Here is a 167,013-nt window from a genome sequence, read left to right on the forward strand (position 1 = left end):
AGCAGCGCATTCATGGGCACGACCAGGAAGCCGCCCAGGCCGCCCAGCAGGATCAGGAAGGGAATGGCCACCCACACGCTCTTGATGAAGATCATGGCGATCACCAGCAGGCCCATGGTGATGCCCAGCGGAATCACGCGCGTGGCGTTGTCCAGCCGCATGCGCATGGACGCGAGGATGGCGCCTGCGGCCGTGCCGATGGCCACCACGCCCACCAGGGCCGATGCCTGGGAGGTGCCGTAGCCCAGGGCCGCCGCGCCCCAGGCCAGCACGATGTAGCGCAGGTTGCCCGACACGCCCCAGAACAGCGTGGTCGTGGACAGCGAGATCTGGCCCAGCTTGTCCCCCCACAGCCGCTGGCTGCAGGTCCAGAAGTCGGGCAGCAGGGCCAGGGTATTGGCCAGCAAGCTCTTGCTGGGGTCCTGGCGCAGCGGGCGCAGGATGGTGTCGGTCAGCGGAATGCGCAGGTTGAACCAGGCGGCCAGCGCATAGACGCCGACCAGCACGGCAATCGCCGCTTCGGCGGCCGTGTCCACGCCGGTATCTATCCAGGGCAGGTCGAAGTCCAGCAGATGGGCCGAGATGCCCGGGCTCAGCAACTGCCCGCCCACGAGCACGCCCAGGATGATGGAGGTGATGGTCAGCCCCTCGATCCAGCCATTGGCCTTGACCAGCTGGGAGGCGGGCAGCAACTCGGTGAGGATGCCGTACTTGGCCGGCGAGTAGGCCGCTGCGCCCAGGCCCACCACGGCGTAGGCCAGCAGCGGGTGGTTGCCGAACAGCATCATCAGGCAGCCCACGATCTTGATCGCATTGCTGATGAACATCACCCGTCCCTTGGGCAGGGCGTCGGCAAAGGCGCCGACGAAGGGGGCCAGGATCACGTAGAACAGCGCGAACATGGGCACCAGGGCGGCGCGCTGCCACTCGGGGGCGCCATTGGTGCGCAGCAGTTCCACGGCGGTCACGAACAGGGCGTTGTCTGCCAGCGAGCTGAAGAACTGCGCTGACATGATGGTGTAGAAACCGCGCTTCATGGATAGGCAGATGGGGTCAGCTGCAGGGCTGCTGACCGGTTAAATAAGGACCCCGTGGCAAGTGACTGGCGGTTATATCACGCGGCCTTTGGCTGGCAGTGCCAGAATCCCAAGCTTCTGACTGAGTGAAAACCATGCCGCGTCCCATTCTTGCCACCATCCATTCCGCCGCGCTTCGCCACAACCTGGAGCGGGTGCGGCAGGCGGTCCCCGATGCCAAATTGTGGGCCGTGGTCAAAGCCAACGCCTATGGCCACGGTATCGAGAACGTGTTCGAGGCCCTGCGCGGCGCCGACGGCTTCGCCATGCTGGACCTGGCCGAGGCCGAACGCGTGCGCCAGCTGGGCTGGCGCGGCCCCATCCTGCTGCTGGAAGGGGTCTTCGAGCCGCGCGACCTGGAGCTGTGCTCGCGCCTGTCCATCTGGCATGCCGTGCACTGCGATGTCCAGATCGACTGGCTGGCCGCGCACAAGACGCAGAACGGCCACCGCGTCTTCCTCAAGATGAACTCCGGCATGAACCGCCTGGGCTTCACGCCCGAGCGATACCGCGCGGCCTGGGCCCGGCTGAACGCCTTGCCCCAGGTGGAGGAAATCTCGTTCATGACCCATTTCAGCGATGCCGACGCAGGGGCCGGACAGCCCGGAATCTCGGCACAGCTGCAGCGCTTTCATGACGCCACGCGCGACCTGCCCGGCGAGCGCAGCGTGGGCAACAGCGCAGCCACGCTGCGCCAGGGCGACGACGCGCTGGTGCGCTGCGACTGGGTGCGGCCGGGCATCGTGCTCTACGGCAGCGCCCCCGACTATCCGCAGCACACGGCGGCCCACTGGGGCCTGCAGCCCACGCAGACGCTGAGCTCGCGCATCATCGGCGTGCAGCAACTGACCGAGGGGCAGAGCGTGGGCTATGGATCGCGCTTCACGGCCGACGGCCCCCTGCGCCTGGGCACCGTGGCCTGCGGCTATGCCGACGGCTATCCACGCCACTGCGGCACGGGCACGCCCGTGCTGGTGAACGGCGTGCGCACCCGCACCCTGGGCCGCGTGAGCATGGACATGCTGGCCGTGGACCTGACGCCCGTGCCCGATGCCGGCATGGGCAGCGAGGTCACGCTGTGGGGCCGCGCCAGCAACGGCGCCGTGCTGCCCATCGACGAGGTGGCCGAGGCCGCAGGCACGCTGGGCTATGAACTCATGTGCGCCGTCGCGCCGCGCGTGAACAAGACCGTCGATTGATCAGGGCGCGGCTTCCACGCTGTCCCTGGCCCGCTCCAGCAGCGCCATCAACTGCTGTTGCGCGGCGGGCTCCCAATCCTTGAGCAGCCGGGCCGCCAGCGCCTGGCGCGACTGGCGCAGCCGGTCGAACAGGGCCTGCCCCTGGGGGCTGAGGCTCAGGCAGCGCACGCGGCGGTCGCGGGCGTCCGGTTCGCGGTCCAGCCATCCCTGCTCCTGCAGCTGCGCCAGCATGCGCGCAAGCTGGGCCTTGTCCATGTGGCTGTGGTCGACCAGATCCCTTTGCGTGCGGCCCGGGTGCCGGCCCACGTACATCAGCACGCGCACCTCGTTGGGCGTCAGCCCGGGCTCCATGGACTCCATGTCCTCGCGCATGCGCGAGCGGAACAGGTGCAGCAGCTCGTGCATGGCCTCGAAGATATCGGCGGGCAGGGAGGCATTCATGGCAGGGTCTTGTGGAAATACGTTGACAAAGTCAACGGATGACAGAGAATTGGTGGACTAAATCAACATTCTAGGCCGTCGCAGGCCGTTTCGCCAATGAACTTGCCCAATCCAGCCACCTCTGCCGTGACACCGGCCCCCGTCGTCCAGCGTGTCCGCCATTCCTTCCGCGCCCGCCATGTGCAATTGCTCTCGCGCGAGCAGCCCAGCCCCGGCTTTGTCCGCCTGACCCTGGGCGGCCCCGATCTGGAGGACTTCGTGAGCGCCGGTTTTGACGACCACGTCAAGCTCATCCTGCCGCAGGCCGGGCGCGAACTGCCCGCGCTTCCCGTGCTGCTCGATGGCCGCCCGACCTTCGTGGAGGACGAGCGCCCCACCTTGCGCGACTACACGCCGCTGCGCTACGACGCCGCGCGCCAGAACCTCATCATGGATTTCGCGCTGCACGATGCCGGCCCCGCCACCGAATGGGCGCTGACCGCACCGCTGGGCCAGTGGGTGGGCCTGGCCGGGCCGCGCGGCAGCCTGGTGATCTCGGCCAACCTGCCATGGCATTGGCTGTTCGGCGACGAGACCGCCATGCCCGCCATCGAGCGGCGCCTGGCCGAGCTGCCCGCCGGCAGCCGCGCCGTGGTGCGCGTGCAGCTGCGCAACCCGGCCGACCGCCGCCAGTGGAGCAGCACGGCCCGGCTGGACTGCGACTGGGTCGAATCGCTGGCCGATGCCGTGCACGCGCTGGAGCTGCCCCAGGACGACGGCTATATCTGGGCGGCGGGCGAGCACAGTGCCATGGCCGAGCTGCGTCGCCTGCTGCTGGCCAAGGGCGCATCGCCCAAGCGCATGCGCGTGGCCTCTTACTGGAAGCAGGGCACGGCCGACCACCATGAAGACCTGAACGATCCCAGCTGACCTTCCTGGAGAAAAGGACGGAAGTACAGACGAAAAAAAGCCCACCGAAGTGGGCTTTTTTTCGTGGTGGTTGCGCGAGAAGGATTTGAACCTCCGACCTTTGGGTTATGAGCCCAACGAGCTACCAGACTGCTCCATCGCGCGGTAATCCGCAGTAATTTCGTTTTCACTGCATTTTCTGCAGCGAAGAAGTGAACTATAACCGATATCTTTCCGTCACGCAACTGCGATAGGCGCGAAACATGCGTGCCAGGGCGGCAGCCACCGCTCGGTATAGTGCTCACCCCATGGCCAAAGACAAAACCACGTTCATCTGCAACGCCTGCGGAGGCACCAGCCCGCGCTGGCTGGGCAAATGCCCGGCCTGCGGGGCCTGGAACTCTCTGATCGAGGCCGTTGCCGAGCCTGCGAGCGCGGGCAAGAACCGGCTCAGCCAGCCCCAGGGCTATGCGGGCCTGGCCAATGTCCAGGCCGTGATGCCGCTGTCGGCCATCGAGGCCCAGGACGTGGCGCGCACGCCCAGCGGCATCGAGGAGCTGGACCGCGTGCTGGGCGGCGGCATTGTCGAAGGCGGCGTGGTGCTGATTGGTGGCGATCCCGGCATCGGCAAGTCCACCCTGCTGCTGCAGGCCATGGACGCGCTGCACCGCGTCGGCCTGCCCACGCTGTATGTCACGGGCGAGGAAAGCGGTGCCCAGGTCGCGCTGCGCTCGCGCCGCCTGGGGCTGGAGGCCAGCCAGGTCAACGTGCTGGCCGAGATCCAGCTGGAGAAGATCCTCGCCACCATGGAGGCCACCCAGCCGGCCGTGGTCGTCATCGACTCCATACAGACCGTGTACTCGGACCAGCTGTCCTCGGCGCCGGGCTCGGTGGCCCAGGTGCGCGAATGCGCGGCCCACCTCACGCGCGCGGCCAAGACCACGGGCATCACTGTGATCCTGGTCGGCCACGTGACCAAGGAAGGCGCACTGGCCGGCCCGCGCGTGCTGGAGCACATGGTGGACACGGTGCTCTACTTCGAGGGTGACACGCACAGCAATTTCCGCCTGGTGCGCGCCATCAAGAACCGCTTTGGTGCCGTCAACGAGATCGGCGTCTTCGCCATGACGGAGAAGGGCCTCAAGGGCGTGACCAACCCGAGCGCCATCTTCCTGTCCCAGCACAGCGAGCCGGTGCCCGGTTCCTGCGTGCTGGTCACGCTGGAGGGCACGCGCCCCATGCTGGTGGAGATACAGGCCCTGGTCGATCAGGGCGGCCCCGCGCCCCGGCGCCTGTCCGTGGGCCTGGACCGCGACCGGCTGGCCATGCTGCTGGCCGTGCTCAGCCGCCACGCGGGTGTGGCCTGCGCGGACCAGGATGTGTTCGTCAACGCCGTGGGTGGCGTGCGCATCAGCGAGCCTGCGGCCGACCTGGCCGTCATGCTGTCCATCACCTCCAGCCTGCGTGGCCGCGCCCTGCCCAAGGGATTCCTCGCCTTTGGCGAAGTGGGCCTGGCCGGCGAGGTGCGCCCCGCGCCGCGCGGCCAGGAGCGCCTGAAGGAAGCGGCCAAGCTGGGCTTCACCATGGCCGTGGTACCCAAGGCCAATGCGCCCAAGAAGGCTATTGCCGGTCTGACCGTGCATGCCGTCGAACGCGTGGACGAGGCCATGAATATCGTCCGAGGGATGGGCTGACGCGCATGCCGAGCGCATTGCGGGGGCATACGCACTGTCCGCAGCGGCCCTGCGGCGCCTCCATAAGACAATCGGCGCCATGAATTTGCGCAATATCCTGATTCCCCTGGGTCTGCTCGTACTGCTGGTGGCTGCGCACCAGTCCTATGGCTGGATGGGTGTGGTCGCCGTGGGCGGCGGCATCATGATGTGGCTGTTGCTGCATTTCACGCGGCTGATGTCCATCATGAGGAAGGCCTCGGACCGGCCCATGGGCTATGTGGGCAGCGCCGTCATGCTCAACGTCAAGCTCAAGCCCAAGGTCTCGCTGATGCACGTGGTGGCCATGACGCGCTCCCTGGGCGAGCGCCTGTCCGAGGAGGGCCAGCAGCCCGAGATCTACCGCTGGACCGACGGCACGCAGTCGTATGTGACCTGCGAGTTCAAGAGTGGCCGTCTCATGAAATGGACCCTGGTACGCCCCACGCCCGAGCCCGAGCAAGAGGCACCTGCGGCCCCCGAGGCAGCCCCTGCGCCCTAAAATACCGGGTTGGTGTTCTGTTCAATACCCCCAAGGATGTTCCTATGAGCCCCGTTGTTCCCTCGATGGCCGACCGTGACGGCAAGATCTGGATGGATGGCCAGCTGGTGGACTGGCGCGATGCCAAGATCCATGTGCTGACCCACACGCTGCACTACGGCTGCGGCGCATTCGAGGGCGTGCGGGCCTACAAGTCCGAGCAGGGCACGGCCATCTTCCGCCTGGAAGACCACACCAAGCGCCTGTTCAACAGCGCCAAGATCCTGCGCATGCAGATCCCGTTCACCCAGGAAGCGGTGAACCAGGCCCAGGTCGAGGTCGTGCGCGCCAACCAGCTGGAATCGTGCTACCTGCGCCCGCTGACCTGGATCGGCGACCGCAAGCTGGGCGTCTCCCCCAAGGGCAACACCATCCACCTGATGGTTGCGGCCTGGGCCTGGGGCGCCTACCTGGGCGAAGAAGGCATGCAGCGCGGCATCCGCGTGAAGATCTCCAGCTTCACGCGCCACCATGTGAACATCACCATGAGCCAGGCCAAGGCGGTGAGCAACTACACCAACTCCATCCTGGCCAACACCGAGGCGCTGGACGACGGCTATGACGAGGCCATCCTGCTGGACGCCTCGGGCTTCGTCTCCGAAGGCTCGGGCGAGAACATCTTCGTCATCAAGGATGGCGTGGTCTACACGCCCGACCTGTCGGCCGGCGCGCTCAACGGCATCACGCGCAATACCGTGATGCACATCTGCAAGGACCTGGGCCTGGAAGTGGTGCAAAAGCGCATCACGCGCGACGAGCTGTACATCGCCGATGAAGTCTTCTTCACCGGCACGGCCGCCGAAGTCACGCCCATCCGCGAGGTGGACCGCATCGAGATCGGCGCGGGCAGCCGCGGCCCTCTCACCGAAAAGATCCAGCAGGCCTTCTTTGACATCGTCAACGGCCGCAACCCCAAGTACGCCCATTGGCTGACTCGGGTCTGAACATCCCTAGAGACCCACGAAAGAGATAAGCAAGCATGACAACGAATGCCACCGTCGAACTGGCGACCAAGGACCTCAACGCCCAGGGCGGCGTGTTCTGCCCCAGCCCCAAGGCCGACATGAAGCTGTGGAACAGCCATCCCAAGGTCTACCTGGACGTGGCCCACACCGGCGAAGCCAAGTGCCCCTACTGCGGCACGCTGTACCGCCTGAAAGCCGGCGAAGTCTTCGCAGGCGGGCATTGAACAAAGCGGGCCTCGGCCCGCTTTGTGTGTCTCAGCGCGCCGACAGCGCGCGGCTCCAGATGCTGCCGGGCGCAGCACCTCCGTGCAAAGCCAGCATGTCCGTGAAATGGCGCCGCTCCCCGCCGCGCAGCTTGACGATGGGCGCCGCCACCTGCGGCGCCTTCGCCAGGCACAGCTGGGGGTAGAGCAGGTACCACTTCCAGCGCAGGGCAGAGTGATAGAAGAAGGCCGTGTCCTCGGCCTTGAACAGCGTGAGCCGGGCATCGGGCAGGCGCCGCATCACCTGCTGGGCCGTCACATGGATCAGAAGGTAATTTGGATCGGGAATGCCCTGCAGCACCTCGGCGGCGTCGGGCCGCGACTGCAGGCGCTGCAGATAGGCCTCGGGGCCGTCCACGATCAGCGCCTGGTGAAACTCCTTTTGCCATTCCGATACAAAGCGCGAGCCGGCCGGAGCGCAGAATGACCAGCTTTCGATCACGGGGTAGCGCCTGTCCCTGGTGAAGCCCTCAAGGTAGAAGCCTGCCAGCTCGGCAGCGCCTGCGCCGGGGGAGGCGCTCATCCAGTCCAGCGGCGCGGTCAGCAGCGTGGTGGCGTCGAACCAGTAGCCGCCGTGGCATGCCACCAGGTACAGGCGAAGCCAGTCCGATTGCTTGGTGGGATGGAGTTCGGCAAACGCCGCAGGAAGGTCGCCGCAGGCGACGTACTGGCCCAGGTTCTCTGGCGTCACGACGATGACCTGGTGATCCGGGCACTGCCGCCGCCAGCTGTCCACGCACTGCTGGACGAAGGGATCCAGGCCGGACTGGTTCCAGTATGTCCAGATCGTTTTCGGGATTTCCGCTGCAAGACCATCGGCTGCCGGGGGCGATGGGGGCAGCTGCAAGGGCGCAGGCATGGTGTAATCTGCGCCGATTTTGGAAGGCGCCGCCCAGCGATGGAGCAGCCTGAATAAGACCGCAGGAATTTTTTTCATGAGCGGATGGAAAGCGGAATGCCCGCATTTTGGGGCAGAAAGTTGCGGTCTTGATGAGATTTGACAAGTCGAAGCTGCCAGGGCTCCTCACGACCCTGGCCGCTATTTTGGTGCCCGGGCTGGCCTTGTGGCTGCGCTCGGGCTATTCCTATGGCGCCGGCCTCATGGTCCTGGGCGCCCTGTGTTTTCTGCCTCGCTGGGTCAGATACCGGCAGTCCAACGGCACCTGGCTGCTGGTCGCGCTGTTCATGGGCATGGCGGTGATGTGGTACTTCCTGTCCGTGCTGGACGGGGGCACCGGGCAGTTCGACCGGCCCGTGAAATTCATCCTGGGCGCGGTCAGCCTGCTGTTCGCCATGTGCTATCCGCCCACGGCGCGGATCTTCCTGTGGGGCATTCCGCTGGGCAGCGCAGGCGCGGGCTTCATGGCCCTGTGGCAGGTCTGCGTGCTGGGCATGGAACGGGCCACGGGTTACACCAATGCCATCCAGTGGGGCAACATGGCCTTGCTGCTGGGCTGCTTCTCCTGCATCTATGCCGTGTCCTTCTGGCACCAGCGCTCCCTGCTTTGGCGCCTGCTGGTGCTGGCGGCCGCCGCGCTGGGGGCGCTGGCTTCGCTGCTGTCGGGCTCGCGCGGCGGGTGGCTGGCGCTGTTGCCCATGTTCTTCATGCTGATGGTCCTGGTGCGCATGTACCGTCCGCAGTACTTCGGGCGCCTGTTGCTGGGCTGCGCTGCAATTGTGGTGGCGCTGGCCACCGTGATGGCCTTCATCCCGCGCGTCAGCGAGCGCGTGGATGAGGTCTACCTGGATGTGAGCACCTACCTTCATGCCGGCAACTCCAACACCTCGCTGGGCACCCGGCTGGAGCAGTACCGGCTGGCCGTGCAGATGATCGGCGAGAAGCCGCTGCTGGGCTGGGGCATGCAGGGCTATGTGGACGAGATGCACCGGCGCGTGGACGCCGGCAGCTATGGCCAGTCCATCCGCGAATACAACTTCATCCACAACGACTTCCTGGACATCTGGGTCAAGCTCGGCGTGCCGGGCGTGCTGCTGCAGGCGGCGCTGTTCATCTCGCTGCTGTGGCTGTTCTGGCCCTCGCGGCGGCGCATGGCGCTGTGGCCTGCGGACAGCACCCCCTGGCGCGAGGCCCTGCTGCTGCGTATCCTGGGCAGCCTGATGCCAGCCATGTACCTGGCGTTCGGCATGTCACAGCAATTTTTCGTGCACAACAGCGGCATCGTCTTCTTCGTCTTCCTCGTGGTGGCCCTGTGGTCATCGCTGCATGGCCTGGAAAGGGCCAGCGGAGCCGTGCGGTGACGGAGCGCGCCACCACGGCCCGGCCCCGGGTGCTGCACTTCGTGACGGGCGGCTTCTCGGGTGCCACCCAGGTGGCGGTGGATCTGGTGTCGGCGCACCGCGCGTCGGGCCGCTTCGACGCCAGGCTGGTGCTTCGGCGCAAGCGCAATACCTCCGATGAACGCGTGCAGAAGCTGCGCGACGGCGGCATCGATGTCGACGTGGTCGCCGGCTGGTCCCATGCCGCCACCGTCTGGCAGCTGCGCCGCATCTGCCTGGACTTTCAGCCGGACATCGTCGTGGCCCATGGGTTCAGCGACCACCTCTGGGGCCGCTTTGCCGCGCTGTGGGCCGGCGTGCCCTGCCTGGTGCATGTGGAACACAACTCGCGCGAGCGCTACACGCGCTGGCGGCTGGCGCAGGCCCTGTGGCTGACCGAGCGCACGGCCGCCATCGTCGGGTGCTCCGAAGGCGTGCGCCAGAGCCTGCAGGACCGCGGCTTTCCTGCAGCCAAGCTGATGGCCATCAGCAACGGCATCCGGCCCGAGCCCTATCTGCAGGAGCCGCCCCCCTTGCTGCAGCGCCGGCCGGACATCGTCATGGCCGCGCGCTTTGCGCGGCAAAAGGACCATGCCACCTTGCTGCGCGCGCTGGTGGTGCTGCGACAGCGCGGCCTCAAGCCCACGCTGACCCTGGCCGGCGGCGGCAAGGCGCGTGCCCAGCAGGCGGCGCAGCGGCTCAGCGCCGAACTGGGCCTGCAGGACCAGGTGCAATTCATCGGCATGTGCAACGACGTGCCCGGCCTGCTGCGTGCGCACCGCGTCTGCGTGCTGTCCACGCACTACGAGGGCATGCCCCTGTCCCTGCTGGAAGGCATGGCAGCGGGCTGCGTGGTGGTGGGCAGCCGCGTGGTGGGCGTGCAGGAAGTGGTGCGGCCCGGCGACAACGGCCTGCTGGCCGCGCACGCCGACCCCGAATCGCTGGCCGACGCCCTGCAGCAGGCGCTGCAGGATGACGAGGCCGCCGTGCGCATGGCCGCCACCGCGCGGCAGGAAGCCCTGTCGCACTACAGCCTGCAGCGCATGACCGGCCAGTACGAAGACCTGTTCGCCCGCCTGCTGCAGGGGGAGCGTCCGTGACCTGGCTCAGCATCCTGGTGCCCGTCTACAACGTGCTGCCCTACCTGGAGGAATGCCTGCAGTCCGTCATGGACCAGGCCGATGCCGGCGTGCAGGTGCTGGTGCTGGACGACTGCTCCACCGATGGCTCCTGGGCCCTGATGCAGCAGCTGGACCAGCGCTGGCCCGGCCGCCTGCAACTCATGCAGCACGAGCGCAACGCCGGCCTGAGTGCGGCGCGCAACACCATGATCGATGCGGCCACGGGCGACTACCTGTGGTTCTTGGACTCCGACGACAAGCTGCTGCCAGGCGCGATTGCCGGGCTGTCGGCCATCGTGAAACAACATGCGCCCGATGCCGTGCTCTGCGACTTCTCCGTCTGGCGCGAGGCCCCGCGCCTCAAGCACCGCCTGCGCGGCGAGGCGCACCGGCACAGCTTTCAGGGCCCCACGCTGCAGCGCTCGCAGGACCGTGGCGCCCTGCTGGCCGGCCTGCTGCGCACGGGCCAACTGCATGCCTGGTCCAAGATCTCGCGCCGCAGCCTGTGGGATGCCGGCCTGCGCTTTCCTGCAGGCCGCTACTTCGAAGACATGATGACCATGCCGCAGATGGCGCTGCGCTGCAGCAGCTTCTACTACTGCCCCCAGCCCTGGGTGGCCTACCGGCAGCGTGCCAACTCCATCCTCGCGTCCATGACGCCTGCCAAGGCGGCAGACCAGTCCGCCGCCCTGTGGCCCCTGGCGCAAGCCGTGCAAGCCCTGCAGGATGATGCGCTGCGCAACGACGGGCGCCTGCACTTCGCCTGGGCGCACCAGGCCGCGCGCAACCTCATCGGCGCCCTGCGCTTTCTCGACCGGCAGCGGGACATGCCGCCCGCGCAGCGGCAGGCGCTGGCGCAGCAGTTCCTGGCGGACTTCGGCCGCATCTCCCCGCTGTCCCTGCCGGCCCTGCGCCAGGCCTATCTGCGGCGCGGCTGGTGGCTGCGCGCATGGAAGCTGCGCAGCTGGGAGCGCCGCGCGCAGCAGCTGGGAACACCGGGAGCCCCAGCATGAGCGGCCTGAAACTGAAAACCCGGGGCGAGCTGTGGCTGGCGGCCGGCATGCGCCGCTTCTACGCCACCTTCCCACGCCGCCTGGAGCAGGGCCCCGCGCCCGACTTCCGCAGCCATGACATCGGGCCTGCGGCGCCCGTGCCGGTCTCCACGCCCATTCCCCGCATCATCTGGGCCTACTGGAACGGCGACTCGGTGCCGCTGCTCATACAGCGCTGCTTTGACAATTGGGCCCGCCTGAACCCCGGCTACAGCCTGCGCATCCTCAACGACGCGCAACTGCCGCAATACGTGCCGCAGCTGCCCGGCAACCTGCAGCAGCTGCCCGTGGCCAAGCGCTCGGACTGGCTGCGGCTGGAATTGCTGCACCGCCATGGCGGCATCTGGCTGGACGCCAGCACCATCCTCACCGAGCCGCTGGACTGGCTGCTGGAGCAGCAGCAGCGCAGCGGCGCCGACCTCGTCGCCTATTACCTGGAGCGCTACACCCGCGACCCGCAGGTACCCGTGGTCGAGAACTGGCTCATGGCCGCGCCCCCGGGCAGCGCCTTCATCGCCGCACTGCACAAGGAATACGTGGAGCAGGTCCTGCCGCAGACGGGCGAGGCCTATATCTCCCAGCTCCAGCAGGCCGGCGAATACGAGCAACTGCGCCAGGGCATCGACATGCCCGCCTACCTGAGCATGCACCTGGCCATGCAGCGCGTGCTGCGCGCCGGCGGCAGCTACCGCCTGCGGCTGGCCAAGGCCGAGGACGGCCCCTTCTTCCTGCACGTGCAGGGTAACTGGGGCCGCACCCCGCTCAAGATCCGCCTGATGTTCTCCCGCACCGAACAGGCGCCCGTGCCGCTCATCAAGCTGCGCGCGCCCGACCGCAAGAAGCTGGACCTGTACCTGGAGCGCGGCCTCTACGTGCCCGACAGCATCGCCGACCGCTATCTGCGGGGCTGAGCGGCGAGCGCGGACTGGGCCATCAGCCCAGGGCCGTCTCATGCAGGTAATCCCACAGCACCCCTTGGCCCGCACGTTTGAGGATCACGACTGAGCGGCGCGAGGTCTCCACGCCGTCCAGGCGATGGGTTTCCAAGTAGCGCATGGCCAGGCCGGCCGCGTCCCGCCATACGGGCTGCATGTCGGAGACGGATATCTCCAGCCCTGGCCGCTGGCCGGCCGCGCGCCGAAACATCTGTTCCACATCGTCCAGGCCGACAAGCCTGCCCGTGGTGGTCACCATGCTGAACTCCGGGCTGAACTGCGGCATCAGCGCCTGCAGCGCAGCCTGTGCGCCCGCTGGTTGGGTGAAGACGGTGTGGATCAGCTCGTGCACCCGGTGGATGCTGCGTTCGGCGATGCCGATGTCAATGTCACGGTCGATGGGCTTGTTGTCTTGCATGGTGGTCCTTGGGAGTGTGCAGCGATCGCAGTTGCAGCAGGGGCACAAGCCCTGCCAGCGATGCGATCAGAAACGTCATGTGATAGGCCCGGCCTGCGTCCAGGCGGGTGGCGAGCGTGTTGAAAACCATCAGGAAAAACGCAGCGCCCACGCTGAAGGCCATCTGCCGGTTGAGGTTCCAGATCACGCTGGCCTGCTGCGTCTGCCGGCCATCGAAGTCCAGCAGCGCCGTCGTCTGCGCGGTATTGGCCCCCAGGCCGCCGCCCAGGCCCATCAGCCCGTAGGCGGCCGCCAGCAGCCAGGGGTCGGCAGGGGCTGCCACGGCGGCCAGCGCCGCAATGCCCAGGCTGTGCAGCACCATGCTGGCGATGAACAGGGGCCGTGCGCCCGCGCGGTTGTACAGCCGGCCGCCCACCAGCATGGACACCAGTGCGCCGCCGGCGTAGACCATCATGAATCGGCCTGTGGCCTGCGCGCTCAGGTGCAGCATGTCCTGCAGGTAGAAGATGTTGAGCAGGTTCACGCCCGTGAACACGCCGGGAATGGCGTGGTAGACGGCCACCGACATGCGCAGGCGCGGGCTTTTGAGCAGTTGCAGTTCCACAATGGGGTGGGCCGTCTTGCGGGCATGGATGGCATACAGCACCGTGAAGGCCAGGCCCGCCGCCATGCCCAGCCAGGCCAGCGCCAGGCCCTGGCCCGAGCCTTGGCCTGCGCCATAGAGCGACATGCCCAGCAGCCAGGCGGCCAGCGCGGCGCTGACCAGCACCAGGCCCCTGAGGTCCGGCCGCTGCCGGGCCGTGGCCGGTGCATCGCGCACCCACAGCCAGGCCAGGCCTGCGGCGGCCAGGGCCAGCGCAATATTGGAATGGAACACCCAGCGCCAGGAGCCGTGGTCCACGATCAGCCCGCCCAGCCAGGGCGAGAGGGCCGGTGCAATCAGCGCCACGGCCATGACCAGCGTGGAGACACGCGCGCGCTCCGGTCCCTGGAACCGATTGAAGGCCAGGGCCTGGCCCACGGGAATCACCAGGCCGCCCGCCATGCCCTGGATGAAGCGCCAGCCCACCAGCTGGCCGAAGCTGCCCGCCTCGCCGCAGGCCCAGGCGGCCAGGGCGAATGCCAGCATGGAGCCCGCCATCAGCCCGCGCGCGCCCCAGCGGTCGGCCAGCCAGGGGGCGAGGGGAATGGCCAGCGTCAATCCCAGCATGTAGGCATTGGCCACCCAGGCCCCGGCCGAGATGCCCACATGGAACTCGGCCGCAATCGTGGGCAGCGCGACGGCGGGCATGAAGATGTTGATGCAGTCGACGAAAAAACCCATCAGGAAAACGGTGGCCAGGCGGTATCGGTATGTCATCTTGCGCTTTCAGGAGGGGCAAGACTAAAGAGCTCGGGCGGCCACGTCGATGGGGCTATGCTGGACTCTTTGTTTGACTGGATTGAACAATGACCCCCGCAAGCCCGGCCATGCACACACTGCTCCACCGCGCGCAGACCTTTCTGGCCGTGGTGGATTTCGGCTCGTACACCAGGGCGGCGGACTTTCTGGGCATCAGCAAGGCCATGGCCAGCCTGCATGTCAAGGCGCTGGAAGAGGCGCTGTCGGTGGCCCTGCTGGTGCGCAACACCCGCAGCATCGCCCTGACGGAAACCGGGCGGGAGTTCTACGACGAGTTCAAGGGCATCGTCCGCGACGTGGGCAGCGCCTTCGACAACGCCATGCACAGCGGCAACCGCATCGCGGGCCGGCTGCGCATCAGCACCACCAGCGAATACGGGGAGAAGTACATTCTTCCGCTGATCCCGGCCTTCCTGGAGCGCTACCCGGGCATCTCGGTGGCCTATGACGTCAACTCTTCACTGAGCGACCTGGTGGCCGAAAAGCTGGACCTGGTCGTGCGCCTGGGCCATCTGGCGGACTCCAGCTTCAAAAGCCGCAGGCTGGCCGGCTACGACATCGTGCTGGTGGCCTCGGCCGCCTTCCTGCGCAGCCATCCCGTGCGCCAGCCCGAAGACCTGGCAGACCTGCCCTGGATTGCCAACAGCAACCTCGCCCATCCCACGGCCTGGACGCTGCGCACTGCCGGTGGCCAGGGCGTGGACGTGGTGGGCCGGGCGGCCCACCAATCCAACTCCTCCACCGCCATCCGTGCCCTGGCCCGGTCCTCGCTGGGCGTGGCGGTGCTGCCTGCGTGGTTTGTGGAGGACGACCTGGCCGGCGGCGTGCTGCAGCGCGTGCTGCCCGACCACGCCCTGCCGCCCCAGCCCATCAGCGTGGTCTTTCCCGACAGCAGCCACCTGCCGCGCAAGACCCGCGTGTTCATCGACTTCCTGTGCGAGCACCTGGGCCGGGATTGAGGGTGCGGCTGGCCGGCCCGCCCTGGCCCCGTTAAACTGGCCGCAAGCCGAAAGGCCCGGTGCGTAGAAACACCTTTGAACCAGCGTGCAGCCCCCACCGTAAAGCGGGGCTTTGTCATACCCAATTTCAGGATGTGCGCTTGCGCACGTCCGCAAGTTATGGGGTGTGGTGGGGGCTACCCGTAAGGATGTCCGCATGGCTGGTTCCATGTTTCTAACCGCCACACTCCACCCGTTGTGCGTAGAAACGCAGCGCGTGGTTCTTCAGTCTCAACCAGGAGCTGCAGCCATGAACGTATTCACCTTGTCCGGCCTTTTCCGACAGGAGGGCTGACCCCATGACATCCCGCAAAAACACTGCCGACGCGGCAGTGCAGGCGCAGCCGTTGCCCAAGCGGCCGCAAGCCGCAAGGCCTTCCGACTGGCCCAGCGCCTGGCAGGCCATGCATGTCTGTCTGGTCGTCATCGAGGGGAGGCTGGTCACCCTGGCCGAGGTCTGTGGCAAAAAGCCCGACCGCAAGGCCCGCCAGTTCGACGTGGAATGCGCGGTGGAGCTGGCGCTGGCGCACATACGCCGCATGCGCGCCGACCCGCCGGACAGCCACCAGGCGTTCGAGCAGCAGTGGCACCTGGCGGCCTGCGCCATCGAACTGGCCGATGGCGCCTACCGCTTCCCCCGCTCGCGCTACGGCCGCCTGCTCAAGCGCACCCGCTGGCATTTCGACCTGCTCAGGGACCTGGTGGAACGTGTGGAGTGGCAGCACCGGCGCGGCTGAGCCGCAGGCGGCAGCTCAGGCCAGCGGCAGCCGCAGCACGAAGCAGGCGCCCGGCTGGCCGTCGGCGCGGCCTTCGCAGTGCACGCTGCCGCCGTGGCGCTGGGCGATGGAGCGCACCAGGGCCAGGCCCAGGCCCACGCCGCCCGAGCGCTCGCTGGCGCCGGGCAGGCGGAAGAACTTCTCGAAGATGCGCTCGCGGTGGGCCGGCGCCACGCCGGGGCCATGGTCGCAGATGCGGATCTCGGCCATGGCGTCCTGGCGCGCCAGCTCCAGCGTGATGGCGCCCTGGCTGTAGCGGCGCGCGTTCTCCAGCAGGTTGCGCACGGCGCGGCGCAGCAGCTTGGAGATGCCGGGCACTTCCAGCGCGTCGGTGGACTGCAGGTCCAGATCGGCATCCACGCGCGCGCATTCCTCGGCGGCCAGGCCGATCAGGTCCACGGGCTCGATCGTGCCCACGTCGCCTTCATAGGTCTCCAGCCGGCTGGCCAGCAGGATCTCGTCCACCAGCTGGTCCAGCTCGCTGATGTTGCGCTGGATCTCGGCGCGCGCGCGGGCGCTGGCCGGGTCGTCGCCCATGAATTCCAGGCCCATGCGGATGCGCGTCAGCGGCGAGCGCAGTTCGTGCGAGGCATTGGCCAGCAGCGATTTGTGCGAGGTCACCAGGGTCTCTATGCGCGCGGCGGCGGCGTTGAACTGGTGGGCCAGGTCGGCCACCTCGTCGCTGCCGTGCTCGGGCACGCGCACCGACAGGTCGCCCTCGCCAAAGCGCTTGACGCCGCGCTGCAGGTTCTCCAGCCGCTTGAGCAGGCGGCGGATGATGGGGAACACGCCCACGGCCACGGCCACGCCCACCAGTCCCAGCAGCCAAAGGAAGCCGAAGGGCGGGCGCAGCCAGAAGGCGGCGGCGCCGTCGTGCGGCGGGCGGTCGCCGCGCGGCGGGCGCGGCGCCATGTGCAGCATGTAGGTCTGGCCGTCCGTGCCTTCGATCTCGAAGCGCAGCCCCTCCTCGGGCGGGCCGGGCAGGCGCCGGGCGCGGCCCTGGGCGATGACCTTGCCGTCCGCATCGCGCATGGCCACGTCGCGCGAGGGCGGCGAGCTGGCGCTTTGCACGTTCTGCGCGTTCTGCTCGGCCGCGATCTGCCAGGCCCAGGCCACCGTCAGCGTGAGCACGGCCACGCCGCCGACCACGGCCAGCCAGATGCGCAGGTACAGGCGCTGGGAGAAGAGGGACAGCAGCTTCATTCGCTTGGCTAGTCTTGTTGTTTGGCGAAGACGTAGCCCACGCCGCGCACCGTCAGGATGCGCTTGGGCGCCTTGGGGTCGGCCTCGATGGCGGCGCGGATGCGGCCCATGTGCACGTCGATGGAGCGGTCGAAGGCCTCCAGCTCGCGGCCGCGCACGGCCTCCATGATCTGGTCGCGCGTGAGCACGCGGCCCGCGCGCTCGGCCAGCGTGACCAGCAGGTCGAACTGGTAGGAGGTCAGCTCGCAGGGCTGGCCCGCCACGGTGACGCTGCGCGCGTCGCGGTCGATCTCCAGGCTGCCGAAGCGCAGTGCCGTGGTCGGCTGGCCTGCGGCCGAGCCCTCGCCGCCGCCGCGCCGGCGCAGGATGGCGCGGATGCGCGCCAGCAGCTCGCGCGGCTCGAAGGGTTTGGGCAGGTAGTCGTCGGCGCCGATCTCCAGGCCGATGATGCGGTCCATGGGGTCGCCCTTGGCCGTGAGCATCAGCACCGGCACCTGGGCTGCGGGGCCGGGCAGGGCGCGGATGCGCCGGCAGACCTCCAGGCCGTCCATGTCGGGCAGCATGAGGTCGAGGATGACGAGGTCGGGCAGGTCGGCGCCCGGCACGCCGTCGGCGGGCTGCAGCTGCTCCAGGCCGCTGCGGGCGTCGCCCATGTGCGTGACCTGCAGGCCGTTGTTGCCCAGGTAGTCACCCACCATCTGCGCGAGGCGGGTGTCGTCTTCGATCATCAGAAGATGGTGCGTACTCATGGAGGGCAGTGTATTCATGCTGGGGCCTGGCGTCGTATTGCGACGATGCTCGCAGCGCCCCGTCAGCCGTGCTTGTCGCTTGCGTAAAGTTCGGTAAAACAGCGCAGCCTGCGGACAGCCGCTCAGCTGCCCCGTTGCGCGGGCCGCACCGCATGCACGCGCGAGGCCAGCGCGATCAGCACCAGCACGGGCAGGCCCAGCAGGGCCGTGGCCTGGAAGAAGCTCACGTAGCCGTGCGCATCGACAAAGGCGCCCGAGAAGCCGGCCAGCCACTTGGGCGCCAGCAGCATCATGGAGCTGAACAGCGCGTACTGCGTGGCCGAGTACTGCACATTGGTCAGCCCCGACAGGTAGGCGATGAAGGCCGCTGACGCGATGCCGCCGGCCAGGTTGTCCGCGCTCACCACCCAGACCAGCGCATTCACGTCATGGCCGCGCGTGGCCAGCCAGGCGAACAGCAGGTTGGTGGCGGCCGACAGCGCGGCGCCCAGCATCAGCACGCGCATCACGCCCCAGCGCATGGCCAGCGCCCCGCCCAGGAAGGCGCCCGCCAGCGTCATGATCACGCCGTAGACCTTGGTCACGGCGGCCACTTCGTCCTTGGTGAAGCCCATGTCCACGTAGAAGGGGTTGGCCATGATGCCCATGACCACGTCGCTGATGCGGTAGATGGCGATCAGGCCCAGCACCAGCAGCGCCTGCCAGCGGTAGCGGCCCAGGAAGTCGGCGAAGGGCTCGACCAGCGCGCTGTGCAGCCACTCGGCCGCGTTGCGGGCAGGCGCCAGCGGGCGTGGCACCGGTTCCGGCGAGAGCAGCACGGTCAGCATCCCCACGGCCATGGAGGCGGCCATGGCCAGGTAGGCCACCTGCCAGGCGCCGCTCTGGTAGCCCGCCGTGCCCGCCACCTCGGCGCGGGCGGCCAGCCACAGCACGCCGGCGCCGGCCCAGATCATGGCCAGCCGGTAGCCGGTCTGGTAGGTGGCGGCCAGCGCGGCCTGGCGCTCGGTGTCGGCCGATTCGATGCGGTAGGCGTCCAGCGCAATGTCCTGCGTGGCCGAGCCGAAGGCCACGGCCAGCGCGCACCACACCAGCGGCGTGAGCGAGACGCGCGGATCGTTGAACGCCATGCCGCACAGCCCGGCGACGATGAGCATCTGCGCGAACAGCAGCCAGCCGCGCCGCCGCCCCAGCCAGCGCGTGAGCAGCGGCAGCGGCATGCGGTCCACCAGCGGCGACCAGACCCACTTGAAGGCATAGGCCAGGCCCACCCAGCTCAGGTAGCCGATGGTGGTGCGGTCCACGCCGGCCTCGCGCAGCCAGAACGACAGCGTGCCCAGCACCAGCAGCAGCGGCAGGCCTGCCGAAAAACCCAGGGCCAGCATGCGCAGGCTGGCCGGCTCGGCATAGACGCGCAGGGTCTGGCCCCAGCTGCGGCGGGGCGTTTCGGCGGCGGTGGAGGGGGCGGAGGGGGTGGTGGTGGACGGCTCGGTCATGTTGTGCTGCGGCAGGCTGCGGCCATTATCGGGCCCATGGTGGCGCGGACTGGCGCGCGCTACCATCGCGGGCACAGGATGCCGCCATGGCCTACACCCTCTCTTCCCTCCACAGCGATGCCGCCGCGCAAGACGGCGCGGCCGATGCCACCGATACCGCCTTCGCGCCGCACAGCTCGGTGCGCAGCTACAGCGGCGAGCACCAGGCCCATGCCCACGGCCATGCGCAGATCCTCTATGCGCTGCAGGGCCGCATGGAGCTGGAGGTGGGCGGGCGCAGCGCCTTTGTGGACGCCGTCAGCGGCATGCTCATCCCCGCCGGCGTGGACCACGGCTACCTGGCGGCGCCGCGCTCGCGCGTGTTCGTCATCGATGCGCCCAGCGGCCCGGGGCTGGACCGGATGCGGCGCTTTTCCGTTCCACCGGCCCTGCGCGGCCGGGAGTCGGAAGGCCCGGCCACAGAGCAGCTGGCCCAGGTGCTGCAGGCGCCCGGCCTGCTGGCGCGCCGGGGGCTGGACCTGCAAGGGCTGGCCGCGCAGGTGCAGGCCGCACTGCACGAGGACTGGCCCACGGCCCGGCTGGCCGCCCTGTGCCACATGAGCGCCCAGCGCTTTCACGCGCGCTTTGTGGAGCTGGCGGGCCAGCCGCCCCAGGCCTGGCTGCGCGGCCTGCGCCTGGATGCGGCCGAGCGCGGGCTGGCGCGGGGCCTGCCGCTGGAGGCCACGGCGCTGCGATGCGGCTATGCCTCGGCCAGCGCCCTGGCCTATGCGCTGCGGCGCGACCGGGGCGTGACGGCGCGGCAACTGCGCGGCTAGCCCGTTCACAGTCCTCCGGACTACGAGCGTTTCTCGACAAATGCCCGGCCGCGCCCGGCGCAACATGGCGCCATGGTTCGCAATTCTTCCGCTTCTTCCTCCGCCGTCGGCATCGCCTTCGTCTCCGTGGCCGCCGTGCTGTGGGGCACGACGGGCACGGCGCAAAGCCTGGGCGCAGGCGGGCTGTCGCCCTTCTGGGTGGGCGCCGCGCAACTGGCCGTCTCCAGCCTGTTTCTGGGCGTGCTGCTGGCGGTTTCCCATTGGAGGCTGCGCGGGCGGGCCGGGCAGGGCGGGGCACCCGTCCAGCCGCTGCTGCCCAACCCGGTGCACCTGGGACTGCGCCCGGCCTGGTTCCTGCTGGCATCCATGGGAATCGGCGGCTACAGCATCTTTTTCTACGAGGGCGTGACGCTCACGGGCGTGGCCGTGGGCACGGCCGTGGCCATTGGCAGCGGCCCCATCTGGGCCGGGCTGATGCAGGCGCTGGTGCTGCGCGCGCCCCTGTCTGCGCTGTGGTGGGCCGGCACGCTGGTGAGCGTGGCGGGAGGCGCGGCCATGGTGATGGCCCGGGGCGGCGCCACGCTGTCCTGGAGCGGCCTGGCCCTGTGCCTGCTGGCGGGGCTGTCGTACGCGGGCTATGCGCTGATCAACAAACGCCTGGTCACCCACATGTCGCCGCGCGTGGTGAATTTCTATGTCTTCACCGGGGCGGCCTGCATGGCGGTGCCGATTGCGCTGGTGCAAAGCGGCCTGCCGCAGTGGAGCCTGGCGGCCGTGCTGGTGGTGGTCTACCTGGGCGTGGTGGTGTCGGGCCTGGCGCACATGCTGTTTTCCATCGGGCTGCGCAGCATCTCCGGCCCCACGGGCGTGACGCTGAGCCTGATCGAGCCCGTGGCGGCCTTCGTGCTGGCGGTGTGGGTCGTGGGCGAGCGGCAGCCGCTGCAATCGTGGCTGGGGCTGCTGGCCGTACTGGCCGGGCTGATGCTGGTGATCGGCGCCGAGATGCGGGCGCAGCGGGCCGTGATGGCCGCGCAGATGGCGTAACTCTTTGTAGGCCGGCGCCGCTCTTCACGATGCGCTGTTCTCCGCATGTTTCAGGCATGCATGGCCGCTAGACTTGGCGGCATGCAGCAGCCATCCCATCTCTCCTCCGAACCCTGTGCCCCGTCCGCCTGGGGCTGTGCCTGCGCGCCCTGGCGCGCGCGTCGCGGTTTTCTGCTGGCCGGCAGCGCGGCGGCCATGGGCCTGGCCACGGCGCCGGTGGCGGCACAGGTGCAGGTAGGCGGTGCCTCGGGCCTGCGCAAGCTGGTGCCGGCCGAGACGCTGGAAGGCGCCGCCACCGACCAGTACCAGCAACTGCTGGCCAAGGCCCGCGCCCAGGGCGCACTGGCTGGCGACAGCAACCCGCAGCTGCAGCGGCTGCGCGCCATTGCCCGGCGGCTGATTCCGTACACCGCCCAATGGAACCCGCGTGCCAATGCCTGGCGCTGGGAGGTGAACCTGATCGGCAGCAAGGAGATCAATGCCTTTTGCATGCCGGGCGGCAAGATCGCCTTCTACACGGGCATCATCGACCAGCTGCAGCTGACCGACGACGAGATCGCCATGATCATGGGCCACGAAATGGCCCATGCGCTGCGCGAACACTCGCGCGAGCAGCTGGCCAAGAACCAGGCCACCAGCATCGGCATCTCGCTGGGGGCCCAATTGCTGGGCCTGGGCGACCTGGGCAATGCGGCGGCCCGCCTGGGCGGCCAGTTGCTGTCGCTGAAATTCAGCCGGGGCGACGAGAGCGAGGCCGACCTCGTGGGCCTGGAACTGGCCGCGCGCGCCGGCTACAACCCCCAGGCCTCGGTCTCGCTGTGGCGCAAGATGGGCCAGGCCACGGGCGACCGTGGCGGCCTGGAATTCCTGTCCACCCACCCCGCAGGCCCCGAGCGCATCCGCGAACTGGAGCGCAACATCCCGCGCGTGGAAGGCCTCTACGAGGCCGCACGGCGCGGGTAGGCGTGCCAGCAAGCTAAGACCCGGGCAGCTTTTTGGGCGCAGTGTTTGAAACTGGCGCGGCCAAAGATCAGGGACACCGAGGAAGGGCCTAAGCCGGCCGCGCCGCCCCGCACCGAGGGTGTCGTCCCCCTCCCTCGCGTAGCGAGTAGAGAGGCGACGTGCCACGGGGGGAAGGCGCGTAGCGACTCAGGGGGTGGTGATTTTTTGCTTGGGTTGGTAGCCCATCACGGCTTTCACTTCAAGGTACTCCTTGAAGCCGTGCTCGCCCCATTCCCGGCCCGTGCCGGACTGCTTGTAGCCGCCGAACGGCGCGCCGAAGTCCGGCCCTGCACCGTTGAGGTGGACCATGCCGGTGCGCAGGCGCGAGGCCACACGGCGTGCGCGCTCCAGGCTGCCGGACTGCACATAGCCCGACAGGCCGTAGGGCGTGTCGTTGGCCTGGGCGATGGCCTCCTCCTCCGTGTCGTAGGGCAGGATGACCAGCACGGGGCCGAAGATCTCCTCGCGCGCAATGGTCATGTCGTTGCGCACGTCGGCGAACACCGTGGGCCGCACGAAGTAGCCGCGCGCAAGGCCCTCGGGGCGGCCCGTGCCGCCGGCCACCAGGGTGGCGCCTTCGGCGATGCCGGCCTCGATCAGGCCCTGGATCTTGCGGAACTGCGCCTCGCTGACCACGGGGCCCATGTGCATGGCGCCGGTGTCGGCCAATGCATCGCCCACCTTCATGCCCTCGGCAGCGGCCTTGGCCGCGGCCACGGCGCGCGCATGCAGGGCGCGCGGCACGAACATGCGCGTGGGCGCGTTGCAGCTCTGGCCGGAGTTGGTGAAGCAGGCGTTCACGCCCTGGGCCACGGCCTTTTCGATGTCGGCATCGTCCAGCACGATGTTGGCCGACTTGCCGCCCAGCTCCTGCGTCACGCGCTTGACGGTATCGGCCGAGGCCTTGGCCACGGCAATGCCCGCGCGCGTGGAGCCCGTGAAGGTCATCATGTCGATGCCGGGGTGCACGGACATGGCCTCGCCCACCGAGGGGCCGTCGCCGTTGACCAGGTTGAACACGCCGGCGGGCACGCCCGCTTCGTGCAGGATCTCGGCCACCAGGATGGCGTTGAGCGGCGCGATCTCCGAGGGCTTGAGCACCATGGTGCAGCCCGCCGCCAGGGCCGGTGCCACCTTGCACATGATCTGGTTGATGGGCCAGTTCCAGGGCGTGATCATGCCCACCACGCCCACGGGCTCATGCACGATGCCGGTGGTGCCGCGCACGCTCTCGAACTCGAATTCCTTGAGCACCTGCAGGGTCTGCTTCAGGTGCCCCGCGCCCACGGTGGCCTGGGCCGCGCGCGACAGCCACAGCGGCGCGCCCATCTCCAGCGAGATGGTCTGCGCCACCTCGTCGATGCGACGCATGTAGACCGCCAGCACCTTGTCCAGCAGGGCCAGCCGCTCGTCGCGCGTGGTCTGCGAGAAGCCGTCGAACGCGCGGCGTGCGGCGGCCACGGCTGCATCGACATCGGCGGCCGAGCCCATGCTGATGCGGGCCGCCACCTCCTCGGTGGACGGATTGATCACATCCAGCGTGCGCGGCACGGCCGGGGGAACCCATTGGCCGTCGATATAGAACTGCAGGTGCTCTTGCGTGCTCATGAAGCTGTCTCCGTTAGTTGGAATGGGAGGCGGTCCGGGGGCGCCGCCGGCTGTGCCGGGCATGATGCACGATGGGCGCAGGCGCGCGGAGTCCTGTAGGGGACTCCCGTACGGCTCAGGTCCCGCCCACGTAGGGGTTGCTCTTGCGCTCGCGGCCGAAGCTGCTTTCGGGGCCGTGGCCCGGGATGAACACGGTCTGGTCGCCCATGGGCCACAGGCGCTGGACGATGCTGTCGATCAGTTGCTGGTGGTTGCCCTGGGGAAAGTCGGTGCGGCCGATGCTGCCCGCGAACAGCACGTCGCCCACGAAGGCGCGGTCGATCTGCGGCGCATGGAACACCACGTGGCCGGGCGTATGGCCGGGGCAGTGGCGTACCTGCAGCGTCTCCTGGCCGATGCTCACCGTGTCGCCATCGTGCAGCCAGCGTGTGGGCGTGAAGGGGTCCGAATGCGGGAAGCCGAACATGGCGCCCTGCTGGGGCAGCGCATCGATCCAGAACTGGTCGCCGGGATGGGGGCCGATGATGGGCAGCTGCTGTGCATCGGCCAGCTCGCGCGTGCCGCCCGCGTGGTCTATGTGGGCATGCGTGAGCCAGATGGCCTTGAGCGCCAGGCCCAGGCGCTCTATCTCCCAGCCGATCTGCTCCAGGTCGCCGCCCGGGTCGATGACGGCGGCTTCCATGGTCTGGTCGCACCAGACCAGCGAGCAGTTCTGCTGGAAGGCGGTGACGGGGATGGTGTGGTACTGGAGCATGGGCGGCGTGGGTGCTTCTGGCGAAAGCGCCCATTATTCCCGCTCCTTCCCCTGATGGCAGCGCAGGGCCGCCCCCGCTTGCACCGTCAGGTGGTCGGCTGGCCGCATTGTCCGCAGAACCGCGCGCCGGCCGGATGGCTGGCGTTGCAGTTCCTGCAGGCCTGCGGCAGCACCGCGCCGCCACACTGCGGGCAAAAGCGCGAACTGGCGGCAATGGATGCATGGCAGCCGGGGCAGACCGCCGCCACGGCTGCGGCACGGTATGCGCCGCCCCCGTGGTGGCCGCCGCGCGAATGATTTCCGAACAGTCTTTGCAAGAGTCCCATGGTGTATTCCTTCGCACTGCGCGGATGCGCCGCTGCAGTCGTTCAAAGGCGCATTGGGACACGGCAGCGGTCCGCCGGGCCGTGGATGGCGATCATTTAATGTGGCTGTCATCTCGTGGCAATCCAGGTCCTGTGACGGACAGGAGACAGCCTCGCGGGCAGACCCCGTGGCTGCGGCAACGCCGCCGTGTTACAAGCTAGCCGTGCCGCCAAGCCAGCCTGCCCCCGATGCAGGCACGCAAGGATTTTTTCGAGGATGGGCCGGGCCGCCACCTGCGCAATGCAGGGCGGGTACCGGCATCACGCGAGGGAGAACCGGTATGTTGATTGGCGTGCCTGCCGAGACCATGGCAGGAGAAACCCGGGTGGCTGCGACCCCCGAGACCGTCAAGAAGCTGCGTGCGCAAGGCCATGTGCTGCGCGTGCAGGCGGGGGCGGGAGTGGCGGCCAGCGTGCCCGATGCCTTGTACGAGGCGGCGGGCGCGGAGATCGTCGATGTGGCAGGCGCCCTGGGCGCCGACCTGGTGCTCAAGGTCCGTATCCCTTCGGAGGACGAGTTGCCCGGCATCCGCAAGGGTGCAACGCTGGTCGGCATGCTGGACCCGTTCCAGCCCGCAGGCCTGCAGCGCCTGGCCGATGCGGGCATCACGGCCTATGCGCTGGAGGCGGCTCCGCGCACCACGCGTGCGCAGAGCATGGACGTGCTGTCCAGCCAGGCCAATATCGCCGGCTACAAGGCCGTGATGATCGCGGCCAACCAGTACCAGCGCTTCTTTCCCATGCTGATGACGGCGGCCGGCACGGTGAAGGCCGCGCGCGTCGTGGTGCTGGGCGTGGGTGTGGCCGGCCTGCAGGCCATTGCCACGGCCAAGCGCCTGGGCGCCGTGATCGAGGCCAGCGATGTGCGGCCCAGCGTGCGTGAGCAGGTCGAATCCCTGGGCGGCAAGTTCATCGACGTGCCCTACGAGACAGCCGAGGAAAAGGAGGCCGCCGAAGGCGTGGGCGGCTACGCGCGCCCCATGCCGCAAAGCTGGCTGGACCGCCAGAAGGCCGAGGTGGCCAAGCGCGTGGCCCAGGCCGACGTGGTCATCACCACGGCGCTGATCCCGGGCCGGCCCGCTCCCGTGCTGGTCACGGCCGAGATGGTGCAGGCCATGAAGCCCGGCGCCGTCATCGTGGACCTGGCGGCCGAGCGCGGCGGCAACTGCCCGCTGACCCAGGCCGGCATGACCGTGGTCACGCATGGCGTGACCATCGTGGGACTGACCAACCTGCCCGCCATGGTGGCGGCCGATGCTTCGGCCCTGTATGCACGCAATGTGCTCGATTTTCTCAAGCTCATCATCAACAAGGATGGCGCCCTGCATGTGGACATGGAGGACGACATCGTGGCCGCGTGCCTGATGGCCCATGAAGGCCAGCTGCGGAGGAAATGACATGGAAGCCGTATCCCCCACCATCATCCATCTCATCATCTTCGTGCTGGCCATCTACGTGGGCTACCACGTGGTCTGGACCGTCACGCCCGCGCTGCACACGCCGCTGATGGCGGTGACCAATGCCATCTCGGCCATCGTCATCGTCGGCGCCATGCTGGCGGCGGCGCTCACGGAAACGGGCCTGGGCAAGACCATGGGCGTGCTGGCCGTGGCGCTGGCCGCGGTCAACGTGTTCGGCGGCTTCCTGGTCACGCGGCGCATGCTGGAGATGTTCCGCAAGAAAGAGCGCAAGAGCGCTCCGGCCAAGGACGGCAAGGACGCCAAGGCGGAGGGCCAGTCATGAGCATGAACCTCGTCACGTTGCTCTACCTGGTGGCCAGCGTCTGCTTCATCCAGGCGCTCAAGGGGCTGTCGCATCCCACCACCTCCATACGCGGCAACCTGTTCGGCATGGCCGGCATGGTGATCGCCGTGCTGACCACGGCGGCGCTCATCGTGCAGCTGGCCGGCGACAATGCATTGGGCCTGGGCTGGGTGCTGCTGGGCCTGCTGGTCGGCGGCACGGCCGGTGCCGTCATGGCCCAGCGCGTGGAGATGACCAAGATGCCCGAATTGGTCGCCTTCATGCACAGCATGATCGGCCTGGCGGCGGTGTTCATCGCCGTGGCCGCCGTGGCCGAGCCCTGGGCCTTTGCCATCACGGCCAAGGGCGGCGCCATTCCGGGCGGCAACCGCATGGAGCTGGCGCTGGGCGCCTTCATCGGCGCCGTGACCTTCACGGGCTCGGTGATCGCCTTCGGCAAGCTCAGCGGCAAGTACAAGTTCCGCCTGTTCCAGGGCGCGCCCGTGCAGTTCAAGGGCCAGCATGCGCTCAACGCCGTGCTGGGGCTGGCAGCAGCCTTCTTCGTCTTCGGCTTCTGGCACAGCCAAAGCTGGATGGACATCGTGCTGGTCATCGCCCTGGGACTGCTGCTGGGCGTGCTGCTGATCATTCCCATCGGCGGCGCGGACATGCCGGTGGTCGTGTCCATGCTCAACAGCTACTCGGGCTGGGCGGCGGCGGGCATCGGCTTCTCGCTGAACAACAGCATGCTGATCATTGCGGGTTCGCTGGTGGGCAGCTCGGGCGCCATCCTGAGCTACATCATGTGCAAGGCCATGAACCGCTCGTTCTTCAGCGTGATCCTGGGCGGCTTCGGCGGCGAGGCCACCAGCGCGGCGGCGGGCTCTCAGCAGCAGCGCAACGTGAAAAGCGGCAGCGCCGACGATGCGGCCTTCGTCCTGGGCAATGCCGAAACCGTGGTCATCGTGCCCGGCTACGGCCTGGCCGTGGCGCGTGCCCAGCACGCGGTCAAGGAGCTGGCCGACAAGCTCACCGAACGGGGCGTGACGGTGAAGTACGCCATCCACCCGGTGGCCGGCCGCATGCCCGGCCACATGAACGTGCTGCTGGCCGAGGCCGAGGTCCCCTACGACCAGGTCTTCGAGATGGAGGACATCAACAGCGAGTTCGGCCAGGCCGACGTGGCCATCATCCTGGGCGCCAACGACGTGGTGAACCCCGCCGCACACGTCAAGGGCAGCCCCATCTACGGCATGCCCATCCTGGAGGCCTACAAGGCCAAGACGGTGATCGTCAACAAGCGCTCCATGGCGGCCGGCTATGCGGGCCTGGACAACGAGCTGTTCTACATGGACAAGACCATGATGGTCTTCGGCGATGCCAAGAAGGTGGTGGAGGACATGGGCAAGGCGCTGGAGTGAGGCGTGCGCCCGGGCTGAAGTCCGAGGAGGGCAGGGCCCAAGCCCTGGCCTCCTTGAAAACGATCTTGGGTCAGCCCCCGGACCGGGTCAGCAATTCGTCCAGCGCATCGGCGATGGCTTGGCCTTCATGCTCCAGTGAGGCCACCACTTCACCCAATTGATCCAGGGCGACTGAAACCATGTCCAGGGCATGCAGGACGACCGGCACGCCTTCAATGACAAACACAGGATTCATCCTCGCACCCACGGTTGGAGTGCCGCGCGGCAGCAGATTCTGCCGAACCAGTGGAACCACGACACGACGGCGGTAGCGGTCAAACAGCGAGGACTGGACCACGACGACGTAGGGAATCGAGTCGCGCAAGGCTCCCTTGTTGCGATGAACGTCGAATTGCGCCACTAGAGCGTCGAGTGCTCGTCTGCGAACGAACCCACCGCGATGTTGACCGCGTTCCAGTCGCAGGCGCAGGCGTCGGCAAGCCGTTGGCGCTCACGCTGTGCGCCCTCCTGCCTGGCAACGTATTCGGCCAGCAGGGATTCCATGGTGGCCGAGAGATTGTCGGTATAGGCCTTGGCCTGCGTCACCAGATCTGCATTGATCGTGAGATGGATTGGCCGCTTGGCGCTGGAGACAGCAATGGATTTCATCTCGGAACCCTCAGATAAAGATCATGCGCACAGTGTCTGTATGAGAGCGCGACGAGTCAAACCGCCGCGACCCAAGGCCCTGCTTGAACGTCTCACACCTTCATGTCATAGCCGATGGTGACCGGCGCATGGTCCGAGAACTTCACATCCTTGTAGATGTGCTCGGTGCGAGCCAGTGCGGCGGTGGCCGGGGTGGCCAGGTGGTAGTCCAGGCGCCATCCCACGTTGTTGGCATAGGCCTGGCCGCGGTTGCTCCACCATGTGTAGCAGGTGTCCGTGGTGTCGGGCTGGAGCAGGCGATAAACGTCCACAAGACCGCCCGTGGGATCAGTTTTGTGTAACAACTTTGTCATCCACTCGCGCTCTTCGGGCGTGAAACCGCTGTTTTTCTGGTTGCTGCGCCAGTTCTTGAGGTCGATCTGCTGGTGGGCGATGTTGATGTCGCCGCACAGGATGAACTCGCGCTCGCCCTTCATGCGCATCAGGTGATCGTGCATTTCGGCGAGGAAGCGGAACTTGGCCGTCTGGCGCAGTTCGCCCGAGCTGCCGCTGGGAAAGTAGGCGCTGATGATGGACAGCTTGCGCGCGGGCGTGTCGAAGCGCGCCTCCACGTAGCGGCCCTCGGCGTCGAATTCGTGCGAGCCGAAGCCGATCACGACGTCGCTGGGCTCGTGGCGGCTGTAGACGCCCACGCCCGAGTAGCCTTTCTTCTCGGCGTAGTGGAAGTGGCCGCGCAGGCCGGCCAGCAGCTCGAAGCGTCCGGTCATGTCGGCGGCCTGGGCCTTGATTTCCTGCACGCAAATACAATCCGGCGCAGTGGCCTCGATCCAGGCTTCGACGCCCTTGGTCGAGGCCGAGCGGATGCCGTTGAGGTTGAGGCTGGTCAATTTGAACAAGGATGAATCCATGGTGGTGAGTAATCTGCAGGCCGATGACACAGGCCGTCTGGCGCAGGAATTTGTGCAATTCGCCGTTGACGCAGGGGTGCTGCGTTTCGGCGAGTTCAAGACCAAGGCCGGGCGCATGAGCCCGTACTTCTTCAATGCCGGCCTGTTCGATGACGGCGGCAAGATGGGCCGTCTCGCCGAATTCTATGCAAAAGCCATCGCAGCCAGCGGCATCGAGTTCGACATGATCTTCGGCCCCGCCTACAAGGGCATCCCGCTGGCCGCCACCGTGGCCGTGGAGCTGGCCCGCATGGGCCTGAACAAGCCCTTTGCGTACAACCGCAAGGAAGCCAAGGACCACGGCGAGGGCGGCACCCTGGTGGGCGCGCCCCTCAAGGGCCGCGTGCTGATCGTGGACGACGTGATGAGCGCCGGCACGGCCGCGCGCGAGTCCATCGCCATCATCCGCGCCGCAGGCGCCACGCCGCATGCCGTGGCGATCGCGCTGGACCGCCAGGAAATGGCCACCGAGAATGGCCAGGACGTGCCCCACAGCGCCGTGCAGTACGTGCGCAACCAGCTGGGTATGCAGGTCTGCACCATTGCAAAGTTGGCAGACTTATTGCTTTATCTTGAGATTCAAGGTGGCAGCGAAGGCAGCGGCCACCATGAGCGCGTGCTGGCCTACCGCCAGCGTTACGGAGTCAACGACAAGGGATAAGGGTTTGATGAACAAGGCGTTGCATGCACGGTTCCTGTGGTGCGCCCTGGCTGGTGCCACGGCTGGCCCTGCCTGCGCCCTGGATGCCGGCGTGCCGGCCGGCATCTATGCATGCACTGACGCCAAGGGCCGGCGCCTGACGGCAGACCGCCCGATTGCCGAATGCGTGGACCGCGACCAGCGTGTGCTGGGCAGCTCCGGTGTGGAGCTGCGCCGCGTCGGCCCCACGCTGACCGACAACGAGCGCGCCGAGCTCGATGCCCAGCGCCGCCGCGAGCAGGCCGAACAGCGCCGTGTGCGCGAGGAGCGCTCGCGCGAGCGCGCCCTGATTGCGCGCTATCCCAACCAGGCCGCGCACGACGCAGAACGCGCCGAGGCCCTGTCGCAGACCGACCAGGTCGCCAACCTGGCGCGCCAGCGCATACAGGAGCTGCAGGCCCAGCGCGTCAAGATCGATGGCGAGATGGAGTTCTACCGCAAGGACCCGTCCAAGGCCCCCGCCTCCCTGCGCCGCCAGCTCGATGAAAACCGCAGCAGCCAGGAAGAGCAGCAGCGCTTCATCCAGCAGCAGGAGCAGGAAAAAAGCCGCATCAACCAGCGCTTCGATGCCGAGCTCGTGCCGCTGCGTGCGCTGTGGAGCGCGGCCGCCGCCGCTGCGGCTCCCACGGGCCGCTGAGCGGCCCTTGCCCCCTGTCTTTCCCGTCTGGCGCGAACGGCCTGCCGCACGCCCGGCGCGCGTGAATCGGATTCGTCCTGCAAGCGCTGCCATTGCGGCGGTCTAGGCTGTCACTACATTCCCGGCCACGGATTTTCCCGGGCCCTCAGGGCCTGGCTGCTGGTGTGCGCTGCAGCCACAGGTGCCGGGCCGCCGCGAGAAGGGAGCATGCATGACGGCATGGCGATGGTTGACGGTGCTGTGGCTGTGGGCCGCCGGTGCCTGGCTGGCCTGGGCAGGCGCCCAGCTGCTGTGGGCCGGGGGCAGCGGCTACTACGTGGTGGCAGGTGTGCTGCTGTTGGCCGTGGGCCTGGGTGTGGCGCGCCGTTCGGCTGCGGCGCTGTGGCTGTTTGCGCTGTGGCTGCTGGGCACCGCGCTGTGGGCGGTCTGGGAGATAGGGCTGGACTGGTGGCCGCTGGCGGGGCGCCTGGGGGTGCCCTGGTTGATGGGCCTGCTGCTGGTGCTGCCCTGGTCGGTGCGTGCGCTGCGCCATGAGCCCGACATGGGCCAGAACCGGGGCCTGGCACCAGCCCATGCGGCGCTGGCGCTGGTGGTGCTGGGCACGGCCATTCTTGCGGGCCTGTCATTCGGGCGCCAGCGTGATGCCCATGAAACCCAGGGCCAGTTTGCGGGTGCGGCCGCCGCCGCGTCGGACCTGCCGGCCGACGGTCAGGTCACGGCCGTGCAGAACATGTCCATGGTGGCCTCCGATGCCGGTGGCCTGCGCAGCCCGCCGGTGCTGCAGGGCGATGCCACCGATGCCGTGCCCGATGGCGAATGGCATGCCTATGGCCGCACCGGAGCGGGCCAGCGCTATTCGCCGCTGCGCCAGATCGGCCCGCACAACGTGCGGCTGCTGCAATTGGCCTGGGAGTTCCGCACGGGCGATGTGCGCGGCAAACCCGGCGATCCCGAAGAAACCACGTTCGAGGTCACGCCGCTGAAGATCGGCGAGCGCCTGTTCCTGTGCACGCCCCACCAGTCGGTGATTGCGCTCGATGCCACCACGGGCAAGCAGCTGTGGCGGCGCGACCTGCCCATGCCCAAGGGGCTGGCGCTGCAGCACCTGACCTGCCGGGGCCTGTCCTACCAGTCGGCGCAGGCGGCCGCGCAGTTCGACGCGGCGGCAGGGCAGACGCATTCGGCGGTGGCGCCGGCTGCAAGGAAGTCCGGTGCGCAGGCCATGCCTGCACCCACCGCCGCATCCACGGCTTCGGCTTCTGCAGCCCCTGGCGATGACGGCCGCTGCACCGCCAAGCTGTTCATGGCCACGGCCGACGGCAAGGTGGTCGCGCTCAATCCCGCCGATGGCCAGACCTGCAGCAATGTGGCGGGTGGCCAGGGCCAGATCGACCTCTGGCAGGGCATGCCCGAGCGCAAGCCGGGCTCGTACTACTCGACCTCGCCGGTGGTGGTGGCGCGCGACCGCATCATCGTGGGCGGCACGGTGCTGGACAACCATTCCACGCGCGAGCCTTCGGGCGTGATCCGTGCGTTCGACATCCGCTCGGGTGCGCTGCTGTGGGCCTGGGACCCGGGGCGGCCAGGCAACAGCACGCCGCTGCCCCCGGGGCAGACCTATGTGCCCAGCTCGCCCAACAGCTGGTCCATCTCCAGCGTGGACGAGACGCTGGGCCTCGTCTTTGTGCCCATGGGCAATGCGCCGCCCGACCAATGGGGCGGGCGGCGCAGCGCCGAGGCCGAGCAGTATTCGTCCTCGGTGGTGGCGCTGGACATTGCCACGGGCGCCGTGCGCTGGGTGTTCCAGACCGTGCACCACGATCTCTGGGACTACGACGTGCCCTCGCAGCCCAGCCTGATCGACCTGGAGATCGGCGGCCACAGCGTGCCCGCCCTGGTGCAGCCCACCAAGCAGGGCGAGCTGTTCGTGCTGGACCGGCGCACGGGCCAGCCGCTGCTGCCCGTCACCGAGGTGGCTGCGCCGCAGGGCGCGGCGCGCGGCGACCGCACGGCGCCCACGCAGCCGCATTCGCAGCTGAGCTTCAACCCCCCGGCCCTGACCGAGCGCGACATGTGGGGCGCCAGCCCCTTCGAGCAACTGTGGTGCCGGCTGGCCTTTCGCCGCCTGCGCTACGAGGGGCGCTTCACGCCGCCCTCGGAGCAGGGCTCGCTGATCTATCCGGGCAACTTCGGCGTCTTCAACTGGGGCGGCGTGGCCGTGGACCCGCGCCGGCAGGTGGTGTTTGCCACGCCCACGCGGCTGGCCTTCGTCTCCACCCTGGTGCCGCGTGCGGACGATACCTCGCTGCTGGTGCAGGATGGCGGCCCGCCCAAGGACGGCCTGCCCGCGCTCAACGAAAACTTCGGCGCACCGTTTGCGGTACGGCTCAAGCCCTTTGTCTCGCCGCTGGGCATTCCCTGCCAGGCGCCGCCCTGGGGCTTTGTGGCGGGTGCCGACCTGCGCACGGGCCAGATCGTCTGGCAGCGCCGCAACGGCACGCCGCGTGACCTGAGCCCGCTGCCGCTGGGCTTTCGCATGGGCGTGCCCGGCATTGGCGGCCCGGTGATGACCGCTGGCGGCGTGGCCTTCTACTCAGGGGCATTGGACAACTATGTGCGCGCCTATGACGTGGACAGCGGCCGCCAGCTCTGGCAGGACCGTCTGCCCGCAGGCGGCCAGGCCACGCCCATGACCTACCTGGGCACGGACCAGCGCCAGTACCTGGTGGTGGTGGCGGGTGGGCATGGTTCGACCGGAACCAAGGCCGGGGACAGCGTGCGCGCCTATGTGCTGCCCAAGGAGGTGGCGGCGCCCTGAGCACTCAGCACCATGGGGGTCTGCGCCGGCTCATGCCGATCCGGCCCGGCCCAGCATGCGCAGCACGCGCGTGACCAGCAGCGCGGCCACCCAGGCCAGTCCGCCGATCAGAAACGGCAGGCGTAGCAGCGCGCCTTGCTGGGCGAACAGCATCAGCGCGTCTGCCTTCCACAGCGCGGCATAGCCCGTGTACAGGCCGTAGGCCAGCCAGGCCAGCGCCCCCAGGGCGAACAAGGCCGCCATGCGCCGGGCGCTGCGGCCATCGCGCGAATCTGCGGGCAGGGCGCGCGTGCCGTGCCAGACCCAGCCGATGGAGGCGAGCACCAGCAAGGCACTGGCTGCCACGGACAGCTGCAGCCAGGTATGGGGAGAGAGTGAGGACATCAAAAGAAAACTGCGCGCCGGCACCGTGCCGGCCGCAGCGAGTGTAGCGGCGCCGTGCTTTGCGCCGCCTGCGCGCTCAGGCCGGCTGCCAGACGGTGGCGCCGTGGCCCTGGCCGCCGCTTCCGGGCACGGCATGGATGCCCAGCACGGCCGCGTGGCGCTGCAGCAGGGCGTCGAATTGCTCGGTGCTTTCCGCCGTGGCCGGGGCGTCGTCGTATTCGCTGGCCACCTGGTCCGTGGTGAAGGAGCTTGCGCCGAACTTCTGGACGATGTTGCGCAGCTTGTCGAGATTGGGGCTGGTGGATGGGGTCATGGCAACTCCTTGGGGTCATGGACGCCTGCTGCGCTGCAGGCCTGTGGGCCAGTGTAGCCCCGGGGCCTGGGCAGGCCATCCGGGGCATCCCCGCAAAGCGGCGTAGGACTTGGAACCCGCCGTCAGCCGCCCGTGGCCACGGGGCCGGCGCTCAGCACTTCGGCCAGCGGCTTGCGGGGCGAGGGCACCTCGCGCTCGCGCAGATCGTCGGGCAGGGTGGCCGCATCGCCACGCCAGCCCACGGCGATCACCACCTCGGGCTCCAGGTGCTCGGGCAGGCGCAGCACCTCGCGTGCGGCGTCGGCCGAGAAGCCGCCCATGGCGTGCGTGGCCAGGCCCATGGCGTGGGCTTCCAGCGCCAGGTAGCCCCAGGCGCAGCCCGCGTCGAAGCTGTGCTTGCCGGGCGAGGCCTGGCGGTCGGACATCAGCACGATCAGCGCGCCCGCCTCCAGGCACCAGCGGCGGTTGAACTCGTTGGGGATGGTGCTGAAGGCCTGCCAGTTCGCATCGCCGCGCAGCGCATAGGCAAAGTGCCAGGGCTGCTTGTTGCTGGCCGAAGGGGCCCAGCGCGCGGCGTCGGCCAGTTGCTCGATCTGGGCCTGGCTCAGTGCCTCCGGCTTGAAGGCGCGCGGCGACATGCGGCCCAGGAACTGGGGATGGATGGGGGTGGTGGTGTTGCGTGTCATGCGGATGGGCGGCAAGCAGAAAGGAAAGCGGCAACGATAGCGCAAGGCCTCAGGGCTGGCGCGGTGCCTGGCCATGCTGCTGGCTGATCACGCGCAGGTGGCGCTCCATGCGGATGAAGACCAGCACCATCACCACCAGCACGAGGAATGACATCAGCATGCTCCAGAAGGCCGTCTCCACGGCGCCGAAGCGCTCCTTCCAGGAGCTGCTGCCGTGGCTGTCCTCGCCGCGCAGCGCGCGCGCCGCATTGTCCAGGGACAGCGTGTAGTTCAGCAGCACCGTGGACAGGATCTGCTGGGCCGTCTGCGCCTGCAGCCGCGGCTCCAGCGCGGCATTGCCGAAGACCTGCTCCAGCGCGGCGGGCAGACCCTGCACGTAGGCCGCATAGGCGCCCTTGCCGTGTTCCAGCTCGGCGGCCTGGGCACGCTCATGGATGGCGGCGGCGGTATCCACGGGCTCGACCATCCAGCCGTCTTCCTCGTCGGTGGAGGCGGCAGCGGCAGCCGCTGCATCGGCAGCCGCATCCACGGCCCCGGCATCGCCTTCGCGCTGCCCGCGTTCCTGGATGCGGCGCTGCACATCGGCCTCGGATGGCAGGGCGTCGCCTTGCAGCAGCGGGTGCAGCGGTGCCAGGCCCCGGGCCTGGTTGTCCCGCTCGGTGCGCTCGCGCCGCGCGGGATCCTTGTTCACGAAGGCGCGCACCAGGGCGTCGGCCTTCTGGAAGGCGGGGCGCAGCGCCGGATCGGCCAGGCGCTTTTCCATGGCGGGTTCGCCGCCGCCCGCGCCCAGGTCTCGGCTGGTTTCGTCCACGACGAACTGCAGGTCGGGCCTGGCGTCCTTCCAGTTCAATTCCTGGGCCACTGCCTGGGGCGCCTCGGCCTTGCCGGGCCTGAAGCTCTCCCAGGTCCACAGTGCCATCCCCACCAGCACGAGCAGGGAGAACACCAGCAGCACCACGCGCACCACCTGCACCAGCAGGTCCTCGATCCTGCGCAGCATGTTTGTAATCATCGGAATCCTCGGTTGGTTCGTAAAACAAGGGCGCGTCCGGCCCGCCTGCAAGCCTGTTCTGTTGCTATTGATTTGAAAGCGCCGGACACAGACGCGCGAATTCTAGGAAGGCTGCCGCGCACGGGCGCATCGGTTCTCAATGTTTTACATTTCGCGCCATTCTCGAAGTGTGCATGTGCTCCCGTGGCATGCGCCGTCCTGCAATGAGCGCCTTCCGGATGGCGGGGCGTTCATGGCCGCAGGGCGCATGGTTCTCCCGCTTGCGTGCGCGCAGGCTTTGGGCCTACCGGCTGTAGCGGCTTCCCGAATCCGCTGTAATGCTCGCTCTGATTTCTGACTGACTAGAGAGGGCTCGCCCATGACCAAAACGTCGCTGGATAAATCGAAGATCAAGTTCCTGCTGCTCGAAGGCATCCATCCTTCCGCACTCGAAGTGCTGCGCAACGCGGGCTACACCAATGTGGAGACCGTGACGGGCGCGCTGGAAGGCGAGGAGCTCAAGCGCAAGATCGCCGACGTGCATTTCGTCGGCATCCGTTCGCGCACGCAGCTGACGGCCGACGTGTTCGCTGCCGCGCAAAAGCTCGTGGCCGTGGGCTGCTTTTGCATCGGCACCAACCAGGTGGACCTGGACGCGGCGCGCGAGCGTGGCGTGGTGGTCTTCAACGCGCCTTACTCCAACACGCGCTCGGTGGCCGAGCTGGTGCTGGCCGAAGCCATCTTGCTGCTGCGCGGCGTGCCCGCCAAGAACGCCTCCGCCCACCGCGGCGGCTGGCTCAAGAGCGCCGAAAACTCCTACGAAATCCGCGGCAAGACGCTGGGCATCGTGGGCTACGGCTCCATCGGCACCCAACTGTCGGTGATGGCCGAGTCCGTGGGCATGCAGGTGCTCTTCCATGACGTGTCCACCAAGCTGCCGCTGGGCAATGCGCGCCAGGCCGCATCGCTGGCCGATCTGCTGGCCGGCAGCGACATCGTCACCCTGCACGTGCCCGAGCTGCCCTCCACCCAGTGGATGATCGGCGCCAAGGAAATCGCGGCCATGAAGCCCGGCGCCATCCTGATCAATGCCTCGCGCGGCACCGTGGTGGAAATCGAGCCGCTGGCCGAGGCCCTGAAGGCCGGCAAGCTGCTGGGCGCCGCCATCGACGTGTTCCCCACCGAGCCGCGCAGCAACAAGGATGAATTCGTCTCGCCCCTGCGCGGCCTGGACAACGTCATCCTGACCCCGCACGTGGGCGGCTCCACCATGGAAGCCCAGGCCAACATCGGCCTGGAAGTGGCCGAGAAGTTGGTCAAGTACAGCGACAACGGCACCACCACCTCGGCGGTGAACTTCCCCGAAGTGGCCCTGCCCGCCCACCCCGGCCAGAACCGCATCCTGCACGTGCACCACAACCAGCCCGGCGTGCTGTCGGCCATCAACCAGGTGTTTGCCGAGAACGGCATCAACATCGCCGGCCAGTACCTGCGCACCGACGAGAAGGTGGGCTATGTGGTGATCGACCTGGCGGCCCAGTCCTCGGGTCTGGCCGTGGAAAAGCTGACCCAGGTTCCGGGCACCATCCGCTGCCGCGTGCTGTTCTGATGGCCAGGTTTCAGGATGCTGCGCTTGGGCGCACTTCCTGAAACTGGCGCATTGCCTGGTCGCCCTATCTGCCCGGCTGCAGCAGCAGCCGCATCAGATCCGTGCGCGTGATCAGGCCGGTCAGCCGGCCTTCGCGCATCACGGGAATGCAGGGCACGCTGTGCCGGGCCAGGGCGTCCAGCAACTGGCCCACGGGCGTGTCTTCGTCCACGCTGAGTTCAGGCGCATGAACCAGCTGGGGCAGCTCCGACAGGCGGGGCGCGGCCCGGGTCTTGCCGGGCAGGCGCTGGCCCAGCCAGTTCAATAAAGAAGGTTTTGCCGCCGATTCGGCCGGGCGCACGGGGCTCATCCACAGCCATTCGTACAGCTCGGCACGGGAGACCGTGCCGGCCAGGCCGCCATCGGCGTCCAGCACCGGCAGGCTCTTGGCCGGGTGCGCGCGAAAGCGTGCCGCCACGGCGTGCACGTCGTCGTCCATGGAGCAGCTCACGGGATCGCGCGTCATCAGCTGGGCGCAGCGCACACCGCCCAGGCGGTGCTCGATGGCGGTTTCCTCGGCGGCGGCCAGCAGCTCGGCCAGGTCATCGGCTTCCAGGTTGTTTTCCTGGCCGAAGCGCAGCAGCAGCCCCTCCAGATCGGCATGGGACAGGCCCAGGCGCGAGGCATGGCGGTGGGCTGCATCGGCGGGCGCGGCCTTGGGCGCCGTGTCGGCATGGTGGGGATAGCGCCGGCCCGTGGCGCGGTGGAGCGCCGTGGCCGCCAGGACCAGCCCCAGTGTCAGCGCGCCCACGGGCAGGAAGGGCAGCATCCAGCCGGCGGCCAACGAGGCCTTGGCGTTGAGCACCGTCAGCAGGGCCATGGCGCCACCTGGCGGGTGCAGCGAGCGCGTCAGCAGCATGCAGCCTATGGCGCCACCCACGGCCAGCGCAGGGGCCAGCTGGGGCGGGCACCACTGCAGCACGAACAGGGCCCAGAGCGCCGACACCGTATTGCCCACCACGCAGGACCAGGGCTGGGCCAGCGGGCTGGTGGGCACGGCGAACAGCAGCACGGCCGTGGCACCCAGCGGCGCGAACAGGCGCAGGGGAAGATCCCAGGTGCCCGCATGCGCCAGCCAGACCAGGGCCGTGGCCATCCCCATGCCCACGATGGAGCCCATGGCCACGCGCCACATGTCCGCAGGCGCGGGGCGTGGCACCACCGGCCCCCATGCTTTTCTGTTCCAGCCCATGGCCTTGTTGTCTTTTTGTCTTTGCCTGCGCAGCCCCGGGGGAGGGCTGCAAAAGCGCGTCATTTTAGGAAGGGACGCCGCTCTTGCTGGCAGCATGGGCTTTGCACCCTTTCGGTGCGGCGCGCCTGCCGGCTCAGTCCACCACGGACTGGTACACACCCTCGCGCATCACCCAGCGGTAGGGAATGCGCTGGGCCATGGACTGCATCATGAGGATGGCGAACAAATCCTCCTTCGGATCCACCCAGAAGAAGGTGCCGTAGATGCCGCTCCATGAAAAGTCGCCCACGCTGCCCGGCAGCGGGTTGAGGCCGGGCGCCGTGCGCACCGCAAAGCCCAGGCCGAAGCCCTGGCCCACCTCGGGCGAGGGCAGCTGGGCGCCGAAATACGCCATGTCCGGCCCCATGCGCACGCTGGCGGGCAGGTGGTTGGTGGTCATCAGCTCCACGGTCTTGCGCGAGACCAGGCGCACGCCGTCCAGCGTGCCGCCGTTGCACCAGAACAGGCACAGCCGCGCATAGTCGGCCATGGTCGAGACCATGCCCCCGCCGCCCGACTCGAACACCATGGCGCGCGTGACCGGGGGGATGGGCGGCATCTGTTTCTGCGGCCCTTCGGGCTGGGGCCGGGCGGCCCGTGCGATCTCGCTGTCGGGCGCATGAAAACCCGTGTCGGCCATGCCCAGCGGCCCGGTGATGTGCTCGCGCACGAAGGCGGCCAGAGTCTGGCCGCTGACCACCTCGACCACGCGGCCCAGCACGTCGGTGGGCATGCCGTATTCCCAGGTCTCGCCGGGCTGGGCCACCAGCGGCAGCTGCGCGAGCCTGGTGATGAACTGCGCATTGGTGAACTTGCCGCTGAACAGGCCCGCATCCAGGTACATCTTCTTGACGGGGTGCTCGGTGCCTGCAAATCCGTAGGGAATGCCGGAGGTGTGGCGCAGCAGGTCCTGCAGCGTGATGGGCCGCGCCAGCGGCGCGCGCTCCAGGCCCACGCGCAGCGCGGCCAGCTCGGGCAGGTACTGCTCCACAGGCTCGATGATGGACAGCCGCCCCTGCTCGGCCAGCATCATGATGGCCAGCGAGGTGATGGGCTTGCTCATGGACGCGATGCGAAAGATGGCATCGGGCCGCATGGCCGTGCCGGCCTCGGGGTCCAGCAGGCCGAAGCTCTCCAGATAGGCCAGCTTGCCGCGCCGCGCCACCAGGGCCACGGCGCCCGGGATCTCGCCGGTGTCCACGCCGCGCTGCAGCCGGGCCGACAGGCGCGCCAGGCGCGCGCCGCCCAGGCCCACGGTTTCAGGGGAGTCGGCCCAGGGCAGGCCGGGGATGTGCAGGCGGTCGGTGCTGGCGGTCATGGAGTCTCCTGTGGTGTGCGTCGATTGTTCCGGCAGACGGCCTGGTGCGCTGTTGGCTGCGGGACAGCGGCGTGCGGGTGCCGCGGGCATGCCGCCGCTAAACTGGCCCGCAGGAGACAACGACACCATGAAGCAGATCATTCTGGTCGCCGCAGCCTGCGCGGCCGCCGCCTTTGCCATGCCGGCCAGCGCCGCCTATCCCGACAAACCCATCCGCCTGGTCGTGCCCTTCCCGCCCGGGCAGGCCACGGACATCTTTGCGCGCGCGCTGGCGGAAAAGCTCGCCCAGAAGCTGGGCCAGCCGCTGGTGGTGGAGAACAAGGCCGGGGCCGGCAGCAACATCGGCAGCGAGCAGGTGGTGCGCAGCCCGGCCGACGGCTACACGCTGCTCGTGGCCGGCAGTGCCATGGCCGTGAACCAGACGCTGTACAAGAAGGTGAATTTCGACCCGCGCACCGACCTGGTGGGCATCACGCTGATCGCCAAGGTGCCGCTGGTGTTCCTGGCGCACCCGGGTGCGGGCATCCAATCCATGAAAGATCTGGTGGCCAAGGCGCGTGCCGAGCCGGGCCGCTGGAACTACGCCAGCGCCGGCATCGGCGGCACCCAGCACCTGAGCGCCGAGATGGTCAAGGCGCGCGCCAAGATACAGATAGAGCACATCCCCTACAAGGGCAGCGGCCCCGCGCAGGCGGACTTCGTGGGCGGCCAGGTGCCGCTGATGGTGGATTCGGTGACGGCCGCCCTGCCCAATATCCAGGCGGGCAAGGCGGTGCCGCTGGGCGTGACGTCCAGCGCCCGCTCCAGCCAGCTGCCCGAGGTGCCGGCCATTGCCGAATCGGGCCTGCCCGAGTTCCGGGGCTTCGAGGCCGTGGGCTGGCTGGGCCTGATGGCGCCCAGGGGCACGCCGCAGGAAGTGATCGACCGGCTCAACCGCGAGGCCGTGGCCATCCTGCGCAGCCCCGAGATGCGCAAGTTCATCAGTGACCGTGGCTCGGAAGCCGCGCCCACCACGCCCCGCGAGATGGATGCCTTCGTGGCCTCGGAGATCACGCAGTGGGGCCAGGCCGTGCGGCAGTCGGGCGCCTCGGTGGATTGAGGCAGGCGCCCCCCGGAGCGCGTGGGGGCGCCCGCTGCGGCCGGTCAGGCCAGCTTGGCCTTGAGCAGCTCGTTGACCTGCGCCGGGTTGGCCTTGCCCTTGGAGGCCTTCATGACCTGGCCAACCAGGGCGTTGAAGGCCTTGTCCTTGCCTGCGCGGTACTGCTCCACGTTGGCCGGGTTGGCGGCGATCACCTCGTCGATGATCTTCTCCATGGCGCCCGTGTCGTTCATCTGCTTGAGGCCCTTGGCCTCAATGATGGCATCGACATCGCTGCCTTCACCGCTCCACAGCGCCTCGAAGACCTGCTTGGCGGCGTTGTTGGAGATGGTGCCGTCGCCGATGCGCTGGATCAGCGCGGCCAGCTGGGCGCTGGAGACCTTGGCGGCCTCCATGCCGATTTCCTCGGTGTTCAGGCGGCGCGAGATCTCGCCCATGATCCAGTTGCTGGCCAGCTTGGGCGCATTGCAGGCCCGGGCCGTGTCCTCGAAGTAGGCGGCCATGGCCTGGCTTTGCGTCAGCGTGGTGGCGTCGTACTCGGGCAGGGCGTACTGCTCGACAAAGCGCGCGGCCATGGCGCGCGGCAGCTCGGGCATGTCGGCCCTGACCTGTTCCACCCACTCGGGCGCGACCACCAGCGGCGGCAGGTCCGGGTCGGGGAAGTAGCGGTAGTCGGCCGCGTCTTCCTTGGTGCGCATGGAACGCGTCTCGCCCGTGTCGGGGTCGAACAGCACGGTGGCCTGCTGGATGCGGCGGCCGTCCTCGATTTCCTCGATTTGCCAGCGGATCTCGTAGTCGATGGCCAGCTGCATGTTCTTGAAGCTGTTGAGGTTCTTGATCTCGCGGCGCGTGCCCAGCGGCTGGCCGGGCTTGCGCACGGAGACGTTGGCGTCGCAGCGAAAGCTCCCTTCCTGCATGTTGCCGTCGCAGATGCCGATCCAGGTCACGATCTGGTGCAGCGTCTTGGCGTAGGCCACGGCTTCTTCCGTGCTGCGGATGTCGGGCTCGGTCACGATCTCCAGCAGCGGCGTGCCGGCGCGGTTCAGATCGATGCCCGACTGGCCGATGAAGTCCTCGTGCAGCGACTTGCCGGCATCTTCCTCCAGGTGGGCGCGCACTAGGCGGATGGTCTTCTTCTCGTCGCCGAGGAAGAAGGACACCTCGCCGCCCTGGACCACGGGAATCTCGAACTGCGAGATCTGGTAGCCCTTGGGCAGGTCGGGGTAGAAGTAGTTCTTGCGCGCGAAGATGCTGCGCGGCGCAATGTGCGAGCCCAGCGCCAGGCCGAGCCGGATGGCGCACTCGACGGCCTTTTTGTTCATCACCGGCAGCGTGCCGGGCAGCGCCATGTCCACGGCGCAGGCCTGGGTGTTGGGCTCGGCGCCGAAGGCGGTGCTGGCGCGGCTGAAGATCTTGGACTGGGTGGCCAGCTGGGCGTGGGTCTCGAAGCCGATGACGACTTCATAGCCCTGGATGAGTTTCGCGGTCATGGGGGATCAGATGCCCTTCGGAGCTTGAAGGTGAAAGTCGGTGGCCTGCTGGAAGCGGTGGGCGGCGTTGAGCAACTGGCCTTCCTTGAAGTAGTTGCCGATCAGCTGCAGGCCCACGGGCATGCCGGCCTCGCCAAAGCCTGCGGGCACGCTCATGCCGGGCAGGCCGGCCAGCGATGCGGGCAGCGTGAAGATGTCGGCCAGGTAGTTGGCCAGCGGGTCGCTCTTTCCGCCCAGCTGCCAGGCCACGGTGGGCGCGGCGGGGCCGGCGATCACGTCGCACTGCTGGAAGGCGGCCTGGAAGTCGTCGGCGATCATGCGGCGGATCTTCTGCGCCTGCAGGTAGTAGGCGTCGTAGTAGCCCTCGGACAGCACATAGGCGCCGATCATGATGCGGCGCTTGACCTCGTCGCCAAAGCCCTGGGCACGGGTCTTCTTGTACATGTCCACCAGGTCCGTGTAGTCCTTGGCGCGGTGGCCGAACTTCACGCCATCGAAGCGCGACAGGTTGGACGATGCCTCGGCTGGGGCCAGGATGTAGTACACGGGAATCGACAGCTCGGTGCGCGGCAGCGAGATCGGCACCAGGCGGGCGCCCAGCTTCTCGTATTCCTTGAGCGCGCCATCCACGGCGGCGCGCACGTCGGCCGACAGGCCTTCGCCGAAGAACTCGGCGGGGATGCCGATGCGCAGACCTTCGATGCCGTCGTTCAGGCGGGCCGTGAAGTCCTCGGCGGGCACGTCCAGGCTGGTGGAGTCGCGGTCCAGGTCGGGGCCGCACATCTCGGACAGCAGCAGGGCGCAGTCCTCGGCGCTCTTGCCCATGGGACCGGCCTGGTCCAGACTGGAGGCGAAGGCGATCATGCCGTAGCGGCTGGCGCGGCCATAGGTGGGCTTGATGCCCGTGATGCCGCAAAACGATGCGGGCTGGCGGATGGAGCCGCCCGTGTCGGTGCCGGTGACGGCGGGCGCCAGGCCGGCGGCCACGGCCACGGCCGAGCCGCCCGAGGAGCCGCCGGGCACGCGGTCCGTGTTCCAGGGGTTGCGCACGGGCGCAGGGGCATCGAAGCCCACGGGCGCGATGGCCGAGTTCTCGTTGGCCGAGCCCATGGCGAATTCATCGCAGTTGAGCTTGCCCAGCGTCACGGCGCCGGCCTCGGCCAGGCGCGTCACCACGGTGGCGTCGAAGGGCGAGCGGTAGCCGGCCAGCATCTTGCTGGAGGCCGTGGTCGGGAAATCGCGCGTGACGAAGATGTCCTTGTGCGCAATGGGCACGCCAGCCAGGCGGCCGCCCTTGCCCTGGGCAATCAGGGCGTCGGCAGCGCGGGCCTGGGCCAGTGTGGCCTCTTCGTCGATGCTGACGAAGGCGCCCAGGTTCTGGTGCGCCTGGGCGCGGGCCAGGAAATGCTGGGCGGCTTCGACGGCGCCGAGCTTGCGCTCGCGCAGCAGGGCCGACAGGGCCGACACGCCGAGCGTGTGCAGATCAGTGGTTTGCTGGGTCATGTATGGGGTGCGGAAAACGGGGACGGATGCCAGTGACGAGGGCGCGCGGCGCTTACTCGATCACCTTGGGGACCAGGAACAGGCCACGCTCGACGGCCGGTGCGCTGCGCTGGTTGGCGTCGCGCTGGTCGGGCTCGCTGGCAATGTCCTCGCGCAGACGCAGGGCAATGTCCTGGATGGCGGCGACCGGATGTGACAGCGGGCTGACGCCTGAAGTATCCACAGCCTGCATCTTCTCCACGATGCCGAAAAAATCATTGAGCTGGCCTAGCATGCGCTCACTCTCGGTGGAGGAGAGCTCAAGTCGTGCTAGGTTCGCGATGCGTGCGATGTCTTGTGCGTTCAGTGCCATAGGATTTTTGAAGGGGGCAACGGGATGTAAACCCGTATTTCAAGCCCCGGCAGTAGAAGTTATTCACAGGGGATACGGTATTATCTCGGCTTTGCCGCAATACCCTCTCCGAGCCGGTCATTGTGCGAAAAGCCAACCCCATCCAGACTCCCTAACTTTCATCCCGGCGATGGCAGGCCGACGAGCATGCCGTGCCTGAGAGGACTCTCGTAATGTTCGGAGCTTTCCGTCGGTATTTCTCCACCGACCTTGCCATTGATCTTGGCACAGCCAACACCCTGATTTTCGCCCGCGACAAGGGCATTGTTCTGGACGAACCCTCCGTTGTCGCGATCCGTCACGAAGGCGGGCCGCACGGCAAGAAGGTGATCCAGGCGGTTGGCCGCGAGGCCAAGGCCATGCTGGGCAAGGTGCCCGGCAACATCGAGGCCATCCGCCCGATGAAGGACGGCGTGATTGCCGACTTCGTCATCACGGAGCAGATGATCAAGCAGTTCATCAAGATGGTGCATCCGCGCTCGGTGCTCACGCCCAGCCCGCGCATCATCATCTGCGTGCCCTGCGGCTCCACCCAGGTCGAGCGCCGCGCCATCAAGGACGCGGCCGAGGCGGCAGGCGCCACCTCCGTCTACCTGATCGAGGAACCCATGGCCGCCGGCATCGGCGCCGGCCTGCCGGTGTCCGAGGCTTCGGGCTCCATGGTGGTGGACATCGGTGGCGGCACCACCGAAGTCGGCGTGATCTCGCTGGGCGGCATGGTCTACAAGGGCTCCGTGCGCGTGGGCGGCGACAAGTTCGACGAAGCCATTATCAGCTACATCCGCCGCAACTACGGCATGCTGATCGGCGAGCCCACGGCCGAGTCCATCAAGAAGAACATCGGCTCGGCCTTCCCCGGCTCCGAAGTCAAGGAGATGGAAGTCAAGGGCCGCAACCTCTCCGAAGGCGTGCCGCGCAGCTTCACCATCTCGTCCAACGAGGTGCTGGAAGCCCTGACCGATCCGCTCAACCAGATCGTCAGCGCCGTCAAGAACGCGCTGGAGCAGACACCGCCCGAGCTGGGCGCCGACATTGCCGAGCGCGGCATGATGCTCACCGGCGGCGGCGCGCTGCTGCGTGACCTGGATCGCCTGCTGGCCGAAGAAACCGGCCTGCCCGTGCTGGTGGCCGAAGAGCCGCTGACCTGCGTGGTGCGCGGCTGCGGCATGGCGCTGGAGACCATGGACCGCCAGGGCAGCATCTTCACCAGCGACTGATGCGGCGCAGGCCGGGGCCCGTTGTCGCGGGCCCGGGGCCGCAGCCGTCTGACTGCAACGACTTTTCTCCCCCTTCCGTGGTGACCTGCATGCTTGCCCTGCCTTCCTTCGCACCGGGACCGGCCCGTGCTTTCCAGGCTGCAGCAAGTGCGGCAGGGCAGGCCCTGCCACGCGGGAGGGCCGCATGAACCCCAATACCCTGGACCACTCGGCGCCCTCGCTGTTCAAGCGGCGGCCCTCGCGGGTCTCGCAACTGGCCCTGTACAGCGCCCTGGCGCTGTTCCTGATGGTGGCCGACGCGCGTTTCAGGATCACCGATCCCGTGCGCGTGGCCGTGGCCACCGTGCTGTACCCCGTGCAATGGGTGATGCTCAAGCCGGTGCAGGCCGTGCACGACGCCAGCCGCTACCTGGGCTCGCTGGACGATGCCCAGGCCCGCGAACAGGCCGCGCGCAAGGAACTGGTGGCCATGGCCCAGCGTGCATCGCTGGCCGACGAGCTGATCCAGGAAAACGACCACCTGCGCGAGCTGCTGCAGCTGCGCGATCGCCTCACCACGCCCGGCACCGCTGCCGAGGTGGTCTACGACAGCCCCGACCTCTATACGCGCCGCGTGGTCATCGACCGCGGCCAGGTGGATGGCATCGACCAGGGCTCGCCCGTGCTCGATGAAAAAGGCGTGGTCGGCCAGGTCACGCGCGTGTATCCGCTGCGTGCCGAGGTCACCCTGCTCATCGACCGCGACCAGGCCATTCCCGTCTTCAACCCGCGCACCGGCGCGCGCAGCGTGGCCTATGGCGATCCGTCGCCGCTGCGCACCGGCGGCATCGAACTGCGCTTCATGCCCAGCAACGCCGATGTCCAGGAAGGCGACCTGCTGACCACCAGCGGTGTCGATGGCCTGTACCCGCCGGGCCTGCCCGTGGCCAAGGTGGTCTCGGTGGAGCGCCGCGCCGACTCGGCCTTCTCGCGCATCTACTGCGAGCCCGTGGGCCGTGTCCAGGGCGTGCGCCACGTGGTGGTGCTCAAGCCGCTGGACCGCGCCACCCATCCCGAGGCCGAAGGCGCCGCCGAACCCCTGCGCGCCGGCAAGGGCAAGGAAAAAGACAAGGGCAAGGAAAAAGACAAGGCCAAGGACGGCAAGGGCAAGGAAGCCTCCAAGGACGGCGGCAAGGCCGGCAAGACAGATGCACCGGCCACGCCTGCAGCACCCGCTGCTCCCGCCTCCGCCAGGAAGGAGCCCGCATGATCATGCCGCGCGGCCAGCAGCTGCTGCTGCCGGTCAACCCCCTGTTCATCGTCGTCAGCCTGCTGGCGGCGCTGGCACTCAACATGCTGCCGCTGGGCCGCCAGGCCTGGCAGCCGGACCTGCTGATGGTGCTGCTGGCCTTCTGGGCGCTGAACCAACCCCAGCGCGTGGGCATGGGCGTGGCCTTTTTGCTGGGCCTGTGCATGGATGTGGACCGCTCCTCCCTGCTGGGCCAGCATGCGCTGGCCTATGCGCTGCTGGTGTTCGCGGCCGGCGCCATGGGCCGGCGCCTGTCCTGGTTCTCCACGCCCGTGCAGGCCCTGCACCTGCTGCCCCTGTTCGCCGTGGTGCATGGCCTGCAGGTGCTGCTGCGCATGGTGGCCGGCGGCATCGTGCCCGGCCCGCTGGTGGTGGTGGCTCCCTTGATCGAGGCCCTGCTGTGGCCCCTGGTCAGCGGCCTGCTGCTGGCGCCGCAGCGCCGCCCCCCCGACAGCGACGAGAACCGTCCTCTGTGAGGCTTGACGCGTGATGGAAATCCGCAATACAGAAGCCGAGCTGCAGCGATTCAGGTTGCGCGCATGGGTGATGAGCGTGGTGGTGCTGCTGGCCTTCGGGCTGGTGGTGGCGCGGCTGCTGGTGCTGCAGGTGCAGCGCCATGAGGAGCTGGCCGAGCGCGCCGAAAGCAATCGCACGGCTGTGGTGCCCATCGTGCCCAACCGGGGCCAGATCCTGGACCGCAACGGGGTGGTGCTGGCCACCAACTACTCGGCCTATACGCTGGAGATCATGCCCTCGCGCGCGGGCAACCTTGAAGAGACCATCGACGGCCTGGCCGAGATCGTCGAGATCACGCCACGCGACCGGCGCAAGTTCAAGCGCCTGGTGGATGATTCCCGCAGCTTCGACTCCCTGCCCATCCGCACGCGCCTGACCGATGACGAGGTCGCGCGCTTCGCCGCGCAGCGCTACCGCTTCCCGGGCGTGGACATCAAGGCGCGGCTGTTCCGCACCTACCCCATGCAGGACACGGCCAGCCACGTCATCGGCTACATAGGCCGCATCAACCAGCGCGAGAAAGAGGCGCTGGAAGACTCCGACGATGCCGCCAACTACCGGGGCACCGACGTCATCGGCAAGCTGGGCGTGGAGCAGAGCTACGAAACCGACCTGCACGGCCAGACCGGCTGGGAAGAGATGGAAACCTCGGCCGGCGGCCATGCCGTGCGCAAGCTCGGCAGCCGCCCCGCCACGCCCGGCGACAGCCTGGTGCTGTCGCTGGACATCAAGCTGCAGCGCATGGTGGAGGAGCTGTACGGCGACCGCCGTGGCGCCCTGGTGGCCATCGATCCGCGCAGCGGCGAGCTGCTGGCCATGGTCAGCCGCCCGACCTTCGACCTGAATCTCTTCGTCGATGGCATCGACCAGGAAAGCTGGGCCGCGCTCAACGAATCCATCAACCGCCCGCTGCTCAACCGCGCGCTGCGGGGCACCTATCCGCCGGGCTCCACCTACAAGCCCTTCATGGCGATTGCCGCGCTGGAGTCGGGCAAGCGCCGCCCCGACACCACCATCATGGACAACGGCAGCTGGACCTTCGGCGGCCACACCTTCCGCTCGGGCCACCCCAACGGGCCGACCAATCTGCGCCGCTCCATCATCAAGTCGTCCAACGTGTACTACTACATGCTGGCCAACGACATGGGCGTGGACATGATCCACGACTACATGAAGCCGCTGGGCTTCGGCCAGATCACCGGCATCGACGTGCGCGGCGAGGCGCGCGGCGTGCTGCCCAGCACCGAGTGGAAGCGCAACACCTACAAGCGGCCCGAGCAGAAGAAGTGGTACGCGGGCGAGACCATCTCGCTGGGCATCGGCCAGGGCTACAACAACTTCACCATCCTGCAGCTGGCCAACGCCATGTCCACGCTGGCGGCCAAGGGCGTCAAGCACCGGCCCCACCTGGCCGTGGGCCGTGTCGATGCCGTGACGCAGCAGTTCTCGGCCATCAACAAGGACCCCGGCACCAGCATGGGCTACAAGCCCGAGAACGTGGAAGCCGTGCGCGCCGCCGTGGCCGCCGTGACGGTGGAGGGCACCTCGCGCGGCATCTTCGGCAACGCGCCCTACACCTCCACCGGCAAGACCGGCACGGCCCAGGCCGTGGGCGTGCGCCAGAACGAGAAGTACAACGCCTCGCGCCTGTCCGAGTTCCAGCGCGACCACTCGCTGTACATCGCCTACGCGCCGGCCGACAACCCCACCATCGCCGTCGCGGTCATCGTGGAGAATGCCGGCTTTGGCGCCGCCGCCGCCGCGCCGCTGGCGCGCCGCGTGTTCGACTACTGGCTGCTGGGCCGCTACCCCAGCCTGGAGGACATGGCCGCTATGCGCAAGGGCCAGGCCGGCGTGCCCATAGGCGCCCCGCGCCGCGTCTCCGAAATCACGCTGGACGCAGAAACCGTGAACCTGCCCGGCCTGCCGCGCTACGAGCCGCCCGAGGCATCGGCGCCCGTGGCATCCAACCGCGCTGCCGCGCTGCCGCCGCCGTCTGCTGGCGAGCTGGAGGATTGAGAAAGCAAAAGAGCCGGCATTGCCGGCTCTTTGTTTTCTTGAGCAGCCTGCGTGCGCAGGCCCAGGCCTCAATGCCCCATGCGCCCGATGAACGCCGCGATCCGCTCGCTGGCCGGGTTGCCGAAGAACTCGGCCGGTGGGGCCTCGTGGGCGATGCAGCCCTGGTCGAAGAACATCACGCGGTCGGCGACCTCGCGGGCGAAGCCCATTTCGTGGGTGACCACGATCATGGTCATGCCGCCGCGTGCCAGCTCGCGCATCACGTCCAGCACTTCCTGGACCATCTCCGGGTCCAGCGCGCTGGTGGGCTCGTCGAACAGCATCACCTGCGGCTCCATGGCCAGGGCGCGGGCAATGGCCACGCGCTGCTGCTGGCCGCCCGACAGCTGCCATGGGTACTTGTGGGCGTGGGCCTGCATGCCCACGCGCTCCAGCAGAGCCATGGCCTTGGCATTGGCCTGGGCGCGCGGCGTTTTGTGGATGCGGCGCGGCGCCAGGGTCACGTTGTCCAGCACCGTCATGTGGCCGAACAGGTTGAACTGCTGGAACACCATGCCCACTTCGCAGCGCTGCTTTTGCAGCGTGGCTTCGTTGTCGGTGACTTCGACGCCATCGATGGTGATGCGCCCGCCATCATGCGGCTCCAGCCGGTTGATGGCGCGCAGCAGCGTGGACTTGCCCGAGCCCGAGGCGCCGATGATCACCGTCACCTCGCCCGTGCAGAACTGCGTGGAAACGCCCTTGAGCACCTGGTGGCTGCCGAAGGACTTGGTGACCTTCTCGGCCACGATGTAGGGCATGCCCCGTGCCAGCTTGTCGGCGCTCATTTGTGGCGGCCCTCCACGTCGAAGCGGTACTCCACGGCAGCCGTGACCTGGGTCACCAGCGTGGTCAGCACCAGGTAGGTCACGCCCACGGTGACCAGAGTCTCCACGGGCTGGAAGGTGGCCGACTGGATGCGGTTGCCCACATTGGTCAGCTCCACCACGCCGATGGCGTACGCCAGCGACGAATCCTTGAGCAGGGCCACGAAGTTGCTCACCAGCGGCGGCAGCGAGATCTTGAAGGCCTGCGGGAACACCACGTCCATGAAGACGCAGATGCGCGGCAGGCCCAGGGCGCGTGCGGCCTCGGCCTGGCCGCGCGGCACGGCCTGCAGGCCGGCACGCACGGCTTCGGCGTTGTAGGCGCCCACGTTCAGCGCCAGTGCAATGCAGGCGGCTGCGAAGTCGGGCAGGTTCAGGCCCGGGATCAGCACCGGCAGCGCGAAGTAGATGAACAGGATCTGCACCAGCAGCGGCGTGCCGCGGATCGCCCAGACATAAAAGCCCGCGGCCCAGCGCAGGGCGGCCGTGCGCGAGGTGCGCGCCAGCGCGGCGGCGATGCCCAGCACCAGGCCGGCGGCGCCGCTGACCAGCGTCAGGTACAGCGTGGTGCGCGCGCCTTCGGCGAAGGTGTCGGCATTGGAGCCTATGGGCTCGGGCAGCAGGGACAGCAACTGCCCCAGCAGCGAAACCACGAGCACCATCAGCAGCAGGGCCGTGACCAGGGTGGCGTTGCTGCGCTGCGAGCGGCTCCAGTGGGCGGGCCAGAGGACGGTAAGCATAGGTGGGCTAGAAACAAAAAGGCGCCCTGCAAGTGGGCGCCGGTCGGGCAGATCTGCCCGGGGCCTCAGTCAGGGCAGCGGATGTCTTCGTGGAAGTATTTCTGCGACAGCTTGGCGTAGCTGCCGTCGGCCAGGGCTTCCTTGAAGGCCTTGTTCCAGGCATCGGCCAGCGACTTGTTGTCCTTGGCCACGGCGGCGGCAATGCGCTCGACCAGCAGCAACTCGCCCTGCTTGAGCTGGGCATTGGGGTTCTTCTGCTGCAGTTCCTTGGCAATGAAGCGTTCGGTCACCCAGGCATCCACCCGCTTGGACAGCAGCGCATTGCGGGCGGCCTCGTTGGTGGGGAAGTTGACCAGGCGCTTGATGCCGGGCAGGTTCTTCTCCATGTACTGCATATAGGTGGTGCCGGTCTGCACCGACACCGTCTTGCCCGCCAGGTCCTTGCCCGAGCGGATGGCCGGGTCCAGCGACATCACGATGGCGCCAGAGCAGTAGTGGGGCTGGGTAAAGGTCACGGCCTTCTCGCGCTCGGGCGTGATGCCGTGCGAGGAAATCACCAGATCCCAGCGGTCCTGCTGCAGGCCGGTGAGCAGGGCGTCGAAGCTGATGGTCTTCCACTCGTACTTCACGCCCATCTTGGCGGCCATCATCTGGGCCAGCTCGACTTCGAAGCCGGTCAGCTGCTTGCCCTCGAAATGGGCGAAGGGCGCGTAGTAGCCCTCGGTGGCCAGGCGCAACGTGCCTTCCTTCTGGATGGCGTCGAAGGGGCGGGCCTGAACGCCGGTGGCGGTCCACAGGGCCAGCGCGGCGGCGGCGATGACGGTAAAGCGTTTCATGGAACTCCTGGGCTGTCGCTCAAGACCTGACCCCGGCGCCGCAGCATGAAGAAAGCGCCAAGGCACGCATCAGTGCATGGGCCATGGACGGCGGGGCCGGTTTTTTGCGGCTGGTCGGGTACGGCCGCTGGCAGGGGTGCGACATGCACCAGCCGCCGCAGCTCAAGGCGAAAAGTCGGCAATTATAGAAGGTTGCCGTCGCCAACGCCGATGGCAGGTGTTGCGAACGCCGCTGGCCCGTGCTCAGGCGATGAAGGCGTCGTAGCCGGTCTTGAGGATCAGCAGGCTCACCACGCCGATGAAAATGCCGCGCACAAAGCCCGTTCCATGGCGCAGGGCCATGTGCGTGCCCAGCATGGCGCCCAGCACATTGGCCACCGCCATGGGCACGGCCAGGTGCCACCAGATATGGCCCTTGAGCGCGAACAGCGCCAGCGCAGCCAGGTTGGTGGCCATGTTCAGCAGCTTGGCCGAGGCCGATGCGTTCAGGAAGTCATAGCCCATCAGCCGCACGAACAGGAACACGAAGAAGCTGCCCGTGCCGGGGCCGAAGAAACCGTCATAGAAGCCAATCACCAGGCCGATGGCGCAGGCGATCAGCGTCTCGGCGCGGCCCGAATAGTGCGGAGTGTGGTGGCGGCCCATGTCCTTGCGCGCCAGCGTGTAGACCAGCACGCCCAGCAGCACCAGCGGCAGCAGCCGGCGCAGGAAATCGGGGGAGATCTGCGTGACGGCCCAGGCGCCCGCAAAAGAGCCCGCCATGCCCACGCAGGCCGCCGGCATCATCGCGCGCCAGGGCAACTGCACCTTGCGTCCGTACTGCCAGGTGGACATGGCCGTGCCCCAGACCGAGGCGCTCTTGTTGGTGCCCAGCAGCGTGGCGGGCGGTGCGGTGGGAAAGGTGGCGAACAGCGCGGGCAGCAGGATGAGGCCCCCGCCGCCCACGATGGCGTCCACGAAGCCGGCCAGCATCGAGGCCAGCGAGACGATGATCCATTCCATAGGGCGGCGATTGTCGCACCGCCCAGGTGCCGCAGCAGGCTGGCCGCAGGCATAAAAAAAGCGCCGGACTTGCCGGCGCTCTGGGAAATGCATCTTGAGATGCTATTTATGAATGTTGATCTGGTTGTGTACGAGTTGTCTCCTCGGCCCCTCTTGTGCAGCACTGTGGTGCCGCGAGAGTGGGTGGACTTTAATGGCCGCACCTGGGTGGTGCATCGGGGATTTCCCGCAGTTACCGCAAAAGTGCGGGATTGCACCAGCAAAGGGCTGGAGCGATGATTGTCGGTTGCCGGACGTTCAGCGCATGCGCAGCACCAGCTTGCCGAAAGCACCCCGCTCCAGATGCTTCAGGGCTGTCGGCAGATCGGCCAGCGCGTATTCGCTGTCGATCACAGGTTGCAGCTTCAGCCAGTCCACGGCACGCACCAGATCCTGCAGCGCACGCCGGTGTGCCACGCCGATGCCCTGAACGGTGGCGCGCCCCAGCAGCAGCGGATAGACCGAGCCGCGCAGCTCATCGCCCTGCAGATTGCCGATCACCGACACGCGACCGCCCTGTGCCAGGGCTGATAGCGAGCGGCCGAAGTTATCCCCTCCGGCCAGTTCCAGCACATGGTCGGCACCACGCCCTCCCGTGAGGGCGCGCACTTCGGCGGCCCAGTCGGGCGTGCGGTGGCGGTGGATGCCGTGGTCTGCACCCAGCTGCGCAGCCCGCGCCAGCTTGTCGTCGCTGCCCGAAACCACCACCACGCGCGCACCCTGGGCATGGGCAATCTGCATGGCGAACAGTGCCACGCCGCCCGTGCCCATGATGACCACCGTGTCGCCGGGCCGCGTCGGCGCGGACTCGGCCAGCGCGAACCAGGCGGTTGCGCCCGCGCACGTCAGGGTGCTGGCCTGCGCAAAGTCCAGCTGAAGGGGCGCGGCGACCAGGTTGTCTTCGCCCAGCACCACGTATTCCGACAGCATGCCCGGCCCGGGCGAGCCCAGCGGCAGGCTGGTGCGCGGCTGCACGCCGTCCTGCCAGCCGGCGAAGAATGTGCTGATCACGGCGTCGCCAACCGCGAACTCAGCGACACCCGGGCCGAGGGCGACCACCTCGCCAGCCATGTCCGAGCCGGGCACCAGGGGCAGGGCCGGCACCATGCCCATGCCATCGCGCAGGATCATCAGATCGCGGTAGTTCAGCGATGCCGCATGCACGCGCACCAGCACCTGGCCCTGCCCGGGCTCGGGAATGGGGACTTGCACCAGCTGCAGGTTTTCATGGCCCAGGGCGGGCAGTTGCCATTGCTGCATGAATGGGGAAGACGCAGGCACGGTCATGGAAGGCGGTCCTTTCGAGGCAGATATCAAACAGGACTTCAGTCTATTGATTCCTTCATAATTGCATTGATTCAATTGAGGCTATGGTTTGTAGAATTTATGGAACCAATTGCAAATGACAGGCTGGCAGGCGTCAGCGCTTTCGTCGCCTCGGCCGAGGCCGGCAGCTTCGCCCAGGCGGCCGAGCGCCTGGGCCTTACGCGCTCGGCTGTTGGCAAGGCCGTGGCGCGGCTGGAAGAGCGCCTGGGCGCGCGGCTGTTCGTGCGCACCACGCGCAGCCTGGGGCTGACCGAGGACGGCCAGATGTTCTACGAGCGCTGCGCGCAGGCGCTGGAGGATCTGGATGCCGCCCGGCACATGCTGGAAGCCGGGCGGCGGGAAGTGGTGGGCCGGCTGCGCATCAGCGCACCCGTGGTCTTCGGCCGCCACCACGTGGCTCCCTTGCTGCTGGAGCTGGCGCAGCTGCATCCGCGCCTGCGCATCGAGGCCAGCTTCACCGACCGCCAGCTGGACTTCGCCGATGACGGCATCGACCTGGCCATACGCAGCGGGGAACTGTCTGACAGCGACTGGCTGGTTGCGCGGCCCCTTGGCATGCAAACCATGGTGCTGTGCGCATCACCCGCCTATCTGCAGGCCCATGGCGCGCCGCGCAGCGTGGCCGACCTGGCCGGGCATCGCTGTATTGCCTATATGCGCAGCGGCCGCGCCGCCCCCTGGAGGCTGGCAGGTGAGGATGGATCGCTGGCCGCGCCCGTGCTGGAGCCGGCGCTGGGCTTTGACGACATAGAAACCATTGCCACGGCCACGTTGCAGGGCGCGGGCCTGGCCCACATGCCGCTGTGGCGGGTGCGCAGTGCGCTGGACAGCGGGGCGCTGGTGCGCCTGCTGCCCGACGTGCCGGCCGCGCGCATTCCCCTGCATGTGCTGTGGCCGCGCACGCGCTTTCTGCCCTACCGGCTGCGCGTGACCATCGATGCGCTGCTGGCGGCGATTCCGCCGCTGCTGCAGGAGCAGTCCTAGGCGGCCAGCGCAACGGCCGGTTCCGTGCTCTCCCGTGCGGTCTCCTGGCCCTGTCCCTGCCGGTCCGCAAGAATCCAGCCGGCGGCCTTCTCCGCCATCATCAGCGTGGGGCTGTTGGTATTGCCGCTGGTGATGCGCGGCATGGCGCCTGCATCGATCACGCGCAGTCCCTGTACGCCGCGCACGCGCAGGCGGCTGTCCAGCACGGCCATGGGGTCGTCGGCGCGGCCCATCTTCGTGGTTCCCACGGGGTGGAAGATGGTGGTGGCGATGTCGCCGGCCAGGCGCGCCAGATCCTCGTCGCTCTGGTACTGCACGCCGGGCTTCCATTCCTCGGGGGCGAAGCGCGCCAGTGCGCTCTGGCCGACGATGCGGCGCGTCACGCGCAGGCTGTCGGCGGCCACCTGCCGGTCCTCGGGTGTGGACAGGTAGTGCGGCGCAATGGCCGGCGCCTGGCGGAAGTCCCCGCTGTGGATGCGCACCGTGCCCCGGCTCGTGGGATTGAGGTTGCAGACGCTGGCCGTGAAGGCCGGAAAACCGTGCAGCGGCTCACCGAAGGCGTCCAGCGACAGCGGCTGCACGTGGTACTGGATATTGGGGTGCTCCTGCTGCGGGCTGCTGCGCGTGAAGGCCCCCAGCTGGGAGGGCGCCATGCTCATCGGCCCGCTGCGGCGCAGCAGGTATTCCAGGCCGATGCCGGCCTTGCCCCACAGCGAATTGGCCATGGTGTTCAGCGTGCGCGCGCCCTTGATCTTGTAGACCGAGCGGATCTGCAGATGGTCCTGCAGGTTCTCGCCCACGCCGGGCAGGTCGTGGCGCACGGCAATCCCGTGGTTCTGCAGCAGCGCGCCCGGGCCGATGCCCGACAGCTGCAGGATCTGCGGGGAGTTGACGGCGCCCGCGCACAGCAGCACCTCCTGGCTTGCCTGCACGTTGACCATTTCCGAGCCGGTCCAGACCTGGGCGCCGCTGCAGCGCAGGCCGCCGGCGGGCAGCTGTTCAAACAGCAGCTGGCTGACCTGGGCATGGGTCCACAGCTCGAAGTTGGGGCGGCCATAGCAGGTGGGCCGCAGGAAGGCCTTGGCGGTGTTCCAGCGCAGGCCGCCCTTTTGGTTGACCTCGAAGTAGCCCACCCCCTCGTTGCTGCCGCCGTTGAAGTCCTCGGTGGCCGGAATGCCGGCCTGCTGCGCGGCTTCGGCAAAGGCGTCCAGGATGTCCCAGCGCAGGCGCTGCCGCTCCACGCGCCATTCGGCGCTGCCGCCTGTGCCCGTGCCGCCGTGCAGGGCACGAAAGCCCGCATCGGCGTTGCCGCCGGCATCAAGCCGCCAATGGCTTTCATGCTGGCGGAAGGCCGGCAGCACCTGGTCCCAGCGCCAGGCGTCGTCCCCGGTCAGCTCGGCCCAGCCGTCGTAGTCGCGGGCCTGGCCGCGCATGTAGATCATGCCGTTGATGCTGGAGCAGCCGCCCAACGTCTTGCCGCGCGGATAGCGCAGGCTGCGGCCGTTGAGCCCTGCGTCGGGCTCGGTCTGGTAGAGCCAGTCGGTGCGCGGATTGCCGATGCAGTACAGGTAGCCCACGGGGATGTGGATCCAGTAGTAGTCGTCCTTGGCGCCTGCCTCGATCAGCAGCACGCGGCTGCGGCCATCGCGCGAAAGCCTGTTGGCCAGGAGGGCGCCCGCCGTGCCGGCGCCGATGACGATGTAGTCGAAGGTGGTGTTGCTCATGGAGATGGGCGGGCGTCCGCTGCGGGCCGGAACGTCCTTGGGAGCCGGGGTTGGTGCTTCGGCCCATTGTGCGGACGGCATGAGCACTGTCGAGAGGGAAAGCGCGCTGGACTCCTTTTTTTGCAGCATCGCATGCAGCAGTCATGGCTGTCGCGCTGGTTTTTTGATAAAAATTGCACGCGTAGGGCAAAGCTGTCGTGCGCACGGCGCCGCCAGGCAATCTGCGGCCCGTGCCGCTCGGTTATCCTGCGGTCTTGGCTGCAATGCCGCCCGGCCCTGCCTGCGCGCCCCGCCTTCGCAACCCCCAAGGACTTTCCGCACTTGTCTGCCCTCAACAATCCCCCCCAATGCAGCCTGCGCCGCGACAACGACGGCCAGTGGGCGTTGCTGACCGGCTCCTGGGGCGCGGCCGAGCTGGGCCGGCGGGCGCAATGGCGCAGGCTGCGTGCGCAGCTGGCCGATGCCAAGGGCGATGACCTGGGCTGGAACCTCGAAGGGCTGGACTGGCTGGACCACGTGGGCGCGCAGCTGCTGTGGAATCACTGGGGCCGTCGCCTGCCCGCGCGTCTTGCGGCCAGCGATGCGCAGCGTGCCATGCTCGAACGCGTGGGCCGTTTCTCCAAGGAACCTGCGCCGCCGCCCCCGCGCCCGAACCTGCTGGAGCGCATCGACAGCCTGGGGTGCCTGGTGATCAACGCCTGCGGCCATTTCGCGCAGATGACGCGGCTCATCGGCCAGTTGCTGATCGACCTGCTGCGCTTTGCGCGTGCCCCGCACCGGGGGCCCTGGCGCGACATCTCCGGCCATCTTTACTCCATGGGCGCCACGGCCCTGCCCATCACGGCCCTGGTGGGCTTTCTGATCGGCGTGGTGCTGGCCTATCTGATGGCGCTGCAGCTGCGCCAGTTCGGGGCTGAATCCTTCATCGTCAACATCCTGGGCATCTCGCTGATCCGCGAGCTGGGTCCGCTGCTGGCGGCCATTTTGGTGGCGGGCCGCACGGGCTCGGCCATCACCGCCCAGATCGGCGTCATGCGCGTGACCGAGGAATTGGATGCCATGCAGGTCATGGGCATACCGCACGGCTTTCGCCTGGTGCTGCCGCGCGCGCTGGCGCTGGCCATCGCCATGCCCCTGGTCTCGCTGTGGACCACGCTGGCCGCGCTGGCCGGCGGCATGCTCGCGGCCGACCTCACCATGGGCGTCACGGGCGCCTACTTTGCCGAGGCCCTGCCTGCCGCCGTGAAGATCGGCAACCTCTGGATCGCCATGGGCAAATCCGTGGTCTTCGGCGCCCTCATCGCCCTCATCGGCTGCCACTGGGGCCTGCGCGTGGAGCCCAATACGCAGAGCCTGGGCAAGGGCACGACGGCCTCGGTGGTGACGGCCATCACCATGGTCATCGTGGTGGATGCGATCTTCGCCATCTTGTTCAAGGACGTAGGCATCTGATGGCCATGGACACCGAAACCTCCTCCACGCCCGCAGCCGACGAGCCCATCGTGCGCATCGCCGGGCTGTGGAGCGTGTTCGGCGAAGGCGAGAACGCCTTTGCCGTGCACCAGGACCTGGACCTGGATGTGCAGCGCGGCGAGATGCTGTCCATCGTCGGCGGCTCGGGCACGGGCAAGACCGTGCTGCTGCGCCAGATGCTGGGGCTGCTGGAGCCCACCAAGGGCCGTGTCGAAGTGCTGGGCCGCCCGGCCAGCGAAATGGGCCGCGAGGGCGCCGCCAGCCGCGTGGGCATGCTGTTCCAGCACGGGGCGCTGTACTCGGCCTTCAGCGTGCTGGACAACGTGGCCTTCGCACTGCGCGAGCAGGGCACGCTGCCCGACGATCTGGTGCGCGACGCGGCCCTGGTCAAGCTGCAGATGGTGGGCCTCAAGCCCGAGCATGCCTCGCGCATGCCGGCCGATCTTTCGGGCGGCATGATCAAGCGCGTGGCGCTGGCGCGGGCGCTGATCATGGACCCGCCCCTGCTGCTGCTCGACGAGCCCACGGCCGGCCTGGACCCCACCAGCTCCGACGAATTTTGCGAACTGCTGCGCGAGCTGCGTGCCGAGCTGGGCCTGACCGTCATCATGGTCACGCACGACCTGGACACGCTGTTCGCCCTGTCCTCGCGCGTGGCCGTGCTGGCCGAGAAGAAGGTGCTGGTCAGCGGCCCGCCGCGCGAGGTGGCTGAGTTCAAGCATCCGTTCATCGAGCATTTCTTCCAGGGGGAGCGCGGCAGGCGCGCGATGAGCACGGTATGAGAAGCCCCCCTGAGTCGCTTCGCGCCTTCCCCCCTCTCGCTTTGCGGGGGGGGACGACACCCTCGCGGCGGGGCGGCCCTTGCTCGGTGTCCCTTGCCTTGGGGTGCGCCGGTTTTGAAGGCCGCGCTCTGAGTGCTGGCCCTTGGGGCTGTGGCCCCATGCCTTGTTTTGCTGGGCTCAACGTTATGGACCATTGATATGGAAAACAAATCACATGCCATGGCGGCCGGCATTTTCGTGCTGGTCGTGGCGGCCCTGCTGGCGGGGCTGGCGATCTGGCTGACGCGGGATACGCGGCAGTACAACGAGTACGAGCTGTCCACCAAGGACGGCATCAGCGGGCTGCAGGCCCAGGCCGCCGTGCGCTACAAGGGCGTGGCGGTGGGCAAGGTCACGCGGATCGGGTTCGATCCGCAGACCAATGGCAATGTGCTGATCCGCATCGCCATCGGTGTGAACACGCCCATCACGCCCACCACGTTCGCCGTGCTGGGCTACCAGGGCGTCACGGGCCTGGCCCATGTGCAGCTCGATGATGCGGACCAGCCCCAGCCCCAACTGCCCCCGGGCCCCAGCGGGCTGCCGCGCCTGCCGCTGCGCTCGTCGCCGCTGAGCATGCTGGCTGACCAGGGGCAGGTGCTGCTGGAGCGCGCCGATGAGATCTCGCGCCGCCTCAGCGACATGCTGGACACCGACAACCAAAAGCGCGTGAGCCAGGCGCTGGAGAACATTGCAGCCGCTGCCGCAGGCGTGCAGCAGCTCACGCAGAACCTGGACCGCACGCTGTCCACCCAGGTGCCGCAGCTCGCCGCCGACGCCCACAACACCCTGCAGTCGCTGGAGAAGGCCAGTAACGGCGCCTCTGCCGTGGCCTCCGAACTGCAGCAGACCGTGCGCCGCGTGAACGCGCAGGATGGGCCGCTGGAGCAGATCGCCCAGAGCACGCGCGCACTGACCCGCATGGCCGATTCGCTGGGCCGCAGCACGGTGCCGCACGCCAACCGCGCGGCCGACGATGTCTCGCGCGCCGCGCGCCAGATGGGCACGGCGGCCAGCCGCTTCAGCGACAACCCGCAGGCCGTGATCTACGGGCCGGGCCAGGCCCGCCCGGGGCCGGGCGAGCCCGGCTTCGTCGCCCCGTCCGCAGCCACCCAGCCCTGACCGAGGAACCCGCATGTCCCCATCTCGCAAGACCGCCGTGGCCAGCGCTGGACTGGCCGCCGCCCTGATCCTGCTGGCCGGCTGCTCGGCCCTGCCGCAGCCCCCCGCCCAGCCCGCGCGCTATGACTTCGGCCTGGCGCCGCTGTCCGCGCCCGCGCAGGCCGCCACATCCGCCGCCCCGCAGGCACGCACGCCGCTGGCGCTGGCCGATGTGGAGGCGCCCGCCCTGTCCGACGGCAGCACGGCCATGTTCTACCGCCTGGCCTATGCCAACGGCCAGGAACTGCGCCCGTACCAGCTGGCGCGCTGGAGCCAGCCTCCTGCACTGCTGCTGCAACAGCGCCTGCGCAGCCAACTGGGCCTGCAGCGCCCCGTGCTGGCCAGCAGCGAAAGCGTGGCCCAGCCGCGCCTGCAAGGCGCCGTGCCCACGCTGCTGCGCGTGGACATCGAAGAGTTCAGCCAGGTCTTCGACGCGCCCGGCTCCAGTGCCGGCGTCGTGCGCCTGCGCGCCACCCTGGTCGAGCAAAGCGGTGCCGTGGACCGCCTGCTGGGTCAGAAGCTGTTCGAGGTGCGCAGTCCTGCAGCTTCGGGCGATGCCGCAGGCGGCGCCGAGGCCCTGGCCAAGGCCACGGATGCGGCCATTGCGCAGATCAATGCGTGGCTGGGGCAGCAGGGGCACTGAGCGGTAGCTTTGGCCGCCAGCCCGCCTTTTTTCCTTTCTTCCCCTCTCAACAACAGCCGATTGGTGCACTGCACTGTTCGGCTGTTTCTTCGTGGAGTGGACTCAGGTTCGAGCCGCTTTGGCGAGGCCACGTCGGGGCGATTGCAGCGCTTGTGAGCCTGACCGCGCTCCTTCAAGCAAAAAGCCCAGCAGAGCTGGGCTTTGGCAGGGCGAAGGCCTTACGCCTGAGTTACGCCTGAATCAGGAGGATTTGACCCTCAACGCCCTTGTGTAGGCCACCTTGCTGGAGGTGCTACGCGTGCGGAGCAGGCCGGTGTTCGTTGCCTTGCGGGCAGCCATCAGCGCACGCGACATGCTGGCCTGTTTCAGGCTGAGCACTTCGGTGTTGATGTCGGCACGTTCTTTGGTAAGCATGGCAGGCTCCTGTCGAATGAAGTATAGCAACGAGGCTTCCATCGAGCCTTTGCGATAGCGCTTTGAAGGTCCTGTTGTACAGGCGCTCCAGCCGAGGAGATGCCGGGAAATAAAAGAACTGTTCGATCTCCTGCATCTCATCGAGATAGAACACCATCACGCTGCAAAGCGTTTGCACGAACTGGAAGATCTGGAACGCTTCCGGCAGACACCAGCCATCAGGTTTGAAGTGGTCCGCTTCTGCGTCGGCGCGGCAAAACTTGACCAGCCGAGAGAACTCTGCAGGAGCGAAGTCCTTTGCGTCCAGGTTGTCCAGCATCGTGAGCAGGAGCTCGGGATCGTTGCCAGTCTCCGCATGGGGCGAAAGGAACAGAAACCAGAAGTCCAGCCCTGCGAATCGCACAGGGATGATCTCCCGGTCTGAATCAATCTCAGCCAAGTCTCCAATCCAGATGCCATCTGCGGGCGCTGCTGCAAACAGCTGCTTGCGCAAATCATCTTCAATCCACGCAGTCAATAATTTTCCCTCTCTGGAGAAAAATTAGACCTTGCACCATCTTTGGCTGCTTGCCTCATACCGTCTATCTGGGCGGTGAATTTCTCTGCACTTTCCTTTTGCGCAAGGACCCCAGCGAGCCGTACGCGCCGATATGCGGGGTGGACCACAGAGGCGCCTGGGCGGGCGCCTGACCCAGCGCTTCCCGCGCGTCCGTCAGGGGCTGTAGTCCCGATCCCACCGTCTCGGCTGCCCCTGGGACGACCGTCAACACTAGGTCCAGACTACGACGCGCAGCCCCCAGGTTTTTTACAGTGGAACCGTCGCTGATGCAGATCGCGGCTTTGAAAAAACAAGGCCTGATTGCACAGCGCTACTTCAACATCACTGAAAGGACCAAGCCATGAATGAAGACCGCATCAAGGGCAACTGGAAGCAATTCACCGGCAAGATCCGTGAGCAATGGGGCAAGCTCACCGATGACGATCTGGATGTGATCGCCGGCAAGCGCGAGCAATTCCTGGGCAAGCTGCAGGAGCGCCAGGGCCTGGCCCGCGACGCTGCCGAAAAGCAGCTGACCGACTGGCAAAAGCGCAACCCCGACTTCCGCTTCGAAGACTGACGAGGGTGGACTGCGGATGGGCTGGACGCCCTGGCCGGCGCCACCATCCGCTCCCCGACAGCCGGCGTGCCTGAGGGCACGCACCAATGGCCCGCCGCCGCAGGCACCAAGGGCCGCTTCAGTACAAATACAAGGAGTTCCATCATGCAAACACCGCAACGCTTTCGCCACATGCTGTCCGCCGTCGCCCTGGGCCTGATGGCCTCCGGCGCCATGGCCATGACCAATGCGGAGCACACGGCCGCCAAGAACCAGATCGAGGCCGACTACAAGGCTGCCAAGGAACAGTGCAAGCCGCTCAAGGACAACGCCAAGGACGTCTGCGAGAAGCAGGCCAAGGGCCAGGAAAACGTGGCCAAGGCCGAACTGGAATCGCGCCGCAATCCTTCGCCCAAGAACAGCGAAAAGGCACTCAAGGCCAAGGCTGATGCGGACTACGACATCGCCAAGGAAAAGTGCGATGACCTCAAGGGCGACGCCAAGGACGTCTGCGTGAAGGATGCCAAGGCCGCCCACGTGCACGCCGTGGAAGCCGCCAAGGTGAACAAGGCCCAGGCCGAGCCTGCTGCCAACTCCGCAGCCAAGGCTGCCAACGTGGCCGAAACCCGCAAGGACGCTGCAGAGGAAACCCGCGAAGCCGACTACAAGGCTGCCAAGGCCCGTTGCGACACCATGAGCGGCGCTGCCAAGGACACCTGCGTGGCTGATGCCAAGCGGAAATATGGACAGTAAGCTGGTAGGCACCCCCTGAGGCGCTGCGCGCCTTCCCCCTCTCTACTTGCTTCGCAAGGGAGGGGGACGGCACCTTCGCCGCGAGGCGGCTCTTGCTCGGTGCCCCTGGCCTTTTGGCCGCGCCAGTTTTATCCGCCTTGACCAAGCCCCGTTCGCGGGGCTTTGCTGTTTTCGGGTTGGCTGATGTGGGTCAAACGGGTTGGGCGGTGCTGTTCCTAAGCTGCAGGCTTTCACGATGAAGGCAGGAGAAGCATATGGCCGTGCTGGAATGGAGCGGAGCGCTGGCATTGGAGTTGCCGGCCATGGACGAGGTGCATCAGGAGTTCGTCCTGCTACTGGCCGAGGTGGAGGCGGCCGATGATGCGCAGCTGTGCGCGCGCTGGGATGAGCTGATCGCGCATACGCAGGTGCATTTCGACCAGGAAGACCGCTGGATGCAGTCCACGCGCTTCACCAGTACCAACTGCCACAGCCTGCAGCACAAGGTGGTGCTGCAGGTGATGCGCGAGGGGGCGGCCAAGGCGGCGGCCGGTGATCTGGCCGTGATCCGCAGCATGGCGGGCGAGCTGGCGGCGTGGTTCGTGCACCATGCGCAGACCATGGATGCGGCGCTGGCCCTGCATCTGCGCAGTGCGGGCTTCGATCCCGCCACGGGCTCCCTGGCGCACCCTGAGGCCTTGCCCGAGCAGCCCATCACGGGCTGCGGCGGTGCCTGCGACGGAAGCGCCGACCGCGCGCGGGCCGTGCCGGCCTGAACCGATCTGAACCGGCAGCAAGGCCACCAGTCAGCCAGCCCGCTCAGGGCACGATCGCGGGCGATGCCAGGATGGGGAAGATCTTCACCAGCCCGCCCGCCATCACCTCCACGGCTAGGGCCGCGAGGATCAGGCCCATGAGCCGCGTCATCACGTTGATGCCGGTCTTGCCCAGCACGCGGGCGATCGGGTCGGCCAGTGAAAAACAGACCATCACCACCAGCGCCACCACCACGCCATAGCCCACCAGGGCCAGGTGCTGCCAGATGGTGCGTGCCTGGTCGGCGTAGATCACCACGGTGGACATGGAGGCCGGCCCCGTCAGCAGCGGAATCGTCAGCGGCACCACGGCAATGCTGTTGCCCATGGCAGCCTTTTCCGCGCCAGCGACCAGCGTGGGCGCGTTGGGCCGTTCCTCGGCCGGGCGGGCGTTGAGCATGTTCATGGCGCTGATCAGCAGCAGCAGGCCACCGCCCACCTGAAAGCTCTGCAGCGAGATGTTGAAGAAGTCCAGCACCTGCAGCCCGATGATGGCGCAGGCCGCGATCACGCAGAACGAGGCCAGCGCCGCCGTGCGAATGGTCTGCTGGCGCTGCTGGGCGCTGAATCCCTCGGTGTAGTGGATGAAGAAGGGGACGATGGCCAGCGGGTTGATGATGGCCACCAGCGTGATCAGCGGTTTGAGGTCCATCGCATTCCCTGTAGGTTGCCGCCGCCCACCTGTGCCCGGCGCTTGCCGGTACGCACGACTTTTCGTTCCATCGAATGTCTCCTGTGAAAGAATTGCCGCACGGGCCGGCCCGCCGCCATTACAGCATTGCGGGGCGCGTCCGCCCACCGGGAAATCACAACAGGTTCTCAGACAGAAAGGAACGCGGACATGGGCAGTTTTGTGCAGTTGACTTCGTTGGATGGCACGGCTTCGCCGGCCTGGGTGGCGCGGCCCGATGTGCCCGCGCGCGGCGCCGTCGTGGTGCTGCAGGAGATCTTCGGCGTCAACGCCCATATCCGCGCCGTGGCCGACCGCCTGGCTGCCCGCGGCTATGTGGCCGTGGCGCCGTCGCTGTTCACGCGTGTCGAGGCCGGTGTGGACCTGGGCTACGGCGACGCCGACCGTGCCAAGGGCATGGCGCTGAAATCCGCCGCCGAGGCGCTGCCCCAGCCCGGCGTGCTGCCCGAGATCGAGGCCGCCATCGCCCATGCTGCCACGCTGGTGCCCGGCGGCAAGGTGGGCATCGTGGGCTTTTGCTGGGGCGGCCTGTGGGCCTGGCGCGCGGCCTGCAACCTGCCCAGCCTGTCGGCTGCGGCCTGCTACTACGGCGGCGGCATGACCACGCCGCTGGAGATGGGCCGCGAGCCGCTGTGCCCCGTGATTGCCCACTTCGGCCGGCGCGATACGCACATTCCCGTGGACGCCGTGCAGGCCTTCGCCCAGGCGCAAAAGCATGTGCAGGTGCACCTGTACGACGCCGACCACGGCTTCAACTGCGACCAGCGCAGCGCCTACGACGAGGCCAGCGCCCTGCAGGCGCGCGACCGTACGCTGGCCTTCTTCGATCAGCACCTGGCCTGATCAATCCCCGGGGTCCGGATCACAGGCCGGCCCCGGCGTCGCCTTGCGCGCCTGCACGGTCTGCAGCGTGCCCCGCAGCGCGCGCTGCTGCGCGGTCAGGAAGCTCATCAGCCCGCCCAGGTCGTTCAGCTGTTGGTCGGGGCCGGCCATGCAGCACAGGTCGATCACCAGGCCCATCTGGTGCATGCAGTCCTTGATGCGATAGACCTCGTATTCGGAAATGGGGTAGTACAGGCTGGTCTCTTCCCTCGGCACTTGCGAGGAAGAGAAGAAAGGCGGGGAGGCGTGTGCTCCGCTGAGTGCATCGAGGTCAGACATGGCGGCTCCTTTGGCATTGGACTGGCACCCCCTTGCGGAGGTCCCGCACAGCCCCGCCAAAACGGAACTGTGCCCAGCGCAGCACACTGGGAAGATGGAAAAGCCGCTGTCTCGTTGTAAAGACAAACGGCTGCTGCTCCTTTGCTTTCGGGCCGCCAAGCCCGCATCCCCCGAGGGGATCGCGAAATGGTACTCCAAATGCGCGCCCTGCCGCGCTCTGAAGCCAGGTTCAGCCCTGGGGCTGCTGCGCGTGCAGCCCCATGTGGTACAGCCCCCAGGGCGCCTGCGCAAAGCGTTCCTTCAGGGGCTTGCCGGCCAGCTCCGCAATGCGGTCGGCGTCATACATGGCCCATTGCGGGCCCAGGCCGCCCAGGCCCAGGCGCCGGCCGTCCATGTGCGTGGCCAGCAGCATGCGCCATTGCAGGGCCTGCGCCAGCGGCAGCTGGGCGCGGTAGCCGTCGATGGCCTGCAGGGTGATCCACTGGCCCTTGGCCGCTGCGGCGGCGCTGTCCACTCCGGCCGCCTGCAGCACGGTGGCCAGCAGCGGGCCGCGCAGCCGGTGGGGCTGGCCGTCGTATTCGATATGGGGCGTGATCTCCACCGTGGGCAGGCGCTCCAGCGCATGGGCCCCTGTGGTCCAGGCCGAGTCGAAGGCCAGGCCATGGTTTTTCAGCAGCAGGTCGGCTACCGGGTCCAGCGGCCCCCGGTTGCCGCGCACGCCGGGGCCGCTGATGGTGAGCACGGCGGCTTCGGTGCTTTTCCCGGGGGCGGCGGGGGCGGCCAGGGCGCTTTCGCACAGGGCCAGGCCGGTGGCTGCGCTGGCGGCCAGCAGGCTGCGGCGTGAAAGCGGGCTCCGGCTTGCGGATGCGGTCATGGGGAACTCCTGGGGGTGCGTGGCGATGTGCCAGCGCCGATTTTCCGTGAAGTGCCCATCCTGCGCGACAACGCCGCGCCCGCTGCGGTCAGCAGGCCCAGCAGCGCCAGCCCCCCGGCGCCCAGCGCTGGAATGGGCGCCGCAGATGGTGCGGGGGCCGCCGTGACGGTCACGGTGTTGCTGTCCGAGCCGGAGGTATTGCCATCACCGGGCACATAGCGCGCCTGCACCGTGGCCGTGCCCGGTGGCAGCCGGGGCACGCTGCAGCTGGCCTGCCCGCCGGTCACCGGAACGCTGGCGCACAGCACCTGCGTTCCGTTCAAGAAATCCACCGTGCCGCTGGCGCCGGCAGGCAGCGTGACCTGGGCGCTGAAAGTCACGCTCTGGCCATGGCCTGGCGCAGCGGGGGAGGCCGACAGGTGGGCGCTGGTGGCTGCCGGGCCGATCACCACGGTCACGGCTGCGGGTTCGGTGGTGGCGCCGTTGGCATCGGTGGCGGTCAGCGTGAAGCTGTAGCTGCCTGCCGCCTGCGTGGCTGTAGCCGAGAGCGTGCCGGCGGCCTGGCTGAAGCCAGCGGGCAAACCGCTCACGCTGTAGCTGAACGGCCCCACGCCGCCGCCAGGCACGGGCGCCAGCGGCTGGCTGTAGGCCGTGCCGTAGGTGCCGGAGGGCAGGCTTGCCGTGACGCTGAAGGCCGTGAAGCTGGCCTGCACGCTCCTGGCGACATCGATGGTGACGCTGCAGGTGGACGTGCTGCCGCTGCAGGCATCACTCCAGGTGGCAAAGGCATGGCCAGGGTCGGGCGTGGCGGCCAGGGTCACCAGGGTGGGCACGCCTTCGAAGTAGCCATAGCCGGCCTGGCACAGGCCGCCTGGGCGGCCGCAGTCCTGTACGGCACCCGTGGCCGCAGGCGGAGAGGCCTGCGCCGATACGCCGCCCGCGCCGCTGGTCAGAACGGTCAATGCCGCCTGGAAGACGTTCGCCTCCACGGCACCGATGTCGCACCGCGCACCCTGGGGCCGGGCCACGCCGCGCTGGTCCGTGCCGGGTGCGGTCGTGCAGGCCACCCCGTCCAGTGCCGGGCTGCCGGTGCTGTTCAACATGGTCTGGGTGGGGCCGCCGTGGCTGGCCAAGGGGCCGAGCTGCGGGTTGCCCGTGGTGAAGGCCAGGGCGCTGATGTCGGCATTGTTCAGGGCCTGCGCCAGGCCCAGCAGATTGTTGCTGCCGCTGGCATCGCTGGTGCCGCCATTGCGCAGGTCCAGCACCACGTCCCTGCCAGCGGGCTGTTTGGTGGCCGGCTCGAACACGCTGCCTTGGGCAATGCTGGCCTGCATCTCCAGCGAGGCGCCGCTGCGGGTGCAGCTGATGTTGCCACCCGAACTGCAGGCGGCCTGGGAATCGCCCAGGCTGTAGATGGCGCCGCCTTGCGCGGCCGGGTTGTCGTCGCCATTGGCCTGCACGGTATTGCCGGCCAGGGTGGAAAAACGGATGGTGAGCGCGCCGTTGTAGTTGAAAACGGCGCCACCCAGGCCGGCGCCGCCGCCGCTGCTATTGCCTAGCCCACCGTGTGCACCGTTGCCAGCCAGGGTGACCTGGTTCAGCGTCAAGGTGCCTGCGTTGTTGAAAATGGCCCCTCCCATGCCGCCTGCGCCACCGCCAGCGTCGAAGGCGCCGCCCCCACCGTTGCCAGCGCCGAAGCCGCCACCGCTGCCACGACGGCCACCACCACCGCCAAATCCGCCACCGCCGGAGCCGCCGCCGCCACCACCGAAGCCGCCGTTCTTGCCGCTGGCGCTGCCACTGCCACCGCCCAGGCCGCCATCGTCCGGGCCGCCAGCGTTCGGCCCTCCCCCCGGGGAAAAAGTCCCATCCTCGCCCACGCCGGCACCTGCAAAGGAGTTCAAGGAAAGCCTGCCTCCTTGCCCCCCTTGTGCGTGATTGCGCGTGAGCGTGCTGCGTTCGATGGTGAGCTGGCCCCGATTGAAGATGGCACCGCCCGCACCCAGCGCGCCGCCGCCAAAGCGGCTGGAGCCGCCTGTGGCCTGCCCCCCGGCCAGGGTCAGGCCGCGCAGGACCAGGCCACCCTGCGCATCGATGTCGAACAGCCGGAAGCCGGGTGCGGTACCGAGGCGCTGCACGCTCACGCCCTGGGGCGTCAGGCCATTGGCGGTGGCATCGATGGTGATGCGCTTGCCGCTGATGAAGAAGGCGCTGGGGCCGAACTGCGAGACGTAGCCGGGCCAGCTGGCCAGCGGCAGGCAGGTGGCGCCGGCGGCCTGCCCGGTGTCCAGGCAGTTGGTAAAGCGGGTCAGCGAGATGGTCTGCCCATCCAGGGCCGCGCCGAAGACGATGGTGTCGCCATCGGCGGCATGGTTGATGGCGTCGCGCAGGGTGTCGCAGTTGCGGTCGCCTGCGGCAGGCGAGCATTGCGCACGAGACAGCGGCTCGGTGTCTGCAATCTCGCCGGCGGTGGTGACGGTGAGTGTGGCGGCCTGGGCCGCGGCGCCGGCAAGGGCCAGTGCCAACCCGCCCGCCAGGCCCGGCAATGTCCGGCCCCAGGGGCTCGGCGTGGGTATGGGTGGTACGTCGGCTGCAGCAGACGGGTGGATGATGGACATGGCGGACCCCCTCGGTAGGCACAGCATCTCGGTGATGTGCTGAAGAGGGCAAATCTATGGGGTGTCCGGCTTTCTGTATGTCCCCCGTTCGGGCTACATGGCCGATGAGAGGGGACGGGGCCGCCCATGTCGCCTATCCGGGCGACATGACAGCGGTCTTGTTCCATGTGAACATGCGGCCCTCGCCACGCACTCCACGTCCATGGACACGCACACAGACCCTTCCTCTGCCGCCGCGACGGGTGGCGCCACACCCATCCGCGTGGCCGTGGTGGAGGACGATGCCGCCTGCCGCCACGCCCTGGTGGGCGTGATCAATGCCGCGAAGGACATGGTCCTGTGCTGGGCGGCAGCCAGCCGCGCGGAGGCCCTGCACCAGCTCGGCCGGGCCGATGGGGCCGGTGCCATGGACGTGATGCTGGTGGACCTGGGCCTGCCCGACGGCAGCGGCCTGGAGGTGATTGCTGCCGTGCGCACCCGCCATCCGGGGGCGGCGGTGATGGTCAGCACCATCTTTGGCGACGAGCAGCATGTGCTGGCCGCCATCGAGGCCGGCGCCATGGGCTATCTGCTCAAGGACCTGGCCGCCGACGCGGTGCTGGAGGAAGTGCGCAGCCTGCACGCGGGCGGCAGCCCCATCAATCCCATGGTGGCGCGCAAGCTGCTGCTGCGCCAGCAGCGGGCCGGGGCGGTGGCCGGGCTGCAGCCGCCTGCCGAGCCGCAGGCCGCCGCGCAGGCGCTGTCTGCGCGCGAGCTGGAGGTGCTGCGCCTGGTGGCGCGCGGCCATACGCTGGACGAGGTGGCGCGCCAGCTGGGCGTGTCGCGCCATACGGTGCGCACCTTCGTGCGGCGCATCTACGGCAAGCTGCAGGTGTCCAGCCGCACGCAGATGATGCATGTGGCGTTGCAGCGCGGCTGGCTGGCCGAGGGGCGGCAATGAGCACCGCCAGGGTGGGCAGATGACGCAGCCGCTGCTGCAGGGGAGGGTCTTGCTGGTTTCGGCGGGGCTGGTGGCGCTGGCGATGCTGCTGGCGGGGGCGTTCGGGCTGCGTGGCCCCGCCGCAGGCGAAGCGGTGCAACTGCGCCAGGCGCAGCTGTGGCGGTCGGACAGCCCGCACTGGGCGCCGCCTGCGGCGCTTGCGTCGGCCGACGACGCGGTGCTGGATGCATCGACGCCGTGGAGCGATGTGGACCTGCCCTATGGGGGCGACAGGGCCGTGTCGGGCAGCGGCGACCTGGCCGCGGCGCCGCCCGAGGTGCGCTGGTTCCGCGCCGTGGTGCCGCCTGAAGCCCTGGTGCCCACGCCCCAGGGCGCGCGCCTGTATATCCCGCGCTGGCAGACGGTGGGCACGGTGGCGGTGTATGTGGATGGGAAGCTGGCCTGGCAGACGCGCGGCAGCCGGGTGTGGAACAGTTTCAACCGGCCGGTGTGGCTGGACCTGGGCGGGCTGGCGCAGCCGGGCAGGCCGCTGCAGGTGCATGTGCGCATGGCCAGCCAGCAGGGCGTGGGCGGCGCGCTGTCCAGCCTGTGGGCGGGGCCGGCCGAGTCGCTGCGCCTGTCCTGGCGGCTGCGCAGCCTGCTCCAGGCCGATCTGGTGGTCTACACGGCGGGCTCCTACCTGGTGCTGGGCCTGTTCGCGCTGGCGCTGTGGACGCTGCAGCGGCGGCGCGGGGATGTGGTGTTCCTGCTGTTCTTCCTGATGTCGCTGTGCCAGTTGCTGGGCTCGCTGCAGTTCATGGTGGACGGCGAGGGGTTGGCCCTGTCGGACGGCTGGTTCTCCTGGCTGACGCTGGCCGGCCTGATGGGCGCCACGGTGGCGGCCTTCCATTTCCTGTGCCTGATGCAGCGCAGGCGCCGGCCCTGGCTGGCCCGGGTGCTGCAGGGCTATGTGGGCACGGTGCTGCTGGTGGCGGTGCCGCTGTGGGGGCCGGCGCACGAGACCATCCTGCCGCTGCTGCGGCTGCTGATGGTGCCGCCGGAGATCCTGGTGCTGTGCATGGCCGTGGCGGGCGCCTGGCGCATGCGCGATGGCGGCAGCACCATGCTGGCCGTGTGGATGCTGCTGTCGTTTCCCATCGGCTTCCATGACCTGGCGCTGCAGAGCTACCTGATCAGCATAGAGAGCATCTACCTCACGCCCTATGTGTACCTGGGGCTGTTCACGCTGTTCCTGCTGGTGGCCTACCGGCGCTACAACGGCGCGCTGGCCGTGGCCGAGAACGCCAACCTGCATCTGGCGGAACGGCTCAAGGCCCAGGAGGCCGAGCTGGCCCAGGCCCATGAACGCCTGCTGGCCGTGGAGCGCGAGCAGATGCTGATGCAGGAGCGCCAGCGCCTGATGCGCGAGATGCACGACGGCGTGGGCTCCTCGCTGATGAGCGCGCTGCGCGTGGTGGAGTTCAACCAGGCCGGCACGGTGGACCTGGTGCAGCTGCTGCAGGAGTGCATCGATGACCTGAAGCTGTCCATCGACTCGCTGGAGCCGCTGGACTGCGACCTGCTGGCGCTGCTGGCCGGGCTGCGCTACCGGCTGGGGCCGCGCCTGGAGGGGGCGGGGCTGCGGCTGCACTGGGAGGTGAGCGACCTGCCCGCGCTGCCCTGGCTGGACGCGCAGGCCGCCCTGCATGTGCTGCGCATCCTGCAGGAGGTGCTGACCAACATCATCAAGCACAGCGGCGCGCGCGAGATCACGGTGCGCACGGCCCAGGCCCCCCTGGACGGCCGGGCCGGCATGCAGGTGCTGGTGGAGGACGACGGCCACCCCTTCGACCGCGCCCAGGCACCCACCGAGGGCCGCAAGGGACTGGTGAACATGCGCACGCGCGCGCTGGCGCTGCAGGCGCGGCTGGACTGGGCGCCGCTGGCCGGCGGCAATCGCTTCACGCTGTGGATGCCGCTGGAGCGGGCGGGGCCCTAGTCCTGCGCCGTGCGCGCCATGTAGCGCTTGCGCCAGAAGAACACGGTCAGGCCCACGGCAATCGTCGTCATCGAGCCCATGGCCCACCAGAAGCCGTCCTGCTTGTGCACCAGGGGGATGAATTCGAAATTCATGCCGAAGATGCCGGCAATCAGGTTCAGCGGCAGGAAGACGGCCGTCAGCGCGGTGAGCGTGCGCATGATGTCGTTGGTGCGGTTGCTCTGCACCGAAAAGTGCATCTGCACCACGGTCTCGGTGCTTTGCTCCAGCCGCCGCACGTGGTGGACCACGCGCTCTATGTGTTCCAGCACGTCGCGGCTACGCACCTTGAGCAGGTCCAGCTCGCGCAGCGCCGCCGCATCTTCAGGCGGCGCCCAGGTCTCCAGCGCGTCCGTCCAGTCCTGCACGGCGGCGCGCTGGTCTTCGCAGACCTCGTCCAGCTCGTGCAGGGCCAGGCGTGCGTCCAATAGCGCGCTCCAGTTGGCAAAGCGCGTGCGCGGGCGCAGCAGCTCGGTCTGCCAATGGTCCAGCTGGCGCGACAGTTCGCGGCGCAGGTCCAGGAAGCCGTCCACGATGAGGTTGACCACGCGCAGCATGAGGTCGGGCGGGCTGGCAGGCAGCCGCGTGCCGGAGGTGGGGTTCAGCCGTCCCTCGCGGGGGTCATTGGGCACGGCGGCCAGCAGCCGCGCGGCATAGGCGTCGCGCACGGTGCAGTCGTCGGGGTGCACGGACAGCAGCACCTGATCGAACATGGCAAAGCCCACGGGGCTGGTGTCGATGTTGCGCAGCACGGGCGGACCTGTGCGGCGCACGGGAGGTGACGGGGGCAGCGCCTGCGCCGCAGGCGAAGAGGCCGTGCCGGCCTGCGGGGCGGCACGTGCCTGCCCGCTGGCCAGGCGGCGAAACACCAGCAGGTCGTACTGCGAGGTGTAGTCGTAGCGCGAGGGCAGCTGGGCGTTGAGCAGGTCCGAGACATGCAGGTCCACCAGTTGCTGGCCCGACAGCAGCTGCAGCGTGCGCTGCACCTCGGCCAGCCGCTCTTGCAAGGTGGCGCGGGTGCAGGAGATCCAGACGAATCCCTGCGCGGGCGCCTGGTCGGGCAGGGCGGCCAGCTCGGTGGCGCCGCCCGGCTGCAGGTGGAAGATGCGCATGTTCCTGGCGGCGGGAGCGGCTCCCGCGGGCGGCGTCACCGGCTGCATGCGCTCAGCCGCGCAGCTTGCGCGCGGCGTCGATGGCGAAGTAGGTCAGGATGCCGTCGGCACCCGCGCGCTTGAAGGCCAGCAGCGATTCCATCATCACCTGGTCATGGTCCAGCCAGCCGTTGGCGGCGGCGGCCTTGAGCATGGCGTACTCGCCGCTGACCTGGTAGGCAAAGGTGGGCACGCCGAACTCGTCCTTGACGCGGCGCACCACGTCCAGGTACGGCATGCCGGGCTTGACCATGACCATGTCGGCGCCTTCGGCCAGGTCCTGGGCGACTTCGCGCAGGGCCTCGTCGGTGTTGGCGGGGTCCATCTGGTAGACGTTCTTGTCGGCCTTGCCCAGCGCGCCGCGCGTGCCCACGGCGTCGCGGAACGGGCCGTAGAAGGCGCTGGCGTACTTGGCGCTGTAGGCCATGATGCGGGTGTGGATGTGGCCGTGGGCCTCCAGCGCCTCGCGGATGGCGCCGATGCGGCCGTCCATCATGTCGCTGGGCGCCACCATGTCCACGCCGGCCTCGGCATGGTTCAGGGCCTGGCCCACCAGTACCTGCACGGTCTCGTCGTTGATGATGTAGCCGGACTCATCCAGGATGCCGTCCTGGCCGTGGCTGGTGTAGGGGTCCAGGGCCACGTCGGTCATCACGCCCAGTTGCGGGAATTCCTTCTTGAGCGCACGCACCACGCGCGGGATCAGGCCGTCGGGGTTGAGCGCCTCCTTGCCGTCGGGCGTCTTCAGCGAGGTCTCGATGGCGGGGAACAGCGCCAGGAACGGGATCTCCAGCTGCACGCACTGCTCGGCCACGGGCAGCAGCAGGTCCAGGCTCAGGCGGTCCACGCCGGGCATGGAGGGCACGGCCTCGCGCTGGTTCGTGCCTTCGTGCACGAACACGGGGTAGATGAAGTCATGGGCCGTGAGCACGTTCTCGCGCACCAGATTGCGCGTGAAGGCGTCGCGGCGCAGGCGGCGAGGGCGGTTGTGCGGGAAGGGGGTGGGGCTGGACAGATGCATGCCGAAAATTGTGCCCCATTCCCGCCGCAGGCCCCGCAACCCTGGCGACGACGCCGGCACGCGGGACTCGGCTTTTGCGCCTGCGCAGCCTGGCGCACCCCTGTACGCACGTACACTGCCCGCATGCTGTGGGTCAAAGCCTTTCATATCGTTTTCGTGGCAAGCTGGTTCGCGGGCCTGTTCTATCTGCCTCGCATCTTCGTCAATGTGGCCATGGTCACGCCCGGCTCGGTGGCCGAGCGCGAGCGCCTGCTGCTGATGGCACGCAAGCTGCTGCGCTTCACCACGCTGCTGGCCGTGCCCGCATTGGGCCTGGGCCTGTGGCTGTACCTGGGCTACGGCATCGGCAAGGGGCCGGGCAACGGCTGGATGCATGCCAAACTGGCCGGCGTGCTGCTGGTCATCGGCTACCACCATGCCTGCGGGCGCCTGCTGCGCAAGCTGATCGACAACCGGGTCCAGCACAGCCACCGCTGGTTCCGCTTCTTCAACGAGGTGCCGGTGCTGCTGCTGGTGGCCATCGTCATCCTGGTGGTCGTCAAACCTTTCTGAGAAACCGATCCAACGAAGAGGGAGGCAGGGCGTGGTGCAAAAGACTTCGGCCTGGCCGCTGGCGCTGGTCTATGCGGTGCTCATCGTTTTCGCCAGCCTGTTTCCTTTCGATGGCTGGCGTGCCCAGGGCATTGATCCGCTGGTCTTCCTGACGGCAAAGATCCCGCCGCCGTACTGGACCTGGTTCGACATCAACATCAATATCGTCGGCTATGCGCCGCTGGGCTTTTTCCTGGCGCTGGCCCTGGTGCGCAGCGGCAGCCCGCGCGCGGCCGTGCCGCTGGCGGCGCTGGCAGGCACCCTGCTGTCGCTGTCCATGGAGTTCCTGCAGATCTACCTGCCGCGGCGCGTTCCCTCCAACCTGGATCTGGTGCTCAATGCGGGCGGCACCCTGCTGGGGGCGCTGGTGGCGCTGCTGCTGGAGCGGCTGGGCGCGCTGGCGCGCTGGAGCGCCTTTCGCACCCACTGGCTGGGCGAGGACGGCGGCGGCGCCATGGTGCTGCTGGCGCTGTGGCCCTGGGCGCTGCTCTTTCCCGCCGCCGTGCCCTTTGGCCTGGGCCAGGTGCTGGAGCGGCTGGAGCAGGGGCTGCTGGATCTGCTCGAAGGCACGCCCTTCCTCATGTGGCTGCCTCTGCGCGAGTCGGCCCTGACGCCGCTGTCGCCCGTGACCGAGATGCTGTGCGTGATGCTGGGCCTGTGGGTGCCCTGTCTGCTGGCCTACTGCGTGATGCGCCACATGGGCCGGCGCGCCATGCTGGCGGGCTCTGCGGTGGTGATCGGCATCGGTGTCTCGGCACTGTCGGCTGCGCTGAGCTGGGGGCCGGCCCATGCCTGGGAGTGGGTGGACCTGCCGGTGCGCATGGGCGTGTGGGGTGGCCTGGGCCTGGCCATGGTGGCCATGCCGCTGCCGCGCCGGGCGTGTGCGGCCCTCTTGCTGCTGGTGCTGGTGCTGCAATTGAGCATCCTGAACCAGGCGCCCACCAGCGCCTATTTCTCGGAAACGCTGCAGGCCTGGGAGCAGGGCCGCTTCATCCGCTTCTACGGACTGGGCCAGTGGCTGGGCTGGCTGTGGCCCTATGCGACCCTGGTCTATGTGCTGCTCAGGCTGGCGCGCCGCGATGCGGCACCGCCGCCGCCCCCGGCGCCTGCAGTGCCGCAGGCCTAGAATCCGCTCCATGAGCGAACACCCACGTCCCGGGGCCGACAGCGGCCAGCAAGGCGCAGGCAACTACTATGCGCGCCACATCTTCTTTTGCCTCAACGAGAGGCCCAACGGCGAGGACTGCTGTGCGCTGCACGGCGCCAAGGCGGGCTTTGACCACTGCAAGAAGCAGGTCAAGCAGCTGGGCCTGGCCGGCAAGGGCCAGGTGCGCGTGAACAAGGCCGGCTGCCTGGACCGCTGCGCGGGCGGTCCCGTGGCCGTGGTCTACCCCGAAGGCACCTGGTACACCTTCGTGGACGAGTCCGACATCGACGAGATCGTCGAGTCCCACCTCAAGAACGGCCAGCCCGTGGAGCGCCTGCTGCTGCCGCCCGACGTGGGCCGCTGAGCGCCGGTTGGAACTTTGGGCCTTTCCGGGCATCAGTGCTTTGTCAGCTTGGATTGGCTGCTACTACTAGGATAGCGATTGTGAATGCGCAGACCGAACGTTTGACCTTGACCGGCCTTGCCGGGGCCGTGGAGGCCCTGCGCGATGCGCCGGCCGCCGATGCACCGCCGCGCGGCGTGGCCATCATCGCCCACCCCCATCCGCTGTTCGGCGGCACCATGGACAACAAGGTGGTGCAGACCCTGGCGCGTGCTTTCGTGCAGTGCGGCTACACGGCCGTGCGATTCAACTTCCGCGGCGTGGGCGCCAGTGCCGGCGAGCACGACGCAGGGGTCGGCGAGGCCCAGGACATGCTGTCCGTGGTCCGCCAGGTCGCCCCCGAAGGACCGATCGCGCTGGCCGGCTTCTCATTCGGAGCCTTCGTCACCAGCCATGTGCTGGCGGGGCTCTGGAACGAGGGCCGGGTGGAAAAGGCGGTGCTGGTGGGAACGGCGGCCAGCCGTTTCACCGTGGCGCCTGTCCCGCCCGAAGCCCATGACCGGACCCTGGTGGTGCACGGCGAAGCCGATGACACGGTGCCGCTGTCTGCCGTCATGGACTGGGCGCGCCCGCAGATACTGCCTGTTACCGTCGTGCCCGGGGGCGGTCATTTCTTTCACGGACAATTGCCGCTGCTCAAAAGCCTCGTGGTCCGCCATTTGCGCTCACTCCCCTAGCGGCCCGCGCCGCTGCTCAACAGGCCTGCCCCATCGGGCGGGCATGTTTTCGCCTTTCCTGCATTCCCTGCCCTTTAGCGAGAGTTTTCCTCATGAAGCCACTTTCCTCCACGCTGCGAGTCCTGGCACTGGCGGCCGCCATGGCGCCGGCCCTGGCGCTGGCGCAGATCACCCCGCCCCAGCCGCCCGAAATCGCGGCGCGCAACTATCTGCTGGTCGATGTCACCGCCAATCAGGTGCTGGGCGCCAAGGACATCGATGCGCCCATCGAGCAGGCCTCGCTGACCAAGCTGATGACCGGCTACCTGGTCTTCGACGCGCTGCGCGCCAAGAAGATCACGCTGGAGCAGCGCCTGCCCGTGAGCGAGCGTGCCTGGAAGATGCCCGGCTCGCGCATGTTCATCGACCCCAAGATGCAGGTGCCGGTCGATGACCTGGTCAAGGGCATGATCGTGCAGTCCGGCAACGACGCCACCATGGCCCTGGCCGAAGGCGTGGGCGGCTCGGCCGAGAACTTCGTGCGGCTCATGAACGAGCAGGCCAAGGCGCTGGGCATGAAGAACACCAGCTACAAGAACCCCGAAGGCCTGACCGAGCCCGGCCACCTGACCACGGCGCGCGACCTGTCCATCCTCGCCCAGCGCCTGATGCAGGACTTCCCCGAGTACATGCACTACTACTCGACCAAGAAGTACTTCTATCCGGGCACGCCGGCCTCCAACGGCACCAACCGCAACTCGCTGCTGTTCCGCGACCCGACCGTCGATGGCCTCAAGACCGGCCACACGGCCGCCGCCGGCTACTGCCTGGTGGCCACCGCCAAGCGCGACCTGCCCAACGTGGGCAGCCGCCGCCTGATCTCCATCGTGCTGGGCGCGGCCAGCGAGAACGCGCGTGCCAATGAAAGCCAGAAGCTGCTGAACTGGGGCTATGCGGCCTTCGATTCGGTCAAGCTGTTCGATGCCGAGCAGGCCGTGGCCACGCCCGAAGTCTGGAAGGGCAAGGCGAACACCGTCAAGATCGGCCGCACCACGCCCATCGTGGTCACCGTGCCGGCCGGCAGCGGCGGCAAGCTGAGCACCGAAGTCGTGCGCCAGGACCCGCTGATCGCCCCGTTCACCAAGGGCCAGGCCATGGGCACGCTCAAGGTCAAGATGGGTGCCGACACCGTGGCCGAAGTGCCGCTGGTGGCGCTGGAAGGCGTGGAGCAGGCAGGCTTCTTCGGCCGTGCCTGGGATGCGATCCGCCTCTGGATCAAGTAAGCCCCGCGCCTGTCGCGCAGGCCCTCGCGTACTGGCTTGGAGGGGGTGCAGTTGTGCGATCTCCCGCAAGCTGGTACAGTCGAGGGCTTTTCGGAATTTCCGAAGGGATTCACGTTTTCGCTTTTCGCAAGCAATTCACGTTTAGGGACGTTTATTAATGCCAACCATTAACCAACTCGTGCGTCAGGGCCGCACGGTCGAAGTTGTCAAATCCAAGAGCCCTGCTATGGAAAACTGCCCTCAGCGCCGCGGCGTGTGCACCCGTGTGTACACCACGACGCCTAAGAAGCCTAACTCCGCTCTGCGTAAGGTTGCCAAGGTGCGCCTGACCAACGGCTTCGAGGTCATCTCCTACATCGGTGGTGAAGGCCACAACCTGCAAGAGCACAGCGTTGTTCTGGTGCGCGGCGGCCGTGTGAAGGACTTGCCCGGTGTGCGTTACCACATCGTGCGTGGCTCCCTTGACCTGCAAGGCGTCAAGGACCGCAAGCAATCCCGTTCCAAGTACGGCGCGAAGAAGCCCAAGGCCAAGTAAGCCCTGCGTTTTTTCGAGGAAGGTGCTGTATCCCGCGTGGCGCGAGATTCAGCGTAGTGACCCCAAACGCAAGTGTTTTGCGCGGGTCGAGTAAGTGGGAGTCCTGTTGACTCTCGCGGTGTCTGAAAAGATGCCAACTGAAGCAAGATAGAGGTAAAAAATGCCACGTCGTCGCGAAGTCCCCAAACGTGAAATCCTGCCGGATCCCAAGTTCGGCAATGTCGAGCTGTCCAAGTTCATGAACGTGATCATGGAAGGCGGCAAGAAGGCGGTCGCAGAACGCATCATCTACGGTGCCCTGGACCTGATTCAAAAGAAGCACCCTGACAAAGACCCGCTGGAAGCCTTCGTTGTTGCCATCAACAACGTCAAGCCCATGGTCGAAGTGAAGTCCCGCCGTGTTGGCGGTGCCAACTACCAAGTGCCCGTCGAAGTGCGCCCCGTGCGTCGCCTGGCCCTGTCCATGCGTTGGCTGAAGGAAGCCGCCCGCAAGCGCGGCGAGAAGTCCATGGCCCAGCGCCTGGCCAACGAGCTGCTCGAGGCCACCGAAGGCCGTGGCGGCGCCATGAAGCGCCGTGACGAAGTTCACCGCATGGCCGAAGCCAACAAGGCATTCAGCCACTTCCGCTTCTAAGAGCACTTCGCTCCCGATCAGATAGGCCGCATGCATTTTTGCCTGCGGCCTTGTCTCGATTAGGAGCATCCCCAGATAAGACTGCTGTCCGTCTGCACCATGAGGCTGGAACGGGCAGAGACTCCCTCCATACGATCAAGGATCCATCATGGCTCGCAAGACCCCCATCGAGCGCTACCGCAACATCGGTATCTCCGCCCACATCGACGCAGGCAAAACCACCACCACTGAACGTATCCTGTTCTATACCGGTGTGACCCACAAGCTGGGCGAAGTGCACGACGGCGCTGCTACGACCGACTGGATGGAGCAAGAGCAAGAGCGCGGCATCACCATCACTTCCGCTGCAGTGACCTGCTTCTGGAAGGGTATGGACCTGTCCTACCCCGAGCACCGTTTCAACATCATCGACACCCCCGGCCACGTGGACTTCACCATTGAGGTGGAGCGTTCCATGCGCGTGCTGGACGGCGCCTGCATGGTGTACTGCGCCGTGGGCGGCGTGCAGCCCCAGTCGGAAACCGTGTGGCGCCAAGCCAACAAGTACAAGGTGCCCCGTCTGGCCTTCGTGAACAAGATGGACCGTACCGGCGCCAACTTCTTCAAGGTCGTTGACCAGATGAAGCTGCGCCTGAAGGCCAACCCCGTGCCCGTCGTGATCCCGATCGGCGCCGAAGACAACTTCAAGGGCGTGGTCGACCTCGTCAAGATGAAGGCCATCATCTGGGACGAAGCCTCGCAAGGCATGAAGTTCGAATACCACGAGATCCCCGCCGAGCTGGTGGAGACCGCCAACAAGTGGCGTGAGAACCTCGTGGAAGCTGCCGCTGAAGCCAGCGAAGAGCTGATGAACAAGTACCTGGAAGAAGGTACTCTGTCCGAAGAAGACGTGAAGGCCGGCCTGCGCGCTCGTACGCTGGCTACCGAAATCCAGCCCATGCTGTGCGGTACCGCTTTCAAGAACAAGGGTGTGCAGCGCATGCTGGACGCCGTGATCGACTACCTGCCGGCGCCTGTGGACATCCCTGACGTCACCGGTACCGATCCCGAAAACGAAGAAACCAAGCTCAGCCGCAAGGCCGACGACGGTGAAAAGTTTGCGGCACTGGCCTTCAAGCTGATGACCGACCCGTTCGTCGGTCAGCTGACCTTCGTGCGCGTGTACTCGGGCGTCCTGACCAAGGGCGACACCGTGTTCAACTCGGTCAAGGGCAAGAAGGAACGCATCGGCCGTATCGTGCAGATGATGGCCAACGAGCGCGTGGAAGTCGAAGAAATCCGCGCCGGCGACATCGCTGCCTGCGTGGGCCTGAAGGACGTGACGACCGGCGAAACGCTGTGCTCCGTGGACGCCCCCATCGTGCTGGAACGCATGGTCTTCCCCGAGCCCGTGATTGCACAGGCCGTGGAGCCCAAGTCCAAGGCCGACCAGGAAAAGATGGGCATCGCCCTGTCGCGCCTGGCTGCAGAAGATCCGTCGTTCCGCGTGCGTACCGACGAAGAATCGGGCCAGACCATCATCGCCGGCATGGGCGAGCTGCACCTGGAAATCATCGTTGACCGCATGAAGCGCGAATTCAACGTGGAAGCCAACGTGGGCAAGCCCCAGGTTGCCTACCGCGAAACCATTCGCCAGAAGGTCGTGGACGTGGACGGCAAGTTCGTTCGCCAGTCCGGTGGTAAGGGTCAGTACGGCCACGTGGTGTTCACGGTCGAACCCCAGGAACCCGGCAAGGGCTTCGAGTTCGTCGACGCCATCAAGGGCGGTGTGGTTCCTCGCGAATACATCCCCGCAGTCGAGAAGGGCGTGATCGAAGCGCTGACTTCCGGCGTGCTGGCTGGCTACCCCGTCGTGGACGTGAAGGTCACGCTGACCTTCGGTTCGTACCACGATGTGGACTCGAACGAAATGGCGTTCAAGATGGCCGCTATCTTCGGTTTCAAGGAAGCTGCCCGCAAGGCCAGCCCCGTCATCCTGGAACCCATGATGGCTGTGGAAGTCGAGACGCCTGAAGACTACGCCGGTACCGTGATGGGCGATCTGTCCTCGCGTCGCGGCATGGTGCAGGGCATGGACGACATGGCCGGCGGCGGCAAGTCCATCAAGGCTGAAGTGCCTCTGTCGGAAATGTTCGGCTACGCCACGTCGCTGCGCTCGCAGACGCAAGGCCGCGCTACGTACACGATGGAGTTCAAGCACTACTCTGAAGCTCCCCGTAACGTGGCCGAAGCCATCGTTGCTGCTCGCTCGAAGTAAGCTTTTTTGTATAATTGAAGGCTTTTGAATCGCAGCACCCAGGCGTTTTGGCGCCGGGGTGCTGCGGTTTTTGCCGGTCTGCGATCCCATGCCGCCCTGTCACCTGTGCGGGGCGACCAAGCAATGGGGTGCAGACCTTAAACATCACACAGGTTTTGCTCTTTCGGAGAAATCATGGCAAAAGAAAAATTCCAGCGGAACAAGCCGCACGTCAACGTTGGCACCATCGGTCACGTGGACCACGGCAAGACGACCCTGACGGCTGCTATCGCTACCGTTCTGTCCAAGAAGTTCGGCGGCGAAGCCAAGGCTTACGACCAGATCGACGCAGCACCTGAAGAAAAGGCTCGCGGCATCACGATCAACACCGCCCACGTCGAGTACGAAACGGCCGGTCGCCACTACGCTCACGTTGACTGCCCCGGCCACGCCGACTACGTCAAGAACATGATCACCGGCGCTGCTCAAATGGACGGCGCCATCCTGGTGTGCTCGGCCGCTGACGGCCCCATGCCCCAGACCCGCGAGCACATCCTGCTGGCCCGTCAGGTGGGCGTGCCCTACATCATCGTGTTCCTGAACAAGTGCGACATGGTGGACGACGAAGAGCTGCTGGAACTGGTCGAAATGGAAGTGCGCGAGCTGCTTGCCAAGTACGACTTCCCCGGCGACGACACCCCCATCATCCGCGGCTCGGCCAAGCTGGCCCTGGAAGGCGACCAGTCCGACAAGGGCGAACCTGCCATCCTGCGCCTGGCTGAAGCACTGGACTCCTACATCCCCACGCCCGAGCGCGCTGTGGACGGCGCCTTTGCAATGCCCGTGGAAGACGTGTTCTCGATCTCTGGCCGTGGCACCGTGGTGACTGGCCGTATCGAGCGCGGCATCATCAAGGTCGGCGAAGAAATCGAAATCGTCGGTATCCGCGACACCCAGAAGACCATCGTCACCGGCGTGGAAATGTTCCGCAAGCTGCTGGACCAAGGTCAAGCTGGCGACAACGTGGGCCTGCTGCTGCGCGGCACCAAGCGTGAAGACGTGGAACGCGGCCAAGTGCTGTGCAAGCCCGGCTCCATCAAGCCCCACACCCACTTCACGGCTGAGGTGTACGTGCTGTCCAAGGACGAAGGTGGTCGCCACACTCCGTTCTTCAACAACTACCGTCCCCAGTTCTATTTCCGTACGACCGACGTGACCGGCTCCATCGAGCTGCCCGCCGACAAGGAAATGGTGATGCCTGGCGACAACGTGTCGATCACCGTCAAGCTGATCGCCCCCATCGCCATGGAAGAAGGTCTGCGCTTCGCTATCCGCGAAGGTGGCCGTACCGTGGGCGCTGGCGTGGTTGCAAAGATCATTGCGTAATTCTTGGAAAACTAGGAATACACAATGTCCAAGCAAAAAATCCGCATCCGCCTGAAGGCGTTTGACTACAAGCTGATCGACCAGTCGGCTGCTGAAATCGTTGACACTGCCAAGCGCACCGGCGCGATCGTCAAGGGTCCCGTGCCCCTGCCGACACGCATGAAGCGTTTCGACATCCTGCGCTCGCCGCACGTCAACAAGACCAGCCGCGACCAGTTCGAAATCCGCACTCACCAGCGCCTGATGGACATCGTTGACCCGACTGACAAGACGGTTGACGCTCTGATGAAGCTGGACCTGCCCGCAGGCGTGGACGTCGAGATCAAGCTGCAATAAGAACTTCACGGCCCCTTGCGGGGCCGTTGAAGGGCTTTGATTTAACGCGAACTTGCTTGAAAAGGCAGTTCGCGTTAAAATTTGGGGCTTCGCCTTTCTTGAGCGAAGTTTTATCAACCTTCTTTCGTGCGCAAGGCCTTGGACATCTGGGGCGGGAGCGCAACGCTGGGCCAATTGCAGTTTCAGCGGCGAAAGTTTTGGAGCAAACAAATGAGTCTGAGCAACTCCCTCGGGTTGCTGGGTCGCAAGGTGGGCATGATGCGTCTGTTCACCGATGACGGGGACGCAGTGCCCGTCACGGTGGTGGATGTGTCCAACAACCGTGTGACTCAGGTCAAAACCCAAGAGAACGATGGCTACGTGGCCCTGCAGGTCACTTTCGGTTCGCGCAAGGCATCTCGCGTGACCAAGCCAGAAGCCGGCCACCTTGCCAAGGCAGGTGTCGAAGCCGGTGAAGTGATGGGTGAATTCCGCGTGACCGAAGAAACCGCTGGCAAGTACGCCGCAGGCTCCGTCCTGCCCGTCGCCGAGCTGTTCTCGGTGGGCCAGAAGGTGGACGTGCAAGGCACTTCCATCGGTAAGGGCTTCGCCGGCACCATCAAGCGTCACAACTTCCGCTCGCAGCGCGCCTCGCACGGCAACAGCCGTTCGCACAATGTTCCCGGCTCCATCTCGATGGCCCAGGATCCAGGTCGCGTGTTCCCGGGCAAGAAGATGACCGGTCACATGGGCGATGAAACCATCACCACCCAAAATCTCGACGTGGTTCGCATTGACGAAGCACGCCAACTGCTCTTGATCAAGGGCGCTGTTCCGGGCTCCAAGGGTGGCTTCGTGACGGTGCGCCCCGCCATCAAGGCCAAAGCTTCCAAGGGAGCGAACTAATGCAGCTCGAACTCCTGAATGAACAAGGCCAGGCCGCATCCAAGTTCGATGCGCCCGAGACTGTTTTCGGTCGTGAATTCAACGAAGACCTCGTCCACCAGATCGTGATCGCCTACCGTGCCAACGCACGTCAGGGCACTCGCGCTCAGAAGGACCGCGAGCAGGTTCGTCACACGACTGCCAAGCCGTTCAAGCAAAAGGGCACCGGCCGTGCTCGTGCCGGTATGTCTTCCTCGCCTCTGTGGCGTGGCGGCGGCCGCATCTTCCCGAATCTGCCTGAAGAAAACTTCACGCAGAAGATCAACAAGAAGATGTACCGCGCCGGTATGGTTGCCATCCTGTCGCAGCTGGCCCGCGAAGGCCGTCTGGCCGTGGTGGACTCGCTCAAGCTCGAAAGCCCCAAGACCAAGGTGCTGGCCGACAAGTTCAAGGCCATGAACCTGGAATCGGTCATGGTGATCGCTGAAGAAGTCGACGAGAACCTGTACCTGGCTTCCCGCAATCTGAAGAACGTGTTCGTGGTCGAGCCGCGCTACGCCGACCCCGTGTCGCTGGTGCACTACAAGAAAGTGCTCGTCACCAAGGGTGCGATCGACAAACTCAAGGAGATGTTCGAATGAGCACGCTCAAGTTTGACGAAGGTCGTCTGATGCAGGTGTTGGTTGCTCCCATCGTGTCCGAAAAGGCCACCATGGTTGCCGAGAAGTCCAACGCCGTGACGTTCAAGGTGCTGCAGAGCGCCACCAAGCATGAAATCAAGGCCGCCGTGGAACTGATGTTCAAGGTGGAAGTTGCTGGTGTCTCCGTGGTGAACATCAAGGGCAAGACCAAGCGCTTTGGCAAGACCACTGGCCGCCGCGACCACGTTCGCAAGGCCTACGTGATGCTCAAGCCCGGTCAAGAGCTGAACCTGTCCGGGGAGGCTGCGTAATCATGGCTGTTATCAAGCTCAAACCGACGACCCCCGGCCAACGCGGCACGGTCAAGGTCACGCGTGACCATCTGCACAAGGGTGCAGGTTTCGCCCCCCTGCTGGAGCCTCAGCACCAGAAGTCGGGCCGTAACAACAACGGTCACATCACCACCCGTCACAAGGGCGGTGGCCACAAGCACCACTATCGCGTGGTGGACTTCAAGCGCACCAAGGACGGCATCCCCGCCAAGGTCGAGCGCATTGAGTACGACCCCAACCGTACGGCCCACATCGCTCTGGTGTGCTATGCCGACGGCGAGCGTCGCTACATCATTGCTCCGCGCAACCTGGAAGTCGGCGCAACGATCGTCAGCGGTTCGGAAGCCCCGATCCGCGTGGGCAACACCCTGCCGATCCGCAACATCCCCGTGGGTTCGACCATCCACTGCATCGAACTGAAGATCGGCGCTGGCGCGCAGATCGCCCGTTCGGCAGGTACGTCGGCTACGCTGCTGGCCCGTGAAGGCATCTACGCCCAAGTGCGTATGCGTTCCGGCGAAGTGCGCAAGGTGCACATCGAATGCCGCGCGACCATCGGTGAAGTCGCCAACGAAGAACACAGCCTGCGCCGTCTGGGCAAGGCTGGTGTGAAGCGTTGGATGGGTATTCGCCCGACCGTTCGCGGCGTGGTGATGAACCCTGTCGATCACCCGCACGGTGGTGGTGAAGGCAAGACCGGTGAAGGTCGTCACGCTGTTGACCCATGGGGCAACCTGACGAAGGGCTACCGTACCCGTAACAACAAGCGCACGCAGTCGATGATTGTGTCGCGTCGCAAGAAGTAAAGGGTAGCAAATGACTCGTTCTCTTAAAAAGGGTCCGTTTGTTGACCATCACTTGCTGGCAAAGGCCGAAAAGGCCGTCGCCACCAAGGACAAGAAGCCCGTCAAGACCTGGTCGCGTCGCTCCATGGTTCTGCCCGAGTTCATCGGTCTGACCATCGCCGTGCACAACGGCAAGCAGCACGTGCCCGTGTATGTGACTGACCAGATGGTCGGCCACAAGCTCGGCGAATTCGCGCTGACCCGTACCTTCAAGGGTCACCCGGCGGACAAAAAAGCCAAGAAGTAAGGAATAGAACATGTCTGAAACACGTGCTGTTCTCCGTGGCGTCCGCCTGTCTGTGGACAAGGGTCGCCTGGTCGCGGACCTGATCCGCGGCAAGAAAGTGGACCAAGCCCTGAACATCCTGACGTTCACGCAGAAAAAAGCTGCCGTGATCATCAAGAAGGTGCTCGAGTCCGCCATCGCCAACGCCGAGCACAACGACGGCGCCGACATCGACGAACTGAAGGTCAAGACCATCTTCGTCGAACAAGGCACCACGCTCAAGCGCTTCACCGCGCGTGCAAAGGGCCGCGGCAATCGCATCAGCAAGCCCACGTGCCACGTGTACGTGACGGTTGGCAACTGAAAGGCCTGGGAAGAATATGGGACAGAAAATCCATCCTACCGGCTTCCGCCTGGCTGTTAGCCGCAACTGGGCCAGCCGTTGGTACGCAAGCAACCGTGACTTCGCCGGCATGCTGGCCGAAGACATCAAGGTGCGCGAGTTCCTGAAGGCCAAGCTGAAGAATGCCGCCGTGTCGCGCATCCTGATCGAGCGTCCTGCAAAGAACGCACGCATCACGATCTTCTCGGCACGTCCTGGTGTCGTGATCGGCAAGAAGGGCGAGGACATCGAGAACCTGAAGAAGGAACTCGCAACCCGTCTGGGCGTGCCCGTGGCTGTGAACATCGAAGAAGTGCGCAAGCCTGAAATCGATGCCAAGCTGATCGCCGATTCGATCTGCCAGCAGCTCGAAAAGCGCATCATGTTCCGCCGCGCCATGAAGCGTGCAATGCAAAACGCCATGCGTCTGGGTGCCCAAGGCATCAAGATCATGTCTTCGGGCCGTCTGAACGGTATCGAAATTGCACGTTGCGAGTGGTATCGCGAAGGCCGTGTGCCACTTCACACACTGCGCGCCGACATCGACTATGGCTTCTCCGAAGCCAAGACGACCTACGGTGTGATCGGTGTGAAGGTCTGGGTCTACAAGGGTGACACGCTGGGTCGTAACGACCTGCCGGCAGCCGAGACCCCCCGCCCCGAAGAAGAACGTCGTCCTCGCGGCCCCCGCCGTGATGGTCGCGGCGATGGTCGTCGTGACGGTGCTGGCCGTGGTGCCCGCCGCCCCGCAGGCGCTAACGCAGCACCTGCTGACGGCAGCGATAAGCCCGCCGGCGCTGGCGCTGATTCCGTTAAGCGCGTTCGCAAGACTGACGCGCCCGCTACAGCAGCGGACGGTAAAGGAGAATAAAGATGCTGCAACCTGCTCGCCGCAAATACCGCAAGGAGCAAAAGGGTCGCAACACCGGTATCGCAACGCGTGGTAACTCCGTTGCTTTCGGTGACTTCGGCCTGAAGTCCACTGACCGTGGTCGCCTGACGGCGCGTCAGATCGAAGCGGCTCGCCGCGCGATCTCGCGTCACGTCAAGCGTGGCGGTCGTATCTGGATCCGCGTGTTCCCGGACAAGCCAATCTCTACCAAGCCCGCAGAAGTGCGTATGGGTAACGGTAAGGGCAACCCCGAGTACTACGTGGCCGAAATCCAGCCCGGCAAGGTGCTCTACGAAATCGTGGGCGTCCCTGAAGAGCTGGCTCGTGAAGCGTTCCGCCTGGCCGCTGCAAAGCTGCCGCTGCGTACGACCTTCGTGTCCCGTCAAATTGGTGCCTAAGGAGAACAACATGACGAAAGCTGCTGAACTCCGCCAAAAAGACGTTGCCGGCCTGGAAGCCGAAGTGAAGTCCCTGCAAAAGGCTCACTTTGGCCTGCGTATGCAAAAGGCTACGCAACAGCTGGGTAACACGAACACGCTGCGTACCACGCGCCGTGACATCGCCCGCGCCAAGACCATCCTTGCTGAAAAGCAAGCTGCCAAGTAATCAGGAAGCCGACATGACGGAAGCTAAAAAATCCCTCAAGCGCACCTTGATTGGCAAGGTGGTCAGCGACAAGCGTGCCAAGACCGTGACGGTCATGGTTGAACGCCGCGTCAAGCACCCGATCTATGACAAGATCATGATCAAGTCCAGCAAGTACCACGCTCACGACGAGCAAGGTGAATACAAGCTGGGCGACGTGGTTGAAATCACGGAAAGCCGCCCGCTGTCCAAGACCAAGAACTGGGTTGCTACCCGCTTGGTGCAAAAGGCTGCTCTGGTGTAAGCCTACACAGGCCCACCGGCTGCAAGGCCACAGGAAACGACCCACAATGTGGGTCGTTTTTTCGTTTGGGGACCACCATTTCGGCGGCCCCCGGTTTTGCACCACAAAGGAGATAGAGATGATCAAAGTCGGAGATGCCCTGCCCGCTGCCACCCTGATGGAATACGTGGAAGTCGAAGGCAATGGCTGCAGCATCGGCCCCAACCCCGTGAAGCTGCCCGAAGCCGCTGCCGGCAAGACCATCGCGGTCTTCGCCGTGCCCGGCGCATTCACTCCCACCTGCTCGGCCAAGCATGTGCCCGGCTTCGTGGAGCAGGCCGAAGCCTTCAAGGCTGCCGGCGTGGACGAAATCTGGTGCCTGTCGGTCAACGACGCCTTCGTGATGGGCGCGTGGGCCCGTGACCAGAAGACCAACGGCAAGGTGCGCATGTTGGCCGACGGCGATGCCGCCTTTGCCAAGGCCACCGGCCTGACGCTGGACCTGAACGGCAAGGGCCTGGGCCTGCGCAGCAACCGCTACTCCATGCTGGTCAAGGACGGCAAGGTCGCCACGCTGAACGTGGAAGGCCCTGGCAAGTTCGAAGTCAGCGACGCTGCCACCCTGCTGGGCCAGGCCAAGGCCTGATCCTGATCGTGTGCTGCAGGCCTTCCGGGCCTGGGCACCGCGCTTTTGCGAAAAAGGCATTGCACCCAGGTGCAATGCCTTTTTGTATTTCAGGGGGCTGCCTCAGCCGGCCCTAGAAGATATCGGCCTTGAGGTAATGCGCCCCTGCGATGGGGTTGTGATAGTAGGGTGGGATTTCCTGGAAGCCCAGGTCCGTGTAGAGGGCGCGTGCCGACTCCATGTCGTCCAGCGTGTCCAGCAGCACATGGTCATAGCCGGCCTGGCGCGCCACATCGAGCATGGCCTCGGCGAGCTGGCGGCCCAGGCCGAAACCGCGAAAGGCCTTGCGCACGAACAGGCGCTTCATCTCGGCGGCGTTGGCGTAATCGCAGTTGTCCAGCGGGCGCAAGGCGCAGCAGCCGGCCACGGCGCCATCGACCTTGGCCAGCAGGATGTGGCCGCGCGGCGATGCGTAGTCGCCAGGCAGATCGGCGATCTCGGCCTCGAAATCTTGAAATTGCAGATCGACATCCAGGCTTGCGGCGTACTCCTGGAAGATCTGGCGGACTTCGTCCATGTCTTCCAGGGGATTCGGCGCCAGCAAGGCGACAGCAGGCTTGTCCACGGGCACTTGGCTAAAACGACGGAAAACGCAGTGTAGCGGCAAGCTGGCAACGTCTGGCCACGCCGTCAGAAAGCACCCCCCAGCTGCTGCACCCACCATGCGGCGGCGCCCGCCACCAACGCCAGGACCAATGCCAACATGCGGCTGGCTGCCGTGTCGCGTGAAGAGGGCAGGGGTTCGGGCAAGTGCTTGTCTCCCGTCACCATGGCGCGCACCAGACCCCGTCCGCGCCAGGCATAGAAAAGGATGGCCAACAGGTGCAGGGCCACCAGCGCGTACAGCAGATACTGCCCCCAGTGCGCGTGGTAGGCGGTGGCCTGTGCCACGGTGTCGCCCGATACAAAGCGGCCCAGCGGCCCGGAGAACGCAATCTCGTCGTCGCTGAGCAACCCGCTGCCCACCTGGGCGATCAGCACGGCCAGCATGGCAAACACGGACAGGGCGCCCAGCGGGCTGTGGCCTGCGCTGTCGCTCTCCGTTCCTTGTCCCCGCACATGGCGCAGCACGGTGGCGGGCGCGTGGATGAAGCTGGCAAAGCGCGACCAGCGGCCGCCCACCAGGCCCCAAAGCAGGCGGAACAGCAGCAGGGCCAGCATGGCATGGCCCAGCAGCAGATGCCAGTTCATGGCATTGCCGCCCAGCTTGGCCGTCACGACCAGGCCGACCACCGTTGCGGCCAGCAGCCAGTGAAACAGCCGGGTGGGCAGGTCCCAGATGCGGACCTTGTGCTTGGCGGCGCCTTGTGCGGTCGATTCTTGTGCCATGGCATGAAAGCTGGGATGGGGATGAGGCATTGTGCCGCCCCGCATTCCTGCGAGCACCAGGAATGCACCCTGGCCGTGGTCAATCAAAGCGGCGCCGGCAAGATGCCGCTGCCATACTGGCCCGGCAGATTTCCCCACACTCCCAAAGGAAAACCACGATGAAGAAAGTTTCTGCATGGGCGCTGGCCGCCCTGCTGGCCGCCACGGCGCTGCCCGCGTCCGCACAGTTCGCCAAGTCCGAAGACGCCATCAAGTACCGCCAGGGCGCGCTCGCCGTGCTGGGCCAGCACTTCGGGCGCCTGGGCGCCATGGCGAACGGAAAGATCCCCTTCGATGCCAAGGCGGCCCAGGAAAACGCCGAGGTGGTGGCCTTCATGGCCAAGCTGCCTTGGGCCGCGTTCGGCGCGGGCACGGAAGGTGGAAAGGCCAAGCCTGAAATCTGGAAGGAGCAGGCCAAGTTCCAGGACCTGTCGGAGAAGATGCAGGCCGAGACGGTCAAGCTCGCGGCTGCGGCCAAGTCCGGCAACCTGGACCAGCTCAAGGCCGCCTTCGGCCCGGCCGCCGCCAGCTGCAAGGCGTGCCACGACAGCTTCCGCAGCCGTTGAGCGGCGGGCGGAGGATGCACCAATGAAAAACCGGCCTGGCGCCGGTTTTTTTGTACCCTGGTCTGCGCTGTATCAGGCCTCGGCCAGCAGCTTCTCGATCAGCCGATGCAACTCAGCGAAGTCAGGTGCGCCCACATAGCGCTTCACGATGTCGCCACGCTTGTTGACGATGTAGGTGGTGGGAGTCAGTTGCACATCGCCCCAGGCCCGGGCCACGGCGCCGGTGTTGTCCAGCGCGACCTTGAAAGGCAGCTTGCGCGAATCGGCGAAGTTCACCACATAGCTGGGCGGGTCGTAGCTCATCGCCACGGCCAGGGTCTCGAAGCCCTGGCTCTGGAATTTCTGGTGGGTGGCAACGATCTCGGGCATCTCGGCCACGCAGGTGGTGCAGCTGGTGGCCCAGAAGTTCACCAAGGTCACCTTGCCCTTGAGGTCGGCCGTGGTCTGCTTGCTGCCGTCCAGCAGCACGAAGGTGGACTGCGGCGCCGCCGTTTGGCCGGCACCCGAATACACCCATGCGCCCATGCCGGCGGCTGCGGCGATCAACACGCCTGCGATCCAATGTTTGCTTGCCATAGCGACGATTGTGCCCAAAGTTGCGCCCGAAGGCCTGCACGCATGCCGTGCACCGCCTTTCGATGCGCGGCAAGGGCAAAAGTTCGGGGCTCGGACAGGTCGGGCCATGCCGATAATGCCGGCATGACATTGATGGAAAGCTTTTCGAAAGCAAAGGGCCGCGCTCTGGCCCTGCGGCTCGGCGCCGCGCTGCTGGTGTTGGCGCCCCTGGCCGCCTGCAGTCCCAGGCTGGATTGGCGGCAGGTCGCGGTCGAAGGCACGCCGCTGCGCGTGCTCTTGCCATGCGATCCGCAATCCGCAACACGGCCGGTGGAGCTGGGCCAGGGCATGGGCACGGTGCAGATGTCCATGATGGGATGCGATGCCGATGCGTCGACCTACGCGGTGTCCCACTTCCTGGTCAGCGAGCCGTCCAGAGCCGCCGAGATGCTGTCGTACTGGCAGGCAGCCGTGCTCGGCCAGATGAACCCGGGTGCTCCGGGGCAGGCACCGGCGGGCGCCAAGCAACTGCGCTCCAAGGAAGATGGCCCTTTCCTGCCTGCAGGCGCACTGAATCTGCCGCAGTCGCTGCGCACCACGTTTGAAGGCGTGGGGCCCCAGGGCTGGAAGCTCACCGCCCATGGCGTGTGGTTTGCACGAATGGAGCCGGCAGGCGCGCGCCTCTACCATGCCGTGATCTACAGCGACAAGCCGCGCACAGACGAGGCCAACAACTTCTTCGCCAGCCTGCAACTGCAATAGCAACGGCAACAGGTTTCGGAGCCACGGATGCGGGAGGCAGCTGTGGCATGGAACGCAGTGCAGGCGCGCCGGTTGCCCTGCATGCGCCTGCGCACGCCATAATCGACTCCGAACCCTGTGACTTCATGACCACGCGCATCCTTTTGTTCACCCACGCACCTTTGGCCCATGCACTGCGCGAATGCGCCTTGCATGTGTTCGCCGACAGTGCCGAGGACGTCCTTGCCCTGGATGTGCCCGCTCAGGAGCCGCCCGAGGCCACCTTGATGCGTGCCGAGCAGTTGCTTGAGGACCATGGCGGCCTGGTGGCGCTGCCCACGCTGGTGCTGACCGACCTCTTTGGCGCGACGCCCTGCAACGTGGCGCAGCGCCTGGTGGCGCAGCTGCCTGCCGGGCGACTGGTGGCCGGAGTGAACTTGCCCATGCTGCTGCGCTCCATAGGCTATCGCCACGAGGCGCTGGAAGCCGTGGCCGAGCGTGCCTTGGCGGGAGGCAGCCATGGGGTGATGCAGGTGGGCGTGAACACGCCTCAGAACCAGAGTCCGCGACCATCCAATGATCAAGACCCCTATAACCATCAGCAATAAACTGGGCCTGCATGCCCGCGCCTCCGCCAAGCTCACCAAGCTTGCAGGCAGCTTTCCCTGCGAAGTCTGGATGAGCAAGGGCGAGCGGCGCATCAATGCCAAGAGCATCATGGGCGTGATGATGCTGGCTGCCGGCATGGGCTCCGAGGTGCTGCTGGAAACCGAAGGACCGCAGGAGCAGGAAGCCATGGATGCGCTGACGGCCCTGATCAACGACAAATTTGGCGAAGGCCAGTGATGGGCCTCCGCTGCGCTGGCAGACGGTGAGCGCAAAAGAGCAACACGCGCCGGGCCCGGACGCTGCCGCATTGCGACGGCCCGGGGCCTGCGCAGCAGCAGGCAAAGGACAGGCGCAATGACGTTTGCAATCCACGGACTGGCCGTTTCACGGGGCATTGCGATAGGACGCGCGGTGGTGGTGGCCTCCAGCCGCATGGAGGTGGTGCACTACTTCATCCGGCCCGACCAGGTGGACGCGGAAATCGACCGCGCCCGCAGTGCACGCAACGCCGTCATCGACGAGCTGCGCCGCCTGCAGGATGAAATGCCCCAGGATGCGCCGGGCGAGCTCGATGCCCTGCTCGACGTCCACCTGCTGCTGTTGCAGGACGAGGCCCTGGCCGCCGCCATCAAGCACTGGATTTCCGATCGTCTCTACAACGCCGAATGGGCGCTGACCACGCAGCTCGAGGTCGTCTCGCGCCAGTTCGACGAGATGGAGGACGAGTATCTGCGCGAGCGCAAGGCCGACCTGGAGCAGGTGGTCGAGCGCATCCTGCGCTACATGAAGGGCATGGCCAGCCCCGTGCCCGCGCCTGCCGCGCTGCCGCGAGCCGATGCAACGGGGGAGGGCGCGCCGCAGCAGCCGCTGCTGCTCGACGAAGTCACCGATGTGCCCCTGGTCCTGGTGGCGCAGGACCTGTCGCCGGTGGACATGCTGCAGTTCAAGAGCCGGTTGTTTGCCGGCTTCATCACGGCCGTGGGCGGGCGCACCTCGCACACTGCCATCGTGGCGCGCAGCATGGACATTCCGGCCGTGGTCGGCGCGCGCGCGGCCAGCCAGCTGATCCGCCAGGACGACTGGATCATCATCGATGGCAACGCAGGCGTCGTCATCGTTGATCCCTCTCCCATCATCCTGGCCGAATATGGCTTTCGCCAGCGCCAGAACGAGCTGGAGCGCGAGCGCCTCTCACGCCTGCGCCACACGCCCGCGCTGACGCTGGACGGAGAGCGCATCGAGTTGCTGGCCAATATCGAGCAGCCCGGCGACGGGCCTGCGGCCGTGCATGCAGGCGCCGTGGGGGTGGGGCTGTTCCGCACGGAATTCCTGTTCATGGGGCGCGGCGGCAACCTGCCCGGTGAGGAAGAGCAGTACCGCGCCTACCGCGAAGCGGTGGACGGCATGCAGGGCATGCCCGTGACCATACGCACGCTGGACGTGGGCGCCGACAAGCCGCTGGACAAGGCACAGCCCAAGGACTACTACCTGAACCCAGCGCTGGGTCTGCGTGCCATCCGCTGGAGCCTGGCTGACCCTGCCATGTTCCGCACCCAGTTGCGCGCCATCCTGCGTGCGGCGGCGCATGGGCAGATCCATCTGCTGTTTCCCATGCTGGCCCACCAAAGCGAGATCGAGCAGACCCTGGCCCAGGTGCGGCTGGCGCAAAGCGAACTCGACGCGCGAGGCGTGGCCCATGGCCCGGTCAAGCTGGGCGCCATGATCGAAGTGCCTGCGGCCGCGCTGATCGTGCGCACCTTTTTGCGTTACTTCGACTTCCTGTCGATCGGCACCAACGACCTCATCCAGTACACGCTGGCCATCGACCGCGCCGACGAGACCGTGGCCCATCTCTATGACCCCTTGCATCCCGCCGTGCTCAAGCTGGTGGCGGACGTGATCGCCGAAGGAAGGGCGCAGGGCAAGAGCGTCTGTGTCTGCGGGGAGACCGCCGGGGATGTGGGCATGACGCGCCTGTTGCTCGGCCTGGGTCTGCGCAGCTTTTCCATGCATCCGGCGCAGATCCTGGTCGTCAAACAGGAAATCTTGCGTGCCGACACACGCAAGCTGACTGCCTGGGCGCAGGAAGTCCTCCGCTCGGACAGTCCCGCAGCGCTGCTGGGACCATGAATTCATCCAGGCGAGGATACGCAGAAAAAGATTTGCAGCTTTAGTTGCGATTGATTCTCATTCGATGCTATGATCAGCCCCAATGCAGCAAGAAACTCTCTGGTGGGGAATTCGAGCTGCAAGCCTTTTTCAGTTTCATCGTGGGGCGACTCGCCAGGCCTGTTCAGCCTGCAGCAAGTCGGTTTGCCAGCCAGCGGTCTGCCGGTTAGCCAGGCTTTTTTTCTACGATGTCAGAAGAGGCAACATCGCCTCCAATTCAAGCAGAGCATGCGTCAGCGGCTCTGCTTTTTTGTTGCCTGCGCGTCTTGATGTGCCGTCATGCGGCGATGACAAAGCCCTCGGCAGCAGGGCTGGCGAGGGCTGGGCATTGAGGGCCGCCTGGGTGCGGCGAGCTCAAACGCCTGCGGCGTGTGCCTGCTGATCCGCGTGGTAGCTGGAGCGCACCATGGCGCCCACGGCGGCGTGCGTGAAGCCCATCTTGTAGGCTTCTTCCTCGAACATCTTGAAGGTGTCGGGGTGCACGTATCGGCGCACCGGCAGGTGGCTGTTGCTGGGCGCCAGGTACTGGCCGATGGTCAGCATGTCGATGTCATGTGCGCGCATGTCGCGCATCACCTGCAGGATTTCCTCGTCGGTCTCGCCCAGGCCCACCATGATGCCGCTCTTGGTCGGAACCTTGGGGTGCAAGGCCTTGAACTTCTTGAGCAGGTTCAGCGAGAACTGGTAGTCCGAGCCGGGACGTGCTTCCTTGTACAGGCGCGGTGCGGTCTCCAGGTTGTGATTCATCACATCGGGAGGTGCGGCCTTGAGGATTTCCAGCGCACGGTCGTCGCGGCCGCGGAAGTCGGGCACCAGGATCTCGATCTGGGTCAGCGGCGATAGTTCGCGGATGTTCTTGATGCACTCCACGAAATGGCCCGAGCCGCCATCGCGCAGGTCGTCGCGGTCCACGCTGGTGATCACCACGTACTTCAGACGCAACTCGGCAATCGTCTTGGCAAGATTGAGCGGCTCGTTGGTGTCCAGCGGGTCGGGGCGGCCGTGGCCCACGTCGCAGAACGGGCAGCGGCGCGTGCACTTGTCGCCCATGATCATGAAGGTGGCCGTGCCCTTGCCGAAACATTCGCCGATGTTGGGGCAGGAGGCTTCCTCGCACACCGTGTGCAGCTTGTTGGCGCGCAGGATGTCCTTGATCTCGTAGAAGCGCGTGGTGGGGCTGCCCGCCTTGACGCGGATCCACTCGGGCTTCTTGAGGGCCTCGCCATGCTCGACCTTGATCGGGATGCGCGAAAGCTTCGCTGCCGCCTTCTGCTTGGCCAGCGGGTTGTACTCGGCTTGGGACTGCGCTTCGCGCACGACGGTGTTGGTGGTCATGGTTCTGGATTCAGGGGGCTAGGCGGCGCTGCAACTGTCGTCCCAGCACGCGCGCGGCTTCGTCCCAGGTTGTCTGAACGCCGATTGTAGAAAGGTCCACCGTTTGCAGTCCTGCATAGCCGCAAGGGTTGATCCGGTCGTAGGGTTCCAGGTCCATGGCGGCATTCAGGGCAACGCCGTGATAGGTGCAATGCCGGCTGACCTTGATGCCCAGGGCTGCAATCTTGCCCAGCCCCGAAAAATCGGGCTGGGGCGCGGGCGAGCCGGGTGCGCGCAGTTGCGGGCGCTGGGCCAGCATGGCGTGGCTGCGAGGATCGTCAAGACGCACGTAGATGCCGGGGGCGCCTTCCACGCGGTGGCCGGTGATGCCGAAATGCTCCAGCGTGCGGATGACCGCATCTTCGATGCGGAACACGTATTCCTTGACGAAGTAGCCCAGGCGCTGCAGATCGAGCAACGGATAGGCGACCACCTGGCCCGGGCCGTGGTAGGTGACCTGCCCGCCGCGGTTGGTTGCGACCACGGGAATGTTGCCAGGGCTCAGCAAGTGGTCACTTTTCCCGGCAAGGCCTTGCGTGAAATGCGGGGCGTGCTCGCAGATCCAGAGCTCGTCGCGCGTGCCGGCATCGCGGCCGCTCGTGAATGCCTGCATGGCCTGCACCGTGGCTTCGTAGTCGGTGCGGCCCAGCAGGCGCAAGTCCAGCGTCTGCGCAAGCTCGGCGGCTGGGGCGCTCAAAGCACCACTTTCACAAGCGGGTGCGAGGTGAACGCCCGGTACAGGTCGTCGAGCTGCTCGCGGCTGGTGGCCGTCACCGTGACGGTGACACCCAGGTATTTGCCGCTGCTGCTGGGGCGCAACTCGATGGTGCTGGGGTCAAAGGCGGGGTCGAAGCGCTCGGCGATCTGGGTGATTTCATGCACCAGATGCTCGGCCTTGATGCCCATGACTTTGATCGGAAACTGCGACGGGTACTCGATCAACGAGTCCTTGCGCGGGTCCGCGCCCGGCGCGGCTGCTGGTGCGGAGGAGGGGGTGGGAGCGTCGGTCATAGGTGAATCAAGGTTAATCGCTTGGCGTTGGAGGCGATTGTGCGCTATCGTTCGCGGCCATGTCGCAGCCTGGGGCTGCCGCGCCGCCGGTCACGAAAACTCCACACACAACAAACAAGCTGCCTGCGGTGCGAGGCCGGCGTTGTTGGCCTGCTGCCACACAGCCAGGCTGCCGCCGCCGTTTTGGACATGCCCGTAACAACCCCTATCGTTCGGCAGGGGTTTTTACTTATAATCAGAGGCTTTGTGAAAAAGTCTTGTCTGGTCTGCGGCCTTCGAGAACTCAATGAAAAACTACGCCGCTGACACAGACGCTGACAGGGAACTTGAGGGCGAGGATTCCGACTTCAAGCCCCTGACCTCCGAGGAGGCTCAGGAGTGGCGCACGCGAAACCCGCAGATGTCTGTGTGGCGCTTCGTGGTGGTCCAGGCGGTGGTTGGCGTGCTGGTGGCACTGGTCGCGTGGCTGGTGACGGGGCGCGCCGAGGTCGGATGGTCGGCTGCCTATGGCGCCTTGTCGGTGGTGCTGCCGGCTGCGCTGTTTGCGCGCGCTGTCGTGCGCAAGAGGCCTGGCGGCGCTGCAGCCGCCATGGTGGGAATTTTTGGCTGGGAACTGGTGAAGCTGGTGCTGTGCATTGCCATGCTGGCGGCTGCACCCAAGCTGGTCCCGGGGCTGAGTTGGCTGGCGCTGCTGGCGGGCTTGGTGATCGTCATGAAAACGTATTGGGTCGCGCTGATAGTGCGGGCCAATGTCCGAAAAACCGATTGATATTTGAAGAGAAGTTGACCGATGGCCGCAGACGCGCACGCACCTACTGCAAGTGAATACATCGTTCACCACCTGCAGCACCTCCAGAACATCAAGCAAAAGTCGATCATCGACTTTTCGGTCATCAACCTGGACTCGATCGTCGTCAGCGCCACGCTGGGCGTGCTGAGCCTGTTCGTGCTGTGGCTTGCCGCGCGCAAGGCCACATCGGGCGTTCCGGGCCGCTTTCAGGCGGCTGTAGAGCTGCTGGTCGAGATGGTGGACAACCAGGCCAAGGCCAACATCCACAACGCGCAAAGCCGCAAGTTCATCGCTCCGCTGGCACTGACCGTGTTCGTCTGGATCTTCATGATGAACGCCATGGACATGCTGCCCGTGGACCTGCTGCCGGTACTGTGGCAGGGCGTCCAGGGTGACTCGCACGCCTACCTGCGTGTCGTTCCCACGGCTGACCTCTCGACCACGCTGGGCCTGTCCTCGGCCGTGCTGATCCTGTGCTTCTTCTACAGCATCAAGATCAAGGGCATGGGCGGCTGGGCCCACGAACTGGTGACCGCTCCGTTCGGCACCAGCAAGAATCCCGTGTTTGCACTGATCCTGGGTGTTATCAACCTGGCCATGCAGATCATTGAATATGTCGCCAAGACGGTTTCGCATGGCATGCGACTGTTCGGCAACATGTACGCTGGTGAGTTGGTGTTCTGTCTGATCGCTCTGATGGGCGGTGCGGCTGCCATGTCGCTTTCCGGTGTGTTGCTCCCCTTGGGGCACATCATTGCAGGCTCTATCTGGGCGATCTTCCACATTCTGATCATCACCCTGCAGGCCTTCATTTTCATGATGCTGACGCTGATCTATCTCGGCCAGGCACATGAAGCCCACTGACCATTTCCTTTCCCTCTCAACCTTTCTCTTTCTTTAATCTCAGGAGTCATCATGGAAAACATTCTCGGTCTCGTCGCTCTGGCTTGTGGTCTGATCGTTGGTCTGGGCGCTATCGGCGCTTCGATCGGTATCGCCCTGATGGGTGGCAAGTTCCTGGAATCGTCGGCACGTCAGCCTGAGCTGATCAACGAATTGCAAACCAAGATGTTCATCTTGGCCGGTCTGATCGACGCTGCCTTCCTGATCGGTGTTGCTATCGCTCTGCTGTTCGCTTTCGCCAACCCCTTCGTCCTGGCCTAAGCTCCGATCAACGCCCTAGATAGAAAGGTGTTGCCGTGAGTATCAACGCGACCCTGTTCGTCCAGGCCATCGTTTTCCTGATCCTGGTGCTGTTCACGATGAAGTTCGTGTGGCCCCCGATCGCGAAGGCGCTGGATGAACGAGCTCTGAAAATCGCCGATGGCCTCGCTGCTGCCGACAAGGCCAAGACTGACCTGGCCGCCGCCAACAAGCGCGTCGAGCAGGAACTGGCCCAGACGCGCAACGAAACGGCATCGCGGCTTGCGGACGCCGAACGCCGTGCCCAGGCCATCATCGAAGAAGCCAAGGCCCGTGCCTCCGAAGAAGGCAACAAGATTGTTGCTGCTGCCCGCGCCGAGGCCGAGCAGCAGACAGTCCAGGCCCGTGAAGCCCTGCGCGAGCAAGTGGCTGCGCTGGCCGTCAAGGGCGCCGAGCAGATCCTGCGCAAGGAAGTGGATGCCGGCGTCCATGCCGACCTGCTGAACCGCCTGAAGACCGAGCTGTAAGGAAGAGCAAACATGGCAGAACTCGCCACCATTGCCCGTCCTTACGCAGATGCCCTGTTCAAGGCCAGCACCCACCAGGGTGCTGACCTGTCCGGCACTGTTGCCTGGGCGGAGGAATTGGCGGCGATTGCCGCCAATCCGCAATTGCGCCAGCTGGCCGACGACCCCAAGGTGACCGACGAACAACTGTTCGACGTCATCAGCGGCGTGGCCGGCTCGGCATTGCCCGATGCCGCTCGCAACTTTCTGCGCGTCATCATTGAAAACGGCCGACTGCAAGCCCTGCCAGAAGTGGCGGCCCAGTTTCGCAGCCTCGTGAACCGCGCCGGTGGCTCGTCCGACGCCGTGGTTCAAAGCGCTTTTCCCATAGATGCTGCCGCTCTGGCTGCCCTCGGGACTTCGCTGGAGAAGCGTTTCGGCCGAAAGCTGAACCTGTCGGTGCAGCAAGATCAGTCCCTGATCGGTGGCATCCGCGTCGTGGTGGGTGATGAAGTTCTTGACACGTCCGTCAAGGCCCGCCTGGAACAAATGAAAGCGGCCCTCATTGCGTAACAACGCGACTGAGGTCTCGGCTAACCAAAGCTAAAGAAGGAAAGAGTCATGCAACTCAATCCCGCAGAAATTTCTGAACTGATCAAGAGCCGCATCGAGGGTCTGGCTGGCAGCAGCGACATCCGTAACGAAGGCACCGTGGTTTCGGTGACCGACGGTATCGTGCGCGTGCACGGCCTGTCGGACGTGATGCAAGGCGAAATGCTGGAATTCCCCGCAGGCAAGGATGGCCAGCCCTCCTTCGGCCTGGCGCTGAACCTCGAGCGCGACTCCGTCGGCGCCGTGATTCTGGGCGAGTACGAGCACATCTCCGAAGGCGACACCGTAAAGTGCACGGGCCGCATTCTGGAAGTGCCCGTCGGCCCCGAACTCATCGGCCGCGTGGTCAACGCCCTGGGTCAGCCGATTGACGGCAAGGGCCCGATCAACGCCAAGATGACGGACGTGATCGAGAAGGTCGCTCCCGGCGTGATCGCACGCCAGTCCGTGGACCAGCCCCTGCAGACCGGCATCAAGTCCATCGACTCGATGGTGCCCGTCGGCCGTGGCCAGCGCGAACTGATCATCGGCGACCGCCAGACCGGCAAGACCGCCGTGGCCATCGACGCCATCATCAACCAGAAGGGTCAGGGCGTTACCTGCATCTACGTTGCGATCGGCCAGAAGGCTTCCTCGATCAAGAACGTGGTGCGTGCCCTGGAGCAGGCTGGCGCGATGGAATACACCATCGTCGTGGCTGCCACCGCTTCCGAATCCGCTGCCATGCAGTACGTGTCGGCCTACTCCGGCTGCACGATGGGCGAGTACTTCCGCGACCGCGGCGAAGACGCCCTGATCGTCTATGACGACCTGTCCAAGCAAGCCGTGGCCTACCGCCAGGTTTCGCTGCTGCTGCGCCGTCCCCCGGGCCGCGAAGCCTTCCCCGGCGACGTGTTCTATCTCCACAGCCGCCTGCTCGAACGTGCAGCCCGCGTGAATGCCGACTACGTCGAAGCCTTCACCAAGGGTGAAGTCAAGGGCAAGACGGGTTCGCTGACGGCACTGCCCATCATCGAAACCCAGGCCGGTGACGTGTCGGCCTTCGTGCCCACGAACGTGATCTCGATCACGGACGGCCAGATCTTCCTGGAAACCAGCCTGTTCAACGCCGGTATCCGCCCCGCCATCAACGCCGGTATCTCGGTGTCGCGCGTCGGTGGTGCTGCACAGACCAAGCTGGTCAAGGGCCAGTCCGGCGGTATCCGTACCGACCTGGCGCAATACCGTGAGCTGGCTGCCTTCGCGCAGTTCGCCTCCGACCTGGACGAAGCCACCCGCAAGCAGCTCGACCGCGGTGCCCGCGTGACCGAACTGCTCAAGCAGGCCCAGTACAGCCCCCTGTCCACCGCTTTGATGGGCGCTTCGCTGTTCGCAGTGAACAAGGGCTACATGGACGACATCCAGGTCAAGCAAGTGCTGGCTTTCGAGTCTGGTCTGCACCAGTTCCTGAAGACCAGCCACGGCGCCCTGATCGACAAGCTGAACGCTTCCAAGGCCATGGACAAGGATTCCGAAGCCGAATTGAACGCCGCCATCGCTGCGTTCAAGAAGTCGTTCGCTTAAACCGGACGAGGAGCCATCATGGCAGCAGGTAAGGAAATTCGCGGCAAGATCAAATCGGTGGAAAACACCAAGAAGATCACCAAAGCCATGGAAATGGTGGCCGCATCCAAGATGCGCAAGGCGCAGGAACGGATGCTGGCTGCACGCCCGTACAGCGAAAAGATCCGCAACATTGCAGTCCATCTTGGCCAAGCCAACCCCGAGTACGTGCACCCGTTCATGCAAGTGAACGGTGATGCAAAGACAGCCGGCGTCATCGTGGTGACGACGGACAAGGGGTTGTGCGGCGGCATGAACACCAACGTGTTGCGTGCTGTCACGGCCAAGCTGCGGGAGCTGCAGGATCAAGGCGTGTCGGCAGAAGCAGTGGCCATTGGCAACAAGGGTCTGGGCTTTCTGAACCGTGTCGGCGCCAAGGTGGTTTCGCACGCGACGGGTCTGGGCGATACGCCCCATCTGGAAAAGCTGATCGGCCCTGTGAAGGTGTTGCTCGATGCATATGCAGCGGGCAAGCTGAGCGCGGTGTACCTGAGCTACACCAAGTTCATCAACACCATGAAGCAGGAATCGGTGGTGGAGCAGTTGCTGCCCCTGTCGTCCGAGAGCATGCAGGCCGAGAAGACGTCTGGCCATAGCTGGGACTACATCTACGAGCCCGACGCGCAGTCCGTGATCGACGAGCTGCTCGTGCGTTACGCAGAGTCACTGGTCTACCAAGCTGTCGCGGAAAACATGGCGTCCGAGCAATCGGCGCGCATGGTGGCCATGAAGGCCGCTACCGACAACGCCGGCAACGTCATCAGCGAGTTGAAGCTGGTCTACAACAAGACGCGTCAGGCAGCCATCACGACCGAACTGTCGGAAATCGTGGCTGGCGCCGCTGCTGTGTAAAGCAGCTCAACAGACAAACTAATTGGAGCAAAAAATGGCTCAAGTGCAAGGCAAGATTGTTCAATGTATTGGCGCTGTGGTGGACGTCGAGTTCCCCCGCAACGCAATGCCCAAGGTGTTCGATGCCCTGAAGCTCGACGGCTCGGCCCTGACGCTGGAAGTGCAGCAACTGCTGGGTGACGGCGTTGTGCGTACCATCGCCCTGGGTTCGTCCGACGGTCTGCGTCGCGGCCTGATGGTGTCCAACACCGGCAACCCCATCACCGTGCCCGTGGGCAAGGCGACGCTGGGTCGCATCATGGACGTGCTGGGCAACCCCATCGACGAACGCGGTCCCGTGGATCAGGCGCTGACGGCTCCCATCCACCGCAAGGCACCGGCTTATGACGAGCTGTCGCCTTCGCAGGAACTGCTGGAAACCGGCATCAAGGTGATCGACCTGATCTCGCCCTTCGCCAAGGGCGGCAAGGTGGGTCTGTTCGGTGGCGCCGGTGTGGGCAAGACCGTGAACATGATGGAACTCATCAACAACATCGCCAAGGGCCACGGTGGTCTGTCGGTGTTCGCCGGTGTGGGTGAACGTACCCGCGAAGGCAATGACTTCTATCACGAAATGTCGGACGCCGGCGTGGTCAACCAGGAGTCGCTGAACGACTCCAAGGTGGCCATGGTCTACGGCCAGATGAACGAACCCCCGGGCAACCGTCTGCGCGTGGCGCTGACCGGTCTGACCATGGCCGAAGCCTTCCGTGACGAAGGCAAGGACGTGCTGTTCTTCGTGGACAACATCTACCGCTACACGCTGGCCGGTACCGAAGTGTCCGCTCTGCTGGGTCGCATGCCTTCCGCCGTGGGCTACCAGCCCACGCTGGCCGAGGAAATGGGCCGCCTGCAAGAGCGCATCACCTCGACCAAGGTCGGTTCGATCACTTCCATCCAGGCCGTTTACGTGCCCGCCGATGACTTGACCGATCCCTCGCCTGCCACGACGTTCGCCCACTTGGACTCGACCGTGGTGCTGTCGCGTGACATCGCTTCGCTGGGTATCTACCCCGCTGTCGATCCGCTGGACTCCACCAGCCGCCAGCTGGACCCCCAAGTCGTGGGTGAAGAGCACTACAAGGTGGCCCGCGAAGTGCAGGGCACGCTGCAGCGCTACAAGGAACTGCGCGACATCATCGCCATTCTGGGCATGGACGAGCTGGCTCCCGAAGACAAGCTGACCGTGGCCCGCGCCCGCAAGATCCAGCGTTTCCTGTCGCAGCCTTTCCACGTGGCCGAAGTGTTCACTGGCGCTCCCGGCAAGTACGTGTCGCTGGCTGAAACCATCCGTGGTTTCAAGATGATCTGCGCTGGCGAGTGCGATCACCTGCCCGAGCAGGCCTTCTACATGGTTGGCACCATCGACGAAGCCTTCGAGAAGGCCAAGAAACTGGCGGCTTGAGCCTGCGGCACCCCCTGAGCGACTGCGTCGCTTCCCCCTCTCGACCCGCTTCGCGGGGGAGGGGGACGACACCCTCGCTGCGGGGTGGCCCTTGCTCGGTGTCCCCGATCTGGGCCCTGCCGGTTCCAAGTTCCAGTCAACCTTTTCTGAGGAGCAAAGATGAACACCATCCACGTTGATGTGGTCAGTGCCGAAGAGTCCATCTTCTCCGGTGAAGCGCGCTTTGTCGCCCTGCCCGGTGAATCCGGCGAACTGGGCATTTTTCCCCGCCACACTCCGCTGATCACGCGCATCAAGCCCGGCTCGGTGCGTATCGAGATGGCGGACGGCAGCGAAGAGTTCGTCTTCGTGGCCGGCGGCATCCTGGAAGTGCAGCCCAACTGTGTGACCGTGCTGTCCGACACCGCCATCCGCGGTGCCGACCTGGACGCCGAGAAGGCCGAGAAGGCCAAGCTCGAAGCCGAGGAAGCACTGAAGAACGCCAAGAGCGAAGTCGATCTGGCGCGTGCCCAGTCCGAGCTGGCCGTCATGGCCGCTCAGATCGCGGCCCTGCGCAAGTTCCGCCAAAAGCGCTGAGCCCTCCCGGGGCCAGTCGCAAGAAAGCCGCCCTCGGGCGGCTTTTTTCATGGTGCGCAGGCGGCTCAGTCGCCGCAGCGGGCCTGGTACACGTAGGTCACGGCATTGTCCTTGGGGTCCACCGTGCGCGACTTGTGCGTCACGGCTTTGGCGGGCACGGGGCACAGGGCGCGGATCTGTTGTTCGCAGCGCTTGGGGTCGTCTTCGCGCAGCTTGCAGCTGAGCACATAGTCATATTCCTGCGAGTCGTCGAGGATGGGGCTTGCGCAGGCGCTCAGGGTTAGCACGGCGGCCAGCAGGCCCAGGCGGGCCAGGGTGTTCTTCATGGTGTGGATGCTCCTTGATGAAATGGCGTGACGCTATCACAGCCTCCGTGCCCGCGATAGCTTGATGAAGGGGGTGGCTCGGCCCGGCCTGCGCAGCCTGCCTGCCTTTCAGTGGTGCTGTATCACGACAGCATCGGGAAGATTGTCGCTGCCATCGTGCACAGGCTGCAGCGGGTCACGCGGAAAGTTGGTTTCAAGCAGCAGGCTCACGCGCTCCAGGGCTGCTGTCATGCCCATGGCGTAATGGCCGCCCTGAAAGGCGGCACCCATGTCGCTGATCAGCGTTTGCCATTGTTCCGCCGGCAGGGTACGCGCCAGGGCGCGGTCGGCGACGATTTCGATGGCGTGGTCGGCCAGCAGCAGATAGATCAGGGCACCGTTGTTGTGTTCGGTATCCCAGACGCGCAGCTTGCCGAACAGCGTGATGGCGCGCTCGCGCGGCGTGGCGTCGCGCCACAGGTAGCTGGGCGGCAGTCCGGGTTCGACGCAGATGCGAATCTGGCCTGTATGGCGCTGCTCGCTCATGGTGATGAGGCGCTCCAGCTCCGCCAGGCTTTCAGGCGGGAGTGCACGGCGCAACTGCCCTTCGGCCCAATGGTGGCGCAGCAGCCGGAGCAGACGCTGTAAAAAGCCTGTGATTGCAGCCGCCATCTCACCAACTCCCCGAGGCGCCGCCGCCCCCGAAACTGCCGCCTCTGCCGGAGCTGAAGCCCCCGCCACCGCTGCGGCCGCCGCCTCCGCCAAAGCCACCACCACCGCCCCATCCACCGCCGCCACCCCTGCCGGAGCGGCCGCTTCCCAGCAGGGTGAACAGCAGCGCGACGACTCCCGCTCCTGCGGCGACGAGCAGACTGGCCGTCACCACATAGGCGGCAATGCCGGCGCCTGCCCCCGCCAGCACGGAGGCCAGCGGCCGGCCCAGCACCGAGCGCAGGATGGGACCGACCACCGCCACGCCGAAGAAGAAAAACAGCATCAGGTCTTCCATGTCGAAGCCCCTGTCCGGGCTTTTGGAAGACTGGGTGCTGGAGGAGGGCGCCGGCAGTTGCTCGCCCGCAATGCGCGCTGCCACCTGGTCCAGCGCGGCGGTGATGCCGCCCGCATAGTCCCCCTGGCGAAAGCGCGGTGCCATCTGCTGGTCGATGATGCGCGCGGCCGCCAGGTCGGGGATCGCGCCTTCCAGCGCGCGGGCCACTTCCATGCGCATGCGCCTGTCGTTCTTGGCAATCACCACCAACAGGCCGTCGCCCACGTCGCGGCGGCCGATCTTCCAGTCACTGGCCACGCGCCAGGCATAGGCGGCAATGTCCTCGGGCGCGGTGGTGGCCACCATCAGCACGACGACCTGCGAGCCTGACTTCTGTTCGATGCCACGCAGCCTGTCTTCAATGGCGCGTGCCTCATCGGCCGACAGCGTACCCGTCTGGTCGATGAGCCGCGCCGAGAGGGCCGGCACGGGCTGCGGCGCCTGCGCCAGCGTGCTCCCGGGCAGCAGCAGCATGGTCAGGGCAAGGGCGCAAAGCATGCGCCACAGTGGCACCAGGGACATGGTCACGGCTTACTTGTTGCCGAAGTCCACCGTGGGCGGACGGGAGATTTCGGCCTCGTTCTGCACGCTGAAGCTGGGCTTGGGTTCGTAGCTGAAAACCTTGGCCGTCAGATTGGTCGGAAAGCTGCGCGCCAGCACGTTGTAGGACTGCACGGCCTGGATGTACTGGTTGCGCGCCACGGTGATGCGGTTCTCCGTGCCCTCCAGTGTCACGCGCAGGTCGCGGAAGCCCTGGTTGGCCTGTAGCTGGGGATAGCGCTCGGCCACCACCATCAGCCGCGACAGGGCACTGGACAGCTCGCCCTGCGCCTGTTGGAACTTGTTGAAGGCCTCGGGGTTGTTGACCAGCTCGGGCGTGGCCTGGATGGAGGTGGCCTTGGCGCGCGCCTCCACCACCTTGGTCAGGGTCTCCTGTTCGAAATTCGCCTCGCCCTTGACCGAGGCCACGATGTTGGGCACCAGATCGGCGCGGCGCTGGTACTGGTTGAGCACCTCGCTCCAGGCCGACTTGGTCTGTTCGTCAAGGCGCTGGAAGTCGTTGTAGCCGCAGCCAGTCAATGCGAGGACGGTGGCAAGCGTGGCGAGTAGACGTTTCATAAGATGGCAACCTGAAAGCGACAATGGAAAACAGTATCGCGCACGATGCATGCGCAATGCTGGCGATTGTGCTGCGCGCCCGGCCTGCTGCCCTGTAGGGCAAAGGCCATTGCGCAGCGGTGTGGCAAGGACTGCTAACAGGGCTTTTATGCACGAATTCACGGCGGCGCGCTGGTTGCCCGGGGGCCATGCCCAGACCATCTGGCCGGCACTGTTCGCGCGCCGCTGGCCGGTGGGCCAGGCGGCGCCCGCCTGGCGCTGGGAGCGCTGGGATACCCCGGATGGGGACTTCATCGATGTCGCCTTCGGCGGTGCGTCCACCCTGCCTGCCGACGCGCCATGGCTGGTGCTTTTCCATGGCCTTGAAGGCTCGGCGAACAGCCACTATGCCCAGGCCATGGCCTGGGTGGCTGCGCAGCGTGGCTGGCACATGGCCGTGCCGCACTTTCGCGGCTGCAGTGGCGAGGTCAACCGGGGGCCGCGCGCCTATCACTCGGGCGATGTGCAGGAGGTGGACTGGATACTGCGCCGCCTGCGCGCACGGTCTTCCCGCCCGCTCCATGTCGTGGGTGTTTCCCTGGGCGGCAATGCGCTTGCGCGCTGGGCCGGTCTGCAGGCAGACAAGGCGGCCGAGGTGGTCCAGGCCCTTGCGGCGGTGAGTGCGCCGCTGGACCTGGCGGCTGGCGGCATGGCGCTGGGGCAGGGTCTGAACCGCTGGATCTACACACGCATGTTCCTGCGCACGCTGGTGCCCAAGGCGCAGGTCAAATGGGCGCAATTTCCCGGCCTCTTCGACCGCGATGCCGCGGTGCGCGCGCGCGATCTGAAGGAGTTCGATGACGCGTTCACGGCACCCGTGCATGGCTTTCTCGATGCGCACGACTACTGGTGCCGGGCGGCAGCCAAGCCTGTGCTGGGCAGCATTGCCGTGCCTGCGCTGCTGCTCAATGCGCTGGACGATCCCTTTGTCCCTGCATGCAGCCTGCCAGGGCCAGGCGAGGTCGGCCCACGGGTTACGCTGTGGCAACCGCCGCACGGCGGTCATGTGGGTTTTGCACAGGGACATTGGCCAGGGCATGTACTGGGCATGCCGCAGGCCGTCACGCAGTGGCTGGCAGACAGTGAACAAGGATGAATGCAATGGACGATATCGTGAAGCAGGCCATGGCCAAATGGCCCCATGTGCCCGCCTGCAGCGGCTGGCTGGGGCTGGACGAGCGCGGGCGCTGGTATCTGCGCGATGAAGAGGCCCAGGCCTGCGGCGCTTTCGACAGCGGCATCCCGGGAGCCAAGGGCGCGGAGGTGCGCAACGAAAAGCTGGCGGACTTCATTGCCCGCAACTATCTTGCCGAGCCCGACGGTCGGTGGTTTTTCCAGAATGGTCCCCAGCGCGTGTATGTGGAACTGGAAAGCACACCCTGGATATGGCGGCTGCGCTGGGATGGCGAGCGCCTGCAGGTGCACAGCCACACAGGGGCAGAGCTGCAGGCCGCAGACATCAAGGAGGTTTTGATGGATGAGACAGGGCGCCTGTATCTGGCCATGCCCTCCGGCCTGGGCCTGGTCCATACGCAGGACATGGTCGATGCCGCTGCCGCGCTGGACGCCGGCATGCTGCCTGCCTGTGAAGAGGTGCCGGCACAGACGTTGCCGCAACGCTACGGTTTTGTGCGCAGTCCGGCCCGGGCATGAAAAAACCGGCCGAAGCCGGTTGGTGCCAGACATCCTGGGCCTTGCTCAGTTGGCGGGTGCCGCTGCACCTTCTGCTGCAGCGCCTTCTGCGGCCGGGGCCTTGGGTTCTTCAAACTTGCCACCTGCGGCATTGGCCATGTAGACCACGCCACGGGCAATTTCGGTGTCGTTGAAATCGCCGCCGCCTTGAGGCGCCATCGCTCCCTTGCCCTTGAGGGCCGAGTGCACCAGACCTTCCAGACCTTGTGCCAGGCGCGGGCCCCAGGCCGCGGCATCCGCGAACTTGGGAGCACCTGCGGCACCTGTGGCATGGCAGGCCGCGCATTGGCCCTTGAAGACTTCTTCACCCGAGCGCAGCGGGCGATTGGCATCCCGGATTTCCACGAGGCCGATTTTCTGCAGCCGCTGGGCCTTGGCCATTTCGGTCTGGGAAGCGCCGGCGCCGGCCTTGTCGGCCGAACTCACGTATTGCACGAGGCCGATGATCACGAACACCGGAACCACGAACGAGAAAAACACCGCCATCAGCAGCTGCTTGGGGTTCTTGATCGGGCCCGTATGGGCTTCTTCGGTGTGGGTTGCGCTCATGAAGTCCTCTTGTGTTGTGGGGGCGTGAGTCAACAACAAATTATATCGACGGGCCTCTTGCAGACACTGCGCGCAGACCCGGGTTGACCTGGGGCGCACATATGCCATGAGATGGATCAAGCAAATGGCAAATGCTTGCCGCGCGCCATGAAAAAGAGGTGTTCACCTTGCGGAGAACACCTCTGTGCGGTTGGCACGGCAGATACCGGCCTTGGGTCTTACTGTGCGGGCGCCGGCGTGGCTGCCGCTGCTGTCGCTGTCCTGTCGGTCCAGCCGCCGCCAAGCGCCTTGTACAGCTCGATCTGGTTGAGCAGCTGCGCCAGACGCACGCTCACGGTGGACTGCTCCAGCGCGAACAGGGTGCGCTGTGCATCCAGCAGGTCCAGGTAGCTGGCCACGCCGTTGCTGTAGCGCAGGTCGGACAGCTTCAGGCGCGCCTGCTCGGCTTCCAGCTGGGCGCGCTGGGCCATGATCTGGTCACGCAGCGTGCCCTGGCTGTCCAGTGCGTCGGAGACCTCGCGGAAGGCGCTCTGGATGGACTTCTCGTACTGGGCGATGGCCACTTCGCGCTCGACCTTGGCCGCAGCCAGATTGGCCGAATTGCGGCCCGCATCGAAGATGGGCAGGAGGGCGGATGGCGCGAGGGTGAAGCCCCAGCTGCCGCTCTTGAACAGGCCCGACAGCTCGTTGCTGGCCGTGCCGAACTGCCCCGTCAGCGTGATGCGCGGGAAGAAGGCGGCACGCGCGGCACCGATGTTGGCGTTGGTGCTGATCAGCTGCTGCTCGGCCTGGCGAATGTCGGGCCGCTGCGTCAGCAGATCCGAAGGCAGGCCGGCCGGCACGGCGGGCAGGTCGGCCGTGTCGCGCAGTCCCTGGCTGGAGCCCAGGCTGGCGAGTACATCCGCTGGCAGCGCCTGGCCCAGCAAGAGCACCAGGGCGTTTTCATCCAGGGCGCGCTGGCGCTGCTGCTGCGCCAGCGTGGCACGCGCAGCCTCGGTCAGCGAGACGGCCTGGCGGTAGTCTAGCTCGGACGCCACGCCCGTGTCGAAGCGCAGCTTGGTCAGCTTGATCGACTCTTCACGGGTCCGCAGCGTGTCGCGCGAGATCTTCAGCAGTTGCTCGTCGGCCAGCAGCGTGTACCAGCCGCTGGCCACAGCGGCCACCAGGCTGGTCTGCGCGGCGCGGCGAGCTTCCTCGGTCGCCAGGTACTGGGCCAGGGCCGCTTCCTTCAGGCTGCCGATGCGGCCGAAGAAGTCCAGCTCCCACGAGGTGACGGCCAGGCCGACCTGGTAGCTGTTGACGTACTTGGTGCCCGAGCCCGTGGTGTTCGGGGCGCGGCTGGCGTTGACGCCCGCACCGACCGTCGGGAACTGGTCGGCGCGCGTGATCCGGTACTGGGCCTGGGCACGCTCGATGTTGAGCGCGGCCACGCGCAGGTCACGGTTGTTGTCCAGCGCGGTGCGAACCAGCTGCTGCAGGCGTGCGTCCTGGAAGAAATCCTGCCAGGGCAGCTGCGCTGCAGCCGTGCCGCCTTCCGCCGCAGCGGTGGCGTTCGCGCGGGTGTACTGCGCCGCGACCGGAGCGGCAGGGCGCTCGTAGGTGGGGATGAGCGAGCATCCCGCCAGGAGCACGGCGGTGGCGATGGCCACCGGGGTACTGCGATTAATCATGGCTCAAGGCCTCCTTGCCGGCCGGTGTGGACGGCGGGTTGTGCGATTTGATCTTGCCCTTGAACAGCTTGCGCACCACGACGAAGAAGGTGGGCACGAACAGCACGGCCAGCACGGTGCCGGTGATCATGCCGCCGAGCACGCCGGTGCCGATGGCACGCTGGCTGGCCGAGCTCGCGCCCGTGGCGATCACCAGAGGCACCACGCCCAGGCCGAAGGCCAGCGAGGTCATGATGATGGGGCGGAACCGCAGGTGGGCGGCTTCCAGCGCAGCCTCGATCAGTCCCTTGCCTTCGGCCTGCAGGTCCTTGGCGAACTCCACGATCAAGATCGCGTTCTTCGCCGACAGGCCGATCACCGTCACCAGTCCGATCTGGAAGTACACGTCGTTGGAGTAGTTGCGCAGCAAGGTGGCAAGCACCACGCCCAGCAGACCCAGCGGCACGACCAGAATCACCGACAGCGGGATGGACCAGCTCTCGTACAGGGCGGCCAGGCACAGGAACACGGCCAGGATGGCGAAGGCGTACAGGAAGATGGCTTGCGAGCCCGCCAGCTTTTCCTCACGCGACTGGCCAGTCCACTCGAAGCCGAAGCCTTCGGGCAGCTTGGCAGCCAGCTTTTCCATCTCGTCCATGGCATCGCCCGAGCTGAAGCCCGGTGCGGCCGAGCCTTCGATGCGCACGGCAGGGTAGCCGTTGTAGCGCACCGTCTGCTGGGCGCCCTTGACCCACTTGGTGGTCGCGAAGGTGGACAGCGGCACCGGATCGCCCTTGGCATTGCGCGCGTTCAGGCGCAGCAGATCGTCGGGCTGCATGCGGGCCGGAGCGTCGGCCTGCACGATCACGCGCTGCAGACGACCCTGGTTGGGGAAGTCATTGACGTAGGACGAGCCCAGTGCCGTGGACAGCGCGGCATTGATCGAGGTGAAGTCCACGCCCAGTGCGTTGGCCTTGTCGCGGTCGATCTCGATGCGCAGCTGGGGCGCGTCCTCCAGACCATCGGGACGCACGCCGGCCAGCACCTTGCTCTGCCCGGCCATGCCCAGCATCATGTTGCGGGCATTGATCAGCGCATCGTGTCCGTGGCCGGCACGGTCCTGCAGGCGGAACGAGAAGCCCACGGCGTTGCCCAGTTCGGGAATGGGCGGCGGGTTCACGGCGAACACGAAGGCATCGCGGATGCCCGACGTCATGCCCATGATGCGGCCCGTCATGGCGTCCACCGTGGAGTTCGCTCCCTTGCGCTCGGACCAGTCCTTGAGCGGCACGAAGGCGAGGGCGGCATTCTGGCCCTGGCCGGAGAAGCTGAAGCCCAGCACGCTGACCATGTTGGCCACTTCGGGCTGCGGCAGCACGGCTTCTTCCACCTGCTTCATCACCTCCAGCGTGCGCTCCTTGGCGGCGCCAGGGGGCAGTTGCACGTTGACGATGAAGTAGCCCTGGTCCTCGGTCGGCAGGAAGGAGGTCGGCAGGCCACGGAACACCACCACGGCGCCCGCGATCACGGCCAGGTACACGCCGATCATCAGCACCGAGCGCTTGAGCAGTCGGGCCACCCAGCCTTCATAGGACTTGGCCGAGCGTGCGAACGTGCGGTTGAACCAGCCGAAGAAGCCCTTCTTCTCGTGGTTGTGACCGGCTTCCACAGGCTTGAGCAGCGTTGCGCACAGGGCCGGTGTCAGCGTCAGCGCCATGAAGGCCGAGAAGCTGATGGAGGCCACCATCACGATGGAGAACTGCCGGTAGATATTGCCGGTGGACCCCGCGAAGAAGGCCAACGGTATGAACACCGCGATCAGCACCAGCGTAATGCCCACGATGGCGCCCGAGATCTGGCCCATGGCCTTGATCGCGGCTTCGCGCGGCGGCAGGCCTTCCTCGCTCATGATGCGCTCGACGTTCTCCACCACCACGATGGCGTCATCCACCACGATGCCGATGACCAGCACCATGCCGAACATGGCCAGCACGTTGATCGAGAAGCCCACGGCCTGCATGACCGCGAAGGTGCCCAGCAGTGCAATGGGCACCACGATGGTCGGGATCAGCGTGTAGCGCCAGTTCTGCAGGAACAGGTACATCACCAGGAACACCAGCACGATGGCTTCCAGCAGCGTGTGGGCGACCTTCTCGATGGAGATGCTCACGAACTTGGAGCTGTCGTAGGGGATGGAGTACTTCACGCCCTTGGGGAAGAACTTCTGCAGCTCTTCCATGCGCGCATGCACGGCCTTGGCCGTGGCCAGCGCATTGCCGCTGGGCGTCAGCTGGACGCCGATACCCACGGCATCCTTGCCGTTCAGGCGGGCGGAGGTCGCGTAGGCCTGGCCGCCGATCTCGATGGTGGCCACGTCCTTGAGGCGCACGGTGGAGCCATCGGGATTGGCGCGCAGCACGATGTTCTCGAACTGGCCGATCGAAGACAGCTGGCCCATCACCGTCACCGTGGCGGCGATCTTCTGGCCCGTGATGTTGGGCAGGTCACCGATGGCGCCGCTGGCCACCTGGGCGTTCTGGCTGCGGATGGCGGCCGTCACGTCCTCGGCCGAGAGCTTGTAGCCCTGCAGCTTGGCGGGATCGAACCAGATGCGCATCGCCTTTTCCGTGCCGAACAGCTGTGCCTGGCCCACGCCGGCCACACGCTGGATTTCGGGAACGATGTTGCGCGAGGCGTAGTCACCCAGGGCCACCGTGTCATAGGCCTTGGCGTCCTCGGACGACAGCATGATGAACAGCAGGAAGTTGGACGACGCCTTGTCCACGCGCACACCCTGCTGCGTCACGGACGCAGGCAGGCGCGGTGTGGCGCGCGACAGGCGGTTTTGCACGTCCACCTGCGCCAGGTCCACGTTGGTGCCGGCCTCGAAGCTGATGGTGATGCTGCCCGTGCCATCGGCCTGGGCCACCGACTCCATGTAGACCAGACCGGGCGAGCCGTTCATCTCGCGCTCGATCACGGACAGCACGCTGTCTTCGAGCACCTTCGCGGACGCGCCTGGATAGGCGGTGTTGATGACGATGGCCGGAGGAGCCACCTTGGGGTATTGAGCGATCGGAAGCTTGGTCAGCGCGATACCACCGAGGACGATGATGAACAGCGCGACGACCCATGCAAAGATCGGTCTGTCGATAAAGAACTTGGCCATTGCTGAGCCCCTTGATTACTTCTTGTCTGCCTGGTCCGCAGGCTTGGCGTCGGCTGCGGCTTGCGGGGCTGGCGCTGCCGCGCCGGCCGGCTTCTGGGCACCTGCGGCCTCGGGCTGCCAGGGCACGGGCTTGACCGGTGTGCCGGGCGGCAGCATCTGCAGCTTCTGGAAGCCGTCGACCATGACCTTCTCGCCCGCCTGCAGGCCTTCGCTGACCAGCCACTGGTTGTTTTGGGCCGTGGTCACCTTCACCTGCCGCTTGGTGATCTTGCCGTCGTCGCTGACCACGCTCACGGTGTCGCCGGTCTCGGTGCGCGTCACCGCCTGCTGGGGCACGGCAATGGCGTTGGACGCCTGGGCCTGCTCCATGCGCACGCGCACATACATGCCGGGCAGCAGCAATCCCTTGGGGTTGGGCACCTCGGCACGCAGCGTGACCTGGCCGGTGGAGCTGTCCACGGTCAGGTCGGTGAACAGCAGCTTGCCCTTGAGCTCATAGGCCGTGCCGTCGTCCAGGCGCACCTCGACGCTGGCAGCCTCGGCGCCATCGGCCTTCTTGAGCTTGCCCTGCTCCATCGCGCGGCGCAGCCGGAAGGCCTCGCTGGACGACTGGGTGAAGTTCACATAGACAGGATTGATCTGCTGGACCACGGCCAGCGGAGTCGCCTCGCCCTGGCCGACCAGCGCGCCTTCGGTCACCAGAGACTGGCCGATGCGGCCAGAAATGGGGGCGGTGACGCTGGTATAGCCAAGATTGATCTCGGCGGTCCGCACGGAGGCCTTGCCGACCGCGACGTCAGCCTGGGCCTGCTTGTAGGCCGCCTCTGCATTGACGAAGTCCTGCTTGCTGATCGCGTTGGCGGCAACCAGCGGGCGATAGCGTTCCAGTTGCGCCAGTGCCTGGGCCTGGTTGGCCTCGGCACGGGCCTGCGTGGCCTTGGCACTTTGCAGCGTCGCCTGGTAGGGCGCCGGATCGATGCGGTACAGCACCTGGCCGGCCTTCACGTCGCTGCCTTCCTTGAACAGGCGCTCCTGCACGATGCCGGCGCTGCGGGCGCGGATCTGGGCCACGCGGCGCGCATCCACGCGGCCAGGGAGTTCGGTCACAAGGCCCACGTCGGCGGGGGTGGCGACCACCACGCCCACCGGCACGGCGGGCATCTGCTGCTGCGCGGCAGCTTGTTCTTCGGGCTTTTTCCCGCAGGCCGCCATGGCCATTGCGGCAGTGACGGCCAGGGCCACGGTGGTGAGGCGCAGACTGCTGTAAGGGGACGGAGCGGCTGACACATTGCTGCGTGTGCTGGGCATGATGGGTCCTTGTGCTGAATCAAATAACGATGTTGACGTTCCGGTCAGCGCTATCCGGAACGCCCGTGTCCACGGGCAAGTCGCGGATTATACATACATACATGAATGTATAATGACCGCTGTTGCTGCAAGGCGGCGCGAAGCATGGCGTAGCGTGGCATGGCCGGGCTCAACGATGGAAGGAAATACATCTTGGCACGACGAACGAAAGAAGATGCGTTTGCAACGCGCAACAGTCTGCTGGACGCTGCGGAGCAAGTGTTCTACGAACAGGGTGTCGCCCGGGCCTCGCTCAACGAGATTGCCCAGCGAGCCGGCGCCACGCGCGGTGCGGTCTACTGGCATTTCAAGGACAAGCTGGATCTCTTCTATGCCATGCTGGACCGCGTCACGCTCCCGCTGGAGCAGGCCGCTCAGGGCGACTGCGAAGATGACTCCGAATGTGATGCGCTGGAATATGTGCGGCGCCTGATGGCGGTGGTCTTCGGGCGCATCGCCGATGACGACAGCACGCGGCGCGTCTTCGAGATCCTGCTGCTCAAGGTGGAATACGTGGGCGAGCTCATGCCCGTGCAGGAGCGCAACCGTGCCGCACTGGACTCTTTTTCCGCGCAACTGGAGCTGGCGCTGCGCGCGGCTGCCGAAAGCCATGCGGTGACCATGTCCATGCCGGCTCCCCAGGCCTCGATCGCGCTGTGCGCCATGTTCGATGGCCTGTTGCAGAGCTGGCTGCTGGGAAGGGCCTTCGATCTTAAGCAGGTGGGCGCGCAGGCGGTGGACGTCTGCCTGCGGGGGTTGGGCTTCACGGTGCCGCAGGCGCAATAGCGCCGGGTCCTGGGGGCTTGGACGTGCCGGGGCAAAGTCATGCGACAATGCTCGGCTTGTGCAGGGCAGCGATGCCCTGAGCGGCTGTAGCTCAGTGGATAGAGTATTGGCCTCCGAAGCCAAGGGTCGTGGGTTCGATCCCCGCCAGCCGCACCACAATTTTTCTTGGATCGCCCAGGTGGCCTGAGAAAAAAATGCACTGAAATTTTTCAGACGAAAAAAAACGGTGCTAGAATTCAAATCTCTTCGGAGGGGTGCCCGAGTGGCTAAAGGGGGCAGACTGTAAATCTGTTGGCTTACGCCTACACTGGTTCGAATCCAGTCCCCTCCACCAGTAATGGTGAAGAAGAGAAGTCATTTGAAAAAATGGCGACGTGCAGTCAATCTGTGCGGGAGTAGTTCAATGGTAGAACCCTAGCCTTCCAAGCTAATGACGCGGGTTCGATTCCCGTCTCCCGCTCCAGTTGGCGAGCAAAGTTTTTTGAGATTGCTTCGGCAGCCTCAAGGCCCATGTGGCTCAGTGGTAGAGCACTCCCTTGGTAAGGGAGAGGTCGGCAGTTCGATCCTGCCCATGGGCACCATTATCTCTGGTGCGCTCGCTAGATGGGGTTGCGCCAAATCCTGTTGTAGTGATTTAGATTTTTTTCGGAGTCGGAAAAATGGCTAAAGCAAAATTCGAGCGTACCAAGCCGCACGTCAACGTTGGCACCATCGGTCACGTGGACCACGGCAAGACGACCCTGACGGCTGCTATCGCTACCGTTCTGTCCAAGAAGTTCGGCGGCGAAGCCAAGGCTTACGACCAGATCGACGCAGCACCTGAAGAAAAGGCTCGCGGCATCACGATCAACACCGCCCACGTCGAGTACGAAACGGCCGGTCGCCACTACGCTCACGTTGACTGCCCCGGCCACGCCGACTACGTCAAGAACATGATCACCGGCGCTGCTCAAATGGACGGCGCCATCCTGGTGTGCTCGGCCGCTGACGGCCCCATGCCCCAGACCCGCGAGCACATCCTGCTGGCCCGTCAGGTGGGCGTGCCCTACATCATCGTGTTCCTGAACAAGTGCGACATGGTGGACGACGAAGAGCTGCTGGAACTGGTCGAAATGGAAGTGCGCGAGCTGCTTGCCAAGTACGACTTCCCCGGCGACGACACCCCCATCATCCGCGGCTCGGCCAAGCTGGCCCTGGAAGGCGACCAGTCCGACAAGGGCGAACCTGCCATCCTGCGCCTGGCTGAAGCACTGGACTCCTACATCCCCACGCCCGAGCGCGCTGTGGACGGCGCCTTTGCAATGCCCGTGGAAGACGTGTTCTCGATCTCTGGCCGTGGCACCGTGGTGACTGGCCGTATCGAGCGCGGCATCATCAAGGTCGGCGAAGAAATCGAAATCGTCGGTATCCGCGACACCCAGAAGACCATCGTCACCGGCGTGGAAATGTTCCGCAAGCTGCTGGACCAAGGTCAAGCTGGCGACAACGTGGGCCTGCTGCTGCGCGGCACCAAGCGTGAAGACGTGGAACGCGGCCAAGTGCTGTGCAAGCCCGGCTCCATCAAGCCCCACACCCACTTCACGGCTGAGGTGTACGTGCTGTCCAAGGACGAAGGTGGTCGCCACACTCCGTTCTTCAACAACTACCGTCCCCAGTTCTATTTCCGTACGACCGACGTGACCGGCTCCATCGAGCTGCCCGCCGACAAGGAAATGGTGATGCCTGGCGACAACGTGTCGATCACCGTCAAGCTGATCGCCCCCATCGCCATGGAAGAAGGTCTGCGCTTCGCTATCCGCGAAGGTGGCCGTACCGTGGGCGCTGGCGTGGTTGCCAAGATCATTGCCTAATTGATTCGTAGGGGTATAGCTCAATTGGCAGAGCGTCGGTCTCCAAAACCGAAGGTTGTAGGTTCGATTCCTACTGCCCCTGCCACCTGATGGTGGAATCGCAACGAGCCCGCCCCAAAGCGGGCTTCGGTGTCTTGGCGTTGCGCAAAAGATGCGCATTAGAAATGGATTATGGCCACTACTCAGGTTGAAACGGTCAGCTCCGGAGCTGACAAAGCCAAGCTTGCCGCAGTCGCGGCTTTAGTCGTTGCTGCGATCGCAGGTTTCTATCTGCTGAGCAAGCAAGGGCCCATCGTCCAGTGGCTGGTGCTGCTGGTTGGCCTGGCTGCAGCTGCTGGCACGTTCCTTGTTTCCGAGCCCGGAAAGCGTTTCGTGAGCTTTGCTCAGGATGCCTGGCGCGAAGTCAAGAAGGTCGTCTGGCCGACGCGCAAGGAAACCATGCAGATGACCTTGTACGTCTTCGGCTTTGTCGTCATCATGGCCTTGTTCCTGTGGTTCACGGACAAGACGCTTGAGTGGGTCTTGTACGACCTGATTTTGGGCTGGAGGAAGTAATGGATGCTGTCGAAACGGGTGTGAACGACGGAGGGGCAGCGCCTGCCAATCCGGATCTGCGCTGGTACATCGTCCATGCCTACTCCGGCATGGAAAAGGCGGTTGAGCGCAACATCATCGAGCGCATCGCGCGCTCTGACATGCAGTCCAAGTTCGGTCGCATTCTTGTCCCTACTGAAGAAGTGGTGGAAATGAAGAATGGCCAGCGCCGCACTACCGAGCGCCGTCTGTTTCCTGGCTACGTGTTCGTCGAGATGGTTATGGACGACGACACCTGGCACTTGGTCAAGCACACCAGCAAGGTGACGGGTTTCGTGGGCGGTGCCAAGAACCGTCCTGCGCCCATTTCCGAAGAGGAAGTGCGCAAGATCGTCAGCCAGATGCAGGAAGGCACGGAAAAGCCGCGCCACAAGGTCGAGTTCATGCCCGGCGAGCTGGTGCGTGTCAAGGAAGGTCCGTTCACGGACTTCAATGGCTCTGTCGAAGAGGTCAACTACGAGAAGAGCCGTCTGCGCGTCTCCGTGATGATCTTCGGTCGCTCCACGCCAGTCGAGCTTGAATTTGCCCAGGTTGAAAAAACCTGAGTTACCGCTTACAATCTCTGGCTCTGCATTTTTAGGCTTGGTGCAGAGCGTTTTCACAAGAGTCTTTCAACCCCCGGGGAGCTGCCGGCTGCAACTGTTGTTGGTTGGGCCGGCGGCGCTATACCCGCAAGGAGCATTCAATGGCGAAGAAAATCGTCGGCTTCATCAAGCTGCAAGTGCCAGCTGGTAAGGCCAATCCCTCTCCCCCGATCGGTCCTGCGCTGGGTCAGCGCGGCCTCAACATCATGGAATTCTGCAAGGCGTTCAACGCCCAGACCCAAGGTGTCGAGCCCGGACTGCCCCTGCCCGTGGTCATCACGGCCTTCGCGGACAAGAGCTTCACCTTCATCATCAAGACGCCTCCGGCGACTGTGCTGATCAAGAAGGCCATCAAGCTGGACAAGGGTTCTTCCAACCCCCTGAAGAACAAGGTCGGCAAGATCACCCGCGCTCAGCTGGAAGAGATCGCCAACACCAAGCTGAAGGACATGAACGCTGCTGACGTGGACGCCGCCGTGCGTACGCTGGCTGGTTCGGCTCGCTCGATGGGCGTGATTGTGGAGGGCGTGTAAATGGCCAAGTTGACCAAGAAGCAAAAGGCTCTCCAGGGCAAGGTGGAGTCCACCAAGCTGTACGCTTTCGCTGACGCAGTTGCGCTGGTGAAGGATGCTGCCACCGCCAAGTTCGATGAATCCATCGACGTGGCCGTGCAACTGGGCGTGGACGCCAAGAAGTCTGACCAAGTGGTTCGCGGCGCTGTCGTGCTGCCCCATGGCACCGGCAAGATTGCCCGCGTGGCTGTGTTCGCCCAAGGCGCCAAGGCTGAAGAAGCCAAGGCTGCCGGCGCCGACGTGGTCGGCATGGACGACCTGGCTGCCCGCGTGAAGGCTGGCGACATGCCCTTCGACGTGGTCATCGCTGCCCCCGACGCCATGCGCGTCGTCGGTACGCTGGGCCAGATCCTGGGCCCGCGCGGCCTGATGCCCAACCCCAAGGTTGGCACGGTGACTCCCGATGTGGCCACGGCTGTGAAGAACGCCAAGGCTGGTCAGGTGCAATACCGCGTCGACAAGGCCGGCATCATCCACGCCACCATCGGCCGCCGCTCGTTCGACAACGAGAAGCTGCAAGGCAACCTGGCTGCGCTGATCGACGCCCTGAACAAGTCCAAGCCCGCTTCGAGCAAGGGCCTGTACCTGCGCAAGGTCGCTGTTTCGTCGACCATGGGTGTGGGCGTTCGCGTCGACACGCAAACCATCTCGGCCTGATAGCCAAGAAATCTTGAGACACCTTTCGGGGTGCCTCAGTGGTGGGCCGGTGCAGCGATGCGCCGGGTCATCCAAGACCGTTGGTGTGCCTTGCGGCACTTAAACCCCCGGGGCCAACGCAGATGGCGATCCCGCTGCAGATGGATGCATTTCCAAAACAGTTGGTCGCTGCAACAAGAGCGCGCATGAGGGGCTTGCCCCGAGTGCGCATTTGAAGGAGTAGACCTTGAGTCTTAATCGCAGTGAGAAAGAAGCGGTCATCAATGAAGTGACCAGCCTCGCCGCAAAAGCTCAAACGCTTGTGATCGCGGAATACCGCGGCATCACGGTCGCCGACATGACCAAACTGCGTTCTGATGCTCGCAGCAAGGGTGTGAGCCTGAGCGTGTTGAAGAACACGCTGGCCCGCCGTGCTGTGGCTGGCAGCCAGTTTGACGTTGTCGCCGACCAGATGACCGGCCCTCTGATCTATGGCTTCTCTGAAGACGCAGTGGCCGCCGCCAAGGTGGTGGCCGACTTCGCGAAAACCAACGACAAGCTGGTGATTCGCGGTGGTGCGTTTGCAGGCAAGGCCCTGGACGTGAACGGTGTGAAGCAACTGGCGAACATCCCCTCGAAGGAAGTTCTGCTGGCACAACTGTGTGGCTTGCTGATGTCGCCTATCTCGCGTACGGCCGTTGTGCTGGGCGCCCTGGCGGCAAAGAAGAGCGAAGGCTCTGCCGAAGAACCGGCAGCCGAAGCAGTCGCAGCCTGAGCGCGCGGCAGTTAACCAATATTGTTAGGAAATCAAAATGGCATTCGATAAAGACGCATTTCTGACCGCGCTCGACGGCATGACGGTCCTGGAACTCAATGACCTGGTGAAGGCCATTGAAGAGAAGTTTGGCGTGAGCGCTGCCGCTATGGCTGCTCCCGCTGCTGGCGGCGCTGCTGGCGGCGCTGCTGCTGCAGAAGAAAAGACCGAGTTCAACGTTGTGCTGACCGAAGCCGGCGCGAACAAGGTTTCCGTCATCAAGGCCGTGCGTGAAATCACCGGCCTGGGTCTGAAGGAAGCCAAGGACCTGGTCGACGGCGCTCCCAAGAACGTCAAGGAAGGCGTTGCCAAGGCTGACGCTGAAGCCGCTGTGAAGAAGCTGGTGGAAGCCGGTGCCAAGGCTGAACTGAAGTAATTCAGTCCCCTCAAGGGCTGGAGGCTCCGAAAAAGGGCCTCCAGCCTTTGGCGCTTGTGGAGCGCTGATCCATAGAGCACACTAAAAAGCAGTCAGCACAGTCTGTTTTTTAGTGTCTTCTGACAACCCGACAGCAGAAGATGCCTTGGTTCGGGCGATGTGCAACGCATCGCCGTCAGCCATGGTTGGTAGTGGCCAACCGCCAAGCCCGCAGGGAGCTTTCCATGTGGGGCAGTCGTCGCAGACCCAGGACTCATGTCTTTGCCCGGAGATCTCATGGCCTATTCTTACACCGAACGCAAGCGAATCCGCAAAAGCTTCGGGAGCCGCGACAGCGTGCTCGAAGTGCCTTACCTGCTGCAGATGCAAAAAGATGCATATACCGCATTCTTGCAGTCAGATGTAGCCCCCAAAAAACGCACCATCGAAGGCCTGCAAGCGGCCTTCAACTCCGCCTTCCCCATCGTCTCCCACAACGGTTTTGTGGAGATGAAGTTCGTCGAGTACAACCTCGCCAAGCCTGCTTTCGATGTGCGCGAGTGCCAGACCCGTGGTCTGACGTTCGCCTCCGCCGTGCGCGCCAAGGTCCAGTTGATCATCTATGACCGTGAGTCTTCGACCTCGCAGTCCAAGGTGGTCAAGGAAGTCAAGGAGCAAGAGGTCTACATGGGCGAAGTGCCCCTGATGACCGAAAAGGGCTCGTTCATCATCAACGGCACCGAGCGTGTCATCGTCTCGCAGCTGCACCGCTCGCCTGGCGTGTTCTTCGAGCACGACAAGGGCAAGACCCACAGCTCGGGCAAGCTGCTGTTCTCGGCACGCATCATTCCTTACCGCGGCTCGTGGCTGGACTTCGAGTTCGACCCCAAGGACCTGCTGTTCTTCCGCGTCGACCGTCGCCGCAAGATGCCCGTGTCCATTCTGCTGAAGGCCATCGGCCTGACGCCGGAATCGATCCTGGCCAACTTCTTCGTCAACGACAACTTCCGCCTCATGGATTCGGGCGCGCAGATGGAGTTCGTCTCCGAGCGCCTGCGCGGCGAAGTCGCGCGCTTCGACATCACCGACAAGTCGGGCAAGGTCGTGGTCGCCAAGGACAAGCGCGTCACCGCTCGCCACACCCGCGAGCTGGAGCAGTCGGGCACCAAGTTCATCAGCGTCCCCGAAGATTTCCTGATCGGCCGCGTGGTCGCCAAGAACATCGTCGATCCGGACACGGGCGAGATCATCGCCAAGGCCAATGAAGAGCTGACCGAGTCCCTGCTCAAGAAGCTGCGCAGCGCCGGCATCCAGGATCTGCAGTGCATCTACACGAATGAGCTGGACCAGGGCGCCTACATCTCGCAGACCCTGCGCACCGACGAAACCGTCGATGAGTTCGCTGCACGCGTGGCCATCTACCGCATGATGCGCCCCGGCGAGCCGCCGACCGAAGACGCCGTGCAGGCCCTGTTCCAGCGCCTGTTCTACAACCCCGACACCTACGACCTTTCGCGCGTGGGCCGGATGAAGTTCAACGCAAAGGTCGGCCGCGATGGCGCCACCGGCCCCATGGTGCTGTCCAACGAGGACATCCTGGCCGTGGTCAAGATCCTGGTGGATCTGCGCAACGGCAAGGGCGAAGTCGACGATATCGACCACCTGGGCAACCGCCGCGTGCGTTGCGTGGGCGAACTGGCCGAAAACCAGTACCGCACGGGCCTGGCACGTATCGAGAAGGCTGTGAAGGAGCGTCTGGGCCAGGCCGAGCAAGAGCCGCTGATGCCCCATGACCTGATCAACAGCAAGCCGATTTCGGCCGCCCTGAAGGAATTCTTCGGTGCGTCGCAGCTGTCGCAGTTCATGGACCAGACCAATCCTCTGGCCGAAATCACGCACAAGCGTCGCGTCTCGGCCCTGGGCCCGGGCGGTCTGACCCGCGAGCGTGCAGGCTTCGAAGTGCGCGACGTGCACGTGACCCACTACGGCCGCGTCTGCCCTATCGAAACGCCTGAAGGCCCGAACATCGGCCTGATCAACTCGCTGGCCCTGTACGCCCGCCTGAACGAGTACGGCTTCATCGAGACGCCGTACCGCCGGGTGGCCGACGGCAAGGTCACGATGGAGATCGACTACCTGTCGGCCATCGAGGAAGGCAAGTACATCATCGCCCAGGCCAATGCCGACCTGGATGCCGAAGGCCGCCTGATCGGCGACCTGGTGTCTGCGCGCGAAAAGGGTGATTCGACCCTGGTGTCGGCCGAGCGCGTGCAGTACATGGACGTGTCGCCCGCACAGATCGTGTCGGTGGCTGCCTCGCTGATTCCGTTCCTGGAACACGATGACGCGAACCGCGCATTGATGGGCGCCAACATGTCGCGTCAGGCCGTGCCTGTGCTGCGTCCCGAAAAGCCCATGGTGGGCACGGGCATCGAGCGCGTGGCGGCAGTGGACTCCGGCACCGTGGTGACGGCAACCCGCGGTGGTATCGTGGACTATGTCGATGCAACGCGCATCGTGGTCCGCGTGAACGATGCGGAAGCCGTGGCCGGCGAAGTCGGCGTGGACATCTACAACCTCATCAAGTACCAGCGTTCCAACCAGAACACCAACATCCACCAGCGTCCCATCGTCAAGCGTGGCGACAAGCTGGCCAAGGGTGACGTGGTGGCCGACGGCGCATCGACCGACCTGGGCGAAATCGCCATCGGTCAGAACATGCTGATTGCCTTCATGCCCTGGAACGGCTACAACTTCGAGGATTCGATCCTGATCAACGAGCGCGTGGTGGCCGAAGACCGCTACACCTCGATCCACATCGAAGAACTCGTGGTGATGGCCCGCGACACCAAGCTCGGTGCCGAGGAAATCACGCGCGACATCCCGAACCTGTCCGAGCAGCAGCTCAACCGCCTGGACGAGTCCGGCATCATCTACGTGGGTGCGGAAGTGCAGCCCGGCGATGTGCTGGTCGGCAAGGTCACGCCCAAGGGCGAGACCACGCTGACGCCTGAAGAGAAGCTGCTGCGCGCCATCTTCGGCGAGAAGGCTTCCGACGTGAAGGACACCTCGCTGCGTGTGGACCAGGGCTCGCAAGGCACCGTGATCGACGTGCAGGTCTTCACCCGTGAAGGCATCCAGCGTGACAAGCGCGCCCAGCAGATCATCGACGATGAACTCAAGCGCTACCGCCTGGACCTGAACGACCAGCTGCGCATCGTCGAGGCCGACGCCTTCGACCGTATCGAAAAGCTGCTCAATGGCCGCGTGGCCAACGGCGGCCCGCAGAAGCTGGCCAAGGGCGCCAAGATCGACAAGGCCTACCTGGACGGCGTGGAGAAGTTCCACTGGTTCGACATCCGTCCTGCAGAGGACGAAGTCGCCACCCAGCTCGAGTCCATCAAGAACTCGCTGGAGCAGACGCGCCACAGCTTCGACCTGGCTTTTGAAGAAAAGCGCAAGAAGCTCACCCAGGGCGACGAGCTGCCCGCTGGCGTGCTCAAGATGGTCAAGGTCTACCTGGCCGTCAAGCGCCGCCTGCAACCCGGCGACAAGATGGCCGGCCGCCACGGCAACAAGGGTGTGGTCTCCAAGATCGTTCCGGTCGAGGACATGCCCTACATGGCCGACGGCTCCACTGCCGACATCGTGCTGAACCCGCTGGGCGTGCCTTCGCGTATGAACATCGGCCAGGTGCTGGAAGTGCATCTGGGCTGGGCCGGCAAGGGCCTGGGCCAGCGCATCGGCGACATGCTGCAGCAGGAAGCCCGCGCCGCCGAGATCCGCACCTTCATGGAAGAGATCTACAACTCGCGCGGCCGCAAGGAAGACCTGACGCAGCTCGACGACAAGGAGATCGTGTCCATGGCGCAGGCGCTGACCACGGGCGTGCCGTTTGCCACGCCGGTGTTCGATGGTGCGTCCGAGCAGGAAATCCAGGACATGCTGCATCTGGCATATCCGGAGGAACTGGCCCAGCGCAAGGGACTGACCGAGTCGCGCACGCAGGCCTACCTGTATGACGGCCGCACCGGCGACCGCTTCGAGCGTCCGACCACCATCGGCTACATGCACTACCTGAAGCTGCACCACTTGGTCGACGACAAGATGCACGCCCGCTCCACGGGTCCGTACTCTCTGGTGACGCAGCAGCCGCTGGGCGGCAAGGCCCAGTTCGGTGGCCAGCGTTTCGGGGAAATGGAAGTGTGGGCGCTGGAAGCTTACGGCGCCGCCTATGTGCTGCAGGAAATGCTGACCGTGAAGTCCGACGACGTGGTGGGCCGTACCAAGGTGTACGAATCCATCGTCAAGGGCGAGCACGCCATCGAGGCAGGCATGCCCGAGTCGTTCAACGTGCTGGTCAAGGAAATCCGCTCCCTGGGCCTCGACATCGAGCTTGAGCGTTCTTAAATATTGAAAAGGGAAAGAGTCTTATGAAATCTCTACTCGACCTGTTCAAGCAATTCACGCCTGATGAGCATTTCGATGCCATCAAGATCGGTCTGGCTTCTCCCGAGAAGATCCGTTCCTGGTCCTTCGGCGAGGTGAAGAAGCCCGAGACCATCAACTACCGTACGTTCAAGCCCGAGCGCGATGGTCTGTTCTGCGCCAAGATCTTTGGCCCCATCAAGGACTACGAGTGCCTGTGCGGCAAGTACAAGCGCCTCAAGCACCGCGGTGTGATCTGCGAGAAGTGCGGCGTCGAAGTGACCCAGACCAAGGTGCGCCGCGAGCGCATGGGCCACATCGACCTGGCTGCGCCCTGCGCCCACATCTGGTTCCTGAAGTCGCTGCCGTCGCGTCTGGGCCTGGTGCTCGACATGACGCTGCGCGACATCGAGCGCGTGCTGTACTTCGAAGCCTACGTGGTGACCGACCCCGGCATGACCCCGCTGAAGAAGTTCAGCATCATGACCGAGGACGATTACGAGGCCAAGCGCACCGAATACGGTGACGAGTTCGAAGCCAAGATGGGCGCCGAAGGCATCAAGGACCTGCTCGAAGGCATCGACATCGACGTCGAGACCGAGCGCCTGCGCGGCGATCTGACCGGCTCCGAAGTCAAGGTCAAGAAGAACGCCAAGCGCCTGAAGCTGCTGGAAGCGTTCAAGAAGTCCGGCATCAAGCCGGGCTGGATGGTCATGGAAGTGCTGCCCGTGCTGCCCCCGGATCTGCGTCCGCTGGTGCCGCTGGACGGCGGCCGCTTCGCAACGTCCGACCTGAACGACCTGTATCGCCGCGTCATCAACCGCAACTCGCGTCTGCGCCGCCTGCTGGAGCTGAAGGCTCCGGAAATCATCGCGCGCAACGAAAAGCGCATGCTGCAGGAAGCGGTGGACTCGCTGCTGGACAACGGCCGCCGTGGCAAGGCCATGACGGGCGCCAACAAGCGTGCCCTGAAGTCGCTGGCCGACATGATCAAGGGCAAGAGCGGTCGTTTCCGCCAGAACTTGCTGGGCAAGCGCGTGGACTATTCGGGCCGTTCCGTGATCACGGTGGGTCCGTACCTCAAGCTGCACCAGTGCGGTCTGCCCAAGCTGATGGCGCTGGAACTGTTCAAGCCCTTCATCTTCGCGCAGCTCGAGCAGCGCGGCATCGCTACCACCATCAAGGCGGCGAAGAAGGAAGTCGAATCCGGCACGCCCGTGGTGTGGGACATCCTCGAAGAGGTCATCAAGGAGCACCCGGTCATGCTGAACCGTGCTCCCACGCTGCACCGACTGGGCATCCAGGCCTTCGAGCCCATCCTGATCGAAGGCAAGGCCATCCAGCTGCACCCGCTCGTCTGCGCGGCCTTCAACGCCGACTTCGACGGTGACCAGATGGCTGTCCACGTTCCGCTGTCGGTGGAAGCACAGATGGAAGCCCGCACGCTGATGCTGGCCTCCAACAACGTGCTGTTCCCCGCATCGGGCGAGCCCTCCATCGTTCCTTCGCAGGACGTGGTGCTGGGTCTGTACCATGCAACGCGCGAGCGCATCAACGGCAAGGGCGAAGGCATGATCTTCGCCGACATCGGTGAAGTGCAGCGCGCGCTGGACTCCGACCAGGTCGAACTGGCCGCCAAGATCAGCGTGCGTCTGACCGAGTGGACCAAGAACAAGGACTCCGGCGAGTTCGAGCCTTCGACCAGCCTGGTGGAAACCACCGTGGGCCGCGCCCTGATGTCCGAGATCCTTCCCAAGGGCCTGCCGTTCAGCCACATGAACAAGGCGCTCAAGAAGAAGGAAATCTCCAAGCTCATCAACGCCTCGTTCCGCAAGTGCGGTCTCAAGGCCACGGTGGTGTTTGCCGACAAGCTGCTGCAAAACGGCTTCCGCCTGTCCACGCACGCCGGTATCTCGATCGCCATCGGCGACATGCTGGTGCCGCCGCAAAAGGCCGAGATCATCGGCCGTGCCGAAGCCGAGGTGAAGGAGATCGAACAGCAGTACGTCTCCGGTCTCGTGACCGCTGGCGAGCGCTACAACAAGGTGGTGGACATCTGGGGCAAGGCCGGCGACGAAGTCTCCAAGGTCATGATGGCCCAGCTTGCCAAGGAAAAGGTCATCGACCGCCACGGCAACGAAGTCGAGCAGGAATCGTTCAACGCCATTTACATGATGGCCGACTCCGGTGCCCGCGGCTCGGCCGCGCAGATCCGCCAGTTGGCCGGCATGCGTGGCCTGATGGCCAAGCCTGACGGCTCCATCATCGAGACGCCCATTACGGCGAACTTCCGTGAAGGCCTGAACGTTCTGCAGTACTTCATCTCCACCCACGGCGCCCGAAAGGGTCTGGCCGATACGGCGTTGAAGACGGCCAACTCCGGCTACCTGACGCGTCGTCTGGTGGACGTGACGCAGGATCTGGTGGTCAACGAGGACGATTGCGGCACGACCAATGGCGCACTGATGCGCGCCATCGTCGAAGGCGGTGAAGTGATCGAATCGCTGCGCGACCGCGTGCTGGGCCGTACCACGGCCGAGGACGTCGTGCATCCCGAGACGCTGGCCGTCCTGCTGCCCGCAGGCACGCTGCTCAACGAAGACGGGATCGATGAACTCGAGTTGCAAGGCGTGGACGAGATCAAGGTCCGCACCGCGCTGAACTGCGAAACCCGCTACGGCCTGTGCGCCAAGTGCTACGGCCGCGACCTGGGCCGCGGCGGCCAGATCAACCTCGGCGAAGCCGTGGGTGTGATCGCCGCCCAGTCCATCGGCGAGCCCGGCACGCAGCTGACCATGCGTACCTTCCACATCGGTGGTGCCGCTTCGCGCGCTGCCATCGCATCGAGCGTGGAAGCCAAGTCCAACGGCGCCATCAGCTTCAACAGCACGATGCGTTACGTCAGCAACACCAAGGGTGAGCTGGTCGTGATTTCGCGTTCGGGCGAAATCGTCATCAGCGACAACGGCCGCGAGCGTGAGCGCCACAAGGTGCCCTACGGTGCCGTGCTGACCGTCAGGCCCGACCAGCAGGTCAAGGCCGGTCTGATCCTGGCCAACTGGGATCCGCTGACCCGACCCATCATTACCGAGTACGCCGGCCAGGTGCGCTTCGAGAATGTGGAAGAGGGCCTGACCGTGGCCAAGCAGGTCGACGAAGTGACCGGCCTGTCCACGCTGGTGGTGATCGATCCCAAGCGCCGTGGCTCTGCCAAGGTCGTGCGTCCTCAGGTCAAGCTGATCGATGCCAACAACCAGGAAGTCAAGATCCCCGGCACCGACCACTCGGTGACGATCGGCTTCCAGGTCGGCGCTCTGATCCAGGTGCGTGACGGCCAGGACGTGGGCCCCGGCGAAGTGCTGGCCCGTATCCCTGTCGAAGGCCAGAAGACCCGCGACATTACCGGCGGTCTGCCCCGTGTGGCCGAGCTGTTCGAAGCCCGTACGCCCAAGGACAAGGGCACGCTGGCCGAGATGACCGGCACCATCTCCTTCGGCAAGGAAACCAAGGGCAAGGTGCGCATGCAGATCACCGATCTGGATGGCAAGGTCTGGGAAGAGCTCGTGCCCAAGGAAAAGAACATCCTGGTGCACGAAGGCCAGGTGGTCAACAAGGGCGAGTCCATCGTCGACGGTCCCGCCGATCCGCAGGACATCCTGCGCCTGCTGGGCATCGAGGAGCTGTCGCGCTACATCGTTGATGAAGTGCAGGACGTCTACCGTCTGCAGGGTGTGAAGATCAATGACAAGCACATCGAGGTGATCGTTCGCCAGATGCTGCGCCGCGTCGTGGTCGAGAACACCGGCGATTCGACCTACATCGCTGGCGAGCAGGTCGAGCGTTCGGAAATCCTCAATACCAACGAGGCCCTGCAGCGCGAAGGCAAGATCCCCGCCACGTACTCCAACGTGCTGCTGGGTATTACCAAGGCTTCGCTGTCGACCGACTCCTTCATCTCCGCCGCGTCGTTCCAGGAAACGACCCGCGTGCTTACCGAGGCTGCCATCATGGGCAAGCGCGACGAGCTGCGTGGCCTGAAGGAAAACGTCATCGTGGGTCGCCTGATCCCCGCCGGTACGGGTCTGGCCTACCACCAGGCACGCAAGGCCAAGGACGCCATGGACGACGCAGAGCGCCGCGCCATCGCCGACGCCGAAGCGGCCGAACTGGCCGGTGTGATGGCTGACGACGACGCTGGCGTGGCTGCCGTCGCCGGTGACGCTTCCGCTGACTGATAGGCGGTGTCACCCCCTGAGCGGCTGTGCCGCTTCCCCCTCTCTCGCTACGCGGGAGGGGGACGACGCCCTCGCTGCGGGGCGGCCCTTGCTCGGCGTCCCTCTTGTTGGGACACGCTGTCTCCTAGAGCAGTGCATGGCGCAAGTGCTTGATGATGTGACGCTCCCGGCCTGCCCTGCGCAGGCGGGAGCGTTTTTCTTTGGGAATAACCAGGGCCCGGCCGGACCTCCTCCGGCGGGGCCATTGCAGACGATGTGGTCCTTGTCTCTTGAATGGATGCTGCTGGCACTGCTGGTGTTCTGGGCCGTTGGCGCATACAACCGGCTGGCCCGGCTGCGCAGCGGCTGCGTGCAGCAGTTCGGAGCGCTCGATGCGCACCTGGGCCAGTGGCATGCCATGCTGCAGGCCTTCGAGGCCCAGCCCAAGGCCGAAGGCCAAAGCCCCGCCCTTGTGCATGCCCAGGCCGCACTGCACCAGACCGCCGCACAGCTGCAGGCGGCCCTGGTCGATGCCCGTGGCCGGCCGCTGCGCGAGACCGCGCTGGCCTCGCTGGAGCACGCCTGTTCGGCGCTGGACGTGGCCTGGCAGGCCATGACCAAGGTCGCCGTTGACACCGGCGCCGGCGCCGCTGGCACTGGCGCTGCGCCATCAGATGCCCCATCGCCGGACCCCGATCCGCTGCAGCCCTGGCAGCAGCGCTGGACCGAGCACCAGGTGCGCAACCGCCTGGGACTGCAGCAATTCAACGCCGCGGCCGAGCGCTACAACGCCGCCATTGCGCAATATCCGGCCAGGCTGCTGGCCTGGCTGCTGGGCTTTCGCCCGGTGCGCAGCCTGCTGGTCGAGCCTGTCGCCAGCAAGGCACAGGAAAGTGGAACATGAACCAACGCACGCATTCTTCCCCGCGCCGCGCTGCGGCGCCCTCGCAGGCGCATGCCGCACCGGCCGCACCTCCTCTTTGGCAGCAGCTCGACGCCGTCGCCCAATGCCTGCAGTCCGTGCTTGAAGGCCAGTCCAGCCGCAGCGTGCTGGCGCGCGTGGCGCAGCCGCTGCGCCCCGGCGTCCAGGCGCTGCTGTTCCAGGTGCTTCGCCAGTTGGGCCGTGCCCAGGCGCTGCAAAAGCAGCTGGCCTCGCGCAACCCGCCGCCGCGCGTCAGCGCATTGCTGAACACGGCCCTGGCCCTGGCCTGGGATGAGTCCCGGGCACCGTACCCACCATTCACCCTGGTCAACCAGACGGTGGAGGCTGCCAAGCAGGGGCCGACGCGCGCCCAGTCCGGCTTCATCAATGCCTGCCTGCGCCGCTTCCTGCGCGAGCGCGATGCCCTGGTCGCCGCCACCGACGACCAGCCGCAGGCCGTCTGGAACCACCCGGCCTGGTGGATAGCCCGCCTGCGCAAGGACCATCCCGATCATTGGCAAGCCATCCTGCAGGCCAACAATGAACAGCCGCCGATGACGCTGCGCGTCAACCGCCAACAAACGGATCGCCAGTCCTACCAGGCAGCGCTGCAGGCCATGGACGTGCCTTCCCTGGCCGTGGCCGACAGCGGCCTGCAACTGCAGCAGGCCCTGCCGGTGCAATCCCTGCCGGGCTTCGACGAAGGCTTGGCCTCGGTGCAGGATGCGGCCGCGCAACTGGCCGCGCCGCTGCTGCTGCAGGGGCTGGAGCAGCCCGCCGGCCGCGCGCTGCGTGTGCTCGATGCCTGCGCCGCCCCGGGCGGCAAGACGGCCCACCTGCTGGAGTACGCAGCCCCGCAGACCCTGGAGGTCACGGCGCTGGAGATAGATGCCGAGCGCGCCGCGCGCATCGCGGACACGCTGGGGCGGCTGCGCCTGCAGGCCCGAGTGGTGGTGGCCGATGCATCCCGGCCCGACCAGTGGTTCGATGCGCAATGCGGCGGCCAGCGGTTCGACGCCATCTTGCTGGACGCACCCTGCACGGCCTCGGGCATCGTGCGGCGCCAGCCCGACGTGCGCTGGCTGCGCCGCGAAAGCGATGTGCGCCAGCTGGCCGAGATCCAGGCGCGCCTGCTCGACACCCTGTGGCCCCTGCTGCAGCCCGGCGGGCGCCTGCTCTACTGCACCTGCTCGGTTTTCAGGGAAGAGGGCGAGGCCCAGGTTCAAGCGTTTGTTACACGCAACAGTGAGGCGCGAACCCTGGCGGCACCGGGGCATTTAATCCCGGGCAAAGCCGATAAAGCCGGCATGCTGGCTGACAATGCTTTGGGTGACCACGACGGTTTCTTCTACGCCTTGCTGCAAAAGACACGCTGACCCCCCCCATCGGGCCTGGTCGCCGGCCTGGCTGCGCCTGCTGGCGCGGCTGGCCGGGGCGCTTTTGCTGGCCGGCGTGCTGGCGGGCCTGGGCCTGCAGGCCAGGGCCGATGCCCTGACGGCCGAGATCGGCCCCATGCAGCTCGATCGCTCCGACGACGGCCTGCTGCTGTCGGCCAACCTCCATTTCGAGCTGCCCTACCAGATCGACGATGCGCTGCGCCAGGGCATCCCCATGTACTTCGTGGCCGATGCCCAGATCCAGCGCGAGCGCTGGTACTGGTCCGATCAGCAACTGGCCACCGCCAGCCGCCACTTCCGCCTCAGCCACCAGCCGCTGACGCGCCGCTGGCGCCTGCACATCTCCAGCACACCGTTCTCCAGCAGCGGCCTGGGGCTGGCGCTGGGCCAGACCTTCGAAAGCCTGGACGATGCGCTGGCCTCCATGCAGCGCATCTCGCGCTGGAAGATCATGGACACGGCGCCCACGCAATCGGGCGTATCGGTGCAACTGCGCTTTCGCATCGACCTGTCCCAGCTGCCCAGGCCGCTGCAGATCGGCGCGCTGGGCCGCTCGGGCTGGAACCTGCAGCTGTCGCGCACCCAGATGCTGGAAGACGCCCCATGAGCAGGGCCTCAGCCGACGACGAACGCGTGGCCCTGCCGGCCTCGGCCGGCCTGTCGCGCGGCACGCGCTGGGCCGTGGGCGTGGGCGCCGGCCTCATGGGCCTGGTCGGCGTGCTGCTGCTGTTCCTGCTCACCCTGGCCACCAACAATCGCCTGGACTACGAGCGCAACTACAACTGGCTGTTCGCCGCCAACGTGGTCGTGGCCGGCCTGCTGCTGGCCATCCTGGCCTGGGGCGGCATCCGCCTGGCCATCCGGCTGCAGCGCGGGCGCTTCGGCAGCCGCCTGCTGCTCAAGCTGGCCGGCATCTTCACGCTGGTGGGCCTGGTGCCGGGCCTGCTGATCTACATCGTCTCCTACCAGTTCGTCTCGCGCTCCATCGAAAGCTGGTTCGATGTGCAGGTCGAGGGCGCGCTGTCGGCCGGCGTCAGCCTGGCCAGTGCCACGCTGGAGACCGTGGCCAATGACATGGCCAACAACACGCGCACCGCAGGCGCCCAGCTGTCCCAGGTCTCCGATGCCGGCGCCGCGCTGATCCTGGAGCGCGTGCGCGACCAGTTGGGTGCCACCGATGTCGTGTTGTGGAGCGCCTCCGAAATCGCCGTCGTGGGTCCGGCGCCGGTGCCGCGCAGTGGCGAGCTGGCTGGCTTGCGCGCGGTGGCCAGCGTGGGCCAGTCGCGCTTCAACCTGCAGCCTGAACGCCCCAGCGCGCAAATGCTGCGCTCGCTGCGCGAGCAGCGCGCCGTGGCCAGCATCGAAGGACTGGACGACGACGGCATGGCCCAGCCCGGCGCCACCGCGCCCAGCGCCCAGGTCCGCACCCTGGCCCTGGTGCCCAACCCCAGTGTGGGCCTGCTGACCGAGCCGCGCTACCTGCAAGCCACCATTGCACTGCCGCAGGCCCTGGTGACCAATGCCCTGGCCGTGCAGGCAGCCAACCGCGAATACCAGGAGCGCGCGCTGGCACGCGGTGGCCTGCAGCGCATGTACATAGGCACGCTCACGCTCAGCCTGTTCCTGGCCGTCTTCGGCGCCGTGGTGCTGGCCATCGTGCTGGGCAACCAGCTGGCCAGGCCGCTGCTGCTGCTGGCCCAGGGCATGCGCGACGTGGCGCGCGGCGACCTGCGGCCCAAGCCGGCGCTGCAGACGCGCGACGAGATCGGCGGGCTCACGCGCTCCTTTGCGCTCATGACCCAGCAACTGGCCGACGCCCGCGCCGAAGCCAACCGCAGCATGGGCCAGCTCGATGCCGCACGCGGCAACCTGCAGACCATCCTCGACAACCTCACCTCGGGCGTCATCGTGCTGGATGCGCGCGGCGCCATCGTGCTGAGCAATCCCGGCGCCACGCGCATATTGCGCGCGCCCATGGCCGTCCATGAAGGCCGGCTGCTGTCCCAAGTGCCGGGGCTGGAGCAGTTCGGCGAAGTCGTGCAGGAGCAGTTCGCGCTCTTCCTGGGCGAGCAGGGGCGCGATCGCTGGCAACTGGTGCATGAGCTGCATGCCTCCACCGATGGCGGCGTCATCCAGCACACCACCACCCTGGTCATGCGCGGTGCGGAACTGCCCGATGCGCAGCGCCTGCTGGTCTTCGACGACATCTCGGAAATCGTCTCGGCCCAGCGTGCCCAGGCCTGGGGCGAGGTGGCGCGCCGCGTGGCCCATGAGATCAAGAACCCGCTCACGCCCATCCAGCTGTCGGCCGAGCGCATGGCCATGCGGCTGACCGACAAGCTGCAGCCTGCAGAGCAGGCGCTGCTGGCCAAGTCCGTCAAGACCATCGTCGATCAGGTCGGCGCCATGAAGCGCCTGGTCGATGAATTCCGCGACTACGCGCGCCTTCCCGCCGCCAACCTGCAGTCGCTGGACCTCAACGCGCTGGTCACCGATGTGCTCCAGCTGTATGGGGAAGAGAACGCCGAAGTGCGCGTGGACTGCGTGCTGGACCCGCAATGCCCGCCGATTTCCGGCGATGGCCAGCAGCTGCGCCAGGTCATTCACAATCTTTTGCAGAATGCCCAGGACGCCACGGCCCAGCGCGCGCAGGAAAGCGGCCAGCCCCCCGGCCCCGTGACCATAGAGACGCGCTGGAACGAGTCCGCGCGCCGCGTGCGCCTGAGCATCAGTGACAGCGGCACGGGCTTTGCCGCCAACATCCTTCAACGGGCCTTCGAGCCCTACGTCACGACCAAGGTGCGAGGCACCGGCCTGGGCCTGGCCGTGGTCAAGAAAATCGCAGACGAGCATGGCGCCCGCATCGACCTGGGCAACAGGGAAGACGACGGGGTGATTCAAGGTGCGCAAGTGTCGCTATCATTTGCGCCTGAGCGTACGGGATAGGCCTGACGCCCCCCGCGCCTCAGCACATAGGCTTAAGACACATGGCAAACATACTGGTGGTCGACGACGAACTGGGGATCCGGGATTTGTTGTCGGAAATCCTCAACGACGAAGGTCATAGTGTGGACGTGGCCGAGAACGCCGGTCAGGCACGCTCGGCGCGCGCCTCCAACACCTACGACCTCGTGCTTCTCGACATCTGGATGCCCGACACCGATGGCGTATCACTGCTCAAGGAATGGGCCTCGGCAGGTCTGCTGACCATGCCCGTGATCATGATGAGCGGTCACGCCACCATCGAGACGGCCGTGGAGGCCACGCGCATCGGCGCGCTGTCCTTCCTCGAAAAACCCATCACCATGCAAAAGCTGCTCAAGGCCGTGGAGCAGGGCCTGGCGCGCAACGCCGCCAGCCAGGCACCGGCTGCAGCGCCCGTGGCGGTGGTCGAGCCGGACACTGCGGCCGTGGTCACGCCTGCGGCCAGCCGCGTGCCGGTGGACAACAACGTGCCGCATGCACACCAGGGGTTCGACCTGGACCGCCCGCTGCGCGAGGCGCGCGACGGCTTCGAGAAGGCCTACTTCGAATTCCACCTGGCACGCGAAGGCGGCTCCATGACACGCGTGGCCGAGAAGACCGGCCTGGAGCGCACCCACCTGTACCGCAAGCTGCGCCAGCTGGGCGTGGACCTGGGCCGCAACAAGCGCGGATAGACTTTTTGAAGGAATTTTGGCTTTTTCGTTTTTGGGTCAAAAAATCCTGCATATAATCTAGTTCTCGGCCCGGTAGCTCAGTCGGTAGAGCAGAGGATTGAAAATCCTTGTGTCGGCGGTTCGATTCCGTCCCAGGCCACCAAATTCAGTAAAAAATTACGGACTGCTTCGCAAGAAGCGGTCCGTTTTTCTTTGTGCCTCAGGCAATGCGTGATCCTGCCTGTGCGCCGGCTGCGGCCGCCTTCAGTCGTTCGCGCCCGCAATCGTCACCAACAGCACGCAGCCCTGATCGCCGCGCGCGTGCACATCGTGCAGCTCGCCGGCAGGCACCAGCACCACCGAGCCGGCCACCAGCCGCAGGCTTGCCAGGCGCGTGGCAATGCCGGCCTCGCCCGCCAGGCAGTGGATGGTGGCCTCGCCGGGGACCTGATGGCTGGGCAGGGCATGGCCCGGTGGCAGCACCAGGCGCAGCAGTTGCAGCTTCGGCGTTCGGATCAGGCTGGTGCTGATGGGCATGCCGTCGCGGGCGTGCAGGGCGATGACCTCTAGTGGCTTTGCGTGTTCGAGTGCCATGCTTGGCTCCTGCTTGATGTGGATCAGAAGGTGGTTGCGCCGCCGCCTCGCCTGTGCACTTGAAGATGTACGCTGGATGCATCTTATGCAGGCGCAGCGGGCCGGAAGGAGTGCACATCATGGCGCAATGGATGGAGCTGGAGGAACCCCTGAGAACCCGGGAGCCGGCGCCGCAATGGAAGGCATTCCTCGAATTGGGATTTCGGCCGCTGTACCTGCTGGGCTGCCTCTGGGCCGCGCTGTCGGTGGCGCTGTGGGTCCATGCGCCGCAGAGGATCACCGGTCGCATGCCCGGCGTGTTCTGGCATGCGCACGAGATGCTGTGGGCCTTCGTGGCCACCATCGCCGTAGGCTTTCTGTTCACGGCGGGCAGCAACTGGACGGGACGCAATCCGCTGCAGGGCCGGGCGCTGGGCGCGCTGTGCCTGCTGTGGCTGATCGCCCGTGCGGGCTTTCTGCTGCCCGGGCCGCAGGCCTTTGCAGTGGCTGCGCTGTGCGATACCGCCTTCTTTGCCTGGGCCGCGCTGGCGCTGGGCCGCGCCATCCATGCCGTGCGCAGCCGGCGCAACTACGGGCTGCCCCTGCTGCTGGCCGGCCTGGGCACGGCCGACGCGCTGTACCTGTGGTCCATCTGGCAGGGCGACTACGGCGCGCTCATGCAGCGCTTCAACGCAGGCCTGCTGTGCATGGCCGTGATTGCGCTGCTGATCGCGCGGCGCGTGATCCCCTTCTTTGCCATGCGCGCCGTTGCCGGCCTGCAGATTCCCATGCACACGGCCAGCGGCCCGTGGCAACTGGGTGCGGGCGTGGTGGCCATCGCCTGCCTGCTGGCGGGCTGGTGGCCGGGCCTGGCCGCCGGCCTGGCCGTGGCGGGCCTGATCGCCCTGTGGCAGGTGCTGGCCTGGAGGCCCCAGGCCGTGCGCCGCGTGCCGCTGCTGTGGATTCTCTACCTGGGTCACGCGGCGCTGGGTGTGGGCCTGCTGGTGGCCGGCGCGCATGCGGCCGGATGGGTGCTGCGCCCCGCCTGGCCCGTGCATGTGATCGGTGCGGGCGGCTTTGCCCTGCTCATCATCGGCATGTGTACACGGACGTCGATGGGCCACCTGGGCCTGCCGCTGCGCACCGACCGCAGCATGGTCGCCGCCTATGCCCTGGTCATTGCCGCTGCCGTGCTTCGCCTGGCGGCCCTGCTGCCCACGGCGCTGTCGCTGGCGGCGCTGCATGCCTCGGCCGCTGCCTGGGTATTGGCCTTTGCGCTGTACCTGTGGCGTTTCGCCCCGCTGCTGGTGCGCCCGCGTGCCGACCGGCAGGCATGATCGGAAGCCTGCCATGCGCCTGACCCTGATGACCGACTACGCGCTGCGCCTTCTCATGCATGTGGCGCGCCACCCCGGGCGGCTGTGCACGATTGCCGAGATCGCCCAGGCCCATGCCATCTCCGAGGCCCACCTCATGAAGGTCACGCACCAGTTGGCGCTGCGCGGCTGGATCGTGACCGTGCGGGGCAAGGGCGGCGGCATGCGCCTGGCCCATGCGCCGGCCGACATCGGCCTGGGCGACGTGGTGCGCGGCATGGAGCCGGACCTTGCCATCGTCGAGTGCTTCACGGGCACCAGCCCGCCTGCCTGCACGCTTGCGCAGGACTGCCGGCTGGCCGGCGTGCTGGGCGGGGCGCTGGACAGCTTCATGGCCCATCTGGACGGCTTCACGCTGGCCGATCTGCTGCCGGCTCCCGCATCCCTGCCGCTGCCCCTGCCGCACAGGAGCCGCGCATGAGCTACGGACTGCTGCTGACCCTGCACCTGCTGGCGGCCATTGCCTTTGCAGGCACGGTGTTCTTCGAAGTCGTGCTGCTGGCCGGGGCGCGCCGCCACCTGCCCGCTGCCGTGGCGCGCGCCACCGAGCAGGCGCTGGGCGACCGCGCGGTCGCCGTCATGCCCTGGGTGCTGATGGTGCTGTACGGCGCGGGGCTGGGGCTGGCCTGGCAGCACCGCGCGGCATTGGCCGCCGCCTTTGCCGCTCCGCTGGCCAGCAGCTTCGGCCTGCTGCTGGCGCTCAAGATCGTGCTGGCGCTCAGCGTGTTCGGGCATTTCCTGGCGGCCATGTGGTGGCGCCGGCGTGGTGTGCTGGGCGGGCGCCGCTCGCACCGCCTGCACCTGAGCGTGTTCTGCCACGTGCTGGCCATCGTGCTGCTGGCCAAGGCCATGTTCTACCTGCACTGGTAAACAGCCTGCAGGCAGGCCCTGCCCGCGTTAAGCTCGCTGCTCGCATGGCTTGGAGCACGGGGGCGCAGAGGTGGCATCGCATTGGCAGCCGGGCTTGATCGCCCTGCACGGGAATCAGACGGAGGTGCTGGCCGACACGGTGCTGGCATGGCTGGCTGCGCACCCGCTGGATGTGCTGGAGCCCGAGGTGGTGCTGGTGCAGAGCAACGGCATGGCCGAGTGGTTCAAGATGCGCATGGCCGAGCAGCTGGGCGTGTGCGCCGCCGCGCGCGTGGAACTGCCCGCGCGCTTTGTGTGGCGCAGCTACCGCCAGGTGCTGGGCCGCCAGGCCGTGCCGCGCGAATCGCCCCTGGACAAGACGCCCATGACCTGGCGGCTCATGCGCCTGCTGCCGCAGTGCCTTCATGACCCGGCCTTCGCCCCCATTGCAGGCTTTCTGCGCCCCGGCGAGCCCGAGCGGCTGCTGCAGCTGGCCCAGCGCCTGGCCGACCTTTTCGACCAATACCAGATCTACCGCGCCGACTGGCTGGACGCCTGGGAGGCCGGGCATGACGTGCTGCCCATGCCCTTGCGCCCTGGTGTGGCGGACGCCCCGGTGCCCGAAGGCCAGCAGTGGCAGCCGCGCCTGTGGCGCGCCGTGCTGGCCGAGCTGGACGAGGACCAGCGCGGCGCCACGCGCGCGCGCCTGCAGGGCAGGGTGCTGGCCGCGCTGCAGTCCGGCGAGGCGCCGGCCGCGCCGCTGGCGCGCCGCGTGGTGGTGTTCGGCATCAGCCAGTTGCCGCTGAGCCTGCTGGAATTCCTGGCCGCCATTGCCCGCCACAGCCAGGTGCTGCTGGCCGTGCCCAATCCCTGCCGCTTCCATTGGGCCGACGCCATCGACGGGCGCGAGCTGCTGCGCATGGCGCGGCGCCGCCAGCCGCTGCGCGGCGGGCGCGATCTGGCGCAGCTGCCACTGGAGGCCATGCACGCCCACGCCCATCCGCTGCTGGCCGCCTGGGGCCGGCAAAGCCGCGACTATGTGCGCCAGCTCGACGCCTTCGACACCACGGGTGCCGCCGCGCAGCTGCAGATGCCGCGCGTGGACCTGTTCGACGAAACCGATGCCGAGGACCTGCGCACCGCGCCGCTGCTGGCCCAGGTACAGCAGCGCATCCGCGACCTGGTGCCGCTGGCCGAGCACCCGCCGCTGGAGGTGGCGCGGGCCGATCGTTCCATCGTCTTTCACAGCGCCCACAGCGTGGTGCGCGAGCTGGAGGTGCTGCACGACCAGCTGCTGCAGATGCTGGCCCGGCCACCGGATCCTGCCCAGCCAGGGCAAGCGCCGCTGGCCCCGCGTGACGTGGTGGTCATGCTTCCGTCCATAGAGACGGCTGCGCCCTCGATACGTGCGGTCTTCGGCCAGTACGGACGCCACGACCCGCGCCACATTCCCTTCGACATCGCCGACCTGGGTGCGCGCGCCAGCAGCCCGCTGGCCGTGGCCCTGCAATGGCTGCTGCGCCTGCCCCAGCAGCGCTGCCGGCTCAGCGAGCTGTGCGACCTGCTGGACGTGCCCGCGATTGCCGCGCGCATGGGGCTGGCGGCCGACGACCTGCCACAGCTCACGCGCTGGATGGCCGGGGCCGGCATCCGCTGGGGACTCAATGCGCCGCAGCGCGGCGCCCTGGGCCTGCAGGCCTGTGGCGAGCACAACAGCGCCTGGTTCGGCCTGCAGCGCATGTTGCTGGGCTATGCCGGCGGCGTGGCGCAGGACGGCCAGGCCTTTGGCGGCATCGAGCCCTATGACGAAGTGGGCGGCCTGTCGGCCGAGCTGGCCGGCGTGCTGGCCGCGCTGCTGGAGCGCATGCTGGCCTGGTGGCGCGAGGCCGGGCGGCCCGCCACACCCGAGGTCTGGGCGCAGCGCTTTCGCGCACTGCTGCAGGACTTCTTCAAGGCGCAGGACGATGAGGACGAGGCCATGCTGGCCGCGCTGGACGCCGCCCTCACGGACTGGCAGCGCGCCTGCGAGCAGGCCGGCTATGCGGACGCCGTGGAACTGGGCGTGGCCCAGGAGGCCTGGATGCAGGCGCTGGAGCAGCCCTCGCTGTCGCAGCGCTTTCGCGCCGGTGGCGTGACCTTTTGCACGCTGATGCCCATGCGGGCCATTCCCTTCGAGGTGGTCTGCCTGCTGGGCATGAACGATGGCGACTATCCGCGCCGCGCCACGCGCAGCGACTTCGACCTGATGGCGCTGCCCGGCCAGCAGCGCCCCGGCGACCGCGCGCGCCGCGACGATGACCGCCAGCTCATGCTCGAAGCCCTGCTGTCCGCACGCCGCGCGCTCTACATCAGCTGGACCGGCCATCATGTGCGCGACAACAGCGAGCAGCCGCCCTCGGTCCTGGTCTCCCAGCTGCGCGACTACCTGGAGACAGGCTGGCGCGGCGAAGGCGGCCAGCCGCTGCTGGCGCAGCGCACGCAGCAGCATCCGCTGCAGCCCTTCAGTCGCCGCTATTTCGAAGAAGGCTCGCCCTGGACCACCTATGCGCGCGAATGGCGGGCCGCGCATGCGCAGTCGGACGGCACGGACGCGTTGCCTCCGCTGCCCGCGCAGCCGCGCCCGCCCTTTGTCCCCGACGCCTCGGCGCCGCTGACGCTGGCCCGGCTCACCGATTTCCTGCGCCACCCGGCGCGCGCCTACCTGCGCCAGCGCCTGCAGGTGCGCTTCGAGCAGGAGGACAACCCCGTGGTGGACGAGGAACTGTTCCAGCTCGACGGCCTGACCGAATACCTGCTGGTGCAGCAGTTGCAGCAGCAGGTGGCGGCCGGCCTGGACGAGCCGGGGCAGGCGCCCCAGGCCATGGAAGACAGCGTGCGCGCCGCCGTGGCGCGCCTCACGCGCTCGGGGCGGCTTCCGCTGGCGGGGCTGGGCGAGCGCGGCGCGCGGGCGCTGCAGTCCTCGGTCACGCCTTCGCTGCGGGCCTGGCGCCAGCAACTGGATCGGTATGCCCATCCCGCGCCGCGCAGGCGGCTGCTGATCGAGGACGATGGCCTGGTGTTCGACGACTGGATCGACGGGCTGCGCCAATCCTGCGAAACCGAAGAGTCCCCCGATGCGGACCACGCACAGTGCTGGCTGCTGCTGGACCCGCGCAACCTGCTCAATGCCAAGGGCAGGCCCCATGCCGACAAGCTCATGCCGGTCTACCTGCGCAGCCTGGCGCTGGCCGCCAGTGGCTCGCAGGCCGAGTTGCGCGTGGTGGCGCGCGACGGCCTGGTGCAGGTGCTGCCCATGGACCCTTCCGAAGCGCTGGCACGGCTGCGTGAATTGATGGCCCTGTGGCGCGAAGGCCAGAACGGCCCGCTGCCCCTGCCGCTGCGCAGCGGCCTGGCCATGGCCGAAGGCTTTCCCGCTGCGGCCCAGCAGGCCTATGAGGGCGGTCATCTGGTCGGCGGCGAAGGCGAGGACCCGTCCTGGGCACGCTGCTACCCTGACTTCGAACGCCTGAGCGCCGATGGCCGTTTCGAGGCCCTGGCCCATGCCGCCCACGCGCCGCTGCTCGACTGGGTGGCCGCGCAGGTGCAGGTCCTGCCGTACCAGGGGGATGCGCAATGAGCGCGAGCGAAATGATCGGCGCCGTGACCGGCGATGTGGACTGCGACGTGACCGGCCATGTGCTCGACGCACAGCGCTTCCCGCTGTGGGGCAGCCGCCTGATCGAGGCCAGCGCCGGCACCGGCAAGACCTGGACCATCGCCGCGCTCTACCTGCGACTGGTGCTGGGGCATGGCGAGGGCAGCCTGGACGGCATCAGCAGCACGGCCTTCGAGCGCCCGCTGATGCCGCCCGACATCCTCGTCATGACCTTCACGCGCGCGGCCACGCGCGAGCTGTCAGACCGCATACGCAAGCGCCTGATCGAGGCCGTGCAGTGCTTTCGCGGCGAGGCCGAGCCCGCGCCCCAAGACGCCTTCCTGCACGCGCTGCGCGAGGCCTACCCCGAAGGCGCGGCCCGTGAACGCGCGGCCTGGCGCCTGGCCATGGCGGCCGAATGCATGGACGACGCGGCCATCCACACCATCGACGCCTGGTGCCAGCGCATGCTGCGCGAGCATGCCTTCGACAGCGGCAACCTCTTCGACGAAACGCTGGAGCCCGACGAAAGTCAGCGACAGACCGAGGCCGCGCAGGACTACTGGCGCCAGCAGTGCTACCCGCTGTCCGACGAGTTGCTGGACGAGGTCCTGAAGATCTGGCCCCACGTCGGCGCCCTGGTCGATGACATGCGCGCACTGCTGCGCGAGCCCCCTGTGCCCGGCGCGGGCGAGGGCAGCCTGGCCGACTGCCTGCAGCGCGCCATGGAGCAGCGCCGCAGCCGCCTGCTGGCCCTGGCGGCCGGCTGGGACGACAAGGCACAGCGCCTGCAGCTGTGGCTGGATGGACAGCTCGACGGCCATGGCGCGCTGTGGGACAAGCGCAAGCTGCAGCCCGCGCGCTACACCGGCTGGCTGGCCGCGCTGGCCGACTGGTCGCGCGCGCCGCTGGACGGTCCGCTGGCGCTGACCGAGGCCGCGCGCCACCGCCTCAGCCCCGAGGGCCTGGCCGAGGCCTTCAAGGGATCGGCCGGCGATGTGCTCATGCCGCTGGAGCTTGACGAGCTGCAGGCGCTGCTGGTGCAACTGGAGCAATTGCCGCCCGTCAGCGTGGCCGTGCGCCTGCATGCGGCCGCGCGCGTGGCGCAGCGGCTGGCCCACCTCAAGCGCCAGGCCGGCAGCTTCGGCTTTGCCGACATGCTGCAGCGCCTGGACACGGCCCTGGCCGGCGACAACGGCGCCGTGCTGCGCGAGCGCATCCTGGCCCAGTACCCGGTGGCGCTGATCGATGAATTCCAGGACACCTCGCCGCTGCAGTACCGCCTGTTCGACCAGATCTACCGCACGGCGGCCAACGACCCGCACAGCGCCCTGCTGCTGATCGGCGACCCCAAGCAGTCCATCTACGGCTTTCGCGGGGCCGACATCCACAGCTACCTGCAGGCGCGCCGCGCCACCGAGGGCCGCCACTACGTGCTGGGCACCAACTACCGCTCCACCGAGGCGCTGGTGGGCGCCGTCAACCATTGGTTCGCGCAGGCCGAGCAGCGGCCGGGCGAGGGCGCCTTCATGTTTCGGCGCGGCAGCCACAACCCGCTGCCGTTCGAGCCCGTGGCCGCCCAGGGCCGGCGCGAGCTGCTGCACACGCGCGACGGCGCCATGCCCGCCCTCACCGTGGCCTGGAGTGCGGGCCGCGACGAGGACACCGGCATCCCCCTGCCTTTGTCTGCCGACGAGGTGCGGCGCCGCTTTGCGGCCCATTGCGCCGAGCAGATCGTGCAGTGGCTGGCCGACCCGCAGGCCGGCTTTGTGCAGCCCGATGGCCGCCTTGTGCGCCTGCGGCCTGCCGACATCGCCGTGCTGGTGCGCACGGGCCGAGAGGCGGCCGCCGTGCGCCGAGAGCTGCAGGCGCGCGCCGTGGCCTCGGTCTACCTGTCGGACCAGGATTCGGTGTTCGCCAGCGACGAAGCCCATGACCTGCTGTACTGGCTGCGCGCCGTTGCCGCGCCGCTGGATGCCCAGGCCGTGCGCGCGGGCCTGGCCACGCGGCTCATCGGCCTGTCGCTGGACGAGCTGGCCTGGCTGGCCGCCGACGAGGAAGCCTTTGACGTGCGCAGCGAGCAGCTGCGCGAACTGCACAGCATCTGGCTGCGCCTGGGCGTGCTGGCCATGCTGCGCCAGACCCTGTACCGGCTGGACCTGCCCGTGCGCTGGCTACAGGACCCGGCCATGGGCGGCGAGCGGCGCCTGACCAACTACCTGCACCTGGCCGAGCTGCTGCAGACCGCCAGCGCCCAGCTGGAGGGCGAGCAGGCCCTGATCCGCTGGCTGGCCACCCAGATCGAGACGCCGGGCAGCGGCAGCGAAGAGCAGGTGGTGCGCCTGGAAAGCGATGCCGACCTGGTCAAGCTCGTCACCGTGCACAAGAGCAAGGGCCTGGAATACCCGCTGGTCTGCCTGCCGTTTGCGGGCAGCTTCCGCCCCATGGAACGGGCCAGAACGCCGTTCCTGACCCTGTCCGCGCAGGACGAGTCGCAAGACGACGCGGCTCCGGCCCGCCGATTGCTGCTGGACTTCAGCGACGAGGAGCTTGCCCAGGCCGACCGCGAGCGGCTGCGCGAGGACCTGCGCCTGTTCTACGTGGCGCTCACCCGCCCGCGCCATGCGCTGTGGTTGGGCCTGGCCCCGCTCAAGCGCGGCAACGGCAAGGCCTGCGTGAACGAGCAGGGCGCAGCCGGCTACCTGCTGGGCGGCACCGAGCCGCGCTCGGCCCAGGGCTGGCGCGACGGCCTGCAGCAGCTGTGCGGCGAAGACCCGCACATGGCCTGGCGCGACCTGGATGCCGTGCCACTGCAGCGCACGCGCTGGCAGCCCCCGGCCGGCGCCACCCCGCTGCACGATGCCCCGGCCTACGACGCGCGCTTCGACACCCGCTGGGGCATCGGCAGCTTCTCGGCCCTGGTGCGTGCCATGGCCGCGCCCAGCCTGCCCGTGCTGCCCGTGGCCGTGCAGCGCCCGGCCGAGGATGAGCAGGCGCTGGAGCCGCCGCCATCGCCGGAACTGGCGGACATTGCCGGCCTGGCGGGCCTGCAACCCCTGCAGGATGGACCGGCCGGTGGGCCTGCGGTCTGGCACCGCTTTCTGCGCGGTCCCGTGGTCGGCAACTTCGTGCACGACCAGCTTGAATGGCTGGGCGGCGAAGACTTTGCCCTGCCCGTGGACGGCCAGGGTGCGCTCGCTGATCGCCTGGTGCGCCGCTGCGAGCGCGCGGGCCGTGGCGAGCAGGCGCGCGACCTGCTGGCCTGGCTCACGGCCGTGGTCCACCAGCCGCTGGCGCCGCTCGATGTCACGCTGGCCACGCTGGGCCCGCAACTGTCCGAGATGGAGTTCTGGCTGCCCGCGCGCCAGCTGCCGGCCGAGCGCATCGACCAGCTGTGCCGGCGCTTCATCCTGCCGGGGCAGGAGCGGCCCGCGCTGCCCCAGCGCTCGCTGCACGGCATGCTCATGGGCTTTGCCGACCTGGTGTTCTGCCACGAGGGCCGCTACTGGGTGCTCGACTACAAGAGCAACCACCTGGGCCCGGACGGCGCCGCCTACGGCCAGGAGGCCCTGGCTCGCGCCATGCTCCACCACCGCTACGACGTGCAGGCCGCGCTCTACCTGCTGGCCCTGCACCGGCTGCTGCGCAGCCGCCTGGGCACGGCCTACGAGCCGCAGCGCCAGCTGGGCGGCGCGCTGTACTACTTTCTGCGCGGCATCGATGGCCCGGCCGGTGGCATGCATGCCATGGCGCCCGAACTGCCCCTGCTCGATGCGCTTGATGAACTGCTCGGCCCCGGCCACGCCAACGCGGAGGAACTGCCATGAGCCCGCGCCCCCGTTCGCGCACCGTCGATACGGCCACGCTGGACCTGTTCGATGAACAGCCGGGTGGCAAACCGCCGAGCGCCGTGCCGCCAGACACCAATGAGGTGCTGGCCCTGCTGCGCCGCTGGGCCGATGCCGGCCTGCTGCGGCGCCTGGATGCGGCGCTGGCCTCCTTTGTCGCCGGGCAGGATGCGCAGGCCGGGCCCGCCTTGCTGGTGGCCGCCGCACTGCTGGCGCAGATGGAGGGGCGCGGCCACAGCTGCCTGCCCCTGGCGCCGCTGGCCGGCAACCCCAACGACGTGCTGGCCTGGCCCGCCGAGGCGCTGCCCGCCCAGCAGGCCCTGTGGCAGATGCTGCCCGCGCGCCTGTCCGGCTGGGTGGCGGCGCTGGGTGCCAGCCCCGTGGTGCGTGTGATCGGCGACGCGGGCCAGGATGGCGGCGAGGACCTTGGCCAGCCCCTGGTGCTGGCCGGTGCCGACGGCCCCGCGCCGCTGCTGTACCTGCGCCGCTACTGGGACTACGAGCGCGCCGTGGCCACCCATGTCATCCAGCGCACGGCGGCGCAGGCCGTGGTCGGCCAGCCGCTGGACGAAGCCCTGGCCCGCCACTGGCTGGACCGCCTGTTCCCGCCTGCGGCGGAAGGCAGCCCCGTGGACTGGCAGAAGCTGGCCTGCGCGCTGGCGCTGCGCGGCCGGCTGTCGGTGATCACGGGCGGCCCCGGCACCGGCAAGACCTATACCGCTGCGCGGCTGCTGGCCCTGCTGTTTGCCACGGCGCCCGACGCCGGCCAGCTGCGCGTGGCCCTGGCCGCTCCCACGGGCAAGGCGGCCGCGCGCCTGAAGCAATCGATTGACGGGGCCTTGCTGCAATTGCAGGGCAGCATGGGCGGCGAGATCGACCTGGCGGGCCTGGTGCAGCGCATGGGCGCGGCGCGCACCCTGCACTCCATGCTGGGCGCGCGGCCCGATACGCGGCACTGGGGATTCCATGCGGGCCGGCAACTGGACGTGGACGTGCTCATCGTCGATGAGGCCTCCATGGTCCACCTGGAGATGATGGCGGCGCTGCTGGAGGCACTGCCGGCCGGCGCCCGCCTGGTGCTGCTGGGCGACAAGGACCAACTGGCATCGGTGGAGGCGGGCGCCGTGCTGGGCGACCTGTGCCGCGATGCCCAGGCCGGACGCTACCTGCCGGACACGCTGGACTACGCGCTGCGCGTGGCCGGCCAGGCGGTACCGCCGCAGTTCGCGGCGCCGGCAGGCGACCGGCCTCCGGCTCTTGCGCAGCACACCGTCATGCTGCGCGAAAGCCGGCGCTTCGGTGGTCCCATCGGCCAGTTGGCGCGCGCCGTGAATGCCGGCCACGCCGCGCAGGCCCAGGCCTTGCTCGATGCCGGCACGCAAGGCGGTACGCACTCCGAACTCTGGGAGCGCCAGGGCGGCGGCGTGCAGGCCGTGACCGAACTGGCCGTGCGCGGGCGTGGCGGCCTGGCCAGTTATGCGCTGTATGCCAGGGCGCTGCAAAACAGGCCGGTTGCGGACGGCGGCTACGAGGCCGCGCACCGCGCCTGGGTGGTCGATGTGCTGCAGGCCTTCGAGCGCTTCCGGCTGCTGTGCGCCGTGCGCGAGGGGGACTGGGGCGTGTCCGGCTTCAACCGGGCGGTGGAGCAGGCCCTGGAAGCGCAGGGCGCCATCCGCCGCAGCGGCGAATGGTATGCGGGCCGGCCCGTCATGGTCACGCGCAACGATGCGCAGCTGGGCGTGTTCAACGGCGACATCGGCATTGCGCTGCCGGGTGGGTCGCAGGGCGGGTCACAGGGGGGCCCGCAGGGTGGGCCCGGGCAGCCGCTGCGCGTGTACTTCCTGCAGGGTGACGAGCTGCGCTCGGTCGGTGTCAGCCGCCTGGCCCATGTGGAGACCGCCTTCGCCATGACGGTGCACAAGAGCCAGGGCTCGGAGTTCGAGCACACGGCCCTGGTGCTGCCCTCGCGCGGCGGCAGCGTGCTGGGGCGCGAGCTGGTCTACACCGGCATCACGCGCGCCCGCCAGGCCTTCTCGCTGTTCTCCGAGGTGCCGGGCCTGCTGGCCTCGGCCGTTGGCAGCCCCACGCAGCGCGCCAGCGGGCTGCTGCGCTGGCTGCAGGACTGAGGCGGGCAGGGCGGCGGCTCAGGCCGGAGTCTTGTCGCTGGCGTAGCGGGACATCATCAGCGCCGTATTGGTCTTGCGGTCGGCATTGACCTGCTGCACCGTGGGCCGCTCGGCCATGCGCGCCAGGTACTCGCGCACGGGCAGGTCGGCCAGCACGTCGCGCCCGCCAACGATCTTGCTGGCCGCGCTGACCAGGGGCAGGTGGACGATGGCGCAGCAGTCGGCCAGCGTGAAGCTGTCGCCCGCCACAAAGGGTGAGAAACGCGCGAGTTTGGCGAAGGCCGCCACGTTCTTGTCGAGCTGGGCCAGCGTGCGCTCCCGGGTGGAGTCGCTGACCTGGCCGCCAAAGAAGGCCTGCGGGTAGAGGATGCGCGCCACCAGCTCCAGGTGCAGGTCCAGGTACACGCACAGCTCGCGCACCTTGGCGGCCTCGAAGGCGTCGGCCGGCAGCAGGGCCGGCGAGGGCGACAGCGTCTCCACGTACTCGACCATGGCGGCCGACTCGCACAGGCCCCGGCCGTCGTCGATGCGCAGGTACGGCACCTTGCCCAGCGGCGACAGTGCCATGTCGGTCTCGCCCAGCCAGTCCAGTTCCTCGTTGAAGGGCAGCTGCTTTTCCAGCAGGGCCAGCTTGACCTTGTTGTAGTAGTTGCTGGCCGCGAATCCGCACAGGGTGAGCATGGGTGTCTCCTTGGGTTGTTTGTGGTGAAGGCGAGGGTGCGCGCCTGTGATGGTAGGGGCGGGCAGGGCATGGCGCGGTCCCGGAGATGACGACTGGGGCAGACCCCTAGAATGGCGCCATGCCGCTTCGCCTGCCCTCCACCTTGGCTGCCTGCGCCCGCTGGGTGCTGGGGCTGTGGCTGTGCGTGGCGCTGGCATCGGCGTTTGCGCCGCTGGCGCGTGCCTCGGGCTGGGAGCGCCTGTGCTCGGCCGCTGGCGAATCGGTCTGGGTGCCATCGCCGGCCGGTCAGGACAATGCCCTTGCCGGAAGCCACGGCATCGACTGCCCGCTGTGCCTGCCCCCGCTGGCGCCGCCGCCCGCCCGGTGCAGTGCGGCCCCGGCACCGCTGATGGCAGATGCGCAGCCACGGGCGCACCCGGCCTCCGTCCACAGCGTGGCCATGCCGGCCTTGCCGCAGGCCCGCGCCCCGCCCCGGTGACTCCCCATTTCAATCCCTGCCTCTTTCGCTTGGCTTTTGTTTTTGCAATGCACACAGACCGTGCTGCAACGTATTGAATTTTCTGGAGAAACCGTGATGACACTGCGTCAATGGACCACCCCTTTCCTGATCGCCGCCTCCCTGTCCATGGGTCTGGCCCATGCCCATGCCGATGCCGCCCACGTCAAGGCCGACGCCGCCTGGGCGCGTGCCAGCGTGCCGGGCCAGCAGGCCACGGGCGCCTTCATGCGCCTGACGGCCGAGGAGCCGCTGCGCCTGGTGGGCGTGGAGTCGCCCGCCGCCGGCGTGGCCGAGGTGCATGAAATGAAGATGGAAGGCGATGTGATGCGCATGCGCGCCATCGACGGCCTGGACCTGCCCAAGGGCGTGGCCGTGGACCTGAAGCCCGGCGGCTACCACGTCATGCTGCAGCAGCTCAAGAGCCCGCTGCTCAAGGACAGCCAGGTGCCCATCACCCTGGTGTTCAAGGATGCCAAGGGCGAAACCTCGCGCCTGAGCCTGCAGGTCCCCGTGCGCGCCATGGCGCCTGGCGCGGCGGCTGGCCCGGCAGCGGGCCACGGCGGCGGCCACGCCGGCCATTCGCACTGAGCCGGCGCCATTGCACCGGGTTTGTGCGCAGCCGCATGCGCATGACTTGCCGTGGACTTGGCGTGTGCCTGGGTTAAGCTGGGAGCATGGCCGGTATCCTTCGCCGGCATGCTCTTCCAACCCAGTCCTAGCGAGTGCTGCCATGAGTGACGCGTCCTCCTTCGGTTTCGGCAAGTTCATCCCCGGTTTCGACTTCCTGCAGGGCCTGGCCCAGAGCGCGGGATCGGCCACCGCCCGGCCCCTGGGGCGCCTGCCCGAATGGGTGGCGCCCACGGTGAGCATCGAGGAGGTGGACAAGCGCATCACCGAACTCAAGGCCGTGCAATTCTGGCTGGACCAAAATGGCAAGGCGCTGGCCGCCACCATCCAGGCCCTGGAAGTGCAGCGCATGACGCTGTCCACCCTGCAGGGCATGAACGTCAGCATGGGTGAACTGGCGCAGGCCTTCCAGTTCCCCGCCGCTGCAGCCGCCACCGCTGCTGCAGCCACTGCGGGCAAAGGCGCCGCCAGCGCGGGGCAGTCCGACCACTCGGACTGGCCCATGTCCTCCGCCGGCAAGGCCGGCAAGCAGGAAAAGCCGCAGGCCGCGCCCGCACAGCCCCCTGCCGAGCCGCCTGCAGCTGCTGCGGCCGCTGCATCCGCGGATGCCGGCAGCAAGGCCTCCGGCCCTGAAGCTTCTGCGCCCAGGGACGAGCCGGCCCAGGCCGCCGCCATGGGCCAGGCCATGCAATGGTGGGGCGCACTGACCCAGCAATTCCAGCAGATCGCCGCCAAGGCCATGGCCGAGCCCATGGCCCCCGAGGCCGTGGCTGCCGCACAGCGCGCCACCGGCATGGCCGGCGACATCGCCAAGGCCGCCATGGACCGCATGACGGCCCAGGCTGGCGCCTTCGCCGCGCAGGCAGGCAAGGCGGCTGCACCGGCGGCCAAGGCCCCGGCCGGAGCCGCCAAGGCGCCTGCGAAAGCGCCAGCCAAAGCGCCAGCCAAGGCAGCGGCCAGGAAGACGGCGGCAAAGACCACCGCAAAGACAACAGCCAAGGCACCGGCCGCAGGCAAGGCGCCGGCCAAGAGCCGGCCACCGCGCTGAGCGGGACGGCGGCTCCCATGGATGGTCTAGAGCCCTCCGCAAGCCGGGCGCTGGCAGGGCTAGAAAGAAGGTTGGAATGTCGTTGTTTCCTGTAGGCCATGCCAGCCATTCCGACTGGCGCGCCGCGGCCGATGCGGTGCTGCTGCAACTGCGCTCGCAGATGGCCGATCCGGGCCACGCGCAGCGCCCTCGACTGGGCCTGGTGTACCTGTCCCACGCGCATGCCGCCCATGCAAGACCGCTGCTGCAGCATCTGGCCAGGGCCTTGCCCCATGTGGCGGACTGGGCTGGCTGTTCGGCCGGTGGCGTGCTGGCCATGTCCCATGAATACCTGTCCGGCTCCGCGCTCGCGGTAATGCTGCTCGATGTGCCGGCCGCGCACTACCGCCTGTATTCGGGTCTGGCGCCCTTGCATGCGCCGGGCGGCGAGGCCGGGTTCACGGCCCATTCGGCCCTGGTCCATGCCGGAGGCGGCCAGCCCGAGCTGGCCGAGTTGCTGTACGAGCTGTCCGAGCGCACCGAGTCCGGCCTGCTGTTCGGCGGCGTGGGCGATGACGGGGACGATGGCGTGGAGGGCGTGCAGATCGCCTGCCGCACCGAGGACCTGCATGCGCAGCATGCGGATGCGCGCGGCATTTTTAGCGGAGGCTTCTCGGGCGTGGCCTTCGGTGCGGGCGTGCCCTGCATCACGGGCATGGCCCAGGGCTGCGTGCCGCTGGGCGAGGGCCTGGAGATCACCGAGGCGCGCGGCGCCCTGGTCACCGGGCTCAATGGCGATCCGGCCTTGCAGCGCCTGCTGCAACTGCTGGGCGTGGAGCTGGAAGGCAGCGACTGGCAGCCCGCGCTGACCACGGTGCGCAGCACGCTGGCGGCCATTGCGCCGCCGGGCCGGGGCATGGCCCACGGCGTGCTCACCGAAGAGGCCCAGGTACTGACCCTGGTCGGGCTGGACCCGCTGCGCCAGGGCGTGGCCCTGTCATCGGCCGTGGAGGCCGGGCATTCGGTGATCTTCTGCCGCCGCCAGGCCCAGGTCGCGCGCCAGGAACTGCTGCAACTGGGCGCTGCGCTGCGCGATGCGGCGGAGCCCGAGGAGGCGGCGCCCGAAGGCGAGGCACAGCCCCGCATCCGTGGCGCCATCTACATCAGTTGCCGGGGCCGCGGCGGCGGCCTGTTCGGCGGCCCCGATGCCGAACTGCGCACCCTGCGCCACGCACTGGGCGATGTGCCATTGATCGGCTTCGTCGCCGAAGCCGAGATCATGGATGCCCGCCTGCACCGCTTCGCCGGGGTGTTGACGGTGTTCACTGCTTAGGCGTCGTACACGCCGTACACGCCGTACACGCCGTACACGCCGTACACACGGTACACACCGTCTGCACCTCAGACCGCGCGCGGGCGCACCGTGCCTGCGCTGCGATCCGGGTCCATGGCTGCGGCCCCCAAAAAATCGAAATCCACGGCCGGCTGCCTGCCGCTGACTAGGTCGGCCAGCGCCATGCCGGAGCCGCAGGCATGGGTCCAGCCCAGCGTGCCGTGGCCGGTGTTCAGGAACAGGTTGGCGATGGGCGAGCGTCCGATCAGCGGCACATTGCTGGGCGTGGCGGGGCGCAGGCCGCTCCAGAACTGGGCGCGCCCGGTATCGCCGGCGCCTGGGAACAGTTGCTGCACGCGCCGCACGATGGCCTCGCAGCGCACGGGGTCCAGGTTGCGGTCGTAGCCGTTGAACTCGGCCGTGCCGGCAATGCGCAGGCGGTCGCCCTGCGCGCCCGTGTAGCGCGAGAACACCAGCTTGAACTCATCGTCCGTGAGGCTGACCTGGTAGGCCTTGGCGGGGTCCAGCACCGGCAGGGTCACGGAGTAGCCCTTGGCCGGGTAGATGGGCAGGTGCAGCCCCAGCGGCTGGGCCAGCAGCGGGCTGAACGAGCCCATGGCCAGCACATAGGCGTCGCCCTGGATGCGTTCGTAGCGGCCATCGGCATTGGTCACTTCCACATGGTCGATATGGCGGCTGGCGCCTGCGCCCGTGGTGCGCAGCGCCATGACGTGGTGGCCGTGGCGGAACTGCACGCCCGTGGTGGTGGCAATGCGTGCCAGCTCGCGCGTGAAGAGGTTGGCGTCGCCCGATTCATCCTCGGCCGTATAGGTGGCGCCCGCTATCTGCCCGCGCACATGGGCCAGGGCCGGCTCCAGGCGCACGGCTTCGTCGGCGTCAATCAGGCGGCGGTCGCAGCCCAGGGCCTGCATCTGCTCGGTGGGCTTGAGAGCGCCCTCGAACTCACGGGCGTTCGTGTAGAAGTGCAGGATGCCCTGCATGCGCTGCTCGTACTGGATGCCGGTGTCCGACCGCAGCTGCTGCAGGGCCTCGCGGCTGTAGGTGCCCAGGCGAACGATCTGCTGGATGTTGTGGCGCGTGCGCGCGGGCGTGCAGTTGCGCAGGAAGGACAGGCCCCAGAGCCACTGGCGCATGTCGGCGCGCAGGCGAAACAGCAGGGGGGCGTCCTGCCGGCCCAGCCAGCCCAGCAACTTCAGCGGTGCGCCGGGGTTGGCCCAGGGTTCGGCGTGGCTGACCGAGATCTGCCCGCCGTTGGCAAAGCTGGTTTCGGCTCCGGGCGCAGCCTGGCGGTCGATGACCGTGACCTCGTGGCCCAGGGATTGCAGATAGTAGGCCGAGGCGGTGCCGATCAGGCCGGCTCCGAGAACGATGACGCGCATGACAATGCCCTTTCAAAGGCATGTGCCGGTCACGCGGAAGCTGGTAGCTATGGATTCAATAGCAAGCAGCCTGCGTCCGTCGTGACGCAGCTGCCGCTCCCCCTGTCCTTGGTACCTGAGAGATTCACCGCCGTCCATGGGAACGGGGCTTGCTCCTTCGGTGCGCCGCATATTGCGTGCGGCGGCTCTCCAGACGGCATGTTGTGTTTGCAGTACGGAACCTGAGCGTGTATGGGAGTTTGCGCCTTCGGTGAGGCTCGGCACCGTGGTGCCCGCCTGCTCTCCTGCAGGGGCGATTCTATGTGGCTTGCGGAGCCAGTTCCAGTTGTACTGGGGATATCACCAGTTGCCACCTGCATGTGGTGTGGCTGATTCAGGGTATTCCCTAATTCGCTCAAGAGCCGCCCTCGTAACGCTGGTGTAAACCTTCGGGCTCATGAAAAAAACTATTGAAATAGAAAAAAACATGATTTAGCCTATCGGTATGTGTGGTGGTTTGACAGCGCATGTTCTGATCGATTGAACCTCCATGGGGTAACCATGGGTTGTATATCTGTCGGATAGGCGACTTACCGTTGCACAGGTGAAGGTCTATGGAAACTGGCCCGCCACTGGAAAAAATACAAGCACGGTGAATATGGTTCGTTGAGGGAGGAAAAAAATGATTTGCATCGCAAACCCGGCTGAAGGTGTGCCCGGCTCAATGGGCAATGGAGCAGTGCGCAAGCGCTGATGGAAATCCACCTTTTTTGATTGACGCGCAGGATCTGCGCGAAACCCTGTTACTTCCAATGTCACCGGTTGCAAGGTGAGTTGTGAGTTCTTGACTCAAATAGAACTATCCGAGGTGCGGCGATGCAAATGCGCTGGGTACAACTGATGGCCATTGCCATTGGGGAAAATATTTTCCTGTCTGATTTCCTTGAAAAAATGGGGAATATCATGCGCGTTCTTGATCGCCTGCTTGGTTCGGTGTTTTTACGAAAATGGCGTGCAGCGAGGTACTTGTTCTCGTTGCTGCTGCTTTCGTGCGCCGGTATTTCATCCACGGCACTCGCGGCGACCATCGTTTTCACGGTCACCGACAACAGCGACGCTCCAAATGCCAATGCAACGACACCAACCACCTGTGTCAGCACGCTGGGGGGTACCTTTGCTGGCGCATGTACGCTGCGAGCGGCCATTCAGGCAGCCAACTACACGCTGCAAACGCTGGATCCGAGTGCCGATGTTTCCATCGTCTTTGCACCGACACTGACCACGTCGGTGCGAACCATACAGAGCGGGACATCCAAGGATGCGGCGGGAAACCTCCATCCGTATGTCGACAATCAGACGGTTTACGTGCGCTGTGCCAATACATTCGTCAGCGGCGCTCAGTCCGGCGCCGTGACGGGAGCCACCAATGCCTGTGGTCAAACCCAGATGATCAGCGGCGGCGATACGGGCACCACCACTGGTGCCGGTGGTGCCTGGTACTGGCTCAAAGGCACCGTGCCAGCCGGCACGGGCTCATTGACCATCGATTTCGGGGGAGTCATACAAGTCCAGAACTGGGCGGACTCCCCCTGGGAAACTTTTTATCTTGGTGGGAAGAACATCACGCTCACCAATTCGCCCAACATGACCTGTGGCGAAGCAGTATTCGTCGTTGGCTCCCCGGCGAACAATGTCACCATTGATCGCGTCGGCCTGGTGAATGTGGCTCCAACTCCTGCGGGAGAGGGGACGCCGTTCAACTGCGAGCTGTACGCGGAGATTCATCAAGGCGCACAAAACGTATTCTTTACCAATAGCACGATCAATTCCGCGATATGGAATGGAAATTTCGGCAATAACAGGGGCTCGGCCATTTCCGTTGCCGCAAGCAACGGTACAGGCACGGTTTCCAACATCGTTGTCGATAATTTCACGGTAACGAATCTGCCCAACCCTATCGGGGGAATGCAGCTCGAGCAGTTTTTCCAGGTCATGTCGAACATGACCGTCAACGGATTGACGATCAAAAATTCGAATATCGCACTGAGCCCGACTGGTGGAAATGCGCCCAGGGCCGTGGTGACGGTTGATGGAGCGATCAACCTAGACAATGGAATCGGTCTTGCCGTGACGGGTAATACCTTCTCGCTGCCTATTGCCGCCTATACCGCTTCATCGCCAATGCATGTGTCGGCATCAACGGTGAATACGGCAGCCTCAGGCACGACGCAGGTAGTGACGGTGACCGATAACAACTTCACTGGCGGCGGGGACGGGGTGAATATCGGTGGTACGGGTACGGCACCAGGGTTGATTGGCAACAACAAGATGACAAGCCAGTCGAGAAGTGCCATCCGTATCACTACGCGTGATTTCTTCAAGATTTCTCAGAACACGCTGTTTTCCGTGCCTGTGGCTGCAAACTCAGGCATCAGTTTGCTGACGACGGCCAATGGACAAACCGGATGGACCCCCACCCTTGGCGTTGGCGCCAGTGACACTGCCGCCTGCACCTGGACATTCAATATCACGGCAAATGCCAATGCGAGCGAGCCGGCACCGTATACGGTGGAAGCCTTTTGGTCGCCGACCGGCGCGGGCGTCAACGATGCGCAGGTCTATCTGGGCTCCGAAACCATGGCCGGAGCCTCGGGAACGCTGACCGTTCCTTCGTATCTCAGCGGCCAGGTGCGAGTCACAGTGACGGACAGCAATTCCGGCGGAGCCCAGACCTCGCAGCTTTCAACGGCTGCAAGCGTCACCGGTTTTCCCTGTGCCCTGAAATCCGGCGTTCTGGCGACGACCAACAATCAACCTGTCGGCAGCAGCGACTTGCTGGAGGTCTACATTGTTGACGGCCAAGGCAATGCCTGGACGGGGGGCAGTGACACCGTCACCTTCGCAGCGCCGCCTGCAGGTGTCACGTTCAATGGCAGCTCCGCCGCAGTCAGCTGCACGACCAACTCCAGCGGAAAGTGCGCGTCTCCCATCAATGCCAGCAGCAGTGTCGCCGGAACATTCACGACACCCGTGACCTTGTCGTCGTCAGTCGCTGGTGCCACGTTCTCCAATCTTCCATTGGGTGGAAGTCCGGTATCTGGCGCAGTGACCTATCAGCCTTCGCCGGTTGCTTACAGCTTCACCGGGCTGCCGGCCAGCACGAGCGGGTCTGAAATCGCCGCGAGTCCGCCATCGATTGCGGCCAACGGCGTCTCCACCAGCACCTTGGCCGTGCAGTTGAAGGATGCTTTAGGCAACCTTGTCACCACCTGTACCGATACGGTGGCCTTCACCCTCAATGCGGGGACGCAAGGCGTTCCTGCCGTCAGCGTCACGGGCTGCAGTGCCGGCATGTACACGGGGACGGTGACATCGCCGGTGCTGGTCGGCAGCGGCACCTTCGGGTTCACCATCAACGGGTCTGCGGCTGTTGCCACCGCAACGGTCTCCTACGCGGCTGCAACGCCGAGCACGAGTGCATCCACGATAGTCGCCACACCGGCATCGATCGTGGCCAACGGCAGCTCCACCAGCGTGCTGCGCGTGCAACTGGTCGATGCCAGCAGCAATCCGATCAACACCTGCACGAACACCGTGGCATTCACCCTGAACGGCGGAACGCAGGGAACGCCCAATGTGGGTGCGGCCTCATGTACCGCCGGCATCTATACGGGCACCGTCACATCGCCCACGGCCGTCGGCAGCGGGATCTTCGGATTCACCATCAACGGCTCTGCCGCAGTTGCTACGGCTTCAGTGAGCTACACGGCGGGTCCGCCAAGTACCAGCGCCTCGACCATCGTTGCGAGTCCGACCTCGATCATTGCCAGTGGCACCGCAACCAGCACATTGACGGCGCAGCTCAAGGATGCGTCAGGCAATTCGATTGCGACCTGTGCCAATACGGTGGCCTTCACGCTGAACAGCGGAACACAGGGCTCGCCTGCGGTCGGCGCGGGGTCGTGCAGCGCAGGGGTGTACACGGCAACCGTCACGGCACCTACCGCAGTCGGCAGTGGCACCTTTGGCTTCACCATCAATGGCTCGGCCGCCACGGCTACGGCTGTGGTGAACTACACGGCCGGCCCGCCCAGCAATGGCGCGAATGGAAACCTGATCAGTGCCAGTCCGCTCAGCGTTTTCGCAGACAACACTGCCACGAGTTCGATCAGCGTGGCCCTGCGCGATGCCAATGGCAATCCCGCCACGGATACGGTGGCGCACACGATTGTCTTCACCAAAACGGGCGTGGGCACGACCACGCCGGCCGCACCCACGTGCACGATCGCGGCCAACGCCAATCCGGCCACCTGCTCCGTGACGGTGAAATCGGCCACGGTTGGCACCGCAAGTTTCACGGCAACGGACAATGGAACGGCCGTGAGCAATGGCAGTCCGGTATCGGTCAACTTCATTGCCGGGCCGCCCAGCAATACAGCCAGTGGCAATCTGCTCAGTGCTACGCCGCTCTCGGTGATGGCCGACGGTACGAGCACCGGCACGGTGACCGTTGCACTGCAGGACGCCAATGGCAATGCAACCGTCGATACGGTCGCCCACACCATCGGCTTTGTCCATACCGGCGCCGGCACGCCGTCGGCAACTTCCTGCACGATTGCGGCCAATGCGAATCCAGCGCGCTGCTCCATCACGGTGACATCCACCGTGGCGGGTGCGGCGAGCTTCACAGCCACGGACAACAACGGCACCACCACCCAGAGCGTGGCAAATGGCAGTCCGGCCGTGATCAACTTCACGGCCAATGCCGCCGACCCCGCCAGGTCGGGGGTGCGTACCGTCAGCAGTCCGGTCACGGCCAATGGCTCGGCGACAGATGTGCTTGAAGCGTTTGTGGGAGATGTCAACGGCAATCCGGTGGTCGGAAGCGTTGTCACGTTCTCTCCCACCGCAAACATCACCTTCAGCGGTACCTGCACCACCAATGCGGCCGGTACCTGCCAGGTCACCGCCAAGACAACCGTCGCGGGTTCCTACACTTCCGGCGCAAGCATCGCGAGCGGCGCATTGAGCGGCAGCGGCGTCAGCTCCGGTGGCAATACGTACGGTGCGACGGCTGCCTATGTCTTTACGGCAGGTGCCGTCGATCCCGCCAATTCGACCATGTCGGTCGATGTGAACAACCAGGCAGCCGGCGGCGGCCAGGACGTCGTTTCCGTGGTCACCAAGGATGCGTTCGGCAATCCGGTCACCGGCGTTGCCGTGAACTTCAGCGTGACGCCCGCCGGAGCGGCACCTGCCACCGCCAGCTGCACGACTGCTGGTGCGGCGGCGACCTGCTCGGTGTCGTTCACCAGCGTGACCGCATCGACTTACTCGGCTGCCGCCACGGTGGGGGCAGTTGCCATCGGCAACAGCCCGCAATCGATGGCCTTTGTCGCCGGCAATGCCTCGGCAAGCAATTCGGGCCTGCGTGTCGTGAGCGACAACGCGGCTGCAAATGGCACGGCAACCGATGTGGTGGAAGCGTATGTGCGCGATGCCGGTGGCAACCCCAAGGGCGGCGAGGTCGTGACCTTTGCCGGTACTCCCGGCGTGAAGCTGAACGGTGGCGCGGACGGCGCGTCAGCCACTTGCACCACTGGAACAAGCGGCGCAACTTTGGGCATCTGCTCGATCACTGCCACCAGCACAGCAAGTGGTACCTACAGCATCGCCACCAGCATTCCTGCCGGAACCCTGGGTGGCACGTTCACCGTGGGGGCAAACGCGTATTCGCCAAGCGCCGCACAAATTCATTTTGTGAGCGTGGTGAACCTCAGTGTCACCAAGGCCAACCCAGGCAGCCTGGCCGTAGGTTCGCCCTTCAACTACACCTTCACGGTAGCGAATGCGGCGAGCGCCCTCGGTCCTGCAACCAGCGTGACCATCAAGGATCTGGTGCCTGCAGGTATCCGCATCACGGGTGCGCCGACAGGTGCGAACGTGGCCAGTGTGGACTGCTCGCCCAAGCCCAACACCTTCCCGTTTACGGGCAATGGCAGCACTGTCCTGACGTGCACGGTGAACTTCACGGCTTCGGTCGCAGCCGGTGGCAACACCAGCTTCAACCTGCCGGCTGTTCCGACGGCTGTGGGTTCGAGCACGAACACGGCTTCCTATGATCCGTCCGGTGGTACCAGCCCGGTCAATCCGACGGCAGGTTGCACGACGGACTGCTCGTCGACGCCCGCCACCCCAGTCAACCCTGGTTCGCCCACGCTGGCGGTCAGCAAGGCCAACCCCGGCAGCTTGGCTGTGGGGACTGCGTTCAACTACGCCTTCACGGTAGCGAATGCGGCCAGTGCCTTTGGTCCCGCCACCAGCGTGACCATCAAGGACTTGGTGCCTGCAGGCATCAGCATCACGGGCGTGCCGACTGGTGCGAACGTGGCCAGTGCGACCTGCACACCCAACGCCTTCCCGTTTGCGGGCAATGGCAGCGCCGTCCTGACGTGTACGGTGAACTTCACGACCTCGGTCGCAGCCGGTGGCAGCACCAGCTTCAACCTGCCGGCTGTTCCGACGGCTGTGGGTTCGAGCACCAACACGGCCTCCTACGATCCGTCGGGCGGCATCAACCCCGTCAATCCGACGGCGGGTTGCACGACGGATTGCGCATCGACGCCTTCCACGCCGGTGACCCCTGGTACTCCTGCGCTGACAGTCACCAAGGCCAATCCCGGCAGCCTGGCCGTGGGCACGCCGTTCAACTACGCCTTCACGGTAGCGAATGCGGCTGGAGCCTTCGGCCCTGCCACCAGCGTGACCATCAAGGATTTGGTGCCTGCGGGTATCAGCATCACGGGCGTGCCGACTGGTGCAAACGTGGCCAGCGCGACCTGCACGCCCAACACCTTCCCCTTCGTGGGCAATGGCACGGCGATCCTGTCTTGCACGGTGAGCTTCACCACGCCGGTGGCGGCCGGTGGCAACAGCAGCTTCAATCTGCCGGCTGTGCCGACGGCGGTGGGCTCGAGCACGAACACGGCCTCCTACGATCCATCGGGCGGCATCAGCCCGGTCAATCCGACGGCGGGGTGTACGACGGATTGCGCATCGACGCCTTCCACGCCGGTGACCCCTGGTACTCCTGCGCTGACGGTCACCAAGGCCAACCCAGGCAGCCTGGCGGTGGGCACGCCGTTCAACTACGCCTTCACGGTAGCGAATGCGGCTGGAGCGTTTGGTCCCGCCACCAGCGTTACCATCAAGGATCTGGTGCCCGCAGGCATCAGCATCACGGGAGTGCCGACCGGCGCGAACGTGGCCAGCGCGACCTGCACGCCCAACACCTTCCCGTTTGCGGGTAACGGCAGCTCCGTGCTGACGTGTACGGTGAGCTTCACCACGCCGGTGGCGGCTGGCAGCAACAGCAGCTTCAACCTGCCAGCTGTGCCGACGGCTGTGGGTTCGAGCACGAACACGGCCTCCTACGATCCGTCGGGCGGCATCAGCCCGGTCAATCCGACGGCTGGTTGCACGACAGACTGCGCTTCCACACCGGTGACTCCAGTCACTCCTGGCACGCCTGCGCTGACAGTCACCAAGGCCAACCCCGGCAGCCTGGCTGTGGGCACGCCCTTCAACTACGCCTTCGCGGTAGCGAATGCGGCTGGAGCGTTTGGTCCCGCCACCAGCGTGACCATCAAGGACCTGGTGCCGGCAGGCATCAGCATCACGGGTGTGCCGACCGGCGCAAACGTGGCCAGCGCGACCTGCACGCCCAACACCTTCCCGTTTGCGGGTAACGGCAGCTCTGTGCTGACGTGTACGGTGAACTTCACTGCGGCAGTGGCGGCCGGTGGCAACACCAGCTTCAACCTGCCGGCTGTGCCGACGGCTGTGGGTTCGAGCACGAACACAGCCTCCTACGATCCGTCGGGCGGCATCAACCCCGTCAATCCGACGGCGGGTTGCACGACGGATTGCGCATCGACGCCTTCCACGCCTGTGACCCCTGGCACGCCTGCGTTGACGGTCACCAAGGCCAACCCGGGCAGCTTGGCCGTAGGTTCGCCCTTCAATTACACCTTCACGGTAGCGAATGCAGCGAGTGCCTTCGGTCCTGCCAGCAGCGTGACCATCAAGGATCTGGTGCCTGCGGGGATCCGCATCACGGGTGCGCCGACAGGCGCGAACGTGTCCAGTGTGGACTGCTCGCCCAAGCCCAACACCTTCCCGTTCACGGGCAATGGCAGCACTGTCCTGACGTGCACGGTGAACTTCACGACCTCGGTCGCAGCCGGTGGCAACACCAGCTTCAACCTGCCAGCTGTTCCGACGGCTGTGGGTTCGAGCACCAACACGGCCTCCTACGATCCGTCGGGTGGCATCAGCCCCGTCAATCCGACGGCCGGTTGCACGACGGATTGCGCATCGACGCCTTCCACGCCGGTAACCCCTGGCACGCCTGCGCTGACGGTTACCAAGGCCAACCCTGGCAGCTTGGCTGTGGGTACGCCCTTCAACTACGCGTTCTCCGTGTCCAATGCCGCCAGTGCCTTCGGTCCCGCCAACAGCGTGACCATCAAGGACCTGGTGCCGGCAGGCATCAGCATCACGGGTGTGCCGACCGGCGCAAACGTGGCCAGTGCGACCTGCACGCCTAACACCTTCCCGTTTGCGGGTAACGGCAGCTCCGTGCTGACTTGCACGGTGAACTTCACTGCGGCAGTGGCGGCCGGTGGCAACACCAGCTTCAACCTGCCGGCTGTGCCGACGGTGGTGGGCTCGAGCACCAACACGGCTTCCTACGATCCGTCGGGTGGCATCAGCCCCGTCAATCCGACGGCAGGGTGTACGACAGACTGCGCTTCCACACCGGTAACTCCGGTCACGCCAGGCACGCCTGCGCTGACGGTTACCAAGGCCAACCCGGGTAGCCTGGCTGTGGGGACTGCGTTCAACTACGCGTTCTCCGTGTCCAACGCTGCCGGTGCCTTCGGCCCCGCCAACAGCGTGACCATCAAGGACCTGGTGCCGGCAGGCATCAGCATCACGGGTGTGCCGACCGGTGCAAACGTGGCCAGTGCGACCTGCACGCCCAACACCTTCCCCTTCGTGGGCAATGGCAGCTCCGTGCTGACGTGTACGGTGAGCTTCACCACGCCGGTGGCGGCTGGCGGCAACAGCAGCTTCAACCTGCCAGCTGTTCCGACGGCGGTGGGCTCGAGCACCAACACGGCCTCCTACGATCCGGCGGGTGGCATCAGCCCCGTCAATCCGACGGCAGGGTGCACGACAGACTGCGCTTCCACACCGGTGACTCCAGTCACGCCGGGTACGCCAGCGCTGACGGTCACCAAGGCCAACCCGGGCAGCCTGGCTGTGGGAACTGCGTTCAACTACGCGTTCTCCGTGTCCAACGCCGCCAGTGCCTTCGGTCCCGCCACCAGCGTGACCATCAAAGACCTGGTGCCTGCGGGTATCAGCATCACGGGCGTGCCGACTGGTGCAAACGTGGCCAGCGCGACCTGCACGCCCAACACCTTCCCGTTTGCGGGTAACGGCAGCTCCGTGCTGACTTGCACGGTGAACTTCACGGCTTCGGTCGCAGCGGGTGGCAACACCAGCTTCAACCTGCCGGCTGTGCCGACGGCGGTGGGCTCGAGCACGAACACTGCCTCCTACGATCCGTCGGGCGGAATCAGTCCGGTCAATCCGACGGCCGGTTGCACGACGGATTGCGCGTCGACACCCACCACACCGGTCACGCCTGGCACGCCAGCGTTGACGGTCACCAAGGCCAACCCCGGTACCCTGGCTGTAGGCACGCCTTTCAACTACGCCTTCACGGTAGCGAATGCGGCTGGAGCCTTCGGCCCTGCCACCAGCGTGACTATCAAGGACCTGGTGCCTGCGGGCATCAGCATCACGGGAGTGCCGACTGGTGCAAACGTGGCCAGCGCGACCTGCGCGCCCAACACCTTCCCGTTTGCGGGTAACGGCAGTTCCGTGCTGACGTGTACGGTGAGCTTCACCACACCGGTGGCGGCGGGCAGCACCACCAGCTTCAACCTGCCGGCTGTTCCGACGGCTGTGGGTTCGAGCACGAACACGGCTTCCTATGATCCGTCCGGTGGTACCAGCCCGGTCAATCCGACGGCAGGTTGCACGACGGACTGCTCGTCGACGCCCGCCACCCCAGTCAACCCTGGTTCGCCCACGCTGACGGTCAGCAAGGCCAACCCCGGCAGCTTGGCTGTGGGGACTGCGTTCAACTACGCCTTCACGGTAGCGAATGCGGCCAGTGCCTTTGGTCCCGCCACCAGCGTGACCATCAAGGACTTGGTGCCTGCAGGCATCAGCATCACGGGCGTGCCGACTGGTGCGAACGTGGCCAGTGCGACCTGCACACCCAACGCCTTCCCGTTTGCGGGCAATGGCAGCGCCGTCCTGATGTGTACGGTGAACTTCACGACCTCGGTCGCAGCCGGTGGCAGCACCAGCTTCAACCTGCCGGCTGTTCCGACGGCTGTGGGTTCGAGCACCAACACGGCCTCCTACGATCCGTCGGGCGGCATCAACCCCGTCAATCCGACGGCAGGTTGCACGACGGATTGCGCATCGACGCCTTCCACGCCGGTGACCCCTGGTACTCCTGCGCTGACAGTCACCAAGGCCAATCCCGGCAGCCTGGCCGTGGGCACGCCGTTCAACTACGCCTTCACGGTAGCGAATGCGGCTGGAGCCTTCGGCCCTGCCACCAGCGTGACCATCAAGGATTTGGTGCCTGCGGGGATCAGCATCACGGGCGTGCCGACTGGTGCAAATGTGGCCAGTGCGACCTGCACGCCCAACACCTTCCCGTTTGCGGGCAATGGCAGCTCCGTGCTGACGTGTACGGTGAACTTCACTGCGGCAGTGGCGGCCGGTGGCAACACCAGCTTCAATCTGCCGGCTGTACCGACGGCTGTGGGCTCGAGCACGAACACGGCTTCCTACGATCCGTCGGGCGGCATCAGCCCGGTCAATCCGACGGCAGGGTGCACAACAGACTGCGCTTCCACGCCGGTTACTCCAGTCACGCCGGGTACGCCAGCGCTGACAGTCACCAAGGCCAACCCGGGTAGCCTGGCTGTGGGGACTGCGTTCAACTACGCGTTCTCCGTGTCCAACGCCGCCAGTGCCTTCGGCCCTGCCAACAGCGTGACCATCAAGGACCTTGTGCCTGCGGGTATCAGCATCACGGGCGTGCCGACCGGCGCAAACGTGGCCAGTGCGACCTGCACGCCCAACACCT

Annotated in this window: 153 protein-coding genes, 7 tRNA genes, 1 pseudogene and 1 riboswitch (1 of these 162 running past the window's edge); of the genes and pseudogenes, 107 read left to right on the forward strand and 54 right to left on the reverse strand. The window is 66.5% G+C overall.

Annotated features, from left to right (window positions below; all coding sequences use genetic code 11):
* Positions 1 to 1,037, reverse strand: partial view of a lysophospholipid transporter LplT gene (gene lplT, locus KDK82_RS25290; protein ID WP_034397807.1) — the 5' portion only. It extends 265 nt beyond the left edge of the window; 1,037 of the gene's 1,302 nt are visible here — the first part of the coding sequence; the start codon lies at positions 1,035 to 1,037; the stop codon falls past the left edge of the window.
* 134 nt (positions 1,038 to 1,171) lie between these two features.
* On the opposite strand from lplT, the gene alr reads away from it, so the two are divergent.
* Positions 1,172 to 2,275 carry an alanine racemase gene (gene alr / locus KDK82_RS25295; RefSeq protein ID WP_088166569.1) on the forward strand — a complete coding sequence of 368 codons (1,104 nt, stop codon included), beginning with the start codon at positions 1,172 to 1,174 and terminating at the stop codon, positions 2,273 to 2,275.
* Here alr and KDK82_RS25300 read toward each other — a convergent pair whose 3' ends face one another.
* Positions 2,276 to 2,716 carry a MarR family winged helix-turn-helix transcriptional regulator gene (locus KDK82_RS25300; protein ID WP_012202251.1) on the reverse strand — a complete coding sequence of 147 codons (441 nt, stop codon included), beginning with the start codon at positions 2,714 to 2,716 and terminating at the stop codon, positions 2,276 to 2,278.
* Positions 2,717 to 2,812: 96 nt separating this feature from the next.
* On the opposite strand from KDK82_RS25300, the gene KDK82_RS25305 reads away from it, so the two are divergent.
* Positions 2,813 to 3,625, forward strand: a complete 813-nt coding sequence (locus tag KDK82_RS25305) for a siderophore-interacting protein (protein ID WP_034397812.1) — start codon at positions 2,813 to 2,815, stop codon at positions 3,623 to 3,625.
* 67 nt (positions 3,626 to 3,692) lie between these two features.
* Here the strand turns inward: KDK82_RS25305 and KDK82_RS25310 are convergent.
* A tRNA-Met gene (locus KDK82_RS25310) sits at positions 3,693 to 3,769 on the reverse strand.
* Positions 3,770 to 3,912: 143 nt separating this feature from the next.
* Between KDK82_RS25310 and radA the strand changes: the two genes are divergently transcribed.
* The 4 genes from radA to KDK82_RS25330 all read left to right on the forward strand — a co-directional run bounded on the left by radA (position 3,913) and on the right by KDK82_RS25330 (position 7,046).
* Positions 3,913 to 5,298, forward strand: a complete 1,386-nt coding sequence (radA, locus tag KDK82_RS25315; protein ID WP_034397813.1) for a DNA repair protein RadA — start codon at positions 3,913 to 3,915, stop codon at positions 5,296 to 5,298.
* 79 nt (positions 5,299 to 5,377) lie between these two features.
* Complete coding sequence (locus KDK82_RS25320; protein WP_088166570.1) at positions 5,378 to 5,818, forward strand: glycerate kinase; 441 nt, start codon at positions 5,378 to 5,380, stop codon at positions 5,816 to 5,818.
* A gap of 44 nt (positions 5,819 to 5,862) precedes the next feature.
* Positions 5,863 to 6,801, forward strand: coding sequence for a branched-chain amino acid transaminase (locus KDK82_RS25325; protein WP_034397818.1), 939 nt, complete (start codon positions 5,863 to 5,865; stop codon positions 6,799 to 6,801).
* A 35-nt stretch (positions 6,802 to 6,836) separates the two neighbouring features.
* The gene (locus KDK82_RS25330) at positions 6,837 to 7,046 is read left to right on the forward strand and encodes a zinc-finger domain-containing protein (protein WP_088166571.1); all 210 of its coding nucleotides are present in this window, start codon (positions 6,837 to 6,839) and stop codon (positions 7,044 to 7,046) included.
* A 31-nt stretch (positions 7,047 to 7,077) separates the two neighbouring features.
* On the opposite strand, the gene KDK82_RS25335 is transcribed toward KDK82_RS25330, so the two are convergent.
* Positions 7,078 to 7,944 (reverse strand): capsular polysaccharide synthesis protein, encoded by an 867-nt coding sequence (locus tag KDK82_RS25335; RefSeq protein WP_088166572.1) that lies wholly within the window; start codon positions 7,942 to 7,944, stop codon positions 7,078 to 7,080.
* A gap of 131 nt (positions 7,945 to 8,075) precedes the next feature.
* On the opposite strand from KDK82_RS25335, the gene KDK82_RS25340 reads away from it, so the two are divergent.
* The 4 genes from KDK82_RS25340 to KDK82_RS25355 are packed head-to-tail and all read left to right on the forward strand — an operon-like array spanning position 8,076 to position 12,446.
* Complete coding sequence (locus KDK82_RS25340; RefSeq protein WP_063327727.1) at positions 8,076 to 9,344, forward strand: O-antigen ligase; 1,269 nt, start codon at positions 8,076 to 8,078, stop codon at positions 9,342 to 9,344.
* Positions 9,341 to 10,462, forward strand: coding sequence for a glycosyltransferase (locus tag KDK82_RS25345; protein ID WP_088166698.1), 1,122 nt, complete (start codon positions 9,341 to 9,343; stop codon positions 10,460 to 10,462). Before KDK82_RS25340 ends, KDK82_RS25345 begins: the two co-directional genes overlap by 4 nt.
* Positions 10,459 to 11,496, forward strand: coding sequence for a glycosyltransferase family 2 protein (locus tag KDK82_RS25350; RefSeq protein ID WP_088166573.1), 1,038 nt, complete (start codon positions 10,459 to 10,461; stop codon positions 11,494 to 11,496). Before KDK82_RS25345 ends, KDK82_RS25350 begins: the two co-directional genes overlap by 4 nt.
* Complete coding sequence (locus KDK82_RS25355) at positions 11,493 to 12,446, forward strand: glycosyltransferase family 32 protein (RefSeq protein ID WP_088166574.1); 954 nt, start codon at positions 11,493 to 11,495, stop codon at positions 12,444 to 12,446. Before KDK82_RS25350 ends, KDK82_RS25355 begins: the two co-directional genes overlap by 4 nt.
* Positions 12,447 to 12,468: 22 nt before the next feature.
* Here KDK82_RS25355 and KDK82_RS25360 read toward each other — a convergent pair whose 3' ends face one another.
* Positions 12,469 to 12,888 (reverse strand): DUF4440 domain-containing protein, encoded by a 420-nt coding sequence (locus tag KDK82_RS25360; protein ID WP_088166575.1) that lies wholly within the window; start codon positions 12,886 to 12,888, stop codon positions 12,469 to 12,471.
* The gene (locus KDK82_RS25365; protein ID WP_088166576.1) at positions 12,860 to 14,248 is read right to left on the reverse strand and encodes an MFS transporter; all 1,389 of its coding nucleotides are present in this window, start codon (positions 14,246 to 14,248) and stop codon (positions 12,860 to 12,862) included. Before KDK82_RS25365 ends, KDK82_RS25360 begins: the two co-directional genes overlap by 29 nt.
* 110 nt (positions 14,249 to 14,358) lie before the next feature.
* On the opposite strand from KDK82_RS25365, the gene KDK82_RS25370 reads away from it, so the two are divergent.
* Positions 14,359 to 15,249, forward strand: coding sequence for a LysR family transcriptional regulator (locus KDK82_RS25370; RefSeq protein ID WP_256974553.1), 891 nt, complete (start codon positions 14,359 to 14,361; stop codon positions 15,247 to 15,249).
* A 338-nt stretch (positions 15,250 to 15,587) separates the two neighbouring features.
* Positions 15,588 to 16,025 (forward strand): hypothetical protein, encoded by a 438-nt coding sequence (locus KDK82_RS25375; protein WP_043821895.1) that lies wholly within the window; start codon positions 15,588 to 15,590, stop codon positions 16,023 to 16,025.
* 15 nt (positions 16,026 to 16,040) lie between these two features.
* On the opposite strand, the gene KDK82_RS25380 is transcribed toward KDK82_RS25375, so the two are convergent.
* The 3 genes from KDK82_RS25380 to KDK82_RS25390 form a co-directional block, all read right to left on the reverse strand.
* A complete protein-coding gene (locus tag KDK82_RS25380) occupies positions 16,041 to 17,267 on the reverse strand; it encodes an ATP-binding protein (RefSeq protein WP_013800196.1) in 1,227 nt (408 codons plus the stop codon).
* An 8-nt stretch (positions 17,268 to 17,275) separates the two neighbouring features.
* Positions 17,276 to 18,034, reverse strand: coding sequence for a response regulator transcription factor (locus tag KDK82_RS25385; RefSeq protein ID WP_088166578.1), 759 nt, complete (start codon positions 18,032 to 18,034; stop codon positions 17,276 to 17,278).
* A 104-nt stretch (positions 18,035 to 18,138) separates the two neighbouring features.
* Positions 18,139 to 19,509 carry an AmpG family muropeptide MFS transporter gene (locus tag KDK82_RS25390; protein ID WP_096914310.1) on the reverse strand — a complete coding sequence of 457 codons (1,371 nt, stop codon included), beginning with the start codon at positions 19,507 to 19,509 and terminating at the stop codon, positions 18,139 to 18,141.
* An 86-nt stretch (positions 19,510 to 19,595) separates the two neighbouring features.
* On the opposite strand from KDK82_RS25390, the gene KDK82_RS25395 reads away from it, so the two are divergent.
* The 3 genes from KDK82_RS25395 to KDK82_RS25405 all read left to right on the forward strand — a co-directional run bounded on the left by KDK82_RS25395 (position 19,596) and on the right by KDK82_RS25405 (position 22,331).
* Entirely contained in the window at positions 19,596 to 20,324 is a 729-nt protein-coding gene (locus KDK82_RS25395; RefSeq protein WP_012202269.1) for a helix-turn-helix domain-containing protein, read from the forward strand.
* Between the two features lie 72 nt (positions 20,325 to 20,396).
* A complete protein-coding gene (locus KDK82_RS25400) occupies positions 20,397 to 21,368 on the forward strand; it encodes a DMT family transporter (RefSeq protein ID WP_088166579.1) in 972 nt (323 codons plus the stop codon).
* Between the two features lie 60 nt (positions 21,369 to 21,428).
* Entirely contained in the window at positions 21,429 to 22,331 is a 903-nt protein-coding gene (locus KDK82_RS25405) for a M48 family metallopeptidase (protein ID WP_016448572.1), read from the forward strand.
* Between the two features lie 186 nt (positions 22,332 to 22,517).
* Here KDK82_RS25405 and KDK82_RS25410 read toward each other — a convergent pair whose 3' ends face one another.
* The 3 genes from KDK82_RS25410 to KDK82_RS25420 form a co-directional block, all read right to left on the reverse strand.
* The gene (locus KDK82_RS25410; protein ID WP_088166580.1) at positions 22,518 to 23,978 is read right to left on the reverse strand and encodes an aldehyde dehydrogenase family protein; all 1,461 of its coding nucleotides are present in this window, start codon (positions 23,976 to 23,978) and stop codon (positions 22,518 to 22,520) included.
* A gap of 115 nt (positions 23,979 to 24,093) precedes the next feature.
* Positions 24,094 to 24,732: an MBL fold metallo-hydrolase gene (locus tag KDK82_RS25415; protein ID WP_012202273.1), complete on the reverse strand. Its 639-nt coding sequence runs from the start codon at positions 24,730 to 24,732 to the stop codon at positions 24,094 to 24,096.
* An 86-nt stretch (positions 24,733 to 24,818) separates the two neighbouring features.
* Positions 24,819 to 25,058 (reverse strand): zinc ribbon domain-containing protein, encoded by a 240-nt coding sequence (locus KDK82_RS25420; protein WP_088166699.1) that lies wholly within the window; start codon positions 25,056 to 25,058, stop codon positions 24,819 to 24,821.
* Positions 25,059 to 25,378: 320 nt separating this feature from the next.
* On the opposite strand from KDK82_RS25420, the gene KDK82_RS25430 reads away from it, so the two are divergent.
* The 3 genes from KDK82_RS25430 to KDK82_RS25440 are packed head-to-tail and all read left to right on the forward strand — an operon-like array spanning position 25,379 to position 28,261.
* Entirely contained in the window at positions 25,379 to 26,494 is a 1,116-nt protein-coding gene (locus KDK82_RS25430) for a Re/Si-specific NAD(P)(+) transhydrogenase subunit alpha (protein ID WP_063327715.1), read from the forward strand.
* 1 nt (position 26,495) lies between these two features.
* Positions 26,496 to 26,840, forward strand: coding sequence for an NAD(P) transhydrogenase subunit alpha (locus KDK82_RS25435; RefSeq protein WP_012202276.1), 345 nt, complete (start codon positions 26,496 to 26,498; stop codon positions 26,838 to 26,840).
* Complete coding sequence (locus KDK82_RS25440) at positions 26,837 to 28,261, forward strand: NAD(P)(+) transhydrogenase (Re/Si-specific) subunit beta (protein ID WP_088166581.1); 1,425 nt, start codon at positions 26,837 to 26,839, stop codon at positions 28,259 to 28,261. Before KDK82_RS25435 ends, KDK82_RS25440 begins: the two co-directional genes overlap by 4 nt.
* Positions 28,262 to 28,331: 70 nt before the next feature.
* Here KDK82_RS25440 and KDK82_RS25445 read toward each other — a convergent pair whose 3' ends face one another.
* The 3 genes from KDK82_RS25445 to KDK82_RS25455 all read right to left on the reverse strand — a co-directional run bounded on the left by KDK82_RS25445 (position 28,332) and on the right by KDK82_RS25455 (position 29,805).
* Positions 28,332 to 28,661 carry a CcdB family protein gene (locus KDK82_RS25445; RefSeq protein ID WP_043791081.1) on the reverse strand — a complete coding sequence of 110 codons (330 nt, stop codon included), beginning with the start codon at positions 28,659 to 28,661 and terminating at the stop codon, positions 28,332 to 28,334.
* Entirely contained in the window at positions 28,661 to 28,909 is a 249-nt protein-coding gene (locus KDK82_RS25450) for a type II toxin-antitoxin system CcdA family antitoxin (RefSeq protein ID WP_088166582.1), read from the reverse strand. The genes KDK82_RS25445 and KDK82_RS25450 overlap by 1 nt, the downstream gene beginning before the upstream one ends.
* A 92-nt stretch (positions 28,910 to 29,001) precedes the next feature.
* On the reverse strand, positions 29,002 to 29,805 hold the full coding sequence (locus tag KDK82_RS25455) for an exodeoxyribonuclease III (protein WP_088166583.1): 804 nt from the start codon (positions 29,803 to 29,805) through the stop codon (positions 29,002 to 29,004).
* A 10-nt stretch (positions 29,806 to 29,815) separates the two neighbouring features.
* On the opposite strand from KDK82_RS25455, the gene pyrE reads away from it, so the two are divergent.
* The 3 genes from pyrE (at position 29,816) to KDK82_RS25470 (ending at position 34,011) form a co-directional block, all read left to right on the forward strand.
* Positions 29,816 to 30,517, forward strand: a complete 702-nt coding sequence (pyrE, locus tag KDK82_RS25460) for an orotate phosphoribosyltransferase (protein WP_088166584.1) — start codon at positions 29,816 to 29,818, stop codon at positions 30,515 to 30,517.
* Positions 30,518 to 30,524: 7 nt separating this feature from the next.
* Complete coding sequence (locus tag KDK82_RS25465) at positions 30,525 to 31,193, forward strand: DUF4124 domain-containing protein (protein ID WP_088166585.1); 669 nt, start codon at positions 30,525 to 30,527, stop codon at positions 31,191 to 31,193.
* Between the two features lie 211 nt (positions 31,194 to 31,404).
* Positions 31,405 to 34,011, forward strand: a complete 2,607-nt coding sequence (locus tag KDK82_RS25470; protein WP_088166586.1) for a membrane-bound PQQ-dependent dehydrogenase, glucose/quinate/shikimate family — start codon at positions 31,405 to 31,407, stop codon at positions 34,009 to 34,011.
* A 30-nt stretch (positions 34,012 to 34,041) separates the two neighbouring features.
* On the opposite strand, the gene KDK82_RS25475 is transcribed toward KDK82_RS25470, so the two are convergent.
* From KDK82_RS25475 to KDK82_RS25490, 4 genes are all read right to left on the reverse strand, one after another.
* The gene (locus KDK82_RS25475; protein WP_063327711.1) at positions 34,042 to 34,395 is read right to left on the reverse strand and encodes a hypothetical protein; all 354 of its coding nucleotides are present in this window, start codon (positions 34,393 to 34,395) and stop codon (positions 34,042 to 34,044) included.
* A 76-nt stretch (positions 34,396 to 34,471) separates the two neighbouring features.
* Positions 34,472 to 34,708, reverse strand: a complete 237-nt coding sequence (locus KDK82_RS25480; protein WP_013800215.1) for a hypothetical protein — start codon at positions 34,706 to 34,708, stop codon at positions 34,472 to 34,474.
* 122 nt (positions 34,709 to 34,830) lie between these two features.
* A complete protein-coding gene (locus tag KDK82_RS25485) occupies positions 34,831 to 35,394 on the reverse strand; it encodes a nitroreductase family protein (RefSeq protein ID WP_034397858.1) in 564 nt (187 codons plus the stop codon).
* A gap of 49 nt (positions 35,395 to 35,443) precedes the next feature.
* Positions 35,444 to 36,406, reverse strand: a complete 963-nt coding sequence (locus KDK82_RS25490) for a hypothetical protein (protein ID WP_088166587.1) — start codon at positions 36,404 to 36,406, stop codon at positions 35,444 to 35,446.
* Positions 36,407 to 36,764: 358 nt separating this feature from the next.
* Between KDK82_RS25490 and serA the strand changes: the two genes are divergently transcribed.
* Entirely contained in the window at positions 36,765 to 37,994 is a 1,230-nt protein-coding gene (gene serA, locus KDK82_RS25495; protein WP_012202286.1) for a phosphoglycerate dehydrogenase, read from the forward strand.
* Positions 37,995 to 38,058: 64 nt separating this feature from the next.
* Here serA and KDK82_RS25500 read toward each other — a convergent pair whose 3' ends face one another.
* Both KDK82_RS25500 and KDK82_RS25505 read right to left on the reverse strand, forming a co-directional pair.
* A complete protein-coding gene (locus tag KDK82_RS25500; protein WP_088166700.1) occupies positions 38,059 to 39,225 on the reverse strand; it encodes an HPP family protein in 1,167 nt (388 codons plus the stop codon).
* A gap of 133 nt (positions 39,226 to 39,358) precedes the next feature.
* Positions 39,359 to 40,582, reverse strand: a complete 1,224-nt coding sequence (locus KDK82_RS25505) for a serine hydrolase (RefSeq protein WP_088166588.1) — start codon at positions 40,580 to 40,582, stop codon at positions 39,359 to 39,361.
* Positions 40,583 to 40,709: 127 nt separating this feature from the next.
* On the opposite strand from KDK82_RS25505, the gene KDK82_RS25510 reads away from it, so the two are divergent.
* Positions 40,710 to 41,681: a tripartite tricarboxylate transporter substrate binding protein gene (locus KDK82_RS25510; protein ID WP_088166589.1), complete on the forward strand. Its 972-nt coding sequence runs from the start codon at positions 40,710 to 40,712 to the stop codon at positions 41,679 to 41,681.
* A 44-nt stretch (positions 41,682 to 41,725) separates the two neighbouring features.
* Here the strand turns inward: KDK82_RS25510 and gatB are convergent, their stop codons facing one another.
* From gatB to gatC, 3 genes are read right to left on the reverse strand one after another with little or no spacing between them, the layout of a single operon-like run.
* Complete coding sequence (gene gatB / locus KDK82_RS25515) at positions 41,726 to 43,171, reverse strand: Asp-tRNA(Asn)/Glu-tRNA(Gln) amidotransferase subunit GatB (protein WP_012202290.1); 1,446 nt, start codon at positions 43,169 to 43,171, stop codon at positions 41,726 to 41,728.
* Positions 43,172 to 43,177: 6 nt separating this feature from the next.
* Positions 43,178 to 44,674: an Asp-tRNA(Asn)/Glu-tRNA(Gln) amidotransferase subunit GatA gene (gatA, locus tag KDK82_RS25520; RefSeq protein WP_043821862.1), complete on the reverse strand. Its 1,497-nt coding sequence runs from the start codon at positions 44,672 to 44,674 to the stop codon at positions 43,178 to 43,180.
* A gap of 52 nt (positions 44,675 to 44,726) precedes the next feature.
* Positions 44,727 to 45,026, reverse strand: coding sequence for an Asp-tRNA(Asn)/Glu-tRNA(Gln) amidotransferase subunit GatC (gatC, locus tag KDK82_RS25525; protein ID WP_012202292.1), 300 nt, complete (start codon positions 45,024 to 45,026; stop codon positions 44,727 to 44,729).
* A gap of 212 nt (positions 45,027 to 45,238) precedes the next feature.
* Here gatC and KDK82_RS25530 point away from each other — a divergent pair, with 212 nt between their 5' ends.
* The 4 genes from KDK82_RS25530 (at position 45,239) to mrdA (ending at position 50,105) form a co-directional block, all read left to right on the forward strand.
* Positions 45,239 to 46,282 (forward strand): rod shape-determining protein, encoded by a 1,044-nt coding sequence (locus tag KDK82_RS25530; protein ID WP_012202293.1) that lies wholly within the window; start codon positions 45,239 to 45,241, stop codon positions 46,280 to 46,282.
* Between the two features lie 184 nt (positions 46,283 to 46,466).
* Positions 46,467 to 47,531: a rod shape-determining protein MreC gene (gene mreC, locus KDK82_RS25535; RefSeq protein ID WP_088166590.1), complete on the forward strand. Its 1,065-nt coding sequence runs from the start codon at positions 46,467 to 46,469 to the stop codon at positions 47,529 to 47,531.
* Positions 47,528 to 48,046, forward strand: coding sequence for a rod shape-determining protein MreD (mreD, locus tag KDK82_RS25540; protein ID WP_013800223.1), 519 nt, complete (start codon positions 47,528 to 47,530; stop codon positions 48,044 to 48,046). Before mreC ends, mreD begins: the two co-directional genes overlap by 4 nt.
* Before the next feature lie 13 nt (positions 48,047 to 48,059).
* Positions 48,060 to 50,105 (forward strand): penicillin-binding protein 2, encoded by a 2,046-nt coding sequence (gene mrdA, locus KDK82_RS25545; protein WP_088166591.1) that lies wholly within the window; start codon positions 48,060 to 48,062, stop codon positions 50,103 to 50,105.
* A gap of 68 nt (positions 50,106 to 50,173) precedes the next feature.
* Here the strand turns inward: mrdA and KDK82_RS25550 are convergent, their stop codons facing one another.
* The 5 genes from KDK82_RS25550 to KDK82_RS25570 all read right to left on the reverse strand — a co-directional run bounded on the left by KDK82_RS25550 (position 50,174) and on the right by KDK82_RS25570 (position 54,875).
* On the reverse strand, positions 50,174 to 50,932 hold the full coding sequence (locus KDK82_RS25550) for an amino acid ABC transporter ATP-binding protein (RefSeq protein ID WP_012202297.1): 759 nt from the start codon (positions 50,930 to 50,932) through the stop codon (positions 50,174 to 50,176).
* On the reverse strand, positions 50,929 to 51,711 hold the full coding sequence (locus KDK82_RS25555) for an amino acid ABC transporter permease (protein WP_012202298.1): 783 nt from the start codon (positions 51,709 to 51,711) through the stop codon (positions 50,929 to 50,931). Before KDK82_RS25555 ends, KDK82_RS25550 begins: the two co-directional genes overlap by 4 nt.
* Before the next feature lie 65 nt (positions 51,712 to 51,776).
* A complete protein-coding gene (locus KDK82_RS25560) occupies positions 51,777 to 52,547 on the reverse strand; it encodes an ABC transporter substrate-binding protein (RefSeq protein ID WP_088166592.1) in 771 nt (256 codons plus the stop codon).
* A gap of 243 nt (positions 52,548 to 52,790) precedes the next feature.
* Positions 52,791 to 53,549, reverse strand: a complete 759-nt coding sequence (locus KDK82_RS25565) for a TSUP family transporter (protein ID WP_013800226.1) — start codon at positions 53,547 to 53,549, stop codon at positions 52,791 to 52,793.
* A gap of 297 nt (positions 53,550 to 53,846) precedes the next feature.
* Positions 53,847 to 54,875, reverse strand: coding sequence for an NAD(P)-dependent alcohol dehydrogenase (locus tag KDK82_RS25570; RefSeq protein WP_256974555.1), 1,029 nt, complete (start codon positions 54,873 to 54,875; stop codon positions 53,847 to 53,849).
* 99 nt (positions 54,876 to 54,974) lie between these two features.
* Here KDK82_RS25570 and KDK82_RS25575 point away from each other — a divergent pair, with 99 nt between their 5' ends.
* Positions 54,975 to 55,898, forward strand: a complete 924-nt coding sequence (locus KDK82_RS25575; RefSeq protein WP_088166594.1) for a LysR family transcriptional regulator — start codon at positions 54,975 to 54,977, stop codon at positions 55,896 to 55,898.
* On the opposite strand, the gene KDK82_RS25580 is transcribed toward KDK82_RS25575, so the two are convergent.
* Positions 55,895 to 57,622, reverse strand: coding sequence for a GMC family oxidoreductase (locus KDK82_RS25580; RefSeq protein ID WP_088166595.1), 1,728 nt, complete (start codon positions 57,620 to 57,622; stop codon positions 55,895 to 55,897). The two genes, KDK82_RS25575 and KDK82_RS25580, sit on opposite strands and share 4 nt — an antisense overlap.
* A 321-nt stretch (positions 57,623 to 57,943) precedes the next feature.
* Between KDK82_RS25580 and KDK82_RS25585 the strand changes: the two genes are divergently transcribed.
* From KDK82_RS25585 to KDK82_RS25605, 4 genes are all read left to right on the forward strand, one after another.
* Positions 57,944 to 59,074, forward strand: a complete 1,131-nt coding sequence (locus KDK82_RS25585; protein ID WP_034397875.1) for an ABC transporter permease — start codon at positions 57,944 to 57,946, stop codon at positions 59,072 to 59,074.
* Entirely contained in the window at positions 59,074 to 59,877 is an 804-nt protein-coding gene (locus KDK82_RS25590; protein WP_012202305.1) for an ABC transporter ATP-binding protein, read from the forward strand. Before KDK82_RS25585 ends, KDK82_RS25590 begins: the two co-directional genes overlap by 1 nt.
* 198 nt (positions 59,878 to 60,075) lie before the next feature.
* Entirely contained in the window at positions 60,076 to 61,038 is a 963-nt protein-coding gene (locus KDK82_RS25600) for an MlaD family protein (protein ID WP_013800229.1), read from the forward strand.
* A gap of 13 nt (positions 61,039 to 61,051) precedes the next feature.
* Complete coding sequence (locus tag KDK82_RS25605; protein WP_088166596.1) at positions 61,052 to 61,720, forward strand: ABC-type transport auxiliary lipoprotein family protein; 669 nt, start codon at positions 61,052 to 61,054, stop codon at positions 61,718 to 61,720.
* Between the two features lie 292 nt (positions 61,721 to 62,012).
* Here the strand turns inward: KDK82_RS25605 and KDK82_RS25610 are convergent, their stop codons facing one another.
* On the reverse strand, positions 62,013 to 62,651 hold the full coding sequence (locus KDK82_RS25610) for a hypothetical protein (protein ID WP_088166597.1): 639 nt from the start codon (positions 62,649 to 62,651) through the stop codon (positions 62,013 to 62,015).
* Between the two features lie 382 nt (positions 62,652 to 63,033).
* Between KDK82_RS25610 and KDK82_RS25615 the strand changes: the two genes are divergently transcribed.
* The 3 genes from KDK82_RS25615 (at position 63,034) to KDK82_RS25625 (ending at position 64,739) form a co-directional block, all read left to right on the forward strand.
* Positions 63,034 to 63,252 carry a CsbD family protein gene (locus KDK82_RS25615; RefSeq protein WP_012202308.1) on the forward strand — a complete coding sequence of 73 codons (219 nt, stop codon included), beginning with the start codon at positions 63,034 to 63,036 and terminating at the stop codon, positions 63,250 to 63,252.
* A gap of 144 nt (positions 63,253 to 63,396) precedes the next feature.
* Positions 63,397 to 63,984, forward strand: coding sequence for a hypothetical protein (locus KDK82_RS25620; protein ID WP_088166598.1), 588 nt, complete (start codon positions 63,397 to 63,399; stop codon positions 63,982 to 63,984).
* 254 nt (positions 63,985 to 64,238) lie between these two features.
* Positions 64,239 to 64,739: a hemerythrin domain-containing protein gene (locus tag KDK82_RS25625; protein WP_034365659.1), complete on the forward strand. Its 501-nt coding sequence runs from the start codon at positions 64,239 to 64,241 to the stop codon at positions 64,737 to 64,739.
* 43 nt (positions 64,740 to 64,782) lie between these two features.
* On the opposite strand, the gene KDK82_RS25630 is transcribed toward KDK82_RS25625, so the two are convergent.
* Positions 64,783 to 65,430, reverse strand: coding sequence for a MarC family protein (locus KDK82_RS25630; protein WP_012202311.1), 648 nt, complete (start codon positions 65,428 to 65,430; stop codon positions 64,783 to 64,785).
* A gap of 189 nt (positions 65,431 to 65,619) precedes the next feature.
* Between KDK82_RS25630 and KDK82_RS25635 the strand changes: the two genes are divergently transcribed.
* Complete coding sequence (locus KDK82_RS25635; RefSeq protein WP_013800233.1) at positions 65,620 to 66,312, forward strand: dienelactone hydrolase family protein; 693 nt, start codon at positions 65,620 to 65,622, stop codon at positions 66,310 to 66,312.
* Here KDK82_RS25635 and KDK82_RS25640 read toward each other — a convergent pair whose 3' ends face one another.
* The 3 genes from KDK82_RS25640 to KDK82_RS25650 all read right to left on the reverse strand — a co-directional run bounded on the left by KDK82_RS25640 (position 66,313) and on the right by KDK82_RS25650 (position 70,122).
* Positions 66,313 to 66,630, reverse strand: coding sequence for a hypothetical protein (locus tag KDK82_RS25640; protein WP_088166599.1), 318 nt, complete (start codon positions 66,628 to 66,630; stop codon positions 66,313 to 66,315). It abuts the gene before it with no gap.
* Positions 66,631 to 66,859: 229 nt separating this feature from the next.
* Positions 66,860 to 67,504 carry a molybdopterin-dependent oxidoreductase gene (locus KDK82_RS25645; protein ID WP_063327695.1) on the reverse strand — a complete coding sequence of 215 codons (645 nt, stop codon included), beginning with the start codon at positions 67,502 to 67,504 and terminating at the stop codon, positions 66,860 to 66,862.
* Positions 67,501 to 70,122 carry an Ig-like domain-containing protein gene (locus tag KDK82_RS25650; protein ID WP_088166600.1) on the reverse strand — a complete coding sequence of 874 codons (2,622 nt, stop codon included), beginning with the start codon at positions 70,120 to 70,122 and terminating at the stop codon, positions 67,501 to 67,503. The genes KDK82_RS25645 and KDK82_RS25650 overlap by 4 nt, the downstream gene beginning before the upstream one ends.
* 202 nt (positions 70,123 to 70,324) lie before the next feature.
* Here KDK82_RS25650 and KDK82_RS25655 point away from each other — a divergent pair, with 202 nt between their 5' ends.
* A complete protein-coding gene (locus tag KDK82_RS25655) occupies positions 70,325 to 71,062 on the forward strand; it encodes a response regulator transcription factor (RefSeq protein WP_088166601.1) in 738 nt (245 codons plus the stop codon).
* 19 nt (positions 71,063 to 71,081) lie between these two features.
* Positions 71,082 to 73,040 carry an ATP-binding protein gene (locus KDK82_RS25660; protein ID WP_088166602.1) on the forward strand — a complete coding sequence of 653 codons (1,959 nt, stop codon included), beginning with the start codon at positions 71,082 to 71,084 and terminating at the stop codon, positions 73,038 to 73,040.
* On the opposite strand, the gene KDK82_RS25665 is transcribed toward KDK82_RS25660, so the two are convergent.
* Both KDK82_RS25665 and hemB read right to left on the reverse strand, forming a co-directional pair.
* Positions 73,037 to 74,239: a magnesium transporter CorA family protein gene (locus KDK82_RS25665; RefSeq protein ID WP_013800241.1), complete on the reverse strand. Its 1,203-nt coding sequence runs from the start codon at positions 74,237 to 74,239 to the stop codon at positions 73,037 to 73,039. The genes KDK82_RS25660 and KDK82_RS25665 overlap by 4 nt on opposite strands.
* Before the next feature lie 4 nt (positions 74,240 to 74,243).
* Positions 74,244 to 75,251, reverse strand: coding sequence for a porphobilinogen synthase (gene hemB, locus KDK82_RS25670; RefSeq protein WP_013800242.1), 1,008 nt, complete (start codon positions 75,249 to 75,251; stop codon positions 74,244 to 74,246).
* Positions 75,252 to 75,374: 123 nt separating this feature from the next.
* On the opposite strand from hemB, the gene KDK82_RS25675 reads away from it, so the two are divergent.
* The 21 genes from KDK82_RS25675 to KDK82_RS25775 all read left to right on the forward strand — a co-directional run bounded on the left by KDK82_RS25675 (position 75,375) and on the right by KDK82_RS25775 (position 90,154).
* Complete coding sequence (locus KDK82_RS25675) at positions 75,375 to 75,803, forward strand: CopD family protein (protein ID WP_088166603.1); 429 nt, start codon at positions 75,375 to 75,377, stop codon at positions 75,801 to 75,803.
* Positions 75,804 to 75,834: 31 nt separating this feature from the next.
* The gene (locus KDK82_RS25680; protein WP_013800244.1) at positions 75,835 to 76,968 is read left to right on the forward strand and encodes a VanZ family protein; all 1,134 of its coding nucleotides are present in this window, start codon (positions 75,835 to 75,837) and stop codon (positions 76,966 to 76,968) included.
* Positions 76,969 to 76,978: 10 nt separating this feature from the next.
* Complete coding sequence (locus KDK82_RS25685) at positions 76,979 to 77,353, forward strand: ferredoxin (protein ID WP_012202322.1); 375 nt, start codon at positions 76,979 to 76,981, stop codon at positions 77,351 to 77,353.
* Positions 77,354 to 77,433: 80 nt separating this feature from the next.
* On the forward strand, positions 77,434 to 78,069 hold the full coding sequence (locus KDK82_RS25690) for an alpha/beta hydrolase (protein WP_012202323.1): 636 nt from the start codon (positions 77,434 to 77,436) through the stop codon (positions 78,067 to 78,069).
* Between the two features lie 92 nt (positions 78,070 to 78,161).
* Complete coding sequence (locus KDK82_RS25695) at positions 78,162 to 79,331, forward strand: D-alanyl-D-alanine carboxypeptidase family protein (RefSeq protein WP_013800247.1); 1,170 nt, start codon at positions 78,162 to 78,164, stop codon at positions 79,329 to 79,331.
* A 157-nt stretch (positions 79,332 to 79,488) separates the two neighbouring features.
* A complete protein-coding gene (gene rpsL, locus KDK82_RS25700; RefSeq protein WP_012202325.1) occupies positions 79,489 to 79,866 on the forward strand; it encodes a 30S ribosomal protein S12 in 378 nt (125 codons plus the stop codon).
* A 160-nt stretch (positions 79,867 to 80,026) separates the two neighbouring features.
* Entirely contained in the window at positions 80,027 to 80,500 is a 474-nt protein-coding gene (gene rpsG, locus KDK82_RS25705) for a 30S ribosomal protein S7 (protein WP_012202326.1), read from the forward strand.
* A gap of 148 nt (positions 80,501 to 80,648) precedes the next feature.
* Positions 80,649 to 82,757 (forward strand): elongation factor G, encoded by a 2,109-nt coding sequence (gene fusA / locus KDK82_RS25710; protein ID WP_013800248.1) that lies wholly within the window; start codon positions 80,649 to 80,651, stop codon positions 82,755 to 82,757.
* A 174-nt stretch (positions 82,758 to 82,931) separates the two neighbouring features.
* On the forward strand, positions 82,932 to 84,122 hold the full coding sequence (tuf, locus tag KDK82_RS25715; RefSeq protein ID WP_013800249.1) for an elongation factor Tu: 1,191 nt from the start codon (positions 82,932 to 82,934) through the stop codon (positions 84,120 to 84,122).
* 24 nt (positions 84,123 to 84,146) lie between these two features.
* Entirely contained in the window at positions 84,147 to 84,458 is a 312-nt protein-coding gene (gene rpsJ / locus KDK82_RS25720) for a 30S ribosomal protein S10 (protein WP_003059431.1), read from the forward strand.
* Between the two features lie 210 nt (positions 84,459 to 84,668).
* Positions 84,669 to 85,343 (forward strand): 50S ribosomal protein L3, encoded by a 675-nt coding sequence (gene rplC, locus KDK82_RS25725; protein ID WP_012202329.1) that lies wholly within the window; start codon positions 84,669 to 84,671, stop codon positions 85,341 to 85,343.
* On the forward strand, positions 85,343 to 85,963 hold the full coding sequence (gene rplD / locus KDK82_RS25730) for a 50S ribosomal protein L4 (protein ID WP_012202330.1): 621 nt from the start codon (positions 85,343 to 85,345) through the stop codon (positions 85,961 to 85,963). The genes rplC and rplD overlap by 1 nt, the downstream gene beginning before the upstream one ends.
* Complete coding sequence (rplW, locus tag KDK82_RS25735; protein WP_012202331.1) at positions 85,960 to 86,274, forward strand: 50S ribosomal protein L23; 315 nt, start codon at positions 85,960 to 85,962, stop codon at positions 86,272 to 86,274. Before rplD ends, rplW begins: the two co-directional genes overlap by 4 nt.
* Before the next feature lie 2 nt (positions 86,275 to 86,276).
* Positions 86,277 to 87,101: a 50S ribosomal protein L2 gene (rplB, locus tag KDK82_RS25740; RefSeq protein WP_012202332.1), complete on the forward strand. Its 825-nt coding sequence runs from the start codon at positions 86,277 to 86,279 to the stop codon at positions 87,099 to 87,101.
* Positions 87,102 to 87,111: 10 nt separating this feature from the next.
* A complete protein-coding gene (gene rpsS, locus KDK82_RS25745; protein WP_012202333.1) occupies positions 87,112 to 87,387 on the forward strand; it encodes a 30S ribosomal protein S19 in 276 nt (91 codons plus the stop codon).
* Positions 87,388 to 87,397: 10 nt separating this feature from the next.
* Positions 87,398 to 87,730 (forward strand): 50S ribosomal protein L22, encoded by a 333-nt coding sequence (rplV, locus tag KDK82_RS25750; protein WP_012202334.1) that lies wholly within the window; start codon positions 87,398 to 87,400, stop codon positions 87,728 to 87,730.
* A gap of 16 nt (positions 87,731 to 87,746) precedes the next feature.
* Positions 87,747 to 88,619: a 30S ribosomal protein S3 gene (rpsC, locus tag KDK82_RS25755; protein WP_012202335.1), complete on the forward strand. Its 873-nt coding sequence runs from the start codon at positions 87,747 to 87,749 to the stop codon at positions 88,617 to 88,619.
* 2 nt (positions 88,620 to 88,621) lie between these two features.
* Positions 88,622 to 89,038 carry a 50S ribosomal protein L16 gene (gene rplP / locus KDK82_RS25760; protein ID WP_012202336.1) on the forward strand — a complete coding sequence of 139 codons (417 nt, stop codon included), beginning with the start codon at positions 88,622 to 88,624 and terminating at the stop codon, positions 89,036 to 89,038.
* Positions 89,039 to 89,048: 10 nt separating this feature from the next.
* Positions 89,049 to 89,246 carry a 50S ribosomal protein L29 gene (gene rpmC / locus KDK82_RS25765; RefSeq protein WP_012202337.1) on the forward strand — a complete coding sequence of 66 codons (198 nt, stop codon included), beginning with the start codon at positions 89,049 to 89,051 and terminating at the stop codon, positions 89,244 to 89,246.
* A 13-nt stretch (positions 89,247 to 89,259) separates the two neighbouring features.
* Positions 89,260 to 89,529, forward strand: a complete 270-nt coding sequence (gene rpsQ / locus KDK82_RS25770; protein WP_012202338.1) for a 30S ribosomal protein S17 — start codon at positions 89,260 to 89,262, stop codon at positions 89,527 to 89,529.
* Between the two features lie 118 nt (positions 89,530 to 89,647).
* Positions 89,648 to 90,154, forward strand: a complete 507-nt coding sequence (locus KDK82_RS25775; RefSeq protein WP_088166604.1) for a peroxiredoxin — start codon at positions 89,648 to 89,650, stop codon at positions 90,152 to 90,154.
* 112 nt (positions 90,155 to 90,266) lie between these two features.
* Here the strand turns inward: KDK82_RS25775 and KDK82_RS25780 are convergent, their stop codons facing one another.
* Together KDK82_RS25780 and KDK82_RS25785 are read right to left on the reverse strand one after the other, a co-directional pair.
* A complete protein-coding gene (locus KDK82_RS25780) occupies positions 90,267 to 90,758 on the reverse strand; it encodes a GNAT family N-acetyltransferase (RefSeq protein WP_043780357.1) in 492 nt (163 codons plus the stop codon).
* A 65-nt stretch (positions 90,759 to 90,823) separates the two neighbouring features.
* Positions 90,824 to 91,522, reverse strand: a complete 699-nt coding sequence (locus KDK82_RS25785; protein ID WP_088166701.1) for a cytochrome b/b6 domain-containing protein — start codon at positions 91,520 to 91,522, stop codon at positions 90,824 to 90,826.
* A gap of 158 nt (positions 91,523 to 91,680) precedes the next feature.
* On the opposite strand from KDK82_RS25785, the gene KDK82_RS25790 reads away from it, so the two are divergent.
* Positions 91,681 to 92,127, forward strand: coding sequence for a cytochrome c (locus KDK82_RS25790; RefSeq protein ID WP_034397888.1), 447 nt, complete (start codon positions 91,681 to 91,683; stop codon positions 92,125 to 92,127).
* A gap of 72 nt (positions 92,128 to 92,199) precedes the next feature.
* Here KDK82_RS25790 and KDK82_RS25795 read toward each other — a convergent pair whose 3' ends face one another.
* Positions 92,200 to 92,703 carry a TlpA disulfide reductase family protein gene (locus KDK82_RS25795; RefSeq protein ID WP_088166605.1) on the reverse strand — a complete coding sequence of 168 codons (504 nt, stop codon included), beginning with the start codon at positions 92,701 to 92,703 and terminating at the stop codon, positions 92,200 to 92,202.
* A 123-nt stretch (positions 92,704 to 92,826) separates the two neighbouring features.
* Here KDK82_RS25795 and KDK82_RS25800 point away from each other — a divergent pair, with 123 nt between their 5' ends.
* The 4 genes from KDK82_RS25800 (at position 92,827) to ptsP (ending at position 96,162) form a co-directional block, all read left to right on the forward strand.
* On the forward strand, positions 92,827 to 93,444 hold the full coding sequence (locus KDK82_RS25800) for a hypothetical protein (RefSeq protein WP_012202344.1): 618 nt from the start codon (positions 92,827 to 92,829) through the stop codon (positions 93,442 to 93,444).
* Between the two features lie 125 nt (positions 93,445 to 93,569).
* Entirely contained in the window at positions 93,570 to 94,031 is a 462-nt protein-coding gene (locus tag KDK82_RS25805) for a PTS sugar transporter subunit IIA (protein WP_170962107.1), read from the forward strand.
* Positions 94,000 to 94,269, forward strand: coding sequence for an HPr family phosphocarrier protein (locus tag KDK82_RS25810; RefSeq protein ID WP_012202346.1), 270 nt, complete (start codon positions 94,000 to 94,002; stop codon positions 94,267 to 94,269). Before KDK82_RS25805 ends, KDK82_RS25810 begins: the two co-directional genes overlap by 32 nt.
* 117 nt (positions 94,270 to 94,386) lie before the next feature.
* Positions 94,387 to 96,162 (forward strand): phosphoenolpyruvate--protein phosphotransferase, encoded by a 1,776-nt coding sequence (gene ptsP, locus KDK82_RS25815; RefSeq protein ID WP_012202347.1) that lies wholly within the window; start codon positions 94,387 to 94,389, stop codon positions 96,160 to 96,162.
* A 393-nt stretch (positions 96,163 to 96,555) separates the two neighbouring features.
* Here ptsP and lipA read toward each other — a convergent pair whose 3' ends face one another.
* The 3 genes from lipA to KDK82_RS25830 are packed head-to-tail and all read right to left on the reverse strand — an operon-like array spanning position 96,556 to position 98,586.
* The gene (gene lipA / locus KDK82_RS25820) at positions 96,556 to 97,536 is read right to left on the reverse strand and encodes a lipoyl synthase (protein ID WP_013800257.1); all 981 of its coding nucleotides are present in this window, start codon (positions 97,534 to 97,536) and stop codon (positions 96,556 to 96,558) included.
* 10 nt (positions 97,537 to 97,546) lie between these two features.
* Positions 97,547 to 98,272 (reverse strand): lipoyl(octanoyl) transferase LipB, encoded by a 726-nt coding sequence (gene lipB / locus KDK82_RS25825; protein WP_088166606.1) that lies wholly within the window; start codon positions 98,270 to 98,272, stop codon positions 97,547 to 97,549.
* Positions 98,269 to 98,586 carry a YbeD family protein gene (locus KDK82_RS25830; RefSeq protein WP_034397898.1) on the reverse strand — a complete coding sequence of 106 codons (318 nt, stop codon included), beginning with the start codon at positions 98,584 to 98,586 and terminating at the stop codon, positions 98,269 to 98,271. The genes lipB and KDK82_RS25830 overlap by 4 nt, the downstream gene beginning before the upstream one ends.
* 286 nt (positions 98,587 to 98,872) lie before the next feature.
* On the opposite strand from KDK82_RS25830, the gene KDK82_RS25835 reads away from it, so the two are divergent.
* From KDK82_RS25835 to KDK82_RS25875, 9 genes are all read left to right on the forward strand, one after another.
* A complete protein-coding gene (locus tag KDK82_RS25835; RefSeq protein WP_012202351.1) occupies positions 98,873 to 99,355 on the forward strand; it encodes an ATP synthase subunit I in 483 nt (160 codons plus the stop codon).
* Positions 99,356 to 99,376: 21 nt separating this feature from the next.
* A complete protein-coding gene (atpB, locus tag KDK82_RS25840; protein WP_012202352.1) occupies positions 99,377 to 100,240 on the forward strand; it encodes a F0F1 ATP synthase subunit A in 864 nt (287 codons plus the stop codon).
* Between the two features lie 51 nt (positions 100,241 to 100,291).
* Positions 100,292 to 100,540: a F0F1 ATP synthase subunit C gene (gene atpE / locus KDK82_RS25845; RefSeq protein ID WP_011803767.1), complete on the forward strand. Its 249-nt coding sequence runs from the start codon at positions 100,292 to 100,294 to the stop codon at positions 100,538 to 100,540.
* Positions 100,541 to 100,575: 35 nt separating this feature from the next.
* The gene (locus KDK82_RS25850; RefSeq protein ID WP_012202353.1) at positions 100,576 to 101,046 is read left to right on the forward strand and encodes a F0F1 ATP synthase subunit B; all 471 of its coding nucleotides are present in this window, start codon (positions 100,576 to 100,578) and stop codon (positions 101,044 to 101,046) included.
* A gap of 12 nt (positions 101,047 to 101,058) precedes the next feature.
* Positions 101,059 to 101,598, forward strand: coding sequence for a F0F1 ATP synthase subunit delta (locus KDK82_RS25855; protein ID WP_013800260.1), 540 nt, complete (start codon positions 101,059 to 101,061; stop codon positions 101,596 to 101,598).
* A 48-nt stretch (positions 101,599 to 101,646) separates the two neighbouring features.
* Positions 101,647 to 103,200, forward strand: coding sequence for a F0F1 ATP synthase subunit alpha (gene atpA / locus KDK82_RS25860; RefSeq protein WP_012202355.1), 1,554 nt, complete (start codon positions 101,647 to 101,649; stop codon positions 103,198 to 103,200).
* A gap of 18 nt (positions 103,201 to 103,218) precedes the next feature.
* Positions 103,219 to 104,091 carry a F0F1 ATP synthase subunit gamma gene (gene atpG / locus KDK82_RS25865; protein ID WP_012202356.1) on the forward strand — a complete coding sequence of 291 codons (873 nt, stop codon included), beginning with the start codon at positions 103,219 to 103,221 and terminating at the stop codon, positions 104,089 to 104,091.
* A gap of 34 nt (positions 104,092 to 104,125) precedes the next feature.
* Positions 104,126 to 105,535 carry a F0F1 ATP synthase subunit beta gene (gene atpD / locus KDK82_RS25870; protein ID WP_012202357.1) on the forward strand — a complete coding sequence of 470 codons (1,410 nt, stop codon included), beginning with the start codon at positions 104,126 to 104,128 and terminating at the stop codon, positions 105,533 to 105,535.
* 159 nt (positions 105,536 to 105,694) lie between these two features.
* The gene (locus KDK82_RS25875) at positions 105,695 to 106,111 is read left to right on the forward strand and encodes a F0F1 ATP synthase subunit epsilon (RefSeq protein WP_012202358.1); all 417 of its coding nucleotides are present in this window, start codon (positions 105,695 to 105,697) and stop codon (positions 106,109 to 106,111) included.
* Between the two features lie 65 nt (positions 106,112 to 106,176).
* Here the strand turns inward: KDK82_RS25875 and KDK82_RS25880 are convergent, their stop codons facing one another.
* The 4 genes from KDK82_RS25880 to KDK82_RS25895 all read right to left on the reverse strand — a co-directional run bounded on the left by KDK82_RS25880 (position 106,177) and on the right by KDK82_RS25895 (position 108,583).
* A complete protein-coding gene (locus KDK82_RS25880; RefSeq protein WP_012202359.1) occupies positions 106,177 to 106,437 on the reverse strand; it encodes a hypothetical protein in 261 nt (86 codons plus the stop codon).
* Between the two features lie 108 nt (positions 106,438 to 106,545).
* A complete protein-coding gene (locus KDK82_RS25885; RefSeq protein WP_088166607.1) occupies positions 106,546 to 107,088 on the reverse strand; it encodes a TPM domain-containing protein in 543 nt (180 codons plus the stop codon).
* Position 107,089: 1 nt separating this feature from the next.
* Positions 107,090 to 107,962: a YgcG family protein gene (locus tag KDK82_RS25890; RefSeq protein WP_088166702.1), complete on the reverse strand. Its 873-nt coding sequence runs from the start codon at positions 107,960 to 107,962 to the stop codon at positions 107,090 to 107,092.
* A 33-nt stretch (positions 107,963 to 107,995) separates the two neighbouring features.
* Positions 107,996 to 108,583, reverse strand: a complete 588-nt coding sequence (locus tag KDK82_RS25895) for a LemA family protein (protein WP_012202362.1) — start codon at positions 108,581 to 108,583, stop codon at positions 107,996 to 107,998.
* A gap of 148 nt (positions 108,584 to 108,731) precedes the next feature.
* On the opposite strand from KDK82_RS25895, the gene KDK82_RS25900 reads away from it, so the two are divergent.
* Together KDK82_RS25900 and KDK82_RS25905 are read left to right on the forward strand one after the other, a co-directional pair.
* The gene (locus tag KDK82_RS25900; RefSeq protein WP_088166608.1) at positions 108,732 to 109,718 is read left to right on the forward strand and encodes a YheT family hydrolase; all 987 of its coding nucleotides are present in this window, start codon (positions 108,732 to 108,734) and stop codon (positions 109,716 to 109,718) included.
* 5 nt (positions 109,719 to 109,723) lie between these two features.
* Positions 109,724 to 110,275, forward strand: coding sequence for a DUF2946 family protein (locus KDK82_RS25905; protein WP_088166609.1), 552 nt, complete (start codon positions 109,724 to 109,726; stop codon positions 110,273 to 110,275).
* A gap of 69 nt (positions 110,276 to 110,344) precedes the next feature.
* On the opposite strand, the pseudogene KDK82_RS25910 reads toward KDK82_RS25905, so the two are convergent.
* From KDK82_RS25910 to KDK82_RS25925, 4 genes and pseudogenes are all read right to left on the reverse strand, one after another.
* A pseudogene (locus KDK82_RS25910) lies at positions 110,345 to 110,863 on the reverse strand (cytochrome c5 family protein); the annotation flags it as partial.
* Positions 110,864 to 111,081: 218 nt separating this feature from the next.
* Positions 111,082 to 112,533, reverse strand: a complete 1,452-nt coding sequence (locus KDK82_RS25915; protein WP_088166610.1) for an efflux transporter outer membrane subunit — start codon at positions 112,531 to 112,533, stop codon at positions 111,082 to 111,084.
* The gene (locus tag KDK82_RS25920) at positions 112,526 to 115,681 is read right to left on the reverse strand and encodes an efflux RND transporter permease subunit (RefSeq protein ID WP_088166611.1); all 3,156 of its coding nucleotides are present in this window, start codon (positions 115,679 to 115,681) and stop codon (positions 112,526 to 112,528) included. The genes KDK82_RS25915 and KDK82_RS25920 overlap by 8 nt, the downstream gene beginning before the upstream one ends.
* Before the next feature lie 15 nt (positions 115,682 to 115,696).
* Positions 115,697 to 116,989 (reverse strand): efflux RND transporter periplasmic adaptor subunit, encoded by a 1,293-nt coding sequence (locus KDK82_RS25925; RefSeq protein ID WP_088166612.1) that lies wholly within the window; start codon positions 116,987 to 116,989, stop codon positions 115,697 to 115,699.
* A 192-nt stretch (positions 116,990 to 117,181) separates the two neighbouring features.
* Between KDK82_RS25925 and KDK82_RS25930 the strand changes: the two genes are divergently transcribed.
* The 21 genes from KDK82_RS25930 (at position 117,182) to KDK82_RS26030 (ending at position 137,981) form a co-directional block, all read left to right on the forward strand.
* Positions 117,182 to 117,814 (forward strand): TetR family transcriptional regulator, encoded by a 633-nt coding sequence (locus tag KDK82_RS25930; protein WP_169807227.1) that lies wholly within the window; start codon positions 117,182 to 117,184, stop codon positions 117,812 to 117,814.
* An 80-nt stretch (positions 117,815 to 117,894) separates the two neighbouring features.
* A tRNA-Arg gene (locus tag KDK82_RS25935) sits at positions 117,895 to 117,970 on the forward strand.
* Between the two features lie 92 nt (positions 117,971 to 118,062).
* Positions 118,063 to 118,148, forward strand: a tRNA-Tyr gene (locus KDK82_RS25940).
* Positions 118,149 to 118,203: 55 nt separating this feature from the next.
* Positions 118,204 to 118,277: transfer RNA gene (locus KDK82_RS25945), tRNA-Gly, on the forward strand.
* A gap of 43 nt (positions 118,278 to 118,320) precedes the next feature.
* Positions 118,321 to 118,395, forward strand: a tRNA-Thr gene (locus KDK82_RS25950).
* 78 nt (positions 118,396 to 118,473) lie between these two features.
* Positions 118,474 to 119,664, forward strand: coding sequence for an elongation factor Tu (tuf, locus tag KDK82_RS25955; protein WP_013800270.1), 1,191 nt, complete (start codon positions 118,474 to 118,476; stop codon positions 119,662 to 119,664).
* A gap of 9 nt (positions 119,665 to 119,673) precedes the next feature.
* Positions 119,674 to 119,749: transfer RNA gene (locus tag KDK82_RS25960), tRNA-Trp, on the forward strand.
* 86 nt (positions 119,750 to 119,835) lie between these two features.
* A complete protein-coding gene (gene secE / locus KDK82_RS25965; RefSeq protein ID WP_012202436.1) occupies positions 119,836 to 120,219 on the forward strand; it encodes a preprotein translocase subunit SecE in 384 nt (127 codons plus the stop codon).
* Positions 120,219 to 120,803 (forward strand): transcription termination/antitermination protein NusG, encoded by a 585-nt coding sequence (gene nusG, locus KDK82_RS25970; protein WP_012202437.1) that lies wholly within the window; start codon positions 120,219 to 120,221, stop codon positions 120,801 to 120,803. The genes secE and nusG overlap by 1 nt, the downstream gene beginning before the upstream one ends.
* Positions 120,804 to 120,943: 140 nt before the next feature.
* Entirely contained in the window at positions 120,944 to 121,375 is a 432-nt protein-coding gene (gene rplK, locus KDK82_RS25975; protein ID WP_012202438.1) for a 50S ribosomal protein L11, read from the forward strand.
* A complete protein-coding gene (gene rplA, locus KDK82_RS25980; protein ID WP_013800271.1) occupies positions 121,376 to 122,071 on the forward strand; it encodes a 50S ribosomal protein L1 in 696 nt (231 codons plus the stop codon).
* A gap of 226 nt (positions 122,072 to 122,297) precedes the next feature.
* Positions 122,298 to 122,825, forward strand: coding sequence for a 50S ribosomal protein L10 (gene rplJ / locus KDK82_RS25985; RefSeq protein WP_012202440.1), 528 nt, complete (start codon positions 122,298 to 122,300; stop codon positions 122,823 to 122,825).
* A 37-nt stretch (positions 122,826 to 122,862) separates the two neighbouring features.
* A complete protein-coding gene (gene rplL, locus KDK82_RS25990; protein WP_012202441.1) occupies positions 122,863 to 123,240 on the forward strand; it encodes a 50S ribosomal protein L7/L12 in 378 nt (125 codons plus the stop codon).
* Positions 123,241 to 123,516: 276 nt separating this feature from the next.
* Positions 123,517 to 127,629, forward strand: coding sequence for a DNA-directed RNA polymerase subunit beta (gene rpoB / locus KDK82_RS25995; RefSeq protein ID WP_071953774.1), 4,113 nt, complete (start codon positions 123,517 to 123,519; stop codon positions 127,627 to 127,629).
* A gap of 23 nt (positions 127,630 to 127,652) precedes the next feature.
* Positions 127,653 to 131,882: a DNA-directed RNA polymerase subunit beta' gene (gene rpoC / locus KDK82_RS26000; RefSeq protein WP_013800273.1), complete on the forward strand. Its 4,230-nt coding sequence runs from the start codon at positions 127,653 to 127,655 to the stop codon at positions 131,880 to 131,882.
* A gap of 253 nt (positions 131,883 to 132,135) precedes the next feature.
* Positions 132,136 to 132,765, forward strand: a complete 630-nt coding sequence (locus KDK82_RS26005) for a LemA protein (RefSeq protein WP_034397916.1) — start codon at positions 132,136 to 132,138, stop codon at positions 132,763 to 132,765.
* On the forward strand, positions 132,762 to 134,159 hold the full coding sequence (gene rsmB / locus KDK82_RS26010) for a 16S rRNA (cytosine(967)-C(5))-methyltransferase RsmB (RefSeq protein WP_034397918.1): 1,398 nt from the start codon (positions 132,762 to 132,764) through the stop codon (positions 134,157 to 134,159). Before KDK82_RS26005 ends, rsmB begins: the two co-directional genes overlap by 4 nt.
* Complete coding sequence (locus KDK82_RS26015) at positions 134,104 to 134,787, forward strand: DUF4390 domain-containing protein (protein WP_256974556.1); 684 nt, start codon at positions 134,104 to 134,106, stop codon at positions 134,785 to 134,787. Before rsmB ends, KDK82_RS26015 begins: the two co-directional genes overlap by 56 nt.
* Complete coding sequence (locus KDK82_RS26020; RefSeq protein WP_088166614.1) at positions 134,784 to 137,126, forward strand: ATP-binding protein; 2,343 nt, start codon at positions 134,784 to 134,786, stop codon at positions 137,124 to 137,126. The genes KDK82_RS26015 and KDK82_RS26020 overlap by 4 nt, the downstream gene beginning before the upstream one ends.
* Before the next feature lie 41 nt (positions 137,127 to 137,167).
* Complete coding sequence (locus KDK82_RS26025; protein WP_012202448.1) at positions 137,168 to 137,839, forward strand: response regulator; 672 nt, start codon at positions 137,168 to 137,170, stop codon at positions 137,837 to 137,839.
* Positions 137,840 to 137,905: 66 nt separating this feature from the next.
* Positions 137,906 to 137,981: transfer RNA gene (locus tag KDK82_RS26030), tRNA-Phe, on the forward strand.
* Positions 137,982 to 138,082: 101 nt separating this feature from the next.
* Here the strand turns inward: KDK82_RS26030 and KDK82_RS26035 are convergent.
* Complete coding sequence (locus tag KDK82_RS26035) at positions 138,083 to 138,412, reverse strand: cupin domain-containing protein (protein WP_012202449.1); 330 nt, start codon at positions 138,410 to 138,412, stop codon at positions 138,083 to 138,085.
* A 119-nt stretch (positions 138,413 to 138,531) separates the two neighbouring features.
* Here KDK82_RS26035 and KDK82_RS26040 point away from each other — a divergent pair, with 119 nt between their 5' ends.
* The 6 genes from KDK82_RS26040 to recD all read left to right on the forward strand — a co-directional run bounded on the left by KDK82_RS26040 (position 138,532) and on the right by recD (position 150,224).
* Complete coding sequence (locus tag KDK82_RS26040) at positions 138,532 to 139,728, forward strand: NnrS family protein (RefSeq protein WP_088166703.1); 1,197 nt, start codon at positions 138,532 to 138,534, stop codon at positions 139,726 to 139,728.
* Positions 139,729 to 139,741: 13 nt separating this feature from the next.
* A complete protein-coding gene (locus KDK82_RS26045) occupies positions 139,742 to 140,188 on the forward strand; it encodes an Rrf2 family transcriptional regulator (RefSeq protein ID WP_071953766.1) in 447 nt (148 codons plus the stop codon).
* Positions 140,185 to 140,637 (forward strand): CopD family copper resistance protein, encoded by a 453-nt coding sequence (locus tag KDK82_RS26050; RefSeq protein ID WP_013800282.1) that lies wholly within the window; start codon positions 140,185 to 140,187, stop codon positions 140,635 to 140,637. Before KDK82_RS26045 ends, KDK82_RS26050 begins: the two co-directional genes overlap by 4 nt.
* Before the next feature lie 70 nt (positions 140,638 to 140,707).
* On the forward strand, positions 140,708 to 144,232 hold the full coding sequence (recC, locus tag KDK82_RS26055; protein ID WP_088166704.1) for an exodeoxyribonuclease V subunit gamma: 3,525 nt from the start codon (positions 140,708 to 140,710) through the stop codon (positions 144,230 to 144,232).
* A complete protein-coding gene (gene recB, locus KDK82_RS26060) occupies positions 144,229 to 148,077 on the forward strand; it encodes an exodeoxyribonuclease V subunit beta (protein WP_088166615.1) in 3,849 nt (1,282 codons plus the stop codon). Before recC ends, recB begins: the two co-directional genes overlap by 4 nt.
* Positions 148,074 to 150,224: an exodeoxyribonuclease V subunit alpha gene (gene recD, locus KDK82_RS26065; RefSeq protein ID WP_088166616.1), complete on the forward strand. Its 2,151-nt coding sequence runs from the start codon at positions 148,074 to 148,076 to the stop codon at positions 150,222 to 150,224. Before recB ends, recD begins: the two co-directional genes overlap by 4 nt.
* An 18-nt stretch (positions 150,225 to 150,242) precedes the next feature.
* On the opposite strand, the gene KDK82_RS26070 is transcribed toward recD, so the two are convergent.
* Complete coding sequence (locus KDK82_RS26070) at positions 150,243 to 150,905, reverse strand: glutathione S-transferase family protein (protein ID WP_012202455.1); 663 nt, start codon at positions 150,903 to 150,905, stop codon at positions 150,243 to 150,245.
* 119 nt (positions 150,906 to 151,024) lie between these two features.
* Between KDK82_RS26070 and KDK82_RS26075 the strand changes: the two genes are divergently transcribed.
* The 4 genes from KDK82_RS26075 to KDK82_RS26090 all read left to right on the forward strand — a co-directional run bounded on the left by KDK82_RS26075 (position 151,025) and on the right by KDK82_RS26090 (position 154,392).
* The gene (locus tag KDK82_RS26075; RefSeq protein WP_013800287.1) at positions 151,025 to 151,384 is read left to right on the forward strand and encodes a hypothetical protein; all 360 of its coding nucleotides are present in this window, start codon (positions 151,025 to 151,027) and stop codon (positions 151,382 to 151,384) included.
* Between the two features lie 96 nt (positions 151,385 to 151,480).
* Complete coding sequence (locus KDK82_RS26080) at positions 151,481 to 151,993, forward strand: copper chaperone PCu(A)C (protein WP_088166617.1); 513 nt, start codon at positions 151,481 to 151,483, stop codon at positions 151,991 to 151,993.
* A gap of 142 nt (positions 151,994 to 152,135) precedes the next feature.
* On the forward strand, positions 152,136 to 153,080 hold the full coding sequence (locus KDK82_RS26085) for a PhaM family polyhydroxyalkanoate granule multifunctional regulatory protein (protein ID WP_088166618.1): 945 nt from the start codon (positions 152,136 to 152,138) through the stop codon (positions 153,078 to 153,080).
* 76 nt (positions 153,081 to 153,156) lie between these two features.
* Positions 153,157 to 154,392: an FIST N-terminal domain-containing protein gene (locus KDK82_RS26090; protein WP_034397936.1), complete on the forward strand. Its 1,236-nt coding sequence runs from the start codon at positions 153,157 to 153,159 to the stop codon at positions 154,390 to 154,392.
* 68 nt (positions 154,393 to 154,460) lie between these two features.
* Here KDK82_RS26090 and KDK82_RS26095 read toward each other — a convergent pair whose 3' ends face one another.
* Positions 154,461 to 155,792: a D-amino acid dehydrogenase gene (locus tag KDK82_RS26095; RefSeq protein WP_012202460.1), complete on the reverse strand. Its 1,332-nt coding sequence runs from the start codon at positions 155,790 to 155,792 to the stop codon at positions 154,461 to 154,463.
* 92 nt (positions 155,793 to 155,884) lie between these two features.
* A riboswitch (glycine riboswitch) is annotated at positions 155,885 to 155,995 on the reverse strand.
* A 658-nt stretch (positions 155,996 to 156,653) separates the two neighbouring features.
* On the opposite strand from KDK82_RS26095, the gene KDK82_RS26100 reads away from it, so the two are divergent.
* Positions 156,654 to 167,013, forward strand: a 10,360-nt coding sequence (locus tag KDK82_RS26100; protein WP_256974557.1) for an invasin domain 3-containing protein, incomplete at its 3' end; no start/stop codon positions are given.

Origin of the sequence: Delftia sp. K82 (genome assembly GCF_002193035.1) — a bacterium.
In the GTDB taxonomy this organism is placed as follows: Bacteria; Pseudomonadota; Gammaproteobacteria; order Burkholderiales; family Burkholderiaceae_C; genus Comamonas; species Comamonas acidovorans.

What these genes read in the sequence shown, in the direction of transcription:
- KDK82_RS25360 (WP_088166575.1), bottom strand. Translation starts at nt 12,888, where the DNA reads ATGCAAGACAACAAGCCCATCGACCGTGACATTGACATCGGCATCGCC.
- KDK82_RS26035 (WP_012202449.1), bottom strand. Translation starts at nt 138,412, where the DNA reads ATGGCACTCGAACACGCAAAGCCACTAGAGGTCATCGCCCTGCACGCC.
- KDK82_RS25505 (WP_088166588.1), bottom strand. Translation starts at nt 40,582, where the DNA reads ATGACCGCCAGCACCGACCGCCTGCACATCCCCGGCCTGCCCTGGGCC.
- KDK82_RS25620 (WP_088166598.1), top strand. Translation starts at nt 63,397, where the DNA reads ATGCAAACACCGCAACGCTTTCGCCACATGCTGTCCGCCGTCGCCCTG.
- KDK82_RS25785 (WP_088166701.1), bottom strand. Translation starts at nt 91,522, where the DNA reads ATGGCACAAGAATCGACCGCACAAGGCGCCGCCAAGCACAAGGTCCGC.
- KDK82_RS25400 (WP_088166579.1), top strand. Translation starts at nt 20,397, where the DNA reads ATGGTTCGCAATTCTTCCGCTTCTTCCTCCGCCGTCGGCATCGCCTTC.
- atpA (WP_012202355.1), top strand. Translation starts at nt 101,647, where the DNA reads ATGCAACTCAATCCCGCAGAAATTTCTGAACTGATCAAGAGCCGCATC.
- nusG (WP_012202437.1), top strand. Translation starts at nt 120,219, where the DNA reads ATGGATGCTGTCGAAACGGGTGTGAACGACGGAGGGGCAGCGCCTGCC.
- KDK82_RS25365 (WP_088166576.1), bottom strand. Translation starts at nt 14,248, where the DNA reads ATGACATACCGATACCGCCTGGCCACCGTTTTCCTGATGGGTTTTTTC.
- KDK82_RS25555 (WP_012202298.1), bottom strand. Translation starts at nt 51,711, where the DNA reads ATGCTTACCGTCCTCTGGCCCGCCCACTGGAGCCGCTCGCAGCGCAGC.
- rsmB (WP_034397918.1), top strand. Translation starts at nt 132,762, where the DNA reads ATGAACCAACGCACGCATTCTTCCCCGCGCCGCGCTGCGGCGCCCTCG.
- KDK82_RS25605 (WP_088166596.1), top strand. Translation starts at nt 61,052, where the DNA reads ATGTCCCCATCTCGCAAGACCGCCGTGGCCAGCGCTGGACTGGCCGCC.
- KDK82_RS25640 (WP_088166599.1), bottom strand. Translation starts at nt 66,630, where the DNA reads ATGTCTGACCTCGATGCACTCAGCGGAGCACACGCCTCCCCGCCTTTC.
- tuf (WP_013800270.1), top strand. Translation starts at nt 118,474, where the DNA reads ATGGCTAAAGCAAAATTCGAGCGTACCAAGCCGCACGTCAACGTTGGC.
- KDK82_RS25900 (WP_088166608.1), top strand. Translation starts at nt 108,732, where the DNA reads ATGCACGAATTCACGGCGGCGCGCTGGTTGCCCGGGGGCCATGCCCAG.
- atpD (WP_012202357.1), top strand. Translation starts at nt 104,126, where the DNA reads ATGGCTCAAGTGCAAGGCAAGATTGTTCAATGTATTGGCGCTGTGGTG.
- KDK82_RS26045 (WP_071953766.1), top strand. Translation starts at nt 139,742, where the DNA reads ATGCGCCTGACCCTGATGACCGACTACGCGCTGCGCCTTCTCATGCAT.
- KDK82_RS25895 (WP_012202362.1), bottom strand. Translation starts at nt 108,583, where the DNA reads ATGAAACGTCTACTCGCCACGCTTGCCACCGTCCTCGCATTGACTGGC.
- KDK82_RS25645 (WP_063327695.1), bottom strand. Translation starts at nt 67,504, where the DNA reads ATGACCGCATCCGCAAGCCGGAGCCCGCTTTCACGCCGCAGCCTGCTG.
- KDK82_RS25415 (WP_012202273.1), bottom strand. Translation starts at nt 24,732, where the DNA reads ATGCTCCAGTACCACACCATCCCCGTCACCGCCTTCCAGCAGAACTGC.
- KDK82_RS25450 (WP_088166582.1), bottom strand. Translation starts at nt 28,909, where the DNA reads ATGAAATCCATTGCTGTCTCCAGCGCCAAGCGGCCAATCCATCTCACG.
- rpoC (WP_013800273.1), top strand. Translation starts at nt 127,653, where the DNA reads ATGAAATCTCTACTCGACCTGTTCAAGCAATTCACGCCTGATGAGCAT.
- KDK82_RS25395 (WP_012202269.1), top strand. Translation starts at nt 19,596, where the DNA reads ATGGCCTACACCCTCTCTTCCCTCCACAGCGATGCCGCCGCGCAAGAC.
- KDK82_RS25915 (WP_088166610.1), bottom strand. Translation starts at nt 112,533, where the DNA reads ATGATTAATCGCAGTACCCCGGTGGCCATCGCCACCGCCGTGCTCCTG.
- KDK82_RS25440 (WP_088166581.1), top strand. Translation starts at nt 26,837, where the DNA reads ATGAGCATGAACCTCGTCACGTTGCTCTACCTGGTGGCCAGCGTCTGC.
- KDK82_RS26015 (WP_256974556.1), top strand. Translation starts at nt 134,104, where the DNA reads ATGCTTTGGGTGACCACGACGGTTTCTTCTACGCCTTGCTGCAAAAGA.
- tuf (WP_013800249.1), top strand. Translation starts at nt 82,932, where the DNA reads ATGGCAAAAGAAAAATTCCAGCGGAACAAGCCGCACGTCAACGTTGGC.
- rplL (WP_012202441.1), top strand. Translation starts at nt 122,863, where the DNA reads ATGGCATTCGATAAAGACGCATTTCTGACCGCGCTCGACGGCATGACG.
- KDK82_RS26040 (WP_088166703.1), top strand. Translation starts at nt 138,532, where the DNA reads ATGGCGCAATGGATGGAGCTGGAGGAACCCCTGAGAACCCGGGAGCCG.
- KDK82_RS25635 (WP_013800233.1), top strand. Translation starts at nt 65,620, where the DNA reads ATGGGCAGTTTTGTGCAGTTGACTTCGTTGGATGGCACGGCTTCGCCG.
- KDK82_RS25630 (WP_012202311.1), bottom strand. Translation starts at nt 65,430, where the DNA reads ATGGACCTCAAACCGCTGATCACGCTGGTGGCCATCATCAACCCGCTG.
- lipA (WP_013800257.1), bottom strand. Translation starts at nt 97,536, where the DNA reads ATGACCACCAACACCGTCGTGCGCGAAGCGCAGTCCCAAGCCGAGTAC.
- hemB (WP_013800242.1), bottom strand. Translation starts at nt 75,251, where the DNA reads ATGCATCTGTCCAGCCCCACCCCCTTCCCGCACAACCGCCCTCGCCGC.
- KDK82_RS26075 (WP_013800287.1), top strand. Translation starts at nt 151,025, where the DNA reads ATGCCGCTTCGCCTGCCCTCCACCTTGGCTGCCTGCGCCCGCTGGGTG.
- KDK82_RS25565 (WP_013800226.1), bottom strand. Translation starts at nt 53,549, where the DNA reads ATGGAATGGATCATCGTCTCGCTGGCCTCGATGCTGGCCGGCTTCGTG.
- rpsG (WP_012202326.1), top strand. Translation starts at nt 80,027, where the DNA reads ATGCCACGTCGTCGCGAAGTCCCCAAACGTGAAATCCTGCCGGATCCC.
- ptsP (WP_012202347.1), top strand. Translation starts at nt 94,387, where the DNA reads ATGACGTTTGCAATCCACGGACTGGCCGTTTCACGGGGCATTGCGATA.
- gatA (WP_043821862.1), bottom strand. Translation starts at nt 44,674, where the DNA reads ATGACCCAGCAAACCACTGATCTGCACACGCTCGGCGTGTCGGCCCTG.
- KDK82_RS25890 (WP_088166702.1), bottom strand. Translation starts at nt 107,962, where the DNA reads ATGCTTTGCGCCCTTGCCCTGACCATGCTGCTGCTGCCCGGGAGCACG.
- KDK82_RS25335 (WP_088166572.1), bottom strand. Translation starts at nt 7,944, where the DNA reads ATGCCTGCGCCCTTGCAGCTGCCCCCATCGCCCCCGGCAGCCGATGGT.
- rplP (WP_012202336.1), top strand. Translation starts at nt 88,622, where the DNA reads ATGCTGCAACCTGCTCGCCGCAAATACCGCAAGGAGCAAAAGGGTCGC.
- KDK82_RS26090 (WP_034397936.1), top strand. Translation starts at nt 153,157, where the DNA reads ATGTCGTTGTTTCCTGTAGGCCATGCCAGCCATTCCGACTGGCGCGCC.
- KDK82_RS25340 (WP_063327727.1), top strand. Translation starts at nt 8,076, where the DNA reads ATGAGATTTGACAAGTCGAAGCTGCCAGGGCTCCTCACGACCCTGGCC.
- KDK82_RS25385 (WP_088166578.1), bottom strand. Translation starts at nt 18,034, where the DNA reads ATGAATACACTGCCCTCCATGAGTACGCACCATCTTCTGATGATCGAA.
- rplB (WP_012202332.1), top strand. Translation starts at nt 86,277, where the DNA reads ATGGCTGTTATCAAGCTCAAACCGACGACCCCCGGCCAACGCGGCACG.
- KDK82_RS25685 (WP_012202322.1), top strand. Translation starts at nt 76,979, where the DNA reads ATGAGCGAACACCCACGTCCCGGGGCCGACAGCGGCCAGCAAGGCGCA.
- KDK82_RS25570 (WP_256974555.1), bottom strand. Translation starts at nt 54,875, where the DNA reads ATGACCGTGCCTGCGTCTTCCCCATTCATGCAGCAATGGCAACTGCCC.
- rplC (WP_012202329.1), top strand. Translation starts at nt 84,669, where the DNA reads ATGAGTCTGAGCAACTCCCTCGGGTTGCTGGGTCGCAAGGTGGGCATG.
- KDK82_RS25695 (WP_013800247.1), top strand. Translation starts at nt 78,162, where the DNA reads ATGAAGCCACTTTCCTCCACGCTGCGAGTCCTGGCACTGGCGGCCGCC.
- rpsS (WP_012202333.1), top strand. Translation starts at nt 87,112, where the DNA reads ATGACTCGTTCTCTTAAAAAGGGTCCGTTTGTTGACCATCACTTGCTG.
- KDK82_RS25805 (WP_170962107.1), top strand. Translation starts at nt 93,570, where the DNA reads ATGACCACGCGCATCCTTTTGTTCACCCACGCACCTTTGGCCCATGCA.
- KDK82_RS26070 (WP_012202455.1), bottom strand. Translation starts at nt 150,905, where the DNA reads ATGCTCACCCTGTGCGGATTCGCGGCCAGCAACTACTACAACAAGGTC.
- fusA (WP_013800248.1), top strand. Translation starts at nt 80,649, where the DNA reads ATGGCTCGCAAGACCCCCATCGAGCGCTACCGCAACATCGGTATCTCC.
- KDK82_RS25775 (WP_088166604.1), top strand. Translation starts at nt 89,648, where the DNA reads ATGATCAAAGTCGGAGATGCCCTGCCCGCTGCCACCCTGATGGAATAC.
- KDK82_RS25405 (WP_016448572.1), top strand. Translation starts at nt 21,429, where the DNA reads ATGGCCGCTAGACTTGGCGGCATGCAGCAGCCATCCCATCTCTCCTCC.
- KDK82_RS25875 (WP_012202358.1), top strand. Translation starts at nt 105,695, where the DNA reads ATGAACACCATCCACGTTGATGTGGTCAGTGCCGAAGAGTCCATCTTC.
- serA (WP_012202286.1), top strand. Translation starts at nt 36,765, where the DNA reads ATGACCAAAACGTCGCTGGATAAATCGAAGATCAAGTTCCTGCTGCTC.
- rplA (WP_013800271.1), top strand. Translation starts at nt 121,376, where the DNA reads ATGGCCAAGTTGACCAAGAAGCAAAAGGCTCTCCAGGGCAAGGTGGAG.
- KDK82_RS25905 (WP_088166609.1), top strand. Translation starts at nt 109,724, where the DNA reads ATGGACGATATCGTGAAGCAGGCCATGGCCAAATGGCCCCATGTGCCC.
- KDK82_RS25300 (WP_012202251.1), bottom strand. Translation starts at nt 2,716, where the DNA reads ATGAATGCCTCCCTGCCCGCCGATATCTTCGAGGCCATGCACGAGCTG.
- KDK82_RS26095 (WP_012202460.1), bottom strand. Translation starts at nt 155,792, where the DNA reads ATGCGCGTCATCGTTCTCGGAGCCGGCCTGATCGGCACCGCCTCGGCC.
- rpsJ (WP_003059431.1), top strand. Translation starts at nt 84,147, where the DNA reads ATGTCCAAGCAAAAAATCCGCATCCGCCTGAAGGCGTTTGACTACAAG.
- KDK82_RS25665 (WP_013800241.1), bottom strand. Translation starts at nt 74,239, where the DNA reads ATGCAGCCGGTGACGCCGCCCGCGGGAGCCGCTCCCGCCGCCAGGAAC.
- KDK82_RS25430 (WP_063327715.1), top strand. Translation starts at nt 25,379, where the DNA reads ATGTTGATTGGCGTGCCTGCCGAGACCATGGCAGGAGAAACCCGGGTG.
- KDK82_RS25370 (WP_256974553.1), top strand. Translation starts at nt 14,359, where the DNA reads ATGCACACACTGCTCCACCGCGCGCAGACCTTTCTGGCCGTGGTGGAT.
- KDK82_RS25380 (WP_013800196.1), bottom strand. Translation starts at nt 17,267, where the DNA reads ATGAAGCTGCTGTCCCTCTTCTCCCAGCGCCTGTACCTGCGCATCTGG.
- KDK82_RS25575 (WP_088166594.1), top strand. Translation starts at nt 54,975, where the DNA reads ATGGAACCAATTGCAAATGACAGGCTGGCAGGCGTCAGCGCTTTCGTC.
- KDK82_RS25420 (WP_088166699.1), bottom strand. Translation starts at nt 25,058, where the DNA reads ATGGGACTCTTGCAAAGACTGTTCGGAAATCATTCGCGCGGCGGCCAC.
- KDK82_RS26025 (WP_012202448.1), top strand. Translation starts at nt 137,168, where the DNA reads ATGGCAAACATACTGGTGGTCGACGACGAACTGGGGATCCGGGATTTG.
- rpoB (WP_071953774.1), top strand. Translation starts at nt 123,517, where the DNA reads ATGGCCTATTCTTACACCGAACGCAAGCGAATCCGCAAAAGCTTCGGG.
- KDK82_RS25410 (WP_088166580.1), bottom strand. Translation starts at nt 23,978, where the DNA reads ATGAGCACGCAAGAGCACCTGCAGTTCTATATCGACGGCCAATGGGTT.
- gatB (WP_012202290.1), bottom strand. Translation starts at nt 43,171, where the DNA reads ATGACCGCGAAACTCATCCAGGGCTATGAAGTCGTCATCGGCTTCGAG.
- KDK82_RS25320 (WP_088166570.1), top strand. Translation starts at nt 5,378, where the DNA reads ATGAATTTGCGCAATATCCTGATTCCCCTGGGTCTGCTCGTACTGCTG.
- KDK82_RS26020 (WP_088166614.1), top strand. Translation starts at nt 134,784, where the DNA reads ATGAGCAGGGCCTCAGCCGACGACGAACGCGTGGCCCTGCCGGCCTCG.
- mreD (WP_013800223.1), top strand. Translation starts at nt 47,528, where the DNA reads ATGATCATGCCGCGCGGCCAGCAGCTGCTGCTGCCGGTCAACCCCCTG.
- KDK82_RS25475 (WP_063327711.1), bottom strand. Translation starts at nt 34,395, where the DNA reads ATGTCCTCACTCTCTCCCCATACCTGGCTGCAGCTGTCCGTGGCAGCC.
- KDK82_RS25790 (WP_034397888.1), top strand. Translation starts at nt 91,681, where the DNA reads ATGAAGAAAGTTTCTGCATGGGCGCTGGCCGCCCTGCTGGCCGCCACG.
- atpE (WP_011803767.1), top strand. Translation starts at nt 100,292, where the DNA reads ATGGAAAACATTCTCGGTCTCGTCGCTCTGGCTTGTGGTCTGATCGTT.
- KDK82_RS25355 (WP_088166574.1), top strand. Translation starts at nt 11,493, where the DNA reads ATGAGCGGCCTGAAACTGAAAACCCGGGGCGAGCTGTGGCTGGCGGCC.
- KDK82_RS25305 (WP_034397812.1), top strand. Translation starts at nt 2,813, where the DNA reads ATGAACTTGCCCAATCCAGCCACCTCTGCCGTGACACCGGCCCCCGTC.
- KDK82_RS25835 (WP_012202351.1), top strand. Translation starts at nt 98,873, where the DNA reads ATGAAAAACTACGCCGCTGACACAGACGCTGACAGGGAACTTGAGGGC.
- atpB (WP_012202352.1), top strand. Translation starts at nt 99,377, where the DNA reads ATGGCCGCAGACGCGCACGCACCTACTGCAAGTGAATACATCGTTCAC.
- recB (WP_088166615.1), top strand. Translation starts at nt 144,229, where the DNA reads ATGAGCGCGAGCGAAATGATCGGCGCCGTGACCGGCGATGTGGACTGC.
- recD (WP_088166616.1), top strand. Translation starts at nt 148,074, where the DNA reads ATGAGCCCGCGCCCCCGTTCGCGCACCGTCGATACGGCCACGCTGGAC.
- KDK82_RS25465 (WP_088166585.1), top strand. Translation starts at nt 30,525, where the DNA reads ATGAACAAGGCGTTGCATGCACGGTTCCTGTGGTGCGCCCTGGCTGGT.
- rplD (WP_012202330.1), top strand. Translation starts at nt 85,343, where the DNA reads ATGCAGCTCGAACTCCTGAATGAACAAGGCCAGGCCGCATCCAAGTTC.
- KDK82_RS25655 (WP_088166601.1), top strand. Translation starts at nt 70,325, where the DNA reads ATGGACACGCACACAGACCCTTCCTCTGCCGCCGCGACGGGTGGCGCC.
- rplK (WP_012202438.1), top strand. Translation starts at nt 120,944, where the DNA reads ATGGCGAAGAAAATCGTCGGCTTCATCAAGCTGCAAGTGCCAGCTGGT.
- KDK82_RS25920 (WP_088166611.1), bottom strand. Translation starts at nt 115,681, where the DNA reads ATGGCCAAGTTCTTTATCGACAGACCGATCTTTGCATGGGTCGTCGCG.
- KDK82_RS25925 (WP_088166612.1), bottom strand. Translation starts at nt 116,989, where the DNA reads ATGCCCAGCACACGCAGCAATGTGTCAGCCGCTCCGTCCCCTTACAGC.
- KDK82_RS25375 (WP_043821895.1), top strand. Translation starts at nt 15,588, where the DNA reads ATGACATCCCGCAAAAACACTGCCGACGCGGCAGTGCAGGCGCAGCCG.
- KDK82_RS25650 (WP_088166600.1), bottom strand. Translation starts at nt 70,122, where the DNA reads ATGTCCATCATCCACCCGTCTGCTGCAGCCGACGTACCACCCATACCC.
- mreC (WP_088166590.1), top strand. Translation starts at nt 46,467, where the DNA reads ATGAACCCCAATACCCTGGACCACTCGGCGCCCTCGCTGTTCAAGCGG.
- secE (WP_012202436.1), top strand. Translation starts at nt 119,836, where the DNA reads ATGGCCACTACTCAGGTTGAAACGGTCAGCTCCGGAGCTGACAAAGCC.
- KDK82_RS25795 (WP_088166605.1), bottom strand. Translation starts at nt 92,703, where the DNA reads ATGGCAAGCAAACATTGGATCGCAGGCGTGTTGATCGCCGCAGCCGCC.
- KDK82_RS25855 (WP_013800260.1), top strand. Translation starts at nt 101,059, where the DNA reads ATGGCAGAACTCGCCACCATTGCCCGTCCTTACGCAGATGCCCTGTTC.
- rpsL (WP_012202325.1), top strand. Translation starts at nt 79,489, where the DNA reads ATGCCAACCATTAACCAACTCGTGCGTCAGGGCCGCACGGTCGAAGTT.
- alr (WP_088166569.1), top strand. Translation starts at nt 1,172, where the DNA reads ATGCCGCGTCCCATTCTTGCCACCATCCATTCCGCCGCGCTTCGCCAC.
- rpsQ (WP_012202338.1), top strand. Translation starts at nt 89,260, where the DNA reads ATGACGGAAGCTAAAAAATCCCTCAAGCGCACCTTGATTGGCAAGGTG.
- KDK82_RS25580 (WP_088166595.1), bottom strand. Translation starts at nt 57,622, where the DNA reads ATGAGCAACACCACCTTCGACTACATCGTCATCGGCGCCGGCACGGCG.
- pyrE (WP_088166584.1), top strand. Translation starts at nt 29,816, where the DNA reads ATGGTGGTGAGTAATCTGCAGGCCGATGACACAGGCCGTCTGGCGCAG.
- rpsC (WP_012202335.1), top strand. Translation starts at nt 87,747, where the DNA reads ATGGGACAGAAAATCCATCCTACCGGCTTCCGCCTGGCTGTTAGCCGC.
- rplW (WP_012202331.1), top strand. Translation starts at nt 85,960, where the DNA reads ATGAGCACGCTCAAGTTTGACGAAGGTCGTCTGATGCAGGTGTTGGTT.
- KDK82_RS26085 (WP_088166618.1), top strand. Translation starts at nt 152,136, where the DNA reads ATGAGTGACGCGTCCTCCTTCGGTTTCGGCAAGTTCATCCCCGGTTTC.
- KDK82_RS25330 (WP_088166571.1), top strand. Translation starts at nt 6,837, where the DNA reads ATGACAACGAATGCCACCGTCGAACTGGCGACCAAGGACCTCAACGCC.
- rplV (WP_012202334.1), top strand. Translation starts at nt 87,398, where the DNA reads ATGTCTGAAACACGTGCTGTTCTCCGTGGCGTCCGCCTGTCTGTGGAC.
- KDK82_RS25880 (WP_012202359.1), bottom strand. Translation starts at nt 106,437, where the DNA reads ATGAAGAACACCCTGGCCCGCCTGGGCCTGCTGGCCGCCGTGCTAACC.
- KDK82_RS25390 (WP_096914310.1), bottom strand. Translation starts at nt 19,509, where the DNA reads ATGACCGAGCCGTCCACCACCACCCCCTCCGCCCCCTCCACCGCCGCC.
- radA (WP_034397813.1), top strand. Translation starts at nt 3,913, where the DNA reads ATGGCCAAAGACAAAACCACGTTCATCTGCAACGCCTGCGGAGGCACC.
- mrdA (WP_088166591.1), top strand. Translation starts at nt 48,060, where the DNA reads ATGGAAATCCGCAATACAGAAGCCGAGCTGCAGCGATTCAGGTTGCGC.
- KDK82_RS25800 (WP_012202344.1), top strand. Translation starts at nt 92,827, where the DNA reads ATGACATTGATGGAAAGCTTTTCGAAAGCAAAGGGCCGCGCTCTGGCC.
- KDK82_RS25325 (WP_034397818.1), top strand. Translation starts at nt 5,863, where the DNA reads ATGAGCCCCGTTGTTCCCTCGATGGCCGACCGTGACGGCAAGATCTGG.
- KDK82_RS25810 (WP_012202346.1), top strand. Translation starts at nt 94,000, where the DNA reads ATGATCAAGACCCCTATAACCATCAGCAATAAACTGGGCCTGCATGCC.
- KDK82_RS25660 (WP_088166602.1), top strand. Translation starts at nt 71,082, where the DNA reads ATGACGCAGCCGCTGCTGCAGGGGAGGGTCTTGCTGGTTTCGGCGGGG.
- KDK82_RS25530 (WP_012202293.1), top strand. Translation starts at nt 45,239, where the DNA reads ATGTTCGGAGCTTTCCGTCGGTATTTCTCCACCGACCTTGCCATTGAT.
- KDK82_RS25600 (WP_013800229.1), top strand. Translation starts at nt 60,076, where the DNA reads ATGGAAAACAAATCACATGCCATGGCGGCCGGCATTTTCGTGCTGGTC.
- KDK82_RS25490 (WP_088166587.1), bottom strand. Translation starts at nt 36,406, where the DNA reads ATGATTACAAACATGCTGCGCAGGATCGAGGACCTGCTGGTGCAGGTG.
- atpG (WP_012202356.1), top strand. Translation starts at nt 103,219, where the DNA reads ATGGCAGCAGGTAAGGAAATTCGCGGCAAGATCAAATCGGTGGAAAAC.
- KDK82_RS25675 (WP_088166603.1), top strand. Translation starts at nt 75,375, where the DNA reads ATGCTGTGGGTCAAAGCCTTTCATATCGTTTTCGTGGCAAGCTGGTTC.
- KDK82_RS25830 (WP_034397898.1), bottom strand. Translation starts at nt 98,586, where the DNA reads ATGACCGACGCTCCCACCCCCTCCTCCGCACCAGCAGCCGCGCCGGGC.
- KDK82_RS26005 (WP_034397916.1), top strand. Translation starts at nt 132,136, where the DNA reads ATGTGGTCCTTGTCTCTTGAATGGATGCTGCTGGCACTGCTGGTGTTC.
- KDK82_RS25480 (WP_013800215.1), bottom strand. Translation starts at nt 34,708, where the DNA reads ATGACCCCATCCACCAGCCCCAATCTCGACAAGCTGCGCAACATCGTC.
- KDK82_RS25550 (WP_012202297.1), bottom strand. Translation starts at nt 50,932, where the DNA reads ATGAGCGCCGACAAGCTGGCACGGGGCATGCCCTACATCGTGGCCGAG.
- KDK82_RS25470 (WP_088166586.1), top strand. Translation starts at nt 31,405, where the DNA reads ATGACGGCATGGCGATGGTTGACGGTGCTGTGGCTGTGGGCCGCCGGT.
- KDK82_RS25500 (WP_088166700.1), bottom strand. Translation starts at nt 39,225, where the DNA reads ATGGGCTGGAACAGAAAAGCATGGGGGCCGGTGGTGCCACGCCCCGCG.
- KDK82_RS25885 (WP_088166607.1), bottom strand. Translation starts at nt 107,088, where the DNA reads ATGGCGGCTGCAATCACAGGCTTTTTACAGCGTCTGCTCCGGCTGCTG.
- KDK82_RS25625 (WP_034365659.1), top strand. Translation starts at nt 64,239, where the DNA reads ATGGCCGTGCTGGAATGGAGCGGAGCGCTGGCATTGGAGTTGCCGGCC.
- KDK82_RS25590 (WP_012202305.1), top strand. Translation starts at nt 59,074, where the DNA reads ATGGCCATGGACACCGAAACCTCCTCCACGCCCGCAGCCGACGAGCCC.
- KDK82_RS25560 (WP_088166592.1), bottom strand. Translation starts at nt 52,547, where the DNA reads ATGAAACGCTTTACCGTCATCGCCGCCGCCGCGCTGGCCCTGTGGACC.
- KDK82_RS26080 (WP_088166617.1), top strand. Translation starts at nt 151,481, where the DNA reads ATGACACTGCGTCAATGGACCACCCCTTTCCTGATCGCCGCCTCCCTG.
- KDK82_RS25485 (WP_034397858.1), bottom strand. Translation starts at nt 35,394, where the DNA reads ATGACACGCAACACCACCACCCCCATCCATCCCCAGTTCCTGGGCCGC.
- gatC (WP_012202292.1), bottom strand. Translation starts at nt 45,026, where the DNA reads ATGGCACTGAACGCACAAGACATCGCACGCATCGCGAACCTAGCACGA.
- KDK82_RS25615 (WP_012202308.1), top strand. Translation starts at nt 63,034, where the DNA reads ATGAATGAAGACCGCATCAAGGGCAACTGGAAGCAATTCACCGGCAAG.
- rpmC (WP_012202337.1), top strand. Translation starts at nt 89,049, where the DNA reads ATGACGAAAGCTGCTGAACTCCGCCAAAAAGACGTTGCCGGCCTGGAA.
- KDK82_RS25510 (WP_088166589.1), top strand. Translation starts at nt 40,710, where the DNA reads ATGAAGCAGATCATTCTGGTCGCCGCAGCCTGCGCGGCCGCCGCCTTT.
- KDK82_RS25435 (WP_012202276.1), top strand. Translation starts at nt 26,496, where the DNA reads ATGGAAGCCGTATCCCCCACCATCATCCATCTCATCATCTTCGTGCTG.
- KDK82_RS26050 (WP_013800282.1), top strand. Translation starts at nt 140,185, where the DNA reads ATGAGCTACGGACTGCTGCTGACCCTGCACCTGCTGGCGGCCATTGCC.